Origin of the sequence: Paenibacillus sp. FSL R7-0048 (genome assembly GCF_038004505.1) — a bacterium.
GTDB classification, from domain to species: domain Bacteria; phylum Bacillota; class Bacilli; order Paenibacillales; family Paenibacillaceae; genus Paenibacillus_AQ; species Paenibacillus_AQ odorifer.
Genome location: NZ_JBBORF010000001.1, coordinates 3,111,988 through 3,337,787 on the forward strand (window position 1 = coordinate 3,111,988; position 225,800 = coordinate 3,337,787).

Sequence of the window (225,800 nt, forward strand, 5' to 3'; positions counted from 1 at the left end):
GTTTGTCATCTATCCGGCCAATGCTGATGCGGAAAATTCCTTTAATGAGTTAATGAAAACTGCGTTGTGGAGCTCGCTCCCTGCTGTAAAGAGCGGAAAAGTTACTTTTGTGGAGACTAAATGGAATTATGACGATATGTTGACCAGCAGCATGCTGCTGGATGAGTTCCCTAAACTGCTGGCTAAATAAATGAGATCTCAGGTTAATCCGCAACAAAGAAGCAGAGGAGGAACTCGCTGCTTCTTTATTTTGTTTATAAAGTAAAGAGGGTTGAATATAGAATAGTAATCGGTCATTGTTTTTTGTTGATTAGCTAGACTCCACGAGTAGCATCGATTAATCTGAAGAAGTGGAATGCGGGTTATGATTGAATCGTCGACATAGATAAACGGAGGCTGACTATGACTTACTCACAGATCTGGAACAACTCAGGAAATGAAGCCGATATTCTTTATTTGGAGCAGCAGATTAAGGCCGTTAAAAAAGAAATAAAACGAGCAGAAGCTGCAGAGCTTCAAGAAATATTGGATCAAGCGAATCGTAAGCTGGCTGAATTGGAAGCGAAGCTGGACGAGCTTGAGGATTAGGAGCTCACCGCCCTTTTGTACCGTTTGAACTTTATGTTTCTGAATTTGCACCGGTGTCTATATAGTTTTATAATTGTAGTTTACTTAATCGTATTACTGGGAGGAATGGGGAAATGGATAAAAATAGAAAATATATGCTTGTCGGTGCGCTTCTGACAGGGGTAGGTGTCTCTTTGATGGCCTATACAGCAAGCCGCTATACTTCGTTTAAACGAATCGTAGCCAATACCATCCGTTTGGAAGAAATCGCCTCTCTAGAAATCTCGCGATTGTCTTCAGTTCCCGGTGAAAAGAAAGACATCATTATTACTGATCCTGCTGTTATTGAGCGGATTTTTGCTGATTTCTCTCATGTTCAATTAATGAAATCGGCCCGAAATGTCAGTTCTGACAAAAACTTCAGCTATTATATTACGATAGTTCAGGCTGACTGCAAGCAACGATTTGATATTATTTTAAAAAGCAGACAGCATATGATCATTTATGATAATGATTTAAGCAATCCTCACTTGAATGCCTATAAAATTATCAGCCCTTATTATCCGCAAGCACTGGAACAGGTTTTCGACTGATTATATAGAGGTGCGCAATGAAGTAATATCATAGCCCATTTCCTGCATAGCATCCAATCCATTTATGATCTCTATTGTCCGGGTGCCGTCCCAGCCTTTAGCCGTTCCATATTCGATCCATTCGCGGATACGCTGTGGATGATTTAGATTATAGACATCTTCAAAACCCTTTTTATGGTTTTGCAGCAGATAGCCTGTATTTAGCGGACAACCGGCAATAGGATCATCCCATGTTAGGAGTTGGATGCGGAGGGGGTGGAGCTTTACATTTTTATGATAAATCTTTAATTCAAGCAGACTCCGTTCGTCATGGATTCTCATGCCCAATATATAGCTGTATTCCAGTTCCCTGAGCGTGATAGAACGCAGCTTTTTTTTCATGAAAATCGCCTCTCATCCTAATAATTTTGTTATCATAGCAAGCATAGGGATATTTTTCAAGCAATCAACAGGAAGGATGTTTATATGAAGTATGAATTTGGGGTCATGGCATCCATTACAGAATTGGTGGAGTACCCGGATGAGCAGAGTGATACCTATATTCCGCACCCGAATTTTCAGATCATCATGGATCAATTGGGTATTACAGTACCCGTTGCTGAGATTTATGAACATTTTTTTGCCAACCCTGTTCACACCGGACATGTGCTCGTTTACAGCAATCCAGAGCAACCAAACGCTTGTATTGTCCTCGACACTTACCGTGATCCTCTGGACCAGCTAGACATGATTTATTTCGGATGGCGCTGTTCGTCCGAGAAAGACAATATCCGTGAGCTGTCCCGGCGTTTTTATGATGAATGTGAATTTGCGGTCCGTTATGAAGAAGGTCAATCCGTGCTTTACAAGGTGTTGAAGGAGGATACCTATCCGCGAAAATTTTACTATAATACCGTGTTTGAGCAGCAGTTGAAACGATACCCGGCAAAATAGGCGCTAGAAATACATAACCGAATCACTTAGCACAAAAACGCGAGTTCAGGGCAATGCCGCCCAGACTCGCGTTTTCTATATACCTGTTTTTGAAATGCTCTGCATCATTCAGGCAATTACTGTGCCGTCAGCAGCTGCTCCAGAATTTCGGCGCGAATCTTCAGCAGGCTCAGCTCTTTCAGCGAACGGCTGCGCTGCGGAGTATCAATTTCAATAATTTTTACAATCCTGCCCGGATGTCGGGACAAGATCATAATTTCATCCCCCAACAGCAGGGCTTCATCAATATCATGCGTAACAAAAACGATGGCGCATTTCTTGCGCTCCCACAATGCGATTAATTTCTGAACTAAATCAAACCGCAGATGATAGTCCAGGGAGTGAAAAGGCTCGTCCATCAGCAGCATATTTCCGCCGTGATAAAAAGCGCGGGCAATGGAGCAGCGCTGCCGCATGCCTCCTGACAGCTGATGAGGATAATGATTCTTGTAGGCAGCAAGCCCGACCTCTTCCAAAAATGCTTCGATTTCCGACGCAGAGGTCGGAGAAGCCTCCTTAACAAAGCTGATATTCTCACCAACTGTAGACCACGGCAGCAAACAATCCTCTTGAAAGACATAGGACAGCTTTAGCTCTGGATGCACAGTGACCCTGCCGGAATCGGCGCTTTCGGACTGTGACAGGATATTCAGCAACGTTGTCTTTCCCGCACCTGAAGGGCCTAGAATACAAATGATTTTCGGCATCTGGATTTCAAGACTGATTTTTTCCAGGATTGGAACTCCCGAATAGCGTTTGGAAACTTCTTGTAGTGTAATAAGCATAAGCCCCACCCTTATTTATTCAAATGCGTCGGCAGGCTTACCCTGCTGCGGAACAGAAATGTAATGCAAGATTTGATCACATTCCAGAAAATAGCCATAAACAACGCCAGGGCAAACACACGATCGGTCTCCAGATTTGTTCTGGCATCGGACAGCAGGCTGCCGATCCCGTCGACGGAGGTCAACAGCTCCGCCATTACGGCCAGCTTCCAGCCCAGTCCCGCTGAGGTGATCATGCCTGATTTCAGATAGCTTTTGAGCGAAGGCAATATAATATGCCGGAGAATCTTATTGCCGGGCACATGATAGACCTTGGCCATCCGCATCAATTTGCCATCGATCGCCGCAAATCCCTCGTACAGATTGACCACCAAAACCGGTGTAGTGGACAACACGATAATAAAAATTGCAGGCAGATCCGTAAGCCCAAACCAAATGATCGCGATGCCCAGCCAGGCGATCGGGATTGCATTATATCGATGACAGGTTCCAGATAAGGCTTCCAACGCGGATAAAGTCCAAGCAGCAGCCCCAGACAGCCGCCCAGCAGCAGAACGCAGACCATGCCGATCAGCAGCTTGAGCAGCGTGCGATAAACTGCATAATAAAACTCCGGATCACCGAAATAGCTCAGGACCGTGCGCATCGTCTCCAGCGGGCCAGGCAGGACAAAAGGGTCCATCTGTATAGCTACAAGCTGCCACAGCAAGGCTATGCCCAACAGGGATATGGCTTTTTTACTTAGGCTGATAATAGAACTGTTCATCGGGAAGCTTGCCTCCAATGCTGTCCTTGCTGTAATTCATCAGCGTCTGGTAATACGTTGACAGAACCTCTTTGCTCTCGGAAGCGGAGGCGAAATCCAGCGCCATATGCGGAATCGCTTTCTCAACCACACCGGCATCCAGCTTGAAATACTTGTTGGCCAACTGAGCCGCCTCTTTGGGGTTGTCCAGCGTCCATTGCAGCGCTTTTTGATATGCTTCCTGGAAGCGGGCGACCAGTTCCGGCTGGCTGGCAATTACTGACTGCTTGGTTGCGAGTCCGGCGTTGGGCAGATCGGTGTTTAATTTGGTAACCTGCTGCCATTCCTTTTTGTAATCCACAATCGAGCGCACCTGATCATTTTTCATTTGTATCGCGGTAATTTGCGGCTGAATGCTCACAATTGTGGAGGCCTTGCCGGATAACAGCAGCTGAGCTCCCTCAGCCAGCTGGGTGTAATGCAATGTGATGTCTTTCCCTGGCTCCAGTCCGTTATGCTTCAAAAAGGTCTGCGTAATATAATCGACAGGCGAGGATTTCATAGGCACATACAGCGTTTTTCCTTTAAGATCCGCCCAGCTCTGGATGGACGGATCTGTTGTAATCATGCTCATCACTGACCAGGTATTCACATTCATCAAGGAAAGATCCATTCCCTTGTTATACATCACGACGGCATTGTTCAGCGGCAGAGCTAAGAAGCTTACTTGATTGTCCTTAGCCAGCGCGGTCAGCGTGTCGATGGACTCCCAGGTTTTGAACTCGATGTTGACCGATTCTCCCAATGCCTTGGATTCAATTAGCCTCAGAATAGGCAGAGAAGGCGGAGAAGGAGGGCCGCCGACCGTGATATTCAGTGTTTCTGCCGGGCCAGCGGAGGGAGCGGCGGATTTGGGCGAATTTTCATTTTTTTGTTGCGAACAGGCACTTAACATAAAAAATAAACTTAACAGTAAACTGAGGCACAAGGCATAAACAGATTTAGCTTTCATCGTGAGTTCCTTTCAAGCGGTTATTTTGACAGCTAGATGGTAATGTTGATGAATTTTATTGATAATTATTCTCAATTACAGTGAAAATAAAAACCTATCATAAGACATGATAGGCCTGCGCCCAACTATTTTTTGCTGCTGCAAACGGCAATATAATTCAGATCTTTACCCGTCGTATTAAAAAAGGTATACATCTTTTTGAACTGTTCCCGGTTCTCTTTCTTGAGCCCGTTTTTCACAATACGCAGCGCCCCGATAACCCCTTCATCGCGAATGAGTCCATTGATACTCATTAAGGACATGGGACCGGTAGCATTGTCTACTTGCTTAAAGCCTGCGGAGTGGAACAATCCCGCCCAATGCCCAACAGACAGCGGCTCGACATTGATGTGAATGGTGCGGCGAAGCTCGGCTAGATGTTCTTCCATATTTTCCTTGGCAAAGGTAATATCATGTGTTAGCAGAATGCCGCCAGGCTTTAGTACCCGATAGTATTCGGCGACTGCCTTTTCCTTCGCAGGCTGGTTAAGCATCGTGAGCATGGCTTCATTAATGACAACGTCAAAGCTCTCATTCTCAAAAGGGAGCTTCATCGCATTGCCTTGCCGGACATGGATATAGTTTTCCAGATTGGCATTTTTAATATTTCGGTTTGCTTTTTCCAGCGCCCGCGGGTCCATATCAATGCCGGTAATTTGACAGTGGTATTTCCCGGCCAGTTGAATGGAGGTGGTGCACATATTGCAGGCTACCTCCAAAACCTGGCTGTCCGTACTCAGATTGGCTTGCTGGATCAGCCAGTTGGTTGCTGCAACGCCGCCGGGCCGCAAACGTTTTTTTCCCAGCCGCGCCAAAAAATTATGGCCTACTTCCTTTTTCATCGCATTCACCCCATTACTTATCCGGCTTGACTACAACCAGAAGCATCTGAAACGCTTCTGTTGCGTATAGGGCATGCGGAATATTGGCCGGCATAACTAGGGTCTCCCCCGCATGAACTGTGTAGTTATCTTCTCCAATTGTAATTTCCGCTTGCCCGGACAAAATGTTGACCATGGCATCGCCCGGGGAAGAATGGCCCCCAATCGACGAGCCTTTATCCAGCGAAAGTAAGGTCATTGCCAGATTTGGCCGCTGTACAAGGTTCAGACTGGAAACCTGCTGTTCCTCTATTGTGATGATTTCTTTCAAATCTATGACTGCGGATTGCGGCAGTTTTTTAATAAATAAACCTGTTTCCATTTTGAATACCTCCGTTTTATATACTGATTTGCAAAAATTTGCAGCTGCTGTGGGCGGAATAATCATGCCATGTGCCCGCTGGGACGATAACAGATGCGCCGGCTGTCAATTGATAGGGCTCTGCCGCCACCAGCAGATGAAGCTCGCCTTCCAGCACATGGATGATTTTAGATTTGGGGGAGGTCTCCGAACTGATAGTCTCCTCCTGATCCATGGCATACAATACCCATTCCGGTTGTGCTGCTGTTTCGGCTGCAGCTACGGGCAATGACAGCGTTCGGCTCGCAATCCGGTGCGGCTTGACGCTGATCATATCTGTTAAGAAAAATACCTTGCCTGCTGTAATTCCACTCATACGATCCCCCTGTTCAAAGTACAGTGTTTTGATTATTTCCAAATTGCTTGATTGAATGATTCCTGCAATTTGATATAATGAGAATGACTAATGAGAATTATTCTCATTTATTTTATTGTAGCAGAGTATTCATCATGACTCTGTTGCCATGGCAACAGGAGGCTGAGAAAATTGCAGAAATATCTGAGCAGGATACAGAGCACCACTTTGTTTAAGGGATTCGCGGACCGGGAGGTGCAGCAAGCACTGAGCTGCCTGCAGGGCACAATCAAGGATTTTGCGCGGAAGGAGGTTGTTTTTAGAAAAGACGATATTCTGGATTCGGTGGGCATTATTATCCATGGCAATGTTTTGCTGTGCAAAGATAATATCTCAGGCATGAGATTTATTTTCTCGGAACTCGGGGATGGAGAAATCTTTGGCGAAACGGCGCTTCGCCTTGTCCAAGAGCACAGCGGCTATGAAGCGGTGGCGGGATCGGAATGCCGGATTCTGTTTATCAAAATAAATAAAATCGTCCGGCCCGGCCAGGACACTTGCCATTTAAGGGGACGGATCATTGAGAATATGTTGGCCCTGCTGCTTGAGAACAACCGGTCTATCTATCAAAAGCTGGATCTGGTCTCCCACAAATCGCTGCGGGACCGTATCCTGCATTATTTGGCCCTCCAGACCAAAAAAAACAATTCCGCCTGTTTTGAAATTCCGTTTACCCGCAGCGACCTGGCTGATTATTTGACTGTTGACCGCAGCGCCTTGTCCAGAGAGCTGCAGCGAATGGCACAGGACGGGCTGATCCGGTTTAATCGAAATCAATTCGAGCTGTTGGACGCGGAGAATCAGCTGCGGATCAGCGATTTTTAGAATAATTTCTCCAAACATAGTAAAGGAGTAAACAGAGGGAATAATCAGCTAGAAAGCGCATTGGGAAAGGATTTGACCGATCTAAACAGCATAAAAGAGGTAGTTAAAGTTAGCTAACTGTTGACTTGAGTTTTGATTTGTTGATTTTAGCTATCTATCGGAGTTACTCATAAATACAAGAGCCCGCGTCGGACGCGGGCTCTTGTATTTTACTCTCCTCCAGTAGCCACCGGATTCTCCTCATATGAAATCCAATCACTCCAGCTTCCTGCATACAGCTTCACATTCTTGTACCCGGCTTTGCCTAGCGCGAGCACATTCGGGCAGGCACTTACACCTGAACCGCAGTACACGATAATTTCTTGCTCAGGATCAATTCCCTCATAATGCTCTTTCAGCACCTCAGTTGATTTCCAGCGCCCTTGCTCATCCAGTACATCCTTCCAGAACTTATTGATCGCTCCGGGAATATGACCTGCCTTCGGATCAATGGGTTCTTCAAGTCCTTCATAGCGGCGGGACTCGCGGGAATCCATCAATAGTGCGCCACCGTCGTTAACTACATTTTGCACATCTTCCATGCTAACAAGCATCTTCTTCTGAACATCTGCTTCATACTGGCTAGGAATCCTAACCGCTTGATGATCACTGACGGGAAACTTACCATTTTTCCAAGCAGAGTAGCCTTCATCCATTACATACACACGTTCATGCCCTAAATAACTGAGCATCCACCATAAACGGGAAGCGTAAGCTCCACCTTGATCATCATAAGCAACGACAATGCTATCTCTGTTAATGCCAACCTTGCTAAGAACGGTGGTTAGCTTCGAGATCTCAGGCAGTGGGTGGCGTCCACCGTGTGCGCTTACTGGAGCGGAAAGCTGTTCTTCCAGATGTAGATAAAGTGCTCCGGGAATATGATCTTCCGTATAGGCTTTACGCCCAGCTTCCGGATCCGTGAGTAAAAAACGGCAATCGACTATAACAAGTTCAGGCTCGTATAACCGAGCAAGCAGCCATCGAGTAGAAACGATCGGTTCCATAAAGTAGCCTTCTTTCCTGTTTAATATGTATGGAGTCATTATAGCGGAAAATAAAAGAGGGCGCACCTTAAGCTTATGGCTTAAACTGCGTCCTCATTGAATTAGATCAAACGATATCCTGATGGCAAGCTGCCGGTACGTTGAATGGTGCGAACCTGCGCCGGGGTCAGCCGTTGATTGCTTGAAATGAGCGATTCGACATCTCCTCTTCGCAGAAAGTCGTCCAGTTCGCGGATGCTGCGGTTACCACGCAAAATGACGAAATTATCGCGGAAGGCAGAACGATCGAATAACACAAGCGTAGCGTTCGGATTTGTGGAGAAGAAGCGCAAGCTTTCTATTCCTGTAAGGACTGAATCTATATCTGTAATGCCCAGGTTGCCGCGAAGAGTTCTGCGAAGCCCCCGAAAGTTCTCCTCACTAAACACTCTTAGCCTAGGATATATTACAGATGTTACTTTTTTTGTAATCATGGTTAATCCCTCCAAGTTCGATTGACGAACTGTCGTTTTCGACAACTCGCCGCCAGATTTACCATAAATGAATGCGGTAGTTTCGACTGGAAAAAGGAGTGACCTGGGCGCTAGGCTCCGGATTACTCCTTTTTGTTGTTGTAAGCAATTCCTAGATCAAACGATATCCCGAAGGCAAGTTACCGCTGCTGCGGATATTACGGATTTGTTCGAGGGTTAAGCGTTGGTTAGTAGAAATAATGGATTCCACGTCATTACCTGAAATGAAATCATCCAGATCCCTAATGTTGCGGTTCCCGCGAAGAACACGGAAATTTCCTCTAAACCGGGTTCTTGTGAAGAGTACCAGTGTAGCATTGCTGCTAGTAGAGAAGAACCGAAGGCTCTCAATACCATCGAGGATGTTGTCCGTATTACGAATACCCAGGTTGCCAGTATATACTCTACGGCGTCCATTGAAGTTTTCTTCATCGTACACGGTCAAGCGAGGGAAAGTCTGAGAAATGTGAACTTCTTTTTTCATTTGTAATTCCTCCTTTGTTATCTAATCTATGTTCATATAACTTTTTGGCTTGGCTGAAAGTCTAATAGAAAGCCCTTATTTGCATGAATTTATTATTTTGGGCTTTACTCCAACAATATATTAGTGTACTATTTAACTATGACACTGACACAATATAAAAAATGAACAATACATTAGTTGGCAGGGAGGATTCGCATGAAACAGGGGAGTGGTATAGAAATGCAAGATTCAATCGTTCTGCAAATGAATGAGGTAAGTAAGATCATCAAAGGAAGACCGATTGTGGATAAGCTGACATTTGATATCCGTAAGGGTGAAATTGTTGGATTGCTAGGTCCAAACGGTGCAGGAAAGACCACAACGATTCGAATGATGACGGGTTTAATAAGGATGAGCGAAGGCGATGTGATTATCCAAGGCCACAGTGTGAAAAAGGATTTTAAGCAGGCGATTGGCCATATCGGTGCGATAATTGAAAATCCAGAGTTTTATCCCTATATGACTGGACTTGATAATCTGAAGCAGTACCAAAGAATGACGGATAACATTGAGGCTGGCAGAATAGATGAGGTTGTAGAACTGGTAGGACTTCAAGAAGCGATGAATAAAAAAGTAAAGGCTTATTCGCTGGGGATGCGCCAACGTCTTGGGATTGCTCAGGCGCTTCTCAATCGGCCAAAGTTATTGATTTTAGATGAACCTACGAACGGACTTGATCCGGCCGGAATACGGGAAATGCGTGATTATATGCGTACCATCGCCGAAGTGGAAGGCATTTCTATTCTGATTTCCAGCCATTTACTTACTGAAATTGAACAAATATGCCATCGGGCTATTGTGATCCAGAATGGTAAGCTGGTGACCGTAACTACGATTGGTGAGGAGCAGGAAGCAACCGCACAAGTGAAGCTCACCATCCGTGTAGGATCAATCGAATCCGCTATAAATATCTTGGAGCGCTTGGATTATGCGGAATTGATCTCTATGGATAGCGCGCGATCTGAAGTGACAGTAAGTCTGCTTGATAGCAGAGTACCGGAGCTTGTATCTACTTTTAGTGATGAAGGTGTGGGGATTTTTCGGATTACGGAGAATAAACAAAGTCTTGAGGAAGATTTCTTGAAATGGACAGGAGGAAACCGCATTGCGTAACTTTAATAATCTGATTGTGAATGAATGGCTCAAGCTCTCAAAAAAACGCACATTTTTTATGCCATATCTGATATTAATTCTATTATCCCTGCTGTTAGGTTATATAGTTCATTCTGTCTCACCTGGCCTGTTTGAATCAGCTTATGATTTTTCAGCAATGATGCTGCTTTCCCAAGGGATTGGGCAAGTGATTACAATTCTTGCGATTATCGGAACAGCAGGTATTGTCTCAAAAGAGTATAGTCAAGGAACCATCAAGTTCCTGCTTATCCGCGCCAGAAGCCGTACAGCAATCCTCGCATCCAAATATGTGGTTGTACTGTTGTATGCTTTGACTTTGACTGTCATCGGAGGTATAGCCGTTTTTGGAACAGGAGCTTTGTGGTTTGGACTAAGTGGTGGAGAAGCGGGTATGAGTGAGATGCTTACAAACCTATTGTATAATCTCGTTAGTACGGTTGTGTATGGAACACTTGCTTTTATGCTGGGGATATTGACCACTTCAACGGGAGTAACGATAGGGGCTACTATGTTTGCGTTAATGATAGACAAATTGATTATTTCTCGTGATTTTTACAAATATGTTCTGTTTCCAAACTTAAATTTATCTGCTTATGAAGGTGGAGGAGCACCTATGCCTGGAATGACACTGACCTTTTCTGTCGTGATGCTTGTCTTATACACAGCTGTCTTTCTTCTCGTAGGTTTCTCCGTCTTTAGACGAAGGGATGTTGCTTAATCATGACAATCGAATTCGATAACAACCTGCCGATTTATATACAGATCATGAATTACATCAAAGGTGAAATCGTCACAGGCAAGCTGAAACCGGGAGACAAAATACTCTCAGTACGAGAACTTGCCAGTGAACTGCAGATTAATCCGAATACGGTGCAAAGAACTTTTCAGGAACTGGAGCGTGAAGAAATCGTGGAAACCCGGCGTGGAATGGGAAGATACGTCACAAGTAATGAAGGTACTATCCTGACCATCAAAAAAGAAATGGCCAAAGATGTGCTAGATCGTTTCATTCGTGGTATGCAGGATCTTGGCTTTCAAGGCGAAGATATTTTAGCGGCGGTTGCGGAGAATATCCGTAACAAGGATAAAGAATAGGGGGATAAACAAGTTGGGAAATATACTTGAGGTTCATGAAGTTACAAAAAAATATAGATCCAAGCATGCCCTCCACAAGGTATCTTTTAATCTGAGTGCGGGTAAGATCACAGGACTGCTGGGCAGTAACGGCAGCGGCAAAAGTACACTTATGAAAATCATCGCTGGACTGACACAACCTACCTCTGGTCGTGTATCCGTCATTGGGGGTTCTGTAGGAACAGAAAGTAAAGCGGTGGTGTCGTTTATGCCTGATAAGCCGCTTACAGAATCCTGGATGAGTGTTTCTGATGCTCTGAAATTCCAAACTGACTTCTATCCGGATTTTGATCAGACTAAAGCCTCGCGAATGTTGGAGTTTATGAAACTAAGAGCGCAAGATAAGGTAAAGGACCTGTCCAAAGGGATGAACGAACGTTTACAGCTTACACTTGCCCTATCACGCCGAGCTAGCCTTTATTTGCTGGATGAACCCATTGGTGGTGTAGATCCGGTAGCTAGAACAAAAATTCTTAACGCGTTAGTAGAGTTTTATGAAGAGGACAGTACCATTCTCTTATCAACCCATTTAGTATCGGATATTGAGCGGATCTTTGATGATGTGATTTTTATAAAAGAAGGAGAAATTCTGATGCATACTGCGGTGGAGGATATTCGGCTACGCCATGGCAAAAGTATTGACGAACTGTTCAGAGAGGTGTACGCAGAATGCTAAAGCTAGTGAAGTATGATTTTAGACGGGATAGGGATAAGTTTCTTGCAGTTTTTGTAATCATAATTCTGGCGCAGATTGGGTTAGGATTTACCAAACTGCATGACTATGAACGGTTTACTATGAACGGAATAGCTTATGTTATTGCAGGACTGATCTTTCTTGTCATGGCAGCAAAAACCTTTTTTAACAATATAAATTCCTATAATCGTCGCCTAGTGCCCGTAAGAACTTTGAACACAGTCCTTTCTCCGTTAGTGCTCTATTTAGCTCTAATGCTGGGTATTATTTTAATAGCTTTGATCCATTTTGGTGTGTATCTTTCAATGTATCCCTCCTCATTTCTTCCGGAGAATTTCTGGAAAGTGGGATTGTTAGTTCTCTTGCAGGCGTATTGGTTTGCCGGTTATATCATGCTTACCTTGATGGTCTCCATTACGGTTGCACGAAGTGTGAAATTTAAGGGGCGAGTATGGATTGGGCTGGCCACTGCGTATTTGTTACAGAATGGAATATTCTATTTGGAGTATTTTATTTTCAAAAGTAACTTCACTGCTTGGGAAAGTGTATTCCAGTTCGAGGTCATAGATGAGATGGATACCGCAAATGGGATACAGCTTATACAGGGTCATTTGAATCTAGCTCCTCTTCTGTTTGAAGCGGTGATAGCAGTTCTTCTTATAGTGGTCATCATCAAGCTAGTTAATAAAAGAGTGGACGTCTAGCCACAACTTTGCGGAATAGTTTTTTGAACGGAGGCAGAGCGATTTAGCTTTGTCTTCGTTTTTGTGCAAAAAAAAGACGTCCTTCTAAGTGAAGGGCATCTGTTAGGGTAAGTTCTACAGACCTTCAACCCGAAGGGTGGCGGTCCATGTTTCAAGCTCTCTTATTAGGCGTTCTTCCTCATTTTCGTCCAAGCGGAATTTAACTCCATATTGATATTGGCCAAGCCCAAACATCCAACCCCACCGGACGCTGCATAAGAGCTGAAGCTTCTCTTCATTTAATTGAAGATGAATAATAAGCCTAGTATCTCTTGCAGTGAATCGAAGATTCAAAGGAGTACGTACCTTACAACCCGAACGGCTAAGATCGAGTAATACAGCCTCTGTTAACTTTCCAGCACCTGGACCGGAATTGTTAAGCGGAACTTCAATCCAGCATTCAAGCGGATGGTTCATAACATAACGGAATGGTTCTTTCCTGCTGGACACATCCATAATTTTCCTCCCCATTGTTTATTTGCTATTATATCGAAAGGGAATGTTGAGAACAATCTACTAAAGTGCTATTTTTAATTAAGAATTAATTTTTTTAATACTAACGAAGGTGATGAGATTTATATGTACCAATACCTTAATGAAACGTTCCGTAATCACAATTTTGATCAAGGAAGCTTGCAGGATGGTGAGTTAAATAACTGCACATTCGAGCAATGCTCCTTCAAAGGCACTTCTATGGAAGAGATGAACTCTATTGGCTGCCGATTTATTGATTGTGATTTTACTGGAGCCATGCTTAATGCGTCTCACCATAAAGGTTCAGCGTTTACCAATTGTAAATTTACGGGAGCGAACTTGTTTGTATCTAAATTTGAAGATTGCAAGATGGTAGGATCGGATTTCTCAAATGCATATTTGGACGGGATCTCCCTACTCGGAGGGGACTGGTCGTACACGAACCTAAGACATACTAATCTAAGCAGACAGGATCTGCGAGGGATTCGATTTACAGAAGCGGATTTAATGGGCTGTAATTTGCAAAAAAGTGACTTGCGCGGAGCGGATTTGAGCCGTGTACAATTGTCTCAATGCAAACTTAAGGGAGCGGATATGCGGGAAGCGATTGTTGAAGGAATTGATTTAAAGAGTCTGGATCTGCAGGGAGTGCGGATGGATATTGAACAGGCGGTACTCTTGGCACGTTCATTTGGGGCAAAAGTAGGGAATTAGTAAACGGACGCATCAGTTGCTAGCGTGGATCATAAAGACCTCCGCTAGCAAATCAATGCTTGAAGCGGAGGGGGTGGCAGCGCAGATTATTATGAGTATTCTAACTGCTGAACCTATGTATTATGGCATATGTAATAGTATGCGTTAACGTAACCGTTTTCTGGGTTTTGTCCACCATTTAATCCATAAGAATCCATCATCATCACGAAAAAACTTTATACCTACCCAGCGTAAGGGTGTCCATACTTCTTTAAAATAATATGAAGGCATAGTCTGTTAGACCCTCCTATATAGTAAATTATTACTATATATTACGCTAATTCTACGGGATTCACAAGCTAGATTTACTAATAATTACATATTGTCCGGGTGAAAGGAGTTGAGGATGCATTATGCAGGACCTAAGGCACCGCTTGAGCTACCGAGAAGTGCACCCTTCCATTTTACATAGACGCTCTACGTCATAGTGGATAGCAGTGGTCGATGTCATGAAAGACAAAGGAGTAGTAGTTCTCTAATAATAGGAGAACTACTACTCCTTTTTTTGGATCGTTGTTTGGCTGCTTTTACACCGCCGAGTCATATTCAGTCCACTGAAGCTTAAGGACCCGGATGACGTTATTAGCATATTTTTAACCTTTTGAGCGTGCTTTCGGACCTCAGAGACATTATTCTATATGAAGAGCCTGTTATTGAGTGTTTTTGGTGCCAATTGCGGCTGTGGTGTCCGTTAATATCCAAAAAGTGAGCTAACGCTGCGTATAAGGTCAGCTGAGTCCGATAGATGATTCGTAAGCGAATGAGATGTAATTAGGAAGTTAGATGTTCAGATCATTGAGGCTACTCCAGCAGTCATTTCATGGGTAATGGGATGGCTTTTTTTTGTTGCCGAGTTGGATTCGAATCTAGTAAAAACACAATGTTAGAAGGGGATAAGCACAGTCATTTTATGATGCCTCGCATTTAATAAACGGAGAGGATGTGATGAGATGACAGAAGGCGAGTTTATAGCGAAGATTGCGAATTTTGCTGTAAAGGACATGCAGCTCACTAAGGTTCCTGCTTCGTTAACCATTGCTCAAGCGGCTCTGGAGTCAGGCTGGGGCAGCAGTGGATTGACTGTGAAAGCGAATAATTTGTTTGGGATCAAAGGAAGTGGACCTGCTGGCAGCATTACTGTACAAACTACCGAATATATTAACGGTAAAGCTGTTAAAGTGAATGCCCCTTTTCGAGCCTATAACAACTGGGGAGAATCTATCGCGGATCATTCCGACTTGATTGTGAATGGAGTCTCATGGAATCGCAACCTTTACAGCAAGGTTCTCGGTGCGAGTGGCAAGGTGGCCGCACAAGAGATTGCCGCAGCTGGTTACGCTACTGATCCGAACTATGCAGCTAAGCTGATTCAAATTATGAATACCTATAATCTGTATCAATATGACGACAAATCCATGGGAGGAGATGATGAGATGTCAGCAGAGGATAAGCAAAAGCTTGTTAGTCTAGAATCGGAAGTAAAGGAACTGCGTGCTCTTATAGCAGCTCTTACAGATAGCAGGGATACGCTGAAAACAGGTGTGCAAGAACAGGGGCAGTCGATTAATAAGCTTACGGATCGGGTGACATTCATTGAAAATCGGGCAGTCATGAATGTCCCTGCATGGGCTGAAGCGGCTGTGAAAGCAGCGACTGCGGCAGGACTTCTCGATACTCCATCGGGTGGCAGTTACGATTTCTATCGCATATTAACGGTGCTGAACCGTGCAGGTTTACTTGTAACAGGAAGTAAAAAATGAAATAAGGAGGATTAAAAAACATGTATAACGATGCTCTCAACAGTGTGCTTGCCTTTGCTTCAGTCCTAGCTGTTTTTGTAATGGCACTTGTACAACTTGTGAAGAATAGCATTGAACTTCCGCGGAACATTGTGCCAGTAGTGGGGTTGGCTATTGGCTTGCTGGTTGGAGCAGTTGCCTACCCGTTCACTGATATGAATCTGATTCTGAGACTCTGGGCGGGGGGGCTTGCGGGACTATCAGCGACCGGTTTGTTTGAATTAGCTTTTAATAAAAGGGAGGGGACGAAAAAAGATGATAAATAGATCTTGCCTATGAGTTTTATAAAACAATCGTTTTACACTGGTAATGTGGCTATGCATTCTATCGAGAACACTAATATATTATGGTATGCCAATTTATAAAGGGGGTGCAACGATGGGAACTTACCTTGATGCAAGAACATCTCAAAATGCCAGCCTCGCCAACTCTATATCTATTCCTATTACGGTACTTAACACGCCGCAGCTTTTTGGACAGATTGGGCTGTTAACGGCTGGAGTGACTACCAATCCACGTGTTCTCCTTAAAGGAACGATATCAGTGACGCTTCCGCTAGCGTTAGTGGGCATCACAATTACGATTGTAAGAGGAACCTTGGCTACCGATCCAAAAGTGTATTCTGCTACTTCAACTTTTGCTCTTAGTATATTGGCTCCGCAAGTAATAACCTTTTCAGCAGCGGATTTCTTACCAGCCATCACACCTCAGCTCACTTATACAGCATTTGTTTCTTCTAATCTTCTCGGTACAGTACGTGTGGGCCCAGAAAGCTTTGATGGTATTTTAGTTTCTGATTAATTGTAGAGCCTTTAACCTCGCTGGTAGCCCAGTAGAGGTCTTTTTTTTAACTGAACGCCCAATCTTCTAAGGGGATCATTACATATCTTATGATGTATTCTAAATACGGAGGAGGTCTTCTCATGGGTGCTGAATATGGTCATGTTGGTGGTGCTTTTACTTCTACAGGCGCAATCTTAGTTTTGTTCATTTTATTAGTAATTATTACAAGCGCATGCATATTCTAAATCACTAAAATAGCAGAGCTCCATGTTGGTATTTTGCCGACTTGGGGCTTTTTTTTTTGTAGATATTTTGTCCATTAATGTAATATAAAATAATAAGTTAAAAGAATACTAATCACGTAGTGAATAACATGAGTTTACAATACTATGATTTTGAATATTCAAATATACATGTTATCTTAATCTGATAACATAGATTAATACTGTTAAATTTTATTTAGGAGAGAGCTAGTTTGAAGAAAAAAATGATGATCGGAATTTCTTCTGTTATTGTACTTTTAATCATTGTTGTAACTGTGGGAAGCTTTTATTTCTATCATGTTGCTATTGCACGTGCTTCAAAGGACTTCTTAAATGAAAGCCCTGACCTGCAGTCCAGTCCAGAGGTAGAACAATCTAAAGATACCTCGAAGGCAGACCAAGAGTGGTGGGATACCCAGAGCTTTGATAGATGGGAAATGAATTCTGATGACGGAATACAGCTTAAAGCGTACTATTTAGCTGCTCCTGAACATTCCGATAAGACAGTGATTATTGCTCATGGCTATGCTGGAAATGCAACTCAAATGAGCGGTTATGCCAGAATGTATTATGAGAGACTTGGATATAATATTTTGCTGCCGGATGCCAGAGGACATGGAGAAAGTGAGGGGGACTATATCGGATTTGGATGGCCAGAACGTAAGGATTACCTGAAGTGGATACAGAACGTTCTGAAAGCAAACGGTGAGGATACACAGATCATACTGCACGGCGTTTCCATGGGGGGAGCTACCGTAATGATGACAAGCGGTGAGGATTTACCAGCTAATGTTAAAGCAATTGTGGAAGATTGCGGCTATACCTCAGTAAGGGACGAACTTACCTTTCAATTAAAAAGAATGTACCATCTCCCCGCCTTTCCAATTGTAGATACGACCAGTATGCTAACAAAGATCCGGGCAGGTTATTCCTTTGGTGAAGCCTCGGCCTTAGAACAGGTGAAGAAATCTAAAACGCCAACTCTGTTTATTCATGGCGATAATGATACTTTTGTTCCAACGGAAATGGTTCATACGGTATATGAAAATAGTCCGGTCGAGAAGGAGCTTTACATCGTTCCTAATGCGGGTCACGGAGAAGCTTTCCGCATGGATCCGGTTAAGTATGAGAGCGTAGTTTCTGAGTTTATCGGAAGATTTGTGAAATAGTTGTTGCTGAAAAGGCTGCCGAAAGGTAGTCTTTTCGTGCTTATAATACCGTTAAACATAAATTCGGGGCCCTCTTTCGAGAGCCCCTTTCATGGGAGATGATAGAATCAAAGTATTATATTTTATTGTTATTTCCGTTTCAACTGATACAATAGGCTGAATTTGTTTAATTAATCGCTACATCAAGTTGTAAATGTTAGTTTTAAGTAGAGTTCGTCAACAAGTTGTCAACAACGCGACAACAACTACGCCTTTGTTTTCCTTGCTCGTTTAACAATCTTTGGAGGTTGGAGGAAGGTATTGAAAACGTCAGCTGCTGATTGATCTGCAGCTTCAATAATATGACCATAGATATTCATTGTAGTTGATATCTTAGTGTGCCCTAGTCTACTAGAGATGATTTTAGCATGAACACCACTGCTAATTAAAAGAGTGGCAGAAGTATGACGTAGATCATGAAATCTAATGTATCTTAACTGTGGATTTCTAGCGTGGAATTCGCGCCAGTAATCTCCCCAATTTTTTGGGAATTTAGGACGTCCATTGTCGTGAGCGAATAAAAATGAATATTCTCCACCTTCCCATGGAACTTTAAGCTCAGTGCGAACCCGCATCATATGCTTTTGATATTCTACAAGTTCTTTTACTACGGAAGAAGGCAACGTTATCGTTCTTCCTGTACCACGTTTAGGACCCTTGATTACAGGCATACCATTTTTAAACATTGGAATAGTTTGATGTACAAGGATACTACCTTTTTCTAAATTAATATGTCTCCATTCAAGACCCAAAAGTTCTCCACGGCGCATTCCTGTAGTGAGAGCTAAAGTAACAAATATTTTGAATTTAATAGTTTCTTTTTGGAGGGACTTTAGAAGTTCAGCCACTTCTTGTTCGTTATAAAAACTCATCTCCTTTGGGGTCTCTTTGGGTTTATCGATCCCATCCATTGGATTTACTTTGATAACTTTCCAAGACACCGCTTTGCTGAATATACTTCGAAGTACTCTGAAGCAATAAACCACTGAGGCTTCACCAGTTTTTTTTGATAGCTCGTCCAACAGGGTGACAATATCTAAAGTCTTAATTTTATCCATTTGTATATCACCTAAAATAGGAGTGAGTTTTGTCGTAGAGTGGTATTTGTAATTGAAAGCACTTGTTTCAGCTAAATTTTTATCTACAAATTTATCGCTCCATAAACCAGTGAATTCTCTAAATGTCATTTTTTCAGGTCTAAAATAATTTCCGGATTCAACTTCTATTTTGAATTTATTCCATTCTGATTCTAAGTGATCTTTGAGTTTTTTTGTTGTTTTTAGTAATGCAGTATCTTCAACTCGATAAGTCATCGTTTCTCGACCGCGCTTTGTTCCCGACCCTGTTTCAACTGTAAATAACCAAGAACTTTTACCTCTCTTTTGAATACTCGCCATTCAGATCACCTCGAAAATTTACTATAATTATGTATTTTCAAATTTCAGAAATTTTGAAATGACCCATGTATATTCCACAAATCTGTATTTGATTCGGGACATAAAATTTCGCTTCATAATCATCATTCTCTGGGGATAATTTGATTTGGGAATCATTTTCAGACCAATGTATGCGTTTCAGGAATCCTTCCTCACTGTCATTTACAAGTGCGGCAACTAATTGACCATTATGTTCTGCCCATTGAGCATGACGCATATAAACAATATCTCCATCCGTAATTCCGATATTTATCATTGAGTCACCTTTGACGCGTAGTGCATAATCCGGTTGTTTTTTGTTGGGAAAAGGATAGTGGATGTACTCCTCAATATTTTGATCAGCAAGAAGACCATTTCCAGCACAGATTGTTCCGAGTAATGGTATTTCTCTAAATCGCGGATGTTGCTCAAATAGGTCGGGAAAAATATCTGACTTTGCAATTTTCAAGGTATCTGAGATTATTTGTAGATTTCCCATAGACATTAGTGTTCTACCATTAACATAATCAGAAATAGTGCTCGAGGCTACTCCTGTTCGTTCACTTAATTCTAGTTGAGTAATTCCTTTTAGCATTAAGACTTTTTTTAAGTTAATAGATATTTCTTTCATAAGATTAACCTCGTAATCAGTGAACTTTTTCCGCGCCACTTTGAAAACCTCCGTTTTTTTCCGGTTATATAGAAATAATATTTATTATATCCGATTTAATCAGATATTAAAAGTTAAATTTGGAGTTTTGATGTTGACAATCCGATTTAATCGGAATAATATTGGTTTGGGAGGTGAGGCAATGGACGATTACAAAATTACTTGGAGAGCCGCCAGAGTAAATGCAGGTTACACTTTAAAAGAAGTCTCCGAAATGACCAAAAAAAATATGGATCTCATTCGGAGGTATGAGAAAGATTCGACTGATATACCCTGGGCCTTAACAAATGAGTTACTAAAACTCTACAAAGTGCCAGCAGAAATAATTTTTTTTGGCAGGGAATCCGATTTAATCGGAAATATCAAAGTTTATGCGATTATATCGTAATTAGGAGGAGGTTAAATGAAAGAAGAACATGTTGCATCTGATTTTTTGGATGCTGTTGCTGAAAAAGTCGCATCCAAGATTTTACCAACTGTTTTAAAGAAAATTGAAGAGAACATTCCCATAAGTGGGGATAAAATGGTTGAAGCTGAAAAAGCTGCTGAAATATTAGGCGTCTCTAAAGATTTGATTTATCGTCTCTGTAGTCAAAAACAAATCCCGCATGTGAAATCAGGAGCGCCTGGTTCACGTAGACCAAAAATGATGTTCAGTATACGTTCTTTGGAAGAATGGATACGGCAACAAGAACGTTTAAATTGCCCAACATGGGATAGTCGAGCTTAAAACCCTTAAAGATTGACTCAAAAAGGAGATATAAATCAATGAAAGAAGAAGACAAACAGGAAGTACGAGGAATGATTGCGGAAGCGTTTCAGTTTACCCCTAAAGGCGATGTATTTATCAATGGAGCTACAGTAACAATTGCTACTCCAGTAGATGCAGAGGCATTCTGGAATGAACGATCAGAATTGGTTAAAAGGTTCAGTGGAAGATTAATTTCCAAAGCACCAATTGAAGATGGAGTATACGAACTGAAAAAGAAACTAACCTTGGTTGGAAATGAATTAGTTAAAGTGATTTCCAACCTTGATCGGAAAGCAGTTGAACTTGGTGTGTTTAATGACTCTGGAATTGGACTTGAGTTAGACGAACTAGCGGGGCTAGCAAGTAAACTTTTTAATTTGCTAGAAATTAAAGAAACCACCGCTGGAACGGTGGCAGAAAAAAATAAAAGTTGTTCCAATTGCGGACACCTAGCTAGAGAGAAGGCATTTAAATATTGTACTAGATGTGGATCAAAGCTAGATACCTAAAGGTTAGGAACCTGTCGTGTCTCATAAACAGACGACTTAGGTCGCTTCATTTTCACATCGCATTTAGTGCAGAAAGCTCCTGCATAGTTGATTTTCTGTCCGCACTCCGGACATTCGCCAATTAACTCAGTTCCGCAATCTCCGCAAAATCGGTCATAAACATCCGAAGTGCTGAAATTGCAATCTTGAATCGGACATACATTTACGTTTTCTTTCGACAAAGTAAAACCCCCTATCTTGTAAGAATTGATTTAAATATAATTCCATTTTATCACAAAGGAAGAATATTGCAGTGGAGGAGTATTCCTAATGAAAGAAGATTTACAAACAGCTTATGAAGCTCTTTCAAGAGTAACAGCAACTGCATTAGCTACTGGAGACAAAATCGCTTTGAGAGAAGCCGGACTTGCTCGGGCCAAAACACTGGAGTTAAAGACAATGCTTCAGCAGCGTGAGGTAAAGCCCCAAAGAGTAAGGCTTAACCGTGTTGAGAATTATTGCTTACCAAGTTTGTGAGGGAGGAGGAAAGATAATGGGAGAAAGTGTAGGGGCAGTGAATCTAACGGTCCAGAGTGAAGTAAAGGACACTCCCGAATGGAAAAGCCTCGTCTCAGTGAGAGAGGCTTTAGGAAATATCGATCCGGTGTATGCAGAAATTGTTTCGGAAGTACTCAGCCTTATTGGTAAAAAAAGCGTGACTTATGAAGCAGCCTTATATATTCTCGAACGTTCAAAAGAAGCTCTGAGAAAATGCACACTTCTGCAAGATGAATATACGCCTTAATTAGCTCTTGGAACACTTACAGAACCGATAGTCGGCTGCATTACATGTTTTTCTTGTTGGTTTTCGACCGATTTGACCGCTGTAGATAAATAAACAGCATTGTTGATCGTATCTAAGCCAACCGAGAAACAATCAACTGATAAAATAAACCCCATTACACCGACTTTGTAGTCACCAGCAAACAGTTTCGATGCCTTGCCTTCAGTATTATTTCGACCATCAATAGAGTCTTCAAAGACATTCTTTAAGTAAAAAATATCTTCTGTCGAATCATTTTTGTAACCATTAAGCACGGTGTCGGCCAGTATTTCTAAATGTGTTCCATCAAGGAAATTAATAATAACCATTTTTTACACCTCCCTCCTTGGATGTTTTGGTGGATCTGGACAATCCCCATCTTATCACAGAGAGAAAATGATTTTAGGAAGGAGAATCACATTGCTCATTGATATTAGAAAAATCAAAGTAACGGATCGTATTCGCCAAGATTTTTCGGGCATCGAAGAATTGGCTCAGGACATCGCTGAGAACGGCTTAATCAATCCAATCGTTGTAACACCCGATTATCAATTGATCGCTGGAGAACGACGGTTGAGAGCACACATGCATTTGGGGAGAGAACAGGTAGAAGTAAGAGTTACTGAGGTTCGCGATTATGCTCATCAACTACAACTAGAGATAAGCGAGAACGAACACCGGAAAGACTTTACATTCTCTGAACGGGTCGCTTACGGGAAGAAAATTGAGGAACTGGAACGGATCAGAGCCAAAGAACGAATGCAAGCAGGTAAGGAAAATTTACCTGAGCATGAATCTGGTCAGGTCCGCGACATTGTAGGAGAACAACTTGGAGTGTCAGGCCGTCAGTTTGACAAGATGAAATTCATTAAGGAGAATGCCACGCCGGAAATTATCCAGCAGTTAGACGCCAATATTATCAGCACTCATAAAGCATTTACTGAAACCAAGGAACGTCTCGAAGCTGCTGTTCGCGAAGCCGAAGATCGAGCTGAACAAGCGGAGTATGAGAAGGAAGAACTTCAAAAGAAATACAAAGACGTTGTACCGGCTTATCAAGTGCAAGAGGCAGTCTCGGCGGCTCTTAAACAGCATGATGAAGAACAGACTGTTTACCTTAAACAGAAGGAGAGGGAAGCTGAAGCTCAACTCAAACAGCGGGATGATTACTGGAAAACAAAAAACAAAGAAGATTTGGACAATGAGCGCTTGAAGGTTGAGCAATTGAAGTCGGGTTACCAACGGCTGAAAGATGAGAATGAGGCACTGAAGATTAGCAACCCAGATGAATTTGATGAAAAGCAATCAGAGATACAGTTGAAAAAGCTTCGTTACGAATCAGACATCAATACTGTTCAATTCAATATCAAGGTCAAGAAATTCTTACAGGAAGCCGGAGTTACTGCTTTGATGGTTGGATTTATTGGAAATGCCAGCAGCAGTGAGAAAAAACGACTCAATGAAAGCCTAGATATGCTTCAAACTTTTATTGATCAGGTAAGGCCGGCTGTTAATAGCAGAAAGGTGGTGTAGGTGATGGAGAATACAGATCAATTGTTAACTGTTGTTGGTCAGCAACTCAAAATGACTGAACAACAAGGTACGGCACTCAGGATGATGTTTGAAGGTATGAATGCTTTCAAAGCTGAAATCATCGAACACAAGGAAGAAGTTCAGATGATGGTGCAAGAGGTCAGAGACAGTGTGACTTTGACAGATGCAGAGTGCTATCAACTACAATATGGAGTTCGTCTGAAATCTAACGAACTAACGAAAGACCGTTATAAAGAAACGGATTTAAAATTTAAGGATGTTGTAGGTCGTCATCGTAGGAGCATTTGGTCAAAACTTAAGGAACGTTTCGAAGTAGCTAAGTATAGTCACATTCGGAGAATTGACTTTGGTGATGCATTGGAGTTTATAAAAACATTTAGACCGGAGGATTACTTATGAGACATGATCTTGAGCCTGTAGTATCTTCGAACATTGCCGCTGTTGGTTACGATACAGAAAGTCAGACACTTTTCGTTCAATTCAAAGGACGCGATACAGTATATGAGCATCCTGGTGTACCGCGTTTGACCTATGAAATCATGATGGCCGCTGAATCTATAGGAAGCTATTATGCACGAAACATCAAGAAGACTTATCCAGGAACTGCTGCTATAGGTGTTCAACTATGACTATACAAGAGTTGGCTGAACGTTGGAAAAATAACAAACTTCAGTACGAAATCATTTTAAGACATTTTCCTTCGGTGGTGAAAAATCATGATTAATGGCATACCAGCAATGACTATCAAGTTAGAATCTGAAGTTGTCGTATTCGTAGAAAATGAACTTCACGCTCTATTGGTCTACAAATTAGATGGAGAAGATCCTTCGCTGAAAGTGACTGGTTTGAAAAATATTTTGGCGATTAGGGATTTATTGAATGAAGCATATCCAGCATCAACTTGCGAAGGGGGTTGCACATGTGGAACATCATCTCAAACATGCGATTCACAAGCTTAAGAAAGTGCAAGAAGAGACAACGAATGTATCAATCGGAGCAGCGTTGGAACGGGCTGGATGGTTTTTCGGACATGAATTCCAATCAGTTTTGGATGATCTGGATACCGCCTTAACGTTGGCGGAACAGAAAAATGACCCTGCTGGGGAGCAGAGCCATTTGGGTAGTTGAAACATTTGGGCGAAAACACTGTCCGCTAAAACATGTTTTCGCCTCCATATTAACATGAATTGGAGGATTTGCAAATGCAAGAAATATCTGTACACTATCCCGAACAGTGGAAAGTCGTTAATTCACGTGCCGGGAACCTCTTTACCAGTGCAGAAAATATGGTTGGAGTTGTACGCTTATCAAATGCTGATGGTCACCTGATTCAATTCGATGATGGAGAATGGGGCCTTAGTGCTGAGGGATACCGTGCATGCAACCTAGTTGCCGGAATCACCACAATAACACCTGACACAATTCGCCTTGCCGATGGTCGCGATGTAAGTAATCCATATATCGAATTTGACCCGGAGACAGGGACGGCAGATAAGTTCTGGTCTCAAAAGATCACGATAGGCATGTCGCCCTCAGGTAAACCGGTTGTTAGTTCTGCTACTGTCCTCTTTGATATCCGTGTAAGATTCGTCAAAGAACTTATGCAGAAAATCGAAGAGAACCGTGATGCTGGAAAACTTTGTATGGAAGGTACACTCACTGATGAAGAATTACGTTCCGGTATCTTCATGGCTTTTCAAGGGAAGCTTGGCGTATACGGCAGGCATGAAAATATAGATGTAATTCACGTTATTCAAAATCTTATTAACAACAAAGAACACGGTGATAAGATCGTACAGACGCTAGCGTGGAAAGCTTCGATAAAACAACAGCCGAGTATGCCATCAACAAAGATAAAGGCTTATAACGGCGTAGCAGACGTTATGGTGATCGGTTACAAAGATAACTTTGATGAATTGAAATTAAACGAAATTGTTGCTGAATATCAAGAAACAGGTGCAGTTGTTGGAGCTGAGGTGGTAGAGGAAACATTTAACGCTTCAGAGGAAGCAATTGAAGTAGAAGACAGTTTTCTTTCAACTAAGGGGGGGCCACGTTTCTAATGATTAAAACTATTCGTACAAGAAATATAAAAGGCAATACATTTGACCAGGAATTGACCGGAAAGGACATCTTTGTTGGTCCCAATGGATCAGGAAAATCTACGCGTCTCCAAGCGGTACAACTTGCGATGCTGGGGTATATCCCTGGCAAGAAAACCAACCCCGAGACCTTCAAATTAAGTTCTGGGGATGAGATGACGGCGGGGTTGCAATTGGATTCATTCTCCTTCGATCGTTCCATCGTCCGCACTGAGAAGTTAAAAGGAACAGGTGCCAAAGAGGTAAAGTACAGCGAATCAATCACTGTATCCCCTAGCAAAGGTGAGAAAAATACCACGCAAATGAATGCCCGGATCTCTGCTGAGACTGGCAACTTTCCTATGGTTTTTGACTTTCAGCAGTTCCTTGATATGTCGGATGCCAAGCGGCGTGAATTTATCTATAGTTTGTCTCCTATATCAAGTGAGGAATGGGATAAGAGGAAGGTATCGGCCCATCTTACTCAAAAGCTACTTACCCAAGGACTTCAAGAAGCCAATCCAGACCTTTATGAATCCTCGCAGGATTTAATCAAGGAATGCCTAGATGAATGGCCTAATGACTACGATTTGTCATCTGGCCTTCAGTCTATGACATCATGGGTTGAATCTCAACAGAAGCATTGGAACAAAAAACAGAATGACGCAACCGGCGCGGTGCGTGAGCTGGCAGACATGAAAAATAAGCTCGAAGAGACCGACCGGGATATTACGACAAAGAAAGAAGAATTGAAAGACTTTCGGCAGCAGCACACCGATGTACATGGGCAGATTAAGGCTGGTCATGAGATTAAGCGGCAATGGGATCAGAAACGTGGACGTTTGGATGCCTTGAAAGGTGAGATTGAACGGTTGACCGCTGAACTTGCCTCCAAGTCTGATCGTGACTATGAAACAGAAATCACAGCATTACAGCAGTCAATTAAGCAAACAAATGTCAGCACTGAAGCGAAAACCATCCAAGATCAGATTGATGGGCTGGTGGTGCTAAGAGAATCTAAAATTGCAGAGGGTATGGAAGCTAAGCAGAGGGCTGACAAACTCAACTTAGAACTCAATGAAATGAGAAGAGTGTTACAAGGCATTCAGGATAAAGGAGCTAAGGTATGTGTGCTTCACTCTTCTATCGGATGCGACAAGGACTTTTCAAAATTTACTAATTATACCTCTGAAAGAGATCCTAACCTTCAGAAACAGATTGATGATCTCACCCAACTACAAAATGAGTTGAGACTTGAAATCAAGTCATTGCGCGAACAAGAGGGTGCTCTTGAACAAGCGAAGCAGGCACTTTATAAATCTGCAGACGATGAGAACACCACAAATGACTGCATACGTTCACGGATTGAAGTTATCCGAATTGACGAACAAGAAGAAATTCGCCGGCACCAAGAAACACAGAACAAAATAATCAACTTGCAACAAGAGCAAGAACGTCTCTTAAATGATAGACAACCAACCTTTGCACCTCTTGAAATACTAGAACCACAGTTGCTAGCGTTGGCTCGGCAAATAGATGAATTAGAACGAGTGATTGAAGAAAAAGAGAAAGCCAAAATCACACTCTCAAACGCTCAGACAGCTATGATCTCAGCAAGCAAGGCTCAGTATTACTATACGGCTTGTAAGAGCTTAGCCGAAGCGCTGGGGGCTAGAGGGATTCAAGGAGAGTTGGTTAAAGGCGTTCTTGGTCCTATTGAAGACTCTATTAATGAAAATCTGCAACTGATGGGCATCCAATATCCAATGTTCTTCAGCACAGAATCCGAGACAGGTAAAGAAGTCTTTCAGTTTGGATGGATCAAGAATGATCGTAAAACTAACTTCGATGTACTGTCCACCGGTGAAAAGCTAATGTTTCTGTCTGCGTTCCTTGTCACTCTGCTTGAAAGAGCGAATCCGCCTCTAAAAGTGTTGGCCTTGGACGATATCAACAACTTGGATAAGAAGAACCTGAGCGGTGTTTTGCAAGGTCTGAACGCCTTGTCCCACAAGCTGGACAATATCTTGATTGCTGGGGTCGTGGAAATCGAGGCAGCCGAGGGCTGGACGATTTGGGATTTGACTCCTGAGGGGGCAGCATCGCGTGGTTAATCTCACTGTCGGATTAAATGAGGAACAGGCATCAGCGGTTACTTCTGATTCTGATGAAATACTAATGAGAGCTGGAGCAGGGACGGGTAAAACCCGTACCCTGACTCATCGGATAGCACATCTAAATCTAAACCATCGCGTTGGTGCTTCAAGCATTGTGGCCATAACCTTTACCCGAGCTGCGGCAAAAGAAATGAAAGATCGTCTTGTTCCATTGATTGGAGAACAGGAATCCAAAAGAATCACATGTTGCACGTTCCACGCACTTGCAGTTCGTATCCTCCAAGAATGGGGGCACCGTTTGAATCTTGATAGACAATTCACGATTTACTCCCAAGAGGATCGGGAAGAGGTCATGAAGGTCATTATCGAAACAATGGGATACAGAACCAGCGTGAGTAAAGTCATTAAGGCAGTAGATTTGAGAATCAAGGGTCTTGAAGAACAGGCGGTTTGGGACGAATACAACTATCAGTTACGCCGTTACAATGCCGTGGATCTGGATGCCTTGATTTCGAAGGTGAACACATTGTTCAGCAATCATCCTGATGTCGCTGAGTACTATCGGAAGCAGTGGAAGTACCTGTTCGTGGATGAGTTTCAGGATACGGATCAGCAGCAGATGGAATTTATCCGGTTGCTGAATCCGGAACACCTTTTCTGCATAGGTGATTGGAGACAATCTATCTATGGATGGCGCGGAGCGCGGGTTAGAAACATTCTTGAATTTACAGGTACTTATCCAAATACAGAAGTAATTGAGCTTAACCGCAATTACCGTTCAACAGTTTCAATAGTCGAAGCTGCCAATAACTTAATCTCTCATAGTGGAGTTGGAATTGGTGGAGGGCTAGTAGCTTACAAGGAAGGTACCAGCTTTGATGTAGTCTCTTTGGTTGACGATGATACTGAAATAGATTATGTAATCAGCCAGATCAAAGAGAGAGCGCAGGGTCCCAAGTATTCAGATTTTGCGATATTGGCACGGACAAATGTGCAAATTGATAACTTTTATCAAGCGTTGCGGCGGGAGAACATTCCATGTACTGTATTGAGCGCTTCGGATGATCCTCTTAAAGAGCCTGACGTAAAGTCGCTATTGAACTACCTTGCATGGATATTCAACCCACAAGATGAAACGAATTTTAAGCGGGTCATTAAGTTTCCAGAGCGGTCACTGACTGATATGCAACTTCAGGTTGCCGAACAGACAGCTATAGATAGGTCTATCCCGTTGTGGGCGGCTTTAGTGGACTCAGATGAAGAACGGGTTGTGCAATACGCCAGATCCCTCCATGACGTTGCTGAGACGGTTAGAGAGTGTGCGTCTGCGTATGATGCCTTCGATGTGTTGTCACGGAAATTAAGTCTTAGTGAACGATATTCAGAAAGATCCCTGAACAACCGAATTGAGGATTTGGTTCAAGCTCAGACATACATCATGTATTGGGTTGAACGGCAGCTGAAAGCTGGAGAAGATCATAGCCCCACAGCATTCCTCAAATGGGTCAAGATCCGAGATATTCAAGAAAAACTAATGGAAGACCGAGACGCGGTGAAACTTATGACCGTTCACGGTAGCAAGGGGCTTGAGTTTCCGACAGTCTTCCTTGTTGGCATGAATGAAGGGCTGTTCCCTAGCCAAAATACCAGGGACATTGAAGAAGAACGTAGATTGGCCTATGTAGCGGTAACCCGGGCAGAGAATGAACTTATTATTACTACTACTAAATCACATAGCAGTTGGGGCAAAGTCATTCCATCTGAACCAAGCAGATTTATTGATGAGATGAAATTTCTAAATTGACGAGGTGCTATAAATGCTCAATAGAATTATTTTGATTGGTAGACTGACCCGTGATCCTGAACTTCGTTATACTCCTGCTGGTGTTGCCGTGACGCAGTTCACTCTTGCCGTAGACCGCAACTTTACCGGTCAGAACGGGGAGAAGGAAGCGGACTTCATTCCAGTAGTTACCTGGCGGCAGTTGGCTGAGACATGCGCGAACTATTTGCGCAAAGGACGGCTGACAGCAGTAGAGGGACGTATTCAGGTCCGCAACTACGAGAATAACGAAGGGAAGCGTATTTACATCACTGAGGTCATTGCGGATAACGTGCGATTCCTGGAGTCCAACAGAAGCAATGAACACGGTGGCAGCAATTCATCAAGTAGTAATGAAAATGGTAGTAGCAGTCAAAATAGAAACTCTAGCGGTCAAAACGGAGGTTATGGTGATCCATTCTCTGGCGATGGCAAACCCATAGACATAAGCGATGACGATCTTCCATTCTGAGAACGGAGTTGTAAGCATGGAGGAAGAAAACGAGTTCGACCTTGCGGCTTACATAGAGCAAGTAGATTTAATGAAGAAACAGGCTAATGTTTTGCCTGAGAACAACCCAGCATCATTGCAAGAAAAGATTGAGTTACTTACACAGTGTCATGAACTGGCTGGAGAAATTTCAAGTGAATGCGACAGGCTCTACAAGCGCATTCACGTCCAGCGTGACATGGACTATGCAGAGGCATATATTTCTGCCAAGGCACCTAAGAAGGAGCGTGCAGAGTTGGCTACAAGAGAAATTAGAGTGCTTGAAGCAGAATCCTATGGTCGCTCAATGAAATGGCGTAACGAGTTTAAAAGTCTTCAGGAGAACATTCACACCCTCAAGCTGAAAATGAAAGTTAATTTTGCTGATGGGACGATGTACAGCAATAGTTATCAGAGGTGAGGTGATTGGCGAATCCACAACCAGAGAATGGCTTTGTAAAGCTTGCCAACGAGATATGGAATGAAATCATACGTCGTGATTTTTCCAAGCGTCAGAAAGACATCATTCTCTTCATATGGCGGTTGTCGTATGGGTGTCAGAAGAAAACAGCATCGATACCTTTGCTCAAATACTTCGAGTTATGTGGCGTTGGATACCAAAATATTCGAAAGGAACTTGATCATCTATCCAATTGTCGAGTGATAGTTTGGAATAAAAATAACAATATTTTTGCGGTGAACAAAGATTATGAGCAGTGGCAGATTAGTCCGGTAAAGGGATGGAATGAAGAAATATTCAAGGATTTAGTTAGTAAAAACATCAACTTTAAAAGTGGCGGAACTTCTCAAAACAAGAAGCCCGAGAAATCGAAGGTACATGGAATTATCATCATGGCTTCTCAAAACAAGAAGTTGTTACTTCTCAAAACAAGAAGCTCGGGCTTCTCAAAACGAGAAGTTGAAGGTGCCTCAAACCCTTGCGGCTGTAAGGCGAAACGCGTCTCTAAAAACATTATTAAAAACATTATTAAAAACAATAGTAGTTGTTGTTTAGAGGAGGACACTGAAATGGACAAAGGACTTTCAAACAAAATCAAATCAGATAGCCAGGATGCCGTTCCTGCCGGGGATGCCGACTCCAACCGGAAAGCTGCTGAATTTGATTATCGTAAACAAGTCACAGACCTTTATCTCAAACGCAGAGCAAAGGGACTTGATCTTACGGTTAATGACGAGTTGTTTTTAGATCAACTCATTGCAGACGGAGTTCCGATCTCCGTTGCCATTGACGGCATCAATCAATCCTTTGACAAATTTAAACCTAAACATAAACGAGACGAGATCAAAAGCATCAAGTACTGCGAAGGACGCATTTATAATTTATTATCCGAGCAAGACGGAAAAATAGACGAACAGAAAATTAATCTAGTCATAGATTCTGAAACTAAAGCTGAACCCGATTATGATCAAGAAGAATATCAAAAAAAGCTTGAGCGTTTGAAAGCCAAGCGTGAGGCTGTGGTGTGAATGGGGAACTTAGGTGATGAACTGAAAAAACTTATCCCAAAGGGATTTGCCGAGCGAAAAGCCGCAGTAATAAAACGGCTAAAAGAACACCCTGAAACGAAAAGAATCAAAGAAGCTTTTCCTGATCGAGTGGACAATTTGACGCATCCGACCAATTACGGTTCGTTATCACGACACCTTGCTAGTTTTGATAACTGTAGAGGCTGCAAAGACTTAGTTGGTTGTCAGAACGACCACAAAGGTCACTGTAGCGTTGTGGAGGAAAATCCAGATGATGACAAGGGGCTAATTTACAGGCTCCAAAAATGCCCGCTGCTCCTTTCTCACGAGAAACAGCAAAAGGTTATGGGGAAGATTAAAAGTCATTTTATTCCTGATCACATTGTGAATGCGACTTTTGAAAGTATCGATCTTGACTCGCATAGATCTGCTGCAATCATAAAGGCTATGGACCTATGTGAGAACTTCGAAGTTGGAAAGAGCAAAAAAGGGCTTTATTTATACGGTCAAATGGGTGTAGGCAAAAGCTTGATCTCCGGTGCGATTGCTCAGGAGTTAGCTTCTCAAGGAGTAGACGTTGCAATGGTCTATGTCCCAGACTTTATGTCTGAGGCGAAGGATGCTATTGGATCTAAGACAGAAACAGTGTTGTCTAAACTAGAGGCCTTACAGAACGTTACAGTGCTCATCTTAGATGATATCGGAGCTGAGTACCTGACTACATGGACGCGGGATGAAATACTGGGACCCATTCTACAACGCCGAATGGAGCGATTAGTCACAATTTACACGTCGAACCTAACGATCAAGGAATTGCGGCAACACTTGATAAACGTCAAAGATGCCGCCAAGACCATGGATCAGCGTCAACATGAAAAGAAGGCTGAGAGAATCTTAGAAAGGATAGAGCCATTTGCTGAAGTGCTGCATGTAGGTGGGCGGAATCGACGTAGGGATAATTCGCATAACACAGGAGGAAAGTTATGAAGATATCAATCGATAAGCATATTCTTATCAAGCCGTTAGAACAAGCGGCTAAGTTCCTACCATCAAAAAATGTTATTCCGATATTGGCTGAATTTCTTTTTGAAGCAAAACATGACGGACTATACATCACCGGTGGAAACGGAACTCAGTTTCTACAATCAAAAATTGATTCGGATGATTATGAGTTGATCAAGCCTGGTTCAGCGACTATACCAGGGAAAAGAATCGCTGAGATCGTGAAAGTAATGAAAGGTGTAATCGATATCGAGACAGTCGGATTCGAGACTGTGATTAAGAGTGGAAGAAAGAAATATGACCTTCCTGGCTTAGATCCAGAAGAATATCCTCAATTCATCGAAGATCCCGATGGTGCTTCGGTAGAACTAGAGGGACGAGCGTTAAAAGTTTTAGTCAAAGAGACGGCCTATGCAGCATCAGAAAGCGAGGCGACACCGATTTTAACCGGACTTCGCGTTAGGTTTCAAGACAACATGATTAATGTCACCAGTACAGACCGGCATAGATTGTCATCTTCGGTACAAGTGGCAGATAACTTGATCGAAATGCAGATCATCGTGGGAGCCAAGACAATGTCCGATCTTATGAATCTTATCGGACCAGAGGAGAAGATAGTAATTAAATTGGTTCAATCGAAACTTGTAGTCGCGACGAAGAATTTCATATTTTGTTCTCGGGTCTTAGAGGGGACATATCCAGACGTAGACCGAATGGTACCAATAAACTATCAATCGACACTTCGGGTAAATCGGGAATTATTGATCGATGCCCTCCAGAGTGTGAAGATTATCATCAAAGATCAAAAGTCCAAAGTTACTCGGATGCATGTAGGAGAGGTTATTGAACTCAAAGCTGCAGCTGAAGGCGTAGGAAAAGTAAATGAATTTGTAGATATCATCTCACTTCAAGGAGAAGGATTTAAAGTTGCGTTTAACGGGGAGTACTTCCTTGAAGCTGCTGACTCCATTAATTCCAAGGAACTTATCATAGGGTACTCGGGTATGACGAACCCCATCTTAATCAAAGACGCTGATGACGAGCGAAATTATAGAATTGTTCTTCCATATCGAACAACGGAGGTATAAGGAATGACACTTACTCTTGAAGAAATGTACAACATGCAAAAAGAACTAGATATAAAGATCGTTGCAGAAAAAGGACTGGAAGGTCAGGATCTGCTTTACAAGCGAACACTGGCTCTCCAAGTCGAGTTGGCAGAGTGCGCAAATGAGTACAGGGGATTTAAGTTTTGGAGTGATCGCAGCGAACCGAAGCATGGATACGATGCCCTGATTGAATGTCCGAAATGCAGCGGAAAGGGATTTTGGTTTAGTGGAGAACGCGTTATCTGTGGTCGTTGTGATGAAAAAGGGAAGATTATCAATCCACTTCTGGAAGAATTCGTTGATTGCGTTCATTTCTTCCTGAGTATCGCAGGTCATTTTGGATGGCTAGAACATCTTTATATTTCTGAGGATGCGATCGAGGAAACGAGAGATGAAGGTTTAGATGGGGAAGTAACAGGTGCATTCTTGGAATCCATGTATTGGCTCATGAAATTTCACATGGAAAAAGATCGCGATGAGAAAATTGAGGAGAAGCTCGGGAAGACAAAGCGTGAAATGTGCTTCAGAAACGCTTGGTATGTATTTTTAGCTATCGGTCTTGTTGGTTTCAATTTCACATTCGAGCAGATAGCCGATGCTTATGCAGCCAAAAACAAAGTCAATCATGAACGACAGGTGAATGGATATTGAGCAAATATAATGCAATGAAAGTTATTGTCACTCCGGACGGAACGCTGTTCGAAGCGGCGCTTGTTACAAAGTACAACCTTAAAATTAATGGCATCAAGTTTGACAGTAAAATGGAAGGTGAGTATTACCAATACTTACTACAGTTAAAGAAAATAGGATTAATCAAAGATTTTAGTACCCAACCCAAGTACGTACTCCAAGAAAAACCTAAGATCACATATATAGCAGACTTTTTGGTTACTGACTTGGATGGATCGGAACGAGTGATAGACATTAAGGGTGCTGAAACGGCGGTGTTCCGTACAAAACTGAAACTCTTTCAAGCTAATTATCCTACTTTGCGCATCGAAATACTTACAAAGAAACGTGGAGAATTTGTTCCACTGGATCAAGTCAAAAAAGAAAAGGCTGCCCGGAAACGGGCTGCTAATAAAATAATCAAAAAGGCAGAAGGGAAGATGAAATATGAGCGTGCCAGTTACCCCAATGGACGTAGTACTCGCAAGCCAAGATATTGAAAGATATTTGGATGAACATGATAAAGGCGAGTTGTCACGGATTATTTGGAAAGTAGAACAGTTAAAGGCTGCTGAGAATGATCCAAACCAATTCACTGCTATGCTAGCAGAAAATGCGTTGTTTGTAGCAACGGAGTGATTAACGGAGGGCGGTAAGCACCTAGACAAGGTGATTGAGAAAAAATAATTGTGAGGTGGACAACAAAAATGACCGCTGAAGAAATCATTAGAATGACTCCAGGTAAAGAACTGGATGATCTGGTCATAGTAGTAGGTTTAGATGATGGATTTTCTCCTTCAACAAATATGAATGATGCTTGGATATTAAGAGGTCATTTCATAGATCAATTTGGTGGTGGATTCGAAAACGTTAGATATTGTGATGATTTTCCTGAACACTGTTGCTGGGATAACGATGGAAAGAAGGTTCTTGTATGGGCAAAGACAGGCGCAGAGGCAATAACGAAGGTGGTAGCATTAGCAGTTCGGGATCTATATGGAGATTTTCATCCGTGGGTATTGTTCCCTGAACTACAAGGGCGGTTCATAGAAAATCTCAAGCAAAACACAACGTTGTTCAAATAAACAAAAGGAGCATAGAGGATTTATTCCTCTTGCTCCACCTTCAACTCTATCAATTCTTTTATGTCTTTCAATTCAAGAACCTCAGCTATTTTCTCAAGATGTTCACGGTTAATTGAGGTTCGCATGTTATTGCATATTTCACTTATAGCAGCTCTGCGAATACCCGTTTTCTCAGCAAGTTGCTTTTGCGTCCAACCTCGATCATCAATGAGTGTTTGTACATTAAGAATTATTGAAACCATGCGTTCTTCCACCTCCAGTGAGTAGATTCTATCACAAGAATTATAATTCCGCAATTTCGTAATTATGGTGTTGACGATACGAAATAACGGAATTATAATGAAGACATAAATACGATATAACGAAATATAGTAATTTTTATATATCGGAGGCATGATTATGGATCTAATCGCTCGACTTGAAGCCTATGTAAAGGAAGAGATACAGCCCAAGTACACATACCCTATTGGGCTAGTGCATACAAAGGCGTTCGAAGAAGCAGGGAAAGGTCGATTGTATATTTGGATTGATAAGGGCGTGACATTTGATCACAAGTTCATTGACTTGCCAGAGAAACTATATACTTCAGGAAAAATTTCCTGACCATGTGAATGGAGGGCCTTATGCCTGAGAAAACGATTAACCTTGCTGAACTGGACAATGAGCCACAAGAGATCAGAGAAGCTATCGCATTTTATGCAGCACATACCGTATTGCCAATACACTTCACCGCTGATGAGAGAGAACGCCATTATGCAACTCTCGAACAGGCTGGTTACTTGGAGCGAATCTCATAAACCGTAGTAAAAGTGCATCTTTCTAGTTCTAAATTGAATTACAAGAGGTGTTAAAGAGCAATGGCCCATCAGACATTCTGGAAGCCCGAAAAGAAGGTTAAAGAGAAAAAGACATATAAAAGTTTGCAATCAAATAAACCGAAGGCTAAAAAGGAAGTCCCAGAATGGAAGAAGGATATCCTTGCTCACCACAAACCAGGACAGAGTTCGAAGGATCGGTGTGACTTTACTAAGGCAGTAATTGATGAACTCATTGCAGAACAAGGTGAAATATGCCCGTGCTGCAAGACAGCGGCATCAAATACCACTCACCATGTATGGCCTAGAGGCCGGAAGGGTCGAGGCGTAAAAACAAATGGGCTCAGGGTTTGCTGGCCTTGTCACGATAAGATCCAAACGAATGACGAACTCCTTCAATATTGGATTTCAGTATATCGTGAGAAATATGGTGATCACTTCTGGTTTGACGAAAAGGACTGGGAGGAATTTAACCATAAACAAAATGTTCTGCAACAGAAAGAACGTGAGAAACAAGAACGTCAGAATCAGATTAAGCCAGTTGTTGACTTGCTCAGCACTGCAGCTGGGCGAAGCCTCAAGGCAAAGGAACTGCAATTACTGCAATCCTTTGAAGAAAAGGATATGGCAGTATTCGCCACACTAATGGCTGACGTATTCGGCAGACCATTGGAAGAACCTAAGGTTTACAGCTATGGTGAACGTTTTGAAGATTAGGAGGATTAAATATGGGAAGGCAAGCCATTGTTCAATCGCGGATCAGAGATAGTCACCCCTTACTTGGTACCAAGGAACAATGCGTAAAAGATCATCGCAAGTTAGTCTTGAAAATTGCCAATCATTACCACTGCAAAACTTTCAGAACTGTAGATATTGAGGATCTAATTAGTGAAGGGAACTATGCATTATTAATGGCTTATGATAGGTTCGACGAGAAATCAGGATTGAAATTTTCAACATTTGCTTATCCCTACATTCAAGGGTTCATCATTAGATATTTGGAAAGTAAGGTAAATGCAATAAGGACGCCATCGCATAGTAAAGTACCACCTAAGCTAGTGTTGTCATTAGATAGTAAGATAAAAGGATCAGACAATGATGATTTAGTTTTTTCTAATCTTGTACCTACAAAACAAGACCTAAGTTTCATTGAGATTGAGGAATTCATCAATACCTTGAAAGAAACTGAAAGAACTATAGTTAACATGACAATGGATGGATACAGCAATGGCGAAACAGCCGCAGCGCTAAAAATATGCAGAAATACGGTTTCCAACATAAAGTTTAGAATTAGGAAAAAGTATCTCTTATATGTATCCTAATAATTCATATAACAACGTGATACTTGTATTTGTAGAAAACTTGATCCTACGTGGAGACAGTAAGTTGAGAGGAGGTAACTCATGAAAGTCCAGAATATTTACATCGCTCTGAGAAGTAGGCGGAAAATATTTAGCAGTATTGCTAAATATATGTTGAGTATATATTGCCTGAACATTTTTATTAATTCCATGACCTAATAAAGTTTCATAAGTATTAAAAAAATCCGGTGATGTCACCGGACAAAAATAAATTTTGAAGCTATGAGATGACCCACGTATTTGGTTCATTAAAAGAGAAATATTGGAAAACAGGAGGGGGCGGAAAGGGACCGGGACCGGGAGTCGGAGTACTAGGAGGCCAAGTAAATGCTTGATATAGCATGTAAGGTAACGGTGGGTTTGGAGGATTTGGAGTACCGGCATCAAACACTTGCGCTATCCATATCAAATAAGGTGTAAATGGTCCCGTTATTGTTGGACCATAAATTATAGTTGACCATGTGTTTTTGTACGCTTTTATCAAAACTGCACCAGGAGGAACAGGTAAAGAACGGGATTTTGGATTGGTTAAATTTTGTATCCTCCCATGAGCAATGTCTACAGCTTGTTGCATTTGTGATTGGGCTTCAGCCGGAGGAAGGCTCTTGAGATTATTCCACCAATTGATTTGATCTTGATTTGGATAATTTGCTGGACCAAAAAAGTGCTCTGTTTGTTTTGGCGAAAAAAAGGACTCATTTGAGCCGATATTAGCATTCATCCTATCGCTCCTCTTCTACAATTTCTAAATGAACTATTTAGTGAAAGTATATGCTCATGATACTAGTCTCAATTTCTTTTATTACAAATAAATTTTGAGGGGGTTCTAAATAATGAAGTTAGGATGATTACTCGAAAGAATACGGAACTTTTGGTTAATTTTAATTTGTATATCAATTAGAGATGTGGAAGTTGCAAATTGTTCAATCTCACAAATGACTCGCTAAGTATGGGAGATAGTGTCTTATTAATTCGCCTAACAATGAAGGAGAGATCTAAAGTGACTGAAGAAAAACGGAAACCATGTACACGCTGTGGACTCGATTATGGCTTCATAACGGATTGTAGGGAAGATGGTACAGAGTATGAATTCTGCCATAATTGCGGCATTCCTGTTGAGGAAGGTGAAGGAGCATGACACCAGAATGGATAGAAGAGAAGAAGCTTAAAAAGGGTGAGCGTGTCGTAATGCACACTTGCATTGAATCCGAGGAAGAACCAGGAAAGATATGGACGTGTAAGTCAGATCAGTTTACGCGAGGGAAGGGAGTATTTGCACAGGATTCTGTATTCCTCGAAGGGTACAGTGGATCATTTGCGCCTGAATTTCTACAAAAGGTCGCTTTGCCTTCAGAGGATGAACGTATGCTGGCTGCTCTAGAAGAGTCACAACAACGTATTGGGAAACTCGAACTGTATAACTCGAACTGTATATTAAGTCACTTGAATTCAACCGCGAGGATACTCAAAAACGTGCTAATGAGAAGTTAAGAGAACGCGACACTAAGTTAGCAGAGGCACAGCAGACCATAGCCCGACAACAGGAGGCGCTGGAGTTTTATGCAACAGAGGATAAGCATCGATGGAAACACATTGGTAATTATACTGAGTGCGAGTCATCGGCGATCCATCGCGATAGAGGACAAGTCGCCCGAGCAGCCCTAGGAAATAAGGAAGGGAGCGACAAGGCATGAGCCAAGAAAAGCCAATCGTAATAACGGTTTTGGTCAAGGATGGTGGATGCGACACTATAGGTATCCTGCCAAGTATGATCGGACCATTAGCAGAAGCAATTCGCAATAAAGGGTATGAAGTTGCTCATCTGCCTAGTAAGTCAATAGAGGTTGAAGGCATCCTAATAACGGGAAAAGGGATCGGTGAGCGAGTTATCATGCTCGGAATGGAGGGAGCCAAGGCATGATGATCTTCCTTTGTCTATGGATTGCTGGGTTATCAGGTTTTTACTGTGGGTACAAACAGGCTGAAATTAAGTACAAGCCGAGGGAGGGTAAGTCATGACACAGGTAAAGGATAAGACAGACCAGCAGCTTAACCGGGCGCTGGCGGAGTTGATGGGGTACACAGTCTACCACTATGACAAGGATGTTGCAGAGAGATGCTATTTTGAATTAACAGCTCCTGATGGATATCCGGAGATTGTATTCGGTGGAGAACGTATTACGGAGCTTGAAGCATGGGCTGACGTCCCTAACTACTGCAATGACCCAGCTGCCAGCCTAGAGGTACAGGCAAAGGCTATAGAGGTAGATGGTGTTGGTTACATACGTAATCTAGAAATCGCGAAATGGAAAAAAATCATGGCTCCACTTGCAAGAAAAGAAGTATCTGTTCTACTCACCGCCAGCCCCCGAGAGAGGGCAGAGGCGGCATATATCACGCTACAGGGGGCGCTTACTAGCTCTAAGGAGGAATGAAGTATGATCCTGCAAGGTGACAACATGAAGATCATGCCGACACTTGCGGCTGAGTCATTTAATACTTGCGTTACTAGTCCTCCATATTGGGGCTTGCGTGATTATGGCATACCGCCTACAGAATGGCCAGAAGTAACTTATACACCAATGCTGGGACTAGCACCTGTAACTATGCCAGCATGGACCGGATGTTTAGGGTTAGAGCCTTCACCTGATATGTTTGTCGCTCACTCGGTACTCGTTTTTAGAGAAGTATGGCGACTACTGAAGTCAGATGGAACCCTCTGGATGAATTACGGGGATAGTTATGCGGGAAGTGGCAAAGGTGCTTGGAAAAATAAAGATGCTCAAAAGGAAATCTATGTTCCTGATCCAGACAGTGAATTATCAAGAATACAAAAGAATCCTCATGGATTAAAGAATAAAGACCTAATCGGCATTCCGTGGCGTGTAGCCTTTGCCCTCCAAGCTGACGGCTGGTATCTCCGTATGGACAATATCTGGAGCAAACCAAACTGTATGCCAGAGAGCGTACAGGACAGACCAACGAAGGCACATGAATACTTTTTCTTTTTCTCAAAGTCCGAGAAATATTATTACGATAAGGACTCAATCATGGAGCCCTTAGCAGAATCGTCGATCAATAGAATATCTCAGGATCTAGAGCGACAAAACGGATCAGTAAGAGCGAATGGCGGGGCAAAAACAAACGGGAATATGAAAGCGGTTTTCACGGTCCGAGGATCAAAAGGAGTTATAGATAACCCACTTAATAAGGGATTGAGAGAAGAAGTTAAGACTTTTGAATTGCCACATATGAGGAATAAGAGATCTGTTTGGACGGTGCCAACAGCTCAGTTCTCAGAAGCACACTTTGCTATATTCCCCGAAAAACTCATTGAACCATGTATATTAGCCGGAGCTCCGGTAGGCGGTCATGTATTGGACCCGTTCGGAGGATCTGGAACAACATTAAAGGTAGCACTAGAAAATGGCCGTGAATGTACAATCATCGAAATGGGACCACAGTATGTTGAAATTGCAGAGCGCCGGACAGCCATCATACAACAGCATTTATTTTAGGGAGTAGGAGTATCCCTCCTCTCCCAAAGGCAGAGTAGACGCATATAGCGAAGGAGTGAATCAAATTGAAAAAGTACGAATGTATAAAAGGTTTTTCGATTGATAAATGTGACGGCGATGGTTTCACGATAGAAGAAAGCGGAATGCTTATTGAAAAAGGTTCACAGTGGTTCGATTATACAGAAAACTACCGTATAGTCGGTGGTGAAGTTCGGTTGGAGAACGAGGACGGAACATGGATAGAGATTTCGAAAGATGACGTTTCAGAGAGTTTCATAGAAATAGCTTAATGCGCATTCCGAACGAAGATATAGCACAGAAAGAGGTATGAACCTATGCGTAAGATCATCTGCAAATTACTAGGACACAAAATCGTTAATAAACACGGTCATTGGTATAGCTATTGCCTACGCTGCTGCAAAGACAAGGTTTGGGGAATGGATTAAAGATACAGGGACAGAGAGGGTTAATAGCCCTCCTCTCCCACAAGGAGGATATAACATGAAACTGAAATATACATGTCCACACTGCAGGATTAAATCTTACTCAAAACTTTGGAATGCCGAGACAATGAAAAAGTACGGAACATACTCAGATGAAATTTGCGAGATTCAACAAAGGGAAAACAATTCATTTCACATTTGCCCTAATCCAGAATGCAGAAAAGAGTCAGAAATGTTTAAAGGTGATTTGATCAGGATCGGGGAGGAAGCCCAATGACACAAAGGGACTGGCAAAAGGATATGGACTTGGTTCAGGGCACAATTAAGCATGATGCATTTCCTGCTTGGACAGAACCGATGCTTTACTGGCTCCAAGAAGCCAAAGAACTCCAAGAGATCGTGTCGGGACGTGGTAGAGAAATACTAAGACTTCGCAGCTTATTGGGAGGTCTCAATGATGAACTGACAGCAACAGAAGACCGAGCAGACGCAGCAGAGGCACGGGAACAACAACTAAAAGATGCGGTACAGCTTGCGGTTAACGATCTCGAACTATGGAGTGACAAAACACTGGCAGCAAAAGTTGTGTTAGGACAATTACAACGCACATTATCCACCCTTTACCCAGATACCCCAGCACCCACACCAGAGATCAAACAACAATTTGCCGCAAGACCATTAGACGAATGGCATGAAGAAATGGGAGATATGCTGTGGTGGATGTTTCCGATTCAGGAACCGCCATATTGCGGCAATCCACTGGATTCCGATTGGTCTGATTGTTATACGCACTGGACACCAATTGTGATTCCAGCAGACCCAGCACCCAAGGAGGGCGAACATGAAATTTAACATTCTCAAGGAACAAATGACTATACCAATTCCAAGATTCTTGGATGAGATCGGCATGAGCCCCAAATCCAAACTGCTGAGTATAGAAATCAAAGATGGTGAGGTAATTGTGACTGTTAAGGAGGCGGACTGATGATAGAACAAGCCAAAAAGGATATCGACTACATTATCTGGGTAGATAGAGAATCGGGCACGAGAGACTTTACCACGCCAGAACTGAAGGAATATGTTGCTGGTCAAAATAGATTGAAAAAGGCTACTGCTGTTTTATTGGCTGAATTAGAGAAAGCACGAGAAGATATCTCCGCTGCGCTTTATGAAATGGAAAATTTAGAAAAACTACTTCCTATACCTGAAAGAGGCTACGTACGGACACGCTGGAACAGCGTATTGAAAACACTAAAGTACGGATTTATACCCAAGGAGAGCACCAGTGATTAAACGGCTCATACGTAAAGCAATCATTCGATACGTCCGCCGGAACTTCGGTTCCTTCGAGCAAGATTCAATCCATGTGGTGATTATGAGCAAACAGGGTTACCGGTTCTTTCGGAACAATGTAAATCAATATTTGAAGGTTGAGGAAGGAGATAACCAATGACACTTGAAACGGTGATTGTGCCAGCGCTATTGTTCGTAGGCTGTTTTGGATTCTTCTGCGGGTACATGCAGGCGAAAATTAATTTGGACAGAAAGAAGGGCAACCAATGACACTCACAAGGGAAGATAACGATATACCGAAAATAATACGCCGAAACTTATTTCAACAAAAACATGGTATGCATTTCGACTTAGAGGATGTCCTTAATGATTCTGATTTGATGGAGAAGATCATCTATCTTTATGACATCGGTATAACAGTGAAGATGATAAAGGGCGCTTACTCTGACATTGAGAATGAGAGAGGCGAAGATAACCGAACAGTTACAGAGTCTATCGAAGGCAGAGAGTATTACTGATTGGCCGTCAGGCCTCCGATTCGACCGCATTACTTAGCGACAGCGGAGGCCGCAGGGCTGGATGAACTTATAAGGGGGCTGAGACACATGAAGCCAAAGGTGAAGAAGTGCCAAAAGTGCAAGACTGAGATGAAATACCAATGGTCTGATGGAGACGATTGCGGCGGCATTGAAGAATGGATGGAATGTCCGGAGTGTGGATCTACAGCAAAAGTTCCGAAAAAGTGACATTTAGGGGGCTGAGACCCCAATCAAAGGAGACGATACACGATGGGCAGAGAGATTAAATACAAGGCATGGTTGCCGACAATCAAAAAGATGACTTATGGTCATACGCTGGAACAATGGTTGCTGGACTTCCCGCACTTGGAAGATTTTTCAGAGGACACAGTTTGGCTGCAATACACCGGATTAAATGACAAGAAAGGCGTGGAGATATATGACGGAGACATCATAGATGGGAGTTGGATTAATCCGATGTCTCAAGAAAAAGTGATACGGCAATACAAAGTAACCTTCAACAAAGGGAAATATAATGCAGAACTAATCGGTCATCATCCATACGGTTCTACTATGCTTTACTTTGAGAACGAAAATGCTGAAGTTATCGGCAACATCTACGAGAATCCAGAACTAATAGAGGTATAAGGGGGAGAAGAGGATATGAGCAAAGCAGTAGTATTTGGAGTTTCCAAGGAATCGGTAGGCGCAGCAATGGACCAGATTAAGAAGGTCAACGAAGACAGCGTGATGGTGTTGGCGCCCTTCGTAGGCAGCATGTCAACGCATGCACCTGCCAAGAAAGGCAAGACCAAAGGCTATTATCGGATCAAATGTGAGATTTGGATTCCAGAGGATGCGATAGAAGGCGAGGGAGCACTCACGGACTTTGGAGCATTCGCTGTAATGCGGCTGCCGAAAGCCCGGATCAAGGACCACATGAAGGATTAGGCCGAAGGCCATCGAGTCAGACCGAATAATCCCAGTGATAACGGGGGCCGGATAAGGTTTACATAATCTGCTCCCCATAAAGAGAGGAACAAGACACTATGAAGCTAATAGATTCGAATAAACTAATGGCTTGGATCGGAGACCAACAACAGAGTTATCTTAAGCCGGTACTAGAGCGATTGATTGAGGAAGGCGCCTTAGAGAATAAACCAGGGGACATCTATCAAGCGAAGATAACGACCATCAAGAACAAGAAAGGCATTCCAACAGTAATTGAAATGGACGGTCGCATTTATACTCTACAACCATCATATGAACATAAGGAAGTGAAGAAGAATGCCAAACAATGATATTAGTGATTTTAACTTGTTCGATGAAGACTTTGAAGAATTCCAGCGCCGAGGCAGGGAAGCTTACGGAATAACAGAAGATCAATTATCCGTAGTAACACCGTACGAAATCCACTCTATACTGACAGTAAATATATAAGACAGCCGTAGAGAGGAGAATTTTCCATGATTGAGGTATTACCAGCAATAGAGAGCGATTTTAATCCAAGAAATGATGTTGAATTGATCTCTAAAGTTTATCAAGTACAATTCTTTGAGGATGCAGATACAGAAGATATTCGAAAAACAATCTGGTTATTGAATATCTATAGAACCATCAAGGGATTGGTGGATAGTTATGAATTTGTACTAAACCAAAAATCTCAGAATGGCTTGAATGAATTCGATATGTCAGGAGTAGAAGGAGCTGTAAAACGTCTTAGTACTAGCGATCCAGTGTCAAATTTACCAGCTAACGTACTTATAGCTAAAGAAGCACGTCATAATAATTATCTACTCTATAAACAAATTACAGAAGCCGTGGCACACGCCGCAAATAATGTAAAAGATCCACATGAAAATAAAATTGTACAGCTACTTTTTGTTGGAGATAAAAAATTCCGGTATAAAGATGCTGTTGAATACATGCGAAGAGGATACAAAACGGTAGCATATGGCATAGAGGCAACAACATTCGCAGAAAAGCGCCGGAAAGTCATTGCTTCACTAGCAAACACACTGCTGTTCAATGGCACTCTGGACTTTGTAACAATCGATTACGGACGGGGCCGAAACAAAGAGGGAGAAATAGGATTAAGACAACTGAGTAACTGCGAAGGGTAGATGCCCTAAGCGGTTATTTTTTTGTTATTTAACATAAATAACTTCATTATCCGTAGCGTAGCGGTATCACTCGCCAAATATAATAAAGATACCGAGGCGAGAGCTTCCGTACTACTCCATATCTGGTTGCGGCAATCTGTGACGGGACATCACACCGCAACTCATACCCGAACACCTCCTGGGCAACCGTGATCTCAGCGGCTAAAGATATGGATCGAGAACGTGAACCGGATACGTAAATAAATAACCGGGTCGAACTACTAATTGGAGACAGTGCACAGAGGGGAATACCCCGAAGTAATAAAGGTGCACATTGTTGCCCAAGCCGGGGCATGGCGGATTAGCGGTAGCCGCATGTTATAAATTACCGCGTACTATTAAACTTTAATACCGAAGCACTTACGGATAAATAAGTGCATCATAAAAACAGTCGATGGCCTTCTGCAGAGGCACGTGCTAAGGGAACACTCCCGATAAGAGTGTTAGACAAAGCATCATCGGCTATTCTATTATGTTATCCTAACAAATAATTAGAAAAAAGTTTTGAAAAAGAGGAGTTAAAGTCTGAATGTTGAATAACCATTATTAAGACTGAGTATATAGTATAGAGGAGCCATTTATGAAGGAGTTCATAAATCAAAAATATCAGTTAGCAAAGATTGAAAAAGATATTGCGGAAATCAGAATATTAGAAAAACAAAAACACGATGAAATAGAATCTTGGGGAAAAAAGTATTTTACGAAATCAGTAAGAGAAAATATCATCGAAGCTATAAAGGCGGATGAGGAACAAAATAGGATATTGCCTTCACTGATTGAATGCAATGAGAAATGGGAAAGCGGACAAATTACTTACACCGATGTTATAACTTTTTCCACGTATGATTCACGTATTCAAGAAATTGAGAGCAAGGATTACAGCCATACTTTTATATCGAGAATACATAAGATTATTTTGGGGGGCGGGACAAAATGACAATATCCTTCGCTCTTATTATGAATAAAAGTATAAGATTTTCAAAATTAGTTAAAATTACTGAAAGTTATTTTGGAGTAATATCGAAAAAAATTGGTAAGTTTAATGCAAATTGCATTAATCTAAATGATGGTTATTTAATTGATATTACTCCGAACAAAATCCACTTTATCTTTTTAGGACAGATGGATGGTATGGTTAAAACAAGATTAATTAGTGAAATTAATATCTTTGTATCCTTATATCTTTCAGATCAAACAATTGCCATAAAATGGTACACTCCTGAAACTAGTTTTTTATTTAACGACATGCAAATGGACAACATGATTTTAATTTAATCGGAGGAAATTTATCATGAATAAAGATGGTCTAGAATTACTGCTTTCTGGTCACAATTACAGATATTTGGAAGACGTGAAGGAAAACGCAGAAATTGATATGTTCGAAGTTGATATAGATCTTCCTGGTGGAGTTTATATTTGGTTTCAAGATGATGTGAATTGCTTAAGACTTTTTATGCCAAGAATTATTGAAGTTTATGAAGCTGTACTTCCTTTTGCGTATAAAGAAATTAATACTCTAAACTTCGAATCATTTTACGGCGCGCTTTCAATAACAGGGAGTAAAGAAAAAGATAATGAACAAGTTAAATACTTTCTGAATTACATAAATGCAGTACCTCTAGCCCGCGAAGAAGGGATTTATCTAAGTTCTGAAGAGTTTGACGAATACATCACTTATATCAGATATTACGTATCAAAAGCGATCAAAAGCTTAAGTGATATTGAAAGGTCCTTTACAAATGGCCTTAACGTATAGACTTTTACAAATGTGTGCTTTTCTTTTTTTTACAACACTAGGTGTAATTAGAGTTTTTGATAATGAATTCCCTTTTTTAACTTTTTTGAATATAACCTCTCTAATACTTTCGTTACTTGTAATGTTATATACTGTAAGAGATAGAGCATTAAATTTATTCTTGCCTCTAAACAAAATAAATTATTTAGATCATTTCATTTCTATTTTAATGATTGGAACAATCTTAGTTTTCATTATATTGTGTATATTTGCATATTTTAATCTTATTTCTACTTCGCTTAGTGATAGTTTTGCGATTTTTGCATTAGGTATATCACTTTCTAATGCTTGGTTATCTGAAGTATTAATAAACATAATAACGACTATTTTATTTAATTCAGAAAACAATAAAGATCTACCTTCATGACTATATGCTAAAAAAGTGTGAAATTAAGCAGTAAATCTGTATCTTTTAAATGATAAGATATAACAAATCTATCTTTACCCAAGAGCGCCCAATGAGGCGCTTTTTCTATTGCTCAGGAAAATTTTCCTTAACGGTATGTATGCTTGTAAGCCTTCTGTAACGTTACAAGAATTACAAGCTAAACCCTTATAGAATAAGGCGCTTCATTATATGCGTTCAAACCTGTAACGCTTCAAACGTTACAAAGTGCCATTACAAGCGTTACAAAACGTTACAAACGTTACAAGAATAGAAAGGGGTATGAGAAGTGGCAAAACCATCAAAGATTGAAACATTAGGATGTCAGGAAATAGTGTGGGCTGGAGTACGGAACGGAAAAACTGTCCGAGCGATCGCCGAGGAATGTTCTGAATGGGCTAACGAGCAAGTATCACATACAGCTGTAGCGAAGTATGTCAAAGAGAAGGGGACGGCAGAACAAGCCAAGAAGAAAGATGCAATTGTGGCTGACCGCAGGCGTGTGATTAAGACAGTTCATCAGGAGATAGATATTATTCAAACCAACCTTGATGCAACCAAACGCCTCATTGATCGATTTGAACTGGTGGACGATCTACCGAAGTTGTTCAGAGAAGAGATGGATGAACTCATAAATAAACTCATGGAAGACGGCGAGGAGTTCAACTACGTGAGTTTTATTGAAGGCTGGCAGAATTCATTTGAAGTGGAGTTGCGTCGAAAGGTAGTTGAAATCGTTTCACTTAACCGTGAGGTACGCGAGAACATGAAGTTCCTTGTTGCATTAAGGGAGAAGGCGTTCCAATTCGAGCTGGTACAAGAGTACATTAACATCTTCATGGAGATATTCCAGGAAGAGTCTAGTGATGGAGCTTATGACCGTTCGATCATCCGTATATCCGCCAACCCACGTATGAAGCAACTGATTGATCAGCAGAAGCTCTATACAGGCGGCGGTGAATAAATGTGCTGGCTAAACTGCATGAACAGATCCGTAAAGCTGCTGAAGCAATTGGAGGAGCGAAAGGCCCGAAGCTAAAGTACATTGATTTGGCTGGAGAAATAAACAGAAAGATCGAAAGTGAATATAGAGATAATCCAGCAGGCCTTAAAGAACTCAAGGGAAACCTTGATGACTTTGAGGCCTTTTGTTTTGAATTCCTGCGGATTAAGACTAAGACGGGGGATATCGTACCACTCACGCTGAACAAGGCGCAGAAGAAGCTTGCCAAAACAGTATTCGACCAAATCAAGTCAGGCAAGCCGGTGCGTATCATCATTCTTAAAGCACGGCAAATGGGGTTCTCCACGACAACCGAGGCCATAATCTACTATTTATCTTCGTTGCAGGAAGCAAAGAATGCGTTCATCGTAGCTCAGGACTCCAGCGCATCTGAAAACCTTTATGATATGTTTCGGCTTTACTATGACTACATCCCCGAGCATATCAAACCTATGCGTAAACGGAATAACAGCCGCCGCCTAACATTCGAGAGTCCGGCGATGAAGGACGTTGACCGTAAGAAGGAGCCGGGGCTTAAATCCAAGATCACGGTACAGTCAGCAGAGAATCGCGTCCTTGCCCGTTCGGAGACAATTCATTACCTTCACATATCAGAGTTGGCTTTCTGGCCGGAGAACCGTAAGAAGAAGCATCTTGCTTCCCTGTTCGCTGCGCTATCAAAGGAACCGCGCACCGTTGGTATCATCGAATCAACAGCAAATGGTATTGAAATCTATAAAGAGATGTGGGATAACGCGGTAGCAGGGAAGAATGACTATATCCCTTTGTTCTTCCCATGGTTCGATATGCCAGATTATCGCATGAGGGTTCCGGCTGACTTTGAGCTCACTAAGGAAGAAATTGAGCTTAAGACTAAGTTTGACCTGGCTGACGAACAGCTTGAATGGCGGCGATACACAATTCGCAATGACTTTGAAGGCGATGAGAAACTGTTTCGTCAGGAGTATCCGTCCACACCAGAAGAAGCGTTCCTCGTCACCGGTAGAACAGTATTCAATCAAGATAAATTAGATGCTATGTCGAAGCACACCAAAAAAGGAACGAAGTATTCAATCGTTATTCCTCCTGCTATTGAAGGCACAGGTTACGATTGGACAACTGTTAATTTCATTGAGGATGAGCGTGGAGAGTTTGAAATCTTTTGCGAATATGATCCAGACAAAGAATACTGCATAGGAGCTGACGTAGCTGAAGGGTTGGAGGGCGGCGATGCTTCGGCAGCCTATATCATTGATGCTGAGACCGGAGAGGATGTTGCTGCTGTTTACGGACAAATGGATTTGGACATCTATGCCAAGCAATTGGACTATGTGGGTCGTATGTATGGCGATGCTTTGCTTGGCGTTGAAACGAACAATGTGGGTCACAGTGTCATTAACACGCTGCTGAACGTGACATTTTATCCAAACCTATATCATCATGACTCCTATAACGCAGAAGCTGGAGCCAATGAGAATAGACCGGGATGGCCGACAACAACAGTTACCCGCCCTATTCTGGTTGATGCAATGATCGAAGGCATCCGCGAAGGAGTATGGCGAATCAACGATGCCAATCTGATCAGTGAAATGAAGACATTTGTCCGCAATAGGGCTGGTAAGCCGCAGGCTATGGGCAAGGGAACATTAGGCGGATGTAAGGATGATAGAGTCTTAGGCTACGGAATAGCCCATCAAATGAGATTGCGACGTCCGCCGAGCATTAAACACATAATGTTACCTTCTATAGGTGGCATAACTATCAAACGTTTATAATTACCAAATTATTCTTTAACAACGCTAAAACATTTGATAGAATTGGATCAAATTCTAATGAATGGAGAACATACTATGGTAATTAGCAGAGCATTTAATAAGGAAATTCAATCTTCTCTTAATTCAAAATATCTTTCGAGTGAAGACTTTGAAGTTTCAACAAAAAAAGAACAAAAAGGCGGCTTAAGTGTTACAATTACTTATTTGTACAATCCACAATACGAGTTCTATTTTAAGTCAGGAGATCAAATAAATATCGTTAGAAGACCTGGAGAAATGGCTGAAAACGAAAGTCTTGTCGTCACGGGAAAAGACGGCATATTAACGGCTATTTACAAGTGGTTAAAGAATATTGAGGCAGAAACCAAAGCTGCCCCAATTTTAAGAGAAATTATGGAGCATAAAGTAGAGGTTGATTTACAAATATCTGAATTAGAAAATTCAATTAAAGATATAGGTCAAGATGACTTTACTAAAGATGAGATATCAAGCTTGATCGAGAAATTGAACAAATTCCAAGAAGAGTTTGAATCTAGGCTAGAAGAAGAAATTCAAGACAAACAGAAATTAAGAAATGAGATCAACAATATAGGGAACGAAATAGAATTTCTCAAGTCACAAATACAGCTTTTAACCAAGCAAAACTGGGTGAAATCATTACTGGTTAAATCAATAAACTGGCGCAAGCGGAATCCGCAAGCAATGAATACTTTAGTAAATTTAACTAGAGAGATGCTTCCGGAAGGTGTGAGGGAGCACATTCCTGACGCTGTAGTAGATTTAATAGCACCAACAAGTGAAGATCATTAATTTTCATATTAGCACGAGACAAAAAATCACCTTGTTTTTTTGTCCATGCTTCCTAGTATTGGAGGTGTTACAATAAAGAGGAATTAAGTTCGTGATGCATTGTGTAAGTAAAATTAAAGGGGGATTTTTGTGAGCATCCATGACTACCTTGATAGACTTGAAGGAAATAGCAAACGTCATATCTTGTTAATTGTAACTCCGAAAGAAAAATACCCAATTAACTTTTTAGACGAAAACTACTATTCGCTTGAAAACTCAATTCTTCAAACACCTAAAGAATACATGAGTTTATATGGCGATGATCCAAATGAAATTATGCATTATGTAGCTTTCAGAGAATACCTAAGACCTATAATTTGTGATAAATACAGTGTAGCTTATCAAACTACCGATAAAATTAAAAGGTCAAGAGAAGAAGAAATTATCAGCTTCATCGTCGCAAAACATTTCTACGATAATGTGCCAAGCGGAATTAAAAAAGAAGATGCTGCAATATCTGATGGTCTAATCTTGGCTGAGGACTTCTTATCTAAATTCCCATTGAATAAATTTGAACATGTTTTAGTGAAAGTAGGTAAGAATAGCGATGAAGCAAATGTTTTGATAGATATATCTTTCCAAAACAGGACTGACAATTATTATTTTGATCATGTTTATATTCATTAAAGAAAAAAAGGAAGACAATAAATGAGCCAATTAAAAAACAGAGGAATTTGAAAGTTTTGTGGCTATGGAGTTAGATGTTTATGTATATTCTATCGAAGACATCAATGGATCTCCTGTGGAAGTGGGGTTAATAACAGATTTTAACCCATTGAGAGATACTGTATATGTCAATAACCGCCCATACGATCAAAAGGAATACGTGTTTTTAAATCAAGGAGACCTTTGAAAGGTGAATTCTTGACTTAAAATAATTATTAATAGTGGAGGGAAGCAAGCATGTTAATTGGAGTGGATATATCAGAATATGATAAGAAACACGTCGAAGAAATAATGCTTAGATTGCAAGGGAACAAAGCGACATCTGAAGATTTAGGGTGGATTATGAATATTGCACATCAAAATGTGAGAAAGTTTTCTCATTCTCAACTTGATGATGTGCTAAGGGTGGCGGAGGTTTTAATAAATGGATTGCATCCATTGAACAAAACGATCGATAATAATGAATATGTCATTAAAAAGTTATCTGGAGCGTTCAATATTAAAGAATGGTAAATCCGTAGTGGTAACGTACGAAAATCAAGTTATTATTAATCCATAGAAGTATGAACGAATATAGAAGGTCAGGAAACTTTTCCTGCCTTCTATTTTTATGTCTTGAGGAGGTGAAATCTTGAAATGGTATCATAAAGCATTATATTCATTAGCAAACGCAGTGCTTCCGGCATCGGTAAAGCGTCAGATGATGGGTGTAGGCAGATCAACAGTAACCAGCAACTCAAACAATTGGGGTATCTTCAACTGGTTGCCGAAGAAGTACCAGAACGTCCATAACATCGACTTGACCAAATTACAGAATCATACAGCAGAAGAACTGCTTGAGCTGCTTATCTCTGTTCACCCGGACATTTCGCATGCGTTATATACCTATCTTAGAATGGGTGACACTGAGCTAACCTTTACAGCTAAGAAGAAGTCGGGGAGCGACGATAAGACCGGACAACGGGCGTTGGATGAAATTAAGGAAATGCTTGAAACGCCATTGCCGTCACCTGGTTATCAGCACGGACGGTCCCTGGATAAGCTAGACACTATTCAACGCATGATGATCATGGTTCGTGGGGCGTGTGCCGGCGAAGTTGTCCTGAATGAACGATGCAATGATGTCATTGATATTGTTCCGGTTGATCCGGCACTGATCTGGTTCCGCAGGGAGCCGGTCACGAACAGACTGGTACCGTGGCAATACGTCAAGAACCCGGGCAGCAGGCAGACCGGTGAAGAATGGTTCGGACAGTACAAGAAGATTGACACTCCGACATTCATTTATGAAGAGTTTGATCCAATGGTTGATGATCCATATGGCCGAACGCCATTCCTGCCAGTGCTCCAAGTTGTATTCTTTCACCTTCAGGTGCTTCAGGATTTGAAGACAGTCGTTCATAACCAGGGCTATCCACGCTTGGACATTTCAATGCTTGAGGAAATCATGTTGAAAAATATTCCTTCAAGTATCAAAAACGACCCAAAAGCGCAACAGGCGTGGCTTAAGGAACGAATGGACGAGATGCTTACCCATTTCAACTCACTCAATCCAGATGACGCCTTAGTCCACTGGGATAGTGTAAAGGTTGAATACCTCAAGGGCGGAAATACAGGCCCGATGATCGACATCAAGAAATTGATTGATATCATTGATACCCAAATGGCAACTGGTCTAAAGACACTTCTCACCTTGCTATCCCGGCATCAAGGTTCCACAGAGACATATAGCTCAGTGGATACCCAAATATATATCAAGTCTGTAGAGTCCGCCCGGAGCGTAACCAAACGTTTCTGGAAGCGGGCTTTTTCTATGGCTGTTAGAGTGCGTGGAGTGCAAACACAGGTTGAAGCTGATTATGCGCCGATTGATTTGCGTTCTGATATGGAACGAGAGCGTGATCTGAGAGCAAAGCTTAATAACTACGTACTGGCCGAAAAAGAGCGTTACATTACCACCATAGAGGCTGCAACAGAAGCGCGTTGGATAATGGGGCTTAATCCTAAAATTCCACCAGAACTTCTGGCAGAGCTTGAAAAAAAGTATAAAACCGATCCAAACGAACAGATTCCACCGAATGGAGGTGAATAACCAATATGCAACCAACAGTAGGACGCACGGTTCACTACTATAGTTATGGTACTCCTGGCGGTGAATACAAAAGCGAACCAAGAGCAGCAATTATCACTCAGGTTCATAACGCAACGTGCGTTGACTTGTGTGTGCTTAATCCAACGGGAATGTTCTTCAATCAAAAAGTTGTGCAGGGTCAAGATGGCGGTAAATGGGATTGGCCTGCAAGAGTCTAATTCTGATGCGCCTATGAGCGCGGAGGTGATCAAACATCTAATTGTTAATTACGAGAAGGAGGTGAAATTGGTAAATGGCTAAACCGACAACTGAGCAATTAGCATTAATAAATCAACTTGCTCGTGTTCCACTCTCGGAAGATGAAACGTATGTCTTTCCTGCAAAACTTGTAGGTGATCAAATGATCCCTAATCGTTTTTATCGCCTTACTCCTAACTTTTTGCGGAAAATGGCAGTCCAAGCTAAAGCAGGCGTATCACTATTGTTGGATCACTCATGGGCTAACCTTGGTATTCTAACAGTTCCAATAGGTAGAACCTTTGAAAGTCGATTACAAATGGATGGTGATGAACTGGCGCTGTACGCAGATCATTACATGAAACTCGGCCAAGAAGTCGGAGATATCAAGATTGACCAAATAGCAGATGGTATTGATGCCGGAACTATTTTTGATACTTCAATTGGCTTCACGGTAAGCAGCCAGACGTGTTCGATCTGCGGTCAGGAGTATTTCGGTGGGAATTGCCCTCACATTCGCGGTAGAGAATACGACACAAAACTGTGCACTGTTGATATAAATGACGGTGATCTCATGGAGAACTCACTTGTCTTTGACGGAGCTTATCCGGGTGCTGGGGTAGTAGGCATGAGTAATGCCTCAGTAACTCAATCAAGTGTCAAATGGGAAGCTTTATCTGAAGATGCGAAGTCACTACCAAGTGGAGGACGCGTCTTTTATTCTTTTAGCGGAAAATCTGGGCTTGATGGATTTGTAATCAAGCAAGAAAAAAACAATGAGCCTGAGACACAGGCCAAAGGAGATGACACTGTGACAGATGAACAAAAAGCTGCTTTAGCAGCATCACAAACACAAGCAACTGCACTAGCGGCTGCAAATGGTGTACTCGGACAAGTCCGAGCAGCACTCGGCGTTGAAAATGATGCTGATATCTCAACAAAGCTTACAGCACTGAGCGCGCAGGCTGCGGATGGAGCAGCATACAAAGTCAAAGTTACCGAACAAGCTTGCGGAGCTGGTGTCCGGGCATTGGGTGACGCCTTCAATGTGGAGGCGATGAAAACTGCACTATCCCATCTGCCGGTATCAGAAATTGAAAAGATCAGCGCGACCTATGAAGCGCAAGCACAGGCTGCATTGGGTGGCGGTGGTCGCCACACAGAGGGCGATAATCTTGATCTTCCAGCAGGAGCGGCCAATGGAACACCACCTGTCAATGCACAAGCAGCGGCTCAGAAAACACCAGAGCAACTTAAAGCGGCCGAGAAAGAGGCAGCTAAAGCTGCTGCGATTGCGGCCCTCAAAAACACTGGCAGAGGCAATCTGCTGAAGGAGGACAAGTAAAATGAATGGTTCGCAGTTTAACGGCGCTCCGGGTCCAGGTCCAATCTACACCCAGGAATTTATTGAGGTGCTTGCCTCGACTGATCTGCAAGCAAAACTCCCAGGCGGCGTATTGCTGGCCCAAGGCAACGGAGTGATTAAGAAAGGTACTGTTCTTGGTAAAGTCACTGCTACCAAGAAATTTGTTCCTTATCTCTCATCAGCGTCTGACGGTTCACAAGTTGCGGTCTGCATCCTGGACAATGATAAAGACACTTCGCTCACAGACATCGGCGCTTCGGCGTGGATTGCTGGTATCTTCACGGAATCTAAGTTGACAGGCATTGATTCGGCGGCTAAAACCGCATTGAAACTCTGCTACTTTGTATAAGGGGGAACAATATAAATGGCAAATGTACTCGATCCATACTTCCTAACTGAGGTTGTTCAGAACATTCGAACTGACATCAAGGGCTTCCGAGGTGCGCAGATTCTGACCAATGGCGTAGATTTTAAACCTGAACTTGATTTGACTATTGAATACGACATCACCTATGACGATACTGGTATGACTCCACCAACCGGTCTTAATGATCCTTCACCTATTCACGCAGCGCCTGTTGTTAAACACATGAGCTTTACCAATCAGGAATGGCGTGAAAAAGCGATCATTGATCGTGAGAAGATAGCTATCCTGCGGAAACCAGGGAATGATCTTCAACAAAAATGGGCAGAGGAGTACATGGTTGAACGAATGGTCAATCTCAACCAACGTCTTGAAACCCGATTTGAATGGATGCGGTGGCAATCACTTACAGGAAGTCTTTTAGTGCCACCTACACTTACAATGCCGGCCAGAACTATTAACTATGGGGTTCCATCTAATAACAAGCCGACAGCTGCGGTTCTTTGGAGTAACACTGCTACATCTGATCCTTTGGCTGATATTGATCTGTGGGTTCTCAGATTCCGTGGCAGCGGAGCGCGAGCTGTGAAGATCATTGTCAACAAGCAGATTGACATCTACTTGAAGCAGAATGCCAAAATCCGTGATCTAATTAAATTCACCTACGGCAAAGAAGTAGTTACAGCAGGTCTGCTGTCTGATATTATCGATCAGCAATTGAACGGGCTTCAATACGAAGTCTATGATGGCGGATATGTTGACGAAGCTGGCAACTTCTATCCATTCATCCCAGACAATGCGTGCATTATTATTGGAGAAGGCATGACCGGTTCTATGATGGACTTGGTGACTAGCCCGAACAACTATGAAGATATCTTCAATGGCCATGTTGGAAAATTTGCACTGACGAAGTTAATCCAGGGCGACCCGGATCAATGGCAAGTCATCAACGGCGCAACTGTGCTGCCGCGTCTGAAATACGTCAACTGGCATATCTTTGCTACAGTGGCGTAAGGGAGGGGCATACAATGACAATCGTAAAAGTATTGGTTGATGCCGTAGGAGAATACAACGCCGGGGACATCGTAACAGATGCCCCCGAAGGCCTTGTGGAAATCGCAAAGAATAAAGTTCGGAATGCAGCAACCGGTGAATTGCTGGCTGAGCTCGTGGACAGCAATGACATCGTCAGCGACAATCCATCCGACCGCGAACTGGAACTTCAGGTTCAACTCGAAGAGTCCAAAGCACGTGAAGCGGAGCTACTGGAACAAATCGCAATGATTCAAGCGGATGGGGAAATTAAGGAACTGAAGGCTGCGGCCAAAGAACTGAAAATCCCTGGTTACACCAAAATGGACGCTGACGAGCTGAAGAAGGCTATCAACGAAGCCGGTGGTGGCGAGGATGGCAAATAAGATCCTCATCACGGATACGTACCATGATGAAGTGAAAGGGCGTCTAGGAGTCGGTGAGGATGTAATATCCGATGCCGACATAGACGCCCTTTCTGTTTTACCCATAGCAGAAGCTAAGGTCATCAAAGAAGTACCCGACTATGCTGACTTGGTTGAGGATGATAGGAACTATGTATATGCAGCGGCTGTAAGTATGGTCGCTGCCATACTGGCTCCATCTATGACTGCAAGAATTGCAAAGTCCAAGAAAGACTTCGATTACTCCATTGAAAATCAAGTTGTGGATTGGCGTGCATTTGGAATTCAATTAATTGACGATGCATATGCGCTAATTGATTTGATATCCACTGTGACACCAGGAACAGATGCCCCGATATTTGGCGTTGCTGGACCAACACGATACAAGGAAAGGCGGCGTTACTGATGTTCAAACAATTCGCTCACCGCCACTCTCCGTGTTCTGTAAACGGCGATCCGGATGTAGTTATACTTTCTAGGGATACCCGAGCAACAACGATTGTCGGCAAAGAATACATGTACAATGGTTTATTCGCTCCAACATCGCTTGTGAAACCGGGAGACTTAATCGAAAACGGTGATACTTTCTTTGTTCAAACCTTGCGTCCAACCACTGAGAAGGATAAATACTGTTCATTGATCAAAACCAATGCAACAATAACAGTCGAACGTTACTCGCAAAAGTATGACGAAAATGATAATGCCATCGGTGACGAAGAGTACAAGCCAGTTGCAGAGAATGTTATCGCTTTTGCTCAATACGTCACTGCACGACTACGCCAAGACGATCCTGGGTTACTACCCTCCACAACTTACACGTTGCAATTACAAACAACGGTTAATATAAAAGACCCTCAAGACGCCATCCATCCAGATCAGGTTATTCTCCACGGCAAGGCTTATCAGGTGGATGCCGTTGATGTAGTTAAATACCCCAATCTACTGCATGTGCAGTTATCGGACAGTGTGCGATGATCACCGGATATGATGCTACAAGGGCGTCTAAGGATTTAGAACACAAGCTGTCTCTCCAAATTACCGGGTTAACAAAGATTGTCCTACTGACTGCCAAGGGTGGTATACGATACTATCCAGCAGTACGAGATAAACTTAAAATGGAAATGTTCGTACTCGCTAATCAAATGATCTCAGGAGATATTACAGCAGATTACTGGCAGGCATGGCTTGAACAGTTTGGTAAGGGATCTTTAATGGCGGACGCCTCACAAAACCCCGGTTTAGTTACTTACATGAATTCTGATGCGTGGAATCGACTAAGATCACGCAGCAGTAAGGTGGTTGTAGGGCGTGGACAAGGGAATTACAAAAGCATAGATGGTACGATGCGTTTCTCAGGCGGTGGCTATGCTGGAGTGGATCTGGAGGAGCTAGCAGAACGCGGAGATATTGACCCGAAGTTCAAGCCAACACCACCGACCTATTTTCTACGGATCGCATTACAATCCAACCGTAATCGAATCCTACAAGGGATTGCGGAGGTAATTGAAAACTTTCCATACCACAAGTACTTTTTGGAGGATAAGACATGAGCCTTCATTTGATTGATGCTATACAGAACACACATAAGGATGACACGGTGTTTATGGCTATGCTGAAGCTTACGCCAACTGCAAATAGCGAACAGATGGCAACTCGCTTCACAAAAGGTGTAGAGCCTGAAATAGTAGTGACAAAGGAAACCTTACCACATATTTGCCAGTACATTATGCCAGGGCAATACGGACGAAACCCGTTGGTCTTCCAAGGCAAGTTCTGCCTCGATTTTTATGGCAAGACTGGTTATGAAGCAAAACTACTATTCGAACGGTCATTCGAACTTTTGCATGATAGGCGGATTGTTCAACCTAAATTCCATTCATTTTTGTGCGTGTTGGCCTACGATGGTGACTTTGCAACCGGAATCAGCGGTGTAAAGGGTTATAAAGGTATCTATGATATCGACTATATCCGCATTAATTAAGCATGGTTAAAGCATGAACGTGATTGTAAAGTGTAATTGAAGTAATATGGAAATAAGGAAAAGGGGTGATACGGTGACAGAGAAACCCGAACTTAGGAAAGAGCCGACAGAGCTTGAGGAACTTGTGAAAGAAAAAGTTAAGCTGGCTAAAAAGCTCGGACTAATGGAGCAAGGTACGCAACCGATTGAAGGATATAAAGAAACGAACGATTACAAACGGATTAAAGAAATTGATTTAAAACTATGGGAACTGATCAAATAAACTGATCAGTTTCTTTTTTATTACCCAAGGAGGGATACACGAATGCAGGAACCATTAGTATTTGATGGAGTCGGTAAGATATGGATGAGAGATTACGATGGGACTCTAAGATACATTGATGAAAAAATTAACAGTGTGATGTTCGCACCGCAGTTCTCTTGGACGAAAGTATTTGGTGGACAGTCCGGCTATGCATTTCACTTGACCGCACAAGATTTGCAAGATGTGCTTACGATTGAGCTGCCGCGTTATTCTGCTGTAATTGCTGAGATTTCTCAAGGGGCAGAGACAAAAACAGGTCCTGTTGAAATCGATGAGAACGAAGAAGGCATTCTCGGTGCTACTGGATATGCCATCGAAGGAATTGAAGCATTTGGTGGTACGTTTGTTAAGGATAGCGACGAAGTCTATCTTAAAGCGGCAGATGGAACGCTAAGCAAGCTTGAAAGAGTTGCTTCAACACCAACCATTGAGCAATATGCAATTTCGGCCGACGGTGTTATTACATCTGCAACAGGGAATTTGAACAAAAATGTGATTGTGACCTATAAATGGTCCAAACAAGGAACATCCAGCAACTTCAAAGGAACACGGCGTCCTAAACCATTTAAGTTTGTTCACCGTTTTGAATTGATAAATGACCGAACAGGTCAACCGGTGCAGGTGCAGTTGACGGTATACAAAGCTGTAGGCGGCGGTACGCTGAATGTTGGAGCTGCACGTAAGACTCCTAGCACAAGCACTCTTAATCTGGAGGTTTTGGAACCAGATGTCACTCCAGATAATCCAGAAGGTATTGCAGCAACTATTATCTTCGTAGACTAGAAGCAACAATTAACAATGACGTCCCTCGCTGTTATAGCGGGGGATTATCTATTTTGAGGAGGAATAACAGTGCAAAAGCAAATCGATGAAACATTAAATATAGGTTCAGAAGTCAGACTGGCTGAAGGACTTGTTAAGAATGTGAAAATCGGAACTATTGGAACTATACGACAGGTTCGAAAAATCATGAAGGAGATACCTTATCAATTCTCTGTATCTATCGGCCGGGAACCATGGGTCGAAAACGATCTAGGAAAAGCTGTGGACTGGCCTAAGATAGAAGCTGCCTATCGCGAATCTTTCAATCTTATTCTTGAAGGCGGTCTGCCAGATGAAGAATATGATCAGGTCGATTTCGAAGGTATCGAGGAGTTGGAAAAACTCATTACCCGATTTCTATGAGGAATCGTTCCCTGCTGATCCGGACGCTGAGGAAGAAAGCGAGAGCGAAGGGACGGAAGAGGGAAGAGAACAAACACTACTTGATGCATGGGCCTTATGTGTAACTCTAGGCATTCCAGATAGCGAATGGGAAAACATGACTTTCCCAAAGATATACGCTCTCAAAAGAATTAGAAAGAGGAATCAAGAGTTTCAAATTGCTCTTCACGGTGGAGAAATCACCAAAAAGCCGAAGAAAGCAAAGTATCTATCTGATTTAGGTATCTTTCCAAAATAAAAAGAGGTCTCCGCATGATGCCGGGGACCTCTTTTTCTGTATGTAGACGTGTCAGTAGCAAAGGAAAATTTTCCTTAACAATCAAGGGGTGATGGCAATGGCAGACAACAAAGATGTAGTTGGTGCTCGAATAAGTTTAGATACATCTAAAATGATCCCAGCATTTAAGGCGATTGACCAAGGCGTAAAAGGGAACGCAGAAACCTTTAAAGTGCTAAATCAGGAAATTACGGTAACCACTAAAAACTATACAGCGTTAGCAACGGCTTCTAATAAACTTGCCCTCACTTCTGAAGAGCGGCGAAAGAAGATCATGGCTGAGTCGGAAGCTCTTGTTAAACAACGAACAGCTCAAACCGAGCTGATACAGACAAAGAAGAGCCAGATGGAACAAGCTAATAAATTAGTTGATGCTAAAATGGCTGCACAAGAAGCTATCATTAGAAAAAGATATGATGCTATTGAGCAACAAGAGCGAGAACATCAAAAACGGATGGAAACATTACAGAATAAAGCCACCGCTAGTGCTCTCAAATTAACAACAGGAAGTTCGTCATCTACAGGAACAGATAGCACACGAGAACGTGTATTAATGCAGGAACAAGCGATCCGACAAAAAATAGCGCAATTAGCTGAGAGAGAAAGTCAACAATCTCAGAAATATGCAGCCAACTACGAGAAGTTTTGGTTGAATGCATTGCAGGCTAGAGAACGTAAAGAAACACAGGTTCGCGAAAAAGCATTACAAGAAGAACAGCGTATTCGCCGTTCGTTGACTCAGACACAGACTCAGATCAACGGAATTACGGGTACAGCCGCACAGTTTGCTATGACGGGAACTTTGTACTATGCCTTTACAAGAGGAGCCACTGAGGCAATCAGTCTCCTTAAAGACTTTGAATATGAACTAGTAAACGTGCAGCGGGTCATGGGCGAATCCGCGGACGTTGGGTATGTCAAAGATTCAATGATATCCAGCGCCAAGGAATATGGGTATGCACTTCGAGAAGTCGCGAGTGTTTATACGCTCATCGCTCAGAACGGTTTTGACGAGAAGCAAACTGAACAACTGGCCAGAACAGCACTGATGGCTAAAAACGTTGAACAATCCTTTCAAAGTGCTTCCCAGGCTCAAGAATTAATGACAGGAGCAATTCTCAACTACGGGATGGCTGCTGAAGACTCTGAAAAGTTGCTTGATAAACTCAATGAAGTTTCCAACAACTTTCCAACAACATCTAAGAAGCTCTTAGAAGGTATAAACCGAGTGGGTGCTACAGCTAAAAACGCTGGAGTGGACATTGACGAACTTATCGGATATTTGACTACACTGAATCAAGCTGGTTTTTCTGGTTCTGTAGCTGGTAATGCTATAAAATCCTTTATTAGCTTCTCCAGTAGACCTATAGCAGTAGACAAGCTAGAAAAGTATGTTGGAGTGATGAGACAAGCTAATGGCGATATGATGAAGTTCCCAGAATTACTTAGTAAGATTGCAGCTCAGTGGGATAACCTCTCAGATGTTGAACGTAGCGAGATTACACAAGCCATCGCTCGGGGGGATCAAGCGTCTAGATTTATCGCTCTGATGAATAACTATAGCAAGGTTATGGATGTAGCTAAAGTATCAGAGGAATCATTTGGATCAGCACAAAGAGAAAACAACCTCACAATGACTACACTGACAAAGCAATCTGAGCAATTACGCGCTTCTTGGGATGAGTTGATTATATCTATTGGTGATAGCGGGTTACTTGGAGGATTAAAGTTAATTGTAGGCCAAGCCACTATCTTACTAGATGGGTTTAACCATCTACCAGGGCCCATCAAAAATACTGTCACATCGATTCTTTTGTTAGGTGGAGCAATTACGGTTTTAAACACGGGAGCCAGGATTCTGACTGGACAAACTCTGGTTTCTTTGGTTACAGGAGTCGCTGCCGCGGCTAAAGGGATGCTTGGGATGAAGGTTGCAACCGATGCAGCTAACGTATCACAAAAGGCTTTTATTGCCACGCCAATAGGTGCTGCTTTAGCAGGACTTGCAGTTGTCATAGGTGCTGCTACAACAGCATGGGCTTATTATAAAGGTACACAAAGTCAAGTGAGTGATGAGACTCTGCAACAGAATCGAAAAACAGCTGAACTAGTTGCTAGATACGACGAACTGAAATCTATCGTTGACGATAACACTAAATCGGACAAAGAAGTTTCTGCTGCGAAATCAGAACTGGCGAATGTAATGGATCGACTCAGTGCCACGATGCCTGGTCTTGTATCACAATGGGATGAACTTGGTAATGCGAAAGAGCTGGATATTCAAAAAATTGAAGAATGGAAGACGCGATATTCTGAGAGTATCAAAATCGTCGAACAAGCGAATCTGGATGCTGCCACGAAGCGAAAAGCAGAGTTAGAGCAGGAGATTGCCTATACTGACCTCGCTATTAAAAACGCTTCAGAGAGCGACCTGAGTTTAGTTGATAAGGTATTAGGAAAAACAGTTCAAACCCTACGGGAAATGTGGGGCAATGAAATGATTTCTTTGGGAACAGAACTGTCCCAAGAAGAGCAAAAAATCCTTGCAAGTAAATCAGCCATTGATGCCCTTAATGGTGTCACAGAGGCAAGTGTAGCGGCGAATAGTAGATTGGCCACAGCTGCAGCAGATTCAGCGGATTCAATGGAGAGTTACTCAGATTCAACGGACTCCGCCTCCACATCAACAGAAGAACTATCTGATGAAGTTAAAGCCCTCATAAAAGCGCAAGAAGAATGGGCATCAACAGTCAAAGGAAATAGTCAAACGGTTTCGGAACTAAACGGAGTACTAGATGAACTGGCAAAAGGTCAGTCCTTAAATGCTTCAAACGCTACGGATCTAATTAACAAATATCCTGAACTTGCATCAGCGATTTATAAAACTGCAGATGGATGGGCGTTTGAGACGGATGCGGTTAACAATCTACGGAAAATGAAAATCCAGAAAGCTATTGATGACTTAAATTCAGAGAAATCGTCAGCATTTAATACAAAAGTAGCTACCGACGAAAGATTATCTGCCTATCAAATTGAAGCAGATGCTATTAAGAGCTTGGCACAGCTAAAGGCTCAGTTAAATGGTAGTAAGGCTATCACAGGAGATAACGTTACTCAAACCGGGGACGATCTCAAATACTTTAAATCACAGTTTAGAGAAGCGGGTATTGCTCAAGCAGCAGCAGAAGCGGAAATTCAGAGCATTATTGATGATTATGATACAGCAGCTAAAGTTTACGATGATAAGATAGCTGCACTTAGCAGTATGTATCAAGATCCATCATTTGGTGTATCTTCTAGTAAAAATTCTAAAGATAAAAGTGGCAGTAAGGATAAATCAAAATCATCAAATGCAGAAAAGGCAGAAAAGGCAGCAAAAGAAGCGGCTGCTGCACGCAAGGAAGCATATGATGAGGAAATGGATAACTTCCAGTATGTAGCAGAACGGCAAGGTTGGTCCATAGAACAACAGATTTCTGGTTACGAGCGGCTTAAGAATCGTCATAAGCAATACCTTGCCGAAGATAAAGATGCTTTAAAAGAATGGACTAGAGACATTCAGGCACTTAATGATAGTAGGTACAACGAAGATGTTTCGATTCTTGAGAAAAAAATCGAAAAAATGAGACAGGCAAATCTCCAAGAAGTAGAAATGGTGAAGACATCACTTAATTTTTATAATAAAGAGTTGTCGAAGTCTTATTTAACTACAGAACAGAAAGCGGAAGCTCAAAAACAAGTATTTGATCTAACGGTGAAATACAATGAGCTTCGTTACCAAAATTCCCAGACATGGATAGATAAAGAAGCCACTAAGATGGAGATGGCTGGAAAAAGTAAGATTAATATCATCACCATGGAACTACAAGCCTATGAACGAATGGCAAAAGATAAAAATCGAACTGCCGAGCAGAGCTTTGCGCTAGAAAAGCTGATTTACGAGCAAAAGAAAAGCTTGCTTGAGCAACAATATTCTGACTTTCAAAAGGATTTGAACCATAGAAAGGCTATGGGTCAGACTACTACCGAAAGTGAATTGCAGGATTGGTTAAAAATTCAGGCTATTTATCGTGTTGGTACAGATCAACGGATGGAAGCGGACGAACAAGTCTATGCACTACGTCAGAAGCTGATTGAAGACGAAACTAAGGCCGTTGAGACGTTGGCGAAAAATTATACAACGAGCATCGAAGCCTCTAAAAACGCAGCTATTAAAGCAATAGAGGAAGAACGGGATGCTTATGCTGCTGCGAAGGATGCTGAGATCCAAGCTATTGATGATTTACTTAGTAAGCAACAGGAATTAAATGAAGACCAAGACTACGAGAGTGCACTAGCAGAAAAGCAAGCTAGATTAGCTTTGCTTGCCTCAGCCGTAGGACCGGATGGAATCGCGGAACGGAAACAGGTTCAAAAAGACATTGAAAAGTTGCAACTCGATCATGAGCGCACCTTAGCTAAGAGAAGCCTGGAAGAACAGAAGCAAGCCCTTCAAGATGAAAAGGACGCTAAGAAGGAAGCCTATGACAAGGACATCGAAGCTACTAAAACACATTACGATGAGTTGCTCCAAGCACTTGAGGACTTTTCTTCCGATACTGCCAATCGCGCGGAATTGATGAAAAACATCCAAGTACTGAAGGAATCCGAGAAGAATGCCGAGATATTAGCTCAGTTGGATCAGTTTATTGCTGACTATCAATCAAAGATGAGCTCTATTACTGCACTAACACCTACTGTGACCGGATCCACAGCCTCTTTATCAGTAGTGGGTACATCTAAGAAGGATTTAGATTTAGTTGAGTACAACGCCAATAAGGACGCTTACGATGCTGCATTATCAAATGGTAACAGAACAGAAATGGCAAGACTTAAAGCTAGAAATGATGAATTGAGGAAGCTTTATGGTGTGGGAAAAGATACCGGAGAGAAGTTGCAGACCTTTTCTGAAGGTGGAAGAGTGCGAGGAGAAAGGATTGGTGCACCAAAAATAATTGAAGCGCATGTAGGAGAAGCAGTGTTGAATGATAGTCAAGAAGATGACCTCATTGATTTCATCAATTTTAAATTACCTCAATTAAAATTCTCCATGCCAAGTTTTTCAATGCCCTCAATATCATCTGGATCTGGAACCAGTTCGAATTTCCGCAGCGACGTTGCAGTAAATATGGGAGATATTTATATTACGGACGATTCTACAGCAAAGGTGTTTTGGACTGAAAAGGACAACTTTGTACGGAGGGCACAATCTAGAACGGGGGCGAAATATAATTGATTGTTGCAACAGCAGATGGTGTTTCCTTTCCAAGTATAGGCTTAGGGCTTAAATCTCATAACATCCCGGTATTACCGCCTACAAAAGATAACACACTAGAACTCGCAGATCGAGATGGAGCTAAAGATTTTGGTAGCACTTACGGACCACGAACATTTAACCTTGAATGCATTGTTATGGCTGATGATTCAACAATAGACTATCACAACAGAGTCGCCCAAGTGGCGGCTCTTTTTAATATCCGAAAAGGAGATATTGTATTTACTTTTTCGGATAGACCGGGGAAGCGATATATCGGACGATATGCCGGAACAATGGATATTCAGAAGATTATCTTTGATGGGGAATTAACGATTCCTATTACCATGTCTGAGAACCCTTTTCCAGAATCAGATGAAAAAGTTTATGAGACAAACATTACACAGTCTCCGCAGACACTAAAAATTGCTTCTGATGGTGACGAAAGGGCCACACCATTGATCGTTCTGACCAATACCGGATTAAATACTATTCAGGGTTTTAAAATCATTAACGAATACGAACTATAGGAGCTGAGAAAAATGGCAATGCAAATATCTAACTGGCTATCAGCGGCACTTTTAAATGCTGCTTTTCGAAATGTGGCTTTTTCCCAACCATCAACAGTTTATCTAGCTTTATATACTTCTGATCCTACACAGGCTGACACAGGGACAGAAGTATCTGGTGGATCATATGCGCGAAAAGCTATCACCTTTGCTGTAGCCTCATTGGAGAATGGGAAAATGACGGTTAGGTCATCTGCTGATGTGGAATTTCCAATAGCTACGGCGGATTGGGGATTGGTGACACATGTCGGATTGAGAACGGCTTTAACAGGAGGAAATTTATTATGCTCTCAAGCCATCACACCGCGGTCTGCTTTGATAGGAGATAAACCTAGGTTTTATGCAGGTTCAACTCTTATTCGTTTCGCACAATAGCTAAGGGCAATAAGGAAGGAGGATAATTAATGGCACAACAGCAAATGTATTCTGCGATAGCCAATTCGCCGGGCACGGAATTATCCGCGGCAATAACGGCAGCAGTTACGACTATACCCGTTGTAACCGGGAGTGTTTTACCAGAAGGTCCTAATATCATTACGATTGGTGTAGATGAAACGTCAGAGACCGTTCTCTATACGTCCAAAAGTGGAAATAGTTTAATCGGTTGTACACGCGGATTTGGAGGAACAACAGCAAAAGGATGGGCGGTAGCTTCACGCGTTGCCCGTTACTACACCGCCTACGATCACGATGCATTTCGCAAAAATTTAACGGATCTTTCCGGAGTAACCAACGAATCTACAACTGATATTGTCCTATCAGCTGGTCAGCAAATTCTAAACGCAACAAAGAACGCTAGACTACAAGGATTAAAGGTACAGGGTAGGACGTTAATAGATTTACTTGGTGGGGCTGGGAGTGGAGAGAGTTTAACGGGATGGTCTGTGTCCGGCGGGGCTTCAATTTCAACTGAAATGCTAAAGAGCGGAGTGTCATCTTTTAAATTTACATCCACGTCCGCAGCCGCTTATATAATTCGGGATTTTCCGGTTAGTCTAGATAGCACTAAATATTATATCCTCGCTTGCTGGGTTTATATCCAGTCATATACTAGCGGAACGATTAGAGTTACGTTGAGAGACTACAACACGGTAACAACGAGGTACACTGCAAATGCAGATACATCAATTACGGGGAAGTGGCAATTAATATATCTTAAAGTGCCTATCTCAAATACATTGGTGGGTAGTGGGTTCCGCGTTATTGCTGGAATGGAAGTACCACCTGTAGCAGCTACAGTTTATATTGATGAGGTCCGCCTATACGCCGTATCCGCAGCAGACTACGCCGCCATAGGAACCACAATCACAGGCGAAGCTATAGACCGTCTCTTACCTTATGTACCTCCAGGTATTAATGGAGTAGATGGACTCTATGTGCGGCGATATGGACGTAATTTATTACCGGATAAGTTGGATACACTGCACGCCCAGGCTCGCGTTAATGGTCCATATGATGCAACTTTGACAGCGACTGGAACTGGCTATCAATCCGTAATTACCGTTGAGGCTGCTCCTGGACGTTACACGTTCGCTTATGAAGGAAACATCCAGGCAGTTGTAAGATTGATTTCTGATGTGGGTACGATTAATCAAATTAAAAACTCTGGTGATCCTATTCCATTCACATTTACAGTTCCAGCGGGTACAAAATCAATTAACATCATCTTTTTAAACACCGCCACTACTGGAACTTTCACCTTCCGTAACTGGCAACTTGAAATCGGCAGCACAGCCACACCGTTTCAGCCACGCGAAGACTCTCTTATCGCCTTTAGCGGAGTAGAGTTACACGCTAACCCTACGGATGGCAGCGAACCGGATATACTGCGTGAGGTTATCGGACGGTATGAGGTAACGAAGTTATGGCGTGAGATCACGCTATCAGGATTGCAAGATTGGACAGTGCTCAGCACACATACTGGATATAAACGCTTAAGATCATTGGGAATAGCGCCAACACTTTCGGATTCTTCTATGTCGGCGTTAGTGAAATTTGATGGAAAGGTGTTAACTCAAACATTCAGTGATGTTCCATCTTCGGCGGCAGCAGACGTTTATCGTACCTCAGCATCCGGAAATACAACAGTCACTGTTTCCTCTACTGACTCCGGTTGGGGAGACTCCTATACACCGAGTACTGACGAGATAAAGGCTTATTTTAACGGATACCAAATGGGCAGTGTGTCAGGTGCGACGTTTACTACTCCATATATTAGTGGTACAAAAGCATGGCGCTTTGTAACGGGAGACCCCTCAACAGGAACGAGCACCTTGCCTACAACACTTAATCCAGGCTATGCAGGATGGCAGCCGTATCAACTTCTATACCGCCTTGCAAATACTGTTATTGAGACAGTACAAGAAGACGGTGCTTTATCTCTCATAGAGGGTGATAACTTTATCGAGGTGGGTAGCGGATATGTCAGCCGAGAACGTGCTAATCCTGTAATGACAATCGTAGGAGGTTCCTCCTTTTACCATTTTAACAACGCAGAACCTACCGTTTCTGCGAGCAAATTTCGATATCCCGTGCAGAAAATACTCGGGATTTACGAGGCTAGTTTGCCAGCACGCGGCGTTGTCCTTAAAAACGAGTCTGTAGCATTTGGACTGCAAGATGCCCATATTGAAGGGATCAATTATAATCTGAACGCACCATATAGCGCCTCTTACATCAAACTGGATAAATCACCAGTACCAGTTGTTACGGGCTTCTATGCAGCCACTGAGAAGATGCAACTTCATGATTTAACAGACGCAGTGACAGAGATAAGTTCAACCGTTAGTGCGTTAGCTGCGAAGAAAGCGGAGAAGGACGCGCCAGGATGGATTGCTCCAACGTTACTGAACGGATTTACTGCGCTGTTCAGTTCGCGAGTCCCATCCTATCGTAAAGTTAACGGAGTTGTTGAGTTTACAGGAGCGCTAAAATTTACCTCGTCAACGGTTAACGCCAACCTTGTTATATTTCGGTTGCCGGAAGGGTACAGACCAAAGGATCAACTAGACTTTGGTGTTTTATCAGGAAGTGGCGCGAATCGTGTATTTGGCGGGTTGGAGATTATGCCAACGGGCGAAGTGTACGTATTAAGCGGAATGGGTGGCGATGCCATTTTTCTGGATGGACTGCCAACGTTCAGAGTCGAATAAAGGAGGGATATCATGAGCAAAGCAGTACCTACAATCGGGTTGGATGGCCTGTATATAGAGGACGTAATACAGGACGACTCATTTTCTGGGGTCGTCCCGATTTATGCCCAGCCAGAGCCAGAAGAAGCGCCAGATCTGCCGGAAGACAGGGAGATCGAAGATGAGGCGGACGTATCCGAAGAACCAGAACAGCCAAGAGAGATCATCGGTTATCTCGTAGGCATTCCGTTGCCGACCGGGTTGTATCATCCGAAATTTGATCTATTAGCATGGGATGCATATCAGGACGCTGTACTAGAGGCACAAGGCGATTATGCCGACGAACTACACGATTGGCGGGAGCAATGGGCGGAGGGAGAGGGACAAGGCCCTGAGCCAGTTTACACACCTCCAATACAACCAGATAACCTATGGGTCGAGGGCTTAACGCCAGAAGAGATTGCGGAGTTGACGAAGCCCGGGGAACAGACGGAAGTTGAAAAGCTGAAGTTTGAAAATGAAGCTTTAAAAAAGCTGATAGAAGATAAAGACCGGGAGAATAAAAATGCGCTTTTTGAAATTTATTCTATTTTGTTAGGCGGTGAATGACGGTGAACGTCATCAGCCGCCTTTTATTATGGCTATTACTGAAGTCTGAGAAAGGAGGTGGAATACAAATGATTATCGTTATGGCATCGCTCATTATCTATGGAGATATTACAATTGCTCAAGTCCCAACTGGCTCCAAGGCTGCTGTAAAGATGCGGCTTGCGACTCTTGGATATGACGAGAATGGCACGCCGTTAAAAATAGAAGAATAAATATTGTTAGTCACCACAAGCCCTCGAAGTTTTCGGGGGCATTTTTTACGTATGGAAAATTTTCCTGACCAGAAAGGAGAGGAGTTATGTTCGGGGGTGCGTTTAATCGATTACCTTTTGATAGACCATTTCAAAAGGAACTATCTTTCTCAGTTAATTTCGACATCATCACTGAAGTTGAATCTAAGCTTAATCTAGATATGGCTATTCCTGTAGTAGTTGAATTTATCACAGAATTCAATTCTGAAATGATACGTGAACAATCATTTGGAGCAGAGATTGAGACTATGCTTAATTTTGAAACAACTATGGTTAGAGAACAGTCCTATAATGCTTTATTCGAACTTGCACTTGAGGTTCAGGCAACAGTGAAATATACACATACCGATGAAATCATTTTTACGGGTGGGTTCGCACCAGGTGAGCGAATAGTTATTGATACCAAAAAAATGAAAATAACCAAGAATGGGCAAAACGCACTTCACTTGATGGATGGTGACTTTTTCGATCTCGTATTTGGAGAAAACAAGATCACATATACCGATCAAGAAATAACTAGATCTGTACTTGCGCGCGTTACTCATCGAGATAAATACCTATATTAAAGGAGGTGCACTTTTGGACTACCTTCAGTCTTATGATAAGAACATGAAGCGTGTGGGAATTTTAAATGATTCATACGATATCCAACGGAAGAGACGGATCAATTCGGATTATGAGATATCTTTCTTGGTGCCCATGAATTCAGAGGATTACCAAGAAAAATTATTAATTAAGGGTCACGTTAAGGACGAACGGGGTCAATTTTACGTTATCAATAGCAGATCCAGAGTAAGAGAAGATCGTAAATTAACTGCCTCAATCATGTGTACACATGTGATGTTTAAACTAACAGATTTCAAGTTTCCATATTCCTTATACATTAATGAGGCTTACGGTGTTCCTATTTCTCGACTGACCAATCTAATTACTGAGGCAACTGGTGGAAGATTTACTTTTTCAATTGATGATACTTTCGATCTACATGACGTAAAAGATTTTGGACAAGGTAATTGCCTTCAGGCACTAAATAAGATCGTGGAGATGTATGGATGCGAAGTCGAGCCAGATAACTTTGTCATTCATCTGAAGAAGAAAATCGGAATAGATGATGGCCATCAGTATCGAATTAAGAAAAACATAGTATCAGATCAGTTCAAAGACGATGCGAAATCACTTGTAACACGATTGTACGCTCAAATGAAGGATGGGACGACTTGGATTGGTCAACCGTCCTCAATTTTAACAAACGAGGAGAAAACACTGTTAGAGACTGTTCCGGGTGCAATAGTTGGCGGTATACTACAAGTCAATTATCTTATATCTCCTTACGCCTCAACTTGGGCTAGTGATTCCGTACCATATTTTGACGATGAAATTATTGAGCAGGACATTGATCCAAGCATTGATTTAAATACTGCTGTTAATGAGCTTCTTAGAGTAACAAGACAGACACTAAGGGAAAGAGAAATCCCTACGTTTGAGGTTTCAGTTGACGGAGCTGATCTACACAAGATCGATAGAGAAGAGACAAAACCAAACCTTGGTGATGTAGTCTATTGTTACGATCCAGACATGGAAATGGTCAAACTTAAAGCTAGGATAACTGAACTCACAGAATATCCTTTCACTAAAGAAAAACACGCTCAAGCAACAATAGCTAATGTGATGTTGAGAGACTATGACGATATCATAGCCGACCTAGACAAAAGCAAAAAGCTAGTGGACAACTTATATTCTAACGGACGTATCCGAACAGAGCTTTTTGAAACTGTAGCGAAGCAAGTCATTACAGACATTAATAACTCAAAAACAGAATTGATATATCCACCTGACGGAGGAATATTGGCGCAAGAGAAGACAAATCACCTTGAACAAGTCAGACTCACTTCCAAAGGTTTAGGTATCTCAACTGATGGATGGAATTCGGTACGATCAGCAGTGACAGCACGCGGAGTTTTAGCCGAGACTGTTATTGGTCAATTTGGTAGCTTTGTCTCTATGCTTATCGGCACAGGGAATGCAGTCACTCAAATCAATACAAATGGTATAGCAGCAGGACACGCAAACTTCAATGAAGCGCCCTTTCGAGTAGATATGGCTGGTAACTTGGTAGCTAATAAATTGACAGCAAACTATGCCTCAATAGCGAATTCTAACTTTTCTGGCGGGGCTATTGTAGGATCATCTATCAATGTAGGCAATGGCAAATTTGTAGTTAATTCCTCTGGTAGTGTTTATGCAGCTGATGGAACCTTCCAAGGAACCATAAATGCTAAAGGTGGAACGTTCGAGGGAAATATCTATTCAAGCGGAGAAATCATTGGAGGTATTCTTACTGGTGCTAGATTCAGAACAAGTGCACCTGGTATATACCCCCGGGTAGAGATTGATCCATCAAACATAGCGTTTGGAGTTTACTCAGATTCTAATAGTGGTATATCTATACCAGCCTACGACGGTGGTGTTTCAAGAATTATTCTCAGGGCCAATGGTAATGAATCTACCATATATAATTCTCCATCAGCTGGGCTTATAGTAAGTGGTTATGGAAATGTTACTCTTTCTGGATCGAATGTTAATCTTTCTCCAAGCTCCTCAGGACTAATTATTGTCCCATCATGGGCGAAAATTTTTAATGGACAGCAAACATTACAAGATCTAATAAGTGATCTCCAATCTGGAATAAGCTCACTTTGGTCATATATCTATAATCACACTCATACCGTCACTGTACCTCCTCATAATCATGGGAATTCCGCAAACTTGCCAAACACTGGAGGTGGAACCTATGCAACTTCAAAGCCTTAATGGTACTATAAGGAAAAAGTGTTTAGGAGGTTGGAAGTTATGAAAAAATTCGTCTCTGGTCTTGTTGTTGGCGTCCTATTGTTTGTTGGAGCTACGGTTTTTGCTGATTCTACAAGTTTGATTGGTCAAAAAATACAGGGGATATATACAATTGAAAAGAATGGCAAGAAAGTGGCAGATGCAGTTATTATTAATGGATCAGCATATGCTCCAGTTAGATCAGTGGCAGAGGCCTCAGGAACGACTCTAAAAGTAGAGGGGAAAAAGATTATTATGGGAGATGCAAATAATTCAACAACTTCGGCATTAACAACTTCTGTTCCGTTATCATCAGCTGAATTAAAAGAAGAACGGGATAGACTATTGGCAGAGATAGAAAAAAATAAAACATCAATTAATTATTACGAAGTGAACTATATTGCATTAGGCAAAGAACTTGTTGATAAACAACCTCGTTGGCAGGATACAATTAATGAAGGTATTAAGAAAATTGAAGAGTTAATGGCTGAATCAGCCACTTTGCAACAGAAAATTACTGATATTGATACCCAAATAAAATCAATTGAAGGCGATTATCAAAAATGAAGAAGAAATTAATAGTTATTACCTCTATATTAATTATTTTATTTATCTCATTTGTAGTAATTGATTATTTAACGAATGATCCTAAAAAAAGTGCATATGGAAGAGCAATGAGTAAACCAGTCCCAACATCTTCAGTGGAACTTTTCGAAAAGGAGACGTTCGAAATTGTCCGGATTTACGATGAAAAGTCAAAAGATCTTCTTCCATTAACCAAGGATGAAGAAACCATATTAAATGACTACTATAACAATTACTCAAGGAATCCTAGATTGAGTGGTGAACAAGAAAGCATGTATTCAAAGATTGTTGTATTAGAGACAAGTTACTCTTTATTTATCAGTTCTAAAGACAGTAAAGAAAAAGAAGTTATAAAAACAGCTAATGAAGCAATCACATCATTCTTTAGTTATCTTGAAGGTTTGAAGACAAATAAACCGTAGTACTACAGTATAAAAACAAATATATTCTATAACTAAGAAGGTCTCTCCTAAGGAGGGGCCTTTATTTGTGTATCTTAAAAAGTCAAATTCGTACTTGTAAACAATTTGAGTTGTTTGGGCTATAATTAATTAATGACATAACCGTAGCGAACAAGTACCAAAACACATATAAGCTTGATAGTAGAAAGCCTTCGATAACTCGGAGGCTTATTTTCATGTCCAAAATTGAACGGAGGAACTATTGATGAGCGAAAGTAGCATTTTTTTCTTTGAAGGGCAACACGAAGTGGCAGTTCTTACAAAAGCAGACGTTAATATTGAATTCAAGGGCGACTTCATTATTAGGGCGAAAGATGTGTCTATAGCACTTGAATACCAAGGAGAATCCGCAACAAATCATGTTCTGAAGTTTTGCAAAGAGGAACAGATTTATCACATCAAGAATTCGGACATTTTGAATCGAAATGTCCGAAAGCTCAATAATGCTGGAGAAAAGTTTATTTCCAGCCTCTCACTCAACCGCGTTCTAGGACAATCTGCTCAGCCGAAAGCTATCCCTTTTCAGGATTGGCTGTACGAAGATATGCTCCCAGCAATCCAGAAACATGGAATATACGCAACAGACAATGTAATCGACAACATATTGAACAACCCCGACTTCGGAATTGAACTGCTGACAAAGCTCAAAGAGGAACGTGCCGCGCGGGTTCAGGCCGAACGAACAAATGCCATTTTGATGCACGTTAATAAGACCTACACCGCCACAGAGATTGCAAAGGAGATCGGCTTTAAGTCTGCCAATGCACTCAATAGAGATTTGGAAGATCGGGGCATTCAATTCAAGCAGAATGAGACGTGGCTACTGTACAGCAAATACTCCGATTGTGGCTATGTCGAGATTAAACAAGAGGTTCTGGACAGCGGCAGAGTTGTGTATCATCGGCGATTCACTCAGCTGGGCAGGGAATGGCTGATTAAAATATACGAAAAGAAAAACGGCATTGCGTAACCATTCATAACTGGATGGTTATTATTTTTGCCTGAAAGGAGGCGTAACCTTTGGTGATTATAAAAAAACTTGAATTAGCACTTGATCTAACGAGACCTGCTGAAGAATTAGTTGAAGCGATTATAACAGTATTAGAATTTTACCCAGGACGACAATTTGAGATTTTGCAGCAAGTTGATCATAGAATCGGTGAAATGTTAGGTGCATTGCAACCAAAAGAAAACACAAAATTAGAACCAGCAATAAATTCGGAAAAACAATAGAAAGGGGGCGAATTGTAATGACAAAATCTCAAATTGCTGCGTCAACAGTAGGCGCAGTACTTATTCCAACATTTGATTTTTTATACGGGGAGGCGGACGCTGTCGTAACCATCATGGTCGCACTTTTATTTTTTATTATCATGGATTGGTTATCTGGTATTCGAGCCGCCAAAAAGGATAACACATATGCCAGTAAATATGGAATTGATGGAGTCTTCCGGACATTCTTCATGTTGCTACTTCCCGCGGGTGGACATCTGCTTGATATGGTGTTCGGGTTGCCTGGAGCGATATTTGGAGCATTGTCTATCGGGACCTTGTACCACGTTTTGCAGAGCATGACAGCAAACTCAATTCGAGCAGGATGGGGAGATTCACTTCCGTTGCCGATCTTGGAAGTAGTGCTCAAGTGGGTAGGGAGTGAGCTAGATAAAAAGGTCAAAAGGGCAGCGAGCAGACAAGGGGATGAAGAGTAATGACACTGACGCTAGATCAAGTAAAGGCAAAGTCCGCCGCGCGGCTCTCCGGGCTGCAGCTAGTCGTTAAGACTGCTACCGTAGCGCTGATTGAGCGCTGTTATATTCGGGGAGTAAATATAGTCATTACCCAAGGGCTTCGCACAATTGCCGAGCAGGACGCATTGTATGCTCAAGGACGTACTAAGCCAGGTAGCATAGTCACGAATGCCAAGGGAGGCACCAGTTACCATAACTATGGACTAGCTATCGATTTCGGATTGTTACTGCCAGATGGCAAACAGGTATCTTGGGATTTAAAACGTGACGGTGATGGTGACAAGGTAGCTGATTGGATGGAGGTAGTTCAGGAGGCTAAAGCTCTTGGTTTTGAATGGGGCGGTGATTTTGTTTCGATTAAGGATGCACCACATTTTCAAATAACTTTTGGGCTGACAACCTCACAATTACGTGCGGGTGCTAAGCCGTCAGAGATCGCTATGGCGAAAGCATCTGCTGTTATAGATCGATACTTGAAGGAGTGTGAAGACGTGAGAGTAGATAAGGCAAATACAGTAGTGAACGGCAGTAAGCTAGCAGACGGCAGCGTTTTGATCGAAGGGAGAGTATATGTACCTCTAGCTGCAATAGGTAAAGCGCTAGGCGCTGATGTAACGTGGGATAATGTGACCAAAACGGCTACACTGACTACTAATAAGTAATTCCCCAAGTGTTTGGGATTATGCTCACTTGTTATAGCTGGTTTTTCTTTTTAATTGGTGACACATGCCCAAGCATGAGGCGAAACAACCACATAAGTTATCTTAATTCATTTGCAAAGGAGGAAAAATAAATGGGTGGAAATGTTGGAGGAGTTGGTGGCGTTGGCCATCACCATGTTGGATTCACATCCACTGGTGCGATTCTGGTTCTTTATATCTTGCTGGTCATTATCCTTTGTTCATGCTTTATCTAAATTCTCAAACGCTTTGTATTGTGCCCATTAGATCTTGTTGGTGACTAGAACATTAAGCAAACATTTATCGTCTCTTCATACAGTCCTAAGCTAAGAAGATTATAATAATCACATAACCCCTTATAATATAGATATAGACCCTGCTGGATGTTGGTGGGGTTCTTTTTCTTTACTGGTCCAGTAGGTGAACTTTCCTTTTTGTTTTTGAACAATCCATTTTTTTATGAAATGCAGTATGCTAAAATGAGGGAAGTCTAAACAATAAATAGCAGGAGGGATAAGATGAGCACTACTGACATAATAGTGAAAGTAATTAAATACATGCTTATTCTTGGTCCCTCTATTTTTAGTACGCATACATGGTTATACATGAAAAATCCTAAATATTACTTTATGGTGATTAGACTGCTCTCCAAATGGCGAGATACAAATTGGTCCATTAACATTAAATATGAACTACCCGATCTTAACGATTCTTATCGCAAAATTGAATCTACTCTAAGAGTTCGTTTTGGTGAGCAAAAGTACAAAAGGGAAGTAAATATGGTAAATAAAAAGCTGTATAAGTGTGATGGATTCAATATGTTAATTAGAGATGATTTTAGTGACGGAGATTTTTCTACTAATTCTTTGTATATTAGTATTTCGGAATTAAACGTAACTTTAAACACAGCGGAAGAGAAGTTACGATTATTCAGGGAATTATTCAATGAAATTCAACGAGAACTCAGTCCAACGGATGCCGGATATAACTTGGACGTATATTTTAAAAACGGAAAGAATCCTTTCTATGGACTTATGGTACAGCGGCTCGGTAAAGAAAAAGTGAACTATTTTGAATGTTCTTTTCCAATTGATGCGATTGTTCCCAAAGTAGCCGATAGGGGAGACCGTTCACATCTTCTTCGTATATTTAAGGAAAAATTGACCATAAATGACAACTCGTTTGATATACTGGAGGAAACGGCCAAGAGGGCGTTACTTTTCAAATGAGGTGAAAAGATGTTTAGTGTAAGCGTGTTTGATGTCCAACCTAAGGAAGACGCTAGTCTAGACGATGCTATCAGAGAAGGACAACATTTTAACGAAACCCAAAGAGTAAATGAATTTGATGAGAATTTGGAAACATGGATCTTCGTGAATGAAACCTCCCCAGAAGGTTACCAAAATTTTCGAATTGTGACTGATGAAGTTCTGGACTTTCGTGCAAGAGTAAAAGGAGAATTAATAAGTCAAGTTGTAAAACAAGGTATCTACCAAATCTATTATCACCCTCAACGCCGCCGACTAGTTGCAATATGTAGAAAAGAGGATGCATTTAAGGCAGCTGGAATCTTTGAAAATAGATTTCCTATGTTATTAGCAAAACATAAGTTTAATATACTTGGAATAATTGGAGAATCAAGTGATGTTCGAGGAGCGCGGTTCAACGTGCAAATTGAGACTGTAACGGGTGTTTCTCTTAAGGGATCGAATATTGATGGAACTCAATACTATGCTAATATGATTGAAACAGGAAAACTAGCGGGTGTTGTTGTAACATTTGATCATGGAGATAGAACCGTAACCTTTAGAGTATCTGTTGATGGAACTTTGCTTTTTTACTCGGCACTTGATGAGTATGAAGCATTAGACTTTATCGACATATTATATGCAATTTAATACATTAAGATTGATAATTACATAGTAGTAAATTTGCCGAGATCCCTGCCAGTATTGGCAGGGTATTTCTTTGTGTTCAGGAAAACTTTCCTTACCAGTGATATAGAGTGCATATACATAATGTTCCAGATAAAAATATATAATTTCATTATGTTCTGACACTCCGTTACCCTACCGTAGGTAGGGTAGGTTATTTTTAAGAGTGTAATGATAGAGTGTTTGATGTTATTTTTATGGGCCTCTAAATCTTGAAAGCGTGGTGAGAAATTAGTTTTGAAGAAACGGTTAGAAAAAAGGTTGGCTTATTTATATTCTGGCGAATTATTTTCTTTAATTGGTTTTGTCCCGATTAGTTTTCTACTAAATTACGAATTCCCCAATCTACAATTATATTCACTATATTCATTTTGGATATCTTTTATCATTCTTGAGTTTCTTTTATTGCAAGGGACGATTTATTGGTATGTAAAGCTTAAGAGACTACGAAATGAGAATAACTCTATAACTCCAATTAATGTCGTTCGTCAATTACGTTATTCAAAAACGTTGGACATAGTTATGATTATGACTACAATAGTTGTATTTGGTTTTGATTTAATTAAATGGTATCCGTCTTTGCCAATAGGTGGGTTATTAATTTCTTTATTCATTTATTTCTTTGCTATCTTAGAGTTTATTAACTATTTTTACATCCAACTTTCATACGATAATGTCTCTGATATAAAAAAATTAAGTAAAAGAAGAAAATTGAAGAAATCATGCATAAATAAAGACCTTAAACGATTAAGAAATTGGAATTCTGAAAACTGAGGTCTAATATTTTACCTTTTAGGGATGAGTGTATAAGCAATACATATAAAGTTCTAAAGACAGACTCTGAATTTCTAACAGTTGCCTTAAAACAGTCTCAAGTGGATATAATTGAACGCCGTGGTAAACTGGCCGGCTGTATAATTGATTGTGAGGGTCCAATCCAGAAATGGAGTCCTGTTAGTGTCAAAGTTGCTGATGCTTATTACATGAGAAATGAATTTGAGTTTAGGATGGTTTTGGCATAAGCAATATAACAAATAACCAATCAGCTTTAACTGTTTGTTTTTTTGTGTTTCGAAATCAGGTTTTCGGTTTCTTATTTTTTGGGAGCAATTAAATTAATAAACTATTTATAAAATTGTTCGTCAAAAAAAATCCTGTCCATTGTAAAGGTTAAAAATAGTGGAAATTTAAGTCTATCACACTCTTATAGGCATTAATGATTTATTGGATATTGTGTCATACAATTGTTTGAATTTGGATATTTTTTCACTGGATTTATTGACAAAATATAGTATATATTATATAACGATTACAACGGAGGAGAAAATATGAAAAAAATAATGCCGAGTATAATTTTATCATTACTATCATTTCCGCTAGCAAATTTAATGCTATTCATTTATTTCAAAATTCTACCTCCATATGGTAGCAGTGAAATTGCATTATTGTCATGTGTTATTTCGATTAATTTTATTTCTTTTATTATTGCATTTTATGCAGTGATAGATAATAAAAATGGGAGGTAACATTTTATGAACAAAGGGCTAAAAAAAATTATCGTGAGTACAATGGCTATTAGTCTCAGCTTGTCAATTCCTATTGCAGCAAATGCTGCTACTGAACCTGTCGAGAGTGAAGCTCAAGCAGTAAACGAAAATGTTATTTTTACAGTAGATGTTAATTCTGAAACAGAGTTAAACCAATTTTTGACCGAACTTGATGCTCACAACAAAAAATCACAAGCACTGTGGGAAAACGCTTTGGTAAGATCTCAAAATCCATCGGTTGAAAGAGAAGAAGTAGCTAACATATCTCCTAGATCTGTAGAGATAAGCTCAGTATCAAAGTATGTCAAATTCTCTGGACATTCAGGAAATTTAGGAGCTTATGTTTCTTATAATAGGGAGACTAGAGGGTCTTCTTACATATTTGGAGATATCAATGGATTTTATATGTACGGTTCCAGCTCTACTACTACGGTTTCAAATCTAAACTATGATGGCGTAAAAATCGATGCTAGCAGAACATATGCTGTTACTTCTACTCTTTTGGTAGGTGTGAAAGATTATCATGACAATTTTAGTTATTATCCTTACCAAGCTTATATAGAGTTTAATACTTCCGGTTCAGGTACTTGGTACTAATATTTATATAATACACATTTTAATTTAAAATTGTTTGAAGAAGTCTAGTTAACACTGGACTTCTTCTTTTTTAGTTGTTTTAAATGGTTTGAGTTAGCTGCATGGTATACGCAAGTTGGTGGATTTTTATTAAAAGCAAGCGTAGGCTTTGTTGGAGTAGATTTGAATTTTGAACTTACACATAAACCCCCCATTAATCATAATGTTCGATGGGGTATTTTTTTTACATTGATTTACGAACACATGTTTGGTTATAATACAAACAAACGTTCTTGTTTTGGGAGGCTATCAACATGCAAATGCAGATTGGTCAAACCGTTGAAATTGTTTACTTAGATAAAGTCGGCAAGATTACTCAGCGTAAAATTGATATTAAAGGCATAAAGGACGGGAAGATTCGCGCAACATGCTTAAATACAGGAGCGCCAAGAGTATTTCTAGCGGAAAGTATATTAGCTTGGCAGGCAAGTGATAAAGGAGCAATTGCATGAAGCCATTAACGGATAAAGAAAAAGAAATACTCAAATCATTAATTAAGATGATCGAAATCAATCACTATCCACCAACGTTACGTGAACTCGCTAAGGAGGTAGGGTTGTCATCTACAGCGGTAATTCACAGGCACCTGGAGCGACTAGAGAGCAAGGGGTACATACAGAGAGGTAAGAACTTACCACGAGCGTTAAGAGTTATTAAGGGAGTCGACGAAGACAATGAAACCACAACAGCGTAAGAAACTTGAAGGTAATGGTCTTTGGGAGGGAAGTCGGATGATAATGCCTGAGCATAAAAATAGGATTCTGGACGATTCGCTGAAAGAAAAGGTGCGATCAAAGCCTGATTTAGATCCCCAAGCATTAGCTGAAATCTCACAGGTATTAGCTCAATCTTTAGAGGATTGCAGTTCGATCACGATTACATTGTTTGGGGAACATGAGGACAGATCCATCTATGGAATAGTTATGAGAGTAGATCAGTATCTTAGACAGATTAAATTCCGTCAAGATGATGATTGGGAGTGGATTAAAATAGAAAAGATTGTAGATGTGATTACATAAAAACACTGTTCGTCTTCAGAAGTGATGGCGAACAGTGTTTTTTACTATATATAGTGTTTTTTTTGTGATTTGAACCTTTTATTACAAGGTATGTTGACATCAGCATATCGTTCTGTTTATAATTTATACATCAGATTATATTAATCTGAAATTCTTGCAGAGGAGGGATGGAAATGGCTGTACATGGATATGCTGCGCCTATTGTATCGGAACTGGTGGGCATACCATATGCCACCTTGGATTCCTGGGTAAGAACAGGGTTCTTCATTCCTGAAATTGCCCAAGCTTCTGGAAAAGGGAGTCGTAGATTATATTCTTTTTCCGATGTATGCATCCTGAAGATACTTCAATTACTCAGAGTCAGAGGACTGAACTCGGAAACACAAAGCCAATTAATTAATCTATTAAGAACTGGTGAGAAGGAGGTAGAGGCATATGGCAAGGACGACATTGCATTATTTAAAAACGGAGAATTTATTATTGAAAAAAAAGAAAGAGTCAAGAGTATAAGTTATGAAGAATTAGAAGATATATATTTTATAATACCGATCGGAAGATTTATTAAAGAACTTAAGAGAGATATCACTGCACGTGACATTCATAGTGTAATTGCAAATGAAGACAGAAAAGTAAAGGTGGGATAAAACGTGGCAGAAGAAAAAAGTAGCCGTCGCTCTTGTAGGGAGCCAACGGCTGTGTAGAGGTTCATAACTGACACAATCGGCGTCCATGTGTGTAGTGAACCGGCTACAAAAATAATATTAATAAAAACATCGTACAATAATATTATCACATGGATCAAGCTCCCGGCAAGATACAATTTATTGGCAATTGCCAGGGAGGTCATCAAAAATGACTAATATTATACCATTTGACAACAGTTCCGAGAAACCCAAGAAAAAGCAGAGCAAGTACATCAAGAAGGTTATTAACGGACAAGAACTTACTTGGAGCATCGAGTTTCAGGCTTGGGGTGTTTTCCGCCCTTACCGAAAGAATCAAAAGACTGGCGAACTTGAATGGGCGAAGATGTACGGGAAAAGAGCTTTTTTCATTCCTGTCTATTATGGTCCATTGATGGACGATGTTGACTAATTAAATAAATAACTCCCGTTTTATACTCCGGTTCGTATTTATCGGGAAAAGGACAAGCCCCGTCAGTGAATTACTCTGGCGGGGCTTGTTTAATGTATCATCCCCATTTCACGGAGCCTATCCTTAATCTTCTTTATACGGGCTTCTTTTTCAGTTGCTTCTTGTAACCTCGTATCTTTATACTTCTTAATAATCTTCTCCGATTTTATTTCGCCGATGTTCGTTTTGTTGTCAATGGTAGCCGTTGGGGCGATCTTGTGATTTTCTATTGTCTTGGGATCTGCAGAAATTCGTTCTAGTAAACTGAGTAGAAGCCTTTGCTTTTTAATACCAATCCTCGGCACCTGACATATTTCTTTCCATGTGCAGTTTAATAAACGTTCAAGATCTAAATAACCTTGGATGTATAGAGCATTAATAAGCCCCATTAAATCGGGTTCCTGTTCTTCTTCTTGAGCCACGGCTTTTATACAAGCGATATCCATACAATAAAGATGTTGAGGTATAGAAAAATACGACTTTAACGGTTTATTTATCTCTAAAGAATTTATCATTACCATCACTCCAAGATGAAAATTAAGCAGGTCGATTTTATCATATCAATTTTTCAAAGAGTAATCTATGTAAAGGTCATCCATGCACGGTCAACTCGTAGCGGAATTCTGCGACCATACCAGATTATACATCCGGTAGGTTTCGACCTACTCCGTAGCAGGTCCAAAGCGCTTGGTATGCTCATCAGGCGTTTGATTTATTTAATTTCATCGTTAAGTGAGTCGAGTGCATTCAAGACGATCTTGACGCTTCTTACCTTCGCAAATGGTGATGTATTTCCGCGAATTTCACTTTTAATGATCCTGATTGCTGTCTCGTAAGGAGAATCGCCAGAATCGCGGAGTGATCTGAGGACGAAGTCTAATTTGAGTGTCATGTTATTCCTCCTTTAGTGGGTTGAAGCCCCTGGATATTAATATACTATTCTTATCAAACCCCAAACTACTGATCATTTTCTGAACATCAAAAGAGCCGCCACAGGAGTAATTCTGCTCAGCTCTTTTTAACTCAAACCTCAAACTCTGCCCGCCCAGGTATAAGTGTATCTTCAGGTGCGGGTTCTAGATATTCCGGTAGTTCAATGATAAGTAAGTACCTAACGGGAGTAATGGAACTCTATCTTGCTTTGACAGCATTCACAACAGAGCTTTTATTCCAATTATAATGTCAGCATTATTTTGAATTTTGGTTGGCACTTGTTCTTGCCCCCATGGTTTAATGCCAATAATATATTTATTGTATGAGATTGCGGTATCTATTTCGTAATCAATCCATTCGCTGTGAGTTTCATACATCTCTGATAGAATGATGACGATTGAGGCTGGCTTGATTTGTTCATCAATCATTTCCTTCAACTTCTTTTTGCTAATCAGGGCATTCTGATCAATCAGTCCGTCGTGTTCTAGTACTGAGTAATTTTTCCAGTTAAATTCACACTTTGATTGAGCTTCATTAAGCAATTGAACGATTATATTGTAATGCTCAGTGTATTCCCAAGCATGGCTAATGAAAATATTATAATTCACTTTACACTCCCTTTCTGGTTTTCGACTTCTTGACTGAGAGGAAGTGGATCTTCTGAAGCAGATTCTAAGTGTTCAGGTAACTCATCGATGAGAGAAGACTCACCAATGTCAAGAAGAATAGTTTGTGTTCCTTTCGCTACTACAATGCCAATCTTTCCAGCATTCGGACCGGCAGTTATAAGGATACGAATGCCTAGTGTTAAATCTTCAATTTCCAAATTATTACCTCCAGATATTAATTTTCCCTTATGCATAATTTTCTCTTATTTAACTCCAAACAACTGATCATTTTCTGAACATCAGTAAATCCTAAGACTAAAGTATAAAAAAGACACTGCCAGTAGTAGTAATACTTGCGATCATTTTAGTGAAATCGTGTTATCATATGACCGTTGTGGGAGCACTTCACGATAAAAGTTAAATGCGAGGGTGACAACTATGCATCTCGACCAATTCCCAAGCAAAGCACAAAATTTCATTTAGAACTCTGTTATGTAGCGATAGAGAGTTAAGGAAAATCCCCAGTCAAAAGAAATATATATACGAGAGTCTGAGGATTGGATCTATGAAAGAAAAGAGCCGTGAATATACACACGGCTCTTTTTGTAACTCAAAACTCGACTTCTTCCCATCCTGTTGGTGGTGGGTCCTCAGGTACTGGTTCTAGATTTACTCCAAGTCTCCCTGAGCTGGAATGTTTAAGCGGACGTATGCCAGTACCAATAAAGGCAGCTCTGAAAGAACTGGTTGAGGAAAATTATATTGAGTGGAATCCAAACACGCCGCCTGAGACGGCGGTTATAATTGAAGGATGGGAACGTCCTGACTCACGTTTTAAAAAGCGTCAGATAGCATCACAGGAGATACAATGGGGTATGGATGGCGGTAATATTGATTACTGGACGATGCACTAGGAGGGTTTTACATGGCTAGAAAAAAACTAGAAGGAAATGGACTATGGGAAGGCAGTCGTATGATTATGCCAGAACATAAGGCAAGGATACTAGACGATGCGTTGAATGAAGAGACACGTGAAAAACCTGATTTAGATCCCCAAGCATTAGTGGAGATCTCACAGGTATTAGCTCAATCTTTAGAGGATTGTAGTCCGATTACAATTACATTGTTTGGTGAATATAAAGACAGATCCATCCATGGAATAGTCATGAGAGTCGATTGGCAGTTGAAACAGATTAAGTTCCATCATGATGACGATTGGGAATGGATTAAATTAGATAATGTTGTCGGCGTAAGCACGTAAGGAAATGTTTCCTGCACATAAATTAATTAAACCCCAACAGTGATTATACTGGTGGGGTTTCTTCGTCTTCAGGAGTAAATTCAAGGATATCTTGTACAGTTACATTCAAGTATTTGCAAAGCTTGTCCAGTACATCCCGGGGATAACGTTCCATTGTGTCATTGTAGACCCGTCTTACAACCTCAAAGTTTATCCCCGTTCCGCGCGCAACTTCTCTAATAGATAAACCGCGTTCGTCCACAATAACCTTTAGCTTAGATTTCAACATCGGACAACCCTCCTGCATTAAAAATAACACGACTTATAAAACAAGTCAATTTGATGTTGACTTACTAAATAGGTCGTGGTATTCTTGATTCATCGACTTACTAAATAAGTCAAATGAACTTAGCTGGCGGGCATACACAGGAGGGATGAGGGAATGGAAAAAGAGGAAGCATTGAAAATGGTTATGCTGCTACACGTTGAGTATCTAAGACTGAAAGGAATTCGGGAGTCGCCCTTCTTCGAAGAAAGTGCAGACAATATATGGACGGTTAGGTTTCCGGGGAAATGAGTGGCATTGACAGATCAATGAGGATCATACGTCAATTTGCTGGGATTTCACATGCTGAGTACATGGTAGGCGCAACGAATATCGAATAACACAGGGATACAGCCCCTCTAAAGGAGGAAATGAAGGTTATGGAACAATGGAGTAATAACGCCTGCTTGGGGTACATCCGGGCGGCATTGGAGCGCAAGGGTTGGAGTAATGAGCGGATCAGAGAAGTAGTTGGGGGAGTGTATTACGAATTTGATTTTAAGACAATAGAAGAGGCAAAGCGCATTTACGAAAATTCGTTTGATTAATCCGCCTGATGAGCGCTGAGAGCGCCTTGGACCAGCTGCGGGACTGGTCGAAACCTACCGGATCAATTATGCCGGGATGGCCGCGGTATCCGTCATAAGAGGGCAGCGCACGTCCTCACATGTATAGGAGTGATAGATATGTTGGCAGCTCACCAAAGATTAGCTGAAATTTTTCATGAGAACTTGAAAGGACCATTAAGTGATGAACTAGCTATAGAGTTGCAGCATTGTCTCCATGAGAATGCAAAGTATTGTTGGGACTACAATACTCTTAATAATCAACTTATCCAGGCTAGATCCACACATGATACTATTTGGGAATTGGATCTTCTGGTTAAGATGGATTGGCTTAGACGCTCAGGAAGGTTGGTGAAAGGGTATTAAGGTAATACCGCCTGATAGACCTAATACGTAGTAAATAAGTAGTATACTCAATACCTGGTAGGGTTATATAATTAACCTAATGAATGAAAATTATGACAGGCGGTGTTGTGTTTTGTCGTGGGAGCCAGTGGGGTTTGTATTTTTCTCAACATTAGAGTTTATAGCTATCTACTTTATCATTTGTGCTTTATTTAGATTGAAACCTTCGGAAATCATATTCCCAGCTTTATTTATAATCTTGTTAATGGATTTACAGAGTTTCTTTTTTAGAGAAGACCTACAGTTAACCGAAATTGTACCCTTTATCAATATTCTTCTGTTTGTCTTACTATTTACAGTTGTGATGCGAATCCCACTGGTCTGGTCTGCTATTATATCTGTAATGGGTTATTTTGCTTACGTACTACTGCAAGCTGCTTTAGTCCAATTGTCATTTGGATATTTATCCGTAAATGAATTGACATTACATCATGAAAAAGGGTATTTGTTGCAAACAATCAGCTGTGTATTAGGCATTGGTGGAGCTCGTGTTTTTTATATGCTAGGAGGAGGGTTCACGTTTGACTTTGAAAAGTTAAGACTAAAACGTGAGGCGATCTATGTATACACGCTTATCGGCTGTGCACTATTACTAACAATCTGGCTTCTATACAGCGGCAACACATTAATTGATGTTATCTCTGTATCCATCGCATTTATCTTCTTCGCTTATTACGCAGTTAAAAAGGAGAAGGATAGATGATTGATTTTCTCTCCTTGAGAATCGCTCAAGGAATAAAGAAGGGTGTCCCTGATAGCCCTATTACAATTACTGTCATGAAATATGCACTCTCAATCATTATAAATGCGTTAATGATAATCGTCCTATCGTTACTAATTTCAAGATTAACGGGAAAAACACCAGAGGTAACGATAGCACTTGCTGTTTTCCCTTTGTTACGACAGGCGTCTGGTGGGTATCATATGCGGTCCGGAATGAAATGTGTTTTGTTTTCTACTGTATTGATTACTTCAATTTCCCTTGCTAACTTTGATTATTGGACGATCATAACATTGGGTATTGTAAGCTTTATTCTTGTGGGGTTGTTTGCGCCGTCGAATATAGAGAAACAATCCCGAATCCCTAAAAATTACTATTCTGTCTTAAAGATTGTATCATTGGTGATCGTATCATCTAATTTTTTAATAGTTTCTCCAGTAATCGGCGCTGCATTCCTCGCGCAAAGTATCTCATTAATTCGCATGAAAGGGGGTGATACCAAATGAAAAAAATGATGGCAAGTGTTAAGCGCATGGCTCTGATGAACGTGGCTTCTCTACTTGGAATAGTAGCTTTATCTTCAGTGAGCACAGCGAGTGCTTGGTATGTATATAATGGGGAAGTTCCGGAGGAGTTGCTAAAATAAAGAAGTAGGTGGTAGGTATGCTGAAACTATCCGTAACTCGTGACCCAGAGGGAGAATCTGGCCTAATCAACATAGATGCTGATAGTATACTAATGTTGAATTTTGCTATGAGTTCAGATAAAGTCGCAGTCCATACTGATGAGGACATTTTTTTTACCGTAGGAACTCTAAAGTATTGGAATAAAACTTTAAATAACAGTGGGTATAGATTTGGAATTGCTGACAGAAGCAATTGTGTGAACTTGGAAAAAATATTAGTGCTAGATAAAACTCTAAAAATAGCATATTTTGAAAAAGAGTTCACGAGCAAATCCAAACGCTGTATGATTGCAAGATACCGTTTTAAAGAGGTTGCAGAAAGTTTGATGTTGGTCAATCCTAATATAATTATTACGGCAAGTGAGAGTCTTTATTAAAGGCTCTTTTTTATTACCACAATATTCATAAAATGTAAAGCGAAAAACTCATGTTCGTATAAGCAATCTGTCCAGCCATTTGCAATATACAAAATACACAATTTGGTTTTTAATATAAGTATATTCGCGCTATGAAACAGTCTTGACCTTTTATCTGGTTGCGTGCTATGGGCTATTTCTTCGTTCGGGAGGAGTGTGAATCACTCCAACCTACTGCAATATCCATTCATAGAGTTCAGATTCTTCACATTCAAGAACTAAACAAACGGCACGCATTTGTATTGTGTTCATTGGCCGTTCGTTTCGTTCGATACGTGATAAGTGACTTGCTGAAATGGATACTCCGTAAAACGTTCTGAGATTTTTAGATAAATCAGCTTGTGTTAGTCGAGCAGATTCTCGGAGCGTACGCAGTAGGCACTTCCCTTGAATCAGAAGCGCCATAACAACCTCCTATTTTATTATCAAAGAGAGGTGATGAATATCGATGGAATTATATCACAGTTACATAAAAAAGATAAAGGGCGCGTCCTGGCAGACACCCCCTACTTTTAAAAAAATCAATTTTCACTAATAGCATAGCACAATTAAATAACAATTATTATACTTGATTCTCTTTTCGAAAAGTTATTGACAAAGAAAAAACACCAGAAATGCAGCATGTAAATCTGAGAGGATGAACTTAATGGATATCATAGAATTTTTAAAGCCAGTTATTGAAAAGAGAACCGAAGAGATCGCGGAGGTAGTTTTAAAAGGTGAAACGAATGATGACTATCAACAGTTTGTTATGCTTCTTCAATCAGTAGAACCAGTCCTACGTAATGACTTGGAAAACTACTTTTTAAATAGTGTACTGGAAGCAGTAAAAACTTCTTATAGAAGTGGAGTAACTGAAGCATCGACTTTAAGAGAGTTATTATGAAGTAGAAATAAAAAACGTCAACAATTCGTCAACAGTCGATCTTTTTAATTAGTTAATAAGAATGATATCAATCAGGAAATCCTTTATTTATAAGGATTCATAAACATAAATTCGGGGCCCTCTTTCGAGGGCCCCTTTCATGGGAGAGGAGAAACCGGACGAAGAGCTTATGGGGAAACGTAAGCCTGCTCCGCGGTTGTCTACGACATTTGTGGTGTCGATAATTACATGATGTCCCTGGAAGTCCAATCTTATACATTAAGATGACTTATTTCTCTGAATAAGCTGTTTCGCCTTCTTATTTCATATCTAGACAAATTTTTTATTTCATCGCGCAAATGTGTTACGATAGGCGTGGACTTATGCCCTTTTGGGCATAACAAACAGAGATATAGAGCGGGTGAATAACAGTGAGAGTGGTATCGGGAAGTGCAAAAGGAAGGCCGCTGAAGAGTGTTCCGGGAAGTGGGACAAGGCCTACAACCGATAAGGTGAAGGAAGCTGTATTTAGCATGATAGGCCCATATTTCGAAGGTGGAGTGGTGCTGGATTTGTTCGCCGGTACTGGGGGTTTGGGGATCGAAGCCTTAAGCAGAGGGATGGAAAGTGGCGTATTTGTTGATATGGATCCTAAAAGTATCGACACGATACGCGCCAATCTGAAGGCTACTAAGCTGGAAGAACAAGCGCAGGTGTACCGTAATGAAGCTGGGAGAGCGCTAAGTGCGTTGGAGAAGCGGGGGAAAATTTTTGATTTGGTCTTTTTAGATCCTCCCTATCGCTTGAAGCACGGGGATGAGCTTATGCTTATGATGGTCGAAAAAGGAATGCTGCAAGAGGACGCAATTATTGTTCTGGAGCATGAATCAAGTTATGCCTATCCTGAAGACATTCCAGGATTTTATAGGCTGCGTCAGGCCGTATACGGAGAAACGACAATTTCTATTTACCAGTATGAAACTAATCCTGCAGAGGAAAGTGAAGCTGGTGAGGAGGTAGAGAATGAGTCAGCAAATTAGAAAAGAACGTGTTGCCATTTATCCAGGTACCTTTGATCCCGTGACTATGGGACATATGGATATTATTCGGCGCGCATCCAAGCAATTCGACCGTTTGATTGTAACGGTGCTTAATAATTTGAGTAAAAACCCGCTGTTTACTGTTGATGAACGGACAGAGCTATTAAGACAGGCGACCGCTGATATTCCCAATGTGGAAATTGACAGCTTCCGTGATCTGTTAGTGAATTATGTTCGTCAAAAAGATGCTCAAGTCATTGTTCGGGGTATCCGTACCGTTACTGACTTTGAATATGAGCTGCAAAACGCATCGATCAACCATAGCCTGGATCCCGATGCAGAAACGATTTTTATGATGACTAATCCGAAATATTCCTACTTAAGTTCCAGCGTTGTTAAAGAAATCGCCCACTTCGGCGGGAATGTGACTGATTTTGTGACGCCTGAGGTTGAACAAGCGATGAAGCGTAAATTTAACCGAGCCGATGGCGAATAGTACTTACTAGATACGTTCCAGCAGATAATCCCAACAGGATGATGAGCAGAAGGGCTTGCAGACTTAGCAGCTGTGGAAAAGAGCTCCATATGTCCGTTACATTAATGGTGCCGCTTGGAGTCGGGCGTGAGTCTGCAAGTGCTGGTAAAGCAGCTTTAGGGATAACCAGCAATGGTTTCCAGAGCAATAAAGTTAACAGAAAAGCATAAAGTCCATGCATCAGACGAACCGTAGCGTAGGGTAGAAATCTGACTCTGGCTTGTTTGAGCATGGTCAGCACCTGTAGTTGCGCACAGAGTCCGCTCCAGCCCAGTGCAGCAGACAGCAAAGCTATCCCAAACATACTAGAGGGACCTGTTCCTATGCTTGCTAGCCCTTTGCTGATTGCGTCGGCGCCTAAATGAATTTCCAGCAAGCTTGCTGGCAGAGCAGGTGGCAATGCGGGAAGTACAGTAGTGATGATATTGATGACTACAGCGAACATAATCATGTAACCGCCCACGACCATCAGACTTTGCACGGCATTAGCGACGGACTCGCCGAGAAGCTTGCCGAAGCTGCGTCCGTCTTTTGCTCTGGCATCTGTTGCTGCAAGCTGAACGCGACTATATAAAGAAGGCTGTTTGGTGTCCGTGGAGATCTTATCAACTGGTTTCGTGTTCGCTGACCGCCCCTTTAATAGAGCATCGGTGTAGCTGGCTAGAAGTCCAGAGATCCAGTGGATGGCCAATAGGAAATAACCTGCTGAAGTACTGTGTAGAAAAGCTATGCCAATTACTATAAGCATGGTTACCGGGCTGGCGAAGTGTGTAAGTGCGGCAAGTCGGGCGGCTTCCTTGTCAGAAATGCTGTTCTGCTTGTGTAGCTGCATGACCCCTCCAGCTCCACCGGGGAATCCGGCTGTGATTCCGAGTGCCAAGGTCCAGCCGCTGGCACCGGGCAGACGAAAGACCTTTTTCATCAATGGCTCCAGAAGCACTCCGAAACCATGCACGAAACCCGAGGCGGTAAGCATCTCTGACAGCATCAGGAAGGGGAGCAGGGCAGGGAATACGAGTGTCCACCAAAGCTTCAATCCTTGGAGTGAAGCCTCAAAGGAGCTCTCCGGTGAGATAATAATTGCAATGGCTGTCAAGATTGCCATAATCCCGGGTATAAATGGTGTGGAGCGTGTAGCTAGTCGGCGTATTTGAATATTTTTCATTTCTCAGATCACCTCTTCATAACTTAAGGCATGGACGATGTGTTATCAATTTATGCAGAGTAGACAACCATCATGCCAAACCACTAGTCGAAGCGGTAATGAAGTTCAATCATTCATATCCTAAAAGTGCCGCGGGAAAGAAGGGAAGAGCAGTGAAGCAACTGAAGCATCGGCCGGGTTTCCGCGCCACAGCTTATCTGTTTACGTTTGTAGTAATCGTGTATGTATTTGTCTTTATGAACACCCCGTACATCGTATATCAGCCAGGCAGTGCATCTGAAGTTGCCCCTATGGTTAAGGTAGAGAATGCCGATCCAGCTGAAGAAGGAACGTTTATGATGACTACGGTGTCTGCTAGTTATGCTAATGTGGCCTTATTGGTCGCCTCTGCTTTTAATTCCAATTCAGAGGTTGTGCGAAAAGAAACCCGGCTAGGGGATAAATCAGAAGACGAATATGCTGCAGAGCAGGTTTATTATATGAATAGCTCACAGTCTTATTCTGTTCAGGCCGCTTATCATGCAGCGGGAATTCCATATGAGGATGTAGTGGATTATCTCTACGTCTTTTCGGTTCCTGTAGAAAGTAATAAAGGACAATTTCTGCCGGGTGACAAAATCATTAGTGTAGAGGGACAAAAAGTGCCCGATCCTGAAGCACTGTCTAAACTGCTCTCCTCTAAAAAAATCGGAGATCAAGTCGCTGTTGTTTTGCAAAGAAATGGCAAGGAAGTACAAGAACAAGTGACGCTGGTTGAAATAAAGGATAAAGAGGGCGCAGCCGTTCGACCTGGTTTTGGAGTCACTATTGCCGCCGTTCAAAAAGTAAAACCAAAAGAAGCAGGGAAAGCTGTCAGCTTTGTAGATACAAATGTTGGCGGACCTTCGGCAGGGCTAATGTTCACTATGGAAATTTACAATCGCCTTACTTCTGGAGATTTAACTAAGGGCCATAGGGTTGCAGGGACGGGTACGATTAACGCTGAGGGTGTAGTTGGTGCTATCGGTGGAGTGAAACACAAGATCGTGGCTGCGGACCGAGAAGGGGCGGAGATTTTTTTCGTGCCTGTTAAGAATTATGACGAAGCCAAAGCAAAAGCTGATAAAATCGGCACATCTATGAAGCTGGTGCCTGTATCTACGCTGGATGAGGCGCTGAAGTATATGGTGGAACTGCCGGTCAAACCATGACCGGAGGTTCCAAATAATCGCGGTACATTTCATTTCTACGGGGTTCCTTAAAAGCTCCCGCGAAAGCGGAAGCGGCTTGAAGATCTCGCTCAAGCTGCGGATGGGAACAAAGGGACGGGCGCATGACGATGGGCAACGTAGCTTTTTGTTTCATTTCTTTAAGCAGTGCTCGTCCGCTTTCTCTAAAACCAAGAATACGAATATATCCGGGCCCCTCTGCTAGTATGGAAGGGGTCATTTCTTTTTTAGAATGATTTAACAGAACATGTAGCAGCAGACGCTGTAACCGTGTATGCGTGTAGCGCTTGCTCTTAAGGGCGTGAAGCAGGCCTGAAACAGAGAATTGCTCCAACTCAGGCAAAAGCCGCAGTATTCGGTTCTCCAAGCCTTCATTCATATCATGGATCGCGTGTAACTCGGCAGCAGTATGGGTGGTCAGCAGATGGCGGAGCGGGATACTGAAGCTCTCCAAGCTCAGAGGGCCCCTTCCGGCTGCATGCTCTCTTTCCAAAATGGACACGCTATAATCCGGCATATAAGCAGCGGGAGATCCGCCTTCTTGCAGCAGCTTGCGGATGGCCGTCGCACTTGCAATAGAAGAGTCGGCTTGTAATGGGTCATGGAAGCCTGCTGCTGTGCGCGGAACGGTTAGTGGCATTATCTTGCTGTGCAGCCGCTGCAAGGCGATAAGATAATGCAGTCCAAGGCTGTTATTCGGCTGGCGCAGCAGCTCGCCTGCATCTCCGGGACTCTCCGTTTCCGGGAGAGTCCCTTCAAAGGCCACCGCCGCCGCTGCGCTGTACGCGGCGGGGAAGCTCGCTCCGAGCGCCATGCGGCGGCGGATCTCGCTCTGAAGCTCGCTGCTTTCCTCAGCCAGATATCTGGCCAGCGGGAGCAGCGAGCCCAAAGTGCCGGCTTCGGAGCCGAAGCACAAGCTGTCCACGACCCCGGTCGCTTCCAGCAATGCAACTGCTCCGAACGCGAACCACTCGGCTGGCTGGACGGCATAAGCCACCGGCAGCTCAATGACGAGGTCGGCGCCCATATGCAGCGCCATCTCTGTCCGGGCTTGCTTGCTTACCGCCGCCGGCTCGCCGCGCTGGGTAAAGGGACCACTCATGACGACGATGGTGCGCTCTGCGCCGGAAAGTCTTTTGGCTTCCGTGAAGTGATGCACATGTCCGTTATGTAAAGGATTGTATTCTGCGATGATTCCAACCGTTGTCACTGTGGCTTCCCTCCGATAAGTAAGGTATATTTATTGAGTTTAGTAGGGTAGATTTCTAGAGATACTGTTAGCACAAGCTGATCTTTTGATTTACACTAATAGTTATATCATAATTCACCGCATTTTCTGAAACAATATAAAGGGAAAATGGTTGACAAAGGTATAGAATACTAGGTATAATAAATTTTGTTTGTTTGGGAGTGATAAGTATGCAGATTCACTTTCGCAAATTAGCGAATGCCGACGAACCGTTACATATTCACGATGTTGTGGATGTCAGCGAGGTAGTCAAAGGGCGCAAGGATATTCTAACTGTTGCTCCGCTCTCAGTAGACCTTAAAGCGCTGCCCGCGGGAACCGATTGTGTGAACGTGGTGGGGAAACTGAGTGGAGATGTGGACATGTTATGTTCACGTTGTCTCACGGAGGTCAAAAGTGATTTGAACATTCCTTTTGCTGAGACTTTCAAGTGGCTTAAGCAGCCAGTTCTTCCAGATGATGACGAAGATGAGGATCTCATTTACGTCAAGGATGAGGTTGTGGATCTTATCCCGTATGTGGAAGAAAATTTCGTACTGCACTTACCGGATTCGGTATTGTGCAAGGCAGACTGTCTTGGTCTTTGTCAGAAATGCGGACAGAACTTGAACGAAGGCACCTGCAGTTGCGACAACACAGTGATCGATCCTCGACTCGCTGGGTTGAAAGACTTTTTCAAATGAAACATTACAACAAAACACATCCTGCTCTGAGGAGCAGGCTGACAGAAATATCACGAGGAGGTGGAACACATGGCAGTACCACAACGTAGAACGTCTAAAACACGCCGTGACAAACGTCGCACCCACTTTAAGTTGGTTGTGCCGGGCATGGTGAAATGTGAACAATGCGGAGAGTTGAAACTAGCTCACCACGTATGCAAAGTTTGCGGAACTTACAAAGCAAGAGAAATCATCAAACAATAGTTTCAAAAATAAGTAGTACTTCACTTCGGTGAGGTACTATTTTTTTGTCCAAATCTAATAAAGATAGGGTATGCACCTATACTTTATGTTCCGCTCAGAAGTCAATGCTTTATTTTTGGTGCGGCATGCTTTATACTACATATTAGTACCTGGTTCTAAAAAATATTTATGTTTGTAGACCTAATATAACAGCGGCCATTCAAGCGGCCGGATGCTTTCTTTAAAATATAAGGAAGTATAAGTTATGCACCTATACTTTATGTCTTATATTTCTCGCTTAAACGCTTACCGTCCTTATTAGGGCGCCGAAGGCGTTTACGCTTGGCATGTGCCAGGAGGTGAGCCGCTATCGAGCGGATGTCCAAGAAAGAACGTCAGCAACAGCTGCTACATATAATTGCAGGCAATCCTTTTGTAACTGATCGGGAGTTGACTCGTCAGCTGAAGGTGAGCATTCAGACGATTCGGTTAGACCGGATGGAGCTGGGAATACCAGAACTGCGTGAAAGAATGAAACAAATGGCAGAGCATTCCTATGATCAGGTGCGCTCTTTGCCTGCGGATGAAGTGATCGGAGATATTGTCGATTTACAGCTCGATAAGAGCGGGATTTCGATCTTTGAAATTCGTGAGGATCATGTCTTTTCCAGAAATGGGATCGCCCGTGGCCACTACGTGTTTGCTCAAGCCAATTCGCTTGCGGTTGCTGTGATTAACGATGAAATTGCCTTGACTGCTTCAGCCGACATACGATTTGTTCGTATGGTTCTGCTTGGTGAGAAGTGCATTGCTAAAGCTCAAGTGCGGTCACTTGCAGGCAGAGGCGGCAAAGCAGAGGTGGACGTATTCACCTATGTCGGAGAAGAATTGGTATTTCAAGGCCACTTTATAGTGTATCGTTCCGCTAATGAAGAGTATAGTGAAGGGGGTAACCGTAGTGCTGATCGCCATTGATGCCATGGGCGGGGACAACGCTCCTGAATGTAATGTCGAGGGGGCGTTGTCCGCGGCCGCGGAATGGAAAGATACGCAGATTGTGCTCGTAGGTGACGAAGCCAGACTAGAGCCACTGCTGAAGGACAAGCCGTCCAACCTGAGTGTGCGGCATGCAGGAGATGTTATTGGTTCTGATGAAGAGCCGGTTAAGGCGGTTCGCCGCAAAAAAGATTCATCCATGGTTGTAGCTGGACGTATGGTGCGTGAGGGCGAAGCAGATGCTATGATTTCGTCAGGTAACACGGGGGCGCTTATGACTACAGGGTTACTTGTAGTAGGCCGTATGCAGGGGATTGAACGTCCGGCGCTGGCACCTATGATTCCGACGCTGGATGATGTTGGCGTGCTTGCGCTTGATCTTGGCGCTAACATGGATGCGAAGCCTGAACATCTGGTGCAATATGCGCTGATGGGCAGCATTTATCGGAATAAAGTGCATGGCATTGCTAAGCCGCGGGTTGGACTTCTAAATGTAGGGACGGAGCCTGGGAAAGGCAACGAACTGACCAAAGAAGCCTATCCACTGCTGGAGAACTTGCCGGGCATTCATTTTATCGGTAATGTTGAGGCACGCGACGTACTGACAGGAAACTGCGATGTGCTTGTCTGCGATGGATTTGCTGGTAATATCCTGTTGAAGTCGCTTGAGGGTACAGCGGGTGCATTGTTCTCTTTACTGAAGGAGCAATTCAGCCGTTCTCTGAAGACTAAACTTGGAGCGGCTATGCTGATGCCGGAGCTTAGAGCCCTGAAGGGCAAGATGGATTATAAAGAGCATGGCGGTGCACCGCTGCTTGGTCTTAGCGGATTGGTAGTTAAGGGGCATGGATCTTCAGACGGAAATGCGGTTAAAAATGCAGTAAGACAAGCGCGGATTGCTCTGCAAGCCGATCTTGTGCCAAGTATATCCAAGGAAATTAGCGGGAAGTGAGTGACGAAATGAAACAGTTGCGGCCGGTTGGGATTATCGGTACGGGTAAATATGTACCTGAGAAAATTTTAACAAACAGTGATCTAGAAAAGATAGTGGAGACTAACGATGAATGGATCGTCAGTCGGACAGGGATCCGTGAAAGACATATCGCTGCACCACATGAGGCAACTTCTGATTTAGCCTATGAAGCTGCACTTAAAGCTTTGGATTCTGCAGGCATGAAAACCGAAGATCTGGATCTTATTATTATTGCAACGGTAACCCCTGATAGCTCCTTTCCTTCCACAGCCTGCATTTTGCAGGATAAACTTGGAGCAAAAGGTGCTGCGGCCTTTGACTTGTCAGCAGCCTGCTCTGGTTTTGTATACAGCCTAGCTACTGCGGTTGGCTTTATTCAGAACGGAATGTACAATAATGCACTCATAATTGGTGCGGACACTTTATCCCGCATCACTGATTATACGGATCGTAACACCTGTGTACTGTTTGGCGATGGTGCAGGAGCAGTAATCATCGGTGAAGTTCCAGAGGGACGCGGTTTCCAATCCTTCGATCTGGGTGCTGAAGGTTCTGGAGGAAACTTGCTTAAGCTGGAAGCTGGGGGTTCGCGCTTGCCTGCATCTCAGCAGACGGTTGAAGACAAGAAACATTTCATCTATATGAATGGCCGTGAAGTGTTTAAGTTTGCCGTTCGTGTTATGGGCTCAGCTACAGAACGTGTGCTTACTAAAGCCGGATTAGGTAAAGAAGATATTGATTTGTTCGTACCGCATCAAGCGAATATTCGTATCATTCAATCCGCTATGCAGCGGCTTGACCTGCCACCGGAGAAATGTGTAATCAATGTTGATAAATATGCTAATACATCAGCAGCTTCTATTCCTCTAGCTCTAGTTGAAGCGGCGGAAGAAGGACGCATGAAGGAAGGCGACACGGTTCTGATGGTTGGATTCGGCGGTGGCTTGACTTGGGGCGCGTCCGTATTGATCTGGTAATAGAGGAAGGAGTTCTTACTTATGAGTAAAATCGCATTTGTCTTTCCCGGTCAGGGTGCACAGGCAGTTGGAATGGGTAGAGATGTATATGAAGCTCTTCCACACAGCCGCGCGGTATTCGAAAAAGGTGACGAGGTGCTCGGATTTCCACTGAGCCAGCTGATTTTTGAAGGACCTGACAGTGATTTGAAACAGACCGTAAATACACAACCAGCTCTGCTAACAGCAAGTGTGGCTTTTCTGGAAGCATTACGTGATCAAGGGATGAAGCCGGATTATGTAGCTGGTCATAGCCTAGGAGAATACAGCGCGCTGGTTGCGGCAGGCGTATTGTCCTATGAAGATGCTGTAAGACTCGTGCGTTTACGCGGTCGTTTTATGGAGGAAGCTGTTCCAGGTGGACAGGGAGCTATGGCTGCAGTGCTTGGTGCGGAGCGGGATGCTCTGGCAGAATTATGCCGGAGCGTATCCGAGGAGAGCGGCGTGGTAGAACTGGCGAATGTGAACTGCCCGGGACAGATTGTTGTTTCTGGTTCACAGGCCGGGGTTAACGGTGTTGTGCAGCGTGTTAAGGAAGCAGGCGGAAAGCGGGCTATTCCGCTGGAAGTAAGTGGACCTTTTCACTCTTCGATGATGAAGGCTGCGGCAGACCGCTTGGCAGACGAGCTGAAGAGTGTTACCTTTAATGCTCCGGCTGTACCTGTTATTGTCAATGTTACCGCAGCACCTGTAACGGATCCTGAAGAAATCCGTGAACTGCTTGTCCGCCAGGTGTACTCCCCTGTGCTCTGGCAAGACAGTATTGAATGGCTGATTGCTGATGGTGTGGATACTTTTGTGGAAATTGGTTCTGGCAGTGTTCTGGCAGGTCTGATCCGCAAAATAGACAAAACAGTCAAAGTAATCAACATTAACACGCTTGAAAGTGTGCAAGCTGTCTTGTAAGATACGTTCAAACATTGTTTATCAATAGCAATATGATCGAAAGGGGAATAAATGATGTTCTCAGCATTGCGGGGTCAAACGGCCCTTGTAACTGGTGGCTCTCGCGGCATTGGCCGCAGTATTGCACTTGCTCTCGCGGAACATGGCGTGAAGGTGGCCGTGAACTATGCAGGCAGTGAAGCAGCCGCACAAGAAACCGTAGCTCGGATTGTCGAGCTTGGCTCGGAGGGTATTGCCCTTCGTGGCGATGTCGGCAATAGTGAACAGGCCGAGAACCTTGTCAAAGAGGTTCTGAATACCTGGGGACGTATTGACATTGTTGTCAATAATGCCGGCATTACCAGAGACAACCTGATTATGCGCATGAAAGAAGAAGAGTTCGATCAAGTGATCGAAACGAATCTAAAAGGGGTGTTTAACTGCCTAAAGGCAGCTACACGCCCTATGATGAAGCAACGCTACGGGCGCATTATCAATATTTCTTCCGTAGTAGGTGTAACAGGAAATCCTGGACAAGCTAATTACTCCGCAGCTAAGGCAGGTGTCATCGGTTTAACGAAGGCATCGGCTCGTGAGCTTTCCTCACGGGGGATCACGGTGAACTGTATCGCTCCTGGCTTCATTGATACAGATATGACGCGTGAGCTCTCTGAGGAAGTGCGCAGTGAGCTTGAGAAGGGCATTCCACTTGCTCGGCTGGGGCGCCCTGAAGAGATTGCTATGGCTGTAGTCTTCCTGGCCTCTGAAGGCGCTGCGTATATGACCGGCCAGACACTACACGTGGATGGCGGGATGTATATGTAACTCTCCGTCAAGGAGAAATTACACTGTTTTAATGCTGAAATGTGAGGGATAAAGAAAGCGTTTTTGACGCTCTATGGTATTTTGAACTCATATCTCGTATAATACCAAAAGAGGAGGTGAACCGGATGTCCGATGTATTAGAGCGTGTAAAACGCATTGTCATCGACCGCTTAGGTGCCGATGAAGCTGAGGTAACATTAGAAGCGTCTTTCAAAGATGATTTAGGTGCTGATTCTCTTGATGTAGTAGAATTGGTTATGGAATTGGAAGATGAATTCGATATGGAAATCTCTGATGAAGATGCAGAGACGATTACGACCGTGGGTGAAGTTGTGAAGTACATACAATCTCATACCTAGAGTCATATGATTGAGAGTCCCGTTCCTGCTAGGGCGGGACTTCTCCTCATTTATAGAGCATTAAAGATGAATCAAAGGTTGCCTTGAGCAACTATATAAGGGATATAACAGAACCGCAGGATGGTTAATGATGCGGTTATCGCTGTTCATATAGTAGCAACAGAAAGTATATAAGTTCTGAATATAATGTATACAACCTATAGATGGGGTGATTGTGTTTGAGTCATAGAGTGGTTGTTACCGGGATGGGCGTAGTTACATCATTGGGCAAAGATTTGGAGACGTTCTGGGATAATCTTATGAGCGGCAAATCCGGTGTATCACAGGTTGAGACCTTTGATGTCAGTGAGTATACTACGCAAATAGCATCCTCTGTTAAAGATTTCGATCCAGAGGCACTTTTTGGTCGTAAGGAAGCCCGCAAAATGGACCGTTTTGTACAATTTGCAGTGGCTGCCGGTGAGGACGCATTGCGAGATAGCGGACTTAAGATCGGTGAAGATATTGATGCCGAAAGAATAGGTGTATCTGTAGGATCAGGTATTGGTGGTCTTGGAACTTGGGAAGACAATCATAACTTGTTGCTTGAAAAAGGACCGAAGCGGGTTAGTCCGTTCTTCATTCCGATGATGATTGCTAACATGGGTTCTGGGCAGTTGTCCATTAACCTTGGTGCAAAGGGTCCTAATACGACGACAGTAACTGCTTGTGCTACAGGAAGTCACTCCATTGGGGAATCCTTCCGCTTGATTCAACGTGGAGACGCAGATGCAATGATCTGCGGTGGTTCCGAAGCGACCATTCGTCCAACAGGTATGGCTGGTTTTTGTGCTATGAGAGCAATGTCCACTCGCAATGATGAGCCTGAGAAGGCAAGTCGTCCGTTTGATGTGGATCGCGATGGTTTTGTTATGGGTGAAGGTGCCGGGATTCTTATTCTGGAATCACTCGAACATGCTGAGAAACGTGGAGCGAAGATCTATGCTGAGGTTATCGGTTATGGTCTAAGCGCAGATGCTCATCATATGACTGAGCCTGATCCAGATGGTGCAGCTCGCTGCATGAAGATGGCAATCCGGGATGCTGGTATCTCTCCTGAAGATATTGATTACATCAATGCTCATGGTACTTCAACGCCTGTAGGAGATAGATCAGAAACTGCTGCTGTTAAAAAAGCATTGGGTGACCATGCCTATAAAGTGGCAATTAGTTCGACGAAATCCATGACAGGTCACCTTCTGGGTGCTGCTGGTGGAGTAGAAGCTATTATCTGTGGCCTTTCTTTGCAAAAAGGGATGATTGCGCCAACGATTAATTTGGACAACCAAGACCCGGAATGTGATCTGGATTATGTACCAAATGTGCCACGTAAAGCTGATCTTGATATTGTAATGTCGAATTCGTTCGGCTTCGGGGGACATAACGCAACAGTTATTCTAAAAAAATATAATTAGTAAGGGGACAGTGCGGTGAAAGGAGAACTGAAGCAGTTACAACAGCAACTTCAAATCCAATTTCACGATTCTGTGCTTCTGAAGCAGGCCTTTACCCATGCATCCTATGTGAATGAACACCGTTTCAATCAGCATCAGGACAATGAGCGTCTCGAATTTCTTGGGGATGCAGTTCTGGAGTTAACGGTTTCTGAATATTTGTACAATCTATTGCCAGACCGACCTGAGGGAGAGTTGACCAAGCTGCGGGCCGCTATTGTATGCGAGCCTTCACTGGTCAAGTTTGCGGAGAGTTTAGGTTTTGGCCGTTATGTACTATTGGGCAAAGGGGAAGAACTTACGGGCGGACGTACTCGCCCGGCCCTGCTGGCTGATGTATTCGAATCCTTCGTGGGAGCGCTTTATCTCGACCAAGGACTGGAAACAGTGCGGAGTTTTCTTGATAATCACGTATTTCCTCTCGTGGAGACGGATGGGAAATTGCAAATGCAGATGACCGATTATAAGACGGAACTGCAAGAGCTAATTCAGCAGCACAATATGGGTACATTGGAATATCGAATTATAGAAGAACGGGGACCTGCACATGAGCGTGAATTCGTCTCAGAGGTGTATATGGCTAACCGTTCACTTGGTAAAGGAAGCGGCCGGTCCAAGAAGGAAGCAGAGCAGCAGGCTGCAGCAGCAGCACTTTTGCATCTGAAAGAGGACGGTGCCTGAGTTTTGCATCAAGGGGACAAGCGGAGGAGAGCAGCAAAGGTCTGAATACCGGCGTTTAGGCGGAGCTCAGACCGTTGCTGCTCTTTTTCGACAATATAAGAACTTATATGTTCCGCGTTACAAAGGATAAGGAACATCTTAATGGTTTTTTAGGGTACAAACGCTATGGTATAATGGGTCAGAGGTGATTGGCAAGTATGTTTTTGAAACGGATAGAATTAGCTGGTTTTAAATCATTTGCCGACAAAACAGAAATGGAGTTTGTGCGCGGTATAACGGCTGTAGTTGGCCCGAACGGAAGCGGCAAAAGCAATATTTCTGACGGCATACGCTGGGTACTCGGCGAACAGAGTGCTAAATCACTGCGTGGCGGCAAGATGGAGGATATCATTTTTGCTGGAAGTGATGCGCGTAAAGCTGTGAATTATGGCGAAGTATCACTTACGCTTGATAATGAAGATCACACACTTCCGCTGGATTTCAGCGAAGTTACAGTGACTCGGAGAGTCCACCGCAGTGGAGATAGTGAATATTTAATTAATAAGCAGTCCTGCCGTCTGAAGGATATCACAGAGCTGTTTATGGATACCGGTATCGGACGCGAAGCGTATTCGATTATCGGGCAGGGTAGGATTGAAGAAATTCTAAGTACTCGTTCCGAAGATCGGCGAGGCATCTTTGAAGAAGCATCAGGTATTGTAAAATATAAATCGCGCAAGAAAGATGCAAGTCGAAAGCTGGATGATACCGAGCAGAACCTGCTTCGTATTCATGATTTGATCAGTGAGCTTGAGGATCAGATTGGGCCACTTAAGGATCAGTCCGAGAAAGCTATCCGCTTTAAGGAACTTCGCGAACAATTAAAACATCAGGAAATTTCAGTATACGTACACCAGATTGAAGGCATTCATACCGCTTGGCAGGAAGGTAACGCTAAGCTTGAAACGTTGAAGGACGAGCAGCTGGAGCTGTCTACTGTGGTTTCGGCTCATGATGCCAAGCTGGAGAGCGGGCGCTCTGAACTGCGCACAATCGAAGCACAGATCGAGAAGCAGCAAGAGCAATTGCTGCGTTATAGCGAAGCATTTGAGAAGAGCGAAGGTTACGGTGAAGTGCTGAGGGAACGCAAGCGCAATCTGGAAAGTAATCGTGAGCAGTTAATGCTCACGTTAGGTTCGGTTGGCGAGCGTTCTGCAGATCGTCAGCGTGAAGTCGTGGATCTGGAGCTTAAGCTTGAGCAATCGCGGCTTAAGCTTGTGGATCTTCGGAAACAGATCGAAGATGAAGAGACAAGGCTTGAAGGTGTGGCAGACGGGATTAGCCAGAGCCAGGAAGAAAAGCTCAAAAGTGCTCTTTTGGAGCTAATGAACCTTATGGCGAATGCACGTAACGAAATTCGTTACGCGGATCAGCAAAAGGAGAATCTGGAACGTCGTATGAGCCGCAGTGAAGAAGAAAGCGGCAAATGGACAGCTCGGCATGAAGAGTTGTCTGCCAACCAGAAAGGGCTGAAGGACAAGATTGCCCAGCTGGGGAAGGAGCTTAGCAATCTTCGCGGGGCTTATATCACTGAAAGTGAGCAGCTCAGTAAACGTCAGAAGCTGATTGAAGAAACACAGTCCGGTCTTCGGAAATGGGAACAGAAGCGGGAAGCGCAAGTCTCTCGTCATGAGACCATGAAAGAGATGCAGGATGATTTCGACGGCTTCATGCTTGGGGTTAAAGAAGTGCTCAAGGGTGCGCGCAAAGGACAGCTCAACGGTGTGCATGGTGCGGTTGCGGAGCTGATCTCTGTTCCGGAGAAGCTGGAAATGGCGATTGAGACTGCTCTAGGCGCATCACTTCAGCATGTGGTCATGGATAATGAGACTGTGTCCCGCCAAGCGATATCATTTCTAAAGCAACGTCAGCTGGGACGAGCTACCTTTCTTCCGCTAGATGTTATCCGGCCGCGCCAGATTTCTGGCAGTGACCGTGGTATGGTGGGTGATGCTGACGGATTTGTTGGAATTGGTTCCGAACTCGTTGGTTACGATGATAAATATACTAGCATTATTGGCAGTTTGCTCGGCAATGTGGTTATTGCGGAGAGCTTGGAGCAAGCGAACCGTATCGCCGCTAGATGCCAATATCGTTATCGGGTAGTTACACTGGAAGGCGATGTAGTTAATGCCGGCGGTTCAATGACCGGGGGTAGCCAGCATAAGAAGAACAATAGCTTGCTTAGCCGCAAACGTCAGCTGGATCAATTAAGCAGTGAGATTGAAGAAAGCGAACGTCAAATAGTGAAGCTGAAGCAAGGCATTGCCAGACTTCGTGAGGAGCAGGAGAACGCTAGCGTGAAGCTGGAGGACCTGCGCCGTGATGGCGATGAGAAAAGACTGGAAGAGCAAAGAGTCTCCGGTGATTTGAAGCAGCTCGAGCATGAGCTTCGGCATGTGCAGGAGCAAGTGGAGAGCACAGGTGCGGAACGCAGCGGCTTTGAGAATGAAGTACGTGCGCTTGAAGAGACGCGGAAGCAAGCCACTGCTGAGCTTGAACGCCTTGAAAAGGAAGAAAAGGAAGCCCATGAGGGTATCCGTAACGCTGAATCAGCGCGTAAAGCGAATGAATCAGCTAAGGAAGAGCTGCAAGGCAAGTTGACCAGTATGAAAGTCTCGGAAGGCAAGCTCGATCAGGAGATATTCTCCCTGGAGGAGCAGTTACGTCGCCTAAGACAAGATGTGGGTTCACAGGACAAGGAGCTGCGCCAGAATCGAAATCTGTTACATACGATTGAACAGGATCTGGCTAACAATGCTTTGGAAGCTGTGAAGCAGAAGGAAGATTTGAACAGTTACCGCTTGAAGAAGGAAGAGACGACTGGAACTTTGGATTTTGCGCGTGCTGAGCGTACAGCGTTAACCCGTAAGCTGGAACTTGAGGAAGGCAAGACTAAAGATCAACGTCAGGCCCTTAAAGTAGTCGAGGACAAGCTGCGTGCCACTGAAGTTTCTGTCGGTCGACTCGATGTGGAGCTGGATAATATTCTCCGCAAGCTGAGTGATGACTACGAGCTAAGTTATGAATTAGCAAAACAGAGATATCCAGTGCCTGAAGACGTACCTGCCGCACAAGCCGATGTACAGCGTTTGAAGCGCAGTATTTCTGCGCTAGGAGAGGTTAACTTAGGGGCGATCGAAGAATATCAGCGGGTCCATGAACGGTATACGTTCCTCAGTGGACAAAAAGATGATCTAGTCGAAGCTAAGACTACCTTGTATCAAGTAATCCGCGAGATGGAAGATGAAATGTCCAAACGTTTCAAACAGACCTTTGATGCGATCCGCAAACAGTTCGGGACCGTGTTCTCAAAGCTGTTCGGCGGCGGGCGAGCGGATCTCATGCTTCTGGATCCGGAACATATGCTGGAAACAGGTATAGATATCGTAGCCCAACCACCGGGTAAAAAATTGCAAAATCTGCAGCTTTTATCTGGCGGTGAACGCGCTCTAACTGCGATGGCGTTATTGTTTGCTATTTTGCAAGTGAAGCCAGTTCCGTTCTGCGTATTGGATGAGGTCGAGGCTGCGCTCGATGAAGCGAACGTTGTTCGTTTTGCACAGTATTTACGCGAGTTCTCTGAACAAACTCAGTTCATCGTCGTTACGCACCGCAAAGGAACGATGGAAGAGGCGGACGTGTTATACGGAGTAACGATGGAAGAGGGCGGCGTCTCCAAGCTCGTCTCAGTACGTTTAGAGGATGAAGAAGCTGAGATTGCTTAAATTCATCAAAGAAGAGAAACTTTTAGGAGGAACCAAATGAGCTTTTTTAGAAAATTAAAAGAAAGCATTTCCGGCAAAACGGAAAGTGTAACGAAACAATTCCGCGACGGATTAGAGAAAACCCGTAAAGGTTTTGTAGAGAAGGTCTCCGACCTTATCATCCGCCGCAAAAAGATAGATGAAGAGTTCTACGAAGAGCTGGAAGAGATTTTGATTGGTGCAGACGTGGGTGTAAACACTGTTATGACCCTTGTCGAGGATTTGCGTGCCGAAGTGAAGCAAAATCGGATTGAAGATGCTGCCGAGCTGAAGCCGATTTTGTCCCGTAAGCTTATGGAGCTGCTGCGTGGAGATGATGATAACAGCCTGAAGGAAAATCCGAATGGAATTACGGTTATTTTGTTCGTTGGGGTCAATGGCGTGGGCAAGACGACTACCATCGGCAAGCTGGCTCATCGTTACAAACAAGAAGGTAAAAAAGTTCTTTTGGCTGCAGGGGATACGTTCCGTGCCGGAGCGATTGAGCAGCTTGAGGTTTGGGGCCAACGCGCAGGCGTAGATGTCATTAAACAACAAGCAGGCTCTGACCCGGCGGCTGTAATGTACGATGCGGTCCAAGCGGCAAAGCAACGCAACGTGGATATCTTAATCTGCGATACTGCTGGCAGACTGCAGAATAAAAGCAATCTGATGGAAGAGCTCAACAAAATCTTCCGCGTCATTCAAAGAGAAATCCCAAGTGCTCCACATGAGGTACTGATGGTGCTAGATGCTACGACGGGTCAAAATGCACTTACACAAGCCAAGTTATTTGGTGAAAAGAGTGGCGTCACTGGCTTGGTCTTGACGAAGCTGGACGGTACGGCTAAAGGCGGAATCGTTGTAGCGATTCGTCAGGAAATGAATTTGCCGGTGAAGTTTGTAGGTCTTGGAGAAAAAATGGAAGACTTGCAGCCATTTGATTCGCAGCAGTTCGTACATGCTCTTTTTGCCGGATTAATTGCCGAGGAAGAAGAGTCAGAAGAATCGGAAGAGCAAGTGTAATCAACAGCACAATATAATCATAAAGAAGTCATATTTACAAGGAATGCCCTCGAAGCTATATTTAGTTAGGAGGGCATTCCTTTTCTTTTTTATAAAGGGTTTGTCCGTCATTTTGTAGCAACTGCTAAGCGACTTTTAGAAAGTATAAATGCATCGCGTAAGGGATCCCTTTAAATAACAGCTTTCCCTCACTAATTAGCCTCCAGAAGCGATATTCTATGAATGAGGTACTGAGATACAAATTCCATTGCCCTATAATTGTGCCTACAACTAGACCTGCATTTACGTAGCCATCTCTTTCCTCACACTGTTGAAGTTGCAGAATTAAAGAAAGAATTTCTTCGTCATAGTAACTCTCGGGAACATTCATAAGCTGGCCCTCAGCCCAAACTCTAAGCATATCCTCGGTGTTGCTGATTTTTTGCCATTCTAGTTCATACTGTTTTCTTTGAGCGGAGGTGATAGGGGATGTATTTTCGGTAATTTTTATAATTTTTTGCAGAGCTTCATTTGGGAGTTGACTAAGTGCTCTGGGATATAAGCCGATTTCAAATGAAGCGGCAATCTCCCTATAAGCCTTGACTGAATCAATAACATGAATAGGTTGCGTCCTCTCACTAAGAATAGAAAGTGCAAATCGTAAACCTGTCTGATCATGGGAGTTATCTCCGCACCAAATAGTGATTTTTTTGTCCTCGGGAATTTCTTTTAAGGTCTGAATCATGGCTGCCAGTTTATGCTGGGGATTTAAATGATAACCCTGATCCGGAAATCGTTCCTGAAACCATAACTCACGGGTATGATAGCCTTCATTATTATGTAATCCACGCAACGGTCCAGCAGAGAACATCTCATTAAATGAAAGTACTCGTATTAAATGACGACAACCCAGATGACTAAGGGCTACCTTCATTGATCCCGCTTCAGACAGGCCAAATAACAGATAAATGTGATTCCGCCTAGTCTCTTCCTGCTCAATTGACATAGTATATTTGTGCTCCATAGGTCACTCTCCCATCGCAACAAATTATACCATACTCAATGAATCCACATCCTCAGGCAACTATATAAAAAATACATTATATGAAAAATTCATAACAGTAATGCTTGTCACACTTCCTGCATACAATTCAATGATGAATCTACATTTCATCTCCGGCAACCTATATAAGAGAGAAAGGAAGCGATTCCAAAAAATACAAATATCTCCGGAATCACATTTCTCTGTTATATATGTTGACATGAACGAGTGGATTTACGTATTATGAGAATATAAACCAATATTTCCATGGATGTTTTCTGAAATGAAAGTATAAGTTGTTAACAAAGATTACATCTATCGAAAGGAGTCGGGCTCATGTCCAAATTAGATCCTCTGCCAGGTCTGTCTCCGTATCCATTACAGCATTTTTTCGATGAAATGTATGCTGATAAGAGGAATGTCCGGCCGCACTACAGACATGTGAATCGCATGTTTTCCGGAATGAGCTCCGAAGAGCTGCAAGGGAAGCAAAATTTAATGCAGCGTAGGATGATGGAAGAAGGAATTACCTTTACGCTTTACAACCCGGCTCAGGATCATCCTATGGAGCGAACGATCCCCTTCGATATGATTCCACGTATTATCCCTAAGAATGAGTGGGAGAGGCTAGAAGCTGGAATTATTCAGCGTATCACAGCTTTGAATTTATTCATTCATGACATTTACCATGAGCAATACATTGTTAAAGATGGCATCGTCCCTAGGCGTATGATTATTTCCAACTGTTATTTCCGGCCAGAAATGTCAGGTCTGCGAGTGCCCGGTGGAGCTTATATCACCACCTCAGGAATCGATCTGATCCGCCACCACGATGGGCATTATTATGTACTTGAAGACAACCTGCGAACACCCTCCGGCTTTTCCTATCTTTTTAAAGGCAGAACGCTTATGAATCAATTGTTTCCTGAATTGTCCTTTGCCAGCTCCATCCGAGATGTAGATCATAGCTTAAATCGCTTCTTATCCGTGCTTCGTAGTCTATCTCCTTCAAGAAGGTCAGATCCGGTTATAGCACTCCTAACGCCTGGAGAATACAATTCTGCATATTATGAACATGCTTTTTTGGCACAGCAGATGGGTATACATTTGGTCGAAGGACGAGATTTGGTAACAAAGGATCACAAAATATATTTGAAAGAAATGAACGGACTGCGTCGCGTGGATGTGCTGTATCGTCGGTTGGATGATGATTACATTGATCCGCTAGCCTTTCAACCTGATTCTTTATTGGGTGTGGCAGGACTTATGAATGCGTATAGGGCAGGCAACATAGCGATTGCTAATGCGCCGGGAACCGGTGTTGCAGATGATAAAGCGATGTATGTCTATGTACCGGATATGATTCGTTATTATCTGAATGAAGAGCCGATCCTTGGTAATGTGCCGACGTATTTGTTGTCCCGACCCGATGAACGCCTGTATGTTCTTGAGAACCTATCCGAAATGGTTGTTAAAGAAACCTCATTATCCGGAGGATATGGGATGTTGATCGGAAGTGAGGCGACCAAAGAAGAATTAGCCGAGTTCCGAATGAAAATTATTGCCGATCCGGACCGTTATGTGGCACAGCCAATTATGTCCTTGTCCAGAGCACCCGTATTGTCGGGAGGCACTATGGCACCCCGGCATATCGATCTTCGGGCTTTTGTATTAATGGGCGCAGACCGGAAGCCACATGTCATACCTGGTGGATTAACACGAGTGGCTATGAAAGAAGGTTCACTGGTTGTGAATTCCTCGCAAGGCGGTGGCGTAAAGGATACTTGGGTTATGGCTTGATCTATTATCTTGTAAGCCTTGATTGTGAATCAAAAATATGCAGCATCAATTTGGAGGATAAAGGAGTGGCTAAAGATGCTGAATCGAAATGCGGAGGCTTTATTCTGGATCGGCCGATATATTGAAAGGGCAGAGAATCATGCGCGGCTAATCAATGTACATTATCATATCCAGCAGGAAGAGGATTTTCAGGAAGAAGGACATAAATGGTCGAGGCTTATCGATGCATTAGGAGTTCGAAGTGAGTATTTGCAGCAGTTCGAAACCTTTTCTGAACAGGACGTGTTATCCTTTATTACACTCGATTTAGGCAATTCGAATTCATTATTCTCTTGCGTACATCATGCTAGAAATAATCTTCGCACACTGCGTCAGCATCTTCCAAGTGAGCTATGGGATATCGTCAACAGCTTTAATCTATGGCTTGGGGAGCGGTCAGTCGCTGATATTATGAGTGGCCCACATCATTTCTACCAGCAAGTGAAGGAACGTGCAGCTATGTTTCTAGGAGCAGAACAATCCGTAATGCTTAGGGGAAATGAATGGCATTTTATAGAGAGCGGCCGTTTTCTGGAACGGGCAGAGAATACGACGCGTATTTTGCAGGCAGTTATTGCCTCTTGCCGTTTTAAAGAGCTTCATGCAATTTATATTCAGTTACAGGCTGTGCTGAAATCGGTAAGTGGTTATCAGGCGTTTCGCCGTTATTATGCAGATGCTATGTCACCGGAGAGCATTTTAGATTTTTTGATCGCAAATCCCAAATTTCCACGTTCGATCCGCTTTTCTTTTCACCAGCTGGAAGAGCATTTAGCTAGACTTGAATTAGATTCCTCAGAAAAAGGCTCAGGTCATGAAAAGGTCATCCGTCAAGCAGGAAAGCTGAAGGCAGAGCTGGATTATATGGAGAAAGAGGAAATGTCCGGTGAACTGGTGGAAGATGTGCTGCAATCACTCGTAATATCTTGCCAGAGACTGGGCAAAACGATGGAGGGCGCCTTTTTTCGGCGAGAAGGAGTATCTGTATGAAGATTCAAATCAATCACACCACCACATACAGTTATCCAGAGCCGGTTACGGACAGTGTCAATGAAATCAGGCTTACCCCACGCACCAACTATCGGCAATCCTGTTATCACCATGAGGTTGAAGTATCTCCGGCAGCTAATCTATTAACGTATGAGGATTTCTTCGGTAATCGGGTGCATGCCTATTCGGTTAATAAGCCACATACGGAAATGGTAATCCATACGAAAGCTACTGTAGTAACGCTGGATAAAGCCCAGGGTACCGATCTTCCGCGAACCAGCCTTGAAGAGCAAGTTAAACTATTAAATGATGAAAAGTTTCAGAACCGTTATATTGAGTTTATTTTGCCGACCCGTTATACCGAGGTGACTCCTGAATTAGTGGAGTTCGCTTCCCAGTACCCTTTTAGTGAAGCTGAGGATATGTATGAATGGATTCTGAAGTTATCTTCGACGATTTATGAACAGTTCACCTATGATCCTGAGGCAACAAGCGTAAATACAACGGTAAAAAAAGCCCTCAAGCTCAAGCGGGGGGTCTGTCAGGATTATGCTCATCTTATGATCGCTGTCTGCCGCAGTGTGGGTCTGCCTTCAAGATATGTTAGTGGATATCATTTTGTCGGTGATCTACAGAGCAGCAATGCTAATTTCGAGCAGGCTTCACATGCTTGGGTGGAGACCCATATTCCGGGTACGGGCTGGCTTGGTTTTGATCCGACGAATAATGTTGAAGTGAACTGGCGTTATATCAAGCTGGGTCATGGACGGGATTATAAAGATATAGTACCTGTAAAAGGGGTATATCGCGGTGGAGCAGGCACACTAACTGTAAAAGTGGACGTACGCAAGCTGGATAACTGAATTGAAATAATCGAAACATCGAACATCGAAACAATCAAAATATTTTAAATACTCTAAATATTCGAAACAAACTCTCCGCTCATCTTATTGAATGGGGAGATTTTTTTGTGCGGCGTGCCTAAATTCTGAAGATTTATGAACGAGATGATTCCATTACAGGTTTATTTGGGTAATCTTGATCCATAGTACTTATCTTACAGACATTAGAGGAGAGATTACATATGAGCCCAAACATATCTAAGAAACAAAGATTTATTGGAAAAACAGCGATTATAACCGGAGCGGGCTCGGGAATTGGCCGTGCTACCGCTATTAAGCTGGCGCGGGAAGGTGCAAATGTAGCATTGTTCGATTTAAATCTTGAAAGAACCTCTTCCTTGGCAGAAAAGCTTAATAAGCTTCGAAAAGATTGCGCGCTGGCCATAGAGGTAGATACTTCGGATGAGAAAAAGATGGAGGAAGCCGTACGTTGTACGGTGGAACAATTCGGAGGCGTGGATGTAGTATTCGCTAACGCGGGAATTAATGGCGCAGTGGGTCCGATAGAAGAACTAAGCTTGAGCGACTGGGAGCGTACGATGTCGGTGAACTTGACGGGGACTTTTTTGACTCTGAAATATACTATTCCTCATCTGAAAGATAAAGGGAAGGGCAGTATTATTATTACTAGTTCCATTAATGGGAACACTAGATTTGCCAGCTTTGGGTGGTCTACTTATAGCACTACCAAAGCTGGACAGGTGGCTTTTGCCAAAATGGCAGCTCTCGAGCTTGCTAAGTTTAAGATTCGTGTAAATGTGATCTGCCCTGGGGCTATAGCTACGAATATAGATGAAACCACTGAAATGAGCGAGGATGTAGAAGCAATCGTCATTCCGATTGAATTCCCTGATGGAGCACAACCTTTGGCGGATGGACCGGGCAAGCCGGATAATGTCGCTGATCTCGTTGCTTTTCTGGCTTCGGATGAATCTATCCATATAACAGGTGCGCAAATCGTGATTGACGGCGCGGAGTCCTTGTTATCCTAATTTCGAGATCGCTTCCCGGTATTGCTCGTACCATTTATTCCATTCGTCTTTCCGTGACTCCAGCGTCGTGCCTTCCAAAAGATGCTGGATCACTTCTAGACAAACATGCCAGCCAGCGAGATCTCGTGGTGTATGCGGGGTAAGCGTTTGTAGTGTTTCGTTCAAGACGAGTAAACAGCCTTCTGAATTAGGGTATAACTCAAAACGAACAAGATCTTCAGCCCATGTAAACTCAAAAATAGATTGATGCTGCAGCACGGTAATTTCCATATCAACAAACGTTCCGTTTTGCATATCAAACTTTATAAGTCCGCCTTCACGCAGGTCCTTGATTTTTAATTCAGAGAACCATAAGGCAAGCTTCTCATTTTCGGTCAAATAGGACCAAATCTCAGTTGCGGAATGCTTTAATTGCCGTTCGAAACGAGCGACATAATGTTGATCTTCTTTTTGGATGTTAGCTAACATTTATATTTCTCCTTTGGACTACTGCGGTAGTCCTTTTTTTATTGAGTTGAGGCTCATTAGAAAGAGTATAGCAATCGCCTGTGTTAATTGCACGATCCGGCTGTGTGGCTGAAGCGTAACTTATAGGGTATAGAGGGTAATAAAATAGCGGGAGAAATAAGGTCATAGGCAAGTCCACGAGCTTGATTTGCGTACGGCGCGGAGATAGTGTTGGCGGGGAAAAGGGATTGAAGATAGGGATAAGTGCGTGATGAGGGTGAAAATGGAGTGATGAAGGTGATAAGTACGCATGACGGGGAAAAGGGAGTGAAGAGAGGGATAAGTGAATGATGAATGGCGGAAGTAAACAGTAGCATCTACGGTGGCGAGGATGCATCGGCGTTGCGGACTGTATTGCAGCTAATTGGCGTTTTTGATGTGTTTATTAGAAGTATCGGACCGCATAGCGCTTATTGCTGCGATTTTAAAGAAAAGTAGGGCATGTTTGAGTGAATAGCTGCAACTGTGTCCGATAGCAGAGAGAATAAGCCTGAATTAATGAAATAAGGTCATCTGAGTCCGAACGTTATATGGTGGCGAGGATGCATCGGCGTTGCGGACTGTATTGCAGCTATTTGGCGTTTTTGATGTGTTTATTAGAAGTATCGGACCGCATAGCGCTTATTGCCGCGATTTTGAACAAAAGTAGGGCGTATTTGAGCGAATAGGTGCAACTGAGTCCGATAGCAGAGAGAATAAGCCTGAATTTGTGAAATAAGGTCATCTGAGTCCGAACGTTTCACGGTGGCGAGTGTGTGCTAATGCATCGGTGTTGCGGACTGTATTACAGCTATTTGGAGTTTTTGGTGTGTTTATTAGAAGTATCGGACTGCATAGCACTTATTGCTGTGATTTTGAACAAAAGTAGGGTGTGTTTGAGTGAATAGCTGCAACTGAGTCCGATAGCAGGGTAAAAAGGACTAAATTAGTGAAATAAGGGCTGCTGGGTCCGAACGATCTATGGCGACGAAGATGTAATGAGGGTGTAAAGGACATAGTATACGAGCAAGACCTGCTGAATCGGATCGATCTACGACCACGAGTATGCATTGTTTTTGCGGACTGTATTGCAGTTATTTGGAGTTTTTTGTTTGATTTTTGATCGTTTCGGACCGCATAGCGCTTATTGCTGTGATTTTGAACAAAAGTAGGGCGTGTTTGAGCGAATAGCTGCAACTGAGTCCGATAGCAGAGGGAATAAGGCTGAATTTGTGAAATAAGGTCATCTGAGTCCGAACGTTACATGGTAGCGAGGATGCATCGGCGTTGCGGACTGTAGTGCAGCTATTTGGAGTTTTTCGTGTGTTTATTAGAACTATCGGACTGCATAGCTCTTATCGCTGCGATTTTGAACAAAAGTAGGGTGTGTTTGAGCGAATAGCTGCATCTGAGTCCGATAGCAGAGGGAATAAGCCTGAATTTGTGAAATAAGATCATCTGAGTCCGAACGTTACATGGTAGCGAGAATGCATCGGCGTTGCGGACTGTATTGCAGCTATTTGGAGTTTTTGGTGTGTTTTTTGAACGTATTGGACTACATAGCGCTTATTGGCATGGTTTTGATCAAAAGTAAGGTGTGTTTGAGCGAATAGCTGCAACTGAGTCCGATAGTACAGCGAAATGGTCTAAATTAGCGAAATAAGGGCTGCTAGGTCCGAACCATCTATGGCGCCGAAGATGTAATGAAGGTGTAAAGGATGTAGTATACGAGCAAGAGCTACTGGGTCCAATCGATTTGTGGAGGCATGGATTCGCTGACGTTGCGGACTGTATTGCAGCTATTTGGCGTTTTTGGTGTGTTTATTAGAAGTATCGGACTGCATAGCGCTTATTGCTGCGATTTTGAACAAAAGTAGGGCGTGTTTGAGCAAATAGCTGCAACTGAGTCCGATAGCAGAGGGAATAAGCCTGAATTTGTGAAATAAGATCATCTGAGTCCGAACGTTACATGGTAGCGAGGATGCATCGGCGTTGCGGACTGTATTGCAGCTATTTGGAGTTTTTGGTGTGTTTATTGAACGTATTGGACTACATAGCGCTTATTGGCATGGTTTTGATCAAAAGTAAGGTGTGTTTGAGCGAATAGCTGCAACTGAGTTCGATAGCACAGCGAAATGTCTAAATTAGCGAAATAAGGGCTGCTAGGTCCGAACGATCTATGGCGCCGAAGATGTAATGAAGGTGTAAAGGATGTAGTATACGAGCAAGAGCTACTGGGTCCAATCGGTTTGCGGAGACCTGGATTCGCTAATGGATCGGACTGTATTGCAGCTATTTGGCGTTTTTCGTGTGTTTATTAGAACTATCGGACTGCATAGCTCTTATCGCTGCGATTTTGAACAAAAGTAGGGTGTGTTTGAGCGAATAGCTGCAACTGTGTCCGATAGCAGAGTAAAAAGGACTAAATTAGCGAAATAAGGGCTGCTGGGTCCGGACGATCTATGCGACGAAGATGTAATGAATGTGTAATGAATGTGTAATAAAGGATGTAGTATACAAGCAAGAGCTCCTGGTTCCAAACTTTTCACGGTGGCCAGTGTATGCTGACATTGCGGTTATGGGCTTAGAATATACATTGTGTACGATAGTTACAGAGTCTGAGCTATTCAACTGTGCGACGAGGGCAAGGGGCATTTGAGTAAATAGCTCGCCATCCCTATAGTTAACAGCATAGGAAAGATCTGAGAAAGCATTCCGGCACCTTGATGCAAATCCTAAGTCTTTTATGCTAAAATTAACGCAATTCCGTAAAATCTACTTTTGCTTAGGCAGGGTAGTTAATAGTGTGGCATTGGTGAAGGAGGCTGCGTATATGGGGATGATGTCTTGGTTAGCTGAGCAGCGGATTCAGGAGTCTATGCGTAACGGGGAATTTCGAGATTTACCTGGGCATGGCAAGCCGCTGGAGCTCGAGGATTTATCGGGTGTGCCGGAAGAATTGCGGATGTCTTTTAAAATCATGAAGAACTCCGGACTGGTGCCTGAGGAAATCTCTCTGCGAGCTGAATGTGTTACGTTGGAAGGATTGCTAGCGGCGTGTCATAATAGCGGAAGTGCAGAAACCAGTGAGGGCAAGGCTTTGCGGTCAAAACTGTCTATGAAAAGACTTCGTCTACAGGAGTTATTGCGTGAACGCGGCTTGGATAGTAACCCTGCTTTTATGCAATACTGTGCTCAAATACACGAACAGATGATAAAGGAAGAGGAATAACGCTGCTTAAGTTACTGCCTAAATGCCTACATTCATTTGGACATCAGAATAAATAGTGTAAAATAAAAAGGCATCTCTTGGTCGGTTTAGACAGAAGAGCTGCCTTTTTGCTTGTTATGTGTAACTGAACATGTATACTCATCTAATTTGTTTAAAATATACCCATTCCGGATCGCCATCATCTAAATTCTCAATGACTCCGCTTTTAACAAACCCTTGAGAAAGACATAGTTGCTGCATGATCGTATTGGATTCATTGGTGGAGGTGAAAAGCTTGGGGGTTGGGCATTGTTCCTCGATGTAGCTAAGGAGTGTTTTGGCTATGCCTAGGCGTCTGAACTCAGGATCCACAATGACCAGCTGAATAAAACAGCATTCGAAAAAGGTGGTATCGTAGCAAGCAAATCCTACAAGCGTTCCATTATGCGATGCTACGTAACACTGCTCATGATTGATATATTTTTCAATCTTCGATTTGCGGCTTTCATTGCCAATGATCTTGCTGTCTATTGTGGTGAGCATGGGTAGATCTGAAATTGTAGCTTTTGTTACGAATATCATAGTAAGTCTCCTTATTAATATTATAGAGGGTATGAATGGTAAGTCTTGATCTTTAAGGTTTTTTCACACATGATGAAGATGATCTAAGATAACTTCAAGGAAAATTATAACATATGATTATAGACGATGGAGAGATAGAATGAAACAGCTTCCGATTATACAGGTGCTTCCTGACCTGAAAAACATACTTAACACTGCGCAGGCAGCAGTACTTATCGCTGAACCGGGTGCAGGCAAAACAACTGGAACGCCTCCGGCGTTTTTGGACGAGCCCTGGATGGCGGGTAAAAGCATTTTAATGTTAGAGCCTAGAAGGCTTGCTGCTAGATCTGCCGCCACTTACATGGCATCCTGCCTTGGTGAAAGTGTTGGACAGACGGTAGGTTATCGGATGCGGAATGACACTAAAGTAGGCAAAAATACGCGGATTGTTGTAGTCACTGAAGGAGTATTAACGAGAATGCTGCAAAGCGATCCTTCTTTGGGTGATGTGGGTTTAGTTATTTTTGATGAGTTCCATGAGCGCAGTCTTCATGCGGATTTGGGACTTGCCCTTACACTGGAAGCACAGGCTGTGCTGCGGGAGGATCTAAGGATTCTTATCATGTCAGCTACCTTGGACAGTGAGCGGGCGTCTGCTTTACTAGGGGATGCGCCTGTAGTAAATTGTCCGGGCAGAACCTATCCTGTAGAAACAATCTATGTGCCAACTACTGGGAATTTTCCACTGGAAAAAACTGCTGCAGCTGCTGTGAGACGTGCGCTTGCTGAACAACCCGGAGATATTCTCGTCTTTTTACCGGGGGAAAGAGAAATACGCAGAACTCAAAGTGAGTTGGAAAATGGAAGCTTGGCAGAGCAGACGGTAATTCGCCCTCTATATGGCCAGCTGCCACAAAATATCCAAGATGCAGCCGTGGCTGCATCTGTTCAAGGTGAACGAAAAGTAGTGCTTGCGACTTCTATCGCTGAGACAAGTCTAACGATTGAAGGCGTGCGAACGGTAATTGACACAGGGCAGCGCCGTACACAGGTATTCTCACCACGCACAGGAATGCCAAGTCTAACGACAGTCCCGGTATCGAAAGCCTCCGCGGATCAACGGCGGGGACGTGCTGGACGAACAGCCCCTGGCGTGTGCTACAGGCTGTGGAGTCAGGAGGAGCATAATCGACTTCCGGATGACAATGTGCCGGAGATTATGCAGACGGACCTTGCGCAGCTCGCTTTGGAGCTGGCGCTGTGGGGCGTGCGCGATACTGCCGCGCTATCTTGGCTTGACGCGCCGCCCGCTGCGCCTTTTGCGCAGGGCACCGCGCTGCTGCGCCAGCTCGGCGCGCTGGACGCCGGCGGCGCCATAACGCCGCACGGCCACAGCATGGCCGCGCTTGGCGCGCACCCGCGAGCCGCGCATATGCTGCTGCGCGCGGCAGAGCTTGGCACAGCACCGCTCGCCTGCCGGCTGGCGGCGCTGCTGCAAGAGCGGGACCTTTTCAAGGGTCCCGCGGCCCTAGATTGCGACCTCACGCTCCGCGTTGAGGCGCTGCTCCGGTTCGAGCGCTCCGCTGATAGCGGCGGAGCGGACCCGGCGGCTCTGCGCGCTGTGCTGCGCGAGAGCCGCCATTTCCTGGCGCAGCTGCAAGCCGCGCCGGGCGAGAACGTGAACGACATCAGCCGCTGCGGGCTGCTTCTGTCGTTCGCCTATCCCGACCGGATCGGGCAGAAACGCGGCGATGGCGCGTTTCTGCTCTCCTCCGGTCGGGGGGCGGCCATGCGGGAAGGACAACCGCTGGCCCGGTCATCATATATCGTAGCTGCTTCGATCGATGATCGCGCTACACAGGGCGCAATTATGCTGGCAGCTGAGATAGAAGAAGGACAACTGCTTTCCTATCATGCAGACCGCATCACCGAGGAAGCGGATGTGTATTGGGATAAAGAAAGTGGAAGTGTGAAGAAACGTCGTCGCACAATGCTCGGCGCGTTGGTCTTAAAAGAAACTTCACATGAAAGACCCTCCGCGGAAGAAATGGCAAATGTACTATTAAGTGTCATCGCTACAGATGGCATTGAAATCCTACCGTGGGAGAAGGGAACCATACAGCTTCGCGAACGTTTGATGTTTATGCATACCTTACGTTCAGATTGGCCGGATGTATCAGATGTTGCTTTAATTGCTACGTTGGATGAATGGCTTTTGCCATATCTGCAAGGTATGAGGAACCTCCGCGACCTTCAGCGTGTACCGTTAGCGCGAGCGCTTGAGGGGATGTTAGACTGGAATCAGCGGCAGATGCTGGAAAAGGAGGCACCTACACATATATCTGTTCCCAGTGGCTCGCGTGTGCCTGTAGATTATACTAATCCTGCTGCCCCGGTATTGGCAGTAAGATTGCAAGAGATGTTTGGACAGCTGGACACACCTCGAATTGGAGAGGGAAAAGTGCCAGTATTGCTGCATCTTTTGTCACCAGCTAGACGACCTGTGCAGGTAACCTCTGATCTAGCAAGTTTTTGGCGGGGGACCTATTTTGAGGTCAAAAAAGATCTGAAAGGACGGTACCCGAAGCACTATTGGCCAGATGACCCATTACAGGCTATTCCGACTAATCGTACACGTCCTGTAAAATAATTTATGGTTACATATGCTCTTGAAATTTTTCCTTAGATGTTTGGTCTCCCGTTTAAAGGGTAATTACTAGCGAAGACAATTACTAAGGAGGGCTTCAAGTGACTAAAAAAATCGTAGGTATTTTCGACACAGAACAAGAAGCAACCAGAGCAATTGAAGGACTTCACAATCAAGGATTTAATAATGATGAAATATCAGTAATCACACGTGATCGTGATGAGCTTAGAAACATCTCAGAGGATACAGGCACAAAAGCTCCAGAAGGAGTAGCAACAGGCGCTGCTACAGGTGGTGTAGTTGGCGGCGTTGCCGGACTATTAGCAGGGATCGGAGCATTGGCGATTCCGGGGATTGGACCGATTCTGGCGGCAGGGCCTATAGTTGCAACCCTTACAGGTGCAGCAGTTGGTGCAGGCGCAGGTGGATTAGTCGGCGGCTTGATCGGGCTCGGTATTCCTGAGGATGAGGCTAAAGAGTACGAAGGTTATGTGGAAAGCGGCAAAATCCTTGTACTAGTCGATGATAATGGACGCGGCTATCAAGCACATGATGTGTTCCGCGGTAACCGTTCGCTGAATACTCAGCGTTACGAAGGCGTCTATAACGAAGACACTAGACTAGGAAACTCGATGGCTAACAGAGCGGATCGGACGGCTGAAGTCTACAACCGCGATAAAATATAACATTATAATAACCTGCTTTAAAAGCGGTAAAAGGTTACAAGGAGCGATTCTCCGATTTAATGGAGAATCGCTCCTTTTGTATTTTTAGTCCATCGCGCCTCCCGGAATCCCCCTTTGCTCATCCTCTTCTGAGGGGTACGGACCCAGATGACGCTATTGGCTAATTTTTGGTCTTTGCAGCAGGATTTCGGACTCCATGGACGCTATTCTATAGAATGAGGCTCATATTTGCTGTTTTTTATGCCAATAGCTGCAATGGGGTCCGATAGGGCTCCAAATATCGGATAATATTGCGTTTAAGGTCCGCTGTGTCCTTTGCTACTACGTACTTGATCGTTTCGGAGTGTCCTTATGCTACAGAGTATTCGCATATGATTGCAACTCCGAACGTGCCCCGTTACACAGTGTCCTTATGCTGTTACGCAGTGTCCTTATGCTGTTACGCAGTGTCCTTATGCTGTTACGCAGTGTCCTTATGCTGTTACACAGTGTCCTTATGCTGTTACGCAGTGTCCTTAATGCTGCTACGCACAGGCTGTCTTGGTACTGCTACGTATGCGTACCCGATCATTGTGTCCTTATGCTAGAGGTGCATCGTTCCGCTGACGTACATGCACCGTTCCGCTGACGTACGTGCATCGTTCCACTGTGTCCTTGTATTGTTACGTAAGTGCACCCGGACTCTGTGTCCTTATCCTACTGAGCATACGTCCACGGTTTGCTGCTAAGAAATCCCCCCGTTCCGCAGCGCCCTTATGGTTGCTAAGCACATGCCTCGTTCCGCAGGGTCCTTATATGCTGCTACCTTGCACGATCTTAATCAAGGATACGAAGCATGCGGACGAAAGAATCAGCTGCCACGGATAACCTCATATCGCGATGGATTGCGAAGCCTATATTCCGGGGTGGAGGGGGATCATCTAATTGCAACTCGAAAAGTTCTCCTTTTTGAATCTCCTCAATTACAAAAGAACGGCTAATAAAGGCTACCCCGTAACCAAGTCTTGCGAATTCAGAGAGTAAATCGATGCTGCCCAGCTCTATATCTGGTTTAACGGACAATCCCTTACCAGCAAACCAATGATCAACAAACAGTCTGGTGCTGCTTTCTGGGGATAATAAAATAAAAGGTAACTCTGCAAGTTCTTTTGCCGTAAGCGAACGGTTTGCCAGTTCCTGAAAGGCTCGTCCCACTACAAAACAATCCTCAAGGGTGGCAAGCGTCTGAATACTTAATTGTGGATCGTCAATAGGCATATGGACGAGCGCACAGTCTATTTCGCCTTCTTTCAAACGTTTGGTGATCTCATGCGTTTTTCCGTGTGATAGCCGAATTCGTATGCCGGGATATTGTTTGTGGAATGCGTTCAATTGCGGCAGCAAAAGATTTTTTATAAGGGAATCACTCGCTCCAATCCGAACTTCTCCCTCGTTTAGCTGCTTTAGATTGTGAAGATGCTTTTGTGCAGAATCCAGCATGACTAAAGAGGGCTCAACATATTCCAATAACGCCCGTCCTTCCTCGGTTAGCTCTACACCTTTAGATAAACGATGAAATAATTTGAGGCCTAAAGAATCCTCCATTTGTTTAATGGCATAACTTACGGATGGCTGTGTAATATGCAATTCATTTGCAGCCTTTGTTAGATTTTTGTAACGAGCCGTATATAAAAAAATACGATACCATTCAAGGTTAAAGAATTTGATATAGATCACCTCTATGACAGCCTGTTGAAAATGTGATTTCATTAATTGCAACAATCTTATTATAATTTGGATATATAAATAATAAAAGAGTCGGCAATGGAGGTTTGAATATTATGGCAGGTAACACATTTGGAGAAGTATTCAAGATTACTACCTTTGGAGAGTCACATGGTGCAGCGGTTGGGGTCATAGTGGATGGAGTTACACCTAATGTTGAAATTGATGAAGCATATATTCAGAAACAGATGGATAGAAGGAAACCAGGCCAGTCCTCTGTAACTTCACCGCGTAAGGAATATGATGTGGTGCAAATACAATCAGGAATATTCGAAGGGAAAACAACCGGAACTCCACTCTTTGTAGTTCTGTACAACAAAGATATGAAACCGGAGGCCTATAACGATATTCAGCATTCATTTAGACCCGGCCATGCGGATTATACTTTTTTGCAGAAATACGGAATTCGCGATCATAGAGGCAGTGGGCGGGCATCTGGCAGGGAAACAGCGGCAAGAGTAGCTGGCGGAGCGATCGCTCGGAAACTGCTCGAAAGAAGAGGGGTTGAGGTACTAGCCTACACGCAAGAGGTCGGAGGGATTAAGTGTCAAACCTTTGATGAAGATGTTATTGAACAAAATGCAGTCCGCGCCTGTGATGCTAAGGCTGGAGCTGAAATGATTAAAAAAATTGAACACTTAGCTTCGATTGGAGACAGCTGCGGAGGTATCGTGGAGTGTCGGATTAGAGGGGTTATTCCGGGTCTTGGAGAACCCGTATTTGATAAATTGGATGCAGAGTTAGCTAAAGCGATGTTATCTATTGGTGCTGTAAAAGGAATAGAGTTTGGAGCTGGATTCGAAGCGGCCTCTATGCTTGGAAGTGAACATAATGACGCGATGAATAAGGATGGATTTCTTAGTAACCATTCCGGTGGAATTATAGGCGGAATCAGCACAGGAGAAGAGATTATTTTTCGAATAAGTGTAAAGCCTACATCCTCGATTTCTGTTACTCAACAGACCATAAACACGAATGGTGAAGAAGTTGAGATTAAAACGGAGGGCAGACATGATCCATGTATCTGTCCGAGAATCGTCCCGGTTGTTGAAGCAATGGCTTGCTTAGTATTGGAAGATCTTTATAAAAGACAAGCTGCTATTTTTGGATGAAACACTTTATAAAATGAAACAAATCAAAGACTGCACCTCTTAGCAATAGACTGTGAGGTGCAGTCTTTTTTGCATATGTGGTATCATATGGATAATCATTCAAATTATGCTTTGTCTCTAGCTATGCCATAAGATACAGTACAGCGAAAAGGAGGGAATAGATGAGAATCTTTGTTGCAGGTGCTGCTGGTGTGATTGGACGGTCATTGCTTCCTAAGTTACTACAAGCGGGGCATGAGGTTATCGGTCTGACCCATAAAGAAGAAAACAAAACAATCCTTGAGAGCTTAGGGGCACAAGCGGTAATCGCGGATGTGTATGAGCGTGAGTCTATATTTGCGGCTATTCAAGCAGCCCAACCTGAAGTGGTAATTCATCAGCTGACTTCATTAAGTCAGCGGAATTTTGCAGATAATTCAAAGATAAGAATAGAAGGAACACGAAATATTGTCGATGCTTCACTGACAAGCGGGGTTAAACAGATTATTGCCCAAAGTATCTCTTGGGCTTATGAAGCTGGTGAGGGACCTGCCACGGAGAATACTCCATTAGATACTAATGCTTCTGAATCCCGGATGAGAACCATTGAGGGTATCCGCTCACTTGAAAAGGCAGTTGCAGAAATTCCTAATCATGTGATTTTGCGGTACGGAATGTTGTACGGCCAAGGGACTTGGTATGATGCTGCGGGATTAATGACAGAAGAAATTCGAAAAGGGAGACTGACTGCAACAGAAGCGGTTACGTCATTCCTTCATGTGGAGGATGCAGCTAACGCGGCGGCGCTTGCTCTGAACTGGCCTTCTGGTCCAGTTAATATTGTGGACAATGAACCTGCGCGAGGAATAGATTGGGTGCCTGTTTTTTCTGAAATCTTGGGAGCTCCTAGACCTCCTTTGCATATGGGCAGAGAAGGCTGGGAACGGGGAGCGTCCAATACAAAAGCTCGAATGGATTACGGATGGAGTCCATCATACCCATCATGGAGGTCAGGTTTTGCTCAGAGCTTGAAAGGTTAGAGATGAATCCAAACATGTACAAGGAGAGATAACATGAGTAAATTAAAGAATTTTTCTTTAGTAGTCGTGAATTTAATTGCTGATCTATGGTTTGGAATCGTTCGAAAACCAGAGTTTTATGATAAACACACCGTTACTAGAACAAAGAAAGGGTATGTCCTGTTTGTATCTATGGCAGGCATTATCGCAGTGGGTTCAGCTTTTTGGTTATGCTCAAGAATATATTAGAAAAAAGGCTGCCAATTGGCGGTCTTTTTTTGATATTGGATGTCAGAAAGCTAGAATGTTATGTTACTACTTAATAGATGGTTAAAACAGGCTCCTTATTATGATCAGCGCATAAGATTAATGTCTAAACTCATGGATGAAAATCGTGCCAAAGTGACGCTTATTGCCGCCTCAGCTGGGTTTGGAAAAACGACACTTGCGGCCGAATGGGCTCGTACTCATTCCGATGAGGTTGCATAGCTTGCAGATAACCATCTTGTACGATTCTGGTTAAATTTGCATGCTGCAATTGAGAGAATCTTTCGCCCCTTTTTAAATCGCTTGGATTTGTTTATCCAGTCTGTTCGTGACGGTTCAGTAGAAACTGCGATTCCTCTTTTATTAAACGATCTGCATTCTCTTCCAGGCTCTATTACACTTATAATGGATGATTATCATGCGATTACGAATCAATCGATTCATGAAAGTATGGGCTTTTTCATCGGACATCTTCCGGCTAATGTGAAGCTTGTAATATTGAGTAGAACCCTCCCGCCACTCGCCTTATCCCGCCTAAGAGCACAACAGGAACTACTAGAATTAAGTAACGATGATCTGAGATTTACATTTGACGAAATTGATGAGCTACAATCTCAACCCTTGAGCGAGCAGCTTTCACAAGATGAGTTATTTTTGCTTGGAAAAAAAACAGAAGGATGGGCAGCGGGTTTAATTCTTGCCTTCCGCTCTTTTTCAGGAAGGGCTGGTCTTGGAAGCTATCCAGCATGCTTTTGAGGCAGAGGATTATACGTTTTCTGCATCATGTATGGATAGGCCTTTCAATTCAATTATCAAAGATGGCGATGAATCTACATTGCTAGATTCACTAGATAAGTTGTCGATCAAAAATATGATTGTGCACCCTGATTTATTTTATTTTCAAGCGGGTTCGATGGCTGTCGCTGGACGATCAGATGATGCCAAACGCTTCTTACAAAGGTTGAACTTTTCATGGAAGAGGAATTTATTATTCCGGAAAAAGAGCAAGCCGTAATTCAAATGCGGTTGGATCTGTATCGTGCTTCGGTTGCATTTTATCAGGGAGACGTGGATACGTTCGTTGAGCTATTGGACCAAAACAGGGAAGGCATAGAGAAATTTGCATCTATAGTAAACGTTACAAGGTCATGGTTTTGTATTTTTGGTGGATCTTTTCTATGAAAGGAATCATCTTAAAGATGCAAATGTCCAACTGGACAAAGTGCTTGTTATGTGTAATTCCTCGAAGCATGTGAGCATGTGGGTACCAGGGGTTATTTTGCAAGCTAAAATGTTAAAAGCAATAGGTCATGTGGAAGATGCAGCGGAAGTTTTGCAGACAGCTATTGCGGAACTTAAGCAATATCATTCTCCTGGCAGGGAAAGATTGCTGGAAGCCGCATATATTCGAATTCAGTTCTCGCAAGGACTGTTAAGTAGCGGTGATGAATGGCTAACGAAAAGGCATATTAGTGCAAATGATAAACCTAATGTTGCCCGGGAATACGAACAAATCACACTCGCGCGTATGCTGATGGCACGTCAAGCTTATCAAAAGTTAGAGGTTAAAAACCGGGTACAAGCCGTTTCTAAGATAAAAGAAAAGCATTTGCTTTAAATCGGCAAAAGATTAATATAACAGTTTATTACCAAACATTTACTTTAAGAAGTGATACTATGGAATACAGAAGGTGATAGGACTAGCGAGGAGGAAATGTAAATGCAATTAATGGCATGGTCTGAATACGAGATTTCATATGACTTAAATAATGATTATTCTATTCGTAAGGCAGACTCAGAAGAGTGGGGACTGTATTGTTCCATTTATTATAATATGCAATATAACGGTTTTTTTAAAGAAGAAAGGTTCAATTCTGCCCAAAGAAACGCTTTTTGGATTTATAAAGGCGAGTCTAAAATAGGTGGAGTAAAGATGTCGCCTAACCGGATATATCATTTATTTGTTATTCCACCGTTTAACGATACATTTGTGGTGCTGAAGCTATTAAAAAAGCTTTTGATTTATTGGTCGGATAGAACAAAACCTATAAAAACCTTCGAGGTTCTGCCAGACCAGGTTCAATTATTTGCGCGGGCAGGGTTTTGGCCTGATGAGTTCAGATGCCGTTGGATGCACCGTCCTACAGATCATTTTGAGGTCGAATGGAACGAAGAGTTAAGGATTGAAAGTCCTCAGATCGAAGATAATGGAATGGGCGCTAAACGTTTTATTCTTGAAGAGCAGATCGCCGAATGTAACTATGCGAGCTTCGATGGAAGTCTTGAGGCAACAAGGAGAAAAAAATTCGCTTATGAAGATTTTATCCCAAGTGAAGAACCTAATTACACAAATGAAGAATTACTGACAGCGTCAACGCTTGTGTATGATAAGAAATCAGGACAGCTAATTGCGAATTGTCTTTTGGGTTTACAAGATGATTACGCAGCAGTTTACAGTATTGGTGTAATACCTGCTTACAGAGGAAAAGGGATTGCTACACTGATGTTGAAAAGAGGACTTAATCTCCTGAAAGATAAGTATCCGATCCTAAGATTATATGTCATGGAAGGTAATGATGCGGAGTCTGTTTATTTAAATCTAGGATTTGTCCCTGGAGTACAAGAGATACAGAGTATGTATATTCCTATGCACGACTAAGAAAGGCTGCCAAATGGCAGCCTTTTTTTTGTTAACTAGGCATGAGAGGTAATAGGAAACATGAAATGTTGAGGGAGTTCTTTTAATAGCGGACGTATAAATAAGGTATCTTCACTCTGGGAAATTAATTTTGCCTTAACTTGATCGATTGGATAATCTGGTGTGAAATAAAAATGTATAACTTCAGTATCCGGAGAAATAATGCTTTTCAATACTGTGTTGATATCAAAACTTGTTGTACTAATAATATCAAAAATATGAAGCTGATGATCCTCATGTTTAAAGATCACAATAACGTCAGCCTCTTCAATATAATAAAAGGAATCGTGAAAAGGAAGAATAAAATAAAACAGCAGCTGATGTTCATTATTTATCACACTTAGCGCGGAGGATACCGGTGTTCTTTTGACTGCAAAATTTTTGATCATGCTAAAATCAACGGGGTTACCTATAGATAAAGGCCGCACAGAGTAGGTTGTAGTTGGCTGATTGCTAAGATGAGCAACGTTAAGTGAAAAGCTGCTTTCTTGCATGCGTTCAAACCCGAATTTAGGATAAAAATCCAAAGCGCGCTCATTAGCAAATAAGTAGAGGAAGTCGTATTCATGTTCGTACTTAGCGATAATGTGGTCTATTAATTTTCGGGATAAACCTTGCATACGATAATCAGGATGTGTCATCACCGTCCCAATTTGGATGGCGTTGTATTCTTTTTTGTTGATGAGAATAGTCATTTTATTAATAGATGCATTCGCAATGACGTGATCTTCATCGATAAAGGAATAACAAATATATTTGTCATTCCAGCCCCCTTGTTCATACCAAGGTTTAAAATCAATACCAAAGATTGATTGGGCTAAAGAATTGAAGCTAAGCTTATATTTATCGATGTGTTTATAATCGCTAATCAATTGATATTCATTCATAGAATATACCTCTATTTCAGATGATTTTGGGATTCGCATTTTATGAATATATAATACTATGCTTTTTAACCGTAAAGTTGATTTTAAAAATACTATACCAATATAATCCTGTAGATGTGTTATCATAATCTCTAAATTATTGACTCGGAGGTATAAGATGAGAGGGATAGATTACAGTCATTATTTTTGGCAGGATGAGAAAATAAGACTAAGATCTGTTCACATTTGCAGAATTCTCATCACAGCGACTGATGTTTACGATCGAAAATCTGAATGGTGAATATGTGGGTGGAGTAAATCTTAATAGCATAGACGAGAAAAATGGTACGTTCAGTATAGGCGTGCAAGTGGATAGAGACCATCGAGGTAAGGGGTATGGGACAAGAGCTATCAACATCCTGTTGAAGTATGCTTTTTTGGAGCTTAGACTCAACAAGTTTAACGAATGTACGCTCGAAGGTAACGAACCCTCAGCAGCTATGCTTAGAAAAGTGGGTTGTGTTCAAGAAGGCGTGCGCCGTAAAGTTATTTATACAAATGGACAGTATTTAGACTTACTGTTGTTTGGATTGACGAAGAATGAATTTATGGAGAAAAACGCTATGAAATAGTGCTTAGGAGAGGTTATTTGGAAAGCGGAGTGGCGCAGGGATTATAGCTGAGAAGGACGTTTAGAAAATGAACTTGGCAAAGTGGAACTTATTAGTTACCTAAAAAGCGATTCTTCAATAACTGGAGGATCGCTTTTTTGCGTTTTTCTTTTCGAATTGATGTTCTATTGAAGCTTGCGGACCCAGAAGACGTTATTTGCATATTTTTCGCTTTTTCAGAGTAGTATCGGACTCTAGTGCAGCTATTCCTCAAGAATCGCTCTATTTATGTTACTTTTTATGCCAATAGCGTCCATGGGGTCCGATAGCACACCAAAAGTGGGAAAAAGCAGCGAATAGAGTCAACGGGGTCCGATAGCAACTCGAACGAGCAAACTTGAACAAACTAAACAAAGAATGGGAGGGGAGCGTGCTGAAGCATGTGGATTCAGATAGAGTTTGGTTTGCGCAGAAGTATGTGGGCTCAGATGGAGTTTATTTCGCGCAGAAACTTTCGGACCGAGAAGACGCTATTTGCAAATATTAAGCTTTTTCAGAGTAGTTTCGGACACCAGTGCAGCTATTCCTCAAGAATCGCTCTATATATGTTACTTTTTATGCCAATAGCCTCCATGGAGTCCGATAGCACACCAAAAGTGGGGAAAAGCAGCGAATAGAGTCAACTGGGTCCGATAGCAACTCGAACGAGCAAACTTGAACAAACTAAACAAAGAATGGGAGAGGAGCGTGCTGAAGCCTGTGGATTCAGATAGAGTTTATTTCGTGCAGTAGTTTGTGGGCTCAGATAGAGTTTGGTTTGCGCAGAAGTATGTGGGCTCAGATGGAGTTTATTTCGCGCAGAAACTTTCGGACCGAGAAGACGCTATTTGCAAATATTAAGCTTTTTCAGAGTAGTTTCGGACACCAGTGCAGCTATTCCCCAAGAATAGATGTATAAATGTTACTTTTTATGCTAATAGCGCCCATAGGGTCCGATAGCACAGCAAAAGTGGGGAAAAGCAGCGAATAGGGTCAACTGGGTCCGATAGTAGCTCGAACAAGCAACTGATCAAACTAAACTGATCAATCCAAACTGATCAAACCAAACAAACCAAACGAATCAAATTAAACAAAGAATGGGAGGGTGTGCCGAAGCATGCGGGTTCAGATAGAATTTGTATCGTGCCGAAGCATGTGGACCTAATTCTTCGAGGATCATTCTACGAAATCAACGATGTACAATCATTTATTCCATAATTTCATCATATGAAAAATTCACAATAGAAAACCACAAAAAAACCAAACCCTACCTACCCACATCCACATAAATCATCCTATATCCCACCAAATCTCTATAAACAACGTAATAAGTGAACCCTCTATCAAATTTCAGGTTGTGAAAGTTGGAAAATAGTGCTTATACTAGAGTAATAGAAGGAAAGATTAGCCAACAACATTTACAACATGAGGAGGGTTTATATGGCGTTTATGATTGCTCAACGAGCGTTTATCAAAGTGTATCTTATAACAATGGTAGAACAACACCGCGGTTACGGATATCAAATGCTGGAGGATTTACGTCGGGATTTCAAAGCCCATGGTTATTCCCCTCCACAAAGTGAAATCTATCGCGCCCTGCATGAGCTGGTGCAGCAAGGGATTTTATATCGTACCAAGCAGCTTAAAGGCAATGACCCTAAAGTGGATTTTCAAGAAATCGTACTTTACCATTTCACCTCAGATGGAGAAGAGAAAGCAAAATTATATAAAAAGCAGGTAAAGACGGATCTTGACCGCTGCTTAGGCATTTTGAATAAAGCTGTTGTGGACAACTATTAGAACTGCAACTATAGTAATATTTTCAGGATGCGCTCACCCTGTTATAATGGTTACTGCCGGATGATTGCAGTATATACTTGGAGGTAGCAAAAGATGGATGAACATATGAAACGCCGGTTAGACAAACAGCGGAAGCTGTTCAGTCAACTTGGCATCACATTAGACGCTCTAACCATACATGAAAAAGAATTCAGCATGAAGCTGCGTGGCTACGATGCGGAGGAAGTAGATACATTTCTGGACAGCGTAATCAAAGATTACGAACGTTTCTATGCGACGATAGCTGATCTGATGGATAAATGGCAAGAGCAGCAGCTGGAAATGCGGGAATTAAAGGCAGAAACAAAAACAGAGGTTATCCAGGTTCCTGTTTCCCGAGGCATTGATCCAAAAGAATTGGAAGAGGTTATTCTGAGGCTTGAAACTAACGTCCGCCAGCTTAAAGATAAGCTTCCTCGCGTGGAAGAGTTTTTATAAGGCGCTGTTTGGGATAATGGGAGCTCCGCTTGACATTTCTAAATTTACCATTGACGAGTTAGCAGTTCATGAATTATGATATGTTCATAAATGATCATTTATATTTTAGTGGCGTGTTACCGTTAAGGGCATGAGCCAAGAATTGTCTTTATTTCCATTAGACAATTCTTGGCTTTTTTTGTTCCAATTTGACGATAATTAGGGAGAGGAGTGATGAGCTTGTCGCGAGAGATCGAGCAATTTCAAGTACAGCGTGTAATTGGGAATAACGTTGTAATGGTTCAGGGAAGCAAAAACGGGAAGGAATATGTCATCATTGGCAAAGGTATTGGATTTGCAGTGAAGGGTTCTGGTGTGATCGAAGGAAATGATGCTCGGATTGAAAAATTGTTTCGTCTAGAAGATCGCGAAGCCTGGAGCCAATATCAAGTTTTGCTGGAAGATATAGATCCTAAGGTAATGAAAATAACTGATGAGATAATTGCAGATATCCAAAGTCAATTTCCTGACAAGTTAAACGACAAGATTTATCTGGCACTCCCGAGCCACATACAGTTCACCATCTACCGTCTGCGCAACGGGATGGATATTATTAATCCGTTTTTGCAAGAAACCAAAATGTCATTTCCGAAGGAATTTGAGATCGCTTACAAGGCATCGGAGAAAATCAATGCTGAATTTCAAGTGCAAATCCCCGAAGATGAGATTGGATTTCTTACTTATCATGTGTATTCAGCCGTCAATAATGTATCGGTTGGTCAGTTAGTCAAGGCCTCTAATATTGTCAATGAGCTTCTAGACATGATTCAGCAAGAACGAAAGATAACTTTTGAGCACGGCAGTATGAATCATATCCGATTAATGATCCACTTGCGTTTTTCGCTGGAACGTATTTTAAAAGGATCACTAATAGATAATCCCTTTGTGAAACATATTAAGAAAGAATACAAAGAGGAATACAAGCTGGCTAAGAAGCTCGGTAAAGTAATGCAAAGATCGCTTGAGGTCGAAATTCCGGAAGAAGAACTATGTTTTCTAGCCATGCATTTGCACCGGTTATTTCAGACCTTAGTGAAATCAAATTAACATCTTAAGAGGAGTGGAGCATATGTTTTCCAAATGGAAATCAAAAAAAGAAGAGAAACATACTGAACATACCATCGAAATCATGGCACCAATCAGCGGGGAGTCAGTTCCACTAGCACAGGTTCCGGATGAAACCTTTGCTGGCGGTCATATGGGTAACGGAATTGCAATAAAACCATCTGAAGGAATTTTGAAAGCGCCTTTTGACGGTAGGGTTGCTCATATCGTGAAATCGAGTCATGCAGTCATTCTGGAACATTCCTCCGGTATGCAATTGCTATTACATATCGGAATCGATACTGTCAGCCTCAAGGGCAACGGTTTTGTCAGTCATATAACCTCTGGAGATCAAGTAAAAGCAGGTCAAACCCTAATCGAATTTGATCTGGACGTAATTCGCGCGGCAGGTTGTGACACAATTTCGCCTGTAATCGTGACCAGTACAGAGGAGAATCCACCTCAAGTAAGCGGACATTATGGTCAGGTTACAGCAGGACAGGATCTGATTCTTACCGTGGCTTCAAAGTAAATGGTTTATAGAGCACTACTACTATTGAACCGAAAGGATGATTTTAAATGTTGGCTTTTCTACAAAAACTAGGTAAGTCGTTAATGCTTCCTGTTGCAACCATGCCGGCGGCAGCTATTCTTCAAGGGTTTGGTTTGCTTAACTACGAAAAAGATATTCCGCTAGGAGCGACCATTGGTGGATTTCTGAATCAATACTTTGCTCCATTTCTAAACGCCGGAGCGAATGCGATCTTCGGTAACCTAGCCTTAATCTTCGCGGTAGGGGTTGCCATTGGATTTGCCGGTGACGCCGTAGCAGCTTTGTCAGCAGTAATTTCTTACATGGTACTGACTAAGATTCTGCTTATCGTACCGCTTCAATTCTCTTTCATCAATGATGATGTTGTATTGAACATGGGTGTGCTTGGTGGTATTTTTGCCGGTGCTTGGGCAGCGTTCTTATACAAGAGATATCACAATATAAAAATGCCTGATTGGCTCGGATTTTTTGCAGGTAAACGTTTTGTCCCAATCATTACGGCAGCTTCTATGATGGTTCTTGCTGTATTTGTGGGTATGATCTGGAGTCCGATACAAGATGTTATTAGTGACTTCGGGAACTGGGTTGTGTCACTGGGGGCTGTTGGAGCATTCATCTTCGGTACAGCTAACCGCTTGCTGATTCCGTTCGGTCTTCACCACGTGCTTAATACGATTGCTTGGTTCCAAATTGGTGATTTTACGAATGCAGCTGGTGAACTGGTGCATGGTGACTTGTACCGCTTCTTCGCTGGAGATAAAACTGCTGGGATGTTTATGACTGGATTCTTCCCAATTATGATGTTTGCGCTTCCAGGGGCAGCACTTGCATTTATTCATACAGCTAAACCGGAAAAACGTAAAATGGTTGCTTCCATCTTCATCGGTTCTGCCATTGCTTCTTTCTTAACAGGGATCACTGAACCACTTGAGTTCTCCTTTATGTTCGTAGCACCACTCTTGTACGGAGTTCATGCTTTATTAACAGGATTCTCCATGGCCTTGATGTACATTTTAGATGTTAAGCTTGGTTTTGGTTTCTCCGCAGGTTTGATCGATTATCTTGTAAACCTGAAACTGTCTACTAATGCATGGATACTTATTCCTGTGGGTCTTGGATTCTTCGTCTTGTATTATGTACTATTCCGCTTTATTATCTCATTGTTCAAGCTAAAAACACCTGGACGTGAAGATGATGATGAAGAAAGTCTGTTAGCACCACCTGGAGGTAATGGAACGCCTTCATCGTCTTCTAAAGCTGCTCAAATTCTTGAGAACATCGGCGGTCCATCGAACATCCGCAATATCGATGCATGTATCACACGCCTTCGTCTGATTGTTAATGACGAAAAAGCCGTTAAAGATTCCGCATTGAAACAGCTCGGAGCTTCCGGTGTTATGAGACTGGGTCAAGGGGCTGTGCAGATCGTATTTGGTCCAAAATCAGAGCAAATTAAAGATGATATTCAAAAGCTTTTATAACTAAATTGATCATGTTGAAATCCTTAAACAGGGCTGGTTCTCATACCAGTCCTGTTTTTTTGCTGTGTCCAGAGATAAAGGGTTGCTTTATAGATAATGCCTAGTATAATACTTGGTATAAGTAAGCAAAGGAGTCGGTACACATGTCAGTCGATGATTATTTGGATCTTTTAAATTACGCCAAGGCGATTAAAGATGGGCAGTGGCAGGCTGACATCATTGAGCGCTTAAAGAATCTTAGTGCAGCAGCGGAAAGTCCTCAGATACAAGAAGAAAGTGTAATAGAACTTTGGTCAAGGTTTGATGCCATTAACATAATGATCATGAAGCTGTTTGAGAAGTTACGGGAGAATGAACATTCAGAGCAACAGTTTCAGTGGAAAGAGCAGCTCTGGGAGCTTAGGCTGGAACGGAGTATTTTATCTAAAAAGATTCTTAATCGTTACATTCGAATTAGGTAAACACTAGAAGACAGTTTCCTTATTAATTTAGGGGCTGTCTTTTTTTACGTAATCTTGATACAAAAATACATTGATAGTCGTCTTACTTATAGCTGCAGCTGATAAGGAGGATTTACAAGATGGAAATTCCGGAATCTGAAATTTTTAAAGCAATATTCTATGAACATTATCCTATTGTCAGACGTAAGCTGACCGCTTTGGTTCGTGATGAGTCGGCAGCAGATGATTTGGCACAAGAAGTTTTTCTGAGATTGTATCGTAACCCCCCAGATGATCCAGCAGCGCTGGGTGCCTGGCTTCATAGAGTCCTTACTCGTATTGGATATGATTATCTGGACAAAAAAGCAAGGGAACGGCGGCTGCAAAATAAACAAGAACAGTTATACGAAGTGGGGGAATCACCTCCTTCAGGAGAGGAAGTCTTAATCAGTAAGCTGGATCAGGAGGATGTTCATGAATGGTTGAACGAGCTGCCTGACAGGGATAGACAAGCGCTTCTGCTTAGATACTCTGGTTACAGTTATGCGGAAATAGCAGGCGAGCTTGGTCTAAGACCTCCCGTAGTAGGGACATTACTGCACCGTGCGACCCAGAGGTTAAGACAAAATGCAGCAAAATCACTGTCTCAGACGGAATAATAAAACGAGATAAGCGAAGCTCCAAATTATTTAGGAGGGATTACTAATGACTAAACAACCGCTAAATCAAGATCATAATAAACAACATACAGATGAAGCCTGGGCCAAATTGCAAAACAAGTTAGCGTCTGAGCCTGCAAGTCCCAAATGGTCTGTGTGGAGTCAGCAGTTGTCTGTGGATGTTATGAAAGATGATGACAAAACAGATCCACATATAGACCACCAGCCTCAATCTACGGATGACAATCCAACAGCTAATCGCCCATCCAAGCGTCCTCGCATGAATCGTCGGCGCAAATGGGGAGTAGCAGTGGCAGGTGCCGCGATCTTTGCGGTTATACTTGGAACTCCAGTAGGAAATACGGCTATGGCATCGCTGCTGAATCAATTTCGGATGGAAGAAGTTACAGTTGTGAATGAAAATGATATCCGGGATATTTTTTATCAGGTAAATGAAAGTCAATCCATGAATGAAGCTATGAACAAATTTGGTGTGTTTACAAGTTCCTTTGGTTCAAATAAAGGGATTATTCCGCTAGATCAGGTGGAAGAGACTCTAGGTTTTACACTTCCAAGCGGAACTTTGCTCGAGAATGTGAAGAGCGCATATATAACCAATTCACAAGAAATAACCTTGAAGCTTAATATTGAAGCAGTTAATAAAGCAATGAAAAGATTGGGTGCAAAACAGCTTCTTCCAGAAGCCATAGATGGGAAAGAAATTAAATTAGATCTTTCGGAGATCGTGAATTATGATCTTTCGATAGATAATGATAAATGGGCTAATCTTACACAGACGAAGACTCCTTTAATTACGGTAGATCCAACTATAAAGGTTGATGAAGCTTTGGAAGCTATAATCGATTTTCCATTGCTGCCAGATTATCTGAAATCCAGCTTAAAGCAGAGCCGCATTTTATCGGGTGAAATTCCTCTGCCACTGGTAAAAGGCTTGAATACCGATCAAATAAAGATTAAAGATACTACGGTTCTACTGAATCAGAATGAATATAGTCAAGGGATTGTGTTCTCGGCTGTTTGGGTACAGAACGGACAACTGTTTGATTTCAACGGAGGAAGCGTGTATACAGATAAAGCTGTATTCTTAGAGAAGCTAGGGGAGTTGATTGAATAATGACGGCTGCCGCAATAGAAGCGAAGTCTTTGACCAAAGAATATGATAACGGACGTGGTTGCCGTGATGTAACGATTACTGTTGGGAAAGGGGAAGCCTTTGGCTTCCTCGGCCCTAATGGTGCGGGGAAAAGTACCTTTGTCAAAATGTTGGTAGGTCTCATTCGTCCATCGAATGGTAGTGCTACTCTATTTGGTCATAAGATCGGTTCACTTGAAGCCAAGTCCCAAATCGGATATTTACCGGAATTATATCGCTATCAAGAATGGCTTACGGGGGAAGAAGTAGTAAGACTGCATGCCAAGCTGTGCCGTGTAGATCGATCTGTAGCCGACAAAAGAATTCCAGAGCTTCTAGCGGAAGTTGGAATTGGAAACCGTGGACGGGATCGTGTGAAACATTATTCCAAAGGGATGCAGCAGAGATTAGGGCTTGCTTGCGCTCTTGTAAACAATCCGGCCATCGTTTTTCTGGATGAGCCCTCATCGGCGCTAGACCCGATTGGACGTCAGGAAGTTCGGAATATTTTGCAGAGGCTAAAAGAGAAGGGAGTTACAATATTTCTTAACTCTCATCTACTGGAGGATGTTGAACTCATCTGCGACCGTATGGCACTGCTGAATAACGGAGTTATACTGCGGCATGGGAAAGTATCTGAGATCTTAAATAAGCGAACAAGCTGGCATTTTAAAGTGGGCGGTTTTACGCCTATTTTGTTGTCTTGGTTACAGGATAGTACTGAACTTCAGATCAAAGTTTCAGCGGATATCGGAGCTCAATCTGAAAAAGGAGCTTCATTCCCAGCTACATTGGAGAGTAGCACAGTTTGGCTGGAAGCGGAATTGGAGAATGAGGAGCAAGTAGGCTGGCTGAACACGTTAATTATTGAACAGGGCATGACCTTATATGAAGTCTCACGGAAGCGAGAACGTCTGGAAGACTGGTTTATGAGTGCTGTATCCGGCCTAAGTCACAGAGGTGAACACGAATGAGAATAATCATAGGAATGACCTGGAAGGAATTGCTGCGTAAACGAGTAATGGTATTAACATTGCTTATGACCATTGTCTTTCTTATAGGATTTTGGTTTGTGGCAAATACGATCGGACAAAGCGGAATACCGAACAGAACAGATATTAGCAGTGGCGAGCATCTCTTAGCTAATTTTACAAATGGTGCTTTTATATTATCACTTGGATTCTTTTTTGGCGCTTTTGTACTCGCCTTTTTGGCGATCTTCAGTTCCTTCTCAGCTATTGCAGGTGAAGCGGAACAAGGGGTTATGCAGGCTTTACTGCCAAGACCGCTGCCGCGGTGGAAATGGTACACAGGTCGCTGGCTTGGATATGTGACGCTTGGGATCGGTTATGCCTTGATTTTATTTATTTCTATTTTATGGATTACTGAGATCCATGCCACCGTTCCTAGAGACGTCGTAGTCCTATTGAAATCATTTTTGTTATTCTCCTCTGTAGTGCCTTTGCTAATTACGATTTCTATGCTGGGTTCTGGATTCTTCTCAGCAGTGGGGAATGGTGTCTTTATGACAATGTTATATGGAGCTGGCTGGTTAGGTGGGATGATTGATAAGATCGGAGGATCGCTGAGATTAGAACCCGATGTCCTTGACACATTAAATAATCTGTCAGGAATGATGGCACTGCTTATGCCAGTGGATGGTTTACAGCGGAAAATGACCGCCGTCCTGTTCAGCGCTAATGAAATGAGTGGAATGATGGGGTTGTTCGGCAGCATGAATGGATTGCTGGATTTTAATACGGTTCCGTCAAATATGTTTATTTTTTATGCGATTGGATATACCCTGTTAGCTTATGTTATAGGTCTACTTCGCTTCGAGCGAAAAGACTTATAAAGGGTATGTTAATCCAAAAAGAGCCCTCTTGTCTCATGATCGGGACAATTAGGGCTCTTTGAGTTGTTTAGCGGGAATCATTTCTTAATACCAAGCTCAATCCATTCGGTAGACCAGTTTCCAATTTCACCAAGTATAGGAGCAAGCGCTGTGCCTTTTGGAGTCAGAGAGTACTCAATACGTACTGGCATTTCAGGATATACAGTTCGCTCTATAATGCCTTCGGTTTCCATTTCCTTCAATCGGTCAGATAACACCTTGCCACTGAGATTGGACAGACAGCTCTCAATTTCACCAAAACGGCGTGGCCCTGGCATAAGCACGAAAACAATAAGCGCGACCCAACGTTTACTTAGCAAGTCTACCGCTTTTTCAAAGCGAGGACACATGTTGAAATCATTCATAATATCACCTCGACATTCATTATATCATAAACTTACATAAAGTAATTATAAATATTTAAAGATATATTATAACTTGACGAAGTTATATTACAATGATAAACTTACTTACAAATAGTTACTTATAATTTAACTAATATTTTATCCTTATGCTTAGCTCTATCTAAGCATTGATGAACAATGAGGAAGGTGTAATTATGATTAAACCAGAAATCACTTCTATTTTACAGAATAAAATCACGCGAATTCCTTTAGAAAATTCCACAAATATATTGGTTGGACCCATCACGTTACCGGTGAATTTAGACGGCGAGACCGTTGTTTTTAAATGGTACAACTGGCTGAATACAACGGATGCAGAGCTTCTTCAAGAGGATAGCAGTAAAGCAACGGCAGCTTTAATTTCACGTTTGCCATCCATGAACTTAGCAGAAGGACAACAATCCAGTGTGTTGGTATATGGCGATTTCGAAGGGTCTGAGGATGCATTGATCCGGATGCATAGCATCTGCCATACTGGCGATATTTTTGGCAGTAAACGTTGCGATTGCGGATTCCAGCTGCATCAATCCATGAAAATGATTGTTGAGCATGGCTCTGGGGCATTATTTTATCTCGCGAATCATGAAGGAAGAGGCATTGGCCTGTTCAGCAAATCTTTAGCGTATCTTTTACAGGAAGAAGGATACGATACAGTTGAGGCTAATTTAGAGTTGGGATTTGCTGATGATTCAAGAAACTACGAAGAAGCAATCAGTGTTCTGCAAACTTTACGTCACAAACCAGTGACGCTGATTACGAATAATCCGAAGAAATTGGATGCGCTCAAGGCTGCAGGGATGAATGCCGTGAAAAGAGTAGCGTTATGGGGAGATGTATCTTCTTTTAACGAGAAATATTTGCGGACTAAAGTCGCTCGCTCAGGGCATTTAGAAGCTGTGAAGGACACCCATTCGCTAAATGAAAGACTGGCTAAGTAAAGATTGAAGTAGTGCTTTTGCGCTTCTTCTATTATAATGGGGTACTGGGAACCAACTCTAAGCTTAGTGAGGTACAATATGACTGCTATTCAAGTACAAGACTTACGCAAAACATTCAAAGTACAAAAAAACCGCGAGGGTCTCAAAGGGGCCTTCGCTGATTTGTTTAAAAGGGAATATACGGAAGTGACTGCGGTGAAGGACATTTCCTTTTCCATTCCTGAAGGTGAGATCTGTGGATATATCGGCGAGAACGGTGCTGGGAAATCGACCACGATCAAAATGCTCACAGGTATTCTCGTGCCGACTTCCGGAAACCTGACAGTAGGTGGGTATGTTCCGTATTTGGAGCGCGAGAAATTCGTGAAAAATATCGGTGTGGTATTCGGGCAACGCAGTCAGCTATGGTGGGACATTGGCGTGATTGAGTCGTTCCAGCTCCTGCGCAAGGTTTACCGGGTATCTGAACAAGATTTCAAGAAACGGCTGGATGAATTGGTCGAACGACTGCAACTGCAAGAACTGCTGAATCGTCCGGTTCGTAAGCTTAGTCTAGGTCAGCGGATGCGTTGTGAATTAGTGGCAGCATTGCTTCATAATCCATCGATTGTATTTCTGGATGAACCAACCATTGGCTTAGATATTGTGGTGAAGTCAGAGATCCGTGAATTCCTAAAAGATATGAACCGCGAGCATGGGACAACCATACTGCTGACTACACATGACCTGCAAGATATTGAGGCGCTTTGCTCCCGAGTGATAATGCTTGATGATGGCCGTATCATTTATGACGGAGGACTGGAAGACCTGAAGCAGCGTTGGGGAACCGGACGTGAGGTTCAATTTCAATTTGGAAATGCTACGAAACGTCAGCAACTTGAGTTATGGACTGAGGGATTGCCTGTTACTTGGTCTGCGGAGAACGATTTAGGGGCGTCTGTCTGGATACCGCTAGAGCTAAATGTATCGGATGTATTAGGCAGAGTAGTGGGAAAAGCAGATATTACTGATATCAAAATCATAGAGACCAATACGGACGATATTGTTCGCAGTATTTATCAATCCGGGTCTGCAGACAAGCCTGATGAAATGGCTGCCGCTCTGAAGGATGAAAGAGAGGCTTTACATGTCTGATAAGCTTAATCCTGCAACGGCTATGTCTTCCTCCTCAGGAGGCGCGTCTTCTGGTGGTCCTCAGGAGAATAGCCGTAAATTACTATTCGGGGCTTACTTAGATTTTATACGCATCCGTTTCCTTACCATGCTTGCTTATCGGATTAACTACTACTCAGGTATTCTTATCTATTCACTGAATATTGGGGTTAACTATTTCACTTGGATGGCCATCTATGGCAATGGGGATTCATTGGGTGGCTTTACTGCAACGCAAATGACGTCATATGTAGCTGTATCGTGGATGGCTAGAGCCTTTTATTTTAATAACCTAGACCGCGAGATCTCTACGGATATCCGTGATGGAAGTATCGCTATCCAGTTTATAAGGCCCTATAACTATGTTTTAGTCAAAATGATGCAAGGTCTTGGAGAGGGAATGTTCCGCTTCCTCTTATTTATGATTCCCGGCATGGCCATAGCGATGCTGCTGTTCCCGGTTCAATTGCCAACAGCGCCATCTGCTTGGGCAGGGTTCCTGGTGATGCTCTTTTTCAGCTTTTTAATTAATTCACAGATCAATATCATTACAGGGCTCTCGGCATTTTTTGTAGAAAATAATGAAGGCATGATGCGAATGAAGCGGGTGATTGTAGACTTATTCTCCGGCTTAATCGTACCGATCAGTCTGTTTCCTAACTGGTTATCTTCCGTACTTGAGGTGCTGCCGTTTCAGGCGATTACCTACTTGCCAGGTTCAGTGTTTACGGGACGGGTGCAAGGGGTTGGAATATGGAATGTATTAGGGATACAAATTATTTGGTTCCTGGTATTGCTGATTCCAATTGTCTGGTTATATCATGCGGCGCGGCAGCGTCTCTTCGTGCAGGGAGGTTGAGGAAACATGTATTGCCTGGGATTATTAATTGAATATATCAAAAACTATATGAAGAGCCGGCTCACCTATCGCGCTGACTTTTGGGTAGAGGTCATTTCAGACTTACTTTTTCAAGCTACCAACTTTATCTTTATTCTCGTAATTTTTATGCACACAGATAGCCTGGGCGGCTGGAATCAGAATGAAGTAGTGTTCGTTTATGGATTCTTTATGGTGCCATTTGGGGTGTTTAGTTGTTTTGTGAATCTATGGGGATTTAGTGAACGTTACATCGTTAAAGGTGAGATGGACCGTATTTTGACACGCCCAGCTCATAATTTGTTCCAGATCTTTTTGGAAAATGTTGATCCACCAGCACTTATGGGCTCATTCATAGGTATTATTATTATGGCCATCAGTGGCAGCAATCTGGGTCTTCCTTTTGAATGGTGGACGATACCGGCTCTGATCATTCTAACGTTAAGTGCGGTCGCCATCTATACGGGGATTTACACAACGTTGACTTCATTGTCTTTCTATTCGGATGCTCCTACTGGCATTCTTCCGTTAATGTACAACATTCAGACTTATGGCCGTTACCCGGTAACGATTTACAATCGTGCTATACAGGTATTGCTTACTTGGATCATTCCATTTGCATTCGTCGGAGTGTATCCAGCCGCGCTTTTTCTACAGCGGGAGGAGATGACCAGCCTTGCTCTGATGACACCTGTAGTAGGCGCTATATTCCTGGGGATTGGTTTGTTAGCCTGGAGTTATGGCGTACGAAGATATAAAGGTGCGGGGTCTTAAGTTAAGCTAGTGTTTTGTTAAGTTGGAAAGGCTACCTTCGGGTAGTCTTTTTTTTCACCCGGAATTCATGAATATGCTAAAATCATTTATATCTACAATGGGGAGGAATCATAGATGAATGTGTTAGATATTTTACCAGCACCCGAAAACTTAAAAAAACTTATGAAAATACTTGCTTCTCTAAATATTGTCCTATGTCCAGAGGACTGGCTTCGCTATCATAGTTTTGATTCTAAATTTGATGAGAATGTTTCTCTAGCATCGATCGATAATGGCTCAGGCGATAATTTGTTTATTATTTTTACACCTCAAGGAACGGTAATTAAAGGTTTTGATCATGAGTCCGAAGTAAGTCCATATGCGCGTGACGAACATGAAGTTTGGCCAGGAATCTATGAAGAGGTCCCAACCTCGCTATTGTCTTTACTGGAAGATGAGGCGATAGCTAAGGATGATGTTACTTTTTGTTTTTGGTGTGAAAATAATGATTTGACGTGGCAGAAGGGGAAGGTAGAGATTCCAGCGGAGGTAGAAGATGGTTCGGACTTTTTGCTAGGGACTATTTTCCGCACAGCTGAGGATTTTGTGGAATTTGCCGAAGGTTATTTTGAACTCACACTCCCTTTAGAGGTTGTTGCACAAGTTTATGAGGGGGCAGCCATTACAAAAGAGATGATCAAAGCGTTAAATCCTGATGGTGATGTAGAGACAATCCTTCAGGAGTTAGCAGAGCTAGACTCTTAAGGACTTATCGATTTTGAAAACAAAGGGGGATGCGAAATGGAACTTTACGTGGAAAAGCTGAATGCTGATGCTGCTAAGGATATTTTAAGCTGGCAATATGATCCACCCTATGATTTTTACAATAATGAACTAACTCCTGAAGCTATAAGTGAAATGCTAGAGGAAGCATTTTTTTCTGTACTTGATGCAGATAAACAATTGATCGGATTCTTCTGTGTAGGAAGTCCAGCACAGGTTCCAAATGATAAATATACATATTCTCAGGATTTTATAGATGTGGGTTTAGGAATGAAGCCTGAGTTAACCGGACAGGGGAATGGGACTCTATTTTTCACAACAGTCCTTAACTATATTAATGAGAGATGCGAGGAAAAACCAAAGCGGCTGACAGTGGCGAAGTTCAACGATAGAGCGATACGCTTGTATGAAAAACTAGGATTTAGCAGGGAAGCTGAAATCGTTAAAGGAACTACAGAATTTATAATTATGATTTGTAATGAAAATGATAATCTTGCTTCCATGTATGAGCGGGCGAAACCCGGCGAACTAATTACTTTTGGCGCTTATCCGCAAATGGCGGACGGAGCAGACCAAATGCCGATAAAGTGGCGGGTGCTGCAAAATTCAGGTAGAGAACTGTTCATTTTGAGCGAGTATATTTTGGACTGCAGGCGGTATCACGGTGAATATGTTGACGTTACATGGCATGACTCCGATTTGCGAAAGTGGTTGAACGATGAGTTTTATAATGCCGCTTTTAATGACTCCGAGCACAGGCTCATCAAGACTACACAATGCACAGATAACGGAGAGGGAAGTATAAACACGGAAGATAAGATTTTTCTGCTTAGTGTTTCGGAGGCGAATGAATTCACCTTTAAACTTGGAGAAGATACTTTACGTGCGAAGCGTAGGGCGATAGGAACGGGATTCTCCAAAGTGAAAAAGAACGATGGATGTAAATTGTATGTGTATGATAAAAAAGTCAAAGCTGATTATATCCTTGAGAAAAATGAAGAGTTTGGCTGCTCATGGTGGTGGCTGAGAACTCAACCTGCGATTTCTTCACGTGCGTATTTTGTAGGTACTCGTAGCAGTATTCGCAGTTACGGACATGTCAACTTAGCTTGTTACGGTGTGCGCCCCGCTTTAATCCTTAATCTTCAATGAGATAATTTCCAGAGCCTTGCCCATCTGCTCTTCGAGGGAAGTGAACCCTACCACAGAAACAAAACAGCCTGAACCCCTAGGAATACAGGACTCAGGCTGTTTATTATTGTTTCTATTTCATGGAATTAGATTTGTCTTTAGCATTGAGTGTAGCAATCAGTTTCTCGCCTTCGACATCCAGGTTTGGCAGAATACGGTCGAGCCATTTTGGAAGTGCCCAAGCTTTGTTGCCGAAAATAGACATTACAGCAGGGACTAATCCCATACGAATGATGAAGGCATCGATTAAGATCCCTACGGCCAGTGTAAAACCAATTTGTTTAATCATGACATCATCCGTAAAAATAAACCCTGCAAAAACGGAGATCATAATTATAGCAGCACCTACAACGACACGACTCACCTGGTTGTATCCATGAACAACGGACTCTGATCCCTCATGACCATGAACGTACGATTCACGCATGGAACTGACAAGGAAAACCTGATAGTCCATCGCGAGCCCATAAAGGATACCTGTGACGATGATTGGCATAAAGCTTAGCAATGGGCCACCGGTGTCGAAACCAAAAAGAGAATGGAGCCAGCCCCATTGGAACACGGCTGTGGTGATCCCGAAGGTAGCGAGTATGCTAAGCAGAAAACCGATCGTAGCTTTGATAGGAACGATAATCGAACGAAATACCAACAGAAGAATAATGAGCGATAGGAGAATGATGATTCCTACATAAATGGGAAATACATCTGCCAGTTTGGCCGACATATCGATGTTAACAGCGGTAAATCCGGTAACCCCGAGTTTAACATCATTACTTTGAGCGATACTAGATTCCGTAGCCCGTAAATCATTCACCAGATTTTTGGTTGTTATATCGCTAGGACCCGTTTCTGGAATCAGACTGAAGATAGCCAAATCCTTAGTCATGCCCAGAGGAGTGACCAACGCGACATTCTTTTGAGCTTGGAGCTCTTTTACAAGATTTCCTAGGAGCTCCGGAGTGACTGGATTGGAAGAATTCTTTGGTTCTGCAACCAAAATAAGCGGTCCGTTAAAGCCCTCTCCAAAACCCTCGGATATAGCATCATAACTTTGTCTTGCTACCGTATCCAAATTCGCTGAGGCAGCTCCGGGAATGCCCATTTCCATTTTGGCTATAGGGGTTGCTGCTACGCCAAGTACCACGACGATGGCAACAATAGTGACCCAACGATACTTGATGACGAATTTAACCCATCTATCAGCTATACCGCGGTTACCCGTTGTATGATGATCCTTGTTTTTCTTGCGAGCTTTAGACGAACAGATGCGTTCACCCACCAATCCGAGCAATGCCGGCAATAGGGTTAAGGCAACAAATACGTTGATAAGGACGGTAGCAGCTGCTACTAACGCCATCGTAGATAAGAAAGTAAGCCCGATTACAAGCATACCGCAGAGAGCGATAATAACCGTCAAACCGGCGAAAAATACGGCGCTGCCGGATGTGCCAATAGCTCTAGCCGCAGCTTCTTGTGCGCTTAATCCTTGATCAATAATCATCCGGCGTTGGCGATTTACAATGAAAAGAGCATAATCGATTCCGACGGCTAATCCAATCATAAGCGCCAAGACGGAAGTGACACTAGGCATTTCAATGAATTTGGAAATAGAAAATGCTCCACCTACACCGATGCCGACTCCAAGCAGTGCAGTTATAAGGGGCAGACCTGCTGCAACGACAGAGCCAAGCGTCACCAGCAAAACAATTGCAGCAATGACAAGTCCGACAATCTCAGCTGATCCTACACCGATAGATACTGATTTAAGTGTCTCGCCCGGCAGTACAGTAATGTTAGTATCTTTCTCGACATTCTTGACGGTATCAATTACAGAATCAAAAATATCTTGAGAGATAGCAGATTGCTCAATGGTAAACTGGAATTGGAACAATGCAATGCTACCGTCTGCGGAAAGAATAACTCCAGGTACTGGAACGCCATCTGCCATCAGAGGACCATAGGAAAGGGGTGCTGTGGCTGCTGCAGACTGATCCATACTGGCAGCCTGAGTTGCTTCAGTAGTTGAACTACTTGCTTCCGCTGCATAATCCGCAGGATTAATCACTTCGTTTATACCGTAAACCTCATTAACACCTTTAGTGATCGCTGCCAAACGTTCTGGCGTATCCAATCGCTCATTTTCAGGTGCTTTGAACACGACACTCCCTTGTCCACCAGATGCAGCCGGAAGTTCTGTTGCTAATTGATCCAAAATCTTTTGCGATTCTGTGCCTTCAATCTTCATTTCTGAACTGATATGAATACCATTCATGCTGATCATAGAGATGACAATTCCTAAAATTAAAATCCAACCTAAAATGAAGTACCCAGGTTTGCGATAAGCGGTTTTTCCCACTCTGTATAATAATGTTGACATGTATCTATTTTACACTCCCTCGATGATGAAAACTGATTGTTAGCCTATTAGAATCCGTTGCGTAAATATCCGTAAATAGTTTCCAAAAATTGATCGAACGTAAGAGTTTCAGGACTTGGATCGTCGCTCGTCGTTTGTCCCGGAAGCAGCACATTAAGTTTTCCGTCAATTAAGGGAAGTACAGTTCCGTAAACCGAATTTATAAGCAGATAAGTATAGACCTCGTCATACTTCCCATTTGACAAGTGCAACAATGTTTTTTGTGCTCCAGTTTGCGTAAGATGTATTGCTCTTAGATAATGGGGCTCGAGAGCTGGGAATTTTCGGGAAAGTAAAGAAAGCTCACGCAACCTCCCTATAAGCTCAGATGTAAGTTGCATCTTAATTAGTTGATATAAGGTATCCAGCAGGGAGGCATTTTCAGGGATTTTGGTGAGCAATTCCTCATATTCATTCGTGTTCCGTACGGTAACTGCTCCCATCGCAACTGCCTCTTCCTTGCATGTGAAATAGTTTGCGAAAGTTCTTCTGGAGTAGCCGGCTTTTTGCACGATATCTTCAACAACAAAACCGTCCAACCCATGTTCAAGTGCAAGTTCGAATGCCGCTTCAGCTAGCGCTTTTTCAGTGGCTTCTTTTTTGAAATCTCTCAACGTTTGTTTAATCATAATTTATGTATACACCTCCCATATAGCTGTAATTGTGGTGAAGATTAGGATTACTGACTTTATACTAATGCAAACTTGCCCAATGTGCAAACTTTCTCATTGGGCAAGTTTATACTTTGGGATCTGCTTATAGAAAATTCCCGGCAGTTTCACAGCAGAAAACAGGAAATAAAAATAGAATAATTTCTCTTTATCAACAGATGAAAAGAGTACATAATTACAGACGACCTCATTAACTCTAGAAATATTTTGTGAGTATTATAAATGATCTTTTTCAAAGAGGGGAGTTCGTTATATGTATGGAATTCTGGCTGTTTCCGGCCTGTCTTTTCTTCTGGTGGCGGTGTTTACGCCTCTATTGATCTGGACGCTGCATAGACTGAGGTTAACGCAGCCAATTCGTGCCGAGCTTCCAGCAGATCATCAGGCCAAACGGGGTACACCACTAATGGCAGGGTTGATCCTGCTTATCGGGATAGCGATTTCGCTGCAGTTTCAACCCGGGCCTCTAATGTTACTCTTATGCGTTACGTTTTTGTTGTTTAGTTCAGTCGGATTTTTGGATGATTTCAAAAAGGCTTTTTGGCAAAATCCATCCGGCATCAGCGGCCGCTCAAAACTAGTGCTTCAATTTCTTTTTACTGGAATTATATTATATGTGTTGTTCCATTCGTTCGGCCTGACGAGTGATATCGAGTTATTTAAAGGGCAAAATCTGCAGTTGCCTGTGTACCTTTATGTGGCCATCATTTTGCTGTTTGTGGTCGGCTCCGCGAATGCCATCAATTTTACAGATGGTCTCGATGGGCTATTGATCAATGTTGCCATACCGTCGTATTTTTTCTTTTTTATGATTTCGGACAAACCTGAAGTGCAGACATTTTCACTTGTTATGATCGGTTGTCTGCTAGGGCTTTTGCTTTACAATATTTATCCTGCAAGAGCGTTTATGGGCGATACTGGATCACTGGCCATCGGTGGCTCCCTTTCCGTTCTGGCTGTCATTGAAAAGGTTGAGCTCTTGCTTCCGATTTTATTTTTCATTTATTTTGCGGAGCAGTTGTCGGTCATTTTACAAGTTTGGTACTACAAACGGACGAAGCTGCGGCTATTCCGGATGGCTCCGATCCATTACCACTTCAGCTTAAAATACGGATGGAGTGAGAACAAAATCGTGATGATTTTCGGTTTCATTTCGTGGGTATCCGTACTGCTGTGCTGGTTGATATGGAAATATTTAATTCACTAAACGAACAATTCGATACGAAACATGACTCTACATAATGTTATTGCAACAACGAGACATCGGCATCTTTTGTATTTACAAATCTATAAAAATAGATATAATGGAACACATGGAACCTTTATTGATATTCAAAGCGTTGTCTAACGAGACTCGTAGTCAAATTATGATGTGGCTAAAAACTCCCGAGGAATTTTTTGATGAAAAGCCTTATTTACAACAAGGCCTAAATTTTCAAATTGGGATTTGCGTGGGAGATATTCAAGCTAAAGCGGGGCTTGCACAGTCGGTTATTTCGAGCTATCTATTGACTATGCAAAAAGCTGGTTTGCTGGAATCTGAGCGAATTGGGAAGTGGACGTATTATCGTCGAAACGAAAAGACAATTCAAGAGTTTTCCGATTATATTAAAGAGAAACTATAGGAGAAAGGAGGAAGGGCTTTTTTTTTGGTAATACATATCTACAAATCTGAATATGTGAATATAAATGGAGGATTATTTTAAAATGAAAAAGATTAACCCTTTGCTTATTATTATTTTGGCTTTAGGCGTATTTGGCATTATTACAACGGAAATGGGGATTATAGGTGTTCTGCCACAGGTAACTCAAAAATTTAATATATCAACTTCTCAGTCTGGATGGCTTGTAAGTATATTTGCTTTAGTTGTTGCTATTTCAGGTCCATTTCTGACCTTATTGGCTTCTGGAATTAATCGTAAAGTAATTCTATTAACTGCTGTACTTATTTTTGCAATTTCAAATATTGTTTATGCGTATACGACCATGTTTGAAGTAATGCTGATTTTCCGTATTATCCCTGCTATTTTTCATCCCGTGTTTTTTTCAGTTGCACTTGTTACCGCTGCCCAACTTGTCCCTCCGGAAAAGAGCACCAAAGCAGTTACAAAGGTTTTCGCCGGAATAACGGTCGGGTTTGCTTTTGGTGTACCTTTGACTTCTTATCTCGCGGACAAAATTTCGTTAGAAGTCGCTTTTCTGTTTGGAGCTGTCGTAAGTATAATTGCCTTTTTAGGAATACTAGCTTGGCTTCCTTCCATGCCAGTTAAAGAAAAAATGTCATATGGTAAACAACTTGGTATTTTACGCAAACCCCTATTGTGGTTAAATATTGTGGCAGTTATTTTTATCTTTGCAGCTATGTTTTCTGTGTACAGTTACTTTGCTGAATATCTTGGGCAGGTAACACATATGAACGGGTCATGGATTAGTATCATGTTGATGGCCTTTGGGATAATCATGATTTTTGGGAATTTTTTATTTGGAAGCCTTTTGCATAAAGGCATTACAAAGACCGTTATCATGTTTCCATTGTTATATGCGGTAACTTACTTATTCGTATATTATCTAGGTTCTTATTTCCTTCCGATGGTTGTTATCATAATTATTTGGGGGGCAGTGCATTCCGGCGGACTGATTGTCAGTCAAGCATGGTTAACGACCGAAGCGAAAGAAGCTCCCGAATTCGGTAACAGCTTGTTTATCTCATTTTCCAACCTTGGAATTACTATAGGGACTGCTATCGGTGGTTGGTTTATTTCTCATGCAGGAATACATCGACTCATCTGGATCGGAATTATGTTTTCCCTGCTTGCTTTCTTATCGATCATAATCAAAATAAAGATTTCCAAATTAAACGTGGTGGAAGTAGAGTAAAGGCGAAACAGCGATAGCCAAGTATCTTTTTTCTGGTACATGGCTGTCGCTGTTTTCTATGATTAGTAGTACAGTCTTGTGTTTTTAAGTTTTTTAATTTATTTTTAATAGACCCCATGAAATTACATACGTGTATAAGAAAGAGGTTAACAATGAATAAGATTTATCTAGTAAAAAGCTTTTTAGCTATCACACTCTTACTTGGAACAACAACTGCCTGCAACTTAGCCGAGCAGATTACTTTAGAGCCAGTTCCAACGATTACGGCTGATTCCAGTTCTGGATTGGGTTCTACGCCAGACAATACAACAGAGGACAACAAACGTTTAATAGATGCAAAGGTAACACGAGTAGTCGATGGTGACACCATGAAGCTGACTATAGGCGGCAAAAAGGAAACCATTCGTTTATTGCTGGTCGATACTCCAGAGTCAGTGAATCCGAACATCCCCGAACCACAGCCCTTTTCGTTAGAAGCTTCTGATTTCGCCAAAAAGATGCTTACGGATAAAGATGTACAAATTGAACTAGATGTATCGGAGCGGGACAAATATGGCCGCCTACTTTGTTACCTCTATATAGATGGGAAAATGTTCAATGAGATTCTGCTAGAGCAGGGTTATGCACGTGTAGCCTATGTATTTGCACCTAATACAAAATACGTAGATCAATTTAGAGCGATTCAGGATAAGGCGCGAGAGCGGGGAATAGGTATTTGGAGCATTGAAAATTACGCGCAAGACAATGGTTTTCATGTGCAGAAAAAGAAATAAATTTTAATTAGCTTAGGATATTTGAGCCTATTAGAAGAAAGGATGTAGTTTTTTGAGCGATTATATTATGGAGTTAAGAAAGCTGGTAGGTACCAGACCGCTTATAATGGCAGGAGCCTGTGTTTTATTGTGCAGCAATCATCAATTATTATTACAACGTAGAACGGACAACGGATGCTGGGGTTTGCCAGGTGGCTCGATGGAGCTTGGGGAGACTTTAGAAGAGGTCGCTAAGAGGGAGCTTTTTGAGGAAACGGGCTTAACAGCCAAAGGTCTTGAATTGTTCGACATGTTCTCTGGAAAAGATCTTTATTATAAATACCCGCACGGGGATGAAGTATATAATGTTGTGGCTGCGTATCTATGCACAGACTTTGATGGGGCGCTAAAAGTAGATGGAATTGAAGTGCAAGAATTGCGTTTTTTTAATTATGCAGAATTGCCAAGCGAGCTGTCTCCTCCAGATGTTCCCGTCATTAAGAGGTTTTTGGATCGTTTTGTGAAGTGATGTCGGATGGTATTCAAAAGATTAAAGAGGGCTGCCTAGTGGTAGCCCTTTCTTTAGTTTGCCATTTCCTCGGAAGTTTCAGTACAACCACGAATTTTCCTGTTGAAAATAACTATAGCAGCAGTGTTGACTTCGTCAAACTATTGGAGTAGTCTGTATCCAAGACCCAAACTATTGCAATAGTGTAAGGAGATGATTTAAATGACTATTAAACTTTTTGATTCGGAACTTAAAGTAATGGAAGTGTTATGGAAAGAAGGAGATAGGTCTGCCAAACAAATTTCTGATATTTTGAAGGCTGAGATTGGTTGGAATATGAATACAACTTATACTGTTATCAAAAAGTGTATTGGTAAAGGTGCAATTGAGCGCTATGAACCTAATTTTATGTGTCATGCGTTAATTGCTAAGGTGCAGGTACAAGAAATGGAGACAGATGAGCTGATTGACAAGGTGTTCAATGGTTCTGTCGACAAGTTATTTGCATCCTTACTTGGGCGTAAGAAATTATCTGCTCAACAGATTGAGAAGCTCAAACAAATCGTCGATAACGTTGAATGAGGTGATGGCCTATGAGCACCTTTATGAATATGAGTTTTACTGCTGCGGTGATGATCGTGGCTATTATTGTCATTCGATCGCTGGTCATCAATAAGCTGCCTAAGAAAACCTTTATGGTGTTATGGGGGGTGGTTGTATACAGACTACTGATTCCCTTTTCTTTGCCGTCACCATTTAGTATTTACACATGGGTTGATAGTTTACCTTTGAATAATTCGAACAATGTGACTTTCGTTAATCCGTCCTCCCCACTAACCTTAACCATGAATCTAGTAGGTTCGACTTCGACGTCTGAGGTTCAGTCGATTAATAACGATTTGTCTTTTGCTATCTCGTCTATCTTAGTCATTTGGATAATGGGTATGGTTATTTCCGCATTGTACTTCATCATCACTTATGTGAAATGTCGAAGAGAATTTCATGCTTCTTTGCCTGTTGATCATCCCGTTGCTTTGAAGTGGCTAGATGAACATAAGTTGACACGCACGATACAGATCCGGCAATTGGATTTAATCCGTTCACCCCTAACCTATGGAATTAAGCATCCAGTAATCCTACTGCCGAAAAATACAGACTGGAGTAATATTGAGCAGATACAATACATTCTTATGCATGAACTAGTACATATTCGACGATTCGATCAGATAACGAAGCTGATATTAACAGCTGTTCTCTGTGTTCATTGGTTTAACCCGTTAGTGTGGGTCATGTATATGCTGGCTAATCGTGATATTGAACATTCCTGTGATGAAACGGTTGTGCGATCATTTGGCGAAACAACGAAAAGAGCTTATGCAATGTCTCTTATAACAATGGAAGAACGAAAGAATAAGCTAAACCCTTTAAGCAATCATTTTTCAAAAAATGCGATTGAAGAAAGGATTATGATGATTATGAAGATGAAAAAAACGACCACCGCTGCGACTGTTCTAGCCATTGTCTTAGTTGTTGGGGCTACGGCTGTTTTTGCAACCAGTTCAGCGAAGTCTGCTGGCTTGAAGACGAATCAAGATTCATCTGTGTTGACTCGTGGGGACAATGATAATATTCAGTACTCAACGAATGGAGGAAAGACATGGATGAGCCAAGTGGAGTATGAAGCAAAATATCCCGTTTCAGATGTAGAATGGTGGACTTATGATGAATACAAAGCTTGGCTCGAAGATGAAAAAATAGAACTCCCAAAAATAATTGGAGGAAAAGCATGGACCTCAGGAGATGGGTGGTTCACATGGACACAGAAGCGTGTGGATGATGTTATCGCTAGGTATGAAAAAAATCTTGCTGATATTAAGAACGGGACAAAAATTTCAAAGACCGTGAATGGTCAGGACGACATGATGTTGTCCTCTAATGCGACTGAAATAAGTACTTCTGTCTACAGTGAAACCATTTCGTCGGACAACGGTGAGGTTATCTCATTTGGCCCGTTTGACACGAAGGAAGAGCTTCTTGCTAAGGTTAAACCTTACTGTGAGCAACAAGTCAAGCAAGGAAATATGACGCAGAGGGAAGCGAAAGAGATACTGAGCAAATACAATTAAGAATAATCTAAGAGTGTGTTGTCACATAAATGTTAGATTCCTGCTTAACTTCGATTTCTAAAGCGTCACCCTTCCCGCAGAACGTTAATAAGATGAACAATGAAACATGACATCAGCCCGGAAAGGTGTGCGATTATGGACGGAACAATCCTGAATTTCTTTGCTGGCGGCAACACAGCTCACGGCTTCTCTAACCTCTATGAGTCGTCATTGCAAGGTTTAACACGTTTGTTTGTTTTAAAAGGAGGCCCCGGTACGGGGAAAACTAGAATCATTCGAGAAATCGGAGATCTTCTGGCTCAACAAGGTTATGAGATCTGGTTAATTCACACAGCGTCAGATAATGATTCACTCGACGGAGTGGTTATTCCTGAATTAAAAGTAGGAATTATAGATGGTACGGCTCCACGGGTCCTTAAGCCAGAATTGCCTGAAGAGGCCATCATACATGTGAATTTGGAGCAGGCCGTCGATACGCTCCAGTTAAGCCAGCGTTGTATTGAGATCGACAGCTTAGTTGATCAGTACACGGAAGAGCATGAACTCGCTTATTCAGGCTTTGCTGAAGCACTCCGCATTCATGACGAATGGGAAGCGATTTATATTGCGACAATGAATTTCCAAGCCGCTGATGAGCTGACTCAGGAGTATATTCAACTTCTGTATGGTGATCAGAACTTCGAAAAAGTAAGCCGGGTGGATCACCGTTTTTTAGGTGCAGCTACGCCTAAGGGTGCAGTGGATTTTGTACCTAATTTAACCGCAGGGCTAAAAAGATATCTTGTAAAAGGTCGCGCGGGTTCCGGTAAATCTACACTTTTAAAAAAATTGGCGGCTGAAGGAATAAAACGTGGTGTCAATGTTGAGATTTACCACTGTGGTTTCGATCCGAACAGCCTTGATATGATTATCGTACGCGAGCTTGGGTTTGCTATTTTTGACAGCACAGCTCCGCATGAGTATTTCCCTGATCGTGCTACCGACGAGATTGTTGATATGTATTCACGGTGCATTCAGCCAGGTACGGATGAAGCTTTTGCCGAAGCCATCGCAAGTATTAAAGAGCGATATTCCAGCACCATGAAACAATCCATTCAACATCTGACTGATGCCAAAGTATTTTTGGATGAGTTAAAGACAATCTATGCCGACGCTACAGATTTTGACCATGTAGATCAGATTAAATCCCAAATTCAACAAGAAATCAGCGGGATTGTGGAAAGTCCTCAGGAGGTTTAACCTTCATTAAAGATCGCTCTCTTAGCGGGCGGTCTTTTTTCTATGTCAAGAAATTGGTATGGTACATACGCACCCATGCGGTTATTTCCACCAGAATTGTATCCAAGTATGCTCTCTCTAGGGACAACGATAAGGGAGAGAGAAACTTATGAGTGATCAGAAAGTGATGTTTAGAACGGGTCTTAAGGATTCTGTAGCTATTGTTGCAGGATTTATTCCTGCTTGTTTTACGTTTGGATTGGTCGGTAAGGGATTAGGCCTGGGGAGTCTGGAAGTGTTCTTATTGTCAGCGCTCGTATTTGCGGGAGCCAGCCAATTTATTGGCGTGAAAATGCTTGCTGCTGGTGCCGCCGCTCCAATGATCCTGCTGCTTACATTGATCATTAATTTAAGATATTTGTTTATCAGCCTATCTTTTGGGGGTCAGCTTGACCGTACAATCAATCCACTGGCCAAAGTCTGGATTGGGTTCAGTTTAACAGAAGAAGTGTACGCTGTTAGTATGATCCCCCGCAATCATTCAAAAGAAAATATAACTCTTCCATATTTGCTGGGTCTACAAATTCCTCCGTATATAGCAAATTTGCTGGCAACAGCTGCGGGAATATCGCTGGCATCCTACATTCCGGCTATATACTTACCTGCTTTGAACACCTCATTATATGCCTTACTGATAGCACTAATAGTGCCACAACTAAAGGGAAGCATTCGGAATTTGGCCATATGTTTAGCAGCGTCGGGTTCTTCATGGCTTCTACATCCCGTACTTGGAAACTCCTCGATACTTGCAGCTATGTTAATGGGTATGGCAGTAGGCTCCTTATTTCGAGAGCAAGCTGAAGTAGAGAAGGAGGTATCCGTATGACTATTCTGATCATTATCGGGATGGCAATCCTTACATTTTCATTTCGTTTTGTACCTTTGCTGCTGACAAAGCATACGAATGGCTCTTCCAAAGTCCAAGCTTTATTGGAATATTTGCCTATCGCGGTTCTTAGTGCTTTAACGGTTCCTGGGATATTTCAGGTGGACGCAGATGACAATCTTGTAGGTATCGCTTCGGGTATAGTCGCTGTTATACTGGTATTAATTAGGAAAATCCCGCTGTTACTCGTGATCTTAGGCGCTGTTTCTGCAGCACTAATTGTAAAAATCCTTACTATGAACCATTAAGAAAACCCGGATTAGAAGGGTAGGAAATCTTATGAAGCATGAATTGCTGATTACTCTCGATAAACAAAGACCCATTCCATTAAGCCGTCAAATTTATGAGCAGGTTCGTAATGCTATCCATTCAGGAGCTTTAAGTGGGGGGGATTCACTGCCTCCATCAAGGACTTTGGCTAATCAACTGGAAGTATCCAGAAGTGTAATTCTTCAATCCTACGAGCTACTACAAGCAGAGGGTTATCTGGAGATGAGAAAAGGGGCAGGAACCTATATAGCGGGGCTGCCGGTGGAGGAGAAAGACCCCCAGGATTCTGAGAACCCTTACAATTTTATAACGAAAGGTCCTGATTTCCTTACACTCAATCCTTCTTCTATTATAGAAAACGACTTGAACACAGTATTATGTAATTTTCGGCACGGTGTACCTGCATGGGACGCTTTTCCAATGGATCAGTGGCAAAAAGCATTAATGAATGCCTGTCGTCGTGCATCTCCTGATACTTTGGGTTACGGCCCGGTCGAGGGCTCTTTGGGACTACGCCAAGAGATTGCACGTTTATTACGGTCCACACGTTCGATGCCCGTGGTTCCGGAGCAAATTGTGATTACATCCGGGGCAACGCAGGCATTGGATATATTATCGAGAATTTTTGTTTCAAAAGGTGATCATGTTATTGTTGAAGATCCATCACATAACGTTGTGCGGGAGATTTTTTCGTTCGCTGGAGGGGTGGTTACACCCATCAGAGTTGACCTAGAGGGTATCTGTGTAGATGAGCTCCAAGCAAGCTGTGATACCATCAAAGATGATCCTCATAAAAAACCAAAACTAGCTTATGTCACTCCCTCGCATCAGTTTCCTTTCGGGGTGACCCTGTCGATGAAACGAAGAGTGCAGTTACTGGAATGGGCCAAAGCCAATCAAGCTTTTATTATTGAAGATGATTATGATAGTGAATACAGGTACGAGGGTCCGAAGCTATCATCACTTGCTGGACTAGATATTGACGGTAGAGTAATTTATGTAGGCAGTTTTAGTAAAGTGTTATTTCCTTCTCTGCGCATAGGTTATGTTGTATTGCCTCCGACTTTGATTCAACCTTTTTTGGCGGTCAAATGGATAACAGATCGTATGTCTTCTGCTCTGGATCAGGAAGCGTTGGCGGAATTTATTCAGAATGGACATTATGCAAGGCATGTTACGCAGATGGGGAAACTTTATGCTGCCCGCAGGGCTTGTCTAGTAAAAAGTTTGGATGCTGAATTTGGCAGTCGTGTACGCTATTATGGGGAAGAGGCGGGTCTTCATTTATTAATTGAACTGGAATCCAATGCCGAAGAGCATCGCATAGCTGAATTGGCGTTACGATATGGAGTTCGGGTCTATCCTGCGTCTTCTTATTTTGTGGGCAGTAAACCTCAAGGTCCTGTCTTTCTACTTGGTTATTCTAATCTCACCGAGAATCAGATTAAGATGGGTGTGAACCGCTTGATGTTAGCTGAAACGGAAGCGGCAGTTAGTACTAGAACTTAATCGAAAGCGATAGAATATCTAATTCTGGAGGTTTTTATGAAACGGTATATGATAGGGATTGATCTTGGCGGAACCAATATTAAAGCAGGGATTTACGATACTGATTTTATAGCTGTAAAAGAAAGATCTATACCAACAGAGGCTGCTAAGGGCCCAGCCCATGTGTTGGGACGGATTAGAGAAGCTGTACGTTTAATCACGGATGAAGCGAATATTGCATTAGATTTGGTAGAAGGAATGGGAATCGGAGTGCCAGGATTACTTGATCCGGTAACCGGAATTTCTTTTTTCTCACCGAATTTTCCGGATTGGGAGCATGTACATGTTGTAGATGAGATGAAAAAATTCTATGACTTTCCTACTTTTATTGATAACGATGTTAGGGTTAATCTTTATGGTGAATGGCAACAAGGTGCAGGAAGAGGGTATAACAATCTGGTTCTGATTACCTTGGGAACGGGATTAGGGTCAGGTATTGTGAACGACGGAAAAGTGATCTACGGTACGTCTTATAGCGCTGGTGAAATTGGGCATATGAATATGTACAGGAACGGGCGTCCCTGCAAATGTGGAAGCTCCGGTTGTTTGGGGCGATATGTGTCCGCGATTGGCATGGTGAATACTTTTAAAGAAAAGCTGAAAGAAGGACGAACAAGTATAATTCAGACTTGGACTAAGGATCAAGATGAGCAAATTACCGCGTTAATGATATCTGAGGCTTACGAACTTGGAGACGCGCTCTCTATGGAAGTAATGCAGGAGACTGGAACTATACTTGGATTTGGATTAGCGAATGTTGTGAATATCCTCAACCCGGATCTTATTATTGTAGGTGGGGGAATGGCAGCGGCAGGAGATAAATTGCTCCAACCTGTAAGAGAGACTGTGCATCAGCATGCGTTGAAGCTATCAAGCAGTAAGTGTAAAATTGTTCAAGCAGAGCTTGGGAGTCGAGCAGGAACTATAGGTGCGGCCTCTTATGCGTATAGTAAGCTGCAAGATGCAGGGAAATTAAACTTTGCTTAGTGTTATTTGTTTTTTTACATGAAATGGAACCAGATCGAGCCGCCCGGAATACAACTGTATAAAAAACCGTGGAGGTGCTCTTATGTTTGCAATCATGCAATTAATAGGTGGAGTGATTCTTTCTTTGGGATGGATTCCGCAGATTGTTCAAATCCTCAAATCAAAATCCGTAGCCGATTTAAATCTCAAATCGTATTTACTTATGCTGCTCGGGATTAGTCTAATGGAAGCTTATGCGATCAGTTTGGCGGTTACGGGGGTTGGATTAGCTTTTTTGATTACGAATACGATGTCTTTATGTGTTGTATTGCTGGTTATTATTCTAGTGATTAAATATCGAACAAGATAATGAATGAAGCTTATTAATTTAAACTGGATAGTGAATGCAGGAGGTTAATTTGCGCGAAAAAAATTATACATATGAAATCGATGCGGTAACTTTTCAATTACAGGAAGCCTGTGATTTTGCTTGGTTAACTAAGCTGGGAAAAGTGTTTAAAGTGTTCGATCAGCAAGACTCCGGAAATCTTTCTTTTGGCGTGGAGCAGGATGGGAAGAAGTATTTTGTGAAATTTGCTGGGGCAAAACCTTTGACTTATGCCGGGAATCCTCAGGATGCTGTTAACCGTTTAATTGAAGCTATTCCGTTATATAACGAACTTAGATATGATGCGCTGATCACGCTACTGTCGCATTATGAGGTTGAGTCAGGGTATGTAGCAGTCTTTGATTGGTTTGCAGGTGAATGTTTACATTCGCATTGGCTGTTTGCGGGAGAAGCGAAGCTGAGTCATCCGGAGTCGCCTTTTTTTCGTTATAAGCAATTATCCGTTGAAAAACGTCTGTCTTCATTAGATGTAATCTTTTCGTTTCATGAATATGTGGAGTTACAGGGTTATGTGGCTGTCGATTTTTATGATGGAAGTATTCTATATGATTTTGTAAACGATGAAACTAAAATTTGTGATATTGATTATTATAGACGTAAGCCTACTGTAAATGATCTAGGAGAGAACTTCTGGGGTTCATCCAGATTTAAGTCACCGGAAGAGTTTAGCTTGGATGCGCCGATTGATGAAGTTACGAATGTATTTAATATGGGCGCCACAGCATTTGTTTTGTTAGGAGGAGCATCCGATCGATCGTTTGCAAAATGGGAAACCAGCCAAGCCCTCTACGAGGTTGCTTTGCGGGCTGTCGGTGCGGTGAGGGAGCAGCGGTATCGGAATGTAGCGGAATATAAATTGGCTTGGGATGCGGCAAAAAATGTTTGAGGCTGGAGGGAAGGCGAGGGATATAATTGAAGGTAAACTTTTATGATTTGGATAAGGAAAAAGAAGTTGAGCTGAAGTACGTTGTTATTATAGTTAAACATGGTGAAGAATGGATCTTAGCGAGACATCAGAACCGTTCGACGTGGGAGTTTGCCGGAGGGCATATAGAGGTTGGCGAAATCCCGGAGCAGGCTGCTGCCAGAGAATTATATGAAGAAACGGGTGCGGAACAATTCTCACTTTTTCCAATAGCTATTTATAGGGTCACTAGTATCGACGCTCCAGAAAATTATGGTAAGTTATATTTTGCAAATGTGGAACAGTTCGCAGAACTTCCTCCTTATGAGATGGCAGAAATCAGAGGATTTACTGAGATACCAAAAGAGCTGACGTATCCCTTGATTTACCCAGCCTTGATATCAAAAGTTCAGGATTTCATTAACCATTCATCTTCAGCTGTAGGATAAGAATGATAGCCCTGCTGTTGTCACATGATATGATTAATAAATAGAACAAGCAGGAGGGATTTCATTGAAAAGAGACATTCAGCATGTACCCTATGGCTATGAGCCACCAGTTGAGCAACGTAAAGGGACTTTAGTGTTTTACGACTCTTTTGAACATATAACAGATCAAGAGCTTGAAGTGGCGGCAAAAACTGCAACAGACCGGCGTTTCACCAAACTGGTGTTATATCCACTTCATGAGGAAACGGTGCGACGGATGAGCAAAGAGCCGGTGAGCGCTTATTATAAGCGAGAGGACCGGCTGCATGAATGGAAAAGGGAGCAAGGGCGTAGCTTTATCACGGTAGAGAGTTTGGAAGGGAAGCGAAAGAAGTATACTCCGCTTGATTCAGCGTTGCGGCATCTTTTGGAGATCTATCCTTCGCCGATTTTTCTGTATTTAACGCCTGAGGTGGCGAATCAGTTCGCGTCTTATTCTTCTTTTGAAGAGTGGATTGTAAAGATTCGGTTATTGTTGCCATCTGCACCTTCATCACTGCATCCACGGTTACTACAATTTCACCATCGCTGGGATGTTGTTGGAGAAGAGAGAGGTTAAGATTAACAAATTTAATTTGTGCTGCTTTGTTTACGTCTATAATTGTACATTCTCCATTGATAATGGATAAAACATCCGATACAAAAACCTAGGATTGCCACAGTGGCGGCCACCGCAACGAGCGCTGTGAAAATGTAAGCTGCGATCGTCCAGCCAACGATGAAGCTGATCAGACCCCCTGCGAGGCAGAAGACAGCAATGCTTTGATTAAACTGTTGTTGTGACCAGTCTTCGAGTACATAGTGGGAACGCTCTTTTGTCAGAAACCTGGCAGCTAGCTTAATGATGGGATTATAACCGAACAAAAGACCGAGCAATCCGGCAAACAAGGGCAGCGCTAGTATCCAGTGTTGTCCTGTTAGCCATGTTAATATTACAGAAATGACGATAAACGCCTGATTAGTTTTTACTAATGGCCGGGGAATTCCTTTGGGCACGTTTTGCATTTTATTCATACCTTTCTCATTGGAATAATTATAGTATACGCTGGGATTGTGGGAATGGGAAGTAGAGAATTTCAAGCGGACGTGGGGTGTCGGGAGTTAATTTAGTGAGGGAGAGAGAAGGTATGGAGATGGCTGGAAGCGGATGGGGAAGATGGGGCGGGCGGATGGAGGTAGGTGGAGCAGATGGGCGGATGAAGCAGACGGGCTAGAAGGGGGCAGATGGAGCAAATGGGGCGAGTGGGGGCAGAAGGAGCAGATGGGCTGGATGGAGGCAGGTAGTAATTTATTGAGAAAATACAGATGGACATTAATAGCATCCCACCCCAAGCACATTACGTCCTCACCTCCTCTCCACAGCACATTGGGCCTTCTCTCGTTCACCTCATCTCATTCACTCCATCGGACCCCAGAGTCCTTATATGCTGGAAAAGTAACCTTTTGAGTAATTATCGGACCCCAATGCAGCTATGAGCACAAAAAGGGATGAAAACAGTTCGGTTGGAGTGGAATAGCGACGGTGAGGTCCGGAAATGTGTCCAAAAGCATGTTTTAGCGCAAATAGTTGCATCTGAGTCCGATAGAAATGATAGCTTGAGAGCAAGTGTAGTAAAGGGAAAACAAAAGTGTGAGAGTAAGTGTGAAGCAAGGGAGTAGACGGACAAATGCAAGCCCGGAAATAATGTGAGGCAAGTGTGCGATCTAATGAAGCTAATAGCTCGATGAGAAGTAAATGTGAAGTAGAAGGATGTTCGAAGTTAGGAACTATCGGACCCCAGAGTCCTTATATGCTGGAAAAGCAACCTTTTGAGTAATTATCGGACTCCATTGCAGCTATGTGCACAAAATGGGATGAAAGCAGTCCGGTTTGAGGGGAATAGCGACGGTGAGGTCCGGAAAATTGTGAAAAGACATGTTTTAGCGCAAATAGCTGCATCTGAGTCCGATAGGGAGGAAGGAGCTAACCCAACCCAACCCAACCCAACCCAACCCAACCCAACCCAACCCAACCCAACCCCAACCCCCACGATCTTCCACCAAAATTACTTTGAATTTAAGTAATTTATGTGTTGACATATCTCTTTGAAATATGGTTTTATTATGTAGACCAATTGTTATAATGCAAAGGAAGTGTCAGCTTGTCGAACAAGCCGAATACGCGTGAGGCGATTTTGGACACAGCTTCGAAATTGTTTTTTTCTCAGGGATATCATGCAACAGGACTGAATCAGATTATTAAAGACAGCGATTCACCGAAGGGGTCTCTTTATTACTACTTTCCTCACGGTAAAGAAGAACTGGCTTTAACATGTATTAACCGGACTAGTGAAGTTGTCGCTCAGAAGCTTAAACATCATATGGAGAACAGCAAGAGTGCGTCTGAGGCAATGGAGGATTTCATTCTAGGAATGGCTAAAGATGCTGTGGAATCCTCATACGAAGGGATTGTTCCGTTTAGTTTTTGGTTGGCGGCGGAGACATCCTGTATTAGTGAGGAGCTGCGGACTGCGTGTAAATCTGTGTTTATGGACTTGCAGGATGTGATCAAGAAACGTCTTTTGGATGAGGGCGTAGAGAACAAGCCCGCGGCCGATAAGGCTTCAGTGGTAATCTCTTTATTTGAAGGGGCGCTTCTCCAGACGCTGACTTTTCGGGAGGAACAACCGCTTCTCGCGGCGGCAAAGTTTATCCCAGTAATACTTGGTTAGATACAGACAAATAGATAAGATTATCAGGAGGATTAAGGGTGGAAGCAACTATGCAAGGGAATCAACAAAAAGAGGTCAAGAAGTTTAAGACTATTCCAATTCTTGTCTCTTTATTACTAGCAGGTTTTATCGGAATGTTCAGTGAAACGGCATTAAATGTTGCCTTAAGCGATCTTATGAATGTCCTACAAATTACCCCAGCAACAGCACAATGGTTGACAACAGCTTATCTGCTTACACTGGGTATATTAGTACCAATTTCGGGGATGCTGCTTCAATGGTTTTCGACGAGACAGCTGTTTATAGCGGCTTTATGTTTTTCAATCCTAGGAACATTCCTAGCGGCAGTATCACCTAACTTTGAGTTCTTACTTACAGCAAGAGTGGTTCAAGCTATGGGAACAGCGCTTCTGTTGCCACTGATGTTTAATACAATCCTTATCATCATTGCTCCTGAAAAACGTGGGGCAGCAATGGGGATGATCGGTCTGGTTATTATGGTTGCTCCGGCGATTGGGCCTACCATTGCTGGACTGCTTATTGAAAGCCTCAGCTGGCACTGGATCTTCTGGTTGTCATTGCCATTCTTAGTGATTGCATTGATATTCGGGATTCTGTTCATGCAAAATGTAACAAAGGTGACGAAACCGAAGATTGATATCCTCTCCATTGTGTTATCTTCACTCGGGTTTGGCGGTATTGTGTTTGGTTTCAGCAGCGCCGGTGAAGAAGCGGGCTGGGGAAGTCCGAAAGTGATCATTGCAATCATCGTAGGTGTAGTAGCACTGTTATTGTTTGGGCTTCGTCAAATGAAGATGAAGGAGCCAATGATTAATCTGCGTGCTTTTAAATATCCAATGTTCGCTATTGGTGTAGCTATGGTATTTATCTGTATGATGGTTATTCTGTCCTCCATGTTGATTCTTCCGATGTACCTTCAACAAGGACAAGGTTATACAGCTTTCAAAGCGGGTTTGTTGCTGCTTCCAGGTGGAATTATAAACGGATTGATGTCCCCAATTATGGGTCGTATGTTTGATAAATACGGTCCGAAATGGCTCGTGATTCCAGGTCTGATTATTGCAGCAGTAGCCTTGTGGTTCTTCTCCAGTATTACTGTAGCTTCTACGGTTGTGTTCGTAATCGTACTTCACAGTACGCTTATGATTGGTATTTCGATGGTATTTATGCCGGCACAGACGAATGGTATTAACCAGTTGCCACTAGAACTTTATCCAGATGGTACAGCTATTATGAATACACTGCAGCAGGTTGCTGGTGCCATTGGTACTGCATTAGCAGTCAGCATTATGACCGCGGGTTCAAAAAGCTACATGAAAACTGTGGAGAACCCAGCAGATCCAGCTAATATGTTACCTGCGTTCACGAACGGTGTACAAAATGCTTTTATTTTCGGAATGAGTATGGCGATTGTAGGACTAATTCTTGCTTTCTTCATAAAAAGAGTAGTTGTTAATCATAAAATGGATACCCCGATGCATTAATAAATAAATTTGACGCAAGAAAAGGTGTTCGAATAGGTTAGTTTGTAAAATCCCCTTAGGATAGACAGTGAAAAAAAGTTCATGATCTCATGGACTTAACACTGTTGATCGAAGGGGATTTTTTTGTTCGCAATAAGAAAGAGGACCACTCCTCGGTAGAATACCGAAAAGCGACTCCACTTAAAGCTTTCTTTTTTAAGAAAAATGCTGGGATATATTAGTCAGATATTCTTCTTCGGCCGTATTTTCTTTCATTTGAATGAGCATTTTTGCATCTTCACCAACAACATATCGGAATTGACTTGTCCCATCTGTAGCGGCTTGATATATTGTTTCCGCAACAAGTTCTGGAGGCGAAGCATAGGCAGGTTGTTTTTCCATCTCACCCAATTTACCCAAAAATGCAGTAGTAAAAGGTTTATATTCCGTTAATGCTTCATTAAAAAAGAACTCCATCGATCTACCACCAAAGTCTGTCTGAATGGCACCAGGTTCAATTAACTTTACTTTGATGTTTTGTGATGCTAATTCATAAGATACGGATTCAGAAAAACCTTCTACGGCAAATTTCGTTGAATGATACAGAGACATTGTAGGGAAGGTTACTTTCCCACCCATAGAAGAGATATTGATCAGCAAACCATCTTGGTTAGCTCTAAAATGTGGCAGCATGGCTTTAGTCATACTGATAAGACCAAAAACGTTGACTTCAAACTGTCTTCTGATCTGCTCATCTGTAGCTACTTCTATAAGTCCCATTGTTCCATAACCAGCATTATTGAGAAGAACGTCAATTTTACCGAACCGTTTGATCGCCTCCTCTAACGCAGGTTGAATCGTGTCTGCTTTCTCAACATCGAGCCGTAACACCAACACATTATCAAGTGTAGTGAATTCACTTTCTTGTTCAGGTGAACGCATCGTGGCTACCACATTCCATCCTCTTTCAGCAAAATGTTTTGCTGTAGTTCTACCGATACCAGACGAAGCACCCGTTATAAAAATTGTTTTCATCTACAATTCCTCCTAAAAGTTTTATGAGCGGTACATCTTAACCTGGTTCGTATTAAAACTCACTTCGTAAGTACTAACTTCTCCATGTTTAACAATCCCTCAGCAATGGTTGTTAGTTTAGCCTTATATTCTTCTATGCCAATTTGAATGCAGATGATCTGTGCTGGATGCATTTCATCTTTATAAAGCGAATACTGAGCGAGTAATTGATCTAACTTATGTTGTGATTCCTCTTGAGCTTGCTTCAACCAAATAATCACCTTCTCATACCCGACAAATTCACCAAAATAAAGCCTCATCATAAAATCAGATTTCTTAATACTGTCAGCCTCTAGTGGGGCCAGTAAATAGGCATTAAAACTATCTCTTCCTTTATCCGTGATGTTTAAAAGATTTTTATTAGGCTTACCTTCCTGAGGTATGTTTTCCTTAGTAATCAGACCCTCCTTTTCCATGCGAGCAAGTGTAGGGTAAATCGTTCCATAACTAGAACTATAGAAATTAGAGAATATTTCCTCCAATAACTGCTTTATTTCGTATCCAGTCAACGATTTTTTCATAAGCATGCCTAAAATAACATCTTGACTGTTCAAAATAGGGCCTCCTTTAAGTTTCTAAATATTTGTATATCGTTATCACAATATATCAGATCTTTATATATTGAGTCAATATATATTGGACGGATACTTGGAGTTGTTTTTTTATGTATTCATTTCCCTAGAATATAAATGCAGTGGCGGTAGAATGAGGACTACAAATATGAGGATTATAATAATTAAGAGACATCCCGAAAAAACGACGATCGCTCCCTGGCAGAATACCGGGGAGCGATCGTCGTTTAATTCTCACTTTATTAATTTTCATTGTGTCCATTCCATCATATATACTCGTTGTAACTCCACGTTAAGGATCACGATACAGTAGCTACCATCATCTTTTTTCTTATAATAATACAATCCTCTTTCTTCGAGTTCTATAGGGTTCGCCTGAAATAATTTTTCGTATTTTTCTTTTTCATTGGGATAAATGGCAATCACAGAGTCTTTGAAACTTGATATCCTCTCTTTTAAGAGGTCAATGAAATCAACATTGAGGGGATGCCAAAATGCTGCGTCTTTGATTTCTTTGAATTGCTTTTCGTCATAATCTAATACGTAATAGCTTTCGCCATCCTCATGGAAACTAGGTGGACTTTCAAATATCACCTTTGACTCTGTAGGTTTAGAGATCGATATGCCCCAATTTATCTTCCACGTCTCATAATAGTTCATCGAATTGTTACGGAGCATATATCCAACGAAAACAAATATGAATAGAACGGTAAAACTCAAGATTGTTATTGTTGTTTTTCTCATCGTTGATCTCCTCAACATCCTACTTGTATTACCATTATTATACATGAATGAGGAGGGAATAAGGGATTCTTAATAGAAACTTTACATGCATAGATTTACGATGTATAGTTGTCCTAGGTATAAAAGGATAACTAATATTCATGATATACAGATATTAGTCATGGGAAAAAAAGCAAATCAACGGTATAAATCCCGTAGAATGAGGCGATTCCGTCCGACGAAGTAAATCAACGGTATAAATCCCGTAGAATGAGCGGAATCCGGTCCGAGGAAGCAGATCAACGGTATATATCCCGTAGAATGAGCGGAATCCGGCTCGACGATGCAAATCAACGGTATAAATCCCGTAGAATGAGGCGATTCCGGTCCGAGGAAGCAAATCAACGGTATATATCCCGTAGAATGAACCGAATTCGGCTCGACGAAGTAAATCAACGGTATAAATCCCGTAGAATGAGCCGTATCCGGACCGCAGAAGCAAATCAACGGTATAAATCCCGTAGAATGAGCCGAATCCGGTCCCAAGCCAATTGTAAAGTTAGAATTTAGGAGGTGTTAGCTGTTGAAAGTAAGTAAAGAGATGCTGAAGGGCAGTACGGGTACGTTAATTCTGACTCTTTTACTGGAGAAGCCATTATATGGTTATGAGTTAATCAAAGAGCTGGAGCTGAGATCACAGGGTGTTTTTTCATTAAAAGAAGGAACCTTGTATCCAATTCTGCATGCGATGGAAAGTGAGCGCTGGGTAGAGGCTTACTGGATGGAGGTAGAGGGAAGGAAGCGTAAATACTATAGAATTCTGGATGAAGGTAAAGAGAAACTCAAGGAGAAAAAAGCAGAATGGGTTATGTTTAAAGGTGCAGTTGACTCCGTTCTGGGAGAGGGTGGTGTATGATGAAAGAGAGGCAGCAGCAATTTTTGGATGAAGTGTGTGCAGAGATTAAAGCGAAAAAAACTCACCCAGAGATACGTCAAGAATTAGCTAGTCATCTAGAAGATTTAATTTGTGAAAAAGAATCAGACGGTGTATCACGGGAAGAAGCCATAGCTTGGGCGATCGCACAAATGGGGAACCCGCAAACGTTAGGAAAGGAACTTCATCTAATACATAAACCACATGTACCTTGGGAATTGTTTGGTGTTGTAGCTTTATTATCCGCGATCAGTCTGATCGGAATGAGTTCTGTGGATGTAGGCTACAGTGATATTGTTAAAGGTGCTTTTTTGGATAATGCGTTTAGACGCCAAGCGATAAATATACTCATTGGAATTGTATTGATGTTTGGATTGTATTTCATTGATTTCAGAAAGCTGAGAAGTTTCTCGTGGGTATTATACGGAACATCAATAGCAGGAATTCTGTCGAGTATATTCTGGGGGATAACAATAAATGGAGTAAATTATGGTCCTAGGATTTTTTTGATCTTACCTGATATGACATCCTATCGTCCTTATGTTTTGATAGTCGCGTTAGCAGGGATTTTAGTGAATCGTAAGGAATCGGCTAAAAAGAAAACTTGGCGGAGTGGGTTGTTCGACATAAGCCTTCTGTTAGCACCTGCATGGCTTCTTATCTCTCTAAACTCTCTTCCAGAGCTTGTGGTGTATCTAATCTCTTCACTAGTATTATATGTATGGATTACTCGCGATTGGATAAAGAGTGTAGTATTATTAGGGTTCTTTGTAATAGTTGGACTAATGTTCATCTTCAATAGCGACTACCTGATGGCCAGAATTATTAGTGCAATAAATCCATCTTTAGATCCAGAAGGTTATGGCTATATCTATCAAGTAATGCGTGAAGTTATTAGTTCAGCGGGTTGGTGGGGGCACGGATTCGGAGCAGTAGAACAAAAGCTGCCGTATGTCTACTCAGATATGTTGCCTGTCTATCTTATTCATTGTTTTGGTTGGGCGGGGGCGCTGCTTTTGCTTGCAGTTATCTCCTGGTTCTTTATCAAGCTTCTATCTACGATACGAGCGATTCGTGATCCCTATGGACAAGCTTTAGTGTTGGGGTTGGCATTTTTGCTAGCCATAAGACTAACCTATGGTCTTGCTGTTTTGAGCGGCGGAATGATGCTGACTTCTATCCCGTTCCCTTTCCTGAGCTATGGGAGTCATGTATGGTTTGAATATGCGGCTATTGGACTTTTGATGGGAATTTATCGTAGGAAGGATATTGAAGCCGTCCAGGATAATACTGTACTGAGTTAGATTCAGGATCCTCTCGTATGTCTAATTATTAAGTATGAATACTTAAGGGAGGTCTTTTAATGGGATGGAAAAAAACAGGCTTGTTAAGTATTGCCTTTGCCCTAGGCTCTATGGGAGGGTTTGGGAGTATACATACAACTGATACTGTAGCTGCCGCAGCTGTGAAAGAATCTGCAAAAGTCTATAACCAATTCCAACAATATGTACAGAAACCGGCATCTCTTGCTAACGCACGGAATTATTTGATTAACCATATCAAAGAAGTGGATACCTGGACAGCAACTCAGATGACACTCCAGCTCGAAAATGCACAGAAGGCATATTTACCTGTGTACTCTGAGAAGGTTTTTCCGGAGAATGTTCAGAAAGAGATAAATAATGCTTTTTCCAAAAGCAAAAATCTAACCTACAGCACACTCCTTAATGCGATCAAAGATGCTAATGTACGCAATATGTTAATTGAAGGACGGGATAAGGGGTTTAAGCTGGAGACTAGTGAGGGCATGTACTATCCAGTGATGCATTATGAGGGTTTCAAAAGCTTTAAGCCGTATGTCACGAAGGACATCGCTGCTTATATAGATATCATGGCCACTGAATCGAATCAACCAAGTGTTTTTGATGCAGCTATTGTGATTAGTTGGACAGAGTTAACGAACAGGGCGCTTGCACTGGAGGATTTTGTGACGAAATACCCAGCTTCCAATCGGTCAACTGTTCTTCAAAAAGAGCTGCTCAATGCAACTTCACGCTTATTATATGGATCAAGCAACACACCAGCTTATGACTATGATGAGCAAGTAATCAAACCTGAAGTAAAGAAGGCGTATGAGAATGCATTAAAAGGAAACAAAGGCGACACCAGAATCCTAATGATTTTAGAAAAACTATTGCAGTTACTTGATTCCACGAATAATAAACTCACACCTGAAGTGGAGAAATTTCTGAATCAAACGGTTAATTCGAAATGAAGAGGCGGGATCTATTGAGAAGCGGATTTAGAGGAACAAAAATCATAGTTTTCGCATTTGTGCTGTTGTTATGGACAAACACGATTTTTATGGGCAGCGCAGATGCAGCTTACGTTGGATCATCTACAGACAATGTACTGCAGCAAATGCAGCTGGAGAAGAAAAACCGCCTGCCGCAAGGATTTGTCTATTTGGATGAAGTAATTCCTACTGCTCAATTTGAGATTCGTTATTACGGGGACAATAATTTTGTAGGGAAGCGGATTGATGGTTATAAAGCGCCTTTAGCGATCTTTTCACGGACTGCAGCTACAGCCTTGAAGGCAGTAAGTGAGGATTTAGCCAAAAAAGGATATATCCTAAAAATCTATGATGCTTATCGTCCGCAGACCGCGGTGAATCATTTTGTAAGATGGTCACAGAATTCCGCGGATACTAAGATGAAGCAGCAATATTACCCGCTACTGGATAAACGTAATTTATTTAAACTCGGATTTATAGCGAAAAAATCAGGACATTCCCGTGGCAGTACCATCGATTTAACGATCGTCAATAAAGAGACCGGTGTAGATGTAGATATGGGCAGCCCGTTTGATTTTTTCGGAGAGATCTCTTTTTATGATACATCGTTGATCACCAAAACTCAGAAAGCAAATCGCGCAATTCTCAAAGAGGTTATGGTGAAGCAAGGCTTTAAACCTTATAGTAAGGAATGGTGGCATTTTACGCTGATAAAAGAACCTTTTCCTAAGCAGTATTTTGACTTCAAGGTGGAATAGTTATTTCTAAAGAAGTGGCTCAACATAATGTTGAACGGCTTCTTTTTTTTCTTGTCTTGATTATCCTTAGGATTAGCACATGCTGGAAACGCACATAATACTTGTAATAACTAAAGGGAGGTTTCGAGCGGATGATCAAAATGACAACGGTTGTTGTGTTAGGTGTTCTGTTTTTAACTAATGGATTTGGTGGATTTGCCGCTCCAACAGTATGGGCAGACTCCGGCCAGGTTAGCGTGATTTTGAATGGTAAACTACTGGAAACTGATCCCCATTCAGCCTACAACAAGGGTTCCACGGTCATGATTCCGCTCAGAGAGGCTTCCAATGCATTGAAATATACAACAACATATCAAAAAAGTTCAGAAACTATAACACTAACAAAGATAAATGAAATAATTAAATGGAAGCTTAACGAACATTTAGTTAGCATCAATAATGCACAAGAGTTGGTTTTTAAAGATGATTTCGAATTCAGACAGGATCATATCTATGTTCCAATCTCCTTTTTTAAGACAATTGGTTTATTAACCTCATATGATGGGGAGTCCAATCAAGTTGAAGTGTATACCCCTGAAGTGACAGCGAGTGTTATAGCGGGGTTACTGGTCGGCGGTAAATATAATGAATTATCGGAGCGATATCATTATGATGTGGTCGTAAATAAGCCAAGCTCAAATGGATTACTGGAAGACTGGAAGCAAATTACGATAAAAGCCGGGAATTATCATGGGATTAAATCTACAAAAAGTAGCTATAACGAGGATCAATTTTCTATCCGCTGTGTATTGGATTTTGCAGAGACAGAGATTCCACTTGAAATTATTTTGAACACATCGGGCAAAATTATAGAATTAAGAGAGACGCTCTAATCGGAAAATGATTCCATGATGACTATGCACATTTCCCAAGCGAGAAGATTTTAGGGGATTATGCATAGTCTTTTTGCTGTTCTAATATACTTTCCCAGATAATTTCTGAAGGGTATCGTAAACCCGATGTGTTTTTAATGTAAAAAATGGTTTTATTTGTTGACTTCCAGATTCATCGAATGTAAATTAAAATTTGAAATAATCAATAAAGCATTTAATTAAATTAGAGAAATGAGTGGAGTACTGGATGACAAAAACATTGACCGGAATGAGTACTGCAGAAGATCAACCCTTTTCGTTAAAAGCAATCATCCCCCCGCTTCTTGCTATTATTGTCGGTATGATTATGGTTATTCTGGATGGTACTGTTGTGAATGTGGCCGTTCCCAAGCTGGTTGATTATTTTGCTTCCGATCTCAAAACGATTCAGTGGGCGATTACGGGTTATACTTTAGCTTTAGCGGCTGTAATCCCACTCGCGGGCTGGATGACCGATCGTTTTGGATCAAAACAAGTTTTTCTGGCAACTCTTACGATGTTTATTCTTGGCTCTATGTTATGTTCGGTTGCACAAAGCTCATCTCAGCTCATTATTTTTCGTGTCATTCAAGGTCTTGGCGGGGGGATGGTTGCTCCCATTGGGATGGCGATGGTTTTTAAATTAGCTCCAGTAGAACGTCGAGGTTCTATTATGGGGATGCTTGGTATTCCAATGCTCTTAGCACCGGCACTCGGTCCAGTCTTATCCGGTTGGCTGGTGGAGTACGTAAGCTGGCACTGGATCTTTCTGATTAATGTACCTATTGGAATTGTTGGTATTATTCTTGGTGTTAAATATTTGCCGAAGTCTGAACAAAAGAGCAAAGGCAAACTCGATATCCTAGGCATTATCCTTGCCCCAATTGCCTTCTCTATGTTGGCTTATGGGGTGAATGAAGGCGGTGGAACAAGCTGGTCGTCTACTCCCGCTATTGTTGGTTTATCTGTTGGAGGGGTTGCATTGATCCTTCTTGTCATTGTGGAGCTGCTTCACAAAAATCCGCTTTTACAACTGCGAGTTTTCCGTTCGTCGGATTTCACTCGGGGTATTATTTTAACTTGGGTTATGCAAGCTGCTTTGTTTGGGTCCATGTTATTTGTGCCCCTTTACCTGCAGCAGATTCGAAGCTATACCCCGCTGGAGACCGGTTTGATTCTACTTCCGCAGGCTTTAGCTTCAGCAATCGGAATGCCGATTGGCGGCAGGTTGTTTGATAAGATCGGGGCTCGTCCGCTGGCGTTTGTTGGACTTAGTATCATTACGGTCACCTTGTTCCTGTTATCCGGAATTAGTGTTACAACAAATTTATCGTTAATTATGACATACCTGGGTTTCTTAGGCTTTGGGATGGGTCTAACGATGATGCCTTTGAATACTCATGTCTTGAATGCTGCTCCACGTGAATGGGTGGGAAGTGTAACTTCACTTACTGCTGCTGCTCAACAAGTCGTTGTTTCATTTGCTATAGCTGGAATGACAGGTTACCTGACTAGTCAGATCGCTGTTCATATGGGAGCACTGAAAGCGGGAAGTAATCCTTTGACAGCCGCAGTTAGTGGTTTTGATGATGTGTTCTTCCTGTCTGGCTGCATAGGAGTGGTAGGTGTATTGATGAGTATTATTTTGCGCAAGCCTAAGCTTTCTGCTGGCGATCCTACCTCTGGAGAGGGACAGAAGGCAGATGCGGCGATGATGATGGGGCATTAATGGAATCCATAAACTTAGATAATATAGAAAAGGCGTCGTTCAGCTTGTATAGTTGAACGACGCCTTTATTGTTATAAATGCTCTGGTTTCTTCTGAGCCCACGATGCGGGGAGACTTGCTTTACCAAGCAGCTCAGAAGCCACGATTCCCAACAGAACAAGCGCTGCGCCAGCATAGCCTTGCATCGATAACTTCTCAGCAGCGAACCAATAACCAAACATCGCAGCGAAGACCGGCTCAAGGGAGAAGATTAGTCCGGTGCGGGTTGGTGAAGTATATTTTTGAGCAATAGGTTGCAGGATGAAGCCACAGGCACTGCATAGGATACCAAGCGCTAGAATTGCTGCCCAACCTGGCAAAGTAGAGGGGAGCGAAGGTGTCTCGAAGATTGCGGACAACACTAAGGCCAACCCTCCGGCAAATCCTAACTGCAAGATTCCAATATTCAGGGAATCACATTCTTTTACCGCCTTGCCTGTAAATAAGATCTGTACCGCATAGAACACTGCCGAAAGAATACACAGAAAGTCACCCGGTTGAATAGTTAAGGTTGCATTTAAGGTAAGAAGTCCAATCCCGGCTATGGCGAGGATGGAGCCGAACACTTGCGGAGGTGCAACTCTTTTTTTGAAAATAACTCGATCCAAGATCGGTACAAAAATAACCGTCAATGCAACTAAAAATCCTGCATTTGAGGTGGTGGTTGTTTGAAGTCCGAAGGTTATACATGTGAATACGCCTAGCAGGAGGAATCCGAGGAGAGCACCATATTTTAATGTTCTCATGTCTACTCGTCTTAATCGTTTGTGGAATATCATAGCGGCTAATATAAAAGCAAGTCCGAAGCGGAGTGCAATCAGATTGAATTCGCCTAACGTACCTAACCCCATTTTCATAAATATGTAGGAGGAGCCCCAAAATAATGTTACAACTAACAGCAGCAGCTCAGCTTTGAGCGGTTTCATCTCTTCATCCATCCTTCTTCATTTTCAACTCAATATAGTATAATACGGCTCTATACATAAGGTAACTGAATGTTTATCATAGGATACATGAGTAAAACTTATGTAATTATAAGGGTGGGAACAGAGGTTGAGCATTAATAAATATGAGATTTTTCTGAAAGTTGTAGAGCTAGGCAGCTTAACAAAAGCAGCAGAAATGCTGGGTTTTACGCAATCCGGAATTAGTCACACCATTAGCAGCTTGGAAATGGAGTTTGGGTTCGCGTTATTAATTAGAAATAGATCCGGTGTGAAATTGACGGTAAACGGGGAACAAGTTCTGCAGCCTATCCGTGAAATCTTGAAGTGGAACGAGAAATTGAAGCAGGAGGTAGCGGACATCCACGGGCTAGAGATTGGCACGATCACCATCGGTACGTTCACCAGTGTGTCAGTGCATTGGCTGCCAGGGATGATTAAGCAATTTCGCAGTGAATACCCATATATAGAAATCAAGCTTATGGAAGGCGGTTATTTGGAGGTTGAGCAATGGATAGAGGCTGGAGTGATCGACTGCGGTTTTATTTCACTGCCTACACGTGAGAAGTTTGACGTAATTCCTTTAAAAAAAGACCGGATGTTAGGGATTGTATCTAAAGAGAATCCACTTAGTGCAGAACCCTTTCTTTCCTTATCGCAAATTGCTAAAGAGGATTTCATTATCCCGAAAGCAGGCTCGGATTATGATGTTAGACGTGTGCTGGATAAGGCGGGTATTAAACCTAATGTTAAATTCTCAGCAGGTGATGACTATGCCATTATGTCGATGGTGGAGAAAGGCCTTGGCATTAGTATTTTGCCAGAGCTTGTCTTGACCCGGCAAAATTATAATGTGGCCATGCTAGAATTGGAGGAACGTAGTTTCAGATCGTTAGGAATTGCTGTCCACTCTATGAAATACGCTTCTCCCGTCACCAAAAAATTTCTAAAGCATGTGCAAGTGTGGCTGAAAGATAACACCTAAATAAATACATCCGAAAATAAGAAACTGATACCTCATCAAAGTTAAGAGGGATCAGTTTTTTTGATTAGTACTTCAGCTAGTTTTTCAGAAAATAGGAACTACACACAGGCTGCTATAATCGATTTTAAAGGATTTTAGTTAAACATATGTATATATCCATTATCTTATAGTTATACGGCGTTACATAGGGTTTAAGAGACGTTAAATTGCATGTTAATCCTCTATTAATATCTGTTTTAGAATAATTAATATGTTATAATTAGAAGAGTGGAAATAAGGAATGTATTCAGATGTTCTGGAAATGTGAGGACTTTATGCACAATTACGGATGGATAAGATTAGGAGGAGGATTAAGCGATTGAGCGTTACAATAATTACACTAGTCGTAGTAGCAGTATTTATAGGTGCCTTAATGAGAACCGTGTTTGGTTTTGGTGAAGCGATTGTGAGCATGCCACTGCTTGCACTGCTCCCGATTCCTATACATACCTCAGTTTCTTTGATTGGATTGGCAGGCCTCACGGTTGCCTCACTTACAGTTGTGAGTGGGTGGCGGCATATAGAACGACCTATTTTGATTCGATTAGCACTCTCAACAGTGATAGGAATTCCTGTAGGACTAGTCATGCTTTATTTAGCACCGGCAAGTGTAATTATGACTGGCCTTGGTATATTTTTGATTGTTTATGGAGTTTATTCGGTGATTAAGAAGAGAATATTTAAGACGATCGATCATCCATTGCTTAAGGCAAAAGGCTGGGTGTATCCTTTCGGATTCGCTTCGGGTGTACTTGGCGGTGCTTATAACTTTAATGGTGTCCCTGTCGTGATCTATGGTACTTTACGACAATGGAATCCGGATCGTTTTCGGGGTACGTTGCAAGCTCATTTTCTTATTTCTGGTGTACTCGTTGTAACGGGTCATGCTATCGGGGGATTGTGGACGGTGGATGCTCTTGTTCTTTATGGATATTCTATTCCAGCAATTCTCTTAGCTACGGTCCTTGGGGTATATGTGAATAAACGTATTCCTGCTAAAAAATTTGAGAGTTACTTATTTCTGATTATCATTTTACTTGGTGTCCTAATGCTAGTGCCTCGCGGATAGTTGAAAAGAAAAAGAAAGACGTTCTTCCCCCTTACTGTATATGAACGTCTTTTAAATTTATCCAATCTTAGGGTTGACGAAGAGCCTTGTTCATGAGAAAATGTACGCGCGTACATTAAATGAATGCGTTTTCGAATAGCGAATTGAACGAGGCTAAATGTCACTGTTCATAACCTATGAGAAGGAGGAATTTATATCGCCAGCCGTAAAGAGGTTGCCGAGCTTGCAGGTGTCTCAGAAGCCACAGTATCTCGCGTGTTAAACAATGTTGGTCCGATTAAGGAAGAAACGAAGGAACGTGTGTTGGCAGCTGCACTGAAGCTAGGCTATACCCCTAGTTCACTTGCTCAGAGCTTTGCTCGTAGACGGAGCGGGAACCTGGGTGTAGTGATGCCTTATTTGCCGAAAGCCCGCTTGTTCTCCACTTATTATTTTTCGGAAATATTAAGTGGAATAGGGAGCAAGGCGCGAGAAGAGGGTTATGATCTGTTAATGCTGTTTCGGAATGCCGAAGCGCCAATGGATTATAACGAGTTGTTTAAGATGCGGAAGATCGATGCTTGCATTGTGCTTGGCGCTAAAGAAGAGCCAGGTGAGCTAGCCTCACTCCGCCGTTTGAAGGAAGAAGACCATCCTTTTTGTCTGATTAATCAGCATTTTGCTGGGGAAGCTTTTCACGAGGTGGATGCCGATCATGTCGAAGGAAGCTGGCAAGCGGCTAAACACTTACTGGAACAAGGGTTTAAGAGGATTGCTTTTCTAAATGGGCCAGAATCTTATTCCAACAGCCGAGATCGTTTAACGGGGTATACCCGCGCTTTGGCAGAGGTGAATCTTTCTGTAGACTCTTCACTTTTGTTCGAAGGTAACTTCAGCCGGAAAAGCGGAATTATAGCTGCCAAAGAAATGTTGCCTTTGCTGAATGAGATTGATGCGATTATGGCCGCCAATGATCGGATGGCCATAGGTTTGCAGCAAGGACTACAGGAGTTAGGAATACCAAGGGATCGCCTGCCAGCTATTGTGGGTTATGATGATTCGGAAGCTGCGGAGCTTACCACACCTGCATTAAGCAGTGTGCGGGTTCCCTTTTACGAACTAGGTGAACTTGCCGCAGCCCAAATCATTGAATTGCTGGGAAACAATCTGGCAGAAGTACCCGCACCAGCCGTACAGATCAAATTACCGACAGAACTAGTTATACGAGCTTCATCTAAATCTATCAACACTTAGGAGGAATAAGATGAAACAGCTTCGCATTGGAATGATCGGTTATAAATTTATGGGTAAAGCCCACAGTAATGCTTATCGCAGTTTGCCTATGTTTTTCCCGAAAGCGCTTAAACCGGAAATGTCTGTAATCTGTGGACGTAATAGTGAAGCGCTTGGAGAAGCTGCATCGCAGTTAGGCTGGGCGGATTGTGTTACGGACTGGAAGGATCTGATCGCTCGAGAGGATATTGATCTTATAGATATTAATGCTCCCAGCAACGCGCATAAGGAGATAGCTTTGGCAGCAGCCAAAGCAGGTAAACATATTTTTTGTGAAAAACCACTTGCGCTGACCTTGGCGGATTCCCGTGAAATGCTGCAAGCTGCTGAAGACGCGGGAGTTACACATATGGTTGGTTTTAATTATCGCTTTTCTCCGGCAGTTCGACTGGCTAAGAAGCTCATAGAGAGTGGGCGGCTGGGAAAGATTTATCATTTTCGGGCTTGGTTTCTACAAGATTGGATAATAGATCCGGATTTCCCTTTAGTATGGAGACTGCAGAAGGATATCGCCGGTTCGGGTTCGCATGGAGATCTGGGGGCGCATCTCATAGATTTGGCTCATTTCTTAGTAGGTGATATGAAGGAAGTAATCGGCATGAGCGAGACCTTCATAAAAGAGCGTCCGCTCGCCGCTGAAATGACTGGTTTAAGCGCTAAAGGAGATAAGGATGCACCCAAGGGTAAGGTTACCGTTGACGATGCCACCTTGTTTTTAGCCCGTTTTGATAATGGTGCTCTGGGCAGCTTTGAAGCTACAAGATTCGCAGCGGGTCATCGCTCTACCAATTCTTTTGAGATCAATGGAAGTCTTGGCAGTGTGAAATTCGACTTTGAACGTATGAATGAATTGGAAGTTTATTTGACCTCGGATGCCGAGGATGTGCAAGGTTTTCGCCGTGTGCTGGCGACCGATCCTGCTCATGAGTATGCAGAGGCTTGGTGGCCGCCTGGTCATACGATTGGTTTTGAACATACGTTTATTCACGAAATGCTGGAGCTTTCTAACGCAATTGAAGAAGGTCGTCAGCCAGAACCAAATTTCAATGATGGAGTGAAATGCCAAGCGGTGTTAGAGGCAGTAGAACGCTCTATTGATGAACGCCGGTGGGTCGATTTATCTGAGATGTAATCTAACCTTAGAAGGAGTGCTGAAGATGAGAAAAGCATTGATTGTATGGGGCGGTTGGGAGGGTCATGAGCCTGAGCAGGTAGCGGATATATTCGCTAAAATGCTGCAAGAGGAACAGTTTGAAGTTGAAGTATCGAATACACTGGAGGCTTTTGCTGATGCAGATAAGCTTCTTGGACTAGATTTGATCGTTCCGGTATGGACGATGGGTACAATCGAGCAGGATTTTGTGAATCATGTCTCCGCAGCTGTACAGCATGGAACAGGTCTTGCCGGTTGCCATGGCGGGATGTGTGATTCTTTTCGTAATAATGTAGATTGGCAGTTTATGACGGGTGGACAATGGGTAGCTCATCCTGGGAATGACGGCGTTAACTATACCGTAGAGATTTGTCAAAGCTCAAGTCCTCTGGTAGAAGGATTAGAAGATTTCAGCGTTTGCTCAGAGCAATATTATCTGCATGTAGATCCAGCTGTTGAAGTGCTTGCTACGACTCGTTTTCCAGTAGTTGAAGGACCTCATTCGTATAATAAGGCTGTTGATATGCCAGTAGCTTGGACAAAACGTTGGGGCTTGGGCAGAGTTTATTATAATTCACTGGGGCATCATGCGGACATTGTAGATCAGCCGCAAGTGCGTGAAATGATGCGCAGAGGGTTAATATGGGCAGCTGAAGGTAAAGCGCAAGCATTATCCAATGTTTCGGGGGTTAATAATAGCTATAGTGGAATGGCAGACAGTCAATAAATTCTGGGAGCGATCAGCGAATGGATAAAGTCAAAGTTGGTATTATTGGATGCGGTAAAATCAGTAGCATCTATATGGAGAACTGTCAAAAGTTCGAGATCCTTGATCTAGTTGCATGTGCGGATTTAGATTTGGTGAGAGCACAAGAACAAGCGGATAAATACAATATTCCAAACGTCTATACCACAGAACAATTACTGAATGATCCAGAGATAGAAATCGTAATCAACTTAACGATCCCAGCTGTTCATGCGGAAGTATGCCTGAAAGCTATTGAAGCGGGTAAACATGTATACGTTGAGAAACCTCTAGCTGTGACGAGAGAAGAAGGCCGCAAAGTTCTGTCAGCTGCGCGGGAAAAGGGAGTACTTGTGGGCAGTGCACCGGAGACATTCTTCGGAGCGGGAATTCAAACGGTTTTGAAGCTGATAGATGAAGGAGTAATTGGCGAACCTGTTGCAGCTACTTCGTTTATGCTGGGCCGTGGACATGAGCATTGGCATCCAGATCCGGAATTTTATTATGCCGCTGGTGGAGGTCCAATGTTCGATATGGGTCCTTACTATTTGACGGCTTTGGTGCAGCTGCTGGGTCCTATTCATACGGTTAGCGGAATGACTGGGAAAGCGCTGGAAGAACGTACGATTACAAGCGAGAAGAAATTTGGGAATAAAATTCCTGTTCAAATTCCAACTCACGTAGCCGGAACCTTACGATTTGAAAATGGTGCCATTGCAACGTTGATTACAAGCTTTGATATCTTTGGCGGGAGCAACCTGCCGCATATAGAAATCTACGGAACGCTAGGAACGATTCAAGTTCCAGACCCGAATAACTTTGGGGGTCCCGTGAAACTCCGGCTTATGGGTGAGAATGAGTGGACGGAACAGCCGTTGTTGTCAGGGTATGATCAGAATACCCGCGGGATTGGACCAGCAGATATGGCTTACGCCATTCGTACGGGTAGAGGGCATCGTGCCAGTGGAGAACTGGCTTATCACGTATTAGAAGCAATGTGGGCTTTCCATGATTCTTCTGATGCTCATTCATTCTACGAAATGGAAAGCACCTGCACTCGTCCGGCGGCACTTCCAATCGGTCTTGCTCCTTACACTTTGGATTAGAGAATTCTTCCTGAAACTGCAACCTATCACTTCCGGTCTTCGTTTGAGAAGATGAAGAGTGGAGGTGTTAATAGGATGCGTAAGATAATTATTGGTTGGATATGGATTCCCGTTGTTATTTTGTTAATCAGTGGCTGTTCAGAGGCTCAACAAGCGAATAAGGAGCCGGTTCCAACTCCTGTAATTAGTTCAGAACCACAAATTTTAGCTTCTACGAACCCCGCAATGGATGATCCAGGCGCGGTTAAGACTTTCTTATCTGCTCAGAAGATTCCTAACGGAGATATTTATCTGCAAGATAACAAGGTTCATATTAATATTGTAGGTTTGAACTCGGAGATTGAGCAAAGCCTTGCTCAGACTTTCACTGCAGGTACTTATGAGCTTCATGATGTGAAATATACGATGCAAGAGTTATTAGCTGCTCAAGAATTGTTGCATGAACAAGAACTATACCAGAAGCTGAATCTCTACGGCTCTGGTGTAGATACGATTGGTAATAAAGTAACTATTACCATTCCGTCAGATGATGCGGAAGCAGCTAAGCTTGAAATTGAAAAGTGGATCGATCCAAAGATGTTGACCTATGATATTTCAGAAATAGGTGATCCGCATGTAGTAGGTACAATCGTTGATATCGATACTAAACAGGCGAAGCGGATTCTAATCCTTGAACCTGGTAACGAAGATCCATCTTACTGGTTCACATTCAATGCGAAATCTGAAATGTTTAATGAAGCAGGAGAGACCATCAGCTTTAAGGATTTACAGGTTGGACAGCAGGTTAAGTTATGGAATACAGGGATGGTGCTGGAATCTTTTCCCGCGCTTGCGAGTGTGCGGAGGATGGAGCTAGCAATTACTGAATAATCTAATAGACCCGTCAACAGGTAGCAAGTGCTTCACGTATTTGAACTGTAGATGGAAAGTGAGGGTGCTCTAACCCTCACTTTTTTTAATTAGGAATAGTATACTTTTTCTACTTTATATAATGTATGCTCGATTGTTGGACAGAGATTGGCATGTACTTTGTAATATTTAACTCGAAAATATAAACTTTTCAAAAAGTTCTTTATATTATTTTTTTGTTTAAAGGCAGGAAGAAATTCTGGATTTTTCTCCACATCACCAAAACTTTGAATCCATTGCTCTACATAAGTCTGACTAAGCATTTTTCTATCTAAAACACTCATTATGGATCTTACCATTCGCTCATCTTCCCCATCGGAGTATATTCGATCTGTTATGGTCATCTTTTCGTAAACCAAATCGAGGATAGCTATGAGGTCATTTTCATCCAGTTCGGAGCATTGAGCCAATTCATCTAAAGTATCTGCTGCATGGGCTATAGCATGAGCCCAGCCTTTTTCTTCGACATACCCCCGGTAATCCCGCTCATTTTGCACACTGCAAAATACCTTCTCCTTTATCTGATGAATTTGCTCTCTTGAGAGAAATGGTGATTCTTTATGCCTCATGAAGAGGAGTGGGATGACTAGCATAGAGAAGGATCTAGTAAAGACAGAGTCTGTATTGGTTTCACCAAGCTTAAAATGCAAATGGTTTTTATCCAAGATAAGAGGTATAAGTTGTTGCAGTCCGTTTGTAGTTAGAGAATTACCTGAGATCCAATGTGATAAGGTTGTATAAATTAGCTCATCCCGTAGTTGGGCATCTAAAGAACCAATGTTATTTATCATTTCTTGTACCAACTGGAAGGTATCGGGAGGTGCTTGGTAATCATTTTCTTTTATGCATATCAACGTTTCTTTTAAATTCATTTTATAATCTCCTATTTTCCAGTGTGAATTATTTTCTAATACCGGATGGTGTAGTTCCTTTATATTGCTTAAACAGCTTGGTAAAATAATTAGGATTGTCGCAGCCCACTCGTCCAGCAATCTCCGTTACAGTAAAATCTGTCTCCAGCAGCAGTCGTTCTGCTTCATTTACGCGGCAAAGATTAACATAATCGATGAAGGTTCGGCCGGTGAGCTTCTTAAAGGTTTTGCAGAAATGGTATGGATTTAGATTAACGGATCTCGCGGCGCTTTCAATGGTCATTTTCTCATCAAAATGGTTCTCCATGTACTCCAGCAGTGGCTTAAAACGCTCACGATTGAAGGATTGACGTTCATTTGTTCTGCCAGAAACCTGTTCAGGCAAAAAGGTACGGGAGAGCAATACAAAAAGCAGATGGAGTTGATTTTTGATGATCAGCTGAAATGCAGGACCTTTCTGATGCACTTCATCCACGATAGTGTTCAGAAGAGAGTAATAAGTAGAACAGGTTGGAACTAGTGCTGCTGGTTTAACTGGTAGCTGATATCGATTCTCCAAATAGGGAGCTACGAATTGTTCATGTTGAGGATCTTGCTTCCAATCTTTAAATAAAGAACTATGAAATACGACGGATATAAATCGGACATGATCATCCCGCAGACTATATCCAACATGCAAACCTCCAGAAGGAACAAACAAAACCTCTCCGGGATGCAGTTCGTAGGGCTTGCTGTCGATGTGGAAAATGGCGCTGCCTGCTTGCATGATAATGATTTCGAAATGCTCATGCCAGTGTAGAAAAAGGATGTTCTGGCCGATTTTCGCATGTCTGCATTCATTAAAAAACAATCGAAACGGATAGGTGTTTCCTTCTAATTGAGGGTATTCTTTAAGATCATTAGGATAGCTCAATATTTATTCAACTCCCACAATATACGACTATATAAACACAATATAATAAGAGTTTTAAGCTCAAATGCAGTATATACTCGGGTTATAGAACTTACTATAAACCAATATTGGAGTGGTACACAAGATGAAGGATACAATGCGTATAGGTACATTAGTTGGTGGCGGAGATGCTGTTAGAGTGATTCCGCAAATCGTAGGTCATGGCTTCGAATCTTTTAGCTTAACCTTCTGGCAGACTACAGGTGAAACAGATCTTGTGGAAACTGGTAAGCGTGTGCAAGAACTTGCGGCAAAACATGATTTTGTGATTTCATCGGTTGGCATCTTTGGCAATCCTTTGACGAATACGGGTGACAATTCCGATGCATTAGCGAGCTGGGAACGGCTTATTGATCATGCTCATGTATTTGGTACTGATATGGTATCAGGATTCACGGGACGACTACCAGGAGTGTCCATTGATGAATCGATTCCGAAGTTTGCCGAGGTATTTGGTGAGCTGACAAAAAGAGCAGCAGATCGCGGAGTAAGAATTGCTTTTGAGAACTGTTCCATGGATGGCAATTGGACTTCAGGGGACTGGAATATCGCTCATCATCCAATAGCCTGGGAAAAGATGTTTAACGCTGTCCCTGCCGACAATATGGGACTCGAATGGGAGCCTTGCCATCAGATGGTGCAGTTGATTGACCCGATTCCACAGCTGCGCAAATGGACAGATAAGATTTTCCATGTACACGGCAAGGATGCCACCATCGCTTGGGATATTGTAAAAGAATATGGAATCCACGGCCCGAAACCTTATGTATGGCACCGTACTCCGGGTTTTGGTGATACGAACTGGACGGATGTGATCTCCATTTTGCGTCAGGCTGGTTATAAAGGCACCATTGATATTGAAGGTTGGCATGATCCTGTCTATCGGGATGAACTGGAAATGATGGGTCAAGTACATGCCTTGAATCATTTAAAACAATGCCGCGGAGGCAGCTTTGTGCCTAATCCGCTTTAATAAGTCAGGGGGAGAAATATGACAGCACAGTATCGGGTAGTAGTTGCAGGTTGCGGAGGAATGGCTAATGCATGGATTGAATACGCTTTATTGCGTCCAGATACTAAGATCGTTGCTCTAGTAGATATAAGGTTGGAGTCAGCTGAGGCGATGGCCGTGAAGCATGGGATTTCATGTCTGACGTTTACGGATATTAAGCAGGCGATACAGGAGACCGCAGCAAATCTCATCTTTGACGTTACTGTTCCAGGAAGTCATTTCAATATTTCTAGCACTGCATTGGAACTTGGATGTAATGTGTTTAGTGAGAAACCTTTAGCTGAGACTATGGAGGAATGTAATAAGATTGTTGAGATCTCGGAACGGACTGGAAACGCTCATGCTGTGATGCAGAACCGCCGTTATGATCCTCGTATTCGTTCTTTAAGAAAAATCATAGAATCAGGAACGATTGGTAGAACAGGATTTATCGGTGCAAGCTTTTTCCTTGGGGCTCATTTCGGGGGATTCCGTGATGTTATGAAAAGTCCGTTGCTGCTGGATATGGCGATTCATACCTTCGACCAGGCCCGGTTTATTAGTGGCGCGAACCCTGTGTCCGTATACTGTCAGGAGTTTAATCCTCCCGGTTCATGGTATGAGGGGAATGCTTCGGCAGTGTGCATTTTCGAGATGTCCGACGGTTCAATATTTACCTATCAGGGATCTTGGTGTGCAGAAGGTGCATCCACGTCATGGGAAGCTTCTTGGCGGGTTAACGGGGAGAAAGGAACCGCAATCTGGGATGGTCATGAGCTGCCATATGCTGAGGTAGTTACTGCAGGAGATCAGAGTGATAAGTTCATTCGTGACGTAAAGCGTGTAAATGGTGAAAACGTTGAGATGAGTAAAACATTCCATCAAGGGTGTTTGGATGAGATGTTCTTGTCATTAGCAGAGCAACGTCCTGCAGAGACGAATTGTAGAGATAATCGGTATAGTATGGCAATGGTGTTCGGAGCGCTGGAAAGTGCTGAATCTGGCCGGAAAATCGATCTAGTGGAGTTTTGAGATTGACTTCTGTTACTACAATCGCCAGCAAGGAGATCAAAATGAATATTAGAGCTTACCGAGAATCGGATCTTAGTCAAATTGTCTCATTGTTCTACGAAACAGTTCATTCCGTAAACAAACAAGACTACTCACAGGAACAGCTGGATGCTTGGGCACCTAAAGAGGAAGAGGCCCTTAAGCTTAATACTTGGAGAGCTTCTTTACGTCAAAATATCACTTATGTAGCCGAAATTGATAATATTATTGTGGGCTTTTCTGATATGACAGCAGAAGGACATTTGGATCGATTATATGTTCACAAGGATTACCAAGGGCAAGGTGTAGCCTCTGCATTGGCGAATAAGCTTGAATTAAAAGCAAAAGAACAGGGTCTTTATGAAATGGATACCGAAGCAAGCATCACTGCTAAACCTTTTTTTGAACGATTGGGGTACCAGCTTATTGCGAAACAAAGTATAGAACGAAAAGGTGTTCTGTTGGTCAATTATAGGATGAGCAAAAAAATAATGGGATTCAAAAAAAGCAGGTTGCTCATTAGAGCAGTCTGCTTTTTATGATAAGAAGGATATTCAAATTTACCCATCAATCAAGTTCATTAATGCTACAGTATCAAATCGATCCCCTTGCACTAACCATTTACCGTCCACATCAAAGAGAGTCAATATACCTTCCAAAGGTACACGTTTACTTTCTTTGTCATCCTTATCCAATAAAACAAGATCCACCGTATATTTTAACTCGACAATATCCTTTTTTTGTTCGGAAAGGTTGAATTTTAGGTTTTCCGGTTTTAAAGAAAGCTTTTGTGTATCAGCGATTTTAAATGGGATAGTTGTAATTCGGTTCGCTATAGCTTTTTCGGAAAAGTATTCTGTAAAATACGGTTTCATCTCTTCATTTCGCGCAAGAATGGATTCATCAGACATTAAATCCTCAGAAGCCTTGACGGTATATTCTACATTTTTATATTTCTCTGCGGCTTTAGTAGCATCATCTACTTCTGAACTACATCCCATAATTAACGCCAGGGATAATAATATCATGCTTAATATCAACGGTGATTTACGCATTAGTACACCCCCAATGTATTTGATCTTGCATTATTATACTTATATTACCATGTTGTGGTTTCATAATTTCAAGAAGAAAATGATTCAAATCCCTAAATATGGTATGGTGTAAATATGATCGTAAATTTGAGGAGATTAAACTAAAAAGTAGAATCGAAAGGATTATTAAAATGAACACAACCTTAAAATTTACTCACGGGAATAAAGTAGGACTGATTGCTTGTTCAGATGGTGTGAGAGTAGAAAACCTAGCAAAAGTAGAGGAATTAAAAAGAGTTTTGCATTCATTTGGACTCCATGTAGTGGTGGCTAATACTTTGTTTAGAAAAGAGGGTTATTTCAGCGGCAATCCCATGGAAAGAGCAGTGGAGCTGAATCAACTATTTAAAAATACTGAAATTAGCGCGATATTCGATATTTCAGGTGGGGATTCTGCCAATCAGATCTTAGAGTACATAGACTATGAAAGTATCCGAATGACCCCCAAACCCTTTTTCGGAATGAGTGATTTGTCAGTTATTTTGAACGCTTTATATACGCAAAATAATTCGAAATCCTATCATTATCAGTTGATGAATTTAGTGTCTTCTGATGGGGCGGAGCAGCAAAGGGCTTTTTATCGAACATTCTTCGAGGGTCAAAACGATCTTTACGATTTCCGGTATCATTGGGTTCGTGGTAACCAGATGAGCGGGATAGTAATCGGGGGGAATATTCGCTGTTTTTTGAAGCTGGCAGGGACAAGCTATTTTCCGGATCCTTCGGACAAAATTTTATTGTTGGAGAGTTTAAGTGGCAGAGCTAACAAAATAGTCTCCTTTTTTGCTCAGCTCCAGCAATTGAAATATTTTGATGCTTGTGCTGGATTGATTCTAGGGTCGTTTTCAGAACTTGAGAACTTTAATGAATTCCCGATAGTAGAAGAGTATGTGAAGGAAATTAGCCATTCCGCCTCCATTCCTATCATAAAGACAGCTGAGCTTGGGCATGGCAGTAACAGTAAGTGTATTGTTGTTGGTGATAAAATCACTTTGTAAAATTCTTTATCAAATTCCTCTTGCCAGAGAACTTGGAAATGGAGCATATTTATTGAAATCAGAGCGAGTACATAATACATTTGTAAAGTAATTTAATAAAGTGATTTAAAGGAGGGGTATGATGTCAACACACGATTATCTATCAAAAGAAGAATTGAAAGATGCGATTCATATTGCCTATCAGTCTCTTGATCATGAATTTAATGGCATTGAGAACTCCCAAAGAGACAATCGTATGGAAGGGGTTGATCGTACCCCAGCAGAAATCATTGCTTATCAATTGGGCTGGTTGCATCTTGTTATGAAATGGGATAAGGATGAAAAAGCAGGGTTAACCGTTATTACACCTTCACCAGATTATAAATGGAATCAACTTGGCGGATTATATCAATCGTTTTATCATACATATGCTGCCTACTCATTAGATGAGTTAAGATCTTTATTTCAAGAGACAGAACATCAGTGGCAGAACTGGATTGATTCTTTAAGTGATGAAGAACTTTTTACGCAAGGCGTGCGGAAATGGACAGGAAACAATCCAAGATGGCCAATGGTCAAATGGATTCATATTAATTCAGTAGCACCGTTTAAGACTTTTCGTTCTAAGATTCGCAAATGGAAAAAGCTTAATGTAACTAAGGAAGTATAAAAGGACGGATGATTTTTGAAGAAGATATCTATTATTGTAAGTACATTTATATTTTTGATTGCATTAAGCTCGATTATATTTGTCGTAGTAAACAACTCTTCTAAACCCATTAAGAGTCCTGAGAACATTGAACTAAAAGAGTTGGCGAATGGAAACAAAATTCAAGTGGACTTTTCGGAGAAACCGACTGTATTCGTATTTTTCACCTCATGGTGTCCATATTGTAATGACGACGCTCCTAAGATTGTCTCATTGTATGAGAAATATAAAAATAGAGTGAACATATACGGAATCAATTTGCTTTATCAAGATGATCTTTCTGAAGTAAAACAATACGTGGCGGATTACAACATAAAGTATCCTGTTCTCCTAGATGAAACAGGTGATCTCCATAAACAATTTGGTGAACAAGCTTTTCCTGCGTTGTTTTTTATAAACTCTGATGGCAAGGTTATGGATCAAATTATTGGCTCGACTGATTTTGACGCAATTGAGAGCTCGTTTAAGATTTTCATTAAAAACTATGATTAAGGAGGTTGAAATGAATACGACCCATTTAAAAGTTTTTGCAGCAAAAGATCAATCGGATGTGGATATATTTTGGGGACTTTTTAATAGTTACATTAATGAATTATCTCTCCACGTATCTATGGGCGATGATTTTGACCTGGATTACTTTTATTCAGACGAGTATAGAGAGATCATTGAAGAGCTAAGAACAAGAGATATAAATCCTTTAAATTTGTTTCTTATACATAAGGACGGTTCTGTGCTTGGATTTTTAATGTATGTTACTTATTTTGATGAGGGTGGAAAGTGTTTTTTAATGGAGTATTATATTGAACCTACGTATCGGAATTTAGGGTATGGTGAATTTGCCTATTCAATGGTCGAAAAACATGTTTATGCAGACGGTGCAAAGTATATCGAGTTAACCCCGACTAATGATGCAAATGAAAGGTTTTGGCGCAGTGTGGGGTATATGAAATCAACGGATATGGATGAGGATCATAAATACATTTATCGGAAATCACTTTGTATCTAAACCGTAAGGAGTTAATCCCTATGATCAAAAAAAGAAAGAAACTCATAATCATCACCGCATTTCTTTCATTTTTTCTTCTGATGCTGATTGTTGTCTATATGATAAATCCTCAACCTTTTATGTAGAACCAGATTTTTCAGAGGTCACAACAACGATACTTTTGAACGATATTGATCCAGACGGATTTAACTTCGATGTGATCGCCCATTCAGAAATTAATAGATGGTTTGGAATCTTTGTCAGGTTTAGTGGAGCTTATTGATGGATTAAATAATGGAAAAGATTTCAAAACAATCTATAAATCAATCGAATCCCAAAGCTAGGAGGTTGAGATGAAGAAATTCATTATTGTAATTCTAGCCATAATTGCTTTATTGCCATTACATGCGGTCTCCGCGGATTGGGCCGGTTCGTTTGTTGTTTATTCAGGTGACATCTACGAAATATCAGACGATGAACTCATCCCCTTCGAAGAAATCGATAAGAAGATAGGGCATGTAACTAAATATTCCGATGAGGAAGGCACGTACAGGGGAAATTTCTCGAATATTTATCCTAAAGGTACGCCCTACTACTCAATTATCAATACCGATCCAAAAGATTACATTGCTATTAAGACCCAAGAGGATATCTTTGTAAAAGCTTATAATAAAGGCCATTATCCCAATGATGAATTGGTTAAAAAAACGATTTGGATGTATTTCTTATTGGGGACATCGGTTATCGTCTTATTAATAATTTGGATAATGAAGCGGAAGAAAGCAGTGTTGTAGCTAGAACGGCGTGGTGGAAAATTCAAGTTCAAAGGGTGAATCTAGTGGAAGAAGCATCTAGTCTAATCAAAAAATTATCATGGCACACACGCGAAGAGGAAAAGGAAGATGCAATTAATAAGCTACAATATATAAAGGATGAAGCTTTGCATTTATTAGTACAACCTATATCAAAAGACTATTGGGATGGAGCGGCTGAAACAGTCATACGTTTAGGATATCCACGTGTGAAAAGCATATTGCCGGGTTTGCTTGAATGGATACAAGATTTAAATTGGCCAGGTGCGGGGGAAATAGCTGATTTTTTACTTGAAATAGGGGATCCGATGATTCCATATGTTAAAGATGTACTAAATCAACACAGCGATGATCAAGAATGGGTGTATTGGATTTTCGAAAAATTAATTGATCATTGGAACACGAAACAAGTCCAACAGATACAAGCAGAATTAATTAAGATTTCACAGGAAAAAGCCAATGACCTATCGGCATTAAGAATCTTATTAACTCACGGTATATACGCAAAAGATGTGGTCTGTGAAATAATCCAGCACAAAAAAGATGTCCTTGTATTTGAACTCAAGGAACTTCATGATACTCATCTTGAAATTGATTGTGAAGCTCTTCATAAAGAATTCTTAAATCAGCAGCCTAATGTAATTAAACAGTTTTATGAGCACAATAAAGACCGTTTTTATATATGTAATGCGATATCTAACCGCCAAGAAGTTTTAAGAGAAATAGAAATTTTTACTGCTGAGTTTCTCACTTCGTGAAGTTATCAAGCTTTGAAATAAATTGAAAGGAGACTAACCAATGAACAACATAAAAGTACTTCATTATGATGCTTTTTCTCCTTATCCCAACAAAGGAAATCCAGCTGGTGTAGTATTAGATGCGGCTCATTTGAGCGAAAGTGACATGCAAGCGATAGCTCATAAGGTCGGTTTTAACGAAACAGTTTTTGTAGTCTCATCAGATGTAGCTGATTTAAGGCTTAAGTATTTTACGCCAGCCCATGAGATCAATCTTTGTGGACATGCTACAATGGCATCTTTATTTGCTTTAAAAACAAAGGGGATCCTTGGTGAGGCTGGCTCGATAAAGATCGAAACAAACGTGGGGGTGCTACCCATTCAATTCAGTATGGTAACTTCATGATTGAAATTGATTGTCTGGGAGAAATCTGTCCAGTACCAGTAATGATGTTAAAAAAACATCAAAAAGCCATTCAAAATGGCGAACAGGTGATGCTGGTTACTGATCATAGCTGCGCAAAAGTTTCCATCACGGATTACTGTCGTGGTTCAAATTTGAAATGTACCATCCAAGAAGTTATTAATGGGGTATGGGAGATTACGATTGAGATATAAGTTCAACACAATGTATCAATCAATGTCTTTTCTATATAACGAATTAATTGTTTCGTATCATTGTCACAACGCTGATTATGTTTTTTTACCATGTAGACATCGTTATTTACTTGGAACTGATCAATATGAATAATCTTGAGTTGTTTACTATACAACTCTTTTTTTATGGACATATAAGGCAGAAAGGCAACACCATGTCCTCTAATTGCAGCAAGCTTTACCGCCTCAAGGGAGTCCAGATTAAACAGTATGTTTAATTTAAGCTCACTCGCAGATATGTTATTTAAAGCCCTTTGCACACAATGAAGCTGTGAGGACCAGATTAACGGATATTTAGGGAGCTCATTCAGTGTGATTTTATCAGGACAAACGGTCGTACTGCTTGCCACTAGCATAACTTGATCAGAAAACACCATATTGGAGCTTAATTCAGATTTCGGGGAAGGTCCGGAAATAAAGCCAACATCACCTTCTTCAAGAAGCAAACGTTCTTCTACTAGTGACGATGCCCCTTCGTTTAGAGTGATATGGCAATTGGGAAAATGCTTTTTTACCTCATATAAGGTACATGGCAGGGCATAATTACAGACTTCTGGAATCGCATAAATAGACAGCTCATGTTGTGTTGGCTGTAAATGATTGATCTCTGTGACCATATCATCATACAATTTACAGATTTGCTCCGCATACTTCTCTGCTATAATCCCTGCTTCTGTTAGGCTGGCCCCTTTATTACTTCTCACAAAAAGCTCAGAACCCAAGGTATTCTCCCAGGATTTCAACTGCTGACTCAGTGCGGATTGGGTGATATGAGATTTCTGAGCGGCTTTAGATATACTTTTTAACGAAGCAATATCTAAAAATAATTTAAGCGTTTCCATATTCATACTTATTCCTCCTGTTGCCCGCTGTTAGTGCAAACTATAGCATACTTGATTACGCTCCATCTGTGCCATTAGTAACACTTATACAGCATAAAGAAAGCAGATAACCACAGCGCAAATAAGTATGTTACTATTTTCACATAGTCAATTACATAAAACGATGGAGGTGTTAGACTATGGGGCAAACCGTAAGTCCCGAAACGAAATCAATCCGAACCAGAGCTCCTAGAAAACCTAAAAAGAGTCAGTTGCCCATCGCGTTGCTGGTCACAGTTCTCATTATTGGGTTTGGTTTTTTCCTAGACCATTCCCACGATAAAATGGTTGTCTACCTGCTTTTCGGTATTTCGTTTGGCGTTATTTTGCAAAGATCACGTTTCTGTTTTACTGCATCACTTAGAGATCCATGTATTACAGGCAGCACATCGGTAACAAGAGCTGTACTGATAGCATTTTCTCTCGCTACGATCGGATTTACAGCCATAAAGTATCCAGCATTCCTGGAAGGTAAACCGATTCCTGGGATGGATAATGTGGGTCAAATCAGTTTTGCTTTGATAATTGGCGCAGTATTATTCGGAATTGGCATGGTTATTGCAGGGGGTTGCGCTTCGGGTACATTGATGCGTGTAGGTGAAGGATTCACGATGCAGATGTTGTCACTTGTGTTTTTTGTCATTGGGTCACTTTGGGGATCACATGATATGGGTTGGTGGAGAGCTAACGTTATAAAGGATGCACCCACTGTATTTTTACCAGACGTCTTTGGTTGGCTTGGAGCGCTAGTTGTTCAGTTCCTGATCATTCTTCTGTTGTACATCGCTGCAGTTAAATGGCAAGAGAAAAAGATGGGAAGCGCAGATTAGTTTAAGTTATTACGTGAATATTTTCACTATTAGGAATTTTAAAAAATATAAAAGGTGGTTTTTAAGATGGCTGAATTTACACTTGATTGCCTGGGAGAAGCTTGTCCGGTACCGTTAATGAGAACAGAGAAGAAAATGACTGAACTAAATGTTGGAGACGTTCTAGTTGTTGCTATTGATCATAGCTGCGCAATGAAAAACGTACCAGAATGGGCGAGAAAACAGGGACATAATGTGGAAATCGAAGAGGTCGATGATGGCGAGTGGGAAGTTGTTATTGAGAAGGTAAAATAGGATCGCTAAGTAGGAAAGGACGGTGAATGAAACGGTGAACGAATTCTGGTTGAAGATATCGTCTAACCGCTTTTACAAGCAATTGCTCAAAGAACCGTTTACTTATGTAACTGGAGCTGTACTTCTCGCTGTGTTCGCTACAGCACATCTGGCTGTTTTCTCAAAAGGATGGGGAGTAACCAGCGCCTTCGCGGACTGGGGAGCTTGGGCGTATCGACTGGTAGGAGGAAATGTAGATAACTGGGCTTACTTTAGTACGGAGAAAGCTCAAAAAACATTATCTTCCGGATTTTTGAATGATGGTGGGTCTATTCGAAATGTAGGGATTATCTTAGGTGCATTAGCAGCGACATTGTTTGCTTCCGAGTTCAAGCTTAAGAAAATTAAGTCCAAAAAGCAGGTAGTGGCGGCTGTACTTGGTGGGTTGCTCATGGGGTACGGAGCTAGACTGGCTAATGGATGTAATATAGGTGCATTATTTACGGCTATAGCTTCTTTATCGCTTTCAGGCTGGATTTTTGGATTGTTCCTGCTGGTTGGTGCATTTATAGGCAGTAAATTATTAGCCAAATTCTTTATGTAAAAGTGAAATAGACTGAGCTTATAGTGCTGACGAGAGTCAGCCTATTTTATTGAAATCATAGTCTACACAGGAGGGTCAATTGAAATGGAAAAGAAGACAGAACAGTATGATGTCGTCATTATCGGTGGCGGGGCTGCTGGATTAACAGCAGGGATCTATTGTGGACGAGCAAAATTGAAGACACTTCTTTTGGAAAAATCGCTGGTAGGCGGTCTTGCGACTTATACTAATGAAATAGAAAATTATCCTGGTTTTCCTGAAGGAACGACCGGAACAGATCTTATGGGATTATTTCATAAACAAGCCAAAAAATTTGGTGTTGATTTCAAAATGACAGATGTCAAATCTGTCTCGGCAGCGGAAGAGATAAAAGTAGTGGAAACCTTTCGGGTTCGATATGAATGTAAAGTCATTATCATAGCCAGTGGAGGAAAACCAAGAATTACAGGTGCAGCTAATGAAGATATGTTCTTATATGATAAAGGAATTTCCTTCTGTGCAACCTGTGACGCTGCGGCAAATACGGGGAAAACAGTTATGGTCGTTGGCAGTGGTGATGCAGCTATTGAGGAAGGGATGTTTCTGACTAAGTTTGCAGATAAAGTGATCGTATCTGTCATGCATGATCATGGGAAAATGGATTGTAATGAAATTGCCAAAACGCAGGCACTAGAAAACCCTAAAATGAAATTCATGTGGAATACGGTGGTAAGTTCTTTCGAAGGTGAGGAACGTTTGAATTCCGTCGTCCTGAAAAATTTAAAATCTAATGAACTGCAAAGCGTTAAGGTCGATTCATGTTTCTTATTTATTGGATACACCCCGAACACAGAAGTTTTATCAGGGGTAGTAGACTTAAATCGTAATGGATATGTACTTATTAATGAGAAAATGGAAACGAATATACCTGGGGTCTTTGCAGCAGGAGATGTGTGCGATAGATTTCTAAAACAAGTTGCTACCGCTGTTGGCGATGGTGCCATTGCAGGGTATGGTGCAGAGAAGTATATCTCTGAATGTGAGGTGTATGAGCATCAAATTCTGAATCAAGGCAAAGCATCTGTTGTTTATTTATGGAATGCCACAGATCCTTCCTGTCGGGAGTTATTGCCTTTAATTGAGGGATTTGAGCAATCCCATTCGGATGTCAGGGTCACAAAGGTAGATGTATATAAGTCACCCGGACTTGCTGCCAAGCTAGGGATAGATTCAGTTCCTTCTATTGTTTATCTGGATAATGGGAAGGTCCAAAAAGTAATTACTGAAAAGATAAATGAAGAAATACTGAGGACTCTTGCTAATTAAGGAGAAAGTCAAAGACACATGCAGATGTTATCTCTGTATGTGTCTTTTTTTATTCAAGCTTAAGGAATATGAGACGAGCTAATGCAAGAGAGTGTCAAAGTATCAATAATAGTTGTTTTGTCATATATTTTTGAAAGCGCTTAAACCTTATGATTATTTTATAAATGTTGCAACTATAGCGGAGGGAGAAAGGACATCAATTATCTGTACATATCTTCAAAATCATCACAAGGAGGATTCACCTATGGCGAACGCAAGCGTCGCACCAGACAAGAGATCCGGACCGAATCTAAACAAGCAACGAACTAGCGGGATCAGACGCTTTTTTAAGCAAATAGATCTACAGCTTATGGTATTGCCAGCACTTGTTCTAGTTTTTATTTTTGCCTATATCCCCATGTACGGGATTCTAATTGCATTCCAGGATTACAAGTTAGGGAATAGCTTTATTAGCAGTGACTGGGTTGGCTTAAAGCACTTTATTTACTTCTTTAATGCTCCTGAATTTGAAGTGGTTATGAAAAATACAATCATCATCAGCTTACTGAAGTTTTGTTTTGGATTTCCTGCACCGATTATTTTGGCGTTAATGCTGAACGAAGTCCGTAAGATGTTCTTTAAACGGGTGATTCAGACCGTTACTTACTTGCCTCACTTCTTATCTTGGGTAGTTATCGGCTCAATGGTTACCTCGATGTTATCCGTAGATAACGGCAGTATAAATATGCTGCTTGAGAAATTGAAATTCATTGATGAACCGATCAACTTCCTTTCCATGACAGAATATTTCTGGGGCATTTTAGTTACAACCAATGTATGGAAAGAAATTGGATTTGCTTCAATCGTGTACTTAGCTGCCATTGCTGGTATTGACCCGCATTTATACGAAGCGGCTTCGATGGATGGTGCAAGTCGGTTTAAACAGATATATTTGATAACGTTGCCTTCAATTATGCCAGTTGTAATCATCTTTATGATTTTGGCAATCGGTAATCTGGTGAATGCAGGATTCGAAGATATTTTGATCCTAGCTTCCAATCCAGCTCTGCGAGAAGTGTCAGATTCAGTTGATGTATATGTTGTACGTGTCGGTATAGACAATTTCAGGTACTCCTATGCGACTGCTATCGGATTGTTCAAGGCCGTGATCAGCGTGACATTACTTACCTTTGCCAACTTCATTGCCAGAAGAGCAGGGAACAGCTTGTGGTAATGAATTACTCAATATAGGGGGACCAAACTATGAAACGTATTAATATAGGAGATCGAATATTTATAGGATTCATATATGTATTTTTGACCTTCCTGGCATTTTCCGCTTTTTATCCATTTTGGAACTCACTTGTTATTTCCTTTAATGAGGGGATGGATACTTCGAAAGGTGGAGTTACTTTCTGGGTCCGTGAGTTCACGCTTGAGAATTATAAGATCGTTTTTGAAGATTCTCGTCTAATGGGTGGATTCGTCATTGCTACATTGCGGACAGTAATCGGTACAGTAACAGCGATACTGGCCACTTCGATATTCGCTTATGGAATGTCGAAGCGTGAACTGATGGGTCGCAAATACTACATGATTATGTGTATCATTACTATGTATTTCGGTGGGGGACTCATTCCGTCTTACATGCTTATCAGAAGTTTAGGTCTCTTCAACTCATTTTGGGTGTTTATAATTCCTGCACTGGTCAGCGTATGGAATATGATCATATTCCGGACCTTCTTTCAAGGCCTTCCACAAGGTTTAGAGGAGTCAGCAAAGATTGACGGTTGCGGATATTGGGGGACTTTTGTCCGCATCGTACTTCCTTTGTCGGGACCAGTTATAGCAACATTATCTTTGTTCACAGCAGTAAATCACTGGAATGAGTGGTTCGTAGCGAGTATTTACATTACGAAAGAGGAGTTAATGCCGATTCAGACCATCTTAAGACAGATATTGTTCTCTAATATTGCTTCAGAACAGCTGTCTAATGTAGATGCAAGCTCCATTGCTCATATTAACTCGGCAAAGAAAATAACCTCGAAGTCATTAACGATGGCTACGATCATGGTTGCAACCATTCCGATTGTATGTGTGTATCCATTCCTACAAAGATTCTTCGTTAAAGGGGTCTTGGTCGGATCATTGAAAGAGTAGGATGATAGAATGAGAATGGGTTTAGAGCGTATTGCTTTGAACATAGATTACAAATTGAAAGGGGAAAATACATTGAAGACTAAGAGAAAGATGCTTCTCGGTATGATGTCTACCTTGCTATTAACGACTTTGGTGGCGGGTTGTGGTGGCAACAATTCAAGCGCTCCGGCGGCAACTGCTGAACCAGAGAAAGAAGGAGGAACAGCGGTCAACACAGCAACTGAAGCACCTGCGGCTGATTTGTATGAATTAGGGAAAGAACCGCTTGAAGTCTCATTCTACGGAAATTACGGCTGGTATCAAATGCCGAAATGGGGCAAAGATGCTGCTTCTAAATGGATTTTAGATAATCTGAAGATCAATGTCACAGGAATTAGCTCTGGTGGTAATAACGCTCAAAAGCTGCAAACGATGATCGTTGGTAACGAGCTGCCGGATATTGTGTGGACCGAGAAAGGTGCTGACGTAGAACGTCTTCGCCAAGCGGATATGCTAGTTCCTTTGGATGAATATATTGATAAATATCCAAACTTTAAGAAATACTTAACAGCTGGACATTTGGAATTGCTTCGTTCCCCTGATGGGAAGATCTATCAGCTGCCGAATTATTATACAACTCAGCCAAACGGAAATGCCGGTTATGCTATTAATAAAAAGATTTACAAAGAGCTTGGTTCTCCTAAGCTAGAAACGACAGATGATTTGTATGCTTATTTAAATGCTGTTAAGGCGAAGTTCCCTGACGTTATTCCGTTCGAGACGGGTTTAGCGAGAGATGGTAACGGAATTGACCAGTTATTCTCCTCTTTTAAAGAGAGTAATCTGTCGTATACTAGAATATACGCCGTACCTGATGGCGACAAAATGGGTTCGATATACAAGGATGAAGGATTCCGTGAGTCAGTTGTATTTGCTGCTAAATTAATGCGTGAGAAGCTAATGACGCAGGATGCGAATACTCAAACAGAAGATCAAATTAGAGAGAAAGCGATGAATGGCAAGTTTGCTGTTATTGCGACTTTTGATCCAATGAAATTGCTCGCCACTGCTGATGAAGAGATGAAGAAGACGGATCCGGAAGCTGGATATATGTTTATTAAACCGATTTACAAAGCTGGTTTGGATCAAAGTAAGATTACTCCAGGAACGTATAATCAGTTAGGTTGGAACGTTGCTACAATCACTAAAAACGCTAAAAATCCAGAGGCTGTATTCGCTATGCTTGACTGGATGACAGGACCAGAAGGTTCTATGGTTCTTAACTGGGGACCTCCAGGACCAGAAGGGTATTGGGATGGATTTGAAGCAGATGGACTTACTCCTAAATTTAATAAAGATAAATATCTGAATGAGCCAGAAGCTCTGTCCGAAATTAACGGAAAAGCCGGTGACTTGGTATGGGTAGGTAATACTGTTTTCTTGGATAATACAAAGAAAATGATGTTGCAAACCCTTCCAGCTGACAAGATTGACTTTAGTAACCGTTGGCAGATGGAAGTAACTTGGGCTTCGCAAGGTGACTTTACGGAGTTCCTGAATTGGGATCCGGCTCCAGACAGTGAAGAAGGGATTATCAGACAAAGTGTCAGAGATATCTGGTTAACAGCAAGAGCAAAATCGATGTATGCGAAGACTGATGCAGAAGCATTAGCAATTCTTGATAAAGCACATGAAGATTCTATCAAGGTTGGCTATGAGAAATTCCTTGATTATGTAACAAAAGTATGGACAGAAAATAAGAAAGCTTTAGGTAAATAATAATTTGTAATACGAAGGTTTGCTATTTAGCAAGCCTTCGTTTTTACGTCCCATTTCTTGTACTCATTGTTTTATCAGCTGTTAGGGAAGAGAATGAATGGTATACTGAAAAAGATTGGTTAGTAGAATTCAGCTGGTTGGATTAAAACATTTCAAAGGGGGATTGTGTTGATGTACAACGTATTATTAGTAGACGATGAGATGCTTGATCTTGAAGGCATGAGACAATTCATTCCTTGGAATGAACTGGGTATGCAGGTCGTGGAGGCAGCGAATAACGCGTTTACGGCATGCGATATTTTAGAACAGCATGTTATTGATATTATAGTTAGTGATGTGAATATGCCGAATATGTCGGGTCTAGAGCTGGCTCGGATTGCCATAGAGAAAAAAAACGATATACGTGTGATTTTTGTAAGCGGTTACCAGGATTTCAGCTATGTGAAACAGGCGCTTTCACTAAAAGCATATAGCTATGTCCTTAAGCCAATGGATGACAAGGAACTTATTGCTGCACTACAGAAAGTAAAGCAGGATTTAGATGATGAAAGTAAACGGCGTGACGTGGAAGAAGCTTATCAGCATATGATTCCTATGGCCAAAAATGATTTGTTGATTCGCTTATTTGAAGGGGAATGGGAGGGGGACACTCAAGCTGGAATGTTGAAGCTTATGAAGTCTTACGGTCTGGATAAGCTGGAGTGGCCTATACGTGTGGCGGTTTTGGAGCTGGATTATTTCAATTGGTTTCAAGAACAGGATAATCTAACTAAACATCTAATGTCCAAGGACTTTCTGTATGAAGTGAATACAATTGCTCAGAAGCACGGTATGCCACATTGCTATAAGGTATCGTCTTATCGAATCGCGTTGTTGATTAACGAACAGGAGATGGAGAAGTTTATTGAAGAAATTTATGAGTCAATTCGCACAAAATTTCCTGTCACTATGACCGTAGGTGTAGGGAAGCCTACATTTGCTATGGACCAGGTCCACACCTCCTATCGGCAAGCTATGGAAGCCGTTGACGGAAAGATGTTTCTCGGCAAGGGCAAACTAATTATGTATGAAACGGTTAGCAGCGAACCTGGAATGATTGATGCCCGTACGTTGGATGCCCGTATGGATACACTTTTTAAAGCGATGAAAGAATATGAGTTAGTCCTTATTTATGACGAGATCGATAAGCTGTTCAGATCCGTGAGTAGTTTAAGATCTAAATTCACGATTCATAATCTAGCCATGTATATTATATGGAAGCTGGATCAGCAGTTGAAAGAGGTTAGTGAGGATTTATTTGAAATCTTAGGTATGGAGTTACATAGTTTAGATATTTTGCTTCAATTCGATACGATCAGTGATATACGCTCTTGGCTTGTACTCAAAACGTTTGAGATATCCGAGTACCTACGCAGCAAAACAGAGTCAGTGAACAATAAACTGATTAGAGAAATTATGCAAATGATGAAGGATAAGATGAGCGAGAATTTTACGTTAAAGGATATTGCACAGCAGTTCTCTTTCTCACCCAACTATTTGGGATATCTATTTAAGGAGGAGACTGGGAAAACGTTCAGCGAAGTACTCATTCAGCTGCGAATGGAACAAGCCGGCAAGCTTTTGAAAGATCCGAAGTGTAAAATCTATGAAATCGCGAGCCAGGTAGGTTACCGTTATCTTCCTTACTTCAGCAGACAATTCAAAGAAGCCTATGGTATGACACCTATGGAATATCGTAAGCGGGAGAAGTGATGGGGGATGATGTTGCATGAAACAACCAAGAAGTAAACATAAGTATGTGCCGATAGGGTATAAATTAATGCTGACGTATATTTTTTTCATTATTATCCCAGTATCTGTGATAGGTTTTGTCTCTCACTCTATGTACAATGATTCATTACGCGAGCATACAAGCTCGAATATTAAAGGTACGTTGTTGCAGATTCGCGATAATATTGATTACAAAATGGGGGAAGTTACCCGGATATCAACACAATTATATAGTGATTATGATTTCTATCGGAATCTTCGAAGCTATGAAGAAGGCTGGGAAAATTATGACCGGATGTCTATGAAGGTACTTCCAAAGCTGGACGTAGCTATTCAATCAACGGGTATGAGGATTGGGATGTCGCTATTTTTAAAGAATGAATCCATTCCTGAGATCTATTCGAATTCACTAGAGGGCTATCTGGATAATAGTAGCTTCTATCATCTTTACCATATGAACCGGATTGAAGGGAAATCCTGGTATTATGATTTTCCAACCGAGAAATATGCGGAGACTATGAAATGGTGGCAGATTGAGCGCGATGTAGAAAATAATCGTATCTCGTTGCTACGTAGATTAATAGATACATATGATCCTCTTGTACCTAAGGAGATTGGCTTCCTGCGGATTAATGTTGGCATTCCAGATCTGTTCAATAGTGTGAATTATACGAAGATAGGAAAAGGAAGTATTCTAATTTTAAAAAACGAGTTCGGAAGAACGATGTACCAATCGGGAGAACTACCAGAGCACAATACCAATGAAGCCGAACTTAATAAGGATTACCTGACGATTAGTGAAACAGTTACGGTTTCTAACCAAGCTTGGCAATTAAACGCGCTAGTTCCAATTACGATACTTGAACAGGATGCAGTGAAGGTACGACTGTTTATTATTTTAATGTGTCTCATCTGTTGTGTTGTCTTTAGTTTTGTCGGCATATTTATATCCCGATATTTTTCAATTCGGATTAATAAGTTCGTATACGTGCTGAATGCCTATCGGGAAGGTGATCTTCACAAGCGTATTTCCTATCGAGGCAAGGATGAATTCTCTCAGATTGCAACCGCATTAAATGATATGGGCGAAAATATCGATATGTTGATTAAAGAGGTATATTTGACGCAGCTCCAGAAGAAGGAAGCAGAGCTTGAAATTCTGCAATCACAAATCAATCCTCATTTTCTATATAATACGTTGTCATCTATTATTCAATTAGCCAAGTTTGGTCAAAATGAGAAGCTGCAGCAGATGGTGCTGGAATTAGCGAAGTTTTATCGCCTGACGCTTAATGAAGGACGAACCATGATTCCGGTCCCGACTGAAATTGAGCAGGCAAACGCTTATTTAGAAATTCAGAAAATTAAATACGGTGATCGTCTGGAAGTTATGTTTGATTTTGATACAGAAATCTGGCCTTATGAGACTATAAAACTGATTCTACAACCATTTATTGAGAACGTGCTAAAGCACGCCTGGTGTGGTGATCACATTCATTTACGCATTGTTGGGCGTAAAGAGGGCAATAATATTCTGTTCCGCATCATTGATGATGGAATCGGCATGAGACAGGAACGTATTGATCAAATTTTTGATCCAAAGGGTCACACGAATACAGGTTATGGGGTCCGTAATGTGGATCAGCGGATTAAACTACAATATGGATCTGAGTACGGCGTAACCATTTTTAGCCGTGTTGGAATTGGCACTTCTGTTCAGATACTCATTCCTGCTAATAAGGGCAAGCGTGGCATTCGTTCGAATGTTGTACATGATGAAAAGGGGTCTTAAAGCTAGTTTTTCTAGCCTAAGACCCCTTTAATTTTAATTAGAATCCTTTATATTGAGGCTCTTCGGACTCCAATTCGGTTACCCGGTTCTCCACTTGAGTTACGATTTGTTGTGTTTGCTCGGCTGCGTTCGTGAACAAGGTTTTTGCACTCTCGTTTTGTGTTTCTAGTGCAAATTGTTCAAGACTGGCTTGAGCACCTTTTAAAGAAGATAAACATGTTTTAACTTGTGAGGCTACTGTCATTGAGTTTCTCTCCTCTGTGTTGGATTATTAGCATGACGAATGCTATTGTCCTCAAATGCTTCTAGCGTTATGCAGGAAAAAAATTCATACTTGTAGTAATAGATGATTTTCCATAAATAAGTAGTGAAATTCCGGATTGAATGCGGCTTTATTGACAAATAATGAGTGTTAGTAAACAAGCTTTGATTCAAAAAGGAGGGTATTTGTAATGCCGGAGTGGTTGGAGGTTGTAGTTCGAACGCTCTTTGCTGTGGTTGTACTTTTCTTTTTAACAAAATTACTGGGAAAGAGACAAGTATCGCAGCTCTCGTTCTTCGAGTATATTACGGGGATAACCGTCGGCAGCTTAGCCGCTTACATTTCTTTGGATACGGATAAGTTATGGCATTTAGGGCTCATTGCACTGATTGTATGGGTGGCTTGTTCTTTAGGGATCGAATACCTTCAGATGAAGAGTAAAAAAGCAAGAGACTTTATTGATTTCAAGTCCACCGTACTAATTAAGGACGGAAAAATACTCGAAGATCATATGAAAAAAGAACGTTTAACCACAGATGAACTGCTGGAGGAATTACGCAAAAAAGACGTTTTCAATATATCGGAAGTGGAATTTGCGATTATGGAATCTGATGGAGCCATAAATGTTTTACTCAAGAGTGAATATCAGCCGGTAACTCCTAAGCAATTGGGTATAAAGGTTGCCCCGGAGAAAGAGTCGCAAGTTGTCATTATGGATGGTAAAGTGCTCGACAAACCATTAGACACCCTAAACCTGACGCGAAGCTGGCTGGATGGAGCCCTTGAGAAAATGGGTTTTACGGTTGAGAATGTTTTTCTTGGACAAGTTGATTCTTATGGTGAGCTGACTGTCGATTTGTATGCCGATAACTTTAAAGTCCCACAGCCGCAGGATAAGCCTCAATTATATGCTTTGCTGAAAAAATGTGAAGCTGATTTAGAAATGTTCGGTTTATCAACAGATAATGAAAAAGCTAAAAAAATGTATGAGCAATGTTCGGAGCAATTGCAAGCTTCACTGAAGGTTTTGAAACCGTTAATTCAAAGCTAAGAATAAAGATAAAGGCACTCTCGAGTAAGATCGAGGGTGTTTTTTATATTAATTTAAATTAATGTAATAATATGGGCATAAAGTAGCTGTACAACTTCGAAATATTAATTATAGTTGAGATTAGGCTGGAGTGATAGATGACACAAGATTGGAGGAATGCCTTCGCTTTTTATTTACATCAGAAAACAAGGAGGAAGATGTTCACGTGAAACTAAAAAGAAGATTTTCATTCGGAATTATGGTTGCGCTTACAACTTCGCTGGTTCTAGGTAATTTGGCATGGAGTAACCCTACCGCTCAGGCAGCAAATATCTTCAGTAATGATTTTGAGAATGGAAGTGCCGACAATTGGACGAGTACAACAGGAACTTGGTCTGTAGTTGAAGAAGGCGGCAATCATGTGTATTACCAATCCAGTCAAAACGAAGGACGTTCGTTCTCCGGTAGCAACACGTGGACAGATTACAGCGTTCAGGTTGATGTGAAGATTGATAACTTCAATGGGACTAATCGAACTTATGTGTGCGGGCGCTATGTTGACGGGAATAACTATTATGCTGCATCTCTGTCTAACAGTAATGGTGGGACGCTTGAAATACGAAAAAAAGTGAATGGTTCAAGTTCAACACTGGCTAGTAAAACTGATTTTCCTATAACTACAGGGACTGCCTATACAGTTAGGCTAGAGCTTAGTGGAGATTCGCTTAAAATGTATGTTAATAATGTTTTACAGCTAAATGCACACGATAACATTTTGACAGCAGGAGGTATAGGACTTGTAGCTTATAAGACAGCAGCGAAGTTCGACAATATCAATGTCTCCGATATCACAACGGGCACTCCGACACCAACGCCTACTATAGCTCCAACAATTGCACCAACGGTAGCTCCTACGGCTACTCCAACAGCAAGTGCAACTCCCACTGCGACAGTAGCTCCAACCGTCACACCAACAGCAACACCAACAGCAACACCAACAGCAACACCAGTTGCAGGCTCTATTTATGTAGCTCCAAATGGTCTGGACAGCAACGCAGGAACAATTGGTAGTCCAACCACACTGGCCTCAGCGATTACGAAGGTAGCCCCCGGGGAAACCATCTATATGCGTGGAGGGGTTTACACGTATTCTTCAACAATAATTGTTGGACAAGATAATAGCGGAAGCTCTAACTTACGAAAGAACATCGCTGCATATGGGACTGAGAAGCCTATATTGGATTTTTACGCCCAGCCATTTGACCCAGCTCAACGTGGTTTGCAGATATACGGTAACTACTGGAAGGTAAAAGGATTAGAGATAAGAGGCTCAGGAGACAATGGGATCTTTATTGGCGGGAACTATAACATTATTGAGAATGTTGAAACCCACCATAATCGGGATTCGGGACTGCAAATCAGCCGGTATGCTTCATCACTGACCAGCATGAGTCAATGGCCGAGCTATAATCAGATCATTGGAGTGTATTCTCATGATAATTATGATCCGGATAACGGGGAAGACGCTGATGGTTTTGCTGCTAAGCTGACCATAGGTCCTGGTAACGTATTCGATAAATGTATAGCTGCATGGAATACAGATGACGGCTGGGATCTTTACAGTAAATCAGAAACAGGCCCCATCGGAGTGGTGACGATCAAGAATAGTATCTCCTATAAGAACGGACAGACCTCAGATGGAAATTCAACGGCAAACAGTGATGGGAATGGATTCAAACTAGGTGGTGAAAAAATTGCAGTAAACCATATTGTGCTGAATAGCATAGCATTTCAAAATAAAAAACACGGATTCACTTACAATAGTAATCCAGGTTCCATTCAACTAACAAATAATACTTCTTGGAGTAACGGACAGAGTAACTTTGCTTTTGATGCCGGTACTCACCAATTTACGAACAACTTGTCTTTTGCTGGAGGATCGAGTGACAAAACAAGTGGAACCGATATTCTAAGTACTAATGTGTGGTGGAAAAGTAATGCAAGTACCAATGCCAAGGGTTTGGTGGCCAGTGCCGCTGATTTTGTAAGTCTTACACCTTCAGTGGTGCGAAATGCAGATGGTTCTTTTAGTCTGGGCAGTTTCCTCAAATTAACTGGGGGTAGCGATCTAACCGGATCTGGAACACCTAGCGGAACTAATATTGGTGCAACTTTTCCGTGATTTGAAAGCTAGGGGTTTGAGCTCCTTATTAAAGTGACTCTGTAGGATTAGATAGGTCATTTTATTCGATATTTTGATGGGCATGAGTCCGGTACTATACCGGATTTGTGCCTATTTGGTTTGTTTTAAGTATAAACCTTCCATCACGTTGGCAAACTAAGCCAGATTAACAAGTCACAATTTTGGAGGTAGTCTGCAGATGTCTGGAATTATTGAAACAATAAAAGAACAACTGGAAGGATCTAGTGATGCAGTTTTTCAAAACATTCGCCTTCATGGGCATTCCTGTGACTTGATCTATATCCCATTCATCGTAAATTCCCTGAGTCTTCATAAAGATATTGCATTGCCGCTAAAAAATGAAGCAAATTCAGAGCACAAATGGCCGGATTTTTTAGAACGACTGGATCGAGGAGCTGTTTTTCCCATCCCGTATCTTAAGGAGTTTGACATAAACAAGGCTGTGGATTTGATTGTCGCTGGAAAAGTAGTGCTTTATTTTGAAGAGCTTCCTTATGTTTATTATTTTGAGATCACGCAATATCAGAAAAGATCGGTTACGGAATCACAAAATGAACTTGTGGTGATTGGACCACAAGAAGCATTTATTGAAGATATTGAAACAAATCTGTCCCTGCTCCGACACAAAATTAAACATCCGGATCTAAAGACTATTCATTATACGATTGGTAAATATACCAAAACTGATGTGTATGTTGTATATATTGAAGGACTTTATAAAAAAGAAGTTCTTGCTGAAATTGAAAAGCAACTAAATGAAATAGATATTGATGGCATATTGGGCATTAGTTATATATCGGAACAATTACGGAAGGGGAACTTGACACCATTTCCGGTATTTCAATATACAGAACGCCCCGACTCGGTGGCAGCTTCTTTAATGGAAGGCCGGATCGGAATATTACAGGATGGCACACCCACTGCAATGATTGCACCTACCTCTTTTTTTACAATGCTACAATCCTCTGAGGATTATTATCAAAGCTTCTATGCCGCAAGCTGGATTCGAATCGTTCGATTTGTGTTCTCCATCATATCGATGATTCTTCCATCGCTTTATGTTGCGATTACAACCTTTCATCCTCAGATCATTCCCTCAAACCTGTTAATTACGATAGCATCTGCCAGAGAGAACATTCCTTTCTCAGCATTGACTGAGGCTTTGATTATGGAGCTTACCTTCGAAGCCCTTAGAGAAGCTGGAACCCGAATACCAAAGCCTGTAGGCCAGACCGTTTCAATTATTGGCGGTATAGTCATCGGTCAGGCTGCGGTGCAAGCGGGAATTGTATCCGCTCCTATGGTTATTGTTGTTTCCATTACCGGTATTGCCACCTACATTATTCCCCATTATGAGCTCGGTCTGACTTTTCGCTTACTTCGTTTCCCTTTATTGATTATGGGGGGAACAATGGGTTTGCTCGGGGTATATATTACAGCTTTTTTGATTTACGGGCATTTAGCTAATCTTAGACCGTTAGGATCACCATATTTACAACCCGTTGCCCCTTTGGTGTTAGAAGATTGGAAGGACACATTATCTCGCTTTCCCTCTAACTATATGAAGAAACGCAGCAAACTTTATAGCAACAGGAATCTAAGGAGACAGAATCAAAAATGAGAACTCTAAAGATAGGAGTTGTTATACTTCTACTCCTAAATTTAACAGGCTGTTGGTCTTCAAAGGTGGAACTGGACGAATTAACCTTTGTGTACGGCTTATTTATAGATGTAGGCAAAGAAGCAGGCACCGTTGAAATTACGATTAACTCTCCTTTGCCCAATCGTCTAAACTCGGGAAGCCAGCCTTCAAGTGGTGGCGGTGATGGGAATAGTTATTCTACAGTTTCTAAGACCGCAGATACGATCGCAGACGCCATGTTACTAGTTCAGAAAGATCTGACACGTCAACTTAGTCTTTCCCAATTGAAAATAATTGTCTTAGGGAAAGCTTATGCAGAACAAGGGATTGGTGAACTCCTATTATGGATTAGAAGAGAGCCAAGTCTCCCCCTTGGAACCTATGTCATGGCTAGTCCCGGCAGTGCAAAAGAGATGAATACATTAACACCTATCTATGAACAATTGCCTTCTGATGTACTGAGGAGCTTTGGAACAGAAAAATACATGTTTTCGACTACAATTAAGGACTGCATATTCGCTGAGGCTTCGGGCGTTGGATTTGCTATAAATAATCTTTCATTTGGTAAAAAAGAAGAAACTACAAAAGAAGGTAAACCACAATATTGGGCAGGCATTCAAGGAGCTATGTTGTTTCAGAATGAGAAAATGAAGGGAATACTAAAGCTTAAAGAGGGGAGGGCATTGGCATGGGCCGCAGGCAAGCTTAAGCTGTCGGTTTATTCTGTTACCTGGGATGGTGGAGAAAGTGCAGCAAGTGTTGTATTTGTTAGCGCCAAATCTTCGAAAAAAGTAAAAATAACGGATAAAGGTCCAGTTTTTACAGTGAAATTAAAGGGAAAAGCTAGTGTGATTTATTTAAGGGATCCTAAGAAAAGAAATCTAGAAGAGATCAGTAATATCATTACAGAGAAACTAAGCGATAAAGTAACTGCTAATCTGACCGAAGCTATACATTTATCCCAAAAAGCAGGTGCGGATGTTCTACAGCTGGGCATGTTGCTGGAATGGAATGATCCGAAACTTTGGAAGCAATTAAGAGAACGTTGGGATAATTACTACGCTCATGAGGCAGATATTAAGGTGAAGACGGACTTTCGGATTGTGGATTTTGGAACAGCAAAATAAAGAACTGAGGAAGGAGAAGTTATGCGTACAACAAAGTGGCAGCTGTTCCGGTTTATCACCATTTTTTTTAGCTCACAAACCACCATTTTTTTGATACCAGCTATTATTGCTACTTCCTCTTATCAAGGCTGGATTGCATTAATCGTTGGCTCCTTATTAGGATTGATATTATTGTGGTTTACAATCTATGTTGGTAAGCTGCGACCTAATCAAGCTTGGGTTCACTTTGGAAAAGAGATCATTGGCAAATGGCCACATAAATTTATGATTCTGCTCCTACTATGCTGGTGTGTTTATTATGTTTCTTTCGATATAGAGAATTTCGTACTATTTTTCGGCTCGAATTATTTAAGAGGAACTCCACCTCTATTTATCCAGTGTGTCGTTGGTCTCGTAATCATGTACACGGCAAGTCTAGGATTTGCAACAATTACATATATGGCCGATGGATTATTTATTATTTTCTTTATTACCGTGATCATTTTATTTAATTTATTCCTTCCAAACGCGGACTTTAATATGGTACCTGCTTTCTTTCATTATCATGATCCTGGAATCGCCCTGAAAGATTCTATTGTGGTCATGTCATGGTTTGGAGAATGGATTGTCCTTTTGTTCATTGCACCTGATTTAAAAATTGAAGCGAAAATGATGAAAAGATTAGTATTTGCGCAGTTCTATGTTTCAATTACGGTCTTAATAGGATGGTTATTGACAATGATGAGTTTTGGTCCACATTTAGGCCAGCAACTCCAATATCCTTTTCTTGAGATGGTGCGTAGTTCGAAAGAAGATAATTTATTAGGTAATACAGACCCGCTTTTGATTGGAATATGGTCGTCTTCGATGTTTATTCACAGCGCTTTCCTTATCTATATAGCTTCAAAATGTGTAGCAAGTTTGTTTAATACTAACAGTAAAAAAATTTACGTTCCCCTTTTAACACTGGCTTCAGTGACAATAGCGTACTTATATTCACGCGACGTCGGAAGATATTACGAACACTACAAAAGCTTTGCCATTGTGATCATTTGGCTAATCGTTGAAAGCATACCCATCTATTATGGGATTGTAGCCTTCTTTCGATATCGGCATAAGACTGCGAAATGAAAATCGAATGGAAGACGGGTGCTGTCTAATTATGGGCAGTGCCTTTTTTTGTGAATTATAAATCGGGTACGCTTTCTGTTATGATTAAAGCACTTATTACATAATTATCCTCAGATTGGATGGTGTATTCACATGAATCTTCAAGAAGTAGCTGAACTTATCAAATCTATTAGGGGCAATCTTGCCAAAGTCATTGTAGGAAAAGAGGAGGGAGTAGACCTGCTGCTGACCGCATTACTTGCGAATGGACATGTCTTGCTGGAAGATGTACCTGGTACGGGTAAAACCTTGCTGGCAAAGGTGCTTGCCAAATCATTGGATTGTTCATTTAAGCGCATACAATTTACGCCGGATTTATTGCCTTCCGATTTAAGCGGGATCAACTATTACAATCAGAAGACGGGAGAGTTTCAGTTCAGACCGGGTCCGGTATTTGCTAATATACTGCTGGCTGACGAAATTAATCGTGCAACACCTAGAACCCAATCCAGCCTACTGGAGTGTATGGAGGAACGGCAAATTACTATCGATGGGGTAACGCACGGATTAGAAGCACCGTTTCTTGTCATTGCTACTCAGAATCCGATAGACAACCAAGGGACCTTCCCACTGCCTGAGGCTCAATTAGATCGATTTTTGATGCGGATTACTACGGGTTATCCTACCTTTGATGAAGGGATACATATTTTGCAGCGTTTTCGTGAGAATAATCCGCTCGAAGAGTCTTTTCCTGTAGCAACGGCACAAGATATTCAAGCCGCACAGCGTTTAGCCGCATCGGTAAGTATCAGTGATGATTTATTAGGTTATATCGTACGGATAACGGAAGCTACCCGCAAATCTACGGCAGTAAAACTGGGTGCGAGTCCACGTGCCAGTGGCGCGTTGCTTAGATCAGCTCAGGGATATGCACTTATTCAAGGCAGATCCTATGTAACACCGGATGATATCAAAGCCGTGGCTGCTTCCGTGCTTGCACATCGTCTGCTGCTTCATCGGGGATTAGGCTCAAGAGAGGGACAAGCCGCGGATATTGTATTGCAAGTGCTTCGTGAAGTTGAGGTGCCTGCTGAACCCGTGACGTCCTTAAGAGGCGGAAAGGTGGAATGACCTATGGCTTTGCCTTGGTTCATTTTCATTACAGTGGCGTTGGTGTTACTTCTTGCTGACATTTATAAACGGAATGGTCTGAAAGCGCTTAGTTATTCTCGTTATTTTTCAAGTAAGACTGCTTATGAAGGAGAACGTATTGAGATGATCGAGGAGATCATTAATGCGAAGCTTCTTCCTTTGCCGTGGCTCCGATTGGAGTCTAGTATTGCGAGAGGTCTGGAATTTGGAAGTCAGGATAATCTTGGGATTAGTACAGGTGAAATCTCTCAGAATCATATTAGTTTATTCTATTTAAAATCTTATCGTCATATTAAACGACGGCATCAAGTGACATGTGAGCGCCGTGGTTTATATCGTTTGGAATCCGTGACTATGACAACGGGAGATCCATTTGGTTTGACTCGAAAAAACAAAACATATCCACTCGAGTTAGAGTTGTTGATCTATCCCGTTCTGCTGAATCTAGACGAGCTTCCATTGCCCATTCATAGCTGGCTGGGTGAGCTTCCTGTGAAAAGATGGATCGTTGAAGACCCTTTTCTGACTGCTGGCATTCGTGAATATAGCTCAGGAGATTCTATGGGATTGGTAAACTGGAAGGCTACAGCACGTACTGGTGTTATGCAGGTTCATAAAAAAGATTACACGGCTGATTCCCGGCTCGTCATCTGTCTGAATATAGAGGACAGTGATTCCATGTGGAGAACGGTGACTGATGTGGAACGAATCGAGCAAGGAATAAGATATGCAGCGACTATAGCTGAATACGCAATGCAGCATGGAATTGAGACCGGATTAATCTGTAATGGCAGATTGGACGATGCTGGCGAAAGAGATCCAATTGAAGCAGAGCCGATGGCTCAGCTCGAAGATATGTTAGAGCTCCTGGCAAGGCTGAAGCTGGATAGAACACTTCCTATGAGTCGACTATTGGAATTGCAGGTTGAGAGTGGAATTAGTGACACAGATTTTCTAATCATAAGCTGCCATAGGGGAGCAGAATTGCAAAAGGCGACGGATCTCCTAATGCAGCAAGGCAATGGTGTGGAATGGCTGGATATTCCGGAACAAGGGAGAGAGAGCGCATGAAGCTTACGTTGTCTGGCTATGTAAGGGAAACAGTGAAACTCTGGTTGTGGTCTATTATTGAATTGTTGCTATTTCTACCGGTTTGGGTTCTATTTCAGATATATTTGTTGCCCCAACAAGATGAACAAATATGGTTGATTGCGCTGCCTATACTAGCTTTAGCAGGCATTCTTTTGCGCAATTTTTGCAATGTAAGATGGAAGCAATTACTTGCCGCCTTAATCCTCGGGGCATTATTAGGTGTGGCTTCAGGGAGTTTATCCATCGAAAGCCTTCCCTTAGGTGTGGCTGGAATTATATGTACATTCTTAGGGATGACGGTAGACTCTAGAAATAATAGATTCAGAATGTTTTGGATAGGTATAATAATCTATTTTGTGGCAACTATAGCGTTTCATAGAGTTCCTGAATTGGAGCCAAGTGTGCCGTTATTGACCTGGTGTGGCAGTCTGTATTTAATACTGACTTTACTTATTTCTAATAGCAGCTATATACGATACAGCGCACTTACTGAAGAGAATGAAACGCTGCCCAAAGGGATACAACGGAATAATCGTATATATGTCATTGTGATTGGAGTTATTGCAGCTGTACTAGCGGCAGGTGTCGGTAAAGCTATAGGATCATTGGTATGGAGACTCTTACGCTCATTTTTCAATTTTATTAATCAGTTATTTTCTGGCACAAAAGAACCAGAGCCTCCGCCAGCAGAATTGCCGCCAGCAACTCCGATGTTACCACCTGTTGGCGAGCAAAAGCGTGGCTGGCTAGCTATTATACTAGAATACGGGTTTTATATTTTGGCGGCGGTATTATTGGGGTTTGCAGCCTATTATGCACTTCGCTGGTTGTACAGAAATGCTGGAGAAAAGTGGCGGAAAGTCATAGATGCATTGTTATCGATGTTACGTAGGGAACATACCCCTAAGAATAATACAGCATATCTTGACGAGGAGAAAAGCGTCTTTACTTGGGAACAAACCGTTCGAGGGTTAAAGGATTTCTGGAGCTCTCGTCTTCCTTCAAAACATCGTAAGGATCGCTGGGATCAGATGAATGGCGAGCAGGAACGTGTCCGTTGGCTTTATCGGCGGTGGCTTAATATAAAGCGCGATAACGGTTATGAAATGAAAAGTTATCTTACGCCGCAGGAAACAAAAAGGGATGTTTTGCTATGGGGAGATCGTAGCAAGCATAAACGTAAGGGTGATGATGATTCTTTAGCAGCAGATCAATTGATTGAAATATATGAAAAAGTTAGATACGGAGAAGATGAGCCTGCCGCTTCTGATATTGCAGCTTTGAAAAATCAACTGAAATTATAGAATCATTTTCAGAATATATGCAAATTGGAACAAATAGGTTACAAAAGACCTGTAAGAGTTACAACATGGATACAATTGGATCTGTGCTAACCACTATAATAATTCTAGTAAAATACTCGTGGAGGGAAGTCAATGAGAAAGCATAGCAGTACATATGTTGTTTTACTCTTAAGCACCTTTGTCATAAGCCAGTTGACAGGGCATACCGCTTCGGCTGCTGCAGTTAGTTCTGTTCAGCCAAAATTGGCGGTAGCTGCTGCAACTGTAACAGCTCCTAGTAATCTGGGTTCCGTTTCTTTAGGAGCTAATATCAAAGCTACACTGGAAGATGTGAATATTTGGTCACAGCCTGGAGGCAATATTTTAACTTATACAATTAACTATTCGAATGGCAGCAACAAAAGTGCTAGCCTACTGTATTATTTTTCGAGAGTTATGACCTCTGGCGGCTCTGTTATTCCAGGGAATCCACTAAGTGCGGACGCTACTAAGAAAAAAGTGGGTTCTAACGAAAGCTTGCGCGTTACATATTATGTTAATGTTGGCCAGGTAAATTCGTTAAAAGGTATCAAGATTCCAATGTACGTTTGGGATTCCAAAACCAAGGGGTATCTCAAGCAAGTAGGAACTTTTAATATACCCGCCAACTATTCGCCAACCGCTGTAAACGGAAAAAATGTAAGCACTACAATGAATGACATTCCGGTTATTGCTAAAAGTGAATCCTTGGAGCTCTACAAATACAGCGGAAAGGTTTATGCCAAGGTGGGCATAAGCTTGACCAATAAAGGCAGCAAAGTATTAAGTGATCCTGGTTACGCAGCATATTTGGTCTCGGCAGGGGGAAGCTCGTATGAATTAGCCCTTGACCGTTCTCAGCTTAGTTATAAAATTCAGCCCCAAGAGAAAAAAACCATTTATTATCTTACAGAAATTCCTTCGTATATGAAGACGGAGAATATGAAACTGCAATTCACCCAAAAGGATGAGGCGCTGAAGCTGGAGATTGCCAAATCCTCGTACAAGCTGCCTGCGGCTACTACACCAAATCTGGTAGTTGGCAAAGGTGTAATCAAGAAAATTACCATCAATAACAATACGGTTGAAACCCAATTAAATAACGCAACCGTATACGCAGAGAACAATAAGGGATTCTGGACTTTTCAGCTGCGAGTGAAGAATACAGGAAAGACAGCCGTTACGTTACCTTCTTATGAGCTTGCTGTCAAATCCTCAACGGGGACAACCTTTCCGATCAATTCTAAGGGCTTGAGCGGATTAACCATAAAACCGCTGGAGGAAAAAATCATCCCGCTTACCGCACAGGTACCCCTTGAGGTAGAACAGAATTCACTGCAATTGCAGATGATTGAGGCTGTTTCTGCTCCAGATAATAGTGAAACGGGAACTACTGGAGAAGGTGTAGCAACTGGAAGCACTGGTGGAACCAATGTCGCTACGAGCAACACAGCTAAACTAACGGTTCCGGTTGCTTACTTTACGATCTCCTATACCTTGCGTCCTGAGATACAGAAAGGTATGGAATATAGAGCAACAAATGAATATGGGACGTTTACTTATAGTTTAGTTTCCTTGCAGCGCTTTCCATGGAAAGACGATGATATCGTTGTTGCCAGATTAAATATTACGAATACCCAATCGGTTGCCTTGTCTCTGCCGGAATTAAAGGGAGCTGTTCAGGTAGACAATGAGGACATGTCATCTTCAACGGAATTGTTTATGGATAAGGAAACTTCAACGATTGGGCCCGGAAAAAACGCTGAAATCTATGTGTTTGCCAAAATTCCTTATACACAAGAGTTCGATAAATTAAAATTAAATCTTTATTCTATGGTAAAAGAAGAGAAAAGCTCGTTCCTGTCAGTTACTACGAACAGCATGATGAACGCTGTAGCCTCTATTGAAACTGGAGGAAGTTATGTTATCTCTGGTAAAGGCAAAAACGCAAAAGTGCAAGAGAACAAAACCATTATTTATGAAGGACTTAACTCCAATCTCGTATACACAGAGCTGCTTCTGAGCAGTGAAGAGAAAAGACAAAGCAAAATGGCTCGCCTCCAAGCTTATTACAAAACGGGAGATGGTCAGCTATTCGAAGCTACAGCCAATCAGCCGGATACGTCTGCTACTCCAGGCGGTAAGCAATTAATCACCTTTTGGGCTAAGGTTCCCAAGGCTGTTAATGCTTCTGATGTAAGCCTGTTCCTTGGGCCAGGGATTACTGGGAATAAGCTGACGGAACCCGGTCAGGAATCCACTGGATTTATTAATATGGCTTCACTGTCATTAAATCCGGTCATCACACCACCAGAGAAGAACTTGACGAAGGTGGCTATTTATCCGTATACCATGTCCGTTCTAAGTTCGGAAGGGCGCTCACTACAAGGCAGTGACTCTATAAATATAGTTATGAATTACAATCTTCTTCGTGACAGCAGCTATGATATGGGAACCTTCACGCATAAGCTGGTCCTCAAAATGACGGATCCATATGGTCTATCTCAGGAACGAAGCTTGAACATTGGCACCGATATTCTTGAAGGGACCAACAACTCGTATACAGCAAGCTTTAGCAATAATATGTATAAGAATTTGTCAGGAGGAACCTACCGGATCACGCTGTACGATGAATTCCAAGGTGAACGGATCGAGCTGGCTAGTCAAGCTTATAACATCAAGATTGATAGAGCAGTTGTAACTGAGAAATAGCATTTCATATCTATTATTGTACGAAGAGGAGCAGCTCCAATGTTGCGAGTGGAAAATGTAACGCATTCTTATAAAAACGGTAATGAAACTACAGCAGTGCTTCATCAAATTGACTTTTCTGTGAAAGAGGGGGAGATGGTAGCACTGCTGGGGAGCTCGGGTTCCGGTAAGTCAACGATGCTCAATCTGATGGCAGGACTAATGAAACCTACGGAAGGCCATATTTATATTGCCGATCAAGATATCGTGAAGATGAGTGAGAATAAGCTATCGGAATTTCGTAGAAAAAATATCGGGTTTATCTTTCAAGCTTATGAGCTGATTACTAGCATGACAGTCCGTGAAAATGTAGAGCTGCCGCTGGTTTTTCAATCCGTTGCACCCTCTATACGTAAACAAAAAGCTTTAGAATTGTTGGAAGGAGTCGGCATTCCTGATAAAGCCGACTTGTTCCCTTCCCAGCTGTCTGGCGGACAGCAGCAGCGTGTTAGTATTGCACGCTCCTTGATTACGGAACCATCTGTTATCTTTGCAGATGAACCAACCGGAAACCTAGATTCGAAGACAGAAGAAGAAATTATCAATATCCTGCTTAACCTGAACAAGAAGATGAAGACCACCTTCATAGTTGTAACTCACGAGCTAAAAGTCGCGGAGCAAATGCAGCGGATATTCACGCTTCGGGACGGATATATGATTACTGAAAACCAAACTTCTTCGAATACTGAACTCGAAGGGGGTATACTCATTGAGGATTAGTGATATTTCCCGCTTGGCTTGGGAACAGGTCAAACGGCGGAAAGTTGTCACAGGTCTTTGTATGGCTGGCATATCCATTGGATGTGCTGCAATCATAGTTGCATTAAGTATAGGAGACTCCGCACAGAGCTACACGGAGCGGGAAATCAACCGCAATTTCAAAATGGATGAAATTACGGTGTCTCCCAACGGAGGTATACCCTCCCAAGGAGGAGGCAGCGGTGGCAGCGGATCGTCTGCGGCCAATGAAAAGCTTGATCCCGGCAGGCTGACAGCACAAAAGCTGGAGATTATTAAAGGCTTGCGGCATGTAACTGCAGCAGCTCCCTTTCAAGAGCTAGGGTACATACAGATGTTGACTATCGATAATAAAATAACAGATGTACAGCTTATTGGAACGGATCTACGCTTGTTAACGAAATATGATAAGAAATTCAAACAAGGCGGAGCTTCTGATTTGGTAGGAATGGCTGTACTGAACTATGGTGCAACCGTTGGACTGATTGATAACGAAACTCGGCAGCGTCTTTTTGAACAACTGAGTACAGATCCATATAACAATAAGTTGATGGAACAGTACAACAGCTTAAGCATGCTTCCAACAGATATGTACAAGCAACAGGTTCAATTACAGTCTTTTGATCCCGCCTCTCAAACCGGAGGGATGTTAGTTAGCTCACCGATTCAAGTGGTGGGAATCCTCGACAACCCGAGTGGAACGAACGAGGATATGGCTATGTACGACAAGAAGATCTATGTGTCACTAGAGACTGGCGAGCGGCTTGTAGAACAAATGAAGCTATCGAGTGGAACCGCTGGGCAAAAGGGTGTCTATAACTCAGCGATTGTAAAGGTAGACAGCACTGAGAATATCGTGGAACTAGAGAAGCTTATTCAGAAACTTACCTTAACAACAAGCACAAATTTGTATCAAAAAGAGGCACTCGCTGATACCTTCAGCATGGTCAAGAAAGCAGCTCTCGGTATAGGTGTATTTATTCTGATTATTGCTTCGATCTCCATTATCGTTGCGATGACTATGTCCACTCATCAACGACGACGGCAGATCGGTATTATGAAAGTGTTAGGCGCCAATATGGGCCAGATCCGCAATATGTTCATTACAGAAGCGGCATTGCTCGGGATGTTGGGCGGATTGCTCGGCATAGCCTTTTCATACTTGATTGTATTAGGAATTAATAAGCTCATCGGTAACTCTTCAGGAATGGGTGGAGGCGAGCCTTTGGTGATTTATATTCCTCTGATGACTCTTCCGGTTGGGATCGCATTTGCGGTAATGACAGGGGTATTATCGGGTATTTATCCGGCGATCAGTGCATCCAGAACGAATGCACTCACGGCGATTAAACGGGATTAGCTATTTTTAAGTTGAAAGGAAGCCAAAGTGATGAAGAGGAGAATCAAGTGGATTGTATTGGTACTGATTATAATTGCAGCAGGTTATTTTCTATATAGTAAGATGTATAAGCCTGAAGCGCAGTTAGAGCCTGTTGAACCCCCACAAGCCATAACTTTTGAGGTCACACAGGAGACCATTACCAATTCCATACAGGTTAAAGGTAATTCTAATTATGAGAAAGAAACGCTTGTTTATGCTCCATATGCTTCAAAGGTGACAAAGTGGAAGGTTGAGAACGGTGGACAGGTCAAAAAAGGTGATTTACTGTTTACTCTCGATCAGGAAGCCTTGAAGAATGAGATTGCTACACAAGAGGCGACCATCCGTAAAGCAAAGCTGGAAGCAGAGCTGAATGCATTTGTGAGCCAGCAAGACGAGGAGAATGCAGCCCTTGGTGCGACTGAAGCAGAACGCATTAAAGCACTCACAGCCCAAGAAGCAACACGGCTAGGGGACGAGCTTAATCAGGTCAATGCCGAAATACAAGCACGCGAATTAACAGAGAAAAAAGCCAAACTCAAAACAGCACTTTATTATGCTCCGGCAACCGGCATTTTCTTATTTGACAGTGCAAGCGAAATTCCGCAAACAGTGACAGATAATCAATATATCGGAAAAATAGTAGATATGAACAAGCTAGAATTCATTGCTCTTGTAGGTGAACAAGACGTCTTCCGTATAAAGACAGGTATGAAGGTTGACGTAAAAATGACAGCTATAAAAGATTTGAAGTTATCTGGAGAAGTTACGAAGGTGGCGAAATTTGCAAAGACAGCTTCAGGTCAGAATGCTACTGCCAGTTCGGTTCCTCAATTCGAAGTGGTTATCACGCTGCAGCCTGACGAGCATTTGATCGGTGGCTTAAGCTTAAACGGAGAAATTGAAACAGTTCGCAAAGAAAATGCCACCGTTGTATCCAGCATAGCTGTAATGCATGAAGGAGACCTCTCCTACGTTATGCTGGATAAAGGGGACGGGCAATATGAACGAAAAGACATCGAAGTGGGTCTGGAAACTACGGACAAAACAGAGGTTCTCTCTGGGTTGAAGGTTGGAGATGTTGTTGTTCTTCAGTAACAATGACTAACGCTTAGATTTACTTCTCAATCGTTTGACGCCAAACGTTAATATCTTTATTAAGATCGGTAAGATCAGGAACCGGGATTTGCTCATCGGAAAGGTTATATTTGGCTTTTAAGGCTAAGATCCGATAGACGCTTTCATCAATCCGTGTTTCTTGAATCTTACCGTTTTTTACGTTTTGCAGGAGGGAGTCCATGACCCGTTTTTCATTATCATAGCCGTGAGCGACAAGGAGAATATCACTACCTGCATTCACAGTATCTACTGCTGCTGTAGTCAGATCGTAGTTCTTCATAATGGCTCCCATGGTTAGATCGTCTGTAATTACGATTCCTTGGTAGCCCATTTCATCTCGAAGCTGTTCACCAATAATGGTACGCGATAAGGATGCGGGTTTGTCTGGATCTAATTTTGGAAACAAAATATGAGCGACCATTACGGCGTCCGTCCCCTCTTTAATGGCTGCTTGGAAGGGGAGCCATTCTAAGTCGGCTAGCTGACCGGCTGTTTTGTTCACAATCGGCAGATCCAGATGGGAGTCGACAGAAGTATCTCCGTGTCCTGGGAAATGCTTGACAACAGGAACGACGCCTTCGCTCTCAATTCCCTTCATTTCGGCAATCCCTAGTTGAATGACTTGGCCAGCAGCATTGCCGAACGACCGGTCTCCGATGACTGGATTGTCTGGATTGCTATTGATATCGAGAACGGGAGCAAAGTTCATATTAAATCCGGCTGAACGTACTTCTCTTGCGAGCAGCTTTCCCATTTTCTCGGCAGCAGCAGCGTCATTACTTGCACCCACTGTTCCGTTAGAAGGGAATGTAGCATATTCTTTAGGCATCCGGCTGACTTTTCCACCCTCCTGATCAACACTCATGAATAGTGGGGCAGGGTTACCAGTGTTACTCTTTTTCATAGAATTGATAAGACTGATCATCCCTTTCAGGCTTTTAATATTGTCCTTATAGAGGATGATTCCACCTATTTTGTCTTCGGTAATCATCTTTTTAGCTTGCTCATCAAGGACAGTTCCATCAATTCCAACTAGGAGCATTTGTCCGATTTTTTCTTCCAAAGTCATCTCAGCAACCTGAAGAGCAATTGGATCGCTGACTGCTGAGGGGGTGGGAGCCAAGCTGGTGGTTGGTGCAGGTGTGGATTGGGAGGTCGGTGAATCGGTAGCTTCGGACTGTGAATTACTGCTGCTATTAGAACAGCCAGCAATGAGGAACAGTGACACCATAGCTGCAATAATGAAGAGTGTACCGGAAATCTTAGGCTTTAGGCTGTGACGGGTGAATCTAATCATCTGAATAGTCGTCCTTTCGTTAGCTAAATTAGATATTGGGAGAGGAATCCTTGCTGACTTAGAAGCACGGTGATAAGATAAACTTAAATATTTACATATTAAATTTGAATAATGAGGTGACGGTCCAATGAAAGATGGATTAGTACAAGCACTTAATGAACAGATGAATTTCGAGTTTTATTCCGCTCATGTTTATCTAGCGATGGCTGCTTATTGTTCCGGCGAAAGTCTGGATGGATTTGCAAACTTTTTTCTAATTCAAGCCGAAGAAGAACGGTTCCATGCCATGAAGATTTATAAATTCCTTAACGACCGGGATAACCGTGCTACGCTAGAAGCACTGCCAGAGCCGAAGAACGAATATAACTCGATGTTAGATGCTTTTGAACATGCCTTCGCGCATGAACAGCAGAACACTAAACGATTCTATCATTTGGCTGACCTTGCTCTGGATGAGCGTGAACATGCGACGATTTATTTCTTGAAATGGTTTATAGACGAGCAAGTAGAAGAAGAAGCACTTTTTAGCAACATCATCAGTAAACTGAAACGAATTGAAAAAGATAGCAACGCCTTCTACATGCTGGATGCCGAGTTTGCTGCACGTACTTTTACAGCTCCGGCTGAATAAGTTATTGAAGCCTAAAAGCCTGAGAAATCAGGCTTTTTTATTTTATAGATGTAGGAAGTTTAATCGCGAGCAGCTTATTATCCGTCCGAATCATCAGCATCCCTCCAGTTTTAAGGGAAGGGGCAAAGTTACGAGAGCCTGTGTTCACAGTGAAAATAGGCTTTAGAGTTAACATGTCATAAGCGTGAAATAGGCCATCAGATTGTCCACTATAAACCACGTTTCCGAACAGATCCGTCTGTACCACTGGATTCTCTCCAATATTGAGGTCGACAAGCTGGCCGGTTCCTAGCTTAAGTGCGGATAAAGTACCTTTATCTTGATTTTGAAATAACATTCTTTGTTGATAAACTTGGTTCAATGGAGAGTCTTTTTCTTTAACCATCGAGGTCCAGGTTTGCACCGGTTTACCCTCTGCAGAATAATTCCAGAAATCATATTTCACAAACTTACTGCCCTGAAAGATATAAAAGTCCTTTCCATCCAAAAACGCGTTTCCATTCATCCCATTATAACTGTACACACCATCTTTATTCTCGGTATCTGTCCATTTATATAAACGTTCTCCTTTTAATTCACCTGTCTTTATGTTGAACACGGATACTTTGACTTTTCGATTTACCGGGTCATCATCCATCATAAATGTATTCGTGATAGAGTAGAGGAGCCCATCCTTCACTGCTAACGGCATCCACTGCCGGGTCTGGTCCCATAGTTTTTTTCCTGTCAGACTGTCATAAGCGGCGAGTCCAGCAGTTGTTAAGGCCCCTTGAGACAGATAGCTGCGAATAACGACCCCATCTGATTCCATGACCTCTGATAAGCCTGTAAAGTTATTGCTTTTCTCTACAGCCTTCCATTTGATCTTTCCGGTTACGGCGTCAACTGCTGCTAATTGTTCCTCTTGAGTAACATAAATAGTAGATCCTAAACGCTGTATATTTGTAGCTTTGGGGAGTGTTATGGAAGCCGACCATGCTTTTTTACCTGCCTCATTAACGGCATATAGGGAGCCGCTTTGGGTTAGACCGTAGATAAATCCATTGCTGTACGTGAATAGCGGCGCTAATCCACTTCCGAACTCCCATATTTTTTTGCCTGTTGCCGCATTCATTGCGGTTAATTTTTCATTGCGCTGCAACGCAAAGATCTTCCCGTTTTCCGCGAGTGCTGTAATGTCCTGTCCGGTGATTCTGTCTTTTTTTAAAATGGCGAGTTGTGCTGACCAAACAGGTTTTAGGATCGGGGCTGTGACTTCACTGTAATAAGTGTTACTTAGGCTTACAATTGCTTTTTCTGCAGAAATGACTGACATTGATCCACTGTTTGTTATTGGAATTAAAATACTCCCTATAGCTAAACATGTAACAATTTTCTTCGGCAAAGACTGAATCATCACTCCACGCTCCTTTGAATTAGTCATTACTATAATTAGACAATAAAAATAGCAAAAAGTTACTATTCCAGAAGAATGGAAGCAAAGTTGAACGGGGGCAAACTATGTTGCGTCCTGCAAAACAGTTACGACCTTGCAACTCTATTTGACAGAGGGAACTATTGCGCCCCGTAGCAACACTGTTTCTCTAGACCCACCCGATTCTCAAAGTGTAGTATAGAACAATACTATTCTTTGGGGGTTCTTTTTTTGGAAACTTATAACGACATTAAACAAGGCGAAAAAGGAGCTTGGCTAAGCATCGTTGCTTATATCTTTTTATCAGCTATTAAGCTGTTCATAGGTACGGTCTCAGGATCTCAAGCGTTGCTTGCAGATGGATTGAATAACAGTACAGATATTATTGCTTCTATCGCGGTACTAATTGGCCTGAAGATTTCCAGAAGACCGCCGGATTCGAACCACAGCTACGGGCATTTTAGAGCGGAGACCGTGGCTTCATTAATTGCTTCATTCATTATGATTGCGGTAGGGCTTCAAGTTTTGTACCAAGCTGTG

Annotated in this window: 273 protein-coding genes and 1 pseudogene (2 of these 274 only partly in view); 228 read left to right on the forward strand and 46 right to left on the reverse strand. The window is 42.1% G+C overall.

Translation table 11 applies throughout. The annotated features are described in order from the left end of the window. The 3 genes from NSQ91_RS13660 to NSQ91_RS13670 all read left to right on the forward strand — a co-directional run. Positions 1–190: the 3' portion of a hypothetical protein gene (locus tag NSQ91_RS13660; protein ID WP_076304213.1), read on the forward strand. The gene continues 29 nt to the left of window position 1, outside the view; 190 of the gene's 219 nt are visible here — the last part of the coding sequence; its start codon lies off the left edge, out of view; the stop codon is at positions 188–190. Between the two features lie 212 nt (positions 191–402). Further along, positions 403–588, forward strand: coding sequence for a hypothetical protein (locus NSQ91_RS13665; RefSeq protein WP_076126066.1), 186 nt, complete (start codon positions 403–405; stop codon positions 586–588). A gap of 113 nt (positions 589–701) precedes the next feature. Beyond that, entirely contained in the window at positions 702–1,160 is a 459-nt protein-coding gene (locus NSQ91_RS13670; RefSeq protein ID WP_076126068.1) for a hypothetical protein, read from the forward strand. On the opposite strand, the gene NSQ91_RS13675 is transcribed toward NSQ91_RS13670, so the two are convergent. Beyond that, on the reverse strand, positions 1,161–1,541 hold the full coding sequence (locus tag NSQ91_RS13675; RefSeq protein WP_076126069.1) for a hypothetical protein: 381 nt from the start codon (positions 1,539–1,541) through the stop codon (positions 1,161–1,163). It abuts the gene before it with no gap. 84 nt (positions 1,542–1,625) lie between these two features. Between NSQ91_RS13675 and NSQ91_RS13680 the strand changes: the two genes are divergently transcribed. Continuing rightward, positions 1,626–2,093, forward strand: a complete 468-nt coding sequence (locus NSQ91_RS13680; protein WP_076126071.1) for a hypothetical protein — start codon at positions 1,626–1,628, stop codon at positions 2,091–2,093. 116 nt (positions 2,094–2,209) lie between these two features. Here the strand turns inward: NSQ91_RS13680 and NSQ91_RS13685 are convergent, their stop codons facing one another. The 6 genes from NSQ91_RS13685 to NSQ91_RS13710 form a co-directional block, all read right to left on the reverse strand. Then, positions 2,210–2,917, reverse strand: a complete 708-nt coding sequence (locus NSQ91_RS13685) for an ABC transporter ATP-binding protein (RefSeq protein ID WP_076126073.1) — start codon at positions 2,915–2,917, stop codon at positions 2,210–2,212. 11 nt (positions 2,918–2,928) lie between these two features. Beyond that, a complete protein-coding gene (locus tag NSQ91_RS13690) occupies positions 2,929–3,423 on the reverse strand; it encodes an ABC transporter permease (RefSeq protein WP_340918222.1) in 495 nt (164 codons plus the stop codon). A gap of 231 nt (positions 3,424–3,654) precedes the next feature. After that, positions 3,655–4,674 carry an ABC transporter substrate-binding protein gene (locus NSQ91_RS13695; protein WP_076304215.1) on the reverse strand — a complete coding sequence of 340 codons (1,020 nt, stop codon included), beginning with the start codon at positions 4,672–4,674 and terminating at the stop codon, positions 3,655–3,657. Positions 4,675–4,799: 125 nt separating this feature from the next. Further along, entirely contained in the window at positions 4,800–5,555 is a 756-nt protein-coding gene (locus NSQ91_RS13700; protein ID WP_076126079.1) for a class I SAM-dependent methyltransferase, read from the reverse strand. A gap of 13 nt (positions 5,556–5,568) precedes the next feature. Next, a complete protein-coding gene (locus NSQ91_RS13705; protein ID WP_340918227.1) occupies positions 5,569–5,916 on the reverse strand; it encodes a cupin domain-containing protein in 348 nt (115 codons plus the stop codon). A gap of 16 nt (positions 5,917–5,932) precedes the next feature. After that, on the reverse strand, positions 5,933–6,271 hold the full coding sequence (locus NSQ91_RS13710) for a cupin domain-containing protein (protein WP_076126083.1): 339 nt from the start codon (positions 6,269–6,271) through the stop codon (positions 5,933–5,935). A gap of 171 nt (positions 6,272–6,442) precedes the next feature. Between NSQ91_RS13710 and NSQ91_RS13715 the strand changes: the two genes are divergently transcribed. Beyond that, a complete protein-coding gene (locus tag NSQ91_RS13715) occupies positions 6,443–7,135 on the forward strand; it encodes a Crp/Fnr family transcriptional regulator (RefSeq protein WP_076126085.1) in 693 nt (230 codons plus the stop codon). A gap of 209 nt (positions 7,136–7,344) precedes the next feature. Here the strand turns inward: NSQ91_RS13715 and NSQ91_RS13720 are convergent, their stop codons facing one another. The 3 genes from NSQ91_RS13720 to NSQ91_RS13730 form a co-directional block, all read right to left on the reverse strand. Beyond that, positions 7,345–8,181: a sulfurtransferase gene (locus NSQ91_RS13720; RefSeq protein WP_076304216.1), complete on the reverse strand. Its 837-nt coding sequence runs from the start codon at positions 8,179–8,181 to the stop codon at positions 7,345–7,347. A gap of 101 nt (positions 8,182–8,282) precedes the next feature. Beyond that, the gene (locus NSQ91_RS13725; protein WP_076304217.1) at positions 8,283–8,654 is read right to left on the reverse strand and encodes a hypothetical protein; all 372 of its coding nucleotides are present in this window, start codon (positions 8,652–8,654) and stop codon (positions 8,283–8,285) included. A 151-nt stretch (positions 8,655–8,805) separates the two neighbouring features. After that, positions 8,806–9,177 (reverse strand): hypothetical protein, encoded by a 372-nt coding sequence (locus NSQ91_RS13730; protein ID WP_076126089.1) that lies wholly within the window; start codon positions 9,175–9,177, stop codon positions 8,806–8,808. Positions 9,178–9,372: 195 nt separating this feature from the next. On the opposite strand from NSQ91_RS13730, the gene NSQ91_RS13735 reads away from it, so the two are divergent. The 5 genes from NSQ91_RS13735 to NSQ91_RS13755 are packed head-to-tail and all read left to right on the forward strand — an operon-like array spanning position 9,373 to position 12,882. Next, positions 9,373–10,329 carry an ABC transporter ATP-binding protein gene (locus NSQ91_RS13735; RefSeq protein WP_081386289.1) on the forward strand — a complete coding sequence of 319 codons (957 nt, stop codon included), beginning with the start codon at positions 9,373–9,375 and terminating at the stop codon, positions 10,327–10,329. After that, complete coding sequence (locus NSQ91_RS13740; RefSeq protein WP_076304218.1) at positions 10,322–11,068, forward strand: ABC transporter permease; 747 nt, start codon at positions 10,322–10,324, stop codon at positions 11,066–11,068. Before NSQ91_RS13735 ends, NSQ91_RS13740 begins: the two co-directional genes overlap by 8 nt. A 2-nt stretch (positions 11,069–11,070) precedes the next feature. Then, positions 11,071–11,445, forward strand: a complete 375-nt coding sequence (locus tag NSQ91_RS13745) for a GntR family transcriptional regulator (protein ID WP_076101764.1) — start codon at positions 11,071–11,073, stop codon at positions 11,443–11,445. 13 nt (positions 11,446–11,458) lie between these two features. After that, a complete protein-coding gene (locus NSQ91_RS13750; RefSeq protein ID WP_076126093.1) occupies positions 11,459–12,160 on the forward strand; it encodes an ABC transporter ATP-binding protein in 702 nt (233 codons plus the stop codon). Then, positions 12,154–12,882, forward strand: a complete 729-nt coding sequence (locus NSQ91_RS13755) for a hypothetical protein (RefSeq protein ID WP_076304219.1) — start codon at positions 12,154–12,156, stop codon at positions 12,880–12,882. The genes NSQ91_RS13750 and NSQ91_RS13755 overlap by 7 nt, the downstream gene beginning before the upstream one ends. A 114-nt stretch (positions 12,883–12,996) precedes the next feature. On the opposite strand, the gene NSQ91_RS13760 is transcribed toward NSQ91_RS13755, so the two are convergent. Beyond that, entirely contained in the window at positions 12,997–13,377 is a 381-nt protein-coding gene (locus NSQ91_RS13760; protein ID WP_076126099.1) for a PilZ domain-containing protein, read from the reverse strand. A 123-nt stretch (positions 13,378–13,500) separates the two neighbouring features. On the opposite strand from NSQ91_RS13760, the gene NSQ91_RS13765 reads away from it, so the two are divergent. The 6 genes from NSQ91_RS13765 (at position 13,501) to NSQ91_RS13790 (ending at position 18,162) form a co-directional block, all read left to right on the forward strand. Further along, positions 13,501–14,109: a pentapeptide repeat-containing protein gene (locus NSQ91_RS13765; protein WP_076126101.1), complete on the forward strand. Its 609-nt coding sequence runs from the start codon at positions 13,501–13,503 to the stop codon at positions 14,107–14,109. A 989-nt stretch (positions 14,110–15,098) separates the two neighbouring features. Next, complete coding sequence (locus tag NSQ91_RS13770; protein ID WP_076280758.1) at positions 15,099–15,908, forward strand: glycoside hydrolase family 73 protein; 810 nt, start codon at positions 15,099–15,101, stop codon at positions 15,906–15,908. Between the two features lie 20 nt (positions 15,909–15,928). Further along, a complete protein-coding gene (locus tag NSQ91_RS13775; protein ID WP_076126104.1) occupies positions 15,929–16,213 on the forward strand; it encodes a holin in 285 nt (94 codons plus the stop codon). A gap of 112 nt (positions 16,214–16,325) precedes the next feature. Further along, positions 16,326–16,748, forward strand: coding sequence for a hypothetical protein (locus NSQ91_RS13780; protein WP_076126105.1), 423 nt, complete (start codon positions 16,326–16,328; stop codon positions 16,746–16,748). 122 nt (positions 16,749–16,870) lie between these two features. After that, entirely contained in the window at positions 16,871–16,975 is a 105-nt protein-coding gene (locus NSQ91_RS13785; protein ID WP_111503812.1) for a sporulation protein YjcZ, read from the forward strand. Between the two features lie 230 nt (positions 16,976–17,205). Next, on the forward strand, positions 17,206–18,162 hold the full coding sequence (locus tag NSQ91_RS13790) for an alpha/beta hydrolase (RefSeq protein WP_076189944.1): 957 nt from the start codon (positions 17,206–17,208) through the stop codon (positions 18,160–18,162). A gap of 245 nt (positions 18,163–18,407) precedes the next feature. On the opposite strand, the gene NSQ91_RS13795 is transcribed toward NSQ91_RS13790, so the two are convergent. Beyond that, complete coding sequence (locus tag NSQ91_RS13795) at positions 18,408–19,598, reverse strand: site-specific integrase (protein ID WP_076189945.1); 1,191 nt, start codon at positions 19,596–19,598, stop codon at positions 18,408–18,410. Between the two features lie 37 nt (positions 19,599–19,635). Then, entirely contained in the window at positions 19,636–20,247 is a 612-nt protein-coding gene (locus NSQ91_RS13800) for a LexA family protein (protein ID WP_256717154.1), read from the reverse strand. A gap of 181 nt (positions 20,248–20,428) precedes the next feature. Between NSQ91_RS13800 and NSQ91_RS13805 the strand changes: the two genes are divergently transcribed. From NSQ91_RS13805 to NSQ91_RS13815, 3 genes are read left to right on the forward strand one after another with little or no spacing between them, the layout of a single operon-like run. Then, positions 20,429–20,674: a helix-turn-helix domain-containing protein gene (locus NSQ91_RS13805; RefSeq protein WP_256717155.1), complete on the forward strand. Its 246-nt coding sequence runs from the start codon at positions 20,429–20,431 to the stop codon at positions 20,672–20,674. 15 nt (positions 20,675–20,689) lie between these two features. After that, complete coding sequence (locus NSQ91_RS13810; RefSeq protein WP_076189947.1) at positions 20,690–21,016, forward strand: helix-turn-helix domain-containing protein; 327 nt, start codon at positions 20,690–20,692, stop codon at positions 21,014–21,016. Positions 21,017–21,054: 38 nt separating this feature from the next. Further along, positions 21,055–21,546 (forward strand): zinc ribbon domain-containing protein, encoded by a 492-nt coding sequence (locus NSQ91_RS13815; RefSeq protein WP_340918247.1) that lies wholly within the window; start codon positions 21,055–21,057, stop codon positions 21,544–21,546. Here NSQ91_RS13815 and NSQ91_RS13820 read toward each other — a convergent pair. Then, on the reverse strand, positions 21,543–21,767 hold the full coding sequence (locus NSQ91_RS13820; RefSeq protein ID WP_340918250.1) for a double zinc ribbon domain-containing protein: 225 nt from the start codon (positions 21,765–21,767) through the stop codon (positions 21,543–21,545). The two genes, NSQ91_RS13815 and NSQ91_RS13820, sit on opposite strands and share 4 nt — an antisense overlap. 88 nt (positions 21,768–21,855) lie before the next feature. Here NSQ91_RS13820 and NSQ91_RS13825 point away from each other — a divergent pair, with 88 nt between their 5' ends. Both NSQ91_RS13825 and NSQ91_RS13830 read left to right on the forward strand, forming a co-directional pair. Further along, the gene (locus NSQ91_RS13825; RefSeq protein WP_340918253.1) at positions 21,856–22,062 is read left to right on the forward strand and encodes a hypothetical protein; all 207 of its coding nucleotides are present in this window, start codon (positions 21,856–21,858) and stop codon (positions 22,060–22,062) included. A 16-nt stretch (positions 22,063–22,078) separates the two neighbouring features. Continuing rightward, a complete protein-coding gene (locus NSQ91_RS13830) occupies positions 22,079–22,330 on the forward strand; it encodes a hypothetical protein (RefSeq protein ID WP_340918256.1) in 252 nt (83 codons plus the stop codon). On the opposite strand, the gene NSQ91_RS13835 is transcribed toward NSQ91_RS13830, so the two are convergent. Beyond that, a complete protein-coding gene (locus tag NSQ91_RS13835) occupies positions 22,327–22,677 on the reverse strand; it encodes a hypothetical protein (RefSeq protein ID WP_076135699.1) in 351 nt (116 codons plus the stop codon). The genes NSQ91_RS13830 and NSQ91_RS13835 overlap by 4 nt on opposite strands. Positions 22,678–22,768: 91 nt before the next feature. On the opposite strand from NSQ91_RS13835, the gene NSQ91_RS13840 reads away from it, so the two are divergent. The 16 genes from NSQ91_RS13840 to NSQ91_RS13915 all read left to right on the forward strand — a co-directional run bounded on the left by NSQ91_RS13840 (position 22,769) and on the right by NSQ91_RS13915 (position 35,765). Beyond that, entirely contained in the window at positions 22,769–23,881 is a 1,113-nt protein-coding gene (locus tag NSQ91_RS13840) for a ParB N-terminal domain-containing protein (RefSeq protein WP_340918262.1), read from the forward strand. A 3-nt stretch (positions 23,882–23,884) separates the two neighbouring features. Next, the gene (locus tag NSQ91_RS13845; RefSeq protein ID WP_339248094.1) at positions 23,885–24,301 is read left to right on the forward strand and encodes an ORF6C domain-containing protein; all 417 of its coding nucleotides are present in this window, start codon (positions 23,885–23,887) and stop codon (positions 24,299–24,301) included. After that, the gene (locus NSQ91_RS13850) at positions 24,298–24,531 is read left to right on the forward strand and encodes a KTSC domain-containing protein (RefSeq protein ID WP_339248096.1); all 234 of its coding nucleotides are present in this window, start codon (positions 24,298–24,300) and stop codon (positions 24,529–24,531) included. The genes NSQ91_RS13845 and NSQ91_RS13850 overlap by 4 nt, the downstream gene beginning before the upstream one ends. A gap of 292 nt (positions 24,532–24,823) precedes the next feature. After that, the gene (locus NSQ91_RS13855) at positions 24,824–25,030 is read left to right on the forward strand and encodes a hypothetical protein (RefSeq protein WP_340918268.1); all 207 of its coding nucleotides are present in this window, start codon (positions 24,824–24,826) and stop codon (positions 25,028–25,030) included. A gap of 74 nt (positions 25,031–25,104) precedes the next feature. After that, the gene (locus NSQ91_RS13860) at positions 25,105–25,965 is read left to right on the forward strand and encodes a hypothetical protein (protein WP_340918274.1); all 861 of its coding nucleotides are present in this window, start codon (positions 25,105–25,107) and stop codon (positions 25,963–25,965) included. Further along, positions 25,965–28,097, forward strand: a complete 2,133-nt coding sequence (locus tag NSQ91_RS13865; protein ID WP_340918277.1) for a hypothetical protein — start codon at positions 25,965–25,967, stop codon at positions 28,095–28,097. Before NSQ91_RS13860 ends, NSQ91_RS13865 begins: the two co-directional genes overlap by 1 nt. Further along, positions 28,090–29,904, forward strand: a complete 1,815-nt coding sequence (locus NSQ91_RS13870; protein ID WP_340918280.1) for an ATP-dependent helicase — start codon at positions 28,090–28,092, stop codon at positions 29,902–29,904. The genes NSQ91_RS13865 and NSQ91_RS13870 overlap by 8 nt, the downstream gene beginning before the upstream one ends. Before the next feature lie 13 nt (positions 29,905–29,917). Next, positions 29,918–30,394, forward strand: coding sequence for a single-stranded DNA-binding protein (gene ssb, locus NSQ91_RS13875; protein ID WP_339248105.1), 477 nt, complete (start codon positions 29,918–29,920; stop codon positions 30,392–30,394). Positions 30,395–30,410: 16 nt separating this feature from the next. After that, on the forward strand, positions 30,411–30,833 hold the full coding sequence (locus NSQ91_RS13880) for a hypothetical protein (RefSeq protein WP_339248107.1): 423 nt from the start codon (positions 30,411–30,413) through the stop codon (positions 30,831–30,833). Positions 30,834–30,838: 5 nt separating this feature from the next. Beyond that, positions 30,839–31,900 carry a replication protein gene (locus tag NSQ91_RS13885; protein WP_340918285.1) on the forward strand — a complete coding sequence of 354 codons (1,062 nt, stop codon included), beginning with the start codon at positions 30,839–30,841 and terminating at the stop codon, positions 31,898–31,900. Then, positions 31,901–32,887 carry an ATP-binding protein gene (locus NSQ91_RS13890; protein ID WP_340918288.1) on the forward strand — a complete coding sequence of 329 codons (987 nt, stop codon included), beginning with the start codon at positions 31,901–31,903 and terminating at the stop codon, positions 32,885–32,887. Next, on the forward strand, positions 32,884–33,990 hold the full coding sequence (gene dnaN / locus NSQ91_RS13895; protein ID WP_340918290.1) for a DNA polymerase III subunit beta: 1,107 nt from the start codon (positions 32,884–32,886) through the stop codon (positions 33,988–33,990). Before NSQ91_RS13890 ends, dnaN begins: the two co-directional genes overlap by 4 nt. Positions 33,991–33,993: 3 nt before the next feature. Then, positions 33,994–34,662, forward strand: coding sequence for a dUTP diphosphatase (locus tag NSQ91_RS13900; protein ID WP_340918292.1), 669 nt, complete (start codon positions 33,994–33,996; stop codon positions 34,660–34,662). Further along, a complete protein-coding gene (locus NSQ91_RS13905; protein WP_076189964.1) occupies positions 34,659–35,180 on the forward strand; it encodes a DUF1064 domain-containing protein in 522 nt (173 codons plus the stop codon). The genes NSQ91_RS13900 and NSQ91_RS13905 overlap by 4 nt, the downstream gene beginning before the upstream one ends. Further along, positions 35,128–35,319 carry a hypothetical protein gene (locus NSQ91_RS13910; RefSeq protein ID WP_340918300.1) on the forward strand — a complete coding sequence of 64 codons (192 nt, stop codon included), beginning with the start codon at positions 35,128–35,130 and terminating at the stop codon, positions 35,317–35,319. The genes NSQ91_RS13905 and NSQ91_RS13910 overlap by 53 nt, the downstream gene beginning before the upstream one ends. A gap of 68 nt (positions 35,320–35,387) precedes the next feature. Continuing rightward, the gene (locus NSQ91_RS13915) at positions 35,388–35,765 is read left to right on the forward strand and encodes a hypothetical protein (protein ID WP_076189965.1); all 378 of its coding nucleotides are present in this window, start codon (positions 35,388–35,390) and stop codon (positions 35,763–35,765) included. 20 nt (positions 35,766–35,785) lie between these two features. Here NSQ91_RS13915 and NSQ91_RS13920 read toward each other — a convergent pair whose 3' ends face one another. After that, complete coding sequence (locus tag NSQ91_RS13920; RefSeq protein ID WP_076189966.1) at positions 35,786–36,007, reverse strand: helix-turn-helix domain-containing protein; 222 nt, start codon at positions 36,005–36,007, stop codon at positions 35,786–35,788. Between the two features lie 157 nt (positions 36,008–36,164). Here NSQ91_RS13920 and NSQ91_RS13925 point away from each other — a divergent pair, with 157 nt between their 5' ends. Genes NSQ91_RS13925 through NSQ91_RS13940 form a run of 4 tightly spaced genes read left to right on the forward strand, consistent with a single transcriptional unit; the run spans position 36,165 to position 37,902 of the window. Then, positions 36,165–36,368, forward strand: a complete 204-nt coding sequence (locus tag NSQ91_RS13925; protein ID WP_076189967.1) for a hypothetical protein — start codon at positions 36,165–36,167, stop codon at positions 36,366–36,368. Between the two features lie 20 nt (positions 36,369–36,388). Beyond that, positions 36,389–36,562: a hypothetical protein gene (locus NSQ91_RS13930; RefSeq protein ID WP_179086242.1), complete on the forward strand. Its 174-nt coding sequence runs from the start codon at positions 36,389–36,391 to the stop codon at positions 36,560–36,562. Positions 36,563–36,622: 60 nt separating this feature from the next. Continuing rightward, positions 36,623–37,297, forward strand: coding sequence for an HNH endonuclease (locus tag NSQ91_RS13935; protein ID WP_076189968.1), 675 nt, complete (start codon positions 36,623–36,625; stop codon positions 37,295–37,297). An 11-nt stretch (positions 37,298–37,308) separates the two neighbouring features. Then, complete coding sequence (locus NSQ91_RS13940; protein WP_340918306.1) at positions 37,309–37,902, forward strand: sigma-70 family RNA polymerase sigma factor; 594 nt, start codon at positions 37,309–37,311, stop codon at positions 37,900–37,902. A 259-nt stretch (positions 37,903–38,161) separates the two neighbouring features. On the opposite strand, the gene NSQ91_RS13945 is transcribed toward NSQ91_RS13940, so the two are convergent. Then, the gene (locus NSQ91_RS13945) at positions 38,162–38,662 is read right to left on the reverse strand and encodes a hypothetical protein (protein ID WP_076189970.1); all 501 of its coding nucleotides are present in this window, start codon (positions 38,660–38,662) and stop codon (positions 38,162–38,164) included. Between the two features lie 279 nt (positions 38,663–38,941). On the opposite strand from NSQ91_RS13945, the gene NSQ91_RS13950 reads away from it, so the two are divergent. The 64 genes from NSQ91_RS13950 to NSQ91_RS14265 all read left to right on the forward strand — a co-directional run bounded on the left by NSQ91_RS13950 (position 38,942) and on the right by NSQ91_RS14265 (position 84,016). After that, on the forward strand, positions 38,942–39,079 hold the full coding sequence (locus NSQ91_RS13950) for a hypothetical protein (protein WP_179086243.1): 138 nt from the start codon (positions 38,942–38,944) through the stop codon (positions 39,077–39,079). Beyond that, on the forward strand, positions 39,076–39,432 hold the full coding sequence (locus NSQ91_RS13955) for a hypothetical protein (RefSeq protein ID WP_340918310.1): 357 nt from the start codon (positions 39,076–39,078) through the stop codon (positions 39,430–39,432). The genes NSQ91_RS13950 and NSQ91_RS13955 overlap by 4 nt, the downstream gene beginning before the upstream one ends. A 199-nt stretch (positions 39,433–39,631) precedes the next feature. After that, positions 39,632–39,862: a hypothetical protein gene (locus NSQ91_RS13960; RefSeq protein WP_340918312.1), complete on the forward strand. Its 231-nt coding sequence runs from the start codon at positions 39,632–39,634 to the stop codon at positions 39,860–39,862. A 94-nt stretch (positions 39,863–39,956) separates the two neighbouring features. After that, positions 39,957–40,376 carry a hypothetical protein gene (locus NSQ91_RS13965; protein ID WP_340918315.1) on the forward strand — a complete coding sequence of 140 codons (420 nt, stop codon included), beginning with the start codon at positions 39,957–39,959 and terminating at the stop codon, positions 40,374–40,376. A gap of 3 nt (positions 40,377–40,379) precedes the next feature. Next, complete coding sequence (locus tag NSQ91_RS13970) at positions 40,380–41,459, forward strand: DNA-methyltransferase (protein WP_340918318.1); 1,080 nt, start codon at positions 40,380–40,382, stop codon at positions 41,457–41,459. A 65-nt stretch (positions 41,460–41,524) separates the two neighbouring features. Next, a complete protein-coding gene (locus tag NSQ91_RS13975; protein WP_340918320.1) occupies positions 41,525–41,749 on the forward strand; it encodes a hypothetical protein in 225 nt (74 codons plus the stop codon). A gap of 211 nt (positions 41,750–41,960) precedes the next feature. Beyond that, entirely contained in the window at positions 41,961–42,179 is a 219-nt protein-coding gene (locus NSQ91_RS13980; RefSeq protein ID WP_076298317.1) for a hypothetical protein, read from the forward strand. After that, positions 42,176–42,754, forward strand: coding sequence for a hypothetical protein (locus NSQ91_RS13985; protein ID WP_340918325.1), 579 nt, complete (start codon positions 42,176–42,178; stop codon positions 42,752–42,754). Before NSQ91_RS13980 ends, NSQ91_RS13985 begins: the two co-directional genes overlap by 4 nt. Further along, entirely contained in the window at positions 42,744–42,887 is a 144-nt protein-coding gene (locus tag NSQ91_RS13990; protein WP_340918327.1) for a hypothetical protein, read from the forward strand. Before NSQ91_RS13985 ends, NSQ91_RS13990 begins: the two co-directional genes overlap by 11 nt. Then, positions 42,887–43,195, forward strand: a complete 309-nt coding sequence (locus NSQ91_RS13995; protein ID WP_340918329.1) for a hypothetical protein — start codon at positions 42,887–42,889, stop codon at positions 43,193–43,195. Before NSQ91_RS13990 ends, NSQ91_RS13995 begins: the two co-directional genes overlap by 1 nt. Continuing rightward, positions 43,188–43,355, forward strand: a complete 168-nt coding sequence (locus tag NSQ91_RS14000) for a hypothetical protein (RefSeq protein ID WP_340918333.1) — start codon at positions 43,188–43,190, stop codon at positions 43,353–43,355. The genes NSQ91_RS13995 and NSQ91_RS14000 overlap by 8 nt, the downstream gene beginning before the upstream one ends. A 106-nt stretch (positions 43,356–43,461) precedes the next feature. Further along, on the forward strand, positions 43,462–43,713 hold the full coding sequence (locus NSQ91_RS14005; RefSeq protein WP_076304718.1) for a hypothetical protein: 252 nt from the start codon (positions 43,462–43,464) through the stop codon (positions 43,711–43,713). Between the two features lie 87 nt (positions 43,714–43,800). Next, a complete protein-coding gene (locus NSQ91_RS14010) occupies positions 43,801–43,941 on the forward strand; it encodes a hypothetical protein (protein ID WP_340918336.1) in 141 nt (46 codons plus the stop codon). 42 nt (positions 43,942–43,983) lie between these two features. Then, positions 43,984–44,361 (forward strand): YopX family protein, encoded by a 378-nt coding sequence (locus tag NSQ91_RS14015; protein WP_340918338.1) that lies wholly within the window; start codon positions 43,984–43,986, stop codon positions 44,359–44,361. Positions 44,362–44,376: 15 nt separating this feature from the next. Further along, positions 44,377–44,664 (forward strand): hypothetical protein, encoded by a 288-nt coding sequence (locus NSQ91_RS14020; protein WP_340918341.1) that lies wholly within the window; start codon positions 44,377–44,379, stop codon positions 44,662–44,664. 98 nt (positions 44,665–44,762) lie between these two features. Further along, positions 44,763–45,014, forward strand: coding sequence for a hypothetical protein (locus NSQ91_RS14025; RefSeq protein ID WP_340918344.1), 252 nt, complete (start codon positions 44,763–44,765; stop codon positions 45,012–45,014). Next, entirely contained in the window at positions 45,001–45,153 is a 153-nt protein-coding gene (locus NSQ91_RS14030) for a hypothetical protein (RefSeq protein ID WP_340918347.1), read from the forward strand. The genes NSQ91_RS14025 and NSQ91_RS14030 overlap by 14 nt, the downstream gene beginning before the upstream one ends. Positions 45,154–45,179: 26 nt before the next feature. Further along, positions 45,180–45,836 carry a hypothetical protein gene (locus tag NSQ91_RS14035; RefSeq protein ID WP_340918351.1) on the forward strand — a complete coding sequence of 219 codons (657 nt, stop codon included), beginning with the start codon at positions 45,180–45,182 and terminating at the stop codon, positions 45,834–45,836. Positions 45,837–46,455: 619 nt separating this feature from the next. Next, entirely contained in the window at positions 46,456–46,812 is a 357-nt protein-coding gene (locus NSQ91_RS14040; protein ID WP_076189983.1) for a hypothetical protein, read from the forward strand. Continuing rightward, positions 46,809–47,150 (forward strand): hypothetical protein, encoded by a 342-nt coding sequence (locus NSQ91_RS14045; protein WP_076189984.1) that lies wholly within the window; start codon positions 46,809–46,811, stop codon positions 47,148–47,150. The genes NSQ91_RS14040 and NSQ91_RS14045 overlap by 4 nt, the downstream gene beginning before the upstream one ends. A gap of 16 nt (positions 47,151–47,166) precedes the next feature. Further along, positions 47,167–47,631 (forward strand): hypothetical protein, encoded by a 465-nt coding sequence (locus NSQ91_RS14050; protein WP_076189985.1) that lies wholly within the window; start codon positions 47,167–47,169, stop codon positions 47,629–47,631. Between the two features lie 713 nt (positions 47,632–48,344). After that, a complete protein-coding gene (locus NSQ91_RS14055; RefSeq protein ID WP_076138813.1) occupies positions 48,345–49,019 on the forward strand; it encodes a hypothetical protein in 675 nt (224 codons plus the stop codon). A gap of 2 nt (positions 49,020–49,021) precedes the next feature. After that, complete coding sequence (locus NSQ91_RS14060; protein WP_076189987.1) at positions 49,022–50,833, forward strand: terminase large subunit domain-containing protein; 1,812 nt, start codon at positions 49,022–49,024, stop codon at positions 50,831–50,833. 75 nt (positions 50,834–50,908) lie between these two features. Then, positions 50,909–51,643, forward strand: a complete 735-nt coding sequence (locus tag NSQ91_RS14065; protein ID WP_076189988.1) for a hypothetical protein — start codon at positions 50,909–50,911, stop codon at positions 51,641–51,643. A 129-nt stretch (positions 51,644–51,772) separates the two neighbouring features. Further along, positions 51,773–52,309 (forward strand): hypothetical protein, encoded by a 537-nt coding sequence (locus NSQ91_RS14070; protein ID WP_076189989.1) that lies wholly within the window; start codon positions 51,773–51,775, stop codon positions 52,307–52,309. A 276-nt stretch (positions 52,310–52,585) separates the two neighbouring features. Further along, a complete protein-coding gene (locus NSQ91_RS14075; RefSeq protein ID WP_076189990.1) occupies positions 52,586–52,861 on the forward strand; it encodes a hypothetical protein in 276 nt (91 codons plus the stop codon). 118 nt (positions 52,862–52,979) lie between these two features. Further along, a complete protein-coding gene (locus NSQ91_RS14080; RefSeq protein WP_076189991.1) occupies positions 52,980–54,440 on the forward strand; it encodes a hypothetical protein in 1,461 nt (486 codons plus the stop codon). A gap of 5 nt (positions 54,441–54,445) precedes the next feature. Further along, positions 54,446–54,658, forward strand: a complete 213-nt coding sequence (locus NSQ91_RS14085; protein WP_340918360.1) for a hypothetical protein — start codon at positions 54,446–54,448, stop codon at positions 54,656–54,658. A 74-nt stretch (positions 54,659–54,732) separates the two neighbouring features. Further along, a complete protein-coding gene (locus NSQ91_RS14090; RefSeq protein ID WP_076189993.1) occupies positions 54,733–56,022 on the forward strand; it encodes a hypothetical protein in 1,290 nt (429 codons plus the stop codon). A 1-nt stretch (position 56,023) separates the two neighbouring features. After that, positions 56,024–56,392: a head decoration protein gene (locus NSQ91_RS14095; protein WP_076189994.1), complete on the forward strand. Its 369-nt coding sequence runs from the start codon at positions 56,024–56,026 to the stop codon at positions 56,390–56,392. Between the two features lie 15 nt (positions 56,393–56,407). Next, positions 56,408–57,421, forward strand: a complete 1,014-nt coding sequence (locus NSQ91_RS14100) for a major capsid protein (RefSeq protein WP_076189995.1) — start codon at positions 56,408–56,410, stop codon at positions 57,419–57,421. Positions 57,422–57,435: 14 nt separating this feature from the next. Then, positions 57,436–57,825 carry a hypothetical protein gene (locus tag NSQ91_RS14105; protein WP_076189996.1) on the forward strand — a complete coding sequence of 130 codons (390 nt, stop codon included), beginning with the start codon at positions 57,436–57,438 and terminating at the stop codon, positions 57,823–57,825. After that, positions 57,815–58,249 carry a hypothetical protein gene (locus NSQ91_RS14110; RefSeq protein WP_340918368.1) on the forward strand — a complete coding sequence of 145 codons (435 nt, stop codon included), beginning with the start codon at positions 57,815–57,817 and terminating at the stop codon, positions 58,247–58,249. Before NSQ91_RS14105 ends, NSQ91_RS14110 begins: the two co-directional genes overlap by 11 nt. Beyond that, positions 58,249–58,818, forward strand: coding sequence for a hypothetical protein (locus tag NSQ91_RS14115; protein WP_076138802.1), 570 nt, complete (start codon positions 58,249–58,251; stop codon positions 58,816–58,818). The genes NSQ91_RS14110 and NSQ91_RS14115 overlap by 1 nt, the downstream gene beginning before the upstream one ends. Beyond that, positions 58,815–59,393: a hypothetical protein gene (locus NSQ91_RS14120; RefSeq protein WP_340918370.1), complete on the forward strand. Its 579-nt coding sequence runs from the start codon at positions 58,815–58,817 to the stop codon at positions 59,391–59,393. Before NSQ91_RS14115 ends, NSQ91_RS14120 begins: the two co-directional genes overlap by 4 nt. Next, on the forward strand, positions 59,390–59,824 hold the full coding sequence (locus tag NSQ91_RS14125) for a hypothetical protein (RefSeq protein ID WP_340918375.1): 435 nt from the start codon (positions 59,390–59,392) through the stop codon (positions 59,822–59,824). Before NSQ91_RS14120 ends, NSQ91_RS14125 begins: the two co-directional genes overlap by 4 nt. Before the next feature lie 73 nt (positions 59,825–59,897). Then, entirely contained in the window at positions 59,898–60,086 is a 189-nt protein-coding gene (locus tag NSQ91_RS14130) for a hypothetical protein (RefSeq protein ID WP_339248235.1), read from the forward strand. A gap of 42 nt (positions 60,087–60,128) precedes the next feature. After that, a complete protein-coding gene (locus tag NSQ91_RS14135; RefSeq protein WP_339248238.1) occupies positions 60,129–60,911 on the forward strand; it encodes a hypothetical protein in 783 nt (260 codons plus the stop codon). A gap of 69 nt (positions 60,912–60,980) precedes the next feature. After that, a complete protein-coding gene (locus tag NSQ91_RS14140; protein WP_339248241.1) occupies positions 60,981–61,313 on the forward strand; it encodes a hypothetical protein in 333 nt (110 codons plus the stop codon). After that, a complete protein-coding gene (locus tag NSQ91_RS14145; protein WP_339248244.1) occupies positions 61,243–61,590 on the forward strand; it encodes a hypothetical protein in 348 nt (115 codons plus the stop codon). The genes NSQ91_RS14140 and NSQ91_RS14145 overlap by 71 nt, the downstream gene beginning before the upstream one ends. Positions 61,591–61,687: 97 nt before the next feature. After that, positions 61,688–66,904, forward strand: coding sequence for a phage tail tape measure protein (locus NSQ91_RS14150; RefSeq protein WP_340918382.1), 5,217 nt, complete (start codon positions 61,688–61,690; stop codon positions 66,902–66,904). Then, complete coding sequence (locus NSQ91_RS14155; RefSeq protein ID WP_340918385.1) at positions 66,901–67,452, forward strand: phage tail domain-containing protein; 552 nt, start codon at positions 66,901–66,903, stop codon at positions 67,450–67,452. The genes NSQ91_RS14150 and NSQ91_RS14155 overlap by 4 nt, the downstream gene beginning before the upstream one ends. Positions 67,453–67,470: 18 nt before the next feature. Then, positions 67,471–67,866, forward strand: coding sequence for a phage tail fiber protein (locus NSQ91_RS14160; RefSeq protein ID WP_445252432.1), 396 nt, complete (start codon positions 67,471–67,473; stop codon positions 67,864–67,866). Between the two features lie 29 nt (positions 67,867–67,895). Next, on the forward strand, positions 67,896–70,643 hold the full coding sequence (locus NSQ91_RS14165) for a hypothetical protein (protein WP_340918389.1): 2,748 nt from the start codon (positions 67,896–67,898) through the stop codon (positions 70,641–70,643). Positions 70,644–70,655: 12 nt separating this feature from the next. Then, positions 70,656–71,231, forward strand: coding sequence for a hypothetical protein (locus tag NSQ91_RS14170; RefSeq protein WP_340918391.1), 576 nt, complete (start codon positions 70,656–70,658; stop codon positions 71,229–71,231). Between the two features lie 68 nt (positions 71,232–71,299). Next, on the forward strand, positions 71,300–71,443 hold the full coding sequence (locus NSQ91_RS14175; RefSeq protein ID WP_340918394.1) for a hypothetical protein: 144 nt from the start codon (positions 71,300–71,302) through the stop codon (positions 71,441–71,443). Between the two features lie 86 nt (positions 71,444–71,529). Continuing rightward, positions 71,530–72,048 carry a phage distal tail protein gene (locus tag NSQ91_RS14180; protein ID WP_340918398.1) on the forward strand — a complete coding sequence of 173 codons (519 nt, stop codon included), beginning with the start codon at positions 71,530–71,532 and terminating at the stop codon, positions 72,046–72,048. A 13-nt stretch (positions 72,049–72,061) separates the two neighbouring features. Further along, a complete protein-coding gene (locus tag NSQ91_RS14185) occupies positions 72,062–74,293 on the forward strand; it encodes a phage tail protein (RefSeq protein WP_340918401.1) in 2,232 nt (743 codons plus the stop codon). A 39-nt stretch (positions 74,294–74,332) separates the two neighbouring features. Beyond that, positions 74,333–74,878, forward strand: a complete 546-nt coding sequence (locus NSQ91_RS14190; RefSeq protein ID WP_339248264.1) for a hypothetical protein — start codon at positions 74,333–74,335, stop codon at positions 74,876–74,878. After that, the gene (locus NSQ91_RS14195; protein WP_339248267.1) at positions 74,875–75,318 is read left to right on the forward strand and encodes a hypothetical protein; all 444 of its coding nucleotides are present in this window, start codon (positions 74,875–74,877) and stop codon (positions 75,316–75,318) included. The genes NSQ91_RS14190 and NSQ91_RS14195 overlap by 4 nt, the downstream gene beginning before the upstream one ends. A 244-nt stretch (positions 75,319–75,562) precedes the next feature. Continuing rightward, positions 75,563–76,327, forward strand: a complete 765-nt coding sequence (locus NSQ91_RS14200) for a phage antirepressor KilAC domain-containing protein (RefSeq protein ID WP_081387723.1) — start codon at positions 75,563–75,565, stop codon at positions 76,325–76,327. Between the two features lie 50 nt (positions 76,328–76,377). Next, on the forward strand, positions 76,378–76,590 hold the full coding sequence (locus NSQ91_RS14205) for a hypothetical protein (RefSeq protein WP_076190007.1): 213 nt from the start codon (positions 76,378–76,380) through the stop codon (positions 76,588–76,590). Positions 76,591–76,607: 17 nt separating this feature from the next. Further along, positions 76,608–77,066, forward strand: a complete 459-nt coding sequence (locus NSQ91_RS14210; protein WP_076190008.1) for a phage holin family protein — start codon at positions 76,608–76,610, stop codon at positions 77,064–77,066. Next, positions 77,066–77,767: a M15 family metallopeptidase gene (locus NSQ91_RS14215; RefSeq protein WP_076190009.1), complete on the forward strand. Its 702-nt coding sequence runs from the start codon at positions 77,066–77,068 to the stop codon at positions 77,765–77,767. Before NSQ91_RS14210 ends, NSQ91_RS14215 begins: the two co-directional genes overlap by 1 nt. A 131-nt stretch (positions 77,768–77,898) precedes the next feature. Continuing rightward, positions 77,899–78,021: a sporulation protein YjcZ gene (locus NSQ91_RS14220; protein WP_218640949.1), complete on the forward strand. Its 123-nt coding sequence runs from the start codon at positions 77,899–77,901 to the stop codon at positions 78,019–78,021. A 282-nt stretch (positions 78,022–78,303) separates the two neighbouring features. Next, complete coding sequence (locus NSQ91_RS14225; RefSeq protein ID WP_340918412.1) at positions 78,304–79,014, forward strand: hypothetical protein; 711 nt, start codon at positions 78,304–78,306, stop codon at positions 79,012–79,014. 9 nt (positions 79,015–79,023) lie between these two features. Further along, positions 79,024–79,683, forward strand: a complete 660-nt coding sequence (locus NSQ91_RS14230) for a hypothetical protein (RefSeq protein WP_340918414.1) — start codon at positions 79,024–79,026, stop codon at positions 79,681–79,683. 273 nt (positions 79,684–79,956) lie between these two features. After that, positions 79,957–80,493: a general stress protein gene (locus tag NSQ91_RS14235; RefSeq protein WP_076190012.1), complete on the forward strand. Its 537-nt coding sequence runs from the start codon at positions 79,957–79,959 to the stop codon at positions 80,491–80,493. 758 nt (positions 80,494–81,251) lie between these two features. Beyond that, positions 81,252–81,863, forward strand: coding sequence for a hypothetical protein (locus tag NSQ91_RS14240; protein WP_076190015.1), 612 nt, complete (start codon positions 81,252–81,254; stop codon positions 81,861–81,863). A 293-nt stretch (positions 81,864–82,156) separates the two neighbouring features. After that, positions 82,157–82,354 (forward strand): hypothetical protein, encoded by a 198-nt coding sequence (locus NSQ91_RS14245; protein ID WP_340918418.1) that lies wholly within the window; start codon positions 82,157–82,159, stop codon positions 82,352–82,354. Continuing rightward, positions 82,351–82,596, forward strand: a complete 246-nt coding sequence (locus NSQ91_RS14250) for a LexA family protein (RefSeq protein ID WP_340918421.1) — start codon at positions 82,351–82,353, stop codon at positions 82,594–82,596. The genes NSQ91_RS14245 and NSQ91_RS14250 overlap by 4 nt, the downstream gene beginning before the upstream one ends. Then, the gene (locus tag NSQ91_RS14255; RefSeq protein WP_340918424.1) at positions 82,577–82,921 is read left to right on the forward strand and encodes a YolD-like family protein; all 345 of its coding nucleotides are present in this window, start codon (positions 82,577–82,579) and stop codon (positions 82,919–82,921) included. Before NSQ91_RS14250 ends, NSQ91_RS14255 begins: the two co-directional genes overlap by 20 nt. Before the next feature lie 173 nt (positions 82,922–83,094). Then, entirely contained in the window at positions 83,095–83,565 is a 471-nt protein-coding gene (locus NSQ91_RS14260; protein ID WP_076190019.1) for a helix-turn-helix domain-containing protein, read from the forward strand. A gap of 208 nt (positions 83,566–83,773) precedes the next feature. After that, positions 83,774–84,016, forward strand: a complete 243-nt coding sequence (locus tag NSQ91_RS14265) for a hypothetical protein (protein WP_076190020.1) — start codon at positions 83,774–83,776, stop codon at positions 84,014–84,016. An 89-nt stretch (positions 84,017–84,105) separates the two neighbouring features. Here the strand turns inward: NSQ91_RS14265 and NSQ91_RS14270 are convergent, their stop codons facing one another. The 4 genes from NSQ91_RS14270 to NSQ91_RS14285 all read right to left on the reverse strand — a co-directional run bounded on the left by NSQ91_RS14270 (position 84,106) and on the right by NSQ91_RS14285 (position 85,814). Further along, entirely contained in the window at positions 84,106–84,570 is a 465-nt protein-coding gene (locus tag NSQ91_RS14270) for a hypothetical protein (RefSeq protein ID WP_076190021.1), read from the reverse strand. A gap of 197 nt (positions 84,571–84,767) precedes the next feature. Continuing rightward, complete coding sequence (locus tag NSQ91_RS14275; RefSeq protein ID WP_076190022.1) at positions 84,768–84,947, reverse strand: hypothetical protein; 180 nt, start codon at positions 84,945–84,947, stop codon at positions 84,768–84,770. A 259-nt stretch (positions 84,948–85,206) separates the two neighbouring features. Continuing rightward, entirely contained in the window at positions 85,207–85,596 is a 390-nt protein-coding gene (locus tag NSQ91_RS14280; RefSeq protein ID WP_179086247.1) for a TIR domain-containing protein, read from the reverse strand. After that, positions 85,593–85,814 carry a hypothetical protein gene (locus NSQ91_RS14285; protein ID WP_076190024.1) on the reverse strand — a complete coding sequence of 74 codons (222 nt, stop codon included), beginning with the start codon at positions 85,812–85,814 and terminating at the stop codon, positions 85,593–85,595. The genes NSQ91_RS14280 and NSQ91_RS14285 overlap by 4 nt, the downstream gene beginning before the upstream one ends. A 363-nt stretch (positions 85,815–86,177) precedes the next feature. Between NSQ91_RS14285 and NSQ91_RS14290 the strand changes: the two genes are divergently transcribed. Beyond that, positions 86,178–86,510 (forward strand): hypothetical protein, encoded by a 333-nt coding sequence (locus tag NSQ91_RS14290; protein ID WP_340918431.1) that lies wholly within the window; start codon positions 86,178–86,180, stop codon positions 86,508–86,510. Between the two features lie 11 nt (positions 86,511–86,521). Then, on the forward strand, positions 86,522–86,857 hold the full coding sequence (locus tag NSQ91_RS14295; RefSeq protein WP_340918434.1) for a YolD-like family protein: 336 nt from the start codon (positions 86,522–86,524) through the stop codon (positions 86,855–86,857). A 43-nt stretch (positions 86,858–86,900) separates the two neighbouring features. On the opposite strand, the gene NSQ91_RS14300 is transcribed toward NSQ91_RS14295, so the two are convergent. Continuing rightward, positions 86,901–87,125 (reverse strand): helix-turn-helix domain-containing protein, encoded by a 225-nt coding sequence (locus tag NSQ91_RS14300; protein ID WP_076190027.1) that lies wholly within the window; start codon positions 87,123–87,125, stop codon positions 86,901–86,903. A 153-nt stretch (positions 87,126–87,278) separates the two neighbouring features. Between NSQ91_RS14300 and NSQ91_RS14305 the strand changes: the two genes are divergently transcribed. From NSQ91_RS14305 to NSQ91_RS14330, 7 genes are all read left to right on the forward strand, one after another. Next, positions 87,279–87,413, forward strand: coding sequence for a hypothetical protein (locus NSQ91_RS14305; RefSeq protein ID WP_340918439.1), 135 nt, complete (start codon positions 87,279–87,281; stop codon positions 87,411–87,413). Positions 87,414–87,541: 128 nt separating this feature from the next. Next, entirely contained in the window at positions 87,542–87,709 is a 168-nt protein-coding gene (locus NSQ91_RS14310; protein ID WP_340918442.1) for a hypothetical protein, read from the forward strand. Between the two features lie 138 nt (positions 87,710–87,847). Next, positions 87,848–88,093, forward strand: coding sequence for a DUF7667 family protein (locus tag NSQ91_RS32050; RefSeq protein WP_445670801.1), 246 nt, complete (start codon positions 87,848–87,850; stop codon positions 88,091–88,093). Between the two features lie 112 nt (positions 88,094–88,205). Next, positions 88,206–88,835, forward strand: a complete 630-nt coding sequence (locus tag NSQ91_RS14315) for a hypothetical protein (protein ID WP_340918445.1) — start codon at positions 88,206–88,208, stop codon at positions 88,833–88,835. Then, positions 88,832–89,359, forward strand: a complete 528-nt coding sequence (locus NSQ91_RS14320; RefSeq protein ID WP_340918448.1) for an accessory gene regulator ArgB-like protein — start codon at positions 88,832–88,834, stop codon at positions 89,357–89,359. Before NSQ91_RS14315 ends, NSQ91_RS14320 begins: the two co-directional genes overlap by 4 nt. Then, positions 89,356–89,499 (forward strand): cyclic lactone autoinducer peptide, encoded by a 144-nt coding sequence (locus NSQ91_RS14325; RefSeq protein ID WP_340918450.1) that lies wholly within the window; start codon positions 89,356–89,358, stop codon positions 89,497–89,499. Before NSQ91_RS14320 ends, NSQ91_RS14325 begins: the two co-directional genes overlap by 4 nt. A 17-nt stretch (positions 89,500–89,516) precedes the next feature. Then, on the forward strand, positions 89,517–89,915 hold the full coding sequence (locus NSQ91_RS14330) for a LytTR family transcriptional regulator DNA-binding domain-containing protein (protein ID WP_340918453.1): 399 nt from the start codon (positions 89,517–89,519) through the stop codon (positions 89,913–89,915). Between the two features lie 210 nt (positions 89,916–90,125). Here the strand turns inward: NSQ91_RS14330 and NSQ91_RS32055 are convergent, their stop codons facing one another. Beyond that, complete coding sequence (locus tag NSQ91_RS32055) at positions 90,126–90,359, reverse strand: helix-turn-helix domain-containing protein (protein ID WP_445670802.1); 234 nt, start codon at positions 90,357–90,359, stop codon at positions 90,126–90,128. Between the two features lie 241 nt (positions 90,360–90,600). On the opposite strand from NSQ91_RS32055, the gene NSQ91_RS14335 reads away from it, so the two are divergent. From NSQ91_RS14335 to coaD, 3 genes are all read left to right on the forward strand, one after another. Further along, positions 90,601–90,840 carry a hypothetical protein gene (locus NSQ91_RS14335; RefSeq protein WP_340918456.1) on the forward strand — a complete coding sequence of 80 codons (240 nt, stop codon included), beginning with the start codon at positions 90,601–90,603 and terminating at the stop codon, positions 90,838–90,840. Positions 90,841–91,250: 410 nt separating this feature from the next. Then, positions 91,251–91,859 (forward strand): 16S rRNA (guanine(966)-N(2))-methyltransferase RsmD, encoded by a 609-nt coding sequence (gene rsmD / locus NSQ91_RS14340; RefSeq protein ID WP_076190033.1) that lies wholly within the window; start codon positions 91,251–91,253, stop codon positions 91,857–91,859. Continuing rightward, positions 91,843–92,355, forward strand: a complete 513-nt coding sequence (gene coaD, locus NSQ91_RS14345) for a pantetheine-phosphate adenylyltransferase (protein ID WP_076126111.1) — start codon at positions 91,843–91,845, stop codon at positions 92,353–92,355. The genes rsmD and coaD overlap by 17 nt, the downstream gene beginning before the upstream one ends. On the opposite strand, the gene NSQ91_RS14350 is transcribed toward coaD, so the two are convergent. After that, positions 92,333–93,559: a nucleoside recognition domain-containing protein gene (locus NSQ91_RS14350; RefSeq protein WP_076304220.1), complete on the reverse strand. Its 1,227-nt coding sequence runs from the start codon at positions 93,557–93,559 to the stop codon at positions 92,333–92,335. The two genes, coaD and NSQ91_RS14350, sit on opposite strands and share 23 nt — an antisense overlap. A 152-nt stretch (positions 93,560–93,711) precedes the next feature. On the opposite strand from NSQ91_RS14350, the gene NSQ91_RS14355 reads away from it, so the two are divergent. Next, entirely contained in the window at positions 93,712–94,749 is a 1,038-nt protein-coding gene (locus NSQ91_RS14355; protein ID WP_076304221.1) for a SepM family pheromone-processing serine protease, read from the forward strand. Here the strand turns inward: NSQ91_RS14355 and NSQ91_RS14360 are convergent. Then, entirely contained in the window at positions 94,739–95,977 is a 1,239-nt protein-coding gene (locus tag NSQ91_RS14360) for a nucleotidyltransferase (RefSeq protein WP_076304222.1), read from the reverse strand. The genes NSQ91_RS14355 and NSQ91_RS14360 overlap by 11 nt on opposite strands. Positions 95,978–96,186: 209 nt before the next feature. On the opposite strand from NSQ91_RS14360, the gene NSQ91_RS14365 reads away from it, so the two are divergent. From NSQ91_RS14365 to ftsY, 12 genes are all read left to right on the forward strand, one after another. Further along, positions 96,187–96,699: a YceD family protein gene (locus NSQ91_RS14365; RefSeq protein ID WP_036686482.1), complete on the forward strand. Its 513-nt coding sequence runs from the start codon at positions 96,187–96,189 to the stop codon at positions 96,697–96,699. A 69-nt stretch (positions 96,700–96,768) separates the two neighbouring features. After that, entirely contained in the window at positions 96,769–96,942 is a 174-nt protein-coding gene (gene rpmF, locus NSQ91_RS14370) for a 50S ribosomal protein L32 (protein WP_019911234.1), read from the forward strand. Positions 96,943–97,299: 357 nt separating this feature from the next. Continuing rightward, positions 97,300–97,896 carry a transcription factor FapR gene (gene fapR / locus NSQ91_RS14375; protein ID WP_036686484.1) on the forward strand — a complete coding sequence of 199 codons (597 nt, stop codon included), beginning with the start codon at positions 97,300–97,302 and terminating at the stop codon, positions 97,894–97,896. Continuing rightward, a complete protein-coding gene (gene plsX / locus NSQ91_RS14380; protein WP_038570599.1) occupies positions 97,880–98,869 on the forward strand; it encodes a phosphate acyltransferase PlsX in 990 nt (329 codons plus the stop codon). The genes fapR and plsX overlap by 17 nt, the downstream gene beginning before the upstream one ends. Before the next feature lie 8 nt (positions 98,870–98,877). Beyond that, entirely contained in the window at positions 98,878–99,867 is a 990-nt protein-coding gene (locus NSQ91_RS14385; RefSeq protein WP_143763871.1) for a beta-ketoacyl-ACP synthase III, read from the forward strand. A 21-nt stretch (positions 99,868–99,888) separates the two neighbouring features. Continuing rightward, positions 99,889–100,812, forward strand: coding sequence for an ACP S-malonyltransferase (fabD, locus tag NSQ91_RS14390; protein ID WP_076190037.1), 924 nt, complete (start codon positions 99,889–99,891; stop codon positions 100,810–100,812). 54 nt (positions 100,813–100,866) lie between these two features. Next, on the forward strand, positions 100,867–101,616 hold the full coding sequence (gene fabG, locus NSQ91_RS14395) for a 3-oxoacyl-[acyl-carrier-protein] reductase (protein ID WP_036686492.1): 750 nt from the start codon (positions 100,867–100,869) through the stop codon (positions 101,614–101,616). 125 nt (positions 101,617–101,741) lie between these two features. Then, on the forward strand, positions 101,742–101,975 hold the full coding sequence (locus NSQ91_RS14400; RefSeq protein ID WP_036686493.1) for an acyl carrier protein: 234 nt from the start codon (positions 101,742–101,744) through the stop codon (positions 101,973–101,975). A gap of 218 nt (positions 101,976–102,193) precedes the next feature. Then, positions 102,194–103,429, forward strand: coding sequence for a beta-ketoacyl-ACP synthase II (gene fabF, locus NSQ91_RS14405; RefSeq protein ID WP_076101782.1), 1,236 nt, complete (start codon positions 102,194–102,196; stop codon positions 103,427–103,429). A 15-nt stretch (positions 103,430–103,444) separates the two neighbouring features. After that, positions 103,445–104,149: a ribonuclease III gene (gene rnc / locus NSQ91_RS14410; RefSeq protein WP_038570606.1), complete on the forward strand. Its 705-nt coding sequence runs from the start codon at positions 103,445–103,447 to the stop codon at positions 104,147–104,149. A 197-nt stretch (positions 104,150–104,346) separates the two neighbouring features. Continuing rightward, entirely contained in the window at positions 104,347–107,916 is a 3,570-nt protein-coding gene (gene smc, locus NSQ91_RS14415) for a chromosome segregation protein SMC (protein WP_076126122.1), read from the forward strand. 36 nt (positions 107,917–107,952) lie between these two features. After that, on the forward strand, positions 107,953–108,960 hold the full coding sequence (gene ftsY / locus NSQ91_RS14420; protein ID WP_036686498.1) for a signal recognition particle-docking protein FtsY: 1,008 nt from the start codon (positions 107,953–107,955) through the stop codon (positions 108,958–108,960). Between the two features lie 124 nt (positions 108,961–109,084). On the opposite strand, the gene NSQ91_RS14425 is transcribed toward ftsY, so the two are convergent. Further along, positions 109,085–109,963 (reverse strand): DUF1835 domain-containing protein, encoded by an 879-nt coding sequence (locus NSQ91_RS14425; protein ID WP_340918465.1) that lies wholly within the window; start codon positions 109,961–109,963, stop codon positions 109,085–109,087. Between the two features lie 354 nt (positions 109,964–110,317). Between NSQ91_RS14425 and NSQ91_RS14430 the strand changes: the two genes are divergently transcribed. The 4 genes from NSQ91_RS14430 (at position 110,318) to NSQ91_RS14445 (ending at position 114,704) form a co-directional block, all read left to right on the forward strand. Beyond that, entirely contained in the window at positions 110,318–111,781 is a 1,464-nt protein-coding gene (locus tag NSQ91_RS14430; protein ID WP_036686502.1) for a circularly permuted type 2 ATP-grasp protein, read from the forward strand. A gap of 75 nt (positions 111,782–111,856) precedes the next feature. Then, positions 111,857–112,810: an alpha-E domain-containing protein gene (locus NSQ91_RS14435; RefSeq protein ID WP_076126125.1), complete on the forward strand. Its 954-nt coding sequence runs from the start codon at positions 111,857–111,859 to the stop codon at positions 112,808–112,810. After that, positions 112,807–113,673: a transglutaminase family protein gene (locus NSQ91_RS14440; protein WP_076126126.1), complete on the forward strand. Its 867-nt coding sequence runs from the start codon at positions 112,807–112,809 to the stop codon at positions 113,671–113,673. The genes NSQ91_RS14435 and NSQ91_RS14440 overlap by 4 nt, the downstream gene beginning before the upstream one ends. A 221-nt stretch (positions 113,674–113,894) precedes the next feature. Further along, positions 113,895–114,704, forward strand: a complete 810-nt coding sequence (locus tag NSQ91_RS14445) for an SDR family oxidoreductase (protein WP_036686506.1) — start codon at positions 113,895–113,897, stop codon at positions 114,702–114,704. Here NSQ91_RS14445 and NSQ91_RS14450 read toward each other — a convergent pair. Then, positions 114,696–115,172 carry an SRPBCC family protein gene (locus NSQ91_RS14450; RefSeq protein ID WP_340918469.1) on the reverse strand — a complete coding sequence of 159 codons (477 nt, stop codon included), beginning with the start codon at positions 115,170–115,172 and terminating at the stop codon, positions 114,696–114,698. The two genes, NSQ91_RS14445 and NSQ91_RS14450, sit on opposite strands and share 9 nt — an antisense overlap. Before the next feature lie 333 nt (positions 115,173–115,505). Between NSQ91_RS14450 and NSQ91_RS14455 the strand changes: the two genes are divergently transcribed. Both NSQ91_RS14455 and NSQ91_RS14460 read left to right on the forward strand, forming a co-directional pair. Continuing rightward, positions 115,506–115,649 carry a hypothetical protein gene (locus NSQ91_RS14455; RefSeq protein ID WP_175619946.1) on the forward strand — a complete coding sequence of 48 codons (144 nt, stop codon included), beginning with the start codon at positions 115,506–115,508 and terminating at the stop codon, positions 115,647–115,649. Between the two features lie 2,374 nt (positions 115,650–118,023). After that, positions 118,024–118,422 carry a DnaJ family domain-containing protein gene (locus NSQ91_RS14460; protein ID WP_076305497.1) on the forward strand — a complete coding sequence of 133 codons (399 nt, stop codon included), beginning with the start codon at positions 118,024–118,026 and terminating at the stop codon, positions 118,420–118,422. A gap of 138 nt (positions 118,423–118,560) precedes the next feature. Here NSQ91_RS14460 and NSQ91_RS14465 read toward each other — a convergent pair whose 3' ends face one another. Continuing rightward, positions 118,561–118,983, reverse strand: coding sequence for a GNAT family N-acetyltransferase (locus NSQ91_RS14465; protein WP_076305496.1), 423 nt, complete (start codon positions 118,981–118,983; stop codon positions 118,561–118,563). A 139-nt stretch (positions 118,984–119,122) separates the two neighbouring features. On the opposite strand from NSQ91_RS14465, the gene hrpB reads away from it, so the two are divergent. Next, on the forward strand, positions 119,123–121,615 hold the full coding sequence (hrpB, locus tag NSQ91_RS14470; RefSeq protein ID WP_076305495.1) for an ATP-dependent helicase HrpB: 2,493 nt from the start codon (positions 119,123–119,125) through the stop codon (positions 121,613–121,615). Positions 121,616–121,713: 98 nt separating this feature from the next. Then, a complete protein-coding gene (locus tag NSQ91_RS14475; RefSeq protein WP_076126136.1) occupies positions 121,714–122,298 on the forward strand; it encodes a general stress protein in 585 nt (194 codons plus the stop codon). A gap of 816 nt (positions 122,299–123,114) precedes the next feature. Here NSQ91_RS14475 and NSQ91_RS14480 read toward each other — a convergent pair. Next, entirely contained in the window at positions 123,115–124,047 is a 933-nt protein-coding gene (locus NSQ91_RS14480) for a LysR family transcriptional regulator (RefSeq protein WP_340918476.1), read from the reverse strand. Between the two features lie 71 nt (positions 124,048–124,118). On the opposite strand from NSQ91_RS14480, the gene aroC reads away from it, so the two are divergent. From aroC to NSQ91_RS14520, 8 genes are all read left to right on the forward strand, one after another. Beyond that, on the forward strand, positions 124,119–125,174 hold the full coding sequence (aroC, locus tag NSQ91_RS14485; RefSeq protein WP_076126139.1) for a chorismate synthase: 1,056 nt from the start codon (positions 124,119–124,121) through the stop codon (positions 125,172–125,174). Positions 125,175–125,335: 161 nt separating this feature from the next. After that, positions 125,336–126,193 carry an NAD-dependent epimerase/dehydratase family protein gene (locus NSQ91_RS14490; RefSeq protein WP_340918479.1) on the forward strand — a complete coding sequence of 286 codons (858 nt, stop codon included), beginning with the start codon at positions 125,336–125,338 and terminating at the stop codon, positions 126,191–126,193. 33 nt (positions 126,194–126,226) lie between these two features. Beyond that, positions 126,227–126,421 (forward strand): hypothetical protein, encoded by a 195-nt coding sequence (locus NSQ91_RS14495; protein WP_076126143.1) that lies wholly within the window; start codon positions 126,227–126,229, stop codon positions 126,419–126,421. 60 nt (positions 126,422–126,481) lie between these two features. Beyond that, a complete protein-coding gene (locus NSQ91_RS14500) occupies positions 126,482–126,661 on the forward strand; it encodes a hypothetical protein (RefSeq protein ID WP_076305492.1) in 180 nt (59 codons plus the stop codon). 36 nt (positions 126,662–126,697) lie between these two features. Then, the gene (locus tag NSQ91_RS14505) at positions 126,698–127,195 is read left to right on the forward strand and encodes a hypothetical protein (protein ID WP_339173882.1); all 498 of its coding nucleotides are present in this window, start codon (positions 126,698–126,700) and stop codon (positions 127,193–127,195) included. Further along, a complete protein-coding gene (locus NSQ91_RS14510) occupies positions 127,170–127,454 on the forward strand; it encodes a hypothetical protein (RefSeq protein WP_339173884.1) in 285 nt (94 codons plus the stop codon). Before NSQ91_RS14505 ends, NSQ91_RS14510 begins: the two co-directional genes overlap by 26 nt. A gap of 150 nt (positions 127,455–127,604) precedes the next feature. Further along, the gene (locus NSQ91_RS14515; protein ID WP_175619023.1) at positions 127,605–128,057 is read left to right on the forward strand and encodes a hypothetical protein; all 453 of its coding nucleotides are present in this window, start codon (positions 127,605–127,607) and stop codon (positions 128,055–128,057) included. A gap of 102 nt (positions 128,058–128,159) precedes the next feature. Continuing rightward, on the forward strand, positions 128,160–129,098 hold the full coding sequence (locus NSQ91_RS14520; protein WP_339173888.1) for a GNAT family N-acetyltransferase: 939 nt from the start codon (positions 128,160–128,162) through the stop codon (positions 129,096–129,098). A gap of 35 nt (positions 129,099–129,133) precedes the next feature. On the opposite strand, the gene NSQ91_RS14525 is transcribed toward NSQ91_RS14520, so the two are convergent. Continuing rightward, positions 129,134–130,024 (reverse strand): GNAT family N-acetyltransferase, encoded by an 891-nt coding sequence (locus NSQ91_RS14525; RefSeq protein ID WP_340918485.1) that lies wholly within the window; start codon positions 130,022–130,024, stop codon positions 129,134–129,136. Positions 130,025–130,275: 251 nt separating this feature from the next. On the opposite strand from NSQ91_RS14525, the gene NSQ91_RS14530 reads away from it, so the two are divergent. The 11 genes from NSQ91_RS14530 (at position 130,276) to NSQ91_RS14580 (ending at position 140,154) form a co-directional block, all read left to right on the forward strand. Beyond that, entirely contained in the window at positions 130,276–130,635 is a 360-nt protein-coding gene (locus NSQ91_RS14530; RefSeq protein ID WP_340918488.1) for a GNAT family N-acetyltransferase, read from the forward strand. 1,458 nt (positions 130,636–132,093) lie between these two features. Next, positions 132,094–132,453 (forward strand): helix-turn-helix transcriptional regulator, encoded by a 360-nt coding sequence (locus tag NSQ91_RS14535; RefSeq protein ID WP_036686667.1) that lies wholly within the window; start codon positions 132,094–132,096, stop codon positions 132,451–132,453. 93 nt (positions 132,454–132,546) lie between these two features. Beyond that, positions 132,547–132,930: a DivIVA domain-containing protein gene (locus tag NSQ91_RS14540; protein ID WP_036686669.1), complete on the forward strand. Its 384-nt coding sequence runs from the start codon at positions 132,547–132,549 to the stop codon at positions 132,928–132,930. 213 nt (positions 132,931–133,143) lie between these two features. Next, the gene (locus NSQ91_RS14545) at positions 133,144–134,016 is read left to right on the forward strand and encodes a PRD domain-containing protein (protein WP_076126156.1); all 873 of its coding nucleotides are present in this window, start codon (positions 133,144–133,146) and stop codon (positions 134,014–134,016) included. A 22-nt stretch (positions 134,017–134,038) separates the two neighbouring features. Then, entirely contained in the window at positions 134,039–134,545 is a 507-nt protein-coding gene (locus tag NSQ91_RS14550; RefSeq protein ID WP_076126158.1) for a PTS sugar transporter subunit IIA, read from the forward strand. 47 nt (positions 134,546–134,592) lie between these two features. Next, the gene (nagE, locus tag NSQ91_RS14555; protein ID WP_036686675.1) at positions 134,593–136,047 is read left to right on the forward strand and encodes an N-acetylglucosamine-specific PTS transporter subunit IIBC; all 1,455 of its coding nucleotides are present in this window, start codon (positions 134,593–134,595) and stop codon (positions 136,045–136,047) included. Positions 136,048–136,190: 143 nt separating this feature from the next. Then, positions 136,191–136,508 (forward strand): hypothetical protein, encoded by a 318-nt coding sequence (locus NSQ91_RS14560; protein WP_036686678.1) that lies wholly within the window; start codon positions 136,191–136,193, stop codon positions 136,506–136,508. A 119-nt stretch (positions 136,509–136,627) separates the two neighbouring features. Further along, positions 136,628–137,146 (forward strand): sigma-70 family RNA polymerase sigma factor, encoded by a 519-nt coding sequence (locus NSQ91_RS14565; protein WP_076135192.1) that lies wholly within the window; start codon positions 136,628–136,630, stop codon positions 137,144–137,146. Positions 137,147–137,192: 46 nt separating this feature from the next. Continuing rightward, complete coding sequence (locus NSQ91_RS14570; RefSeq protein ID WP_076305488.1) at positions 137,193–138,281, forward strand: DUF4179 domain-containing protein; 1,089 nt, start codon at positions 137,193–137,195, stop codon at positions 138,279–138,281. Continuing rightward, entirely contained in the window at positions 138,281–139,273 is a 993-nt protein-coding gene (locus tag NSQ91_RS14575) for an ABC transporter ATP-binding protein (RefSeq protein WP_076126163.1), read from the forward strand. The genes NSQ91_RS14570 and NSQ91_RS14575 overlap by 1 nt, the downstream gene beginning before the upstream one ends. Then, positions 139,270–140,154 (forward strand): ABC transporter permease, encoded by an 885-nt coding sequence (locus tag NSQ91_RS14580; protein WP_076305487.1) that lies wholly within the window; start codon positions 139,270–139,272, stop codon positions 140,152–140,154. Before NSQ91_RS14575 ends, NSQ91_RS14580 begins: the two co-directional genes overlap by 4 nt. A 77-nt stretch (positions 140,155–140,231) precedes the next feature. Here NSQ91_RS14580 and NSQ91_RS14585 read toward each other — a convergent pair whose 3' ends face one another. Then, entirely contained in the window at positions 140,232–140,558 is a 327-nt protein-coding gene (locus NSQ91_RS14585; protein WP_036686688.1) for a winged helix-turn-helix transcriptional regulator, read from the reverse strand. Between the two features lie 194 nt (positions 140,559–140,752). Between NSQ91_RS14585 and NSQ91_RS14590 the strand changes: the two genes are divergently transcribed. The 6 genes from NSQ91_RS14590 (at position 140,753) to NSQ91_RS14615 (ending at position 146,252) form a co-directional block, all read left to right on the forward strand. Beyond that, positions 140,753–141,535, forward strand: coding sequence for a GTP cyclohydrolase II (locus tag NSQ91_RS14590; protein ID WP_076305486.1), 783 nt, complete (start codon positions 140,753–140,755; stop codon positions 141,533–141,535). Positions 141,536–141,613: 78 nt separating this feature from the next. Beyond that, on the forward strand, positions 141,614–142,669 hold the full coding sequence (locus tag NSQ91_RS14595; protein ID WP_076126169.1) for an ABC transporter ATP-binding protein: 1,056 nt from the start codon (positions 141,614–141,616) through the stop codon (positions 142,667–142,669). 127 nt (positions 142,670–142,796) lie between these two features. Beyond that, on the forward strand, positions 142,797–143,546 hold the full coding sequence (locus NSQ91_RS14600) for an ABC transporter permease (protein WP_051491475.1): 750 nt from the start codon (positions 142,797–142,799) through the stop codon (positions 143,544–143,546). Between the two features lie 6 nt (positions 143,547–143,552). After that, positions 143,553–144,338, forward strand: a complete 786-nt coding sequence (locus NSQ91_RS14605) for an ABC transporter permease (protein WP_340918503.1) — start codon at positions 143,553–143,555, stop codon at positions 144,336–144,338. 114 nt (positions 144,339–144,452) lie between these two features. Further along, positions 144,453–145,082, forward strand: coding sequence for a hypothetical protein (locus NSQ91_RS14610; protein WP_076126172.1), 630 nt, complete (start codon positions 144,453–144,455; stop codon positions 145,080–145,082). Positions 145,083–145,118: 36 nt separating this feature from the next. Then, on the forward strand, positions 145,119–146,252 hold the full coding sequence (locus NSQ91_RS14615) for a GNAT family N-acetyltransferase (protein WP_340918508.1): 1,134 nt from the start codon (positions 145,119–145,121) through the stop codon (positions 146,250–146,252). 112 nt (positions 146,253–146,364) lie between these two features. On the opposite strand, the gene NSQ91_RS14620 is transcribed toward NSQ91_RS14615, so the two are convergent. Next, entirely contained in the window at positions 146,365–148,668 is a 2,304-nt protein-coding gene (locus NSQ91_RS14620) for an MMPL family transporter (RefSeq protein WP_076126174.1), read from the reverse strand. 47 nt (positions 148,669–148,715) lie between these two features. Continuing rightward, positions 148,716–149,336: a TetR/AcrR family transcriptional regulator gene (locus NSQ91_RS14625; protein ID WP_076218025.1), complete on the reverse strand. Its 621-nt coding sequence runs from the start codon at positions 149,334–149,336 to the stop codon at positions 148,716–148,718. Between the two features lie 295 nt (positions 149,337–149,631). On the opposite strand from NSQ91_RS14625, the gene mraY reads away from it, so the two are divergent. From mraY to NSQ91_RS14705, 16 genes are all read left to right on the forward strand, one after another. Continuing rightward, positions 149,632–150,585 (forward strand): phospho-N-acetylmuramoyl-pentapeptide-transferase, encoded by a 954-nt coding sequence (mraY, locus tag NSQ91_RS14630; protein WP_076183800.1) that lies wholly within the window; start codon positions 149,632–149,634, stop codon positions 150,583–150,585. A 106-nt stretch (positions 150,586–150,691) separates the two neighbouring features. Next, positions 150,692–151,003, forward strand: a complete 312-nt coding sequence (locus NSQ91_RS14635) for an ArsR/SmtB family transcription factor (protein ID WP_076190171.1) — start codon at positions 150,692–150,694, stop codon at positions 151,001–151,003. 82 nt (positions 151,004–151,085) lie between these two features. Continuing rightward, positions 151,086–152,255: an MFS transporter gene (locus NSQ91_RS14640; protein ID WP_340918514.1), complete on the forward strand. Its 1,170-nt coding sequence runs from the start codon at positions 151,086–151,088 to the stop codon at positions 152,253–152,255. Between the two features lie 152 nt (positions 152,256–152,407). After that, positions 152,408–153,028, forward strand: a complete 621-nt coding sequence (locus NSQ91_RS14645) for a thermonuclease family protein (RefSeq protein WP_076126181.1) — start codon at positions 152,408–152,410, stop codon at positions 153,026–153,028. 67 nt (positions 153,029–153,095) lie between these two features. Further along, a complete protein-coding gene (locus NSQ91_RS14650; protein ID WP_076126240.1) occupies positions 153,096–153,536 on the forward strand; it encodes an NUDIX hydrolase in 441 nt (146 codons plus the stop codon). 201 nt (positions 153,537–153,737) lie between these two features. Further along, complete coding sequence (locus NSQ91_RS14655; RefSeq protein WP_076126183.1) at positions 153,738–154,097, forward strand: BlaI/MecI/CopY family transcriptional regulator; 360 nt, start codon at positions 153,738–153,740, stop codon at positions 154,095–154,097. An 11-nt stretch (positions 154,098–154,108) separates the two neighbouring features. Then, positions 154,109–155,641, forward strand: a complete 1,533-nt coding sequence (locus tag NSQ91_RS14660) for a M56 family metallopeptidase (protein WP_076307365.1) — start codon at positions 154,109–154,111, stop codon at positions 155,639–155,641. Between the two features lie 135 nt (positions 155,642–155,776). Continuing rightward, positions 155,777–156,880 carry a PRK06851 family protein gene (locus NSQ91_RS14665; RefSeq protein WP_076307366.1) on the forward strand — a complete coding sequence of 368 codons (1,104 nt, stop codon included), beginning with the start codon at positions 155,777–155,779 and terminating at the stop codon, positions 156,878–156,880. Positions 156,881–157,028: 148 nt separating this feature from the next. Beyond that, a complete protein-coding gene (locus tag NSQ91_RS14670; protein ID WP_340918522.1) occupies positions 157,029–157,745 on the forward strand; it encodes an AzlC family ABC transporter permease in 717 nt (238 codons plus the stop codon). Beyond that, complete coding sequence (locus NSQ91_RS14675) at positions 157,742–158,053, forward strand: AzlD domain-containing protein (protein WP_036686713.1); 312 nt, start codon at positions 157,742–157,744, stop codon at positions 158,051–158,053. Before NSQ91_RS14670 ends, NSQ91_RS14675 begins: the two co-directional genes overlap by 4 nt. 31 nt (positions 158,054–158,084) lie before the next feature. After that, positions 158,085–159,584, forward strand: a complete 1,500-nt coding sequence (gene pdxR, locus NSQ91_RS14680; protein ID WP_340918526.1) for a MocR-like pyridoxine biosynthesis transcription factor PdxR — start codon at positions 158,085–158,087, stop codon at positions 159,582–159,584. A gap of 36 nt (positions 159,585–159,620) precedes the next feature. Beyond that, positions 159,621–160,610: an ROK family protein gene (locus tag NSQ91_RS14685; protein ID WP_340918528.1), complete on the forward strand. Its 990-nt coding sequence runs from the start codon at positions 159,621–159,623 to the stop codon at positions 160,608–160,610. A gap of 82 nt (positions 160,611–160,692) precedes the next feature. After that, a complete protein-coding gene (locus NSQ91_RS14690) occupies positions 160,693–160,959 on the forward strand; it encodes a PQ-loop domain-containing transporter (RefSeq protein WP_076275723.1) in 267 nt (88 codons plus the stop codon). A gap of 49 nt (positions 160,960–161,008) precedes the next feature. Continuing rightward, entirely contained in the window at positions 161,009–161,884 is an 876-nt protein-coding gene (locus tag NSQ91_RS14695; protein ID WP_445670803.1) for a serine/threonine protein kinase, read from the forward strand. 26 nt (positions 161,885–161,910) lie between these two features. Then, complete coding sequence (locus NSQ91_RS14700) at positions 161,911–162,351, forward strand: NUDIX hydrolase (RefSeq protein ID WP_280752839.1); 441 nt, start codon at positions 161,911–161,913, stop codon at positions 162,349–162,351. A 64-nt stretch (positions 162,352–162,415) separates the two neighbouring features. Beyond that, complete coding sequence (locus NSQ91_RS14705) at positions 162,416–162,949, forward strand: hypothetical protein (protein WP_076305476.1); 534 nt, start codon at positions 162,416–162,418, stop codon at positions 162,947–162,949. Positions 162,950–162,960: 11 nt separating this feature from the next. On the opposite strand, the gene NSQ91_RS14710 is transcribed toward NSQ91_RS14705, so the two are convergent. Then, positions 162,961–163,395 carry a DUF4395 domain-containing protein gene (locus tag NSQ91_RS14710; protein WP_076126204.1) on the reverse strand — a complete coding sequence of 145 codons (435 nt, stop codon included), beginning with the start codon at positions 163,393–163,395 and terminating at the stop codon, positions 162,961–162,963. 1,136 nt (positions 163,396–164,531) lie between these two features. Here NSQ91_RS14710 and NSQ91_RS14715 point away from each other — a divergent pair. Continuing rightward, positions 164,532–165,101: a TetR/AcrR family transcriptional regulator gene (locus NSQ91_RS14715; RefSeq protein ID WP_076279005.1), complete on the forward strand. Its 570-nt coding sequence runs from the start codon at positions 164,532–164,534 to the stop codon at positions 165,099–165,101. 50 nt (positions 165,102–165,151) lie between these two features. Continuing rightward, positions 165,152–166,606, forward strand: coding sequence for a DHA2 family efflux MFS transporter permease subunit (locus NSQ91_RS14720; protein ID WP_076305078.1), 1,455 nt, complete (start codon positions 165,152–165,154; stop codon positions 166,604–166,606). A gap of 195 nt (positions 166,607–166,801) precedes the next feature. Here the strand turns inward: NSQ91_RS14720 and NSQ91_RS14725 are convergent, their stop codons facing one another. The 4 genes from NSQ91_RS14725 to NSQ91_RS14740 all read right to left on the reverse strand — a co-directional run bounded on the left by NSQ91_RS14725 (position 166,802) and on the right by NSQ91_RS14740 (position 169,456). After that, a complete protein-coding gene (locus tag NSQ91_RS14725; RefSeq protein ID WP_076186022.1) occupies positions 166,802–167,620 on the reverse strand; it encodes an SDR family oxidoreductase in 819 nt (272 codons plus the stop codon). Between the two features lie 59 nt (positions 167,621–167,679). After that, entirely contained in the window at positions 167,680–168,213 is a 534-nt protein-coding gene (locus NSQ91_RS14730) for a PadR family transcriptional regulator (protein ID WP_081388325.1), read from the reverse strand. A 267-nt stretch (positions 168,214–168,480) separates the two neighbouring features. Then, positions 168,481–168,975: a hypothetical protein gene (locus tag NSQ91_RS14735; protein ID WP_076305048.1), complete on the reverse strand. Its 495-nt coding sequence runs from the start codon at positions 168,973–168,975 to the stop codon at positions 168,481–168,483. 154 nt (positions 168,976–169,129) lie between these two features. Then, on the reverse strand, positions 169,130–169,456 hold the full coding sequence (locus NSQ91_RS14740; protein ID WP_143763924.1) for a hypothetical protein: 327 nt from the start codon (positions 169,454–169,456) through the stop codon (positions 169,130–169,132). A gap of 81 nt (positions 169,457–169,537) precedes the next feature. Here NSQ91_RS14740 and NSQ91_RS14745 point away from each other — a divergent pair, with 81 nt between their 5' ends. The 6 genes from NSQ91_RS14745 (at position 169,538) to NSQ91_RS14770 (ending at position 175,561) form a co-directional block, all read left to right on the forward strand. After that, complete coding sequence (locus NSQ91_RS14745) at positions 169,538–169,870, forward strand: PadR family transcriptional regulator (RefSeq protein ID WP_036678319.1); 333 nt, start codon at positions 169,538–169,540, stop codon at positions 169,868–169,870. Next, on the forward strand, positions 169,867–171,192 hold the full coding sequence (locus tag NSQ91_RS14750) for an FtsW/RodA/SpoVE family cell cycle protein (RefSeq protein WP_076305049.1): 1,326 nt from the start codon (positions 169,867–169,869) through the stop codon (positions 171,190–171,192). Before NSQ91_RS14745 ends, NSQ91_RS14750 begins: the two co-directional genes overlap by 4 nt. A gap of 59 nt (positions 171,193–171,251) precedes the next feature. Beyond that, complete coding sequence (locus tag NSQ91_RS14755; protein WP_076305050.1) at positions 171,252–172,163, forward strand: hypothetical protein; 912 nt, start codon at positions 171,252–171,254, stop codon at positions 172,161–172,163. 14 nt (positions 172,164–172,177) lie between these two features. Then, positions 172,178–172,942 (forward strand): M15 family metallopeptidase, encoded by a 765-nt coding sequence (locus NSQ91_RS14760; RefSeq protein ID WP_217696535.1) that lies wholly within the window; start codon positions 172,178–172,180, stop codon positions 172,940–172,942. Between the two features lie 131 nt (positions 172,943–173,073). Further along, a complete protein-coding gene (locus tag NSQ91_RS14765; protein WP_076305051.1) occupies positions 173,074–173,814 on the forward strand; it encodes a copper amine oxidase N-terminal domain-containing protein in 741 nt (246 codons plus the stop codon). A gap of 247 nt (positions 173,815–174,061) precedes the next feature. Next, positions 174,062–175,561, forward strand: coding sequence for an MDR family MFS transporter (locus tag NSQ91_RS14770; protein ID WP_076280733.1), 1,500 nt, complete (start codon positions 174,062–174,064; stop codon positions 175,559–175,561). Positions 175,562–175,632: 71 nt separating this feature from the next. On the opposite strand, the gene NSQ91_RS14775 is transcribed toward NSQ91_RS14770, so the two are convergent. Further along, positions 175,633–176,526: a DMT family transporter gene (locus NSQ91_RS14775; RefSeq protein WP_076129293.1), complete on the reverse strand. Its 894-nt coding sequence runs from the start codon at positions 176,524–176,526 to the stop codon at positions 175,633–175,635. 127 nt (positions 176,527–176,653) lie between these two features. Between NSQ91_RS14775 and NSQ91_RS14780 the strand changes: the two genes are divergently transcribed. From NSQ91_RS14780 to NSQ91_RS14810, 7 genes are all read left to right on the forward strand, one after another. Next, positions 176,654–177,529: a LysR family transcriptional regulator gene (locus NSQ91_RS14780; RefSeq protein ID WP_076185996.1), complete on the forward strand. Its 876-nt coding sequence runs from the start codon at positions 176,654–176,656 to the stop codon at positions 177,527–177,529. Between the two features lie 358 nt (positions 177,530–177,887). Beyond that, positions 177,888–178,637 (forward strand): sulfite exporter TauE/SafE family protein, encoded by a 750-nt coding sequence (locus NSQ91_RS14785; RefSeq protein ID WP_076185994.1) that lies wholly within the window; start codon positions 177,888–177,890, stop codon positions 178,635–178,637. A gap of 189 nt (positions 178,638–178,826) precedes the next feature. Next, a complete protein-coding gene (locus tag NSQ91_RS14790; protein WP_076194330.1) occupies positions 178,827–179,870 on the forward strand; it encodes a LacI family DNA-binding transcriptional regulator in 1,044 nt (347 codons plus the stop codon). A 10-nt stretch (positions 179,871–179,880) separates the two neighbouring features. After that, complete coding sequence (locus NSQ91_RS14795; RefSeq protein WP_076185992.1) at positions 179,881–181,041, forward strand: Gfo/Idh/MocA family protein; 1,161 nt, start codon at positions 179,881–179,883, stop codon at positions 181,039–181,041. Between the two features lie 25 nt (positions 181,042–181,066). Further along, the gene (locus tag NSQ91_RS14800) at positions 181,067–181,789 is read left to right on the forward strand and encodes a ThuA domain-containing protein (protein ID WP_076129298.1); all 723 of its coding nucleotides are present in this window, start codon (positions 181,067–181,069) and stop codon (positions 181,787–181,789) included. Positions 181,790–181,809: 20 nt separating this feature from the next. Beyond that, positions 181,810–182,913 (forward strand): Gfo/Idh/MocA family protein, encoded by a 1,104-nt coding sequence (locus NSQ91_RS14805; RefSeq protein ID WP_076278996.1) that lies wholly within the window; start codon positions 181,810–181,812, stop codon positions 182,911–182,913. A gap of 75 nt (positions 182,914–182,988) precedes the next feature. Continuing rightward, complete coding sequence (locus NSQ91_RS14810; protein WP_076185986.1) at positions 182,989–183,783, forward strand: hypothetical protein; 795 nt, start codon at positions 182,989–182,991, stop codon at positions 183,781–183,783. Between the two features lie 89 nt (positions 183,784–183,872). Here the strand turns inward: NSQ91_RS14810 and NSQ91_RS14815 are convergent, their stop codons facing one another. Both NSQ91_RS14815 and NSQ91_RS14820 read right to left on the reverse strand, forming a co-directional pair. Continuing rightward, positions 183,873–184,694 carry a DUF2785 domain-containing protein gene (locus NSQ91_RS14815; protein ID WP_076305052.1) on the reverse strand — a complete coding sequence of 274 codons (822 nt, stop codon included), beginning with the start codon at positions 184,692–184,694 and terminating at the stop codon, positions 183,873–183,875. Between the two features lie 28 nt (positions 184,695–184,722). After that, entirely contained in the window at positions 184,723–185,607 is an 885-nt protein-coding gene (locus NSQ91_RS14820) for a helix-turn-helix domain-containing protein (RefSeq protein WP_076185982.1), read from the reverse strand. Between the two features lie 124 nt (positions 185,608–185,731). Between NSQ91_RS14820 and NSQ91_RS14825 the strand changes: the two genes are divergently transcribed. Genes NSQ91_RS14825 through NSQ91_RS14835 form a run of 3 tightly spaced genes read left to right on the forward strand, consistent with a single transcriptional unit; the run spans position 185,732 to position 188,229 of the window. Beyond that, the gene (locus NSQ91_RS14825) at positions 185,732–186,619 is read left to right on the forward strand and encodes a sugar phosphate isomerase/epimerase family protein (protein WP_076129303.1); all 888 of its coding nucleotides are present in this window, start codon (positions 185,732–185,734) and stop codon (positions 186,617–186,619) included. Between the two features lie 18 nt (positions 186,620–186,637). Further along, positions 186,638–187,669 carry a Gfo/Idh/MocA family protein gene (locus NSQ91_RS14830; RefSeq protein ID WP_076305053.1) on the forward strand — a complete coding sequence of 344 codons (1,032 nt, stop codon included), beginning with the start codon at positions 186,638–186,640 and terminating at the stop codon, positions 187,667–187,669. Positions 187,670–187,710: 41 nt separating this feature from the next. Then, positions 187,711–188,229: a GNAT family N-acetyltransferase gene (locus NSQ91_RS14835; RefSeq protein ID WP_076305079.1), complete on the forward strand. Its 519-nt coding sequence runs from the start codon at positions 187,711–187,713 to the stop codon at positions 188,227–188,229. A gap of 18 nt (positions 188,230–188,247) precedes the next feature. Here the strand turns inward: NSQ91_RS14835 and NSQ91_RS14840 are convergent, their stop codons facing one another. Next, positions 188,248–188,742 carry a hypothetical protein gene (locus NSQ91_RS14840; RefSeq protein ID WP_076217920.1) on the reverse strand — a complete coding sequence of 165 codons (495 nt, stop codon included), beginning with the start codon at positions 188,740–188,742 and terminating at the stop codon, positions 188,248–188,250. A 170-nt stretch (positions 188,743–188,912) separates the two neighbouring features. Between NSQ91_RS14840 and NSQ91_RS14845 the strand changes: the two genes are divergently transcribed. The 8 genes and pseudogenes from NSQ91_RS14845 to NSQ91_RS14880 all read left to right on the forward strand — a co-directional run bounded on the left by NSQ91_RS14845 (position 188,913) and on the right by NSQ91_RS14880 (position 193,619). Then, the gene (locus NSQ91_RS14845; protein WP_076281134.1) at positions 188,913–189,779 is read left to right on the forward strand and encodes a S66 family peptidase; all 867 of its coding nucleotides are present in this window, start codon (positions 188,913–188,915) and stop codon (positions 189,777–189,779) included. A gap of 121 nt (positions 189,780–189,900) precedes the next feature. Continuing rightward, complete coding sequence (locus NSQ91_RS14850) at positions 189,901–190,428, forward strand: ClbS/DfsB family four-helix bundle protein (protein ID WP_076305054.1); 528 nt, start codon at positions 189,901–189,903, stop codon at positions 190,426–190,428. A 15-nt stretch (positions 190,429–190,443) separates the two neighbouring features. Next, positions 190,444–190,959, forward strand: a complete 516-nt coding sequence (locus NSQ91_RS14855) for a TlpA family protein disulfide reductase (protein ID WP_076194316.1) — start codon at positions 190,444–190,446, stop codon at positions 190,957–190,959. Between the two features lie 10 nt (positions 190,960–190,969). Then, positions 190,970–191,473, forward strand: coding sequence for a GNAT family N-acetyltransferase (locus NSQ91_RS14860; RefSeq protein ID WP_076194313.1), 504 nt, complete (start codon positions 190,970–190,972; stop codon positions 191,471–191,473). Between the two features lie 332 nt (positions 191,474–191,805). Further along, positions 191,806–192,246 (forward strand): hypothetical protein, encoded by a 441-nt coding sequence (locus NSQ91_RS14865; RefSeq protein WP_179086328.1) that lies wholly within the window; start codon positions 191,806–191,808, stop codon positions 192,244–192,246. A gap of 44 nt (positions 192,247–192,290) precedes the next feature. Beyond that, complete coding sequence (locus NSQ91_RS14870) at positions 192,291–193,022, forward strand: DUF5071 domain-containing protein (RefSeq protein WP_076194311.1); 732 nt, start codon at positions 192,291–192,293, stop codon at positions 193,020–193,022. 40 nt (positions 193,023–193,062) lie between these two features. Further along, a pseudogene (locus NSQ91_RS14875) lies at positions 193,063–193,389 on the forward strand (PhzF family phenazine biosynthesis protein); the annotation flags it as partial. Between the two features lie 14 nt (positions 193,390–193,403). Continuing rightward, positions 193,404–193,619: a sulfurtransferase TusA family protein gene (locus tag NSQ91_RS14880; protein ID WP_076129310.1), complete on the forward strand. Its 216-nt coding sequence runs from the start codon at positions 193,404–193,406 to the stop codon at positions 193,617–193,619. Positions 193,620–193,621: 2 nt separating this feature from the next. On the opposite strand, the gene NSQ91_RS14885 is transcribed toward NSQ91_RS14880, so the two are convergent. Continuing rightward, positions 193,622–194,506, reverse strand: a complete 885-nt coding sequence (locus tag NSQ91_RS14885; RefSeq protein ID WP_076129311.1) for a LysR family transcriptional regulator — start codon at positions 194,504–194,506, stop codon at positions 193,622–193,624. Positions 194,507–194,679: 173 nt separating this feature from the next. Here NSQ91_RS14885 and NSQ91_RS14890 point away from each other — a divergent pair, with 173 nt between their 5' ends. The 9 genes from NSQ91_RS14890 (at position 194,680) to NSQ91_RS14930 (ending at position 205,010) form a co-directional block, all read left to right on the forward strand. Then, positions 194,680–195,369: a YeeE/YedE thiosulfate transporter family protein gene (locus NSQ91_RS14890; RefSeq protein WP_076129312.1), complete on the forward strand. Its 690-nt coding sequence runs from the start codon at positions 194,680–194,682 to the stop codon at positions 195,367–195,369. Positions 195,370–195,435: 66 nt separating this feature from the next. Beyond that, entirely contained in the window at positions 195,436–195,663 is a 228-nt protein-coding gene (locus tag NSQ91_RS14895) for a sulfurtransferase TusA family protein (protein WP_076129313.1), read from the forward strand. Between the two features lie 22 nt (positions 195,664–195,685). Next, on the forward strand, positions 195,686–196,246 hold the full coding sequence (locus NSQ91_RS14900; protein WP_232061338.1) for a YeeE/YedE thiosulfate transporter family protein: 561 nt from the start codon (positions 195,686–195,688) through the stop codon (positions 196,244–196,246). Positions 196,247–196,330: 84 nt separating this feature from the next. Continuing rightward, positions 196,331–197,551 carry an FAD-dependent oxidoreductase gene (locus tag NSQ91_RS14905; RefSeq protein ID WP_340918569.1) on the forward strand — a complete coding sequence of 407 codons (1,221 nt, stop codon included), beginning with the start codon at positions 196,331–196,333 and terminating at the stop codon, positions 197,549–197,551. Between the two features lie 244 nt (positions 197,552–197,795). Continuing rightward, positions 197,796–198,764, forward strand: a complete 969-nt coding sequence (locus NSQ91_RS14910; protein ID WP_076129315.1) for an ABC transporter permease — start codon at positions 197,796–197,798, stop codon at positions 198,762–198,764. A gap of 29 nt (positions 198,765–198,793) precedes the next feature. Continuing rightward, positions 198,794–199,690, forward strand: coding sequence for a carbohydrate ABC transporter permease (locus NSQ91_RS14915; protein ID WP_076305055.1), 897 nt, complete (start codon positions 198,794–198,796; stop codon positions 199,688–199,690). 72 nt (positions 199,691–199,762) lie between these two features. Continuing rightward, positions 199,763–201,448, forward strand: a complete 1,686-nt coding sequence (locus tag NSQ91_RS14920; protein WP_175617374.1) for an extracellular solute-binding protein — start codon at positions 199,763–199,765, stop codon at positions 201,446–201,448. Between the two features lie 171 nt (positions 201,449–201,619). Continuing rightward, complete coding sequence (locus tag NSQ91_RS14925) at positions 201,620–203,200, forward strand: response regulator (protein WP_076129316.1); 1,581 nt, start codon at positions 201,620–201,622, stop codon at positions 203,198–203,200. Positions 203,201–203,216: 16 nt separating this feature from the next. Beyond that, the gene (locus tag NSQ91_RS14930) at positions 203,217–205,010 is read left to right on the forward strand and encodes a sensor histidine kinase (RefSeq protein WP_076305056.1); all 1,794 of its coding nucleotides are present in this window, start codon (positions 203,217–203,219) and stop codon (positions 205,008–205,010) included. A 37-nt stretch (positions 205,011–205,047) separates the two neighbouring features. On the opposite strand, the gene NSQ91_RS14935 is transcribed toward NSQ91_RS14930, so the two are convergent. Then, positions 205,048–205,254, reverse strand: a complete 207-nt coding sequence (locus NSQ91_RS14935; RefSeq protein ID WP_036678243.1) for a DUF1657 domain-containing protein — start codon at positions 205,252–205,254, stop codon at positions 205,048–205,050. A gap of 208 nt (positions 205,255–205,462) precedes the next feature. Between NSQ91_RS14935 and NSQ91_RS14940 the strand changes: the two genes are divergently transcribed. The 12 genes from NSQ91_RS14940 to NSQ91_RS14995 all read left to right on the forward strand — a co-directional run bounded on the left by NSQ91_RS14940 (position 205,463) and on the right by NSQ91_RS14995 (position 221,897). Next, positions 205,463–206,323, forward strand: a complete 861-nt coding sequence (locus NSQ91_RS14940) for a DUF421 domain-containing protein (protein ID WP_076305057.1) — start codon at positions 205,463–205,465, stop codon at positions 206,321–206,323. 859 nt (positions 206,324–207,182) lie between these two features. Then, positions 207,183–208,484, forward strand: a complete 1,302-nt coding sequence (locus tag NSQ91_RS14945; protein WP_256716590.1) for a right-handed parallel beta-helix repeat-containing protein — start codon at positions 207,183–207,185, stop codon at positions 208,482–208,484. Between the two features lie 199 nt (positions 208,485–208,683). After that, complete coding sequence (locus tag NSQ91_RS14950) at positions 208,684–210,126, forward strand: spore germination protein (RefSeq protein ID WP_076129319.1); 1,443 nt, start codon at positions 208,684–208,686, stop codon at positions 210,124–210,126. After that, positions 210,123–211,274 carry a Ger(x)C family spore germination protein gene (locus tag NSQ91_RS14955; RefSeq protein WP_076129320.1) on the forward strand — a complete coding sequence of 384 codons (1,152 nt, stop codon included), beginning with the start codon at positions 210,123–210,125 and terminating at the stop codon, positions 211,272–211,274. The genes NSQ91_RS14950 and NSQ91_RS14955 overlap by 4 nt, the downstream gene beginning before the upstream one ends. A 21-nt stretch (positions 211,275–211,295) precedes the next feature. Next, entirely contained in the window at positions 211,296–212,384 is a 1,089-nt protein-coding gene (locus tag NSQ91_RS14960; RefSeq protein WP_076280720.1) for a GerAB/ArcD/ProY family transporter, read from the forward strand. A 132-nt stretch (positions 212,385–212,516) separates the two neighbouring features. Then, on the forward strand, positions 212,517–213,494 hold the full coding sequence (locus tag NSQ91_RS14965) for an AAA family ATPase (RefSeq protein ID WP_076305058.1): 978 nt from the start codon (positions 212,517–212,519) through the stop codon (positions 213,492–213,494). Positions 213,495–213,497: 3 nt separating this feature from the next. Further along, entirely contained in the window at positions 213,498–214,586 is a 1,089-nt protein-coding gene (locus NSQ91_RS14970; RefSeq protein WP_076129323.1) for a DUF58 domain-containing protein, read from the forward strand. Next, on the forward strand, positions 214,583–215,911 hold the full coding sequence (locus NSQ91_RS14975; RefSeq protein ID WP_076194294.1) for a hypothetical protein: 1,329 nt from the start codon (positions 214,583–214,585) through the stop codon (positions 215,909–215,911). Before NSQ91_RS14970 ends, NSQ91_RS14975 begins: the two co-directional genes overlap by 4 nt. 132 nt (positions 215,912–216,043) lie before the next feature. Beyond that, the gene (locus NSQ91_RS14980; RefSeq protein WP_081391929.1) at positions 216,044–218,641 is read left to right on the forward strand and encodes a hypothetical protein; all 2,598 of its coding nucleotides are present in this window, start codon (positions 216,044–216,046) and stop codon (positions 218,639–218,641) included. Positions 218,642–218,680: 39 nt separating this feature from the next. Further along, positions 218,681–219,400 carry an ABC transporter ATP-binding protein gene (locus NSQ91_RS14985; protein WP_076129325.1) on the forward strand — a complete coding sequence of 240 codons (720 nt, stop codon included), beginning with the start codon at positions 218,681–218,683 and terminating at the stop codon, positions 219,398–219,400. Further along, positions 219,390–220,778: an ABC transporter permease gene (locus tag NSQ91_RS14990; RefSeq protein ID WP_179086823.1), complete on the forward strand. Its 1,389-nt coding sequence runs from the start codon at positions 219,390–219,392 to the stop codon at positions 220,776–220,778. Before NSQ91_RS14985 ends, NSQ91_RS14990 begins: the two co-directional genes overlap by 11 nt. A 30-nt stretch (positions 220,779–220,808) precedes the next feature. After that, the gene (locus tag NSQ91_RS14995) at positions 220,809–221,897 is read left to right on the forward strand and encodes an efflux RND transporter periplasmic adaptor subunit (RefSeq protein ID WP_076129326.1); all 1,089 of its coding nucleotides are present in this window, start codon (positions 220,809–220,811) and stop codon (positions 221,895–221,897) included. Positions 221,898–221,916: 19 nt separating this feature from the next. Here the strand turns inward: NSQ91_RS14995 and nagZ are convergent, their stop codons facing one another. Beyond that, a complete protein-coding gene (gene nagZ, locus NSQ91_RS15000; protein WP_076305059.1) occupies positions 221,917–223,215 on the reverse strand; it encodes a beta-N-acetylhexosaminidase in 1,299 nt (432 codons plus the stop codon). 127 nt (positions 223,216–223,342) lie between these two features. Between nagZ and NSQ91_RS15005 the strand changes: the two genes are divergently transcribed. Next, entirely contained in the window at positions 223,343–223,846 is a 504-nt protein-coding gene (locus tag NSQ91_RS15005) for a ferritin (protein ID WP_076129328.1), read from the forward strand. A gap of 37 nt (positions 223,847–223,883) precedes the next feature. On the opposite strand, the gene NSQ91_RS15010 is transcribed toward NSQ91_RS15005, so the two are convergent. Beyond that, positions 223,884–225,242, reverse strand: a complete 1,359-nt coding sequence (locus NSQ91_RS15010; protein ID WP_076305060.1) for a PQQ-binding-like beta-propeller repeat protein — start codon at positions 225,240–225,242, stop codon at positions 223,884–223,886. Positions 225,243–225,491: 249 nt separating this feature from the next. Between NSQ91_RS15010 and NSQ91_RS15015 the strand changes: the two genes are divergently transcribed. Continuing rightward, positions 225,492–225,800, forward strand: the beginning of a protein-coding gene (locus NSQ91_RS15015; protein WP_076129330.1) for a cation diffusion facilitator family transporter. The gene runs 561 nt beyond the window's last position; the window shows 309 of its 870 coding nt (coding positions 1–309); its start codon is at positions 225,492–225,494; its stop codon lies beyond the right edge, outside the window.

What these genes read in the sequence shown, in the direction of transcription:
- NSQ91_RS13665 (WP_076126066.1), top strand. Translation starts at nt 403, where the DNA reads ATGACTTACTCACAGATCTGGAACAACTCAGGAAATGAAGCCGATATT.
- NSQ91_RS13670 (WP_076126068.1), top strand. Translation starts at nt 702, where the DNA reads ATGGATAAAAATAGAAAATATATGCTTGTCGGTGCGCTTCTGACAGGG.
- NSQ91_RS13675 (WP_076126069.1), bottom strand. Translation starts at nt 1,541, where the DNA reads ATGAAAAAAAAGCTGCGTTCTATCACGCTCAGGGAACTGGAATACAGC.
- NSQ91_RS13680 (WP_076126071.1), top strand. Translation starts at nt 1,626, where the DNA reads ATGAAGTATGAATTTGGGGTCATGGCATCCATTACAGAATTGGTGGAG.
- NSQ91_RS13685 (WP_076126073.1), bottom strand. Translation starts at nt 2,917, where the DNA reads ATGCTTATTACACTACAAGAAGTTTCCAAACGCTATTCGGGAGTTCCA.
- NSQ91_RS13695 (WP_076304215.1), bottom strand. Translation starts at nt 4,674, where the DNA reads ATGAAAGCTAAATCTGTTTATGCCTTGTGCCTCAGTTTACTGTTAAGT.
- NSQ91_RS13700 (WP_076126079.1), bottom strand. Translation starts at nt 5,555, where the DNA reads ATGAAAAAGGAAGTAGGCCATAATTTTTTGGCGCGGCTGGGAAAAAAA.
- NSQ91_RS13705 (WP_340918227.1), bottom strand. Translation starts at nt 5,916, where the DNA reads ATGGAAACAGGTTTATTTATTAAAAAACTGCCGCAATCCGCAGTCATA.
- NSQ91_RS13710 (WP_076126083.1), bottom strand. Translation starts at nt 6,271, where the DNA reads ATGAGTGGAATTACAGCAGGCAAGGTATTTTTCTTAACAGATATGATC.
- NSQ91_RS13720 (WP_076304216.1), bottom strand. Translation starts at nt 8,181, where the DNA reads ATGGAACCGATCGTTTCTACTCGATGGCTGCTTGCTCGGTTATACGAG.
- NSQ91_RS13725 (WP_076304217.1), bottom strand. Translation starts at nt 8,654, where the DNA reads ATGATTACAAAAAAAGTAACATCTGTAATATATCCTAGGCTAAGAGTG.
- NSQ91_RS13730 (WP_076126089.1), bottom strand. Translation starts at nt 9,177, where the DNA reads ATGAAAAAAGAAGTTCACATTTCTCAGACTTTCCCTCGCTTGACCGTG.
- NSQ91_RS13735 (WP_081386289.1), top strand. Translation starts at nt 9,373, where the DNA reads ATGAAACAGGGGAGTGGTATAGAAATGCAAGATTCAATCGTTCTGCAA.
- NSQ91_RS13745 (WP_076101764.1), top strand. Translation starts at nt 11,071, where the DNA reads ATGACAATCGAATTCGATAACAACCTGCCGATTTATATACAGATCATG.
- NSQ91_RS13755 (WP_076304219.1), top strand. Translation starts at nt 12,154, where the DNA reads ATGCTAAAGCTAGTGAAGTATGATTTTAGACGGGATAGGGATAAGTTT.
- NSQ91_RS13760 (WP_076126099.1), bottom strand. Translation starts at nt 13,377, where the DNA reads ATGGATGTGTCCAGCAGGAAAGAACCATTCCGTTATGTTATGAACCAT.
- NSQ91_RS13765 (WP_076126101.1), top strand. Translation starts at nt 13,501, where the DNA reads ATGTACCAATACCTTAATGAAACGTTCCGTAATCACAATTTTGATCAA.
- NSQ91_RS13770 (WP_076280758.1), top strand. Translation starts at nt 15,099, where the DNA reads ATGACAGAAGGCGAGTTTATAGCGAAGATTGCGAATTTTGCTGTAAAG.
- NSQ91_RS13775 (WP_076126104.1), top strand. Translation starts at nt 15,929, where the DNA reads ATGTATAACGATGCTCTCAACAGTGTGCTTGCCTTTGCTTCAGTCCTA.
- NSQ91_RS13780 (WP_076126105.1), top strand. Translation starts at nt 16,326, where the DNA reads ATGGGAACTTACCTTGATGCAAGAACATCTCAAAATGCCAGCCTCGCC.
- NSQ91_RS13785 (WP_111503812.1), top strand. Translation starts at nt 16,871, where the DNA reads ATGGGTGCTGAATATGGTCATGTTGGTGGTGCTTTTACTTCTACAGGC.
- NSQ91_RS13795 (WP_076189945.1), bottom strand. Translation starts at nt 19,598, where the DNA reads ATGGCGAGTATTCAAAAGAGAGGTAAAAGTTCTTGGTTATTTACAGTT.
- NSQ91_RS13800 (WP_256717154.1), bottom strand. Translation starts at nt 20,247, where the DNA reads ATGAAAGAAATATCTATTAACTTAAAAAAAGTCTTAATGCTAAAAGGA.
- NSQ91_RS13805 (WP_256717155.1), top strand. Translation starts at nt 20,429, where the DNA reads ATGGACGATTACAAAATTACTTGGAGAGCCGCCAGAGTAAATGCAGGT.
- NSQ91_RS13810 (WP_076189947.1), top strand. Translation starts at nt 20,690, where the DNA reads ATGAAAGAAGAACATGTTGCATCTGATTTTTTGGATGCTGTTGCTGAA.
- NSQ91_RS13815 (WP_340918247.1), top strand. Translation starts at nt 21,055, where the DNA reads ATGAAAGAAGAAGACAAACAGGAAGTACGAGGAATGATTGCGGAAGCG.
- NSQ91_RS13825 (WP_340918253.1), top strand. Translation starts at nt 21,856, where the DNA reads ATGAAAGAAGATTTACAAACAGCTTATGAAGCTCTTTCAAGAGTAACA.
- NSQ91_RS13830 (WP_340918256.1), top strand. Translation starts at nt 22,079, where the DNA reads ATGGGAGAAAGTGTAGGGGCAGTGAATCTAACGGTCCAGAGTGAAGTA.
- NSQ91_RS13835 (WP_076135699.1), bottom strand. Translation starts at nt 22,677, where the DNA reads ATGGTTATTATTAATTTCCTTGATGGAACACATTTAGAAATACTGGCC.
- NSQ91_RS13845 (WP_339248094.1), top strand. Translation starts at nt 23,885, where the DNA reads ATGGAGAATACAGATCAATTGTTAACTGTTGTTGGTCAGCAACTCAAA.
- NSQ91_RS13850 (WP_339248096.1), top strand. Translation starts at nt 24,298, where the DNA reads ATGAGACATGATCTTGAGCCTGTAGTATCTTCGAACATTGCCGCTGTT.
- NSQ91_RS13860 (WP_340918274.1), top strand. Translation starts at nt 25,105, where the DNA reads ATGCAAGAAATATCTGTACACTATCCCGAACAGTGGAAAGTCGTTAAT.
- NSQ91_RS13865 (WP_340918277.1), top strand. Translation starts at nt 25,965, where the DNA reads ATGATTAAAACTATTCGTACAAGAAATATAAAAGGCAATACATTTGAC.
- ssb (WP_339248105.1), top strand. Translation starts at nt 29,918, where the DNA reads ATGCTCAATAGAATTATTTTGATTGGTAGACTGACCCGTGATCCTGAA.
- NSQ91_RS13880 (WP_339248107.1), top strand. Translation starts at nt 30,411, where the DNA reads ATGGAGGAAGAAAACGAGTTCGACCTTGCGGCTTACATAGAGCAAGTA.
- NSQ91_RS13890 (WP_340918288.1), top strand. Translation starts at nt 31,901, where the DNA reads ATGGGGAACTTAGGTGATGAACTGAAAAAACTTATCCCAAAGGGATTT.
- dnaN (WP_340918290.1), top strand. Translation starts at nt 32,884, where the DNA reads ATGAAGATATCAATCGATAAGCATATTCTTATCAAGCCGTTAGAACAA.
- NSQ91_RS13900 (WP_340918292.1), top strand. Translation starts at nt 33,994, where the DNA reads ATGACACTTACTCTTGAAGAAATGTACAACATGCAAAAAGAACTAGAT.
- NSQ91_RS13910 (WP_340918300.1), top strand. Translation starts at nt 35,128, where the DNA reads ATGAGCGTGCCAGTTACCCCAATGGACGTAGTACTCGCAAGCCAAGAT.
- NSQ91_RS13915 (WP_076189965.1), top strand. Translation starts at nt 35,388, where the DNA reads ATGACCGCTGAAGAAATCATTAGAATGACTCCAGGTAAAGAACTGGAT.
- NSQ91_RS13920 (WP_076189966.1), bottom strand. Translation starts at nt 36,007, where the DNA reads ATGGTTTCAATAATTCTTAATGTACAAACACTCATTGATGATCGAGGT.
- NSQ91_RS13925 (WP_076189967.1), top strand. Translation starts at nt 36,165, where the DNA reads ATGGATCTAATCGCTCGACTTGAAGCCTATGTAAAGGAAGAGATACAG.
- NSQ91_RS13930 (WP_179086242.1), top strand. Translation starts at nt 36,389, where the DNA reads ATGCCTGAGAAAACGATTAACCTTGCTGAACTGGACAATGAGCCACAA.
- NSQ91_RS13935 (WP_076189968.1), top strand. Translation starts at nt 36,623, where the DNA reads ATGGCCCATCAGACATTCTGGAAGCCCGAAAAGAAGGTTAAAGAGAAA.
- NSQ91_RS13940 (WP_340918306.1), top strand. Translation starts at nt 37,309, where the DNA reads ATGGGAAGGCAAGCCATTGTTCAATCGCGGATCAGAGATAGTCACCCC.
- NSQ91_RS13945 (WP_076189970.1), bottom strand. Translation starts at nt 38,662, where the DNA reads ATGAATGCTAATATCGGCTCAAATGAGTCCTTTTTTTCGCCAAAACAA.
- NSQ91_RS13955 (WP_340918310.1), top strand. Translation starts at nt 39,076, where the DNA reads ATGACACCAGAATGGATAGAAGAGAAGAAGCTTAAAAAGGGTGAGCGT.
- NSQ91_RS13960 (WP_340918312.1), top strand. Translation starts at nt 39,632, where the DNA reads ATGAGCCAAGAAAAGCCAATCGTAATAACGGTTTTGGTCAAGGATGGT.
- NSQ91_RS13965 (WP_340918315.1), top strand. Translation starts at nt 39,957, where the DNA reads ATGACACAGGTAAAGGATAAGACAGACCAGCAGCTTAACCGGGCGCTG.
- NSQ91_RS13970 (WP_340918318.1), top strand. Translation starts at nt 40,380, where the DNA reads ATGATCCTGCAAGGTGACAACATGAAGATCATGCCGACACTTGCGGCT.
- NSQ91_RS13980 (WP_076298317.1), top strand. Translation starts at nt 41,961, where the DNA reads ATGAAACTGAAATATACATGTCCACACTGCAGGATTAAATCTTACTCA.
- NSQ91_RS13985 (WP_340918325.1), top strand. Translation starts at nt 42,176, where the DNA reads ATGACACAAAGGGACTGGCAAAAGGATATGGACTTGGTTCAGGGCACA.
- NSQ91_RS13990 (WP_340918327.1), top strand. Translation starts at nt 42,744, where the DNA reads ATGAAATTTAACATTCTCAAGGAACAAATGACTATACCAATTCCAAGA.
- NSQ91_RS13995 (WP_340918329.1), top strand. Translation starts at nt 42,887, where the DNA reads ATGATAGAACAAGCCAAAAAGGATATCGACTACATTATCTGGGTAGAT.
- NSQ91_RS14005 (WP_076304718.1), top strand. Translation starts at nt 43,462, where the DNA reads ATGACACTCACAAGGGAAGATAACGATATACCGAAAATAATACGCCGA.
- NSQ91_RS14010 (WP_340918336.1), top strand. Translation starts at nt 43,801, where the DNA reads ATGAAGCCAAAGGTGAAGAAGTGCCAAAAGTGCAAGACTGAGATGAAA.
- NSQ91_RS14015 (WP_340918338.1), top strand. Translation starts at nt 43,984, where the DNA reads ATGGGCAGAGAGATTAAATACAAGGCATGGTTGCCGACAATCAAAAAG.
- NSQ91_RS14020 (WP_340918341.1), top strand. Translation starts at nt 44,377, where the DNA reads ATGAGCAAAGCAGTAGTATTTGGAGTTTCCAAGGAATCGGTAGGCGCA.
- NSQ91_RS14025 (WP_340918344.1), top strand. Translation starts at nt 44,763, where the DNA reads ATGAAGCTAATAGATTCGAATAAACTAATGGCTTGGATCGGAGACCAA.
- NSQ91_RS14030 (WP_340918347.1), top strand. Translation starts at nt 45,001, where the DNA reads ATGCCAAACAATGATATTAGTGATTTTAACTTGTTCGATGAAGACTTT.
- NSQ91_RS14035 (WP_340918351.1), top strand. Translation starts at nt 45,180, where the DNA reads ATGATTGAGGTATTACCAGCAATAGAGAGCGATTTTAATCCAAGAAAT.
- NSQ91_RS14040 (WP_076189983.1), top strand. Translation starts at nt 46,456, where the DNA reads ATGAAGGAGTTCATAAATCAAAAATATCAGTTAGCAAAGATTGAAAAA.
- NSQ91_RS14045 (WP_076189984.1), top strand. Translation starts at nt 46,809, where the DNA reads ATGACAATATCCTTCGCTCTTATTATGAATAAAAGTATAAGATTTTCA.
- NSQ91_RS14050 (WP_076189985.1), top strand. Translation starts at nt 47,167, where the DNA reads ATGAATAAAGATGGTCTAGAATTACTGCTTTCTGGTCACAATTACAGA.
- NSQ91_RS14065 (WP_076189988.1), top strand. Translation starts at nt 50,909, where the DNA reads ATGGTAATTAGCAGAGCATTTAATAAGGAAATTCAATCTTCTCTTAAT.
- NSQ91_RS14075 (WP_076189990.1), top strand. Translation starts at nt 52,586, where the DNA reads ATGTTAATTGGAGTGGATATATCAGAATATGATAAGAAACACGTCGAA.
- NSQ91_RS14085 (WP_340918360.1), top strand. Translation starts at nt 54,446, where the DNA reads ATGCAACCAACAGTAGGACGCACGGTTCACTACTATAGTTATGGTACT.
- NSQ91_RS14090 (WP_076189993.1), top strand. Translation starts at nt 54,733, where the DNA reads ATGGCTAAACCGACAACTGAGCAATTAGCATTAATAAATCAACTTGCT.
- NSQ91_RS14095 (WP_076189994.1), top strand. Translation starts at nt 56,024, where the DNA reads ATGAATGGTTCGCAGTTTAACGGCGCTCCGGGTCCAGGTCCAATCTAC.
- NSQ91_RS14100 (WP_076189995.1), top strand. Translation starts at nt 56,408, where the DNA reads ATGGCAAATGTACTCGATCCATACTTCCTAACTGAGGTTGTTCAGAAC.
- NSQ91_RS14105 (WP_076189996.1), top strand. Translation starts at nt 57,436, where the DNA reads ATGACAATCGTAAAAGTATTGGTTGATGCCGTAGGAGAATACAACGCC.
- NSQ91_RS14110 (WP_340918368.1), top strand. Translation starts at nt 57,815, where the DNA reads ATGGCAAATAAGATCCTCATCACGGATACGTACCATGATGAAGTGAAA.
- NSQ91_RS14115 (WP_076138802.1), top strand. Translation starts at nt 58,249, where the DNA reads ATGTTCAAACAATTCGCTCACCGCCACTCTCCGTGTTCTGTAAACGGC.
- NSQ91_RS14120 (WP_340918370.1), top strand. Translation starts at nt 58,815, where the DNA reads ATGATCACCGGATATGATGCTACAAGGGCGTCTAAGGATTTAGAACAC.
- NSQ91_RS14125 (WP_340918375.1), top strand. Translation starts at nt 59,390, where the DNA reads ATGAGCCTTCATTTGATTGATGCTATACAGAACACACATAAGGATGAC.
- NSQ91_RS14135 (WP_339248238.1), top strand. Translation starts at nt 60,129, where the DNA reads ATGCAGGAACCATTAGTATTTGATGGAGTCGGTAAGATATGGATGAGA.
- NSQ91_RS14145 (WP_339248244.1), top strand. Translation starts at nt 61,243, where the DNA reads ATGAAGAATATGATCAGGTCGATTTCGAAGGTATCGAGGAGTTGGAAA.
- NSQ91_RS14150 (WP_340918382.1), top strand. Translation starts at nt 61,688, where the DNA reads ATGGCAGACAACAAAGATGTAGTTGGTGCTCGAATAAGTTTAGATACA.
- NSQ91_RS14160 (WP_445252432.1), top strand. Translation starts at nt 67,471, where the DNA reads ATGCAAATATCTAACTGGCTATCAGCGGCACTTTTAAATGCTGCTTTT.
- NSQ91_RS14165 (WP_340918389.1), top strand. Translation starts at nt 67,896, where the DNA reads ATGGCACAACAGCAAATGTATTCTGCGATAGCCAATTCGCCGGGCACG.
- NSQ91_RS14170 (WP_340918391.1), top strand. Translation starts at nt 70,656, where the DNA reads ATGAGCAAAGCAGTACCTACAATCGGGTTGGATGGCCTGTATATAGAG.
- NSQ91_RS14175 (WP_340918394.1), top strand. Translation starts at nt 71,300, where the DNA reads ATGATTATCGTTATGGCATCGCTCATTATCTATGGAGATATTACAATT.
- NSQ91_RS14180 (WP_340918398.1), top strand. Translation starts at nt 71,530, where the DNA reads ATGTTCGGGGGTGCGTTTAATCGATTACCTTTTGATAGACCATTTCAA.
- NSQ91_RS14190 (WP_339248264.1), top strand. Translation starts at nt 74,333, where the DNA reads ATGAAAAAATTCGTCTCTGGTCTTGTTGTTGGCGTCCTATTGTTTGTT.
- NSQ91_RS14195 (WP_339248267.1), top strand. Translation starts at nt 74,875, where the DNA reads ATGAAGAAGAAATTAATAGTTATTACCTCTATATTAATTATTTTATTT.
- NSQ91_RS14200 (WP_081387723.1), top strand. Translation starts at nt 75,563, where the DNA reads ATGAGCGAAAGTAGCATTTTTTTCTTTGAAGGGCAACACGAAGTGGCA.
- NSQ91_RS14210 (WP_076190008.1), top strand. Translation starts at nt 76,608, where the DNA reads ATGACAAAATCTCAAATTGCTGCGTCAACAGTAGGCGCAGTACTTATT.
- NSQ91_RS14215 (WP_076190009.1), top strand. Translation starts at nt 77,066, where the DNA reads ATGACACTGACGCTAGATCAAGTAAAGGCAAAGTCCGCCGCGCGGCTC.
- NSQ91_RS14220 (WP_218640949.1), top strand. Translation starts at nt 77,899, where the DNA reads ATGGGTGGAAATGTTGGAGGAGTTGGTGGCGTTGGCCATCACCATGTT.
- NSQ91_RS14225 (WP_340918412.1), top strand. Translation starts at nt 78,304, where the DNA reads ATGAGCACTACTGACATAATAGTGAAAGTAATTAAATACATGCTTATT.
- NSQ91_RS14230 (WP_340918414.1), top strand. Translation starts at nt 79,024, where the DNA reads ATGTTTAGTGTAAGCGTGTTTGATGTCCAACCTAAGGAAGACGCTAGT.
- NSQ91_RS14240 (WP_076190015.1), top strand. Translation starts at nt 81,252, where the DNA reads ATGAACAAAGGGCTAAAAAAAATTATCGTGAGTACAATGGCTATTAGT.
- NSQ91_RS14245 (WP_340918418.1), top strand. Translation starts at nt 82,157, where the DNA reads ATGCAAATGCAGATTGGTCAAACCGTTGAAATTGTTTACTTAGATAAA.
- NSQ91_RS14250 (WP_340918421.1), top strand. Translation starts at nt 82,351, where the DNA reads ATGAAGCCATTAACGGATAAAGAAAAAGAAATACTCAAATCATTAATT.
- NSQ91_RS14255 (WP_340918424.1), top strand. Translation starts at nt 82,577, where the DNA reads ATGAAACCACAACAGCGTAAGAAACTTGAAGGTAATGGTCTTTGGGAG.
- NSQ91_RS14260 (WP_076190019.1), top strand. Translation starts at nt 83,095, where the DNA reads ATGGCTGTACATGGATATGCTGCGCCTATTGTATCGGAACTGGTGGGC.
- NSQ91_RS14265 (WP_076190020.1), top strand. Translation starts at nt 83,774, where the DNA reads ATGACTAATATTATACCATTTGACAACAGTTCCGAGAAACCCAAGAAA.
- NSQ91_RS14270 (WP_076190021.1), bottom strand. Translation starts at nt 84,570, where the DNA reads ATGATAAATTCTTTAGAGATAAATAAACCGTTAAAGTCGTATTTTTCT.
- NSQ91_RS14275 (WP_076190022.1), bottom strand. Translation starts at nt 84,947, where the DNA reads ATGACACTCAAATTAGACTTCGTCCTCAGATCACTCCGCGATTCTGGC.
- NSQ91_RS14295 (WP_340918434.1), top strand. Translation starts at nt 86,522, where the DNA reads ATGGCTAGAAAAAAACTAGAAGGAAATGGACTATGGGAAGGCAGTCGT.
- NSQ91_RS14300 (WP_076190027.1), bottom strand. Translation starts at nt 87,125, where the DNA reads ATGTTGAAATCTAAGCTAAAGGTTATTGTGGACGAACGCGGTTTATCT.
- NSQ91_RS14305 (WP_340918439.1), top strand. Translation starts at nt 87,279, where the DNA reads ATGGAAAAAGAGGAAGCATTGAAAATGGTTATGCTGCTACACGTTGAG.
- NSQ91_RS14310 (WP_340918442.1), top strand. Translation starts at nt 87,542, where the DNA reads ATGGAACAATGGAGTAATAACGCCTGCTTGGGGTACATCCGGGCGGCA.
- NSQ91_RS32050 (WP_445670801.1), top strand. Translation starts at nt 87,848, where the DNA reads ATGTTGGCAGCTCACCAAAGATTAGCTGAAATTTTTCATGAGAACTTG.
- NSQ91_RS14320 (WP_340918448.1), top strand. Translation starts at nt 88,832, where the DNA reads ATGATTGATTTTCTCTCCTTGAGAATCGCTCAAGGAATAAAGAAGGGT.
- NSQ91_RS14325 (WP_340918450.1), top strand. Translation starts at nt 89,356, where the DNA reads ATGAAAAAAATGATGGCAAGTGTTAAGCGCATGGCTCTGATGAACGTG.
- NSQ91_RS14330 (WP_340918453.1), top strand. Translation starts at nt 89,517, where the DNA reads ATGCTGAAACTATCCGTAACTCGTGACCCAGAGGGAGAATCTGGCCTA.
- NSQ91_RS32055 (WP_445670802.1), bottom strand. Translation starts at nt 90,359, where the DNA reads ATGGCGCTTCTGATTCAAGGGAAGTGCCTACTGCGTACGCTCCGAGAA.
- NSQ91_RS14335 (WP_340918456.1), top strand. Translation starts at nt 90,601, where the DNA reads ATGGATATCATAGAATTTTTAAAGCCAGTTATTGAAAAGAGAACCGAA.
- coaD (WP_076126111.1), top strand. Translation starts at nt 91,843, where the DNA reads ATGAGTCAGCAAATTAGAAAAGAACGTGTTGCCATTTATCCAGGTACC.
- NSQ91_RS14350 (WP_076304220.1), bottom strand. Translation starts at nt 93,559, where the DNA reads ATGAAAAATATTCAAATACGCCGACTAGCTACACGCTCCACACCATTT.
- NSQ91_RS14365 (WP_036686482.1), top strand. Translation starts at nt 96,187, where the DNA reads ATGCAGATTCACTTTCGCAAATTAGCGAATGCCGACGAACCGTTACAT.
- rpmF (WP_019911234.1), top strand. Translation starts at nt 96,769, where the DNA reads ATGGCAGTACCACAACGTAGAACGTCTAAAACACGCCGTGACAAACGT.
- fapR (WP_036686484.1), top strand. Translation starts at nt 97,300, where the DNA reads ATGTCCAAGAAAGAACGTCAGCAACAGCTGCTACATATAATTGCAGGC.
- NSQ91_RS14385 (WP_143763871.1), top strand. Translation starts at nt 98,878, where the DNA reads ATGAAACAGTTGCGGCCGGTTGGGATTATCGGTACGGGTAAATATGTA.
- fabD (WP_076190037.1), top strand. Translation starts at nt 99,889, where the DNA reads ATGAGTAAAATCGCATTTGTCTTTCCCGGTCAGGGTGCACAGGCAGTT.
- fabG (WP_036686492.1), top strand. Translation starts at nt 100,867, where the DNA reads ATGTTCTCAGCATTGCGGGGTCAAACGGCCCTTGTAACTGGTGGCTCT.
- NSQ91_RS14400 (WP_036686493.1), top strand. Translation starts at nt 101,742, where the DNA reads ATGTCCGATGTATTAGAGCGTGTAAAACGCATTGTCATCGACCGCTTA.
- smc (WP_076126122.1), top strand. Translation starts at nt 104,347, where the DNA reads ATGTTTTTGAAACGGATAGAATTAGCTGGTTTTAAATCATTTGCCGAC.
- ftsY (WP_036686498.1), top strand. Translation starts at nt 107,953, where the DNA reads ATGAGCTTTTTTAGAAAATTAAAAGAAAGCATTTCCGGCAAAACGGAA.
- NSQ91_RS14425 (WP_340918465.1), bottom strand. Translation starts at nt 109,963, where the DNA reads ATGGAGCACAAATATACTATGTCAATTGAGCAGGAAGAGACTAGGCGG.
- NSQ91_RS14430 (WP_036686502.1), top strand. Translation starts at nt 110,318, where the DNA reads ATGTCCAAATTAGATCCTCTGCCAGGTCTGTCTCCGTATCCATTACAG.
- NSQ91_RS14435 (WP_076126125.1), top strand. Translation starts at nt 111,857, where the DNA reads ATGCTGAATCGAAATGCGGAGGCTTTATTCTGGATCGGCCGATATATT.
- NSQ91_RS14440 (WP_076126126.1), top strand. Translation starts at nt 112,807, where the DNA reads ATGAAGATTCAAATCAATCACACCACCACATACAGTTATCCAGAGCCG.
- NSQ91_RS14445 (WP_036686506.1), top strand. Translation starts at nt 113,895, where the DNA reads ATGAGCCCAAACATATCTAAGAAACAAAGATTTATTGGAAAAACAGCG.
- NSQ91_RS14450 (WP_340918469.1), bottom strand. Translation starts at nt 115,172, where the DNA reads ATGTTAGCTAACATCCAAAAAGAAGATCAACATTATGTCGCTCGTTTC.
- NSQ91_RS14455 (WP_175619946.1), top strand. Translation starts at nt 115,506, where the DNA reads ATGGCGGAAGTAAACAGTAGCATCTACGGTGGCGAGGATGCATCGGCG.
- NSQ91_RS14460 (WP_076305497.1), top strand. Translation starts at nt 118,024, where the DNA reads ATGGGGATGATGTCTTGGTTAGCTGAGCAGCGGATTCAGGAGTCTATG.
- NSQ91_RS14465 (WP_076305496.1), bottom strand. Translation starts at nt 118,983, where the DNA reads ATGATATTCGTAACAAAAGCTACAATTTCAGATCTACCCATGCTCACC.
- hrpB (WP_076305495.1), top strand. Translation starts at nt 119,123, where the DNA reads ATGAAACAGCTTCCGATTATACAGGTGCTTCCTGACCTGAAAAACATA.
- NSQ91_RS14480 (WP_340918476.1), bottom strand. Translation starts at nt 124,047, where the DNA reads ATGAAATCACATTTTCAACAGGCTGTCATAGAGGTGATCTATATCAAA.
- aroC (WP_076126139.1), top strand. Translation starts at nt 124,119, where the DNA reads ATGGCAGGTAACACATTTGGAGAAGTATTCAAGATTACTACCTTTGGA.
- NSQ91_RS14490 (WP_340918479.1), top strand. Translation starts at nt 125,336, where the DNA reads ATGAGAATCTTTGTTGCAGGTGCTGCTGGTGTGATTGGACGGTCATTG.
- NSQ91_RS14495 (WP_076126143.1), top strand. Translation starts at nt 126,227, where the DNA reads ATGAGTAAATTAAAGAATTTTTCTTTAGTAGTCGTGAATTTAATTGCT.
- NSQ91_RS14500 (WP_076305492.1), top strand. Translation starts at nt 126,482, where the DNA reads ATGTTACTACTTAATAGATGGTTAAAACAGGCTCCTTATTATGATCAG.
- NSQ91_RS14520 (WP_339173888.1), top strand. Translation starts at nt 128,160, where the DNA reads ATGCAATTAATGGCATGGTCTGAATACGAGATTTCATATGACTTAAAT.
- NSQ91_RS14525 (WP_340918485.1), bottom strand. Translation starts at nt 130,024, where the DNA reads ATGAATGAATATCAATTGATTAGCGATTATAAACACATCGATAAATAT.
- NSQ91_RS14530 (WP_340918488.1), top strand. Translation starts at nt 130,276, where the DNA reads ATGTTTACGATCGAAAATCTGAATGGTGAATATGTGGGTGGAGTAAAT.
- NSQ91_RS14535 (WP_036686667.1), top strand. Translation starts at nt 132,094, where the DNA reads ATGGCGTTTATGATTGCTCAACGAGCGTTTATCAAAGTGTATCTTATA.
- NSQ91_RS14540 (WP_036686669.1), top strand. Translation starts at nt 132,547, where the DNA reads ATGGATGAACATATGAAACGCCGGTTAGACAAACAGCGGAAGCTGTTC.
- NSQ91_RS14545 (WP_076126156.1), top strand. Translation starts at nt 133,144, where the DNA reads ATGAGCTTGTCGCGAGAGATCGAGCAATTTCAAGTACAGCGTGTAATT.
- NSQ91_RS14550 (WP_076126158.1), top strand. Translation starts at nt 134,039, where the DNA reads ATGTTTTCCAAATGGAAATCAAAAAAAGAAGAGAAACATACTGAACAT.
- nagE (WP_036686675.1), top strand. Translation starts at nt 134,593, where the DNA reads ATGTTGGCTTTTCTACAAAAACTAGGTAAGTCGTTAATGCTTCCTGTT.
- NSQ91_RS14560 (WP_036686678.1), top strand. Translation starts at nt 136,191, where the DNA reads ATGTCAGTCGATGATTATTTGGATCTTTTAAATTACGCCAAGGCGATT.
- NSQ91_RS14565 (WP_076135192.1), top strand. Translation starts at nt 136,628, where the DNA reads ATGGAAATTCCGGAATCTGAAATTTTTAAAGCAATATTCTATGAACAT.
- NSQ91_RS14570 (WP_076305488.1), top strand. Translation starts at nt 137,193, where the DNA reads ATGACTAAACAACCGCTAAATCAAGATCATAATAAACAACATACAGAT.
- NSQ91_RS14575 (WP_076126163.1), top strand. Translation starts at nt 138,281, where the DNA reads ATGACGGCTGCCGCAATAGAAGCGAAGTCTTTGACCAAAGAATATGAT.
- NSQ91_RS14580 (WP_076305487.1), top strand. Translation starts at nt 139,270, where the DNA reads ATGAGAATAATCATAGGAATGACCTGGAAGGAATTGCTGCGTAAACGA.
- NSQ91_RS14585 (WP_036686688.1), bottom strand. Translation starts at nt 140,558, where the DNA reads ATGAATGATTTCAACATGTGTCCTCGCTTTGAAAAAGCGGTAGACTTG.
- NSQ91_RS14590 (WP_076305486.1), top strand. Translation starts at nt 140,753, where the DNA reads ATGATTAAACCAGAAATCACTTCTATTTTACAGAATAAAATCACGCGA.
- NSQ91_RS14595 (WP_076126169.1), top strand. Translation starts at nt 141,614, where the DNA reads ATGACTGCTATTCAAGTACAAGACTTACGCAAAACATTCAAAGTACAA.
- NSQ91_RS14600 (WP_051491475.1), top strand. Translation starts at nt 142,797, where the DNA reads ATGCTTGCTTATCGGATTAACTACTACTCAGGTATTCTTATCTATTCA.
- NSQ91_RS14605 (WP_340918503.1), top strand. Translation starts at nt 143,553, where the DNA reads ATGTATTGCCTGGGATTATTAATTGAATATATCAAAAACTATATGAAG.
- NSQ91_RS14610 (WP_076126172.1), top strand. Translation starts at nt 144,453, where the DNA reads ATGAATGTGTTAGATATTTTACCAGCACCCGAAAACTTAAAAAAACTT.
- NSQ91_RS14615 (WP_340918508.1), top strand. Translation starts at nt 145,119, where the DNA reads ATGGAACTTTACGTGGAAAAGCTGAATGCTGATGCTGCTAAGGATATT.
- NSQ91_RS14620 (WP_076126174.1), bottom strand. Translation starts at nt 148,668, where the DNA reads ATGTCAACATTATTATACAGAGTGGGAAAAACCGCTTATCGCAAACCT.
- NSQ91_RS14625 (WP_076218025.1), bottom strand. Translation starts at nt 149,336, where the DNA reads ATGATTAAACAAACGTTGAGAGATTTCAAAAAAGAAGCCACTGAAAAA.
- mraY (WP_076183800.1), top strand. Translation starts at nt 149,632, where the DNA reads ATGTATGGAATTCTGGCTGTTTCCGGCCTGTCTTTTCTTCTGGTGGCG.
- NSQ91_RS14635 (WP_076190171.1), top strand. Translation starts at nt 150,692, where the DNA reads ATGGAACCTTTATTGATATTCAAAGCGTTGTCTAACGAGACTCGTAGT.
- NSQ91_RS14640 (WP_340918514.1), top strand. Translation starts at nt 151,086, where the DNA reads ATGAAAAAGATTAACCCTTTGCTTATTATTATTTTGGCTTTAGGCGTA.
- NSQ91_RS14645 (WP_076126181.1), top strand. Translation starts at nt 152,408, where the DNA reads ATGAATAAGATTTATCTAGTAAAAAGCTTTTTAGCTATCACACTCTTA.
- NSQ91_RS14650 (WP_076126240.1), top strand. Translation starts at nt 153,096, where the DNA reads ATGGAGTTAAGAAAGCTGGTAGGTACCAGACCGCTTATAATGGCAGGA.
- NSQ91_RS14655 (WP_076126183.1), top strand. Translation starts at nt 153,738, where the DNA reads ATGACTATTAAACTTTTTGATTCGGAACTTAAAGTAATGGAAGTGTTA.
- NSQ91_RS14660 (WP_076307365.1), top strand. Translation starts at nt 154,109, where the DNA reads ATGAGCACCTTTATGAATATGAGTTTTACTGCTGCGGTGATGATCGTG.
- NSQ91_RS14665 (WP_076307366.1), top strand. Translation starts at nt 155,777, where the DNA reads ATGGACGGAACAATCCTGAATTTCTTTGCTGGCGGCAACACAGCTCAC.
- NSQ91_RS14670 (WP_340918522.1), top strand. Translation starts at nt 157,029, where the DNA reads ATGAGTGATCAGAAAGTGATGTTTAGAACGGGTCTTAAGGATTCTGTA.
- NSQ91_RS14675 (WP_036686713.1), top strand. Translation starts at nt 157,742, where the DNA reads ATGACTATTCTGATCATTATCGGGATGGCAATCCTTACATTTTCATTT.
- pdxR (WP_340918526.1), top strand. Translation starts at nt 158,085, where the DNA reads ATGAAGCATGAATTGCTGATTACTCTCGATAAACAAAGACCCATTCCA.
- NSQ91_RS14685 (WP_340918528.1), top strand. Translation starts at nt 159,621, where the DNA reads ATGAAACGGTATATGATAGGGATTGATCTTGGCGGAACCAATATTAAA.
- NSQ91_RS14690 (WP_076275723.1), top strand. Translation starts at nt 160,693, where the DNA reads ATGTTTGCAATCATGCAATTAATAGGTGGAGTGATTCTTTCTTTGGGA.
- NSQ91_RS14710 (WP_076126204.1), bottom strand. Translation starts at nt 163,395, where the DNA reads ATGCAAAACGTGCCCAAAGGAATTCCCCGGCCATTAGTAAAAACTAAT.
- NSQ91_RS14720 (WP_076305078.1), top strand. Translation starts at nt 165,152, where the DNA reads ATGCAAGGGAATCAACAAAAAGAGGTCAAGAAGTTTAAGACTATTCCA.
- NSQ91_RS14725 (WP_076186022.1), bottom strand. Translation starts at nt 167,620, where the DNA reads ATGAAAACAATTTTTATAACGGGTGCTTCGTCTGGTATCGGTAGAACT.
- NSQ91_RS14735 (WP_076305048.1), bottom strand. Translation starts at nt 168,975, where the DNA reads ATGAGAAAAACAACAATAACAATCTTGAGTTTTACCGTTCTATTCATA.
- NSQ91_RS14750 (WP_076305049.1), top strand. Translation starts at nt 169,867, where the DNA reads ATGATGAAAGAGAGGCAGCAGCAATTTTTGGATGAAGTGTGTGCAGAG.
- NSQ91_RS14755 (WP_076305050.1), top strand. Translation starts at nt 171,252, where the DNA reads ATGGGATGGAAAAAAACAGGCTTGTTAAGTATTGCCTTTGCCCTAGGC.
- NSQ91_RS14765 (WP_076305051.1), top strand. Translation starts at nt 173,074, where the DNA reads ATGATCAAAATGACAACGGTTGTTGTGTTAGGTGTTCTGTTTTTAACT.
- NSQ91_RS14770 (WP_076280733.1), top strand. Translation starts at nt 174,062, where the DNA reads ATGACAAAAACATTGACCGGAATGAGTACTGCAGAAGATCAACCCTTT.
- NSQ91_RS14775 (WP_076129293.1), bottom strand. Translation starts at nt 176,526, where the DNA reads ATGAAACCGCTCAAAGCTGAGCTGCTGCTGTTAGTTGTAACATTATTT.
- NSQ91_RS14795 (WP_076185992.1), top strand. Translation starts at nt 179,881, where the DNA reads ATGAAACAGCTTCGCATTGGAATGATCGGTTATAAATTTATGGGTAAA.
- NSQ91_RS14800 (WP_076129298.1), top strand. Translation starts at nt 181,067, where the DNA reads ATGAGAAAAGCATTGATTGTATGGGGCGGTTGGGAGGGTCATGAGCCT.
- NSQ91_RS14805 (WP_076278996.1), top strand. Translation starts at nt 181,810, where the DNA reads ATGGATAAAGTCAAAGTTGGTATTATTGGATGCGGTAAAATCAGTAGC.
- NSQ91_RS14810 (WP_076185986.1), top strand. Translation starts at nt 182,989, where the DNA reads ATGCGTAAGATAATTATTGGTTGGATATGGATTCCCGTTGTTATTTTG.
- NSQ91_RS14815 (WP_076305052.1), bottom strand. Translation starts at nt 184,694, where the DNA reads ATGAATTTAAAAGAAACGTTGATATGCATAAAAGAAAATGATTACCAA.
- NSQ91_RS14825 (WP_076129303.1), top strand. Translation starts at nt 185,732, where the DNA reads ATGAAGGATACAATGCGTATAGGTACATTAGTTGGTGGCGGAGATGCT.
- NSQ91_RS14830 (WP_076305053.1), top strand. Translation starts at nt 186,638, where the DNA reads ATGACAGCACAGTATCGGGTAGTAGTTGCAGGTTGCGGAGGAATGGCT.
- NSQ91_RS14835 (WP_076305079.1), top strand. Translation starts at nt 187,711, where the DNA reads ATGAATATTAGAGCTTACCGAGAATCGGATCTTAGTCAAATTGTCTCA.
- NSQ91_RS14840 (WP_076217920.1), bottom strand. Translation starts at nt 188,742, where the DNA reads ATGCGTAAATCACCGTTGATATTAAGCATGATATTATTATCCCTGGCG.
- NSQ91_RS14845 (WP_076281134.1), top strand. Translation starts at nt 188,913, where the DNA reads ATGAACACAACCTTAAAATTTACTCACGGGAATAAAGTAGGACTGATT.
- NSQ91_RS14850 (WP_076305054.1), top strand. Translation starts at nt 189,901, where the DNA reads ATGTCAACACACGATTATCTATCAAAAGAAGAATTGAAAGATGCGATT.
- NSQ91_RS14860 (WP_076194313.1), top strand. Translation starts at nt 190,970, where the DNA reads ATGAATACGACCCATTTAAAAGTTTTTGCAGCAAAAGATCAATCGGAT.
- NSQ91_RS14865 (WP_179086328.1), top strand. Translation starts at nt 191,806, where the DNA reads ATGAAGAAATTCATTATTGTAATTCTAGCCATAATTGCTTTATTGCCA.
- NSQ91_RS14880 (WP_076129310.1), top strand. Translation starts at nt 193,404, where the DNA reads ATGATTGAAATTGATTGTCTGGGAGAAATCTGTCCAGTACCAGTAATG.
- NSQ91_RS14885 (WP_076129311.1), bottom strand. Translation starts at nt 194,506, where the DNA reads ATGAATATGGAAACGCTTAAATTATTTTTAGATATTGCTTCGTTAAAA.
- NSQ91_RS14890 (WP_076129312.1), top strand. Translation starts at nt 194,680, where the DNA reads ATGGGGCAAACCGTAAGTCCCGAAACGAAATCAATCCGAACCAGAGCT.
- NSQ91_RS14895 (WP_076129313.1), top strand. Translation starts at nt 195,436, where the DNA reads ATGGCTGAATTTACACTTGATTGCCTGGGAGAAGCTTGTCCGGTACCG.
- NSQ91_RS14905 (WP_340918569.1), top strand. Translation starts at nt 196,331, where the DNA reads ATGGAAAAGAAGACAGAACAGTATGATGTCGTCATTATCGGTGGCGGG.
- NSQ91_RS14910 (WP_076129315.1), top strand. Translation starts at nt 197,796, where the DNA reads ATGGCGAACGCAAGCGTCGCACCAGACAAGAGATCCGGACCGAATCTA.
- NSQ91_RS14915 (WP_076305055.1), top strand. Translation starts at nt 198,794, where the DNA reads ATGAAACGTATTAATATAGGAGATCGAATATTTATAGGATTCATATAT.
- NSQ91_RS14925 (WP_076129316.1), top strand. Translation starts at nt 201,620, where the DNA reads ATGTACAACGTATTATTAGTAGACGATGAGATGCTTGATCTTGAAGGC.
- NSQ91_RS14930 (WP_076305056.1), top strand. Translation starts at nt 203,217, where the DNA reads ATGAAACAACCAAGAAGTAAACATAAGTATGTGCCGATAGGGTATAAA.
- NSQ91_RS14935 (WP_036678243.1), bottom strand. Translation starts at nt 205,254, where the DNA reads ATGACAGTAGCCTCACAAGTTAAAACATGTTTATCTTCTTTAAAAGGT.
- NSQ91_RS14940 (WP_076305057.1), top strand. Translation starts at nt 205,463, where the DNA reads ATGCCGGAGTGGTTGGAGGTTGTAGTTCGAACGCTCTTTGCTGTGGTT.
- NSQ91_RS14950 (WP_076129319.1), top strand. Translation starts at nt 208,684, where the DNA reads ATGTCTGGAATTATTGAAACAATAAAAGAACAACTGGAAGGATCTAGT.
- NSQ91_RS14955 (WP_076129320.1), top strand. Translation starts at nt 210,123, where the DNA reads ATGAGAACTCTAAAGATAGGAGTTGTTATACTTCTACTCCTAAATTTA.
- NSQ91_RS14960 (WP_076280720.1), top strand. Translation starts at nt 211,296, where the DNA reads ATGCGTACAACAAAGTGGCAGCTGTTCCGGTTTATCACCATTTTTTTT.
- NSQ91_RS14965 (WP_076305058.1), top strand. Translation starts at nt 212,517, where the DNA reads ATGAATCTTCAAGAAGTAGCTGAACTTATCAAATCTATTAGGGGCAAT.
- NSQ91_RS14970 (WP_076129323.1), top strand. Translation starts at nt 213,498, where the DNA reads ATGGCTTTGCCTTGGTTCATTTTCATTACAGTGGCGTTGGTGTTACTT.
- NSQ91_RS14975 (WP_076194294.1), top strand. Translation starts at nt 214,583, where the DNA reads ATGAAGCTTACGTTGTCTGGCTATGTAAGGGAAACAGTGAAACTCTGG.
- NSQ91_RS14980 (WP_081391929.1), top strand. Translation starts at nt 216,044, where the DNA reads ATGAGAAAGCATAGCAGTACATATGTTGTTTTACTCTTAAGCACCTTT.
- NSQ91_RS14985 (WP_076129325.1), top strand. Translation starts at nt 218,681, where the DNA reads ATGTTGCGAGTGGAAAATGTAACGCATTCTTATAAAAACGGTAATGAA.
- NSQ91_RS14995 (WP_076129326.1), top strand. Translation starts at nt 220,809, where the DNA reads ATGAAGAGGAGAATCAAGTGGATTGTATTGGTACTGATTATAATTGCA.
- nagZ (WP_076305059.1), bottom strand. Translation starts at nt 223,215, where the DNA reads ATGATTAGATTCACCCGTCACAGCCTAAAGCCTAAGATTTCCGGTACA.
- NSQ91_RS15005 (WP_076129328.1), top strand. Translation starts at nt 223,343, where the DNA reads ATGAAAGATGGATTAGTACAAGCACTTAATGAACAGATGAATTTCGAG.
- NSQ91_RS15010 (WP_076305060.1), bottom strand. Translation starts at nt 225,242, where the DNA reads ATGATTCAGTCTTTGCCGAAGAAAATTGTTACATGTTTAGCTATAGGG.